Here is a 230,686-nt window from a genome sequence, read left to right on the forward strand (position 1 = left end):
CAATGCGTTTTATTTAGAAGGTTCTGTTGAATTGAGACCATAGTCTCTTGTTATGAGGATGGTTAATGTTCCGTTCCATTTTCATCAAGTTTAAATTGCGGATATTTTTGACCAAGAGTATCTAAAATATCAAAGCTTAGCGCCATCATTTGTAATAGTTTATCTTTTTCAAAGCCACAATCATCCCAACCTCCAGATTGTTTTATTTCATGAACAATCATGCTGTATTTTCTATTACTTACACTAATTTGGTCTATTAATTCACTAGCTATTTTTTCATTCATAAGATGGTTTCTTTGTACTCATAACGCCTTTGCAAGGGGCGGCGCGTTGGCGCGACGTCCCGCGCAGTGAGTGGAACGAACGAAGTGAACTTGGCAAACTTGTTATGCGTGATTTTCATTGAAGCTCAAACCCTGATGAAACCACCATAGTATTTAACGCCAAAGTTGAAATAACAAAAGACAACGCGATCACTACACAGAGTATTGAGTTTATTTTTCTTTTCCAAAGTAATAATGCTGTCACTAAATATAATAATGACAAAACAATAAGAACATACCAATTATATGCAACTACTCCAGTTGCCAAAGTAACACTTATTTCTTGCGCTTCTATTTTTTGAATAGAATTTTTGGTGAAGTCTTTTGCAAGATATGCAAGACCAGCCACCCAAAGGCTTGAACCAAATACCGCTAAAATTGAGACACCTTTAATAATTTTGGGTAGTGAGTTCATTTAATGCGCATAACGCCCGGCTAAACAGCCGGAACGGAGTGGAGGTCGGTTTGAGCCGCTTGTTAAGCTTTGGAAAATTCAATGCTGGTTTCAAATTTAAAAGTCTCGTTTTTTGCCACACCTTCATTTTCGAATTCGACATAAATTTCGCCAACTACGCAAAAGCTAGCATCTTCATTCTTGGAAATTTCTAACTTTTTAACGTCACACCAATTATGAGCAGTACCAATATATATTGAACCTTCTGCATCAGGATATGACTCGTGCTTCAAATTCAGGCCATCTAAGTCATCTGGTGATGAAATACCCAACTTATACCAGTCCAATGTTATTTCGGTTTTCACAGGTTGTTCTTCGAAATCTAAGCCTGAATCGAAAGGCTCTAAAGGAATACTTATACGATGAAACTGCGTATTTTCTAAGCCAATATTTTCGTTTTCAAACCAGTACGCCTCAACACTTCCTTTAAGCGCTTTGGTTTTACTCTGTAGTTGAATATTGTCCATAACTCTCCGAGAAGCTTAACAGTTTTCTTTTCGGACACGGTGTCCTAGTATTTTTTGTCCGAGTAATACACTCGAACCGTTTAAGTTTTTGAATTTATTTACTTATTTCTGGCTCTAACTTTCACAAATGCGGCGGGAAAAAGTGATTGAAAAGTATACTGTTAGCTCTAAGTGTTTGATTTTTAAATAATTTCCCTTTCTCCATTATACGGACAGTCCTAGTAATTGCCTCTTTTTCATTGTATGCGATAGTTATTGTGCGTATCAACTGATTCAAAGAGCGAATCTGATGGCTGGAAAGGTAGAGGACGGGGGAGCTGGACATCCATGCTACGCGGTGGCAATAGAAGATCACGTAAACCGAGGAGCGATTGAAGAATAGCGTCGCCACCGAATCCAATGTTTATAAAAACCCGCAAAGTAACTGGCTATGGGGTGTTGTCTTATGTTTAGCTTCTTTTGGTAGCGGGCAGTCACAAGTTAAAGACCCCGTTTAGTCTAATACAGGGCCTTTAACAGGGCGTCGATAGCGTCTTTGACAACCTCTTTAAGCAGTTTCTCGGTTTATTTCTGCATTAAACGTCGTGTTTAGCGAGATAATTTAGATACCAGTATGGGGTCAGACGCGGGTGTTTCCCAGGTAACGGTCTGCCCATCGCGCAGTCGTTCACCGCCTCGAACAATGACCGTGGCATTTGCTGGAATGTCGCCAATGACTTCAATCATGTCGTCTTGTGCATAGCCAAGTTCAACGATCTTTTTATGTGCTTTACGTTGTTCGTCTACTAAGAACACATACTGGCTATTTGAGCGCAGCACGACGGCGTCTCTGTGAATGGCCACCACTTCTCTCTCTTCGGCTGTGGGCAGTGTTACTCGCACCGGAGACCCCACTAAGAAATCGGCATTGGGAAGACCGACACGAAGTTCCATTGTTCTACTGACCTCGTTACCCACTGGCACAAGTGCTCGCAGTGGCGCGGAGACAGATTTACCTAAGCCGCTTATTTCCAACTTTGTGCCGCTGGTTAAAGGTTGAACCAGAGCCGCTGGCACTTGGGCGCTTACTTCTAAGGATTTGGTGTCCACAAGTCTGGCAATGGCGTTGCCAATTTGGGCGTACTCGCCTGGTTGTATTGATTGGCTAACCACGCGCCCAGCAAATGGCGCTCGGATTGTTGTTCTTTCGAGGTCAATTTGCGCTGCCTTCAGCGCTGACTCGGCTCGAGCCACATCGGCACGTGCCGTTTCCATATTGGAGCGCAATTCGGCGATGGCAATTTCTGGAATTCCGAGTTGCTCGTCGTCGTCACTGACTCTGGCAAAATAATCTTTGTGGTATTGGTTGAGACTCTTTAACCGAGCCAGTTCAGCTTTGCGCTGCTCAACCAATTGAGTTGCATTATTGGAATCAATGACGGCAAGTGGTTCACCGGCCTCAAGTGATTCGCCAATGAGTGCCACGGAGATCACTTTGCCTGAGGTTTCTGAAGCGATCACGGCATCGCGTAGGCTAACCACCGTGCCAGGCAGTGTGGTGCTGGGTGCCATGAGCGTTTTCTGCGACAGCGATGTGCTCACCACCGTTGCCGGTGGTGTCGAGCCGGCATCTTGTGACACGCTTTGAGAATTACCGAGCCATCCGAGCTGATAACTGGTCAATGCAGCAAGAAGCGCGAGTAGCCCAGCGCTGCCAGCAATTAACTTCGTCTTGCTACGCTGTTCTAGGTCGATCGCTTGAGTGTTGTCGTTGTCGTAAAATGCGGTTTGCTCATCAGTATCATGATCGAGATCCACGTTTACGTCGCTTTCAAAGTCTGTGTTGTTCATACCTGTTCCATCAATTCGGCATTTATTGGGTTATTGGTTTTTCGTTTAAACCCCTCTAGCCGTAAAAGGCAGGGGAGCAGAACCAAGGTAAAGAGTGTTGAAATTGTCATGCCGCCAACAATCACGCTGGCAAGGCCCTTATAAATTGCACTGCCTTCGCCCGGCGCTATCACCAGCGGTAACATGCCCATTAGGGATGTGAGTGTGGACATCAAGATCGGGCGTATTCGTGTTTCCAATGCGCGTTGTACGGCCACTGATTTACTGTCACCCAAACCTTCGCGTCTGCGTGTTTCTGAGACCAATAATATGGCGTTGTTGACCACCAGGCCTAAAAGAATAATAAACCCGATCATTCCCAGTAAATCGAGCGGGGTAGGGGTAATTAGGTCAACGACCCGCACCGCGACAATTCCGCCTACGGCTGCCATTGGCAGCGATATCAATACTAGGGTGGCGTCTTTGGCGGACTTAAATAGAGCGGCCATCACCAAAAATAGGAGTAGGATTGCTAAGGCAAAATTACCACTCAAATTACTGATTGCTCGTGATAGCGAGTCGGCGTCGCCGCCGTACAAAATACTGACGTCTGGTGGCGCAATGGCGCGAATCTGAGGTTCGAGTGAGCGTAATATCTCCACGGTCTGACCCAGGGGCATTCCTTCGGGGGCGTCTATATTTAAGGCTATGGTTCGTTTTGCGTTCAAACGGAAAACTTGGCTAGGGCCTACTCCGCGCTGAATATCGGCCAAATCTCCAAAGGGTATTATCGCGCCAGATGGCGTTACCACCGGCATCGTTTTAAGTTGTTCTGGCGTGGTCCATTGTTCGGTCCGCAGCAATATATCCAGCCTCGTGTCTTCATGAAAAAATTCGCCTAGCCACAAGCCATCGCCGTAGGCGCGTATTGCCCGCGCCAATGATTCTCGCGTCATGCCAACTTCGGCCAGTCTTCTGTCATCCGGTAATAGGCGATATTCTGGTTGAACTACTTGAGGGTCAGGCGAAAGGTTTACGCGGCCGCCCGTTAGGTTGTTCTTAATCAGATCGGCGACGTCCAGTGCGGCAATATTTAGCTTATCAAAATCAGCCGATTGCAGGTTTATGGTAATGCTTGCGCCGCCACCAAAACGGCCAAACAAGCTGCCTTGCCGAGCGAAACCGCGCGTGTCGGGGATGTTAGCCAAGATTTCGTTGTTGGTTATTTCCACCATCTCATCTACACGAGACTGGTCCTTTACGCGAATACCAATGTTGCCGCCTCGACTGCCGGTGAACAGGTAATAGTTTTTCAAAGCGGGTTCCTTTTCACCTTTAAGGTAGGGATCGAGTCGTTCAACAACCACTTCTGCAAATTCTTCTCGCACTACCGAAGTGCTTGCTCCTGATGGGAACGATATAAAGGCATCGACCGCATCACGCTTTACGGGCGGTAGGTAATTAAGTTGTGGCCACAGCAACCAACCCACCAGTAATGGAATCAAGGTTAGGCTCGTTATCCAAATGGTTCGCTTTTTGGCCGTGTCGGTAAGTGACATAAGTTTAGCGGTCAATTCGATCCAACGGCTATTTTGGTCAGCGGAGCTTTGCGTGCGATGCCGAATCAAGTGGGCGGCACCGGCTGGCAACAGAAACATGGCGACCATGAAACTGAAGGCAACGGCGATAGCGATGGTGAGCGCCAAGTCGGCGAATAGCTGGCCTTCCACGTCTTCGAAAAAAACAATCGGTACGAAGATAACGATGGTGGTGATGGTGGACGCCAGCAAAGCTCCCCCAATTTGTTGCACGGACTGTAGCGCCGCATCGATTGAGCTTTCTCCTTGTTCAATCTTACGAACAAAGCTTTCGAGCATCACAATGGCCGCGTCTAACACCATTCCGGTTGCGAAAGCTAAGCCTGCCAAAGAGATAACATTGATGCTTCGACCAAAAATATTAAGGACAATAAATGTGGCCAGAAGGCAGACGGGGATGGCCGACGCGATTAAAAGAGTGGCTCTCAGTCGCCTTACAAACAACCACAAACAGCCTACGGCAAGCAGCACACCGACACCCATATTGCTTGTCAGTAAAGTGACGGCTCGTTTTATGAAAACGGAGGGGTCAAAGCTCTTTTCAAGTGTTATTCCGTATACTGGAATCAGGGTTTCGTTTAGCTCGTTCAGCTTTACAAGCACATCGTCGATTGCTTGTAAGGTGTTGCTTCCTGGTTCACGAATTAATCGCATACCCAGTGCGGGGTTACCATTTTGATACACCACACCGCGAGCCTCATCGGGGCCAACGGTTACCTTGGCGACGTCGCCTAGACGTACTGGAGCGTTATTTCTCCAAGTTAAAATGGTGTCTTCCAGTTGATCTGCTTGATATCGACCTTCAAAGCGAAGCGTGAAATCACGACGACCAACTCCCACTGATCCCCCGCTGACGTCATTGGACCGATTGATGTTAGAAATGATCGTTTCAATAGAGAGACCTAGCTGCGCCGCAAGAAAGGGGTCAAATTCAACGGATACAATGTGTTCTCCGCCGTTGCGATTTAGGTCAATACCACCGACACCCGATATGCCTTCAAATTCGGGCATGATGTTGTTTTCGATGAAGCTCTCTAGTTCATCGGGTGAAATACTCGAGTTGGCGGTGCGTTGCACAAACAAAAAGATCAAGGATTGTGCTGAGCCACCGCCCCCGTTTCTGAAAATTTGAGGTCGTTCTGCATCGGCGGGTAACCCTCGGACCCGTTGCAGGCGACTCGAAACTTCAGTGAAAGTCTGATCCATGTCCGTGCCTAAAGCGAACTCAAGATTGATGAACGCGCTACCTGAATTTGAAAACGAAACCAAGTCGGTCATTCCAGAAATGCCGCGAAGCTCTCGTTCAATGGGTTCGACTATTTCACTTTCTATTTCCCTTGGACTGGCTGCTCTCCAAGATACTTGAACACCCAAAACAGGGCGATCGATACTGGGAAACAGTTGTATGGGTAGTTTATTCAGCGAAACCGCGCCCAGCACGACAAGCAGGCAAATCAACGCAATTGTAATCGCGGGGTTCTTTACAAAAAAGCGAGTAATGTTCATGTGTGCTCAGTAATCTAGTGACGGCTGTTCGCCAGAATTCTCTAAAGAGAATGAGTGACGCTAATAGGTCTTTAGATGCTAGGCATTGCTAAATAGTCGCAGCGAAAACGCCGTAACGGCAAAAATAATTTTTTGAGATATGAATTTTCCGCTCGCCTACGACGTGTTAAGCCGAAGAGTCTGGAGCGTTTAGAGGCCACACTTAGCGCACTGACAATGTCGCTACTCAGCCTTGAAAACGGCTTACACAGCCTCGTTGAAGTCAGAATTGAGGTCAGCGACTGATTCTGATTCTAACGACGATCAGATTGAAATTAGATTTTGTTAGCACAAAAATAATTTGCCAATTCAGTCTAAAGTACAATCAAGGCGCGACTAGAGTGCTATCAAACGGTACCAATCAAAGAGAATTTGTTGCGTTGATGGTTTTTGACTTAGGATGTATAAAAACGTTTATCGAGAATGTGTATGAACAGTGATCATCTTGGCTGGCTCAAAAAGCAACTGCCAGAGCTGCGGCAAAAGGAAATCATTGATGCCCAGAGCGAGCGTCGATTGGTTGAGCATTATCAACTGGATTCTGTCGCGGATAAAACCACGTCAGGTTCTTTGATCAGTATTATTCTAGCTGCGTTTGGTGGCCTATTAGTCGGTGGCGGGATCATATTGATTTTTGCGCACAATTGGGAACAGTTTGGTCGAGGCATGAGGGTGGTCTTAGCATTCACGCCCCTGTTGCTTTCTCAGGCACTTGCGGTTTATTGCATATTCGCCAGAAAAAATAGCCCAGCATGGTGCGAAACAGCGGGCGCATTTTTGTTTTGTTGCATACCAGCGTCTATCAGTATTATTGGCCAAACGTATCATATAAGTGACGATACGCAGTCCTTTTTTACATGGTGGTTTGTATTGGCTTTGCCATTTGTATACTGGTTGCGAGCGCATCTAATGGCCTTGATGATGGTGGTCTTGGGTGCGAGCTTGATGATAAATTACCAGTCTCCTTATTGGTTGTGTTTGTTCGCTTTGGCACCCTATTACGCATTAGAATTACACAAGGGCTCGGGGCGCCGAAGCCTACAATTTGGCTGGGTATTCGCGTTGGCCTTCGCGATTGCCACGCCGTTCGTCATATTTGATCAAAGCATTGTTCAATTTTCCTTTCTCAGCATGGCATCCGGTGCGGCCGTGATGTATTTAGGTGGAGCTCGGTTAGAACCGATAGCGGTCTTTAGATTGAAGCCTTTTACCAATATCGGTGCCGTGGCAATGTGCGTTAACGCATTAATTTTGACCTACGATGACGTCTGGCGAGAATTGCTGTCTCACGATGTTATCGGACACGCTGAGGTGGTCACATCAGCTTGGCACAGTCTGGCTTTTGAGTGGTTTTTAGTGGCTGCAGCGCTTTCACTGTTGGCGTTGGCCATTCAGCGTAATGATCGTCGAGTATTGCCACTCGGCAGTGTGGTTGCGGTTTTGACGGTGGTAATTGCCTTACCTGATGGGTTTGTTAATCCTATTTTAATGGCGCTTTTGATGAACGCTATTGTGGTTGGTATTGGTATTTGGTTTGTTTACATGGGAATTTCCGGAGACAGTACCAGCCAGTTAAACCTTGGATTGTTGTTGCTAATGGCATTGTTGAGTTCGCGCTTTTTCGATCAAGATTTGACCTTTATTGCGAGAGGCATCGCGTTTATCGCAATGGGGATTACGTTAATTGGAATGAACGTTTGGCAAGCTCGTAGGAGGGTAGCATGAAGATTGCGTTAGTCGTTTTGGTGTGTCTGGTGCAATTAGCCGTGCCTGCCAGCATTATCTATAGTTACGAAGACACATTGAGTAAAGGTACCGAGTATCGATTCAAAGTGCGGCCTGTTGACCCTGCTGATCCGTTCAGAGGGCGTTACGTTCGACTTGGCTTTGACGAAGAAAATACACGTGACCGTGTAATACCAATGCCAGGAATAGAGTCAATACCCAAGAAGCAGCGTTTTGCCTTTGCGAGCATCGCCGTCGGAGAAGACGGTTTGGCAAAGGTCGTTGCGGTAACGGGCGCGCCTCCGCAAAGCGGCGACTACATAAAGGTTAAGACGACCGTTTATAGTAATAAGTTGTACCGAATTAACTTTCCATTTGATCGCTACTACGCCGAAGAGTCCAAAGCTCCCAATATTGAAAATGTTGTCTTCAACACTCGAAACTTGGGCGAAGAACGCTTGATAACGGCACAAGTATTTATAAATCAAGGTCGCGGTGTGATTTCAGAACTGTACGTAGATGGACAAACTATTCATGATTTTCTAGATGAAAAATAATGGCAAGTTAACGAAAAGAGTTAATTTTATAGTTTGGGCTTGAGACCATAGATACGTTCAAGACTGGTAAGTTGGAAAGGGCGGTTCGACGGGATATGTCGTACAAGTTTATCGAAATGTGAATGTGAAGATGCTAAGGTCGTATTTTTGCATGGAATCATGCGTCTGAATGCTACGTGCTTACTGCGTTAGCGTGAGTCACGCTTATTCCTCGATGGACACCTTAAACCTAAAAATTTATGTCAGTCAAAACAATTTGTGCACTTATATTTTGGGTTAGTGCTTTCTCCTGTGTGGCTCAAGCACAGGATCTCGACGGCTGTGTTGCGCTTGATGAACCGCTTTGCGTTTATACCCAAAACCGCGATGAAAAGCTGCAAGTAAGGGTGCTCAACAATCGAGCCTTTGACATGACGCTTTGGTTTGACCTTAAATTAGTCAATATGAGTGTGCTTGCTAGCGCTCCAACTGTGTTTGTGGCTAAAGCTAATTCAGACACGTTCTACGGTGAAATTGGTATTGTTGATAAATACCAAGACTCGAGTTATCAGTATTCTTACGAATCGCTTCGCGGTAACGCTTTGGCGTTGCACAGCGAAGATGCCTTATATCAATTGCCATACAAAACGGGGACAACGCACTACGTTAGTCAATCTTGCTCAACGTTAGGTTCGCATAAAGACAAGGCTAATCGGTACGCAATTGATTTCGCGATGCGAATTGGCACACCGATCATGGCGGCTCGAGGAGGTAGAGTCGTTGATTTGTACGAACTTTCAAACTCGGGGGGAACCTCGACGTTGCATTACGACAAAGGAAATTTTGTGACCATTGAACATGAGGATGGCACCTTAGGGGATTATCATCATTTAAAAACCATGGGGGTTAAAGTTCAGATCGGCGACGTTGTAAAGGCTGGCCAGATAATTGCGCTTTCTGGTAACACTGGCTACTCGAGTGGGCCTCATTTACATTTTTCGGTACTCACAACAACTAAAGCCAAAGAACATTCATCGGTGTTGGTAAATTGGAAGACGGCGCGTGGTGTACTATCCTGCCCAAGAGAAGGATTGGCTCTAAAGTCTCTTTAGCATCGCGGGAGGCGTTTGATAACTTAAGAGAACAGATTGATGTCAATGGAATTTGATGCTGTCAATAGACCATGACTCTTATCTCACTTGAGGAGTTATCTGTGCCTTTTATGTTTGTCTTGTGAGACAGAATATACCGCCATTGATGGAATGCGACCATTCCATCAATGATTATTTTACTGGTGAGCTATTTTGTATTCAGGCTCCAAATTCCGGGGCCTTTGGTTGCAATGTACAAAAAGGCAAAGCAGTAGAATGCGGAAATTTCTCCACCGTTTGCGATGGGAAATGGGCTGTTTAATCCATGCACCATCCAATAGGCCACGGCCATGGTTCCGCTGGCTAAAAAGGCGGCGAATCTTGAGTAAAAGCCGATCATAATCAGTGCCCCTGCAGCCAGTTCAATGACACCGGCGGCCGTGCTCATCGGGTTTAGCGGGTATGGGAACTCGATCGGAAATCCGAACAGTTTTTGCGTGCCGTGACATAAAAATAGAAAGCCTACGACAATTCTGAACGCGGCGTAACTTTGGTCTGAAAACTTGTTTAAAAACTGCATTTCATTCTCCTTTGTAATGAGCGAGAGGTTGGTCATTATTCCGAAAAGTGCCATTTGGCACCACCAGGCTGATTGACCGAATCGCTGTGTTAATTAGTTAAAAAATAAAACAGATGGGCTTTCGAGCTACTTAAGCCTAAGATCAGTATTGGTGAGGCGTTTAATGATGTCAACTCGCGAGGCTACGCAAATGATGCGCACGAACGGTTTACTTTTGCTGGTTACGTTGAAGGTTGTCGATGTAAGTGGATGGCGTTACGCCAACAAGCTGTTTAAATTCTTTAATGAAGTGCGCTTGATCAAAATAGTCTAAGTGGTGAACAAGAAATTGCCAGTTATGTTCGCCTTGCTCTAGACGACTAAGCACCTCTTGAATTCGGTGCTTACGAATAATCCACTTAGGGCTGACTCCGACGTGTTCTTTGAACAGCCTTTGCATGCTTCGATGACTTATCCCAGTCTCGTCGACCAACTGTTCTACTTTTGTGATTAAGCTGTTGTTTTTTACGATACCAATGATGTGCTCGATCAACTCAACACTATGTTTAGTTCCGTCCAGTCGACGGCTTAAAAACTCTTCGCAGATGGTCACTTTCGACCTCATGTCGCTGCTTGCAATGACAGAACTAACCCAAGCGTTTGCCTGATTGCCAAATAACACGTTGAATTCAATCGATGCGTCAGTGTACTTATCGATTGAAGAGTGAGTAAAAGGATAAAACCCGCCGGGCCGAAATTTTATGCCAAAAATTTCTCCGCTATCGACAAGCTCTACCTGAAAGCGTTTTGTTACAGCACCGACAATACGAGACTTTCCTTTTTCAAAGACTAGGTTCAGACAAGGGTCTGGAATGTTTTGTTGACTATGTGGTTGCTTAGGCGGCAAGTCCCAAGAGACAAACCAGTACGTTTCGATGAACCTTGATAAATGACCTGTAGGGCGCATTCGAGTCAATTTGTACTTCAGCGCACTGTGTTTGGAGTACAGAACGCCTCGGGTAAATGGTTCTTTATGGCTCATTTATTCAAGTCTGTCGCGTTTTTACAATACGGTGGGTGGCAATATCGCTACTATCGGTAAAAACGAATTACATTCAATCATGCAGAATAGCATCATGATGCCGGCGGCGATAAGTTTACTATTGTTCTTAAGCGGTATTTTGGCAAACGAGAACGTAGAGATGAAAAACACATTCAATATAACTTCGTGGGATGAATCACCTTATTTAGAATTTAATGATGGTGCAAAATTTTCCAGAGCAACTGTTAAAAAGACCTACTCGGGCTTGCTAAGCGGCGACGGCGAGTTGGACTACCTTATGGCCTATGATAATTCCGGGGCGGCTTACTTTACCGGCATCGAACATTTCAGCGGCAATGTAGAGGGTAAAGTTGGTACCATATCAATGACTCATCAAGGCACCTTCTCAAACGGTCGTGTTTCTTCTTCATTTGTCATCATTGATGGTTCACAAACCGGTGAGTTGATTGGGTTGAGCGGCAAGGGCAGTTATGAGAGCGGTCACGCCATGTCGGTGGACTTTGACTTGTCAATTCGGTTTGAAGATTAGCACTTAATATCTTGAATTAGACCGAGCCGCTCTGTAGAGAATTGGCGGTCAGTTAGAATCAGTAGAATTCTCGACCAGTGCACAGGCCAGGTTTTCGATGCTGTGTTGGCCTATCGGCAGTCCACCGTCGAAATTGATGGTTGCGTCAATGATCGCTGGGTTCTTTTCGACGGTAGGGTAAAACACGCGCATGAACGCCCTAAGGTACCCTAATACTTCGCCTCGTTCATGAATACGATAGATCCGCATTCCTGTTTTGCTTGCATCTCTAATTGGTTTGTCGACGTCATAGAACCCAGTCACGCTGGAGCTATCAAAGGCATAAATACGTTTGATATTTTCGCTAGCATAAGCGGCTATATGGGCTAAGCCGCCGCCTAATGAGTGGCCCGTGGTGATGATTTTGATATTAGCTTTGTCTTTAAATCGTTCAGTGGTTACGTATTTTTCAAGCGCTGGGCCCACGGTTGCGGCCAGATCGTACTGGTTCCATCCACCTGGCCAAAAGCGAGACACCCAATGAAGGTTACTCCAGATGTCCCCGACACCATTAGTTCCGGCGAATGCAAGAACCACCTCGACGTCTGTTTGGTTTGTTTCTCTGTACCAAACGGCGTACTTAAGAGCAGAGTCTAATTTTGCTTGGTTTCCGGTTTCTCCCACGGGTCGACTTGGAAAATTATTTGGAAGTGACAACGTAGACCATTGTTGATACACATTGTCGTGCGCACACTTTTGCGTATCCCAGCTCCGATGAGGGCGGCCATTTTCGTCCGTTTGTCCATAGACTTCAGCGCTTAAGACCGCATAGTGGTAAGCCTTTGCAAGATCAGTATTCATGGGGCTGGAACTGACTCTCGCTAGCGACTCTACGGCTCCAGTGATGCGAATATCCCCGTACTCTAAACTTCGAACGTTATAGAAGCGAACCGCGGTTATCCAAATAATCAAGGCGAATAGTACGGTACTGCCGATGGGGTTGCTTGTGACCAAATTGGTAATCATCGTCAATGGCGACATTATGTTCATGGCTCGTTCTCCGAGTTGGGGTCCTTGGTGTGATGCTTTCCGCGATGCTTTTTTTGACGTCAATAAAAAGCAGCTCAGTTCATGTTACTGTAGTGAAGCCTGAGTGGCGAATCTCTCATCCACTACAATCGTCAACCTTATATGCTTACCCCAGCGTGAACCATTCGGCGAACCATTCGGTGAACCATTCCGAGATCGTTTAACAAAATGGCGGTTAGCGGTCTTGCATTATGCCATTTGCCTATGAGGGGTCTCACAGTCGAATAAAGATCTTGTTTTTGTAAAACGGCAGCAGCGCTAAATAGAGAGAAAAACAAACTAAGCCCGCGCAAAATAGTGACGCGGTGTAAGGTTCGGTGATGACGCTATTAACCTTGTTGAAGACAAAGGTTTGTATTCCGATTCTTTCCGTTGCATGAGTAATTAGCGGTGCTCCAGAATAGATGAGCATCAATGTTGATAAAATAAAGGCCAATATGGCGTTCGTACCAAACACACTTAGAAGGTTTGTTTTGGCGATCAATGCAGAACCAGTGTTGCTGAAATGAATGAGTTCAAAAATCAATAAGGCGCCTATGCAACATGAGATGCTCAATAGGGTGAAGCTCAAGCTCCATAGTTTTTTATTGATCAGAATGCCGTGAGAGTCCAGCCTCTGTGCCAGCAAGTACAGGGAAATCGCTAATAATATTAGTGTAAGCCAATAGTGTTTGGGTCTCTCTGCAATCAGCAGCTTCTTCTTTAGGGTAAATACGAGTACCCCAGATAGCACATTGGCGGTGGCGAAAATCGATGATAAGAGACCATCAGGATCATAAACTACGTTTCCAGATTCATCTCTGCCCCAGACCCATAAGTGTTGGACACCAAATACAGTGCGGTCTATGAGTGCGGCTAAGTTATCCTTATAAGTGAGTTCGCCGGAGGGAGCGGATGCGTAAGCGGCGCCGTTCATGAGGAAGTAATTCAATCCACAAAGCAACATCAATACTGTGGCAATGGTAAGCCCAGAACTTCTCGGTTTATGTAGAGTGTGTAAGGTCAGAGCGGCTAAAAAGTAACAAAGCGCAATGCGTTGCAAGATGCCGGGAAGTCTGATGGTGCTAATGCTTCCAGCTTCAATCCAGTTTAACCCTAAACCAATACCGAATAGTGCTAGCGTTCGGATAAATACCTTAGATAAATCAAACCCATCAAAATGTTGCGATGAGGCTTTCATACCAAGCGCCAGGCCAACGCAAAATAGAAACAATGGCATGACCATGTCTGCGGGTGTCCACCCATTCCAAGCGGCATGATCTAGCCAAGATAAACGGTGTCCCCACGAACCAGGGCTGACCACTAAGACCATTCCTAGTACAGCTAAGCCACGTGTACTGTCCAACGCCAACCATCGAGAATTTTTCATCTAAAACCCTATTGAACTGAGGCTGTAGATCATAATCAAGGAGACGTACGGGTGTCGTTCAAGAACCCGTTAACGACAGAACTTGAACGACTAACTCATTTATTTGTACACATCGCAGTCGTACTTCTGTTACAAAAATTGAAGAGACCATGTTATGTACGACGAGGGCATGACTTTGATGTTTCTAGGACCTTATCTTTTCGTTCAGTCTTGTAAGCGTTAAAGTAAGCGCCAGAATCATGAGTAAGTACACTACTCAGAGCAGAGGGTATTTATGAGCTTTGAAGAAATTTGGCTGGCGTATCGTGCAAACGTTAAGGCGTTTTTACATTCTAGAGTGTCTGACGCAGACGAAGTCGACGACCTTTTGCAGGCTGTTATGATCAAGATTTATGAAAAACACCATACCTTGAGGTCTAAATCGAGCGTTAAAGCATGGTTGTTTCAAACCGCTAACAACACGATTATTGATCACTATCGAAAGAGCAATAAGGCGCGTTTGGCGGAAGCGTCTGGGCCGTTTTTTCTGGATAGTAATTCTGAGGAAATGCTGGATTTAGAGAACTGTGTGGCGCCTTTTATTCAAGCGTTGCCAGCCGAGTCAGCGATGTTGCTTACCGATATTGACATTAACGGAAGGTCTCAAAAAGAGTACGCTGCCGAGCTAGGCATCAGCTACTCAACCTTGAAATCACGTGTTCAAAAGGCGCGAAGTGATCTTCGTAAGCTGTTTGAAGAATGCTGTCACTTTTCTCTTGATGCTCGAGGCAACATTCTATCGTACGAAAAAAAGAAAGGTAAATGCTCTAATTGTTGATTATTTTTCGTCTTTTTAAAAAAGTGGCGTCTTACGGATACAGACATTAACTATTAGGTATCCATTATGATCAAAATCATCAGTTTTAAAATTTGTCCATTCGTTCAACGCGTCACGGCTCTTCTCGAAGCCAAAAAGATTCCCTATCAAATTGAGTTCATTGAGCTTAGTAAAAAGCCACAATGGTTTCTAGATATATCACCCAATGGACAAGTGCCTGTGTTGGTATCGGAGGCGGGGATACCGTTGTTTGAGTCGAACGCCATTGTAGAATACATTGATGAAGTTTCTCAGCCGTTGGAGTCTGAAGTCAGTCCTGAGCAACGTGCGATTGATCGGGCCTGGAGTTATCAGGCTAGTAAGCACTATTTGACGCAATGCAGCGCGCAACGAAGTGCGGACAGAGACACACTGATGCAACGGTCTGATAAGTTGAATACAGTCTTAGATAGAGTTGAGAAGAAATTAGGCGACGGCCCATTTTTTAAAGGTGACTCGTTGAGCAACGTGGATTTAGCGTGGCTGCCATTGCTGCACCGGGCTGACATTATTAATCAGTTCACCTGCTATGACTTTATTCAAGCGTATCCGAAAGTTAAAGAGTGGCAGTCAGCGTTGCTTGACACAGGCTTGGCGGAAAAATCTGTCTCTTCTGATTTTACGCAACGGTTTACTGATTTCTATTTGTCCCAAAGTTCATATTTGGGTAGTAAGAAATGTGATGAAAAAGAGGGATGCAATGCGGATAACCCGGTCTGTCATCCAAAATGCTGTGGCTAGTAAATACAACCCTGATCCTTCGGAGATCAGGGCATCTTAGGCAATATTTTTTGCTTCAAAAACTGTAGAGCACGGTTTAATAACGTGCTCGAACGTCGGCTAGATCCTCCTTTTTTTTGAAAGACTCTGAGCCGAATATTCGATTAACGTATTCGTGAAACCGTGTTTGATATTGTTAGCGCCATTGTTTGCGATTTTCGTTCGCTGGCTTGGCTGGTGATCGCGCTGGCAGCACGGTCATATTAATGGCCAATGATATTCTTTGTCGATCACCAAGGTATGGTTCAACCTTGTGATAGAGCCAAGATGGAAAGGCGATTAGCATGCCATTTTTTGGTTTGAATGACGCAGTATGACGCTGGGGTTTTCCATCTGGTGAACGAAATACAAGCTCACTGGAAAACATGCTGTTCATGGGGTATCTAGGGTCTTGAAATACGAGCTCGCCACCGGCGTCCGAGTTATTGTTATCCTCATAGCCGTCGTCAACGTAATAGACGGCTGACCAAAATGCCTGTGGGTGAACGTGCCAGTTATTAGACGCACCTTTGCCGGAAACGTTGGCCCAAACATCAGCGGTCCATTCAAAGCGTGGTTGATCAGACGCTTTCAAATCCATCGAAAATCGATTGCAAGTAGCCACAGCTAATTGAGCGATGGCAACCGTTGCTTCTCCGCCCCAGCCACCCTTAAGCATATCTGGATCAGACTGCCAGCCATTGAGATTTGATCTATCTACGCCCTTGTTTTCCTCCATATGCGCGAGGACTGCGGCCTTTAGTTGGCTGTTAATCTCCTGCTCATTTGGCATTTGGGCGGTTACGATGGTTGTCGCAAATGCACCTTCGGATAGGGACGTTTGCGCTGCGGATGCGATTGCATCAAAGTCTGTTTTTTTCACTCTCTGCCTACATTTTCATTATGATTTTTCTTGTAATTAGATGTTCAAACCACTCTCAAAATACATGGTAAAAAAGCGCCGTGTCTGTGGTTAATCGCATAGGTTAACGCGGATTTTCCGGCGGGTGTTTGAACCGACAGAGGCACTTTATCACGATCAGAGTAAGAATGGTTTGAGGATTAAAACCAATGTGCGGGATGTTGCTCAGTATCTTATTTATTTGAATGTCGAATGTGAGATTTTCGTAGAATCATTTGATGGCCTTGGCCAGCGCTTCATGCCGCTCTGGTTCAGTTTCGGTACAGCTTGGCGACCTATAATGGTTTTTCGAGAATCGTTGGATTAACGCAGTCTTGCACTTTCTCGCATACCCAGTGACTTGCCTCGATGATGCTATCGGGTGCTTGCCTTGCGCACTTAAAATAAAAACTAGCCAAAATGATACCTATGCGAAACCTACATTTTATGCTTCTCCTTTTTATCGTACCTCTCGCTGGGGCCCAGCCGCTACCAGAACAAATTAAGACAGCCTTTCGCGTCGATGACGCAGACAAAGTGACAAACCTCGTTTCTTCAAAGACGGTCGACGCTTGCTATGAGGCAGGGAACTCTAAATACACGCTGTTAGCACTCACGATAAAGGGAAACTCTAAGAAAATTTTCAATGCCTTAATGGATCAAGGCGCTGATATTGAGAAGGCGTGTGCTGGGAAGACCCCGTTAATGTATGGCGCAAAATACGGCCGCTTAGACATGGTGAAAGCGTTAATACAGGCTGGCGCTGATCATGATTTCGTCAACAATCAGCTGCGAACGGCCCTAAGTTACGCGCGTAAGTACCAACAGAAGGAAGTCTATGTATACCTTAAGACACTCGATTAACTTTCGTCGTTGGAATCGTTGTTAACAGAAGGCGGGCTTGCTGTATCACTGATTGAATCAGCGTTGCTCTGTGAATAAAGGGAAGCGACTGCATGGATTGTCAGGTCACAAACCCGCTACAAACCGTCTCAGATGTGCAACAGACTTAGTGGATGCTGTTGGCTAAGATTTATCGAACGATTGGCTCTTCATGGCGTTTAGCGTACATAACTCCTTGAAGTGAGGAGCCTGAATTCTCATCAATCACGGATATTAAGGTGAAACACAAATGAAAGAAAAATCGAGCGTCAGTCAATTGACAATTTTCCAGCCCTCGTTGAACGCGATGTTTAGGTCGCTTGCCCTTAGAGTGAAGGGATTGTTCATTTTAGCTATGACCATGTTTGTTCTTTCGGGCTGCGTTAGCACTGGGTCAATTGATGGTGTCAGTGATGGTAAGGCAGTACGCTTTAGCTATGAACAATCGGCGTTTGAGAACGACGGTAAGCTTGAGATTTCGATGCCCGATGGCGAACTTTATTCAGGAAAATTTGTTCAAAGTTCGTCATCTAAATCTGGCGACGATTGGATTATTGGTGAGTCGTCAGATGATGACTCTCTGGTTCTAAAGGATTCAACCACTGTGTCATCACGGACATCCGCATTATTGCTGGGTAATCGAGGTAGCACAATGAAATGCAAGTTCCAGTTTTCGAATCCTGATGTTGGCATCGACGGCGGAGGAATAGGCCAGTGCCACACGTCTAAGGAGCAAACAGTATCGGTTACCTTTTAGTTAAAGGTAACCGATTCGGCAGCTGTTTGGCCTTATTTGTCAGCTTTGTCGACGCTCATCCTTGGTCTGTCGATAGAAACTCTCGATCTTTGTGAATTGCGTTAGGCTTCGACTCTAATATTCAATTATCAGGGTTGTTTCATGGCGTCTCGTCACTGTTTTTACTTAATGGTAGTGGGTTACTTAGCTTGCGTTTCAACAATAAGAGCGTCCGATTCTACCAACGGACCGCTTACAGAACGTCAATTTGTCGAACTGATGCAAAGCCCGCTTCGATACGAGGGTGATGCTGAGCGTGACGCTGATCGTAGGCCGTCCAAAATATTAAGGTTCTCTGAGGTAGCGGATGCGGATACCATACTCGATTTGTACGCCGGAGGTGGTTGGTATACGGAGTTGTTTTCGATGGCGGTCGGAGCAAAAGGCTCGGTAATCGCCCATAATGATTCGTTGACGTGGCGGTTTGGTCATAAAGAGTTAGTAAGGAGAACAATGAATGACCGTCTAAAGAATGTCAGTCGTCTCGATGAGGTTGATATTACTGAAATACAACTCGATGCCGGCAGTGTGGATGTGGCTTTTATGGGAATCAACTATCATGATTTTTTCTTCACACATCGTGTTCGCAAAGGGGAAGTTGAGGTCATGCGCCAAGCTCCAGTCGATCACGATAAAGCATTAAAGAGGATCAAAGCGCTTTTAAAAGACGATGGGCGGTTAATAATAACGGATCATTTCGCAAAGCCTGGTTCAGGGTATCAGGCGGCCAACGACTTGCACCGAATTGATCCAGACATTGTAAAACACCATTTAGCGGATGCGGGTTTTGAGCTGCTAGAAGAGGCGTTTTATTTGCACAATCCGGATGATGATCTTAGCTTGCTTGTCTTTGATCCTAATATCAGAGGTAAAACCAGTCGTTTCATCTATAAATTTGGCAAAGTATCGTCTGAGGTATCTCGATAGTATTAAATGAGGACTAGGCGTATCTCGCTCGATCAAATCTCATTATTTCCGATTGGCCTCTTCTGGTAACCTTAAAGGATGCTAAAGAGTGCAATTTTCCATAATCAGAAGCCTTTAATGTTCGTGGTCACCGCGTGGGTGTTGTTAAGTGTCATGCAATCCGTTCATTTCTATTACTATTTTGATCAAACTTTGTGGAATTCGGTTCGCTGGAGTTTTCGCGATTGGTTTGTCTGGTTTGTTATTTTTTCATTAATTTACCACTACGTTGGAAAACAATTAGACATAACAACGTTTAGCTTACCCTTACTGATGATCATGGCCATCATTGCCGTCGTCAGCGGAATCTTACAGGTGTTGATCATTGTCAGCGTGGACTTTATTCAAGGGTCGGCCAGCCGGCCATTTTGGCAAGACTTCGCGCACTTTTACAGCAAACGTTGGTTCCAATATCTGTTTGTATTCAGTGTGTTTTGGATGGGGATGACGTTTTTTGTTGCACGAGATCGTGCTGCTAACACCGAGGATGAGCCGACGAAGGTTAAGCTATACGATGGGAAGAGCGCTCATTGGCTAACCATTGCTGATATAGACTGGATTGAAGCTGCAGGAAACTACGTATGCGTGCATTTTGGTGACAAACAGTTGATTGTGAGAAGCACCATCAAGGATCTGCACGTGACACTAGGAGAACAGCTGTTTCTGAGAGTTAACCGATCTAGTATTGTCAACGTACATGCAATAACGTCGAGTCATCGCATAGAACGGGGCAAACTTGAGCTAGAACTGGTAACTGGTGAATTGGTCAAAGTTGGTTCTACGTATAAGAGTGATGTAAAGGCAACGTTGGGCATCTGACGGTTCGTCACAAATCTGACTCGTTTCGTCCCAAGCAAGTAGAAAGAGGGGTTTGAGCGAAATTATAGTTGCGATAGAAAGATTAACAACCAATCGATATACCGCAATATGAACCGACGAACATTTATCAAGACAGCTTCCGCAATAAGCGCAACCGTAAGCCCGATTGTCTCTAGTCATGGTGACAACCATCAGAGGGTCCGAAACAAGCAGGGTGCCAACGTGCTTGTGTTGGGCGGTACCGGATTCTTCGGACCTGTATTGGTTAATGAATTGATCAACCAAGGCCATACGGTAACCTTGTTCAATCGAGGGAAAACTAATCCCCACTTGTTTCCAGACCTACCTCGAATCGTGGGTGATCGAGAATCGGTGGACGGAAGAGGGTTGTCGAATTTGATAAACGGTGACCAACATTGGGATTGGGTGGTCGATACTTGGCAGGGGTCTTCAAAGGCAGTGCAAGACACGGCTAATTTGCTGGCTAATCGTGTTGATCAATATCAATACGTTTCGACGGTCTCGGTTTACGATAAATGGGATCGAATTGGCATTGATGAGAGTGAGCCATTAAATCCGCTTCCTGGAAATTCAGAACCGATTGTCAGTCCTAATCGGTATGCAATTCGAAAGACTTTTTCTGAGCAAATTTTACAAAGAATAATGCCCGATAAAACTGTATTTTTTCGATCTCATGGAATGCGGGGTTTTCCAAGCACTGCGTCGCGACACGAGCCGTATTGGCAAGTGAAAGTGGCGCGAGGTGAACACTTGGTGTTGCCTTCTGATATTGTCCATTATCAAGTGACGGATATGGTTAGCTTAGCGAGGTTCATGGTTCATTGTGGGATTAGCAAGATTAATGGCCCATTCAACGTAGCGTATCCGCCGTTTCTATTTAGAGACTTCATCGAAGAAATTGTTAGTGAACTCAAAAGCGAGGTCAAGTTGCATTGGATACCTCAAGAATTCTTACTTGAACATAACGTGACATTGATGAGAGCCACACCGCCAGGGCGCTATAGGTTTAGCGTACAGCGAGCCATTGATGCTGGGCTTGTTAATCGGCCCTTGAGTGAATTGTTGGACGATCAGCTTAAAGGTTATAAAGCGCGGAATCCTAACGATGATTTCGTTTTTGGGAAACCTGAAACGGCAACCATTTCGGCGATAAAGGAACAAGAAATTATTGAAAAGTGGTCGAATAAACGGGCGTGATAGTTTTATTGACTAAAGTCGAACCCGTCGGAATTTTGATCGGCATTTCTGGCACAAGAACGACACATTTTAGGATAGGATTCGATCTGTGGATTTAGCCTGAAACTGGATTAAAGTATTTGATGGGCGTTTAATCAGGCGTTATGATCCGCAGCCTATCAAGTTCTAATTCATCGAGTGCGATTTTTCTCTTTCGACGGCCACTAAATTACTATGAGCGAGCAAGACCAAGTTATACCGGAATCCAATGTGGACTCTCATCACCAAACAATCATGCAGGGTGGGAAAATTGAAGAGTTTGCTGACGCATTGGGGCGTTTTTGCCGAGCAGAAGGTTGGAAGAAGCTAAAAGATGAGAACGGCGAGCCTTTTCGCTCGTTGCGGCACTATGTCGAGGCGAAGCCCCCATTTGGTGCTGGGTATTCAGGTAAATCTGGCATGGCAAAGATCGAGGCCTATTTATCCTTAAACCCGACAGTTAAAGACTATTTTCAGCATTGTCACGCTAACTGTCTGTCTGATATGGCTCAGGAGCAGGGAATTACACCAGCGGCAGTGTCAAAAAAAGAATGGGATGACGTAAAAGGGGCTAGGTTAGCTAAAATCATCGAAACCAACCCTGTGGAAGCCTACGAAGAAAAGGCGGCGGCGTACGTTGAAAATAAGGAGCGAGTAAAGCCAGCGCCGCGTCCTGTCAGTGAGTACGCTCCGATTAGAATGAGCTACCGACCGACTCACACATACCAGTTTGCGCAAAAGCTCAAAGAGAGTGTTTCGGAAGTTGAACTATCTCTCCTTGTGGATGCCTTGAAGTCGTCAGACTTAGATGAACTTGTTGAGTTCGAAAAGTACTACAACTCGGCGTTTTCCGCTCTTAAGCGAGCTAAGACTGATTCAGGATGGGGGAATGGCGCAGTCAGAGCGCCAGAGGAATACAGCGAGCGAGAGCCGAGTATCAAGTTGTCAAAGTGGTTGGCGGACGACGATGAAAACGGCGCGAGTCAATTATCTTTGAATGATGAGTTGGGAAAGATTGTTATTGTGAAAATGTCTAAAGCAGGGAACGTTAAAGATCTCGTTTTCGACTAGGGACGATTAGTCAGATTGGACTCGAGGAACTCTAAAAGATAATTCGAACCGTCATTTGGCAATACCTAAAATAGTAAGAGATTCAACGCGAACTGTCGTGCATGCGGCGTTTCCTTAGTTACAATAGCTCGGTTCACTCACGAAAGATTGGCCTAACTCTGAGAGATTTTTCTGAATCGCATCAATCGCTATTTGCGTACCCTGAACGTAAGCGGCTGACCATACTTTGGTGCCACCAAGGTCGCAGTTTTGTGGTTGACAGCCGCCACCAACCGTATTCCAAGGAATGATTTTCTGATTGATGGTCAGCTGTGTATTAATGCAATAACAAGTGGCGACGCCGTTATCGTCAATGGTGCAGGGTGCGTCCAGACAGTCTGTCATTAATGGCAGATCTGGACATATCATTAGCTTTGCAGAACTTTTCGTTCCAAATTGTCTGCCATTCAGGCTATCGCCGTATGAGTACTCGGAATAAACATCCGGCGCGACTGTGCCATCATTCGCAAAGTTTGGTAACACGTTTGTTAACTGTGGATTTGCCCGTTCATCGCAGCTTCGCAATACCCCATAATTCGAGTTATAAGTAGCCTTATCAAGACTGTTTTCGATATTGTCTTGATGCCGGACGACAGGGCATTCACACTGCGCCAAACCGTCTTCTGTGCATGCGCCAGGTTTTCCATCATCATCAATGCACTGACACTGCGCATGTGAGCAAAGCGCATAGTCGTTATTGCTACAGACGCCAACCGCAGAATCCTGCGCGATAGCAACGCTAGAGCTAATCAATGACACCAGAAACGCAGTGACTAACGTAATGCTCTTAATTTGAAATACCATAGATTCTCCGTTATTTTCGTATGACGTAAATATCTGAGTTTTCAATAGCTCAGTTAACTTAACGTATGCCGTTGAGTTTTTTAGTGCAGCGGGCAAAGCAAGATTGACTGATTTTCAGTTAGGTTGGTATTACATCAGATTACAGATAATCGTGTACTAGGGGCTAAAATAGGCAAAGGACGACCTTATTGGTCTCGATTGTTTTACGCAAAAACGGAACTCGAGCAACGACAATAGTGGTAGCGCTTTCTTTGTTAAGCGAAACCACATCATCATCAACAAATCACCATGCGCTTGCGAGCTAACATCTACGCGAGTTGTTGATCTCCAAGCAAGCTGAAAAGTCAGGTAAGCAATGGTCAAAGACAATTTATTGATGTACTGAAAAATGGTTGTTCCGGGGAAAAAACTGACACCTAATGACAAACATTGAGACTTAATTCTTTAATGTGTCAGATCTAGTTTGGATTTTTTATCTATTGATTTTAACCATGCAACAATTACTTTCGCGGTATCGTTCACCGCTGAAGATCCGTCTTGGTAGGCGTAAGCGGCTTCAGTGTTTTTGTATTGCCAACTGCTGTGCCCCAGTCCCTTTTGCACCATAAAGGTACCGCTGTTGGGTAACCTTCGGTTAACGGTATCAATAATGAGCTTATGCCCGTGACGCGTTTCGAATTGATCGAATTCATTGTAGATAACCAACACCTTCGAATTAAGTGATTCCCACGCGGCGAGAAAATTTTGCTTGGCCGCCTGCTGGTGCCATTCAAAAGGGCGTCCATAATGGTTGTCTTTATCTAAGCCGCGAACGTCATTGCGAACGGCCAACATGTTTGCGCTGTCTTTTGCGACCTCATCCGGGTGCCTTCCTTTAGCCAAATACTCTGTATGAAAGATGATCCTCTGGGTCATTTGAGAATGAATTTGACTTGGTGTTACTTCATCTGGACGACGTTCTAAATAAATACGATCGAAATGAATCATGCGCTCTAAATGTGTGAGAGCGCCGCCTCCTTGCACGATCACTGCGTCAACGTTGTAGCCTTTTTCCTGTAAGCTATTTGCAATCAGCGGCGCAGTGGTGGAGCCCAGGCTTTCTCCCATTAGATACACTTTAGAGGAATCAATGCGTTTGTCGTTAAGTAGGTTTTCAAATGCTGAGACGTAGTGCGCCAGTTCGGTATCATAGTCTAGCTTGTCACAGCTTGGTCCTTGGCTGTCTCCAGCCCCAGCGCGATCTACACGAATCAGTGCAAGGCCTGACTCTCTCATGATCATTCCTAGCTTTCCTCCATCTCCCTCTTTCAGTTCTATTGAGCCACACGAAACCCATTGAGTGAATAGAATCGGGTGCAAGGGTTCTTTGATTCCCTTGGGCTTGGAAATCAATGTTCGTAGGCGGACACCGGGTTCAACTTCGACGGAACCGTAATAGGAGTCGACACCGTCAATGTTCTCAAGTGGTCTGTCTTTTTGTCTAGGTAGCAGGTCGGCAGTGCTGTCTGAAGCCCAAGTAGCTGAACAGGATAAAATTAGTGTGGATGCCAAGATAAGGTGAATTAAGGTATCGGATCTCTGCATGACTGTGCCTATACGTTGTGTGGTTTAAGTGGTGTTTTATACTATCCGCCTGTTTAGAATGATCCGCCTTATTTATACTGAGCGTTTAAGTTTTTATGTTAAGGAACTGTTTTACATGACGGGAGAGACACAATCGACGAGTGGCGTTACTTTGTATCACTCAAGGTTACTTAAACATGCGTGCTTTTGGCTCATCTACTACGTTCTGTTTAGCCTAGTCTGGGCTAAGTCTGAATACGGCTATTTTGTGTCGTTTTATTTGGAGTTTGTGTTAATGCCGCTGCGGATATTGGCAAGCTATTGCATGATGTATGTGTTAGTTCCTGCATTGCTGAGTAATCGTAAAATGGTGGAGTTTTTGGTCAGCTATTTCACGTTGATTATCGTCGCTGGTGCGTTTCAGTTATTGATTGGCCATTTTTTCTACGCTCAACTTATGGATGGGCAAAGTGAGGTCTTTACACTTTCCATCGCTTCCTGGGTACGAAATATCGTGTTGATCAATTCAACGGTCATTCTGTTAGGTGCGGTTAAGGTGATTCAACTTTACTATCAGCTAATAGATACAGCACAGCTTGCGCAAAGGACGGCATTGGGTGAAGAAGATGAAAAGATAGATCGGTTTATTGAAGTTAAATCTGATCGACGAATTCATCGTTTGAGAGTGGAAGACATTCTCTATGTGGAAGGAATGGGCAATTACGTTACGTACGTGAGGTCAGAAGATAGGCGAACTGTTGTTTACAGTTCACTCAAGTCAGCGGAAGATACGTTGCCCGAATCGTTCATTCGCTTACATCGCTCGTACTTGGTTAATCGGTCTCATATTTCGGCTTACGATAAAGAAACCGTCACCGTTGGAGCAAAAACAATTTCGCGAGCAAAGAACATTACCGATGAGATGCTGGTCGTCCAGTGACTGATTGTGACACTGATCGTTGAGAGGCCTCACTCAACGTCGGTTGCGCAATAGGCGTGTGTTGGATGAGGTGTCGTCTTTGTAGAGTTATACCCCTTGTCAGTGTCACTTATTTGAATTGATTTCTGGAGATTATTTAAAGGTGGATTCCGTGAGAAGCTTGATATGACGGCCGAGCGCGAAGCCGGTTTACATAAGCCTCGACGTTGGGTGAGGGATCAAACCAGTTAAAGGCAACTGAGAAATCCAGAAGACCGCCAAACACCACGTCGGCCGCCGAGAACGCCTTACCCAGAGCCCATTCAGTTTTGGGCGTCATTGATTCGATTGTGGCCAATACACGCTTTACGTCTCCCCAACCCGCGGATTTAGGCTCAGGGTATTCCAGCTCCGAGACGGCAAGCGAAAGTGCTGGTTCTATGGTGTTGCCAGCGATGAATAAGTATCGATAGTAAGCGGCGCGTTGGGCGGACGCTGGTTTAGGAGCAAGTTTCTTTTCAGGGTATTTATCGGCGAGGTAAGCGCAGATTGCAGACGCTTCCGTGATGACATTTTCTTGGTCTACTAACACCGGCAGTTTAGCCATCGGGTTCAGCATTCTGAACTCGGAGGAATAATTTTCATTTTCGCTAATGTTGATGATGACCTGTTCGTGAGGTACCCCCAACTCCTTGAGCATCCAATCTGTGGTTACTGCTCTGCTCATTGGGTTGTAATAGTGTTTCATGGTTGTGGTTCTCCTGGTGTTTAATTAGCGTGTCAGTAGGTATTGTCTGACTCCAGTCTCATAGAGTTTGAACAAAAGCCCTTCGTGTGGACCAAGTCTAAGGTAATTTATGCCACTTTATGGCATATTAAAGATATGACGATATCGAGCTTTGAACAACGCGCTGATCGGCGCAATCGCCTTATCGGTCTACTTAGATCTGAGGAATACTGGAAAACCTCGGAGTTACGTGATCATTTAGGTATAAGTCAACGGACACTGATGCGAGAACTGGCTGACTTAAGAGATTCAGGTTATCCAATTGAATCTGACCGCGGAAGAGGGGGTGGTGTGCGTTTAAATGGTCGTTGGGGGATTGAGCGCATCAATTTAAATCATAAAGAGGTTGTGGAACTGATTCTTTCGTTAGCCATCATGGAATCTTTACGATCCCCCTTATTGACTGGCAATTTGACGGCCATAAAGCAGAAACTATTTCAGGCCTTTCCCCAGAAACAGAGAACGAGTGTTAGTGATATTCGTAAACGAATCATGATCGGAGACAACGCTAGGGCGAATGTGGTTTCGCTTTACGGCGAGCCTCAAACAAACGTCTCTGAGTGCATTGCGGAATCGTTTATGGAACAGGCTTGCGCAGAAATCGAATACGTTTCAGAAGGTGGAGAACGAACCGTCAGAATGATTGAGGCTCAGTACATACTCCTCAACTGGCCTATATGGTATGTGATTGCGTGGGACCATCTTCGATCATCGTCGAGAGTATTTCGAATAGATCGCATTAAAGGCGCCCGCATCACTGAACGCCGTTTCAAGGTGAGACCTAAAAGTAATTTTACCGACATCTACGCGCCGTTTTATCAGACGATATAGCTCGCAAGTGTCGAATTGTTACTGGTTAATGCGGTGTGTGTATTGGGTTGCCGGATTTACTAAGAGAGCACACCAAAGTACTGCAGTGCATAGCCAATTGCTGCTCCGAGGCACATAGGAGCACTGTACTTTCGGTAAAGCATTTTAGCCTTATTGGGCGTTCTCTTGTGGCGTAAATCTTGAATAATACCCTGTTGGTTTTCAAAAGAAATAAGCGCTGAGATAACCGAAGCACCAATGGCTATTGAAAGCCCCTGGTCGATTGGGGTATCAATAGAGAGTGCTGATTTTAATGTAACCACACCGCCGATAAAAGAAATTGAATACGTGACAATGGACTTTGCGTACTCGAACTCGAGCTCTTGGCTTAAAAGATAATGAGAGCTTTCGTCGAAGCGGGGCGTTTCAAAAAGTGATTTAAGTGTTTTCACGTTGGTTAGTTCCCTCTGTTCTCAGTCTCTATTTATCTCGGACAATAGCGTATTGTTATGGCAAGGCGACATTCTGTGATGTATTTTCTGGTTATGGAAGCGACCAGAGTATACAACAGTCATTCAAGGCGGTAACGGATAGGCCTACTGAAAAATCCAGAGGATGAGCCCGTAGAATAGACCAAGGCTAACGACTAGGGAGCGTGTTTTTACTGACTTTTGCCAAGTTTCAATCTTAAGTGCTTCTTTAAATTGCGCATTGATCTAATTCCTGTCTGTGGTTGTTTGGGGTGGGGTTGCTGCTGAAAGACAGATGTTTCCCATCTGGTTAGATCGCTGTCACGGATTCCAAGCCATGACTATTCACATCATTACTCAAACTATCCATGCTCCGGTGGGCTTGCGTCTGGAGTGTGCGAAGCGCTGATTAGCGGCCCAAATGGACCTAAATATCGATACTTTCCCTAGAAGGGAATTGATGGGGCTGGCAGTTTAATTTACAGTGCGCGCACTAGATTGTTTTCGCTCATTCTATTGCCAATTTACAGCAAAGCACATACTTCGAGCATCGTGTGTGGAATACGGAAAATGACCCAGAATTACTTGGATCTTTCTGATATCACTTGGGCGTTTGAGAGGCTTTAAATAGCGGCTTGACGGAGTTATAACAATTATTAACTTTGCGTTTGTCTAGAAATGTATGATAATTAAAGTCTGGGTTACTATTTGATTGGGTCACAACATATGGTTTTTTCATTCACAAGTTCACAAAATATGGTTCTAATGGCGCGATATACCGATGCGCTTAAGTCCGCGGAAACAGCAAAATCCGAGAACGAATTAGAAAGTTACAAGACGTTGCTAGATAAAGCACAAGAGATTAAGCGCGAATTGGATTTATCCAGAAGGGTTAATGGGGTTCAAAAATTGTATTCCGCTCCTTGATAATTAGTGGCTTTATGTGGTGAGGCCTGTTGTCTAGTTTGAGCATGTGAAATGCGACTTTAACGTCTGCCTTCAGGTGGCTCGGCCACGTTTTCCCATTCGATACATCATTATTTTATAGCCAATATTTCATTCGCTATTTAATTGAAGCTGTTGAATTGAATAGGTAGGTCTTGGCAGGTTTCTTTAATAGCATTCCTAGCACCCTGCCCAAATCATAATTCCATTGTCAGTTAAACGATGACTGCCTGAGTCATGTTGCCAACTCGAAAATTGATCATGTTTTGAACTAATTAAGTTTAGTAGATACGTTGTCTTTTTTGAGCAGGTATTGTATTGCCACCTGTTGTGCTACTGAGGCGTCAACACTCATGGTTGGAATGACGCCGACACCTTCCCAATTGGTTTTTGTGATTGGATTGTAAGCCCGTGCCGTTGGAATTCTAATATCAATCTGTTCATTAACTCGTTCCATTTGCACTAAATGGGCTGCGCCGCCACTCGTTTGGCCGATGATAGTGGCCCGCTTAAGATGTTTTAGAGTATAGGCAAACGATTCAGCTGCGCTTCCGGTTTTATCGCTAATCAAAATACACAGCTCACCCGAGTAATACTGCCCTACGTCGGCACTGTCTGTCCGGAACAAGGTGTCTCCATTTCGATCTACAATGCTCCATAGATGTGTGTTTTCTCTCAAAAAATAGGAGCTTAGAAAGGCGGAGAGATTTGGATCGCCGCCGGGGTTGTTACGTAAGTCGATTATTAGTGAGTCGGTTACGTTAAGTCTATTCATCGCCTCGATAATACGGCGTTTGGTTTTAGCGTCTCCGCTAAATTTATTAAATCGAAGATAGCCAATTTTAGGTTTATCGCTTTCTCTAGCAAGGATATCTACATGAACTTCGTTTTCCACCATCGTTTTCGGCAATCGATGATTGTTACGGTCCTGTCTGTCTGACGCTAAGTGCAAGCTAATATGGCTGTCCTTACTAGAGCTACGCAAGTCCGTTTGTAGTTTTTCGATCAGTTCCCGCCGAGATTGAATGTCGGCATAGTCGCCACCTAAGACTTTTGCGTTAACAAATTTGCGCATTGCTTTGGCCGTTTCGGGGTAGACATAGTGTTTGTCCAAGATCATTAACACGTCTTCAATATCCTGCCTGACTTCGAGAGGGGACATACCGATATCATCGTGGCTCAAAGCCGGAGCTGGAATACTAAAAGCGAAGATGATAGCAATGATCAAAAAATATCGTAAGTTCATCAACTAATCTTAGGGTTGGTTCTGGTTTAAACAAGCGCCGAACTTACCGTTAAGCTCTGTCTGAGAATTAAACTAGGGGGACCTGTACAGTATCCAATGGGTGTTTTTGTTGAGCTGGCACTCGTTCTAATGTGATCGCGTTCAAAGGCTTAGTGGTGATTTAAGCTCTTGAATTCACTCATTTGCGCTCTTTTTTATCTGAATATTCTGCCTTTAATTAGATTATTTATCGCATAAATAATTTATATCATTCAAAAAATTGATGAAAATTCTAAACCTTTAGCGTCTTGCATTGCTGCGTGGCTTGAAATGTTCCTGACATTTAGTGTTTCATTGTTATACATAGTGTCAGCTTAAATCCCGCAAAGCCCGCTTAAAGTCTGGGTATTTCCTCTCCCAATATTAACTTTGAAACATGTTTACCTTATTCACGGGGGAGCATTATTGCGCGCACATTTTTCTTTTTTGTCGCCTATGTGTCATTTATTTGGCATTTATATATATTACGACTGTCTAGTATGAAGACGTTTGGGGATGTTTGTCTAAACCCTACAAGGCAAATATCGAAATACTATTCAAACCCTTTACTTAGGAAAATAAAAATGAATGTGAAAAAGAGTACTATGTTACACATGCTCTGCTGCGCGTCTCTTTCCCTAGCTGTTGCACCCGTAAGTGCAACAGGTTTGGGCGATAATGAGTCGTCAACAGAGTTACCCACCACACAAACAACCTTAAATAAACTCACCCCGGCATCCAGCAATGCGTTAGCGGCTGACCGAATGCGAGCACTGCTTGGACTCGATTTCGGGAAATTTCGTACGGCAAACGTCGGTGAGATCATTCCCAATCAGTACATCGTTGTCTATAAAGATGAATACGTAAAGAAGATGATGTTGTCTCTGGCCGGAGGAAATCTCTCGGCGTTAAGTTCGGAGATGACCGCTGGTTTTCGAGCTCAAGCCGTGAATCGCATGACGGCTGACGCGGTTTCAAACTTTGGCATGTCCGTTACCAAAACCTATGGGCATGCTTTAGGTGGTTTCGCCGCTAAGATGGATGATGAAACCCTAGCGTCCTTCATCAAAGATCCTGGCGTTGAGTTTGTCGAACAAGATCAAGTTATGACGGCCATTGCGATACAGAACAACGCGACCTGGGGCTTGGATCGTATCGATGAATCTGATCTGCCTTTGGATAGCTTTTACGAATACAACTTTGACGGCACAGGCGTTGATGCGTACGTTATTGATACCGGGATTCGGGCGTCTCACAGTCAGTTTGGAGGGCGAGTAAGTAGCGGTTTCACGTCAATCAGCGATGGCGGCGGTAGTAACGATTGCAACGGTCATGGAACTCATGTCGCTGGGACCGTGGGAGCACAAACCTACGGCGTTGCGAAAAACGTGAATTTGATTCCAGTACGCGTTCTTGGTTGTAATGGCAGTGGGAGTAATTCAGGCGTTATTGATGGCGTTAACTACGTGGCGCAAGTCGCTTCTGGTCCTTCAGTTGCTAATATGAGCTTAGGCGGTGGTAATTCTTCGGCATTGGATGCGGCCGTTGAAAACGCCATCGATCAAGGGATTACCTTCGTTGTTGCCGCAGGTAATTCTAATGCTAACGCATGCTCTGGTTCTCCGAACCGAGTTGGGCCGGCTTTGACGGTTGGTTCGACAACGTCCTCAGACACTCGTTCGAGTTTTTCGAACTTTGGCTCGTGTGTGGACTTGTTTGCTCCGGGTTCGTCAATCACATCTGCGTGGTACACGAGTAATAGCTCAACGAACACCATTAGTGGCACGTCTATGGCTGCGCCACACGTAGCTGGGGTTGCGGCTTTGTACTTAGATCAGTCGCCATCAGCGACGCCATCGCAAGTGGAAGTCGCCATTGAATCAGCCGCCGTCTCGGGTCGACTTAGTAGCATTGGAACGGGCTCACCGAATCTTCTTCTTCAATCACTGCTTAGTGGTGGTGGCGGAGGTGGCGGTGGTGCTTGTGCGTTCGAAGATGACTTTAGTTCGTCGACCGGCTGGCAAAACCTGTCCAGTTCTACGTGTAGCACTGGAACTTACGTTCGCACCAACCCGACTCAGGTAACCAATAGTGGCGTAGTAACCCAAGTTGGAGGTGATGACGGCGGTGATGGTTTTGCTTTGTTTACAGCAACGAACTCATCGGCGGGGTCCAATGACGTTGATGGTGGAGAATGTGTGGCTCAATCTCCTAGCGTTAACGTGAGTGAGGCATCCACATTGTCATTAGCGTGGTTCCATGGTCAACGTGACACTGGAGACGACCCATCGGGTGACTTTTTTGGTGTTGAGTACTCGCTTAACGGAGGCGCGTCCTTTAGTAGTTTGGTACAAATAGGCGACACCAGAACTCAGGCTCAATGGCAAAATGTCAGTGCGGCGGTTCCAGCCGGGTCAGACGTTGTATTGAGAGTGAGAGCCAGTGATGGATCCTCAGCTGGTGATTTAATCGAAGGCGGGCTCGACACAGTCAAAATTTGCCCAAACTAAAAATGTAGTAGCGCTATTAGCGGTTTATCGTGTTTATGTTTAGTTAACGGCATGTCCGACCACTGATAACGCTGGGCTGGCTAGGTCAACAAGTTCTCTAACGGCTTGGTGGCTTAGTCAGCTTTTTCACTATCTAAATGATGGTTTTCATCGATCTCAATCTTTGGTGTTAACACGTCCTAGAGCGCCAGATAGTTTGGTGCCAAGCGCGTTTCGACTCGTTTCTTTTGATGATATTGGCATTTTTTCCGGCTTCTAAACGAGAATGGTGGTTCTAACATTTCGGAATTAGGCGCCGCGTGTCAAATTACGTCTCAGGTGTTGCTTCCAGTAACAAACGGTATTGTATTTCTAAGGTAACAGGTAATTTCCCCTGTTATTAAATGCGATACCAACGCTGGAGACATCATGATCATTGACACTAAAGACAAAATTAAAATTTACTCGACTGGAACTTACTTACCTGAAGAAATCATCAAGTCCGATGATATTTTTGCTGATATTAAGACGGAAATAAAATACGGAATACCTGAATCTTGGATGAGCGATCAAATGGGGATAATTGAACGAAGAGTTGCGCCTGACTGTTCAGCTCCTTCTAGTCTTGCCATTCCTGCAGCACAAGAAGCCATCGATAACCTGACTGGGGTTAATCCCGATCACATTGATCTTGTAATATTCTGTGGGATAGAGCGCGATCAACCCGAGCCAGCAACGGCGCACACGATTCAAAACGCATTGGGTTTGAATGCTCGTAAGGTATTTGATGTGGCCAATGCTTGCTACGGCTTTATGGATGGAATAGAGACGGCTTCTGCGTACATCAGCGCGGGCTTAGCGCGCTACGCGTTAATTGTGACTGGGGAGATTTCTTTTAAAATTTCGCGCGCCATTTCCGATCACCTTAAGAACGCTGAAGTGACCCTACCTCGCGCAAGGCAGTTGCTTGGTGGGTTATCTGTCGGTGATGCAGGAGGTGCTGTAATAGTCGGTAATAGCGATGATGGCGTATCTGGTTTTAACTTCTTCAATACATCTTGCGATAGCAGACATGTTGACAAGTGTTTTTACAAACGAAAGCCAGATGGTAGCCTAGAAGGTCAGATGTTGATGGCTAAGATCGTCGCCTATGGAATGAGAATGCATCGTGGCCTTATGAAAGAAATTATGGATCGTAAAGGCTTTAGAGATTACGACTGGCTGATAACACATCAGACAGGGAAACGTAATTTTAATGCCATTGCGGAGATGGGCGTGATTGATAAGCAGCACATGACCAAAACTTACGATACGTTAGGAAACGTCACTACGGCTACATTTGCGCATAATTTTAAACTATTATGTAGTGGAAACATTCAGAAGGGCAGCCGCGTTGGTGGTTGGTTCGCTGGATCGGGCCTTACGGTAGGCCAGTTTTGCTATACAACCTAAACAAAACTCATCTTTGGGGGATAGGTTTTTGATTCTACTAATGTTACCCGCGTTGATCGCGCTGATCTTAAAATTTGCGGTGATGTATTGGGTTGACGCTGGGAAACAGCCGCCGGCGTTTATGGCGCTGTTTGTGTCCCTAATGCTTCTTAATTTATGTGAAGTATTGGCGTATATCCAATTTTCGAGCAATCTGACTGCTTTTTGGTTGGTGAAGGCGTATTACGTTATTTGTTTGTTCTGCATCGCATTTTCATGCATTTACGTAATGAGCGTTACTCAAGAAAGCGTGAACTCGTTTGTTAGACATGGGTTTACGGCTTTCGCTGTTGTTCTTTCTTTCATCTTGCTATTTACCGACTTGATGATTATCGGAACTGAGTCAATTGGGTATTCGTTAACGGCGATTCACGGGCCTTTCTACCCATTGTTGAGAGTGGTCTTTTTGGTACAAACTGGCTTTGTCATACTGATTTTGCTCCAGTCTGTATTTCGAACTTCTAGTTCTGAGCAAAAAGTAGCTGCGGTGTATACGCTGATCGCTTTTTCGCCCATGGTAGTGACTACGATAGGCGTCAACCTTGCTCAGATATACGGGTTTAAGCTTAGCAATTCGATGCTCATGCCATTTGCTACCACGCTGTTTCTGTTTTTAGTGTGTTATTTAGAACCCAAAGCGAAACTTACGCGTTTGAGGATGTATTTACCTAATAGCTTGGAGCGCAAATTGTCTAATCAGATTTTTGATTTGGCGACTGAATTTGCGGTCGACGGTAAGCCGATCAACGACGTCAAAAAGGAACTCGAACGAACCTTGTTGCTCTATTCGCTGGAAAAAAACGATAACGTTATTTCTCATACAGCCGACTCGATCGGTCTTAACCGAACGAGTCTTTATACAGCCATGAAACGCCTCGAGATTAAGCGCACCGGTGGCTAATATGGACTCGGCTTTTCTTAATCCATTTAGCGCCGCGCAGTGCAGGTCTAGTAAATGCCTATACATGGTTACTTATTTGAGTTTATGAAATCACTCAGCCTCTTGCGCTGGTGGCCGTTTTTATCAAAGTTTTCCGGTCTCAGCCACCGTTCATAGGCTAGATTTAAAGAGGGCCAGTCGTCGTCTATGATTGAATACCATGATGTGTCTCTGTTTCGACCGTGATACATCATGTGTTTTTTAAATGTTCCCTCGTATTCAAAGCCAAATCGTTGAGCGGCCTTACGAGATGCCTCGTTGAGTGAATCACATTTCCACTCATAGCGACGAAACCCTAGGTCCTCAAAGGCTCTTTTCGCCATTATATACATTGCATCCGTTGCCACTCTGGTCCGTTGTAAAAAGGGTGAAAACGAGATTCCTCCTATTTCAATTGAACCCTGCTCGGGCTTAATGCGCATATAGCTGCACAAGCCCATGGCCTTATTGTTCGCTTTATCAACGATGGCGTAAAATTGAGGGTCTTTAGTCATTCGAGCTTCTTCTAACCAGTGTTCGATAATCTCTAATTTTTCAAATGGACCATAGGTCATATAGGTCCACATCCTGCCGCTTTCGTCTACCGCGTAGGCATTGAATAAGTCATTGGCGTGTCGCTCTGCATTTATGGGCTCGATCAAACAATACTTACCTTCAAGCTTTTTAGGTTGAGGATAGTTGGCGCTGATGCTCTTCGTTGTCACACCAACGGGCTGATCTAATTCGTTGAGTACATAGGTCATACGCTCACCTTCAGTGATTTTGGGGGGCAGACAAACTTTAGAGTGTCTTTCGATGAAGATTAGATTAACATTGCTTATTTAATATAAGCGGTCATATTTTGTCGTCAATCAGCCAAGCTGAAGTTCGAGCCTATGAGTCCTCTATTCGTTCAGTCGTGGGACTTGCTGGGTTTTATCCTGCGAACTTACTAGCCGACTTTCACACTCATCCTAAGGCGCAACTGCTTTATGCGGTTAGTGGAGCCATGAGGGTGGAAACCCCCACTGAGTATTTTATAACTCCGCCAAGCACTGCATTAATCTTACCTGCCAATACCCTTCATTCTATTTTGATGGATGGGCCAGTCGATAGAAGAACATTGTTTCTTAAAGAACCGGGTTCTAAACCAACATTTCCAATAACAAAAGTGATCGCTGTAACGGGATTGTTACGAGAGTTAATTAGTGAGATTTGTAAGGAACCATTTGATTGGAGCGTGACCAGTCGAGCAAATAATGTCGCTATGTTGACGCTGGACGAGATTAAACGGGCAAACACCGTGCCTCTGGGGCTAAGGTTGCCACACGACGCTAGGCTACGCCGAGTCGTAAATGGTATTAAAGCGAACCCTTCTGACACTAGGAGCTTTTCGGCTTGGGCGGAAATGACCGGTGCATCAGAACGGACACTTGCTCGGTTGTTTAGGTCAGAAACGGGTCTGAACTTTAGGCAGTGGCGTCAACACGCAAGGTTAACAATGGCGATGAGTTTGTTATCAAATGGGCGTAACTTGAGCGAAGCCGCAGCCGCTTCGGGCTTTGAAAACCAATCTGCATTTGGAGTAAGTTTCCGACGTTTTTTTGGTATTACACCAGGGCAAGCGCACCGGCGTGGAATAGCCCGCCTTGAGTAATGGTTGGCGCAAACGTCTTCATGGTTGCCTGAGGTAGGATTCAGGCGTATTTCCAGGTTGAACTTTGTAACGCTTGGTGGTGTGTTTTCCAACTCTATTGATGATATCCGGTTGCATGGCGGTCGAATTTTCATCGAGAGTTCAGTCTGCGTTTAGGTGCCTATTTCTTGTTATCTGGAAGCATACTTGCTACTTGACAAATATATTCCGATATAGGAATATGTCTGTCATGGCTAGATTGAAAACAACACATGACATCTTTAGTGCGATTGGAGAACCCAAACGCAGAATCTTGATTGAGCAGCTCGTGCTCAAGGAGATGGCCGTCAATGAGCTGGTTGACATTGTGAAATGGCCACAGCCAGTGGTGTCTAAACATTTGCGCGTCCTAAAACAGGTTCGAATTGTTTCTGAACGAAAAGATGGGAGACGGCGACTGTACAAAGTTCAACCAGAAGAGTTTCGGCCAATTCAAGAATGGATGCACCAATTTGAAAAATATTGGGGTGGCTCATTAGATCAATTAGATAGCTATCTTGTAGAGATTCAAGAAAGAGGAAAGAAATGAATCAAGTTAAAGTAGAACCTTCCGAGATTGTAAGAGAATTCAATGCGCCCAGGCAGCTTGTGTTTGACGCCTGGACTCAGGTGAAACACTTAAACAATTGGATGTTTCCGATGCCAGGTTGTACCTGTGAATTCGTGGACGCCAATATTGAAAATGGCGGGTCTTCCTTACACAAAATCACCATGCCTAACGGCCACGAGATGTGGCTATACACCAAGTATGAAGAGGTATCACCGCCTGAAAAACTGGTGTTTTTGCAGTACATGTCGAATGAGCAAGGAGAGGTGGTACCAATGACGCACGTGCCCGACTGGCCGAGAGACATGCTGGCCACTCTGATATTCGAAGAACTATCAGAAGATAAAACTAGGCTGACATTTCTATGGGAACCACGAAACCCGACACCAGCCCAGGCACAGGCGTTTGAAAGCACTCGATCTGATCATGGCAAGGGTTGGGGCGCCGGGATGGAACAACTCGATGTCTATTTGTCTTCTAGGTAACTGCGTTATTTTGGAGATAGAGAAACAATGAACAATGACGTAAAGGTTCAAGTTCCAATGTGGTATTGGCTAATTGCTATTATCGCATTGCTTTGGTATTTGATGGACATGTCCGCATTTTCTATGCGGGTATTTATGTTGGAAGATATGATTGAAGCAATGCCCGATGAGCAACAGGCTCTTTACTTAGGGATGCCCAACTGGGTCAATACCGTGTTTGCCATCGAAGTGGTTGGTGGCGTATTAGGGAGTTTATGTTTGCTCCTTAAGAAAAAGTGGGCCCTGGTATTTTTCGGAATGTCCATCGTTGGTGTATTGGCTCAAACATCTTACGTTTATTTTTTGTCTGATGCGCTAAGTGTACTCGGCGTATCTGCGAAGATCATGCCGATGGTCGCGATCAGTATTGGCGTTGGGCTTATTTTTTTTGCGCGACATTCCGTTATGATGAGTTGGTTGAAATAGGACACAGTTTCTTATCAAGAGAGAAAAGCAAACCCTTTCTGCTCTTATTGATTTAGCAGGGTTAAGACAGAGTGTAATCCCCCCATTTAGAACCGCCGTTTTTAGTAGAAGGTTTTAAGCCGCGTTCAATGTCATGTTTGGTGTTATTCCGCCAATTGCCGAATCCTATTCTACTCAAGCGCCTGACTACGGGTTTGATTGAGAGAGCAAGATGCCCAGTTCATAAATTTAATCTATCAGAGCAATTAGCTTTCTTTATTGATCTCTTTGATAAGACCGTCTGTCAAAGTAATTAAATAATTCTACGGATTGTTAACTATTATTTTTCCTTTGAAAATAAACAGTAGTTTTACTTTTGGAACACAAATGGGCACTAGAAATATAGGGATGACAGTGACAGCTGAATTTGTCAAGTCTAGAGTTAAGACGCTTGATATTCCCTTAACCCTCTCAGAGCACAGTATTAGTAATCTGCTAAACGACGTTCGACTGAAGGACCGCTTGCAGTTAGATGCCGTTGATTGTATTTGGGAATATTTAGCGGATCAAAGCACTGACGAAATATTTGGTCTTAGGGCTGGCCTCAATATCAAACTTGGTGATTTAGGTGTGGTTGGGTTTTTATTATCCAGCTGTGACACTTTCGAGCATGCAATCGAGGATATTATCAAGCATCTTTCAATCGTTAGCGAGACTGCTCACTTCAGTCTTACTTCATCAGGTGATAAGTGTTCTCTTAATTATATACCTCACTATGTGCGAGCTCGCCGACACAGAGTTGAGGCATCCATAGCGTCAACAGTTAGGTTCGCTAAATTGTTAACCGGCGGTAGATTTACGCCACTTAGCATCTTGTTGTCACACGCTCCCCCCTCTGCATCATCTGTCTCTGAAGCGCATAGCTTACTTGGCTGCGACGTTATCTATAATCAGGAAGTAAACGCGGTGGAATTTCATCATGATCAACTCAGCCTTCCAATCGATAATAGCAATGCTCTCGTTCATGAGAGAATGTTAGGGCTTGCAAAGGAAGTCATGGAAAGGTTGCCGAGCAGTGGCTTTTTAAGCACTGTCCGTGGTTTAGTCAGGCGGTACCCCGCGTGTGGTAAAAATGAGATAGCAAAAAGGCTATTCATTAGTGGCAGGCACTTGAATAGGAAACTGGCTTTAGACGATACCAGTTTTAAACAAATTCAAAACGAAATACGCCTACAACTAGCCGAAAGTTGGCTGCAAAATAACGTGCATATTGACGAAATTGTTGAACGCTTTTCATTTTGCGATGTACGCAGTTTTTCAAAAGCATTCAAGCGCTGGTCAGGGGTAACACCAGCTCAATTCTTAGTAAAATCTAAGTCATAATCTGTTTGAGCTTAGGTGATATGGATTCTTAATTTACCTGGAAGTAAGCCCACTCAGATTTAGTGTTTGTCTCTTTATGACCTAAATTGGGCTCATATGGCTCCAGAAACTCGTGACATTTTTTATTAGTATCGCCCATGAACAAAGCGCCTTCTGCTTTGTTTTGAGAGGTTGGTTGCTATCTCTACTCCATCTCTGAGTGGGTCAACTTAACCGTTCTTTAACCACTAAATAGAATACCAGGTAGATACTGTGAAACCAATTAGTAAAGTTATCGCCGCTGCATTTTTGTTTTTATCAATGAGTGCGAATTCAGCAACAACATCCAATTTCCACGGAACTTTTTCGGCAACCCCTTTTTTTCATTTCTCGACTTTCTCCGATGTGGTTAAAGTCAACATTAGCCTGAACCAATCAGGAAGCCAATATGAGTATCACAATACAAACGGTCTACCTTACGGAACTGGGTTGAGGGTGTGCTGGAAGAAGAATAGTTCTGCATTTCCTGAGACTACCTGCCACTACAACATACAGACGTATAACATCCATACGACAGAAATCATGTTGGGAGATGCTCTGGGGGTAGAAAGCAATACCAATTACATTTTGACGATTGAGGCACATTCAACAAAAACGTCACATACCGACTTCGACCCAGGTGAAGAAGAGTGGCATAACGCTGATGATGGAATGATAGGTAACTTAGATAGACGATGGCGTGAAGTTGCGCGCTTTGAGATAGTCACGCAGCGGATCGGGCTTCGGTTCACGGAATCGCAGAGTAACAGTCCGCTTACGGAAAATTAGTGTCAGGTAGATTCTAAAGACTATTCATCCAAAATTAAAACCAGTTAGTTTGTACTACTTACTAACTAAAAGGCTAGCTGGTTTTAGCTTTGTAAGTGTAAAAGTAAGTGTAAAAGTATGGGTATTTTCGTTCTCGGCGGTATCGAACGTTCGAATCAACGCGTTTAAGAGTATGTTTCACATTCGAGAACCCTCATTTTTGTTCCTGATTTAGCAAGGGGCCTGTTGACAGAAATAGTCACGAACTGAAATCCAGTTTTGGTGCATGAGGGTTCGTAAACGGGGTACAGCACATCGAAGGACGATGCCTTTCGTAATTGAAAATACCGTTACTCAATCTTGGGTTTTGCTATCTCTATTGTATTTTCTAGGACCTCGCGACCACCAGGCTTACCATGACTCGGTACCACCAAACGACTTTTGGGAAACGCATTGGCCACATTTTGAGCTGATTTTGACCAATGAGCTAAATCGGCGTCGCCGGTATAGCCAAGTGAATTGCTTTTGCCTGGCCGAATGAGGCATCCACCAAATATGATTTGGCTTGCCTGGTCATAAACAACAATATTGTCGTGAGTGTGCCCACCACCAGGGTACAGTACGCTTAACTTCTCCCACTGAGTTTGAGCACCGACGGTCGAAAGATCCAGATTGTTTTTAGCTGCCAGCAGTTCTCGTTTGGGCGCTAATTCATTGCTCATACGGCTAGCGAATGTATTGATGCCTTCATTGTGTAGTGCGTCCATGCCGCCCATTTTATCGGAGTGAGCATGCGTGTGTATTGACGAGCGAATGGGTTTACCTAGCGTGTTTTTTGCCCACTCGATAATTTGCTCCGTTTGTTCATTATTCCATGCGGTATCTATCAATACACTGTACGCTTCCCGCTCAACGACCAAACCATTTGTGAAAATCAGCCCCCATGGCTCTACGTTTCGGTAGCTGGTGTGCATCCAAACACCAGAGGCCAGCTTAGAAAAATGTACTTTGTCTTCGCTTGGTTTTTCTTCATTTCTATCTGAACTTTCGGTAGATCCCAATGAGGGCTGCATAACCATCAAAAGGGAATATACTGCGATCAGGAATATTACTTTCATTGTCTATTTTACGGTGTTCGTTTTAACGGTGTTTTTTTGCAGGTGGAGCCACAGAAGCTTATCGATGGGGCATGCAAAGAAAGCAAGCTAGTGGTCTAACGTATTCGTGTTCAGAAACTCTACTATTGTCGTGTTTACCACTTCTGCTTGCTCAATGTTTACCCAATGTGCAGCATTGTCAACTCCGACGACTTTTGCATGCGGTATTAATTTGGGGAGCTTTTTCACATTGTCGAATGAAAAGCTAACGTCTTGCTTTCCCCATATGAACAAGGTTGGTGTTTTTAATCTTTCTTGCTTCTCCCATCCGCTTGTGTAGTCCAATACCGGAGAATGTTTGAGCGTGGAAAGGGCAGAGCGCGTAAACCCAGGGTAGCTAGCAAAACGAGACCATTGTTGTATCGTGTCAGCGTATTTCAACGGTTCTACAAAATAGGCTTCAACCTTCGGTTTTAGAATATTCATGCCAAGGTAGTGAAAGACCAGATCGCTGAGTATTGGTATATTCAGCATCGGATTTTGGCCTCCTTCATCAGGCCATCCTGCAGGTCCAATCATTATTAGTCCATCAACTTTTTCTGGGTAGTGGTACGAATAATCTGAAGCGATAACACATCCGAACGATGATCCGACTAAGTGCGCGTTGTCCACTCCTAACTCTTTTAATACGACGTTAAGCTGGTTTCGAAAGAGCGAAAGGTCGTATTTAACTCGTGGACGATCGGAAAGCCCTCTGCCGAATAAGTCATAGGCGATGACCTTATAGCCAGCATTGACCAGTGCACTAATATTAGGGTTCCAGGATTCCAAGAAGCCGTTAAAGCTGTGAATAAGAACAACCACAGGGCTGTTTTCTTGACCAAACACTTTATAACGCGTTACTCCGACCTGCGATTTTATCAGCGCTGATTTATCAAGTGCTCTGGCCTCTTCTATTGCTTTTGTGTCTTCATTGTAATAGCGATATAAGGTTGTGGTGCCAAATAGAATGGAAGCAGAAAAAAATATTAGGATTGCCGTCTTCAAAATGAGGAGCTCAAAAATTCCAAGGAGAGAATACCGTTTAAGTGAGCTATGCAATGTAGCAAGTTTTCTATTCCTTGGGGGCAGAGTAAACTATATTTATAGAAACTTATATTTCGAGCACGCATCCGCTAGGCAAACAAAGGACGAAGCCGAATTAAATTAGTGCGCACTTCAAAAATAGCCGATTTAAAACATTTCGTTAAGCGCATCGTACGTTAGAGCATGATTTCGGCTGGTTGTGTTTAGTGGTTTTTTTGACGTTTCGAGAAGCGTCGAGTAGGCGTCGATAAATGGTGCAGGCCCCAATGATATTCGGTTTGCTCCTGCATTTATTAGTTCGTCAAGGTTATCTGAATCGCTAGAAGCCATGACGTTAAGCGGTGCTGCCACTAATGATGATACGGATGCTATATCCGAAGGAGACGTCATTGCAGGCACAAAAACACCATCCGCTCCACAGGCAACATAGTTATTTAGACGCTCAATACTTTCGTTTAATTGCCTCTTTCGAGTTACCAAACCTTGCAAATAGACGTCAGTTCGAGCATTGATAAAGATTGAACCCGTTCCCAATTGACTCCTTATTGCATTTATTTTTTTGACAAGTAACACAGCTGGATCACAACCATCTTCGATATTCACTCCCGCTACACCCCGCTCGGCTAATTGAAGTACAAGTTCGGCAACTTGATCTGGTGAATCGCTGTACCCATTTTCGATATCAACCGTAAGGGGAACCTTACTAATTCTTACGATGCTGTCTATTGCCCTAAGCAATACGGCTCTGGGTAGTGCGTTGCCGTCAGCGTAGCCATTTGCCCAAGCGAGTGATGCGCTGCTGGTGGCCAAGGCGGTAGAACCTGATGCCTGGACAATTGAAGCGCTGGCGGCATCCCAAATGTTTACCAAGAATAGGGGGGGATTGTTTGTGTGTAGATTTCGAAATTGTTCTGATTTAAATACCGACATTTTGCGTCACTTTGAGGTGGGTTGAGTGAAAAAGAGTACGCTATTTGCTAAGCAAATCTCGGCGGGAAACGGAACTCAACGTAGTTAAGTCCCTCATTGTGCAGAATCGGTGTTTGTGAAATTTTCTCAATTGAGAGTGTCTGGTAGGGCCTGAATATGGTCACTCAAAAAATACAGTTAAAGTAGGACGTGATCACATTAATACGACGTGAATCTAATTCACTTTTTTCTCACCTAAAATCGATCTGTCGATAAAGACCAAGCAGTTTTAGCCCTTTGTTTTTATTTAAAGTTTCGACAAACGTAATCCTACCTAATAAATACGCTCGGAAATCCCGATGGTTTTCGACGTTTTGAGCTTCAACACCATGGCGAATACAGTTGGTAAGAATTGCCTTTAATCGATCGTAGTAACGTCGATCAATATTCGGGCCTTCATTAACAACTACTCCGGTTATTTTTTGTCGCTGATGTGAACGGATTGTTCGTGATTTCCGATAATTTAGTTCAAACCCTTCCTCGAGACAAATAGACCCAACAAGTGGTTCTAAGAATCGCCAGTCTCGATGCGTATCACCAGAGAATGCCAAGTCGTCGGCGTACCTCGAATAGTGTAAATCCAGACTCTTAGCCAAGCCACTCAAGCGCTTATCTAACACACGCATAACAAGATTTGAAAGCACAGGCGAAGTCGGTGCACCTTGAGCAAGATGACGTCGTTTGACGCGATTGCGCTGTCCTTGATCTAACATTGCGAACAATGATCTAGGGCCATTATAGCGGTTTGTACAAAGGCAGCTCAAATACCTTGCTACCTCTTTGGAGTAATCTAAGCCGCGGAAAATTCTATAAACAGGGTAATAGTCGATCGATTGAAAACAGTTAACCAAGTCGAAGGTAAACAGATACTCTTTGTTGTTGTGGTTTTGCGCATGAGTCAAACAACCTCGATTTGCTCTAAACCCATGAGCGGCGCTATGAACCGGCACTTTAATCAATAGGCCAGAGTACAGTTGTCTTTGTATTCGCTTTAATAGGGCTTTGGGTGATTCGATCAAACGCATACCGCCGCGCCTCTTTTCCACAACGCTATAATGGTAGTGCTTATGTCTATCCGCCTGGTGAATATCATTTCGCTTTACGTCAGCTAGCCATTCTAATTGTGTATAAGAAATACCAAGCCAATAAGCGAGATCAATAAGCGAGTCTAGTTCTGGAAAATCAGGATTTACTGTCGAAGAGGTTTCTAAAGTACCTAGATTAAATGACTTAACCGAGGGCACTATCACGTTATCGGAAAACCATTTTTGAATTATCACACTTTCTCTTACGTACCTTAGCAGTAGAGGATAAGGAGGTCTGTCTTGAAAGGATAACAACAAACCACTAATAAATTGATCAGCATTGTCTGGGAGCTCATTGATAGATTCGATGCAGACGGCGATCAAAGTAGTAAAATGCCACTCTGTCACAGACAGCCAATCAGCCAGTTGTTTGCAAAAATAGGATTGGTTGTTCTTCGACACTTGATATAAATTCTGGTTCCCTGAATCAAAAAAAGGCACCCAACTCTTAATTCGCACGTACAGCTTTGCATGAAATGCAACGAGGTACTTGCAGCGTAATGATTGTAAACTTCCACCTTGGGGTAACCCCAAAGATCCTCTATGTTTTAAAGGAAATGCTTGGATGCCTTTTCGCTAGCTTACGGGAAACGCGGATTCTGTGGCAAGCTTTATTTCAGCAGCTTAAGGCATTTATGATTTCTACCAATAAAGATTTATCGAGCTGAGTAACTTGGGACAGAGTGAAGCTGTCATAGTTGACGGTCTCTTTAAACGAGGACGCTGCACCGTCAGAATGAACGTTTGCGTGAAAAGGTAGAAGTTTAAAAAAGGGAAGACCTATCACACCGCTTTATTAACCATTTGCTGTAATCTAAAGGCGCAGACATAGTCTCCATTGATATTAAGAAATAAACTTATCTAACATTAATAGCGAACCTGTCGATTCCATTTCGAATGACTGAAACTTGAAATTCCATACGTATCATTTGTGAAATGCATAAGTATTACCTTGTGTTGAGTTCGTATACTTAGACGCTAATCACAAAAAAGTATCACGAGATAACAATGAGTTTGATTAGCGCGAAAACACGAATTCTGCTAAATCTTTTTCTTCCTCAGCGACGACGGCCTAACCCCAGGTACAGTGTTTCCGATGCGGACACGGACTTGTCGGGGAAAACGATCGTATTTACCGGCGGCACTGATGGAATTGGCCGAGTGGCGGTTGAGATACTCTTTAAGATGGGCGCTGATATTGTGCTTTTAGGTAGAAATAGAGCAAAGAGTGAAGAAGTAATTCGACAACTAAAAAGTATGGATGATCAGCGCACTGCACGCTTGTATTGTTGCGATCTAGCTTCAATGGAGAGTGTTAATGAGTGCGCTGATAGGATTTTAGCTGACACCCCTCACATTGATGTGCTGATCAATAATGCTGGTATCAATTTGAATAGACGGATCATCACTCCAGATGGTTTTGAGACAAATTGGGCGGTTAACTATCTTGGCCCATACCTTCTAACTAATCGTCTTTTAAAACGAGTGCGCGAATCGGCCCCTTCACGAATTGTTAATCTGACCACCAACACCGAGTTTTTAGATGAGCTTGATTGCGACGAGATTTCGGTAAAAACGGATTTTGATACCAACAGTTCTTACGTCGAATCGAAGTTATCCATGAATATGTTTTCCATCGATTTAGCACTCGAGCTGGAAGGAAGTGGTGCGACGGTAAATTCGCTTTGTCCAGGCTACATCCGATCTAACCTGCTCAGCAATTTAAGCGGCCCAGAGAAAATCATGCAAGCCATCATGAACATTATGGCGTCTCCAGCGGAAGTAGGGGCCGATCGACTGGTTAGACTTGCTATTTCCAGTGAGTTCAGCGGTGTGAATGGGATTTATCTGAACGAGGATCAGACTAGACCTCACCATCGCGATGCTCAAAATTTTGATAAGAGGAAGCGTATTAGAAAAATCACGGAAAAAGCGCTTTCTCAATGGCTTCCGATTCAAGAAATTGAATAAATAATCTTACAAGAAATAGACATGAACAATAAAACGATTCTCATCACAGGTTGCAGTACGGGGTTTGGCAGGCTGACAGCCAAGCTCTTCCAGAGTAAGGGCTGGAATGTCATTGCTACTATGCGTTCACCTGAGAAAGAAGCCGAGCTTGCCGAGCTTAGTAATGTCCTTGTGACCAAGCTTGATGTGACAAAGCAACATAGTGTTGGTGAAGCCGTGGCCGCAGGCATGGCTGAATTTGGTCGCATTGATGCATTGATGCATTGATTAACAACGCTGGAATCTCAGGTGTGGGTGTTTTCGAGCAATGGGACGACGATGAGATCGATGCCATTTTTGATACCAACGTATATGGAGTCATTCGTGTAACTCAAGAGGTTCTTCCCATTATGCGAAAACAAGGCGAAGGTATGATCATCAACATTTCATCTTTAGCTGGAATTATTGGCTCACCGTTTGCGTCCATTTACAGTGCGGCTAAATTCGCTATCGAAGGACTGACGGAGGCACTAGCGCTGGAATATGCCCCCTTCAATATTGGGGTAAAGGTTATCGCTCCAGGAGCGTACGACACTAATCTATTCAGCTCGATATCAAACCGAATTTTAAGCAATGGCGACAATCAAATTCGAGCCTATAGCAAAAAAATGAATCAGAAAATGAACGTAAGTACAGAACAAATGAGTAAGCATGAAGTTCAGGGCTCCAACCCACAAGACGTTGCTGATAAGGTCTATCTGTGTGTGACGCAAAATACACCCATACATAATGTGTCTGGAAGCGATGCTGAACACCTAAGTCGTCTGAAGAAAACGATGCCTGAAAAAGAGCTTATGGGGATAATTACTGATATGTTGGTACCGACACGATGAGTGACAGGCAGAGTACATTGATTAGAGTCTTAGACAATGAATGAGGCAGTCCATATAAAATCCATCTCGGATATACACGACTATTTGGGTCTTCCTACGCCCTCACACCCTTTAATTACTGTTCTTCCTCACGCCGTTTTTAAAGACAAAATTAAAAATGGAACTCGTTACGCGTTCGACCTTTATCAGGTTTCGTTGAAAGACGGTATTGAGTGCGCTATGGGGTATGGCAGAAGTACTTACGACTTCAAAGATGGCTCGATGGTTTTTATTTCTCCTGGACAAGAAGCGTTGGCAAACAACGTGAAAGTCGAACCCGATGCTATTGGGTGGACGATTGCGTTTCATCCAAATTTGATCAAGCATTCGGCTCTTCGCAAAAAGATAAAGCAATATACGTTCTTTGAATATGAAATAGACGAGTCACTGCATCTGTCTGAAAAAGAGATTGAAATCGTGAGTGGTATCTCTGCAAAAATCGAGTACGAGTCCACTCAAAATATCGACCGTCACACACAAGCATTACTTAGGTCGAATCTTGAATTACTTTTGGACTATTGTGTTCGGTTCTATGACAGGCAGTTTTACATTCGCTCTGATTTAAGTAAAAGTTACGTTGGTAGGTTTGAAACGCTCTTAAACGACTATTATATCAGTGATAGACCGCTCCTAATGGGCATTCCCACCGTTCAATATTGTGGACAGGAACTGGGATTATCTCCTTACTATATGAGTGATTTATTGAAACAAGAAACAGGAAAAAGTGCGTTAGAACTCATACACCTATTTTTAGTAGAGAAGGCACAAAACTTGATGTCAGAGAGTGAGCTTAGCATTACTCAAATCTCCTATGAGCTAGGGTTTGCGTATCCTCAGCATTTCTCTAAGGTATTCAAATCTAAAGTTGGAATGTCTCCACGAAAATTCAGAGCCTCTTAGTTAATGATGTGAACATGAAAATGCAAGACTCTAAGCACGAATCGATCCGGTCCACGCCGAAATATTCTGTATCCTCAGCTTCACGCGTAGCAACCGCGCCGGAGTTAATGGCCGCCGACCGGAAAGTGGGCTGGCTGGTAGTCAATAAATGGACCTATCGTTTAATGAGGCTGGTTAGTAATGTGGTCACCCCGAAATTTGATGTTTCGGAGGTTTCCATTTCTGAAGAAATCAATTCCGCTAAGGGAATGCGCATCGTGCAACCGGATATAGTTAGGCGTCCTGGAGCGCTGTTTCTCATCCATGGGGGGGGATTCGTGATTGGCAGTAATCGCGATATTTTAAGTCACGCGACACAGTTAGCAAGAAAGCTTGGCGTGCCTGTGTTCTGCCCAGCCTATAGACTTGCACCCGAAGCGCCTTTCCCGTCAGGATTTGATGACTGCCATTTTGCTTGGCATTGGTTGCATGACAATTCAGAGTCTTTCGACATTGACCCTTCAAAAATCGTGCTAGGCGGTGTTAGCGCTGGAGGCGGGCTAGCGGCTTCTCTTGTTCAACGTTTACATGATGAAGGCAAACGAAAACCGTCAGCGCAATGCTTAATTTACCCGATGTTGGATGCGCGTACGGCGACGATACGTGAGTTAGATAAACCTCGCCATAGAGTTTGGAGTAATAGAAACAATTTGTTTGGCTGGGCGAGTTATCTCACAACTCCTCTGGAACACCCGGCGCCCATCTATGCTGTTCCTGCTCAACGAGAAGAATTGTCAGGGCTTCCGCCGACATGGTTGGGGGTTGGTACTTCTGACCTTTTTCTCGATGAAGACAGAGAATACGCTCGACGCTTATCAGCCGCTGGTGTCGATGTCAGCTACGTTGAAGTTGACGGTGCTATCCACGGCTTTGATATGGTCGATACGGGAATGAGCAATGCATTTATTGCATCACAAATGGCATTCATTGAGCGTTTCATCTGAGGCTGTTTTCTCATTTTTATCTTCATTGAACACCAACACACCATAATTTTCACATGACGAATCTATGAGCCGCATATTAATTTTTGGAGCAACAGGCACGGTTGGTCATGGTGCACTACTTGAATGTCTTGATCACCCTCAAATCACTCAGGTTGTGTGCGTACTTAGACGGCCCACGGGGCATTCGCACCCCAAGTTGAGTGAAATAATTCATCATGATTTTAATGATTTTTCTTCGCTTGATATAGAGTTTCAACACTTTGATGGGTGCCTGTGGGCAATTGGAATTCCACAAACCGGACTCACTGAACGGCAATATACTAAAGTCACTTTTAACTTTACAGTGGCCGCCGCTCAAAGATTGACTGAACAAAGCCCTGAATGCAGTTTTGTGTTTATTTCAGGAGCAGGCGCAGACGAAACTGGCACCAGTAAATCCATGTGGGCGAGAGTGAAAGGTCGAACCGAAAACGCGATACTAGCCTTAGCTTTTAAGCGCATTTTTATCTTCAGACCAGGCACTATTGTTGCTAAAAGAGGCATTAAACACAACGTCAGTGCATACGCCTTTTCTTCGATATTCGCACCCTTGATGCGTCCCTTTGGACTTGCGACTTCAACCGTCGAGATCGGTAGGGCGTTTATTGCTGCCGTTCTCATGAGTGATGATGTTCGATTGGATCACGTAAGATATAACTCGGCTGACATTAATCGACTCGCGAAGCTAGCGGGACGAGACTCGATACTGTGATGACCCTATATCAAATGTGTCTTTTTGTTCAGAGCTTTCATTGATCATGGTTGAGCGAATTTTTGATAAGCCGTACATGAATCAGGTTTGGAACATAGAGTACTAACATTATTGCAATTCTATTAGCTTAAACGGGCTTAACAAATCGATTTAGTTCGGTTTGAACCACGTCGATAAATGAGAGCCCTTTAGTTCGCAGTCCATTTTTTAGAATCACGCACGCAAATTTGCGAATAAAAGATCAGAAATAGCGCTCGATGGTGAGCTGAAGCATGTCGTCTCGTCTTAGACCGAATGCTGGAGCAAGTTCTGAGTTATCGTTAAAAATACGGGCTTCGATTATTGCTTTCCAGTTGCTTCCCAAGCGCCGGCTTCCTTCAACTATGAACTTACTGCCTTCATGGTCAATGTCGTAGCCACCTCCGATGAGTAACTCGGTGCTTTGAGTGTCATTGAACGCGAGCCGCGTACCGACATAAATATCGTTTTGAAAGTCACTGCCGCCTAATTCGTCGCCGCGTTCGTCCCACGAGTATTCCGCTAACATGCCTATATCGGCGCTACTACCCGCGACCCCCACAAACGTGTATTCAAAACCAGCCTGCACGGCTGAATAGTCTTGGAGGGAGGTGTCTCGATGAAGCGCTTCAAATTTCAACAGCCAGTCGCCTTTTGTCGCTTGTAGGTCAACACCAATTTGGGTCATTTGTTGATAATACGGAGTTAGTCTGTCGTCATCGAATTGGACTACAGGAGTTCGGTTGGTTCCTTCAAAAAAATGCACTCCAACATCATAATCAGAGAACGAATGGCTCCAACGAACAGCTAGGTCCAGCCGTTCCTTGCCCGCTGAAGATTCGAAAACAGCTGAATTCTGGTCGATCACCTGTGACCCTCGAAGCCGACCATCGACTCCTGGAAAGGTACGTTCTCGAAAGTATGGAAGAAGGTAGAGGTCAAGGATACCCCAATCATGAGCCAAGGAAAGATTGACCATCGGTTGCCCAAGTTTATCTTCTCCGTCTATGTCTTCCACATCGTCGTTTTGATTTATCGTGTCCACCAAATGCTGAAACTCAGTCACACCCCAAAACACTTTGCCAATGCCAGCCTTGAGCTCCCAACCATCATCAACGTATGTCCACAAAAGTTCTCTAACGTCGGTGTGGGTGCGTTCGTCATCGCGTTCGTCCAACCGAGCAAATGGCTTAAACAAAACGCTGTGGTTTCCGTCATCGGAAGTCCAGTAGAACTCAGGTTCCAGCGATACGGAACTGTTGCTCCTGCCCGACTGCCCAACGTGGATAGGGGAATCAACAAAGTGGCGATATTCCAAACTCACCTTGGTGTTAATATCGACGGGTTGCGCATTTGCGCAGCCCATCGAAACCAGTAAGGCGACAACCATAGTCCTGAAATACATGTCAACTAACCTGTCTGATTTTAGTAAAGCTTAACGAGCGCGCTTCAACGTATTTTTGTTGAAGTCGCTGTCTTTAAGGCCGATGTTAAATTTGTAGTCTGAGTAGCTTAATAGCGTAGATTTACCACTTTGATGGTTAATCATGGTCGACTCTTCAGCTCGCCAAAATTTGCCTAGGTACTGTTGATAACGTGAAAAGGTGAGTGTTTTCAGCAAGCTGCCTTTACGGTCGTAGAAATCGATTTTAAACGGTCTATAGTGGACTTTATCAAGCCAAGCTACGCGTTTGGTGTAACCGGAAAACTCATCGTTAGGAATCTGCTCGATAACATAAAGCTCCATTCCATCGATTGTTTCGTCGTTCAAGTATGTGTAGCTGTACTTGTCTACTTCAAAGGAACTTAAATCTTCGAACGCAAATTCGGAGCCCATAAAGGGGCCTGATTTGTTACGTGATGAGATTCTTTTTACGCGTTTTAGTGCGGGTAGAAATAACCATTGATCGTCAGGCGTATCGATGTGTGAGAAGCTCAAAAAGGAAGTCCCTTTAACATCAAGTGGCTTATCGAAAACGGTTAGGCTTTTATCACCATCGTTGTCTAGTTCGAGCGCTTTGACTCGCAATTCTCGCGAACTTTCTTGGCCTTGTTTGTTCTTCAAAACCATGATCATTGAGGCACTGCTGTCTCCCCATCCAGTGTCACGTACCTTGGCTTCGGTAGCGATGGCCAGCCCGCGCTCTTGCGCGGATTGGTCTTGAGCTGAAGCGGGAGTTGTTATCAACAAAGGCAGGGCAGTTAAGAGCGCCGCTATTGAAAGGCTTTGTTGCAGTTTCGTTAAATTTGTTTTGTAAATCATTTGTCTATACCGATAAAAAAGAGAGTTCTAGGCCTGTGTGGGATGCTGAGCAACTGGCTGCAAGGCATTAGATGAATTTTGATTGGGGTGCAGATAGGCATCCAACTTTATTAGCAAAGGAGGAAGGAGTAAGAAATCAATGATCAGCGCAAAGAGAATAATGACGGCGGTTAGTAAGCCCATATCCGCATTCAATTTGAACTGTGACTGTGCTAAACACATAAAACCAAAGAACAAGACGAGGGTAGTGATGTACAGCGCACGCCCTACATTTGCAAACGCGTAGCGCACCGCTTCTTCGGCTGATTCACCACGCAGTGTTCTGGCCCTCAGATACTTGCTCAAAAAGTGAACGGTATCATCAACAACAATACCTAAGGTGATGCCCATGACGAGCGTTAAGCCCATGTTGATTTCACCGTCCCAGAGTGCCCACAGTCCGAATCCAACAACAGCCGGAGCCAGATTAGGAATTAAACTCAACAGGCTATATCGAACTGACTTTAGAGCGACTCCAAGTAAGAACGAAATGAGTACCAGAGCGAGTAGCGTACCCATCAACATGCTTGAAATGTTTCTCTGGGCGATATGAGCAAACATCAAATTTGGCCCAGTGATGCTCACGGAGTATTGCGGAGCATTGTTGTTCAACCATGCATTGATTCGGTCTTCGATTTCAAGTAACCCAGTCGAATCAAGGTTTTTAATAGTCGCCACGACACGTGTTGCCGATTTGTCGATGTTAATTTGATTGTTCAAATCAAGCCCATACGGAAGGGACATTTCGTACATCAAAAGATATTGGGCTGAGAGCGCTTTACTCTCTGGAAGTCGATACCATTGTTCGTCATCACCATGCATGTTCATGTTAAGACGTTTAAAGGTGTCACTCAGAGAATTAACGTGATCAACCTCTGGTTGATCGCGAAGCCAGACCGTAAAATTTTCGAGGTCCTTTAGGAACGCTGGGTCGTTTACACCGCTGTCTTTTTCACTGCCTACCGAAATTTCAATTACGGTCATGCCAGAGATGTTATCCGACAGCGCATCGGTGGCTTGGCGGAATTCGGTGGCTTCGGTGAAGTAACGTACTGGGTCGTCGTTCAATTGGTTTTGCGGCGCAAAGACGCCCATCGCAACAATTCCAATCGCTACCAGAGGGAGCAGAAGCTTGCGACGACGTATAACGAATTTGGAGATATGGTCCATTAGATCAAAGCCAGCCTTCTCCTGAACTTTCACTTTCATTGGAAGTTTAGATAGGATCGCTGGAAACGTCGTTATTGAAAAAACAAAGGCCAACATCACACCAACAGCAACCATATTTCCTAGATCGTTGAACGGAGGTGAATCGGAGAAATTCATGCTTAGAAATCCAATTGCCGTCGTGACGCTGGTCAACAAAATAGGCTGAAAGTTCACCTGCAAACTACGGAAGATAGCTTCCTTACGTTGCATGCCTCCACGCATTTCATAAAGCACCGTTGTCAGAACATGCACGCAGTCGGCGACCACCAGTGTCAGGATCATAATTGGCGCAGAAGCCGACGCTCCGGTTAACGAAATGCCTCCCCACCCAGAGAGCCCCATGGTGCTAACAATGCTGATGATGATTATGACCAGAAGTGACGCCGTTCCTAAGATCGTTCGAAGCAATAGGCCAACAGTCAAAATGACGATGAGAAACATCAAGGGGACTAAAGTCGCGTTGTCAACCATCGCCGCCTCACCAAAGGCCGCACTCATCATGACAATGCCAGACAGGTAAACTTGTGAGCCAGGGTTCTCCGCTTCAAATTGAGCTTTCAGTTCACGAACTTTAGCGGTAACTTGAGGTTCCTCGCTCAAAGTATCGATTCCCGGCATATTGATGGTCACGTTGACTAAAGTAGCGTGCGCGCCTGGGGAAATGAATTTGCTGACGAGTTGTGGTTCCGAAACCGCGATCTTGCGAATTTTCTCGATTTGTTCTTCGGAGAATTGCGTGCGATCGGAAATCAGGTCTTCAACAATCAAATCATCATCTTCGGCAAACGTATATTGAAAGTTGGATATGGAATCCACCCTGGTCGAGAACGGCACCTGCCAAGCATCATCTGTCAGTTGTTGAACTGATTGTAAGAATTTTGGGGAGAGTAGTTCTCCGTTTTCGGGCAGCAGTAAGAAAGAAACGCTGTCGCTTTTACTGTACACCTTCTCCATTGATTCATAAGCAATCAACTGCGGATTGTCTTCACTAAAGAAAACACGATAGTCGCCGGTAAAGCTAAGCTTAGGTAAGCCTGTACCCGCTGCAGCCACGAATAGCAATGTCACAGCCATCACTAATATGGGCCGATTTATTACTCCTTTTAAAAATTTGTCTAACATTGATTGACCTTCTAACACGTTTAACTTAAATTGTACCGAATGGTATATTTTGCGTACTATACCGTTCGGTATAAAATATGCAAGAGAAATTTGAAAATAAATACATCAGTGACATTTTTCAGTAGCTTGGTTGAACTCGATGTTCAATTGACTATGATGTCGGAGTAAAAAATTAGAGAGTAGAAACGATGGGCGTTGGAAGAAAATTGGAATTTGATAGGGAAGAAACCCTTGATAAAGCAATGAGATTGTTCTGGGATCACGGTTATACCAATACGTCGTTATCTGAATTGATTTCCGAGTTAGGTATTAGCAAGCCAAGTCTCTACAACACCTTTGGTAATAAGGAGAATTTGTTTTCGGCTTGCTTTGACTTTTATCTTTCCGAGTACGTAAAACCCAAGTTTGATCTCTTAACAGGTGCCAGTGAAACGCCATTGAGCGACAGATTAAGCAACTACTTCTATGGTTTGATCGATCTCATGGCGGATTCGGATACGCCTCTTGGGTGTTTGTACGTAAAGAGTCAAGCAGAGGCGCAGAGCCCGAATTTTCCTGCTGGACTCTCGAGAATGCTGCTTGAAGCCAGCAATGTTCACCATGCTGAGTTAGAGCAAATACTAAGCAATGAAATTTCCGTGGGTCAACTACCGGCAGAAGCTGATGTTACTAAATTGTCAAATTACATTACCGCGGTATCGTTGGGACTGGCTGTACAATGTCGCAGTGGAAAATCCATAACTGAATTAAGAGACATCGCCGACATCGCTATATCATCCATCGTATAGTTCTAAGTAGAAATTCTCGCGACCGTACTCGAAAAGGGGTCAGAGCCGAATTAATCTATAAAATTGGAGTGCTGTCAGGGTTAACTCTCGAAGCTTCATTTTTTAAGTACGGACTACTTGGGGACGGAACTTGATAACAATCTCGGACTTAACAAAATTCCCCTTTACTGGTAGAAGACGAAGATTAAAAAGCCACCTATAAATAGCCAGCGTCACGAGTCGATTTTAAAAATGAGCGCGAAACAGGAGCATTGCCACCCGACTTTAATATCAAATGGTGTTTGCCCCCGGTACTTTTTGAATCGGCGATCCCTTGTCTTGCGACCCACCAAGAGCGATGAGTTTGAAGCCCGTCTACCTCGCTCAGTTCTTTGAGGGCGTCTGACAAGCGCATTAATATCAGTTCTTCGCCATTATCCGTGTGTACTCGAACATAGTGATCCTCTGACGACACAGCGTATAACTCAGCATTCTGATATTTAATCGGCAAACGCTTCATAAAATGTTCGGAAGACACACCACTTTTACTCACAGAATCTGAAGGATCGGAAATATACCCCATCGCCTTTAGCGCAAGGTAGCCCACACTATTAACTAGTAGTGTAATAGGGAGAGTGAGAGCGTATTGAATCAACCAATTGATTGCTGGCCACTCACCACGCAACCCTCCACTATATGAAGCTAAAACGACCACCACTGGCAAAGAAGAAATGCTGGACAAAGCAACCAGTTTAAAAAGTGTTGAACGGTCGCGCAAAGGGCCTGTGAATACCCAAGACAAAACCAATAGCCCCATCACCGTCGCGGCACCGATCGTAGAACACCAAAAGAAAAAGCCCTGTAAAAGAGGCATTTTGTTGGAGTCGTAAATGCCTAAAAACGTGAATAAAGCACTGACAGCAAAAAAAGTGCCTACCCCAATTAAAACGTTCTTTCGATTGATTTCCATTTGACAGTGCAATTCGCGATTCGTGAATTGAAAGTAACGTAATTGACGAATAAAACCAACCGCTTTACGTAAAACCAGTCGCACTTCTCGGGCAGGTAACTAAAGTGTCTTTATGTCTCTTTGAGCAAACTAAAGAGTCTTACTATTAAATGCCTAGTTAGGCGAGCAACTGAGAACCAAAGCATGTGGAATTTGTGTATTAAAATTAGTTTAATTATTGCGTTTTCAAACTTGACATTATCAGTTCACGCACAAGAAACTCACTTTACCGACCAGCGCCTTAACGATATCGAACGCTACATAAATCAGGGCATGGCCGATGAAAACATACCGGGTGTATCAATTGCATTAATTGAATCAGGCAGGGTTATTTATACAAAGGGCTTTGGTAAAGGTGACAATGAAAATAGCCGTATTAGCCCACAGACGCCGTTTCAAATAGCCTCGATGACAAAATCATTTAGTGCGTTATTAATATTGCAACTAGAGAACGATGGAAAACTATCATTAGACGACAAAGTAGTCGACCACATTCACTGGTTTAGAACATCCGATAAATCTCAGTCCGACCAAATTAGCATTAGACACCTTCTACAGCACAACAGTGGCTTCTCTACTCAAAGTGGCAATTTCACTCAGAATAGCCAGTACCGAGGCGCCGACGCAACTGAACGTTCAGTGAAAGCCTTACAGAACAGCCAATTAGTGAGCGCGCCCGGAAGTAGCTATGAATATTCAAACAGCAACTATCATATTGTCAGCCATTTAATCGAAGTCGTTGAAGGCGCTCCGTATGAGGCCGTCATCGCTGCACGTATTTTTCAGCCGTTGGATATGCGCAATAGTTTCGTACAAATTCCCGTGAATAAAACAGCGGAACCGGCGATAGGCTTTCCGCAGTGGTTTGGCATTTCAGTAGAACGCCCTTTTATACTTGGGCGTATGAAAATGGGCGACGGCGGGGTATCAGCGAGTGCTGAAGATCTAAGCAAGTATCTTCTCGAAGTATCCCAAGGCGAATTAGGCTTAGTCACTAAAAACATGCGTGATAGCTTATTTAGAACGGATGAAAATATTGCACACTATGGGCTAGGTTGGCAAATATCAACAGAGGGAGACATGACTGTATACGAGCATGGTGGCAATAATGGGGGCTTTAGCAGTCAATTTGGGTTTACCGACGCTAATAGCCGGAAAGCCGATATTGGCTTCGTAATTCTCACAAATTACACCAGCGCCCTGCATTCTCAATTCATATGGAATGTTCGCCAAACTATTTTGGGTTCTGAACGACTAGCAAAGAAACTTAACACGACCAACTTACTATCATTGATCGCGCTATACGGAACGATATTAGTATTGTGCTTCTGTATTTATCGAAGCATTAAAACGAGCAAACCCACACGAACACGCTTTAAACATTTTATCATTCCCTCTCTACTCATTGCTCACGGCTATGCAATGGCCTACGTAATTCCAGGGTTGAACAAAATAAACCTATTTTCGATATACCCATTTTTCCCAGATTTGGCGGTTGGATTGATTGGATGTTCGGCGCTGTCCATATTGTTAGCCGTACTAATGCTCATAAAGTTGAGCACATTTTGGAAAGTTCGGCAGCTCGATTGATTAGGTTATTACCTATAAAAAGTACCATTGCGATTATCTAGTTGACTAAAGTAACTCATAAAAAGCCCAGCCTCAAAAAGAGAGTGCCACCGCTATTTGCCCTTAGCTGCCATTCTGAATTTTTGTTATCAGCCAGTACTAGCAACGTAAACACAGATCGCACAAAAAGACTAAAATACTACTGAATAAAGGAGGTCGGCAACAAAGGAGAATGAGAGTCATTTGTCACCGCCTTCGTTTTTACTTTCAGAGATATCGAAAGACTTAATCCGAAGTGTTTTCAGCCCCCCCCTTGAGAGCACGATATGCCGTCTATGAACTATAGTTGAGCACAAATCCTTGGTAGCGTTGGATTCAAAAACGTAGGCTATCTGCCTAAAGCTGACATTCTAATTTTAAGTGTGGTAACTACGTTATTTAACGAACCTTTTAAGAATCGCCCTTGATCACAAGGTATAGGCCGTTGTCACTCGAACCTGCTTCAATTTGAAGAATGGTTAAAGGGTGGCTTATGTTCTTGAGTATTAGCGCGTCTTCTGGATTTGACTGAAATACACTGGGGTCGCCGTAAGTTTTAAACTGGAATACATCGCCGCCTAGACTCAACTCCATGTAGAAAGCGCCAGTCCACCCTGACTTGCAGTTCCCTCCAGTCGGAGAAAATGCTCCGGCTAGACTGCAAGAAACATACTTCTCCTTAGCCATATACTTTTGTTTAAGGAGCGGGGGGGTGTATTCTTTATCTGCAGTTAGGTTGATAAGCTCCTTTCGAAGTTTCGCTGGATAAGACTTAGGTGTCTTTAAAGCATAATGAATGCCTCTAGTTCTAGTGGTTCGTGAGACCGCATAGAATAATTCCGAAGCCGATTGCGCTGACGGTTCCTCCTCGGAGGATCTTTTGCTTCGATTCAAAGGTTGCGGGTCATATTCTTTCGTAGCCACTGTGGTTGTCAGCTTAAGCCATTTTCCTTTTATCCGCATAAAAGCGTTAAATAGGTAATCCAGCTCTTCGGTTTCAAAGTCGTAAGTAACGCGCCCGTAATAAACAAGGTCTGCCTGCTCGTAAAGTTGTTTAAACTGCCCGATTGAGAGTGTGCTGATATCGATCTCTTGTTCGTATGCTACAGCAGTGACTTTGTTGTTACGGAACACATCGACATAATGAGTTCCAAAAAAAACGGAACCATCGATTGTATCGATATGGTTATGTGACCAGTATAGTCTGGTGATTTTTTCATCTTTGTTCGACTTTCGCTCAGCTATTGCACGACCGTCAATATCAAACGTAAGCAGCTCGTATATGTTACTCATATGGCTTACATCATTTGCTTCAACAAGCACAGAGTATTGTTGTTTCTGAATGTCGTAGAAAGCGCCGCGTACTCCTCGTACATCTTTTTGATCGTAGTTGACAATTCGTACCAATGACAGGGACCCTGATTTTAGTTCAGGGTCGGTAAGCGCTTTATAGGATTGGTACTTCTCAGGTACAGGCTTGGGTTCCTTAGAACTTGAACACCCAGTGAGGGTGTAAAAGCTCAAGAAAAAAATACTCAAGATAATCTTTACCACTAGGTTACTGGCCCTTATCCGTTCCAATAGAGATGCCACGCATTAAAGCTCTACCTACGAACAGGATGAATAAAGGCCATTATCGCAGTGCTGAGCGAAACTGGGCCTCCTGGTGCAGCAGCAAGAACAGCCCCCCACTGAAGCCAGGTGATTGGCCAATAAACACCATTGTTGTTATGAACCATTTTGATCTGCGCAGTCTTTGCGGCAAAAGCAGCACCAAAAGCCGCGCCAATGACTGTCCCCGCTCCTGCCGTTAGCAACCCGCTTGCTGTTAATACGGCTACAATCAAAGCCGATAGCGGTGCCCCAACCGTTACACCGTCTACAATATTATCGGTTAGTTTTTCATTAGTGTGGATCTCGATACCCCACCAATATTCCTCAATCCACGCTTTTTCGCCGGAAGTGTCTGGCTGCGCGGGAATGCTTGGCATGGTTGGCCCTGGAGGTACAAATTCTTTGTCTCCGGTCAACCCTAACTTGGTGGCAATTCTCGCTGTCATTGGATTATCTAAAAAGGCTTTTAGTACCTTCGGGTTATCCTCAAGGTGGGCCTTCAATTCTTCCAACTTCTTTTCATCTGACATTTGGTATCGTCCTTGGTTTGAGTTTTATGATTTACGTTTTGAGTATTGCACGGCCTTTTACATTATTCAAATTAGGCTGAAGTTTGTCCAGTAACGTCAATCCATTGTTAAGTTCTGTTTTTTGCGATATCTATAAATTAGAGCGTATTTCGGGTTAACCCGGGAGGATCTATTTTTTTAGGCACAGAGCATTTATTGGGGGTAGCTTGACATCAGTGACGGACTATTCATAATCGTCCGTCACTGATTTGAATAAATACATAAACAAGTCTTGCTCAAATACGAGAGCAGCGCATGTTAGTTTCCAGCGCTAGGTGGGTAGCAACCCCCAATTTTTCGAAAACAACCCATTAGTATGAAAATGCGTTAGTCTTCCGTCATTTGTAGGTTCTGGTTGAGCAAAAAAATCGAAAGTTCAGGTATTACCTGGTCACTATTTTGCCTAAAGGTGTATTCATAATACTCATTCTCTCAGTCTTAAGAGATCGCTTAGCAAATCGTTGGATAGTCTCTCTAAACGATTCCCAACACCGTTAAAGCTGACATTGGAAATCACCGATATCCCAATGCCATGCTCTGGGTATACCATTAACCAGTTCTGCATCCCATAGATTCCTCCGTGATGCCGATATGAAACCGCTTCTTTTTCTCTGACTGATTGCCAAAAATAAGCGACAGCATAATCACTATTGATTGAATATAACTCTCTGCGACTTTCATTAGATGGTTTATTTGGGTTCTCAAGTTGAAATCTCATAAACTCAATTAAATCTCTTGAAGTGGAATGTAAGCCCACTGATCCGCCCCACAATGAACTGTGCAAGTTGGGCATCAACTCACCACTTCCGTTATAGCCTTTAATCAAACGAGTTTTTTGCTTTGCATCTAAACGATAGCTCGTATCTTTCATATTAAGCGACAAAAATAGACCTTCTAGCAACTCGGGATAGGCGCGTTGATATGCAACCTCTAAGATATAAGCCATAAGCTCTGGAGCTGTATTAGAATACGAATAATTGCTTCCTGGAACGCTACTAATTTCTATTTGACTTAATTCCTTAAAGAAAGTCTCTTTGCTATCTAGCCCTGAAATAATATTGGGGAAACCGCTCGTGTGAGTCAGCAAGTGGCGAACGAGAATCGGCTTATCGTAATAGCTAAGGTTTTTATATCGATGGTTCCCAGGGGCATTTGCTAGATACTCAGTAACTTTATCGTCAAGTTTAATGCGACCTTCCAATACCGCTTTCGCTGCCAAGGTGCCGTTAAAGAGTTTTGATACCGAGCCCAATTCATACAAAGTAAGATCGCTAGGTGTATTTCCCGCTCCAGGGGTTAATTCACCAAAGTGTCCAGTGTACGTTTTACCTTGGTCATATATCGCTATTGATACTGAATGAAATCGATCATCTTCCAAGAACTTGGTAGCCCCCCACGCCATTGAACTCTCAGGATCTAAATCCTCTAGCGAAATTGAGCTTCCGGGTTCAACGCATGACGAAACTAGCACGGTTACTAATGTGGCGGTTATCAGCCTAATTAAGAGCTTCACAATAATTATTAATCCAAGTTGAACGTCTGCTTTTAGTATATCTGAGTTAATCATCCCTTACGGCTATCTAGTTGTCTAAAAAACACCCATAAAAATGCCCTGTCTCAATAAAGAGAACAGGGCATTTTTTGTTTCCATTGGTACCGAGGGCCGGAACCCCAATTTTTTGAAAACAGTGCTTTAGAGTCGAAATGCGTCATTTTTACGTCATGGTAGAGAGAAATTTTATGAAAAATTGCAGATAGATAGACTCGGTAGTTGCTCGTTAATAGTAACTAGCGAAAGGCAAGACTTGACCCTTGTTTTCCGGCTATTTTGAAGACACTGGCCATTGCAATGCCAATGCTTGGTAAGAATGTTGCTGCCAAAAAGATCAGATCATGAAAAGAAGGATAACTTAGCCGCTTTTATAGTGCAGACAAAATGTGATCTATGTTAAGAGCTATACCTAGCCTTTTTTTGAGCTGATTAAATCCCCTTCGATGTGGATTTGTGAGGCGTTCATCAATATGTCGATTCGACGATTAAAGTCTTCTACTTCGTTTTGCTCAACATAGTGGCTCTTGATCCATAGTTCGGTTGTGATTTGTAGTTCACCTTCTTTATTGAAAGTGGTTTCCCGGCGTAAGGTTAGAAATTCGTCAATAAAGCTGAGGGTTGCAGGAAGGCGTTTGACTTTCCATAGCTTGCTCAAATCATAAATAGCCGTCGATTTCACGTAAACGCCATCTACCCAATTACCATAATATTTTGTCGTTACCTTGGCGTTTTTTAACTCTGACCTTAGCCACGAATCGTAATCAGTGGAGTTTAAACTTGTGTTTGGCGATACGTAGGGTTCATATTCCGCAGTGGAAGACACTGAGAGATAGTTAGTGAGCTTATCGACATTTTTTAACGTGAACACTGGTGTGACTAAAGTCGATACGTTTTCGTGATAGTTTTTTAGTAGCCACTCGTTCTCGGCTTCTTCATCAAGACTGTTAAAGCCCTGACGCATAGCACTGGCGTAGACGCCCCAGTAATCTTTGGTCACCGATTCTTTCACGGCAGCCAACTCATCGAACTCCGATCTAGTGGTATAGCGCAACATCCACTTGTAGTCATCAACCGGTATCACTTCTGGTTTAGCGTCTTCTAATAAAGGCAGAGAAACTTTGCCTTGCACCCACGAAGAGGTTGATTGCCAATGTGTATTGTTGTCGGTAGGATCTAAGCAGTAATTTTTATCAATCAACTCAAAACAGACCACCATGTGGTCAAAGTAGAGGCTTGACGGAACTTTGAGTTTAGCTGGCTTTCGACGTTCGGTTGCAACAAGTACAGGGTAAGCGTCAACGCCGATAGCTTTGAGCAAATCTACTAATAGTGCAGATTTGTCTTTACAGTCTCCGAACAGGTTTTCAATTACATCAGAAAATGAATGCGGTGTTATTCGATGACCCAATTCAGACATCGACACGTAGCGTATACCACGTGACGCAAATTCGTGCAGTTTATGAATTCGAGCCATTGTGGTATCAGCGCCTTTAACCAGTTTTTTGGCTTGTTCTCGAACTTCATGTGATAGGTGGTTTGAATCATTGAATGCCGACTTTAGATGTTTAACCACTGCGTTCCAGCTGCTTTTTTTTGCTATCGCAATATGTGGTAACTCGTCGCGCCACAGCATATTGTTGTCGTACGGGTATTTTTTGAGCTTTTCTGCTTTACAGCTAAGTTTATGGTCTTGGAGTTGACAATCGACGTCAGGGTGGTCGTTAGACCAATCAAACTCAAAGTTTGCGTCACTTGTGACGCTCAATTGAAATTGCTCTACACCTTGTGAAAAGCCGACTGGGTAAAACAAGTCACCATAGATACTTTCTAAGTCACTAAGCTTGGTGCGCTTCTCGTACTCTAATACAGTAATACTCTTGTTAGCTAGCCCCGATAACGGGATTACCACTTCCTTCGAATTGGTGAATGTGTTGTATACGTCATTGTCTCGAACGCGAATGTTGTCTGGGTCCATTCGGCGGTGGCTGAGGTCCGGTAGGACAACAGCGGCTTCTTTTATGACGAGGCCTTGCGTGGCTTTGTCCCAATTTAAGTATTGCGTGCCATTGTTGTGTGCCTCTGTGAATGATGGGAGAAATACAATCTCTCGAACGCGCTTATTCACAATGCCAGCTTCAATATTGATCTCAATATTTCTGAACAGAGACGTTTCGATAGGAGGTAATTCACCGCCTTTCATTAATTCTTTGGCTTTATTTAATATTGAGCTGACGTTGTCATCGTTCCACTTCACGGACATTTCGGCCGCGTGGCTGACTACCTGTAGCAGACACAGTCCAATGAGAAGTACAATTTTTTTAAGCGTTTTCATCGTTGTATCTCCGCCTTCAGATTGGCTGAAAAGATGAAGCCATGCTGTGTATTTGATCTACCACAGGGTCTTCTTTTGTTTTGTTCTTGCGCGTGATTTTACCGACGAGTTCAAAAATCTTGCTGTCTTGCTGGACCACGGCGCTTATGATTGTGTAATACCCGGTCCAATCTCGGCCATAACATTCCATTAGTGAATGAACGCCTTTCGTGTTTTTAGTAAAAACTTGGCGCTCTTTACAGTTCGCGTTACCGTAGGAATTCAGTAGTTCATCATAGCGAGAGCCTGTAACACTGCTTATGGAGTGATCCTTATCATATGCATAAATAACGATAAATGAATCATCTACTGGCCCATACATTTCAAGCTTTGTAGTTTCGTTGTTAAGCGTGCCTGAAGGAACTTTGTACCAGCCTTCGCCCTCTATTGTAAGGCTGAACTCTCGCGCGTCATTAGTAACTGTTTGGCCGTGGTTGTAGTTGGGGGTATTGATGAACCTAAGCGGTAAGATTAAGTATTCGAAAATAATGAAAAGGAATAATGGAGCAGTGCACAAGAGGACTAGCCATTCGTACCACGCATATCCATTTTCTTTGCCGTAGAAGCTAAGTGAGCTATCGCTTAGTTTCCACTGATTAAAACGCCGGTGCAGCGTCGAAAACAGAAACGCCAACGCGAACAATAAAATGAAAATCACCCAAAAAGGAATGGTGATAACATTGTCTAAGCCTAGTGCGATCGACAGAACGACAAAGAATAGAAGCCAAAGTGCATTTTTTGATTTCCAGCGTTTAGTGTTCTCCTCATCCTCAACCTTAGCGAGGTTATCAAATAATTTTTGATAAGCGATTGCGCCGAAGATGCCAAATAATGGAGCGAAAACCCACAACCAAGGCGTGAAGTTATTGCCGGTTGCGTTGCGTATGTCTCGCGCTCTACCGAACGTCCATGCCATGCTGTACAAGGAAAACGTCGTGAGGAACAGTAAAAATTCTCTCCAAGACCTTCTGGGAGCACGAACATAAATGATTTTTTGAGCAATTTCTGGAGATTGTTGCTCTAGTTTTTGTGACGGAACTGAATTCATATCCTTATCTTCGGTAACGACCGGTAACTTGTCTTGAAATTGAGGTGATGAGGGTACTTGGCAGGGCTGCTCGAATCCTAACATACGCGTTGTTTCCACAAAAGCTCATAGAGTCAAAAGTCTGGACCGCATTGAATGAACAGATAGGCCTAAAAATGGAGGTGTGAGCAAACCCCATTTATGGTTTCGGGCTGAATAAACGAATTAGACATACACCGCTAAAGTAACTACTCAAATTAAAAAATAGATGTGTGTGGATAGCATGGGCGATTCGAGAAAAATTGGTTTGGAGTGATTTTCGTTTTTGCGGGAATGACCGTTGCGTATATCTCGGAAGTACGGACGGTGATCAGCCACCTTAGCAGTACTGACCTTAACGAAAAAGGGGGCAGAGCCGAATCAATCTATAAAATTGGAGGGCTGTTTAGGGTTAACTCTCGAAGCTCCATTTTTACAGTACCGACTGTTAGGTGACGGAACCTGATAACAATCTCGGACTTATCAAAATTGTCCTTTCTTGGTTTGGATATGCACATAAAAAAGCCCAGCCTCAAAAAAAGAGCAGGGCGTTTTGAATTTCCAGAGGTATCGAGGGCCGGAAGCCCAGTTTGTTTGAAAACAGTGCTTTAGAGTCGAAATGCGTCATTTTTACGTCATGGTAGAGAGAAATTTTATGAAAAATTGCAGATAGATAGACTCGGTAGTTGCTCGTTAATGGTAACTAGCGAAAGGCAAGACTTGACCCTTGTTTTCCACAGATCGCACAAAAAGACCAAAATACTACTGAATAAAAGAGGTTGGCGACAAAGGAGAATCATTTGTCGCTGCCTCCGTTTTTACTTTTTATCAGCAGGCTCCAAGGTAAATGGTGTCTAATGCATAATCTAAATCGCGAAATCAGACGACATGTTTAAAAGCGATATTTCAACGCCAGTTGAAACGAAAGCGGCTGATAATCAATATCGGCGAATGCTCCTTGCGTATCACCACCAGCTTCGGGCTTCAACTCAATGTCCTGAATGGACGAGTAGCGTAGCGCACCCTCTAATTCAACAGAATCGCTAAACTGGTAATTGATACCGCCTAGCAACTGAAAGCCAATATCGCTGTTTGACGAATAAGAGAATTCTTGTCCATCGGTTTCTAAGTCAACGTCAATTTCTTGTAACCAAACTAGGCCTAACCCAACAAATGGCTGCCAATTTCGTTGATTAGCAAAGGCGTATTTGCCTGTTAGAGAGAATGAGTTTGAGGTGTAGTTACCCTCACTGAAAAGTGTGCCATTGGGTAGCATGACTGCGCTATCGTTTGTTCGATACTCCCACCCTAGCTCACCTGACCAATTTTGATCGTATTGATAACCCGCGGCTATGCCTGCAACAAATCCAGAATCGATGCCTACTTCTGCATCTCCAGTTGATCCAAAAACATTATCAGCAGTAGCGGTTAAGTCCGATAGCTGGCTAATGCCGATAACGGGTGCGAAATACCAAGGCGAACGTTCTTGGCCCTGCTTGTTAGCTGCGTGTAACGGTTGGCTAAGTACATGTATAAGGGCTGTTGCGATAAATAGTTTAAAATAGTGTTTCATAGATGCTCCAAAGATTTAATTGCTTGTATTTACAATTTGTATTTTTCCTAATCGAGCATGAGAAAAATGCATATAAATCAAAATTTTGCACCAATGGGCACTAATATTGCATGAACGGTCAGTTTCAAATCGGAGAGATTAAGCCAAGCCGATATTTTCTCGGAATATCTGTGGTTCTCGGTTTAATGTTTAGCTCAATCACACCAGAGAATGAGTCGGGTGTGTTCGCAAATATTCTTCAGTGGCAAATACAAACCGTAATTCCTATGGTTATTTGTATTGTTATTCATATGAATCTATCGAGGCTAGGGTTGATCAAAGGCTTGAACTCTTGGGCAAAGCTATGTGTTTCTGGAGTAATCGCGACATTAGTATTTAGCCCACTTGGTTTAGTGAGCGACGTGCTTCTAGCCGGTGAACCCTTGGGTTCTTCTTTTCTTATGGAGTGCTTGGATGAATTTGCAGGCATCGCGCCACCAGTTACTATTTGCTGGGTTGCGATTAACGCTCCATTTCAATTAGGCTATCAGTTCACCCACATTGGGACTGCAACCATTGAGTCTAGTAATAGCAATCATGAAGATGTAGTTCTGAATGCAAATTTTATCGAAATGTTACCTGAGCCGATACGAGCAGAAATTTTGTATATCAAATCAGAATTGCACTACTTATCTGTAGTGACACTGAACGGAAAGGCCTTGATTCTATATTCTCTTAAAAATGCTATGGCGGAATTACCAAATGACTATGGCATGCAGGTTCATCGTTCGTTCTGGGTAAACAAAGCGCACATGACAGCGATGGAAAAGATTGGCCGAGAAGGAATTCTAACTATGAGTGATAACGAACAACTCCCGGTCAGCCGCCGTTATTTAAAATCAGTAAGCGATGCCCTTAATAAACAGTGATAGTCCACAGTTTTGGGGTGGCGTTACTTATTTGCCTTTAGCGGTTATATCAAAAAGTATGCATTGCGTGAATTTATGCCCACCCACATGCTCAGCATGTCTTATGCTCTGTTAATTACAATGCTAAGGGTGTGTCTTGTTGCTTAAAGAAAAGGTGGCAAGTGCTTTTCAATTCCAGTGGTACGAGGGCTGGAACCCCAATTGGGTTGAAACAATTATTTAGGTTCGCAATGCGTCATTTGTGCGTCATGGTTGAGTAATATTTTTTCCATAACGGCCTTAGATAACCGTTACATCGTCGTTGACGTTAATCCAACCTGAGCGAACTACTGAAGCGTAAACACCAAATTTAAGCTCATGCTTTTTAGCTATAATGTCAAGGATTTTGGGGTCATAAATTAGTTCGCCCTGTTCTAAGCAAACCATTCGACAACGTTCTGTCTGTTTAATGATTTTCACTTCACTATCGCCAATGCGAAGAGATTTGCCCAATAACTCGTTACTCAACGAATCAGTATCAATCACAATGTTGGCTCTAAATCTAGATACATCTATTTGAGATAGAGGTAATTGAGCCTTAAGTGCCTCCATGTCAGCACTAGTAACAACATGTATAGCCCCATCATCGAAATGAGGTATCTTATTCTCCTTGGTGAGTGATACAGTTTGACCAAGCTCAATAGAAAGTTTTTGATCAATATTTGTATCGCGACCATCCAGAGTTTCCCCACATGGGAATATGATTGAAAGCGTGTCACCCATTAGTCGAGCCGACATATTGAAAAGCCTATCGATTCTCCTAAACCGGCGAGTGCTTTTGCCGCTTCCAAATTTTCCTTGTTCATTGGAAATTGCGTAAAGCCGATCTCCGATGATCCCTCTTTGATCAAGTTCTACTGCATCCAGAACTTCTCCTAACAACGATTTCACAGGGTATCAGTTTGTAGCGTTCATCGTGTCGCTAGAATTATGCGAGAGAATAAACTTAAAGCACAGATTGGCTATAAGCGTCGCTATATTAAAGGTGGGAAAGTTGGCCGCGTAGCGGCCAATATCCTAGATCGAAACTTTGATCCTAAAGAGCCTAATCAAGCATGGGTAAGTGATATCACTTACGTACGAACTCGCGAAGGCTTTTTATATGTAGCAACGGTACTGGATTTATTTTCTCGGCGTATCGTCGGTTGGTCAATGGATCGAAACATCGATCGGCACTTAGTCATTCGTGCACTGTTGATGGCTGTTATGCAAAGGCAACCCAAATCATCGGTGTTTGTTCACAGTGACCAAGGTAGCCAATATGCTAGCGCTGATTACTTAGCATTTATGAAAGCGAATAATCTAGAACCATCGATGAGTCGCCGAGGTAATTGTCACGATAACGCAGTGGCAGAAAGCTTTTTTGCGACATTTAAAAAACGTGTAACCCAACGAAAAGTGTACTCAACTCGTAATGATGCGAAGACCGAAATATTCAATTTTATTGAAATGTTCTACAATCCAATAAAACGTCACAGCCATACCGGAGGAGTGTCTCCGGTGAGGTTTGAAGAAAACTATTTTTCTAAGCTAAAAAGTGTCTACTGAAGTCTGGGAAGTCCAATCAGTTTATTTCTATACATATCGCTCTACTATTTTATTTTTACTATCAACACTTTAGAGAGCTGTATATCAACTACTAATCTATCAATAGCTATCATGAAATAGCCTTAGCACTGCACTGAAATTGCAACTCCTTAAATGTCGGGCTAAGTTACTTAAAAATCATACCTCTCACTGGGCTGAATGTAACTTTTACACATTGGTAACACAGCATCTTGTATTTAACCACCAGTAAAAAAGCCTGTTACTTTCACTGATACTGATGTGGGACGAAGTTTACTTAGCATAACACCCTGTAGTCGCGCCTCCTCTACGATAGTATCAGTAAGAGTAATTGTGTCTCCATCCTTAGTATCCGAATTTACTTCATAGATTCCTATTATGGGTATATCTTTGAGTTCAATTGTCTTTTGAGTGCTTGGATCTCTAATGAGCACCGAAACCACTGAATATGGAAGCTTAGACTTTCCGGTACAAAAAAGCCAACCAGGTTTCTGTGAATAGAGTTTTATTTCTGCTTGTCTTTTAGAATGATCTATAGGAGTTCCGCAGCCAGACGCTCCTGTCCATGTGCGCCCATTCTTTTTACCATCACTATCATGCTCATAATCATATGCAAACTCTTTGGCTGATGGCATTTGTAAGGCACTAAGAGCGAGCTCGAATATCTTAGGTTTTTTATCAAGCAGTTCTTTAAAAGCAGACAAAATACTATCTCTTTTTTGAGTCGACGGTAGATCATCCGCGCTCAATATCTCATTTACAAAACCAAAGTCTTGATATGGAGAATTGACCTCTAACCCTAAAAACTTTGTGATTGTGCCAGAGCTGCTGATCTTGTCATTAACATTCTCCTCTATAATTTCCCATATTCCCTCTCTGTATGAAGGAGACGCTCCTAATAGCTCTTTATTGTTAGGATCTTCGAAAATGGTGCGAGAAGATTGAACTATTGATGAATTAAAGGCATTGAGCGGCTTACTGTCTTTATCCTGTTTTGACAAACTTTCGAAAAGAGACTCAGATGTTTTAGGGTCTGCACTAAGTTTACTAATCAAGTTATCACTAAGTTTCTTCGACATTTTCGATACAGTATCATCATTTGATCCAACATACTCTTCGCCTAAAAATCTGTTCAAATGCTCGGCTGTTTTATCAGGGGGAAAAATCCAATCTCTTAACTGATCTTTAAAATATTTATCTGTTATGAAAAATAACAACACTGTCATTAGAATATAAGAGATGATTACGCGAATCATTGCTCGTCTATCTCCAAAAGTATCTCGTAATTTTAATAGTGTTTCATAAATTAAAAACTTTAGAGGCTTGTCTATGAGAGCCTCTAGTTTTTCGTTGCTAATTATTGGCTCTTCTTTAGAGAGCGAAGATTCTTTAACTTTATCAGTCACATTACCCTCCCGGTTATAATCGGTCGATCAGCCATCTAAGTGACATGAATCACCAAAAAGTCTCAATCCAAAAGGTTATTGCATAGCAAGATGACATCATTTAACTAAATTCAAGAGTATGCATACCTTTTTCATACATAGGCCCAACACAAAAATCGCTTCCGTTCAAAGCTGGGTCTATCATCGATGTTGTAAAAATCATTTGATAGTCATTTTCTAACTTCTGGCACTCTGAGACGATTAAACGCTGAAAGTTTTGGCTTCTAGAGTCAACCATTCCTTTATCCTCAACATTATCCAAAAGCATAAGGTTTGGTAACCGTGCATCGTCATCCTCTACCGCATGCAGAAACATAGCTAAACGAATGCTATTTTTCATCACTACCATAGAGCTTGCAGAAAATTTACTTCGCCCATTTACGAACATTTTGTCTTTCGCGAAATCGAAACCAACCTCTTCAACTTCATCAAAAGCAGACTCATAGCTACCATCTTGTGAAAGCAAATATTTAGCCAATTCCTCGATAGATTGGTAAACGTAACCATAGCGTTCAGCCTGAGCTTCCCGTACCTGGTCAAGCCTATCTTGAATTTCACCTATCTTTTTGTTGGCTAATTCTTTGTCTTGTCTTAAAGATTCAACTTTCTGAACATGCTCACGTTTGTCCTCAAGTGCAAGAATTTGACTTTTACAAAAGCCCATTTCGGAAGCGATTTCAGCGATTAGTGCATCTTTAGCATCGGAAGTTACTTGTAACTCTCTATATTCAAATTTAGTCTCTTCCAATCTCCGATCAATCCCTGGTAACCGTGAGTTTATAGCGTCAATTTCTCCCCTAAATTGAACTACAAGCTCTCCGCTCTCCCTGATTTGGAAATTCAATTCGTTCAACATTCGAGCGTAAGCGACACTTCGGCCATTGTCTGGAAGCTCAGTTTTACATAAAGAGCAGCCATTGTGCTCATTATTTACAATTGGCTCAAAGCATGATGGGCAATACTCAAAATCAATGCCACCAAGACTAGAAAACGTTAAATTTGATTGTTCAAGCGCTGACTTTCGATCAGCAAGTGAATGGAGGAATAATTCAGTGTCTGTTAACTCGAGAACTAATTCAGATTTCTCGGACTCTAACTCTTTTCTTGTTAGAAAAAGATGATCTATCTCTTGTTGAAGCGCCTCGGATTTCTCTACTACCGCTTGAGTCAAATCTTCATTGGCAGATTTAAGGGCGTCATTCTTTGACGCTTTCAATCTTTCCATTTCAGAACCAAGCTGGCTGATTTCATTGTTTAAAGCCTGTTCATTGATTTGTGTGACCTCACCACCAAACAATCTGTAAATCGCATTAAGTTCACCATTTAATTTTTCAAACTCCTTATTTGCAGAAATTAGCTCTTGGCGTAAATTATGAGCCTCTAAATCATCTATTCCTAATAGGTAATCCCCAATCGCTCTGCGCAAGCTCGCGTTGTCATAAGCTTTATCTTCTTTTAATAGTTTTGTAGTGGCCGACAGTTGATCTACATACATCAACCTTAAAATTTGATGTAAGGTTAAATTGCTAGCGTCATCTGTTTTATGTCTAGGCAAGCCCAATAATTCAAATAGATGTTGCGAAAAGCTATGCCTCTCTGCGCTTCGTTTAACTGAATAGATTGTCCAGCCTTCGACTGCTTGTATTGCATCATCAAAAGCACCCTCGAAAATTTTCATCTTCGCTTGACCAGTCTCAACAATCTCTCTATCCAGGCAGAAAATTCGGCCATTTAAGTCAACTTCCAAAATCACCGAATCGCAAATCAATTGCTCCTCAGTCCAATCTGTAATTATTGAGCCAAGTCCGTAGGATAGTAAATCAACCACAGTTGACTTACCCGTTGTATTGTCGCCTCTTATAATATTAATTCCTTTATGAAACTTTTGGTCATATACAAACCCGCCGGACTTTAAAACTGCAAAACGACTTACAAAAAGTTTTGACTTACTCATTCGACCTCCAAATCATAACGAAACTCCATCAAACCGGTTCTTTTCTTCAATCCACTCCCCCCAAGAAAAGAGATATTTGGAAGCTCATTTATCACCATACGAAACCACTCAGCACCAATTAATGAGCTGCTCTCAATTGTTTCATTAAGTTCCTTTGGCAAAGCTAAGTCAGTTCTTTTCAATTTTCTAGATCTGAAACTTTCAACATCAAGAAATTTTTTGGCTATTAAGTTACGCAAAGTGGTTGTTTGAAGAGGTTCTAGCTCATACAAAACACGCTTCGTGTTCCTTAAAGACTCATACGGCTCGTATATCTTGGCAATAACTTTCCGGTAACTTACTAACTCTATTGGGAGCGGCTTTATCTCTTTCAATAAGTGAGGGAACAGAATATAGAAATCCAGCAAGCGATAAAGATCTAAATCTATCTCTTCATGCACGCTTTGTTCTAAGATCAGTAATGCTCGGAAAGCACAATGATTAATATCCTGAAAAGGGTGATAAATTAACATTCACTATCCCACACAAGGTGGCAGTTACCTGTTAAATAGTAAATCATTCCAGTAACAGTCTCTGAAGTGACAGTACTATCAAATCTCACAACCGCTTGGTGCACTGGTTTAATAAGTTCGTCATTCACAATCTGATCCAAGTCTTCGGAACTTATACCAGCAATAATTTTAGGATGTATGCACTGAAACCAAGTCGTACTTATAAAAGACAAAACTTGAATATAAACTTGTTGTTCAGTGGCCGACATTTGATTCTTTGCAACTCGTCTAGAGAACTTACTTTTGAGTTCTTTAGCTCTTTTATACAGATCGCTTCTGTTTCCTTTTTCGAGTTTAACCTCTAAACCGATTACTTCTCTTTCAGGGTGAACATTGATAAAGTCGGCCAAGTCTTCGAGAATATCAATTAATTGATCATCCCCTTCCCATGATTTTTTAACTTGCTCGATGGCAGTCTCTAGGCTACTCAAAGGCGTAAAATTATTGTCGCCTATATGTTGAGATCGCCCTTCGTAATTCACGCTTCCATTCATTGCTAGAAATTATTGTTTCCTTTGTGTTTAGCCTTATCTTTATAGACTACAGTTGGTCCATTTACGGCCGCATGATCTTCTGTGGAGTTCTCGCCATTTTTTTCAGGAAAGAAAAAGGTTGCAATAACTCCTATTAACGAACCAATCGCTGAGGCTAATGGTTCGAAATCTCGATCGTAATATAGCCATACACTCGTCACAATTAATAATGTGACTGTCAGAAACTTCAGAAATAAACGCACATTTCCTCCGGTGAAATAAATATGTCCCTGATATAAGCGCTTGATTTGCAAACAGTCTTGTTTACAACTCTAGTCATATTCTTTGCCCCCCAGCATCGTATATCACAATCATACCAGAGGTCGCTCGGCAACGGCATATTTTAAAAGAAAAGGGGTCAGAGCCGAATTAATTTGGAAGGAATTGATTTCGACCATTGTTTGATTGCTCTTTTAGTATATTCATGGGTCAGTAAGTCTATGGTCAAGCTCCATTTGAGAAATTCTAAAATAGCCTTTACCTGCTCTGTAGTACATTCATATTTAAACCCAGCATTGCTGGATTTTGATCTTCCAAGTTCCGAAAGTGCAGATATTGTACCGTCAATTACTATATTTCCGTCCGAATGATCATGATTCAAACACCAAGCCATATAGGATGGTAATATCAAAAACACATCGCCATTTAAATCGAATAATGGTTCAGAATTAGAAGATATTATCTCATCCGAAATAGGCTCAGTAATTTCAAAGATGTTTAATAGGTCCTTGCTATTCATTGTTAGAAGTTCTCTGTCTTTCTCTAATTAGCTATCTTCACTCTTACTCAATTTTATCTTTTATCCATTTTCTTACCTTTCCAGTACAGACATGAGCCACTCCACCATTTGCAATAAGGTAGCTGACTACATCGCCACTGTTTTTACTCAGTGCGCAGTCGAGAGGCGTATACCCGTTGTCACCTTCTGCATTAATTTCTACGCCCCCTTGCACTAATAACTTGATTGCGGCGAGATCAGAACGCCATGCAGCTATATGCAGGCAGCTGTCACCACAAGCTAACTGATGAGTTAATGGATTAAACTCTGATAATGGTGCGTCAACATCATTTAGCAAAATATGATCCTCATGAACGTCTGCTAGAAGATGTTGTAGTTTTATAAATTCCAAGTGGCTTAGCGTCAAAATAGTTAACTCCCTGCTTTCCTTATTTGAAAATTGTAGCAAAGACCGGCGGTTCATGTATGAAATGAGTAGATAACAGACATCAACCATCTTAGATGTCCGTGTCTTACATCGGTTCTTCAAAGTCCGTTTCGGCTTAGATATTCATCGTTTGGTGATCCGACTTGATACTTATTTCGGATGTATCAACATTGCCTCTTACTGATTTTGATACACACATAAAAAGCCCTGCCTCAAAAAGGAGAGCAGGGCCGTTTTTATTTTCAGTGGTATCGAGGGCCGGAATCCCGGTCGTTTTTTAAAAACAGAGGTTTAGGCCGGAGATGCGGGATTTATATGTCATCTTTGAATGAAAATATTGGATGTTAATTGGGTGCTATTCGCCCTATTCAGTCATTTGGACAATAGACCCGAAAAAGCCTTTTGTAACTCTATCAACCAACTTTTTGCCAAGGTTACATCGTTTATCATTGATTTCTTAAATAATTGTCAGACTAGTTATTACAAACCAGCTAGCCTCTAAACTTTATCAAAGAATCATAAGCATATTCGGACAAGCAAATGAAATGGACAATCGTGTTTGGTGTCTTATTGATGGTTTATCTAAACAATGCCTCTTGGTTAAGGGACGTACCTGACGGGGCGGTGCGTTTACTTGCCCATAGGGGGGTGCATCAAACTTACTCTAAGGAAAATTTAGATCGGCATGAAGGCTGTACCGCTGATCGTATCGATCCGCCACAACATGCGTTTTTGGAAAACACGATAGCTTCGATTCACGAGGCTTTTGCTTACGGTGCCGACATAGTCGAAATCGATATCCACCCTACAATCGATGAAAAGTTCGCTGTGTTTCATGATTGGAAAATTGATTGTAGAACCAATGGTACAGGCAAAACCCGAGACCATTCGCTGACCTATTTACAGAGCTTGGACATAGGTTTCGGATATACGAGCGATGGCGGTAAGACTTACCCATTTAGGGGCAAGGGCGTTGGCAAACTACCGAGTTTAACCGAGATTTTGGAGCGATTCCCTAAACAGAAATTTCTAGTAAATATTAAAAGTAACAGTATTTCAGAAGCTAAGTTAATCAACCAATTTTTAGATGATCGCCCAAACGAAGATTTAAGAAGGCTTTGGTTCTATGGTGGTCAGAAGCCAACATCACGTTTGTTGCAGTTAAAATTCGAACTCAGAGGTTTTACTAGGTCATCAGTTAAAAAGTGTGCTATTCACTATGAACTCATTGGCTGGACAGGCTATGTTCCAAAAGCATGCCACAATACTATAGTTGTAATTCCAGAGGGGTATGCGCCGTATTTTTGGGGCTGGCCACGGCTCTTTACACGCCGTATGCAGGATGTTGGTACTGAGATTATTCTTGTGGGTCAAACCGAAGTTCACCTTGACGGTATTGATAGCCCGAAACGCGTCGCTGAATTGGGTAAGGACTATCGCGGTATCCTATGGACGGATAATATCGAGCAAGTCGGCACTAAGGCAAAGGTAAATTAGGTAATAGCGATTTCGCAGCCTTTTGACGTACCTAGGGCGCGTATTGAATTTTGAGTGACCGCTTCGTGTATATCTAATTCACTCATTTCTTACGACTATCTAGCTGTCTAAAATAACAAACAGAAAAAGGCCTGCCTCGAAAAAGAGAGCAGGGCTTTTTTTATTTCCAGTGGTACGAGGGCCGGAACCCCAAATTTTTTGAAAACAGTGCTTTAGGATCGAAATGCGTCATATGTGCGTCATGATTGAGCAAAAGTTATCGAAAAATTTCAGGCATTAGCATGACCGCTATTTGCTCTTATCGGTCATCTACCTCGGCCTCATAAACTACAAAATTATAGGTATTTCCAATGGCTGTGGCTGCCAATTAATTAGAGGAATTGAGAATTCACCATTTTCGTAGAGTGTAGTATTGTCACTATTACAAAATGGGCTATTTTCAGTATAAATCATATGCTCATGCTCAAGTGATACTTTAATTGGAAGCATCACCTTTTTGTCATTAATGATTTCGTAGAACTTATGTCTGCAGTAACCACCTTCGAAATCGGATTCAAAGAAGTAATCTCTATTTTCTTGGGGGGTGAAAAAACCAAAAAAACTACACTGCTTTCCCTCTTGCACGGTACTTCTTTGGAACGCAAACTCTAGATTAGGCCTTATATAATTCCTTGCAATAGGGTTTCTGTTTGCGTCTTGAAGCATGAGTCTTCCAGTACAGTTCTTTGCGTCTTTGAAAGTTATAGCTCCACTTGGTAGAAAAGTAATTGTAGATTTATTCATGCCTTCATACTGGGTGTATGGGCTTAGTCTTAAAGCACTACAGGCCTGTAAGCAAGTCAAACATATAAAGATAATGCTAATTTTTGTAAGGTTCACTGATTTGCTCCCTTTGTTAAGTTTTTTGACATATTAGAGTCGTTATACACATTGGGCCGACCGTATAGATCGCGAGTGCCTCGAATGAGTTTATAGCAGTCACCTATCTCCGACTACCCTCGAGTTTATATCGATTCTTGACGGTGCATTTTCTGCTTAGATATTGGTGAATTGGAGAAGTTGCTAGATATTTATCTCGGATTATCCAATATTGCTCTCACCGATTGGGATGTAAGCATAAAAAAGCCCTGTCTCAATAAAGAGAACAGGGCATTTTTTATTTCCAGTGGTACCGAGGGCCGGAATCGAACCGGCACTCCCGTGAAGGAACCGGATTTTGAATCCGGCGCGTCTACCAGTTCCGCCACCCCGGCGTCTCACTGGAGGCGGGATTATAATCCCGCTTGAATTAGTATTTCAATGCTTATTTTAATTTATTTACCCAAACCGCTTATCTGCAACAAATGGGTTGGTTTTTCGTTCATGCCCAAAGGTGGACATTGGGCCATGTCCGGGGATGAAATCAATGTTGTCGCCGAGCGGAAAAAGCCGGTTCCGAATAGAGTCAACTAGGTCTTTCTGATTGCCTTTCGGAAAGTCTGAACGGCCTATCGACCCCTGAAATAGCACGTCTCCTACTGCGGCGAAATTGGCTGTTCGTTCCACAAACACAACGTGTCCGGGCGTGTGACCAGGGCAGTGAACTACTTCGAAGGACAGGTTGCCCAGCGCTACCACGTCTCCGTGATCTAGCCATTGGTCTGGGGTGAACGTGTCGCCATCAAAACCAAACTGAGCACATTGTTCCGGAAGAAGGTCTATCCAAAACTGATCATCTTTATGAGGCCCAATGATGGGCACACCATTTAGCCTTGCCAGTTCGGCGGTGCCTCCAGCGTGGTCAAGATGTGCGTGTGTAATTAGGATTTTGTCCAATTCGAGCTTGTTCGACTCTATGAATTCGCGAATTCGTGGAATTTCCCCTCCAGGATCTACTACGGCAGCTAGATTGGTTTCGGAGCACCAAATGACACTGCAGTTTTGTTGAAACGGCGTAACTGGGATAATTTTGTAGTGTAAAGCCATGGTAGCGAAAATGTTTAGTTACTAAATTTAGGTGACGTTAAGCGCTTAACCATTACTAGGGTCGTTTCGCACTTCAATCGTCAGTTCGACAGACTCTCCCGTATCGAGCATTAACGTGACCGGTACTTTGCTGCCCATTGGTAGTGGTTCTTTGGGCCCCATAAGCATCATATGTATGCCCATTGGAGCCAAAGTGACCGATTCACCCGATGCCACCTTTAGGCCGTCCAAATGGTTCATGCTGGCGACCCCGTCTTCGATGACCGTTTCATGAATCATGCTCATATTGAACAGTGTGCTTTCTACACTCGTAATGTTCAGAGGAGTCTTACGATTGTTCCTAATGGTGAGGTAACCGGCCATGCTAACGGCACTTGGGGGCGCGGGACGAATCCATGCGTTGATGAATTCTATATCTTGTTTGCTATTGCTGTCGTGTTCCAACTTAGCGGACTCGGACGCGGAGTCATTTACCGCTTTCTCAGGCTGGTCTAACGTTGAACTCTTTTGAGTGCTAAGAATATGCTTTCCTAATTTGCTTAAGTCTGCGGACAGAGTTTCTCTGTCGTGCGGAACGCCCATGAAACCTGCAAACTCGCCTTCTGGATTTACCAAAATTAGCCCGGCGCTATGATCGACGTCGTAATTGCCGTCGGCCAGTATTTCCTTTTTGAAAAACAAGACGCCTAAGTTTTTCGCGAACTTGGTGATGTAATCTAATTCGCCTGTCAGGCCGATAAAGTCCGGATCAAAGAATGGAACGTATTGCTTTAGGCGTTCAGGCGTGTCGCGCTCAGGGTCGACTGATACCATCGCCAATTGAAAGGGGGACCATGCGTTGGCGGTTACTAGGTCTTGTTTAACCTGTTTGAGGGTCAAAAGTGTGTTTGGACAAATGTCTGGACAGTTAGTAAATGCGAAGAACAAAATGGTCCAATTGTCTTTGAGATTTTGCTGCGTAAATGGGGCGCCATTGTGATCTATCAACGACACTTCGCCTAACGATTTGGGCGTTGGCATAATCAATAATTTTTCAAATTTCGGCATCTTTGCCGGTGTATTAAAGGACTGTTGCGATATCACTCCAATGACGATTGCAATGGCGGCTATCGCAATGAACAGCAAAGAAGATTTGCCCGTTTGATGTTTGAAAAGAGCATTGTGTGAGCGAAAAGCGGTCGGGAGTATTTTACGTTGGATTTTCATGAAAGATCAGGACCTACATAGTAATTGATCGACAGGCTCAGCAAAGTGAGTAGCCTTATTTAACGAGCTGGATTATAGCGATAATTGAGGTTGAATCCTGTGATTGAAGATCAATTTGGTTATTAATCATGCGAATTGTTAAATGAAAAAAGAACATTGCATCTATAATCGCTCGATACCATGAACTTGGAGGCCAGCCCTGTCTGTACCTCCGTCTGCGATCTACAAAATGACTGACGTTAATTTCTATCTAGACAAGCTCAATTCCCAGTCTTATGCCTTTGGTTTGCCACTCGTCACCGGGCGTGTGAAAGCGCGACCAGCCGACTTTCGGGTTATTGAGGTGATGGATGTGGAGCCGAGCGGCGAAGGAGAGCACTTTTGGCTAGATATATCCAAAATAGGTTTGAGCAGTGAACGAGTAGCGAAATCTTTAGCTCGACACTCGGGGGTAGCCTATAGGGATGTTGGCTACTCAGGTATGAAAGATGTTAATGCCGATACGAGACAGTGGTTCAGCGTTTGGATGCCAAAGCAATTGGGCTTTGATTGGTCCGAGTTTGAGATGAATGAAGTGACTGTTCACTCCATTCATAAACATAATAGAAAACTTAAGCGAGGCACTCATAAAGCAAACGAGTTTCGTTTGAAAGTAGTTGATCTAACTGGCGATATCGAGTCTTTAGAAGAGAGGCTTTCGATTATCGCCGGGTGCGGAGTACCTAATTATTTTGGAGAGCAACGGTTTGGCTACGGCGCTAATAACCTTACTAAGGCTCAAGGGCTATTTGATCAAGGAAGAAAAATTAAGGACCGTCAATTGAGGAGTGTCGTTTTATCTTCTGCTAGGTCTTTTCTGTTCAATGAAGTGCTGTCGCTCCGGGTTAAGAATGGCACTTGGAACGCATTTTATGATGGTGAACCGGCCTCTTTAAATGGAACGAATTCGGTATTTCAAACTGATGGCGAACTTGATAATGAGCAAAGACTGAAGTCACTGGACATACACCCAACGGCGCCAATGTGGGGAAGAGGGCATGAAAAGCAAACTGAGCACTATTCTGAATTAGCAGAGATGGAATCCGAGGTGATGAAAGAGTATGAGGTTTTTACTCAAGGCTTGGAGAAGCACGGTTTGGATTATCAGAGGCGCGCTACAAGAAGTGTGCCTAACGCGTTACAATACCGTATTGAGGGTGATGCATTGGAACTCTGTTTTTCGTTGCAAAAGGGTCAGTTTGCAACGTCGGTCTTAAGAGAGCTTGTTCGTCAGGGTTGATCCACATCTGTTTTAATCAATATTGATATCCATTGTGACTGAGAAAGCTAAACAAAGATCTTATACAGAGTCTGATTTTCATATTACTCACTTGCCGCACCTTGATTCGGCCGAGCTGTTTTCTTCGATTGTTGATGAGCCGTGGGCTATGTTCTTTGATTCGGGCGCTCTGGTGCACGATGGAGAGCCGAGTTCGTGGGCTCGATTCGATGTACTTGCAATGTGCCCTGACTCCACCTTGGTATTCAATGGTGAAGTGACTCAGTATCGTTTAGGTGGAAATGATCTGCGACTTTATGGAGATCCTCTGGCTTTATTGCAGACCGCCATACCCGACTGCGAATCTTCCATTAAAGGCGCGTATTTACCCGGTGCGTATGGGTACTTTTCTTATGATTTGGCTCGTCAGTTTGAAGCCATACCTAATTTGGCCGATGATGACGAAAATTTACCGCAGATGGCCATGGGTATTTACTCCGTCATTTTGGTGGTTGACCACAAACGTCGAAAAAGTAAGTTGATACGGCTTGGAGACTCACCGACGTCTGTAGAATTGGAAGCGAGGTGGCTCAAACTGGTGCTAGAACATCAGGAAGAGCTCCTTGAACGAGAAGTAGAGCTAATTCAAGGATTCGATGCATTACCTACGCTTGAGCCTGAGAATTTTACTTTGGGGGCGACCGATCTGAACGAGAGTTTAAATTGGGATCAATATCAATTGGCCTTTGCAAAGGTGAGGCAGTACACCAAAAACGGGGATTGTTATCAGGTTAACCTGACAAAACGGTTCGAGGCGGAAACAGAGACTGATGCATGGGACGCTTATCGATCTCTGAGGACTAACAGTCCAGCACCTTATGGATGCTTTATGAACCTGCCGTTTGCGCAGATTCTATCAAACTCGCCCGAACGGTTTGTTCAGTGCCGAGATAACAAAGTGAAAACGAGCCCCATTAAGGGTACTCGAGCCAGAAATCATGATGACCCTGTTCTGGATCGAGAGATTGCGGAAGAGTTGAAGGTCAGTGAGAAGGATCGAGCGGAAAACTTAATGATTGTTGATTTGATGCGTAACGACCTCAGCCGAGCCTGCGAGTTAGGGAGTGTTAAGGTTCCTAACTTATTTGCGCTGCATAGTTTTGCTAACGTGCACCACCTTATAAGTACGGTAACCGGTGTGCTGCGCAACGGGTTACATGCGCTTGATTTACTTAGATGTTGCTTTCCTGGTGGGTCGATTACCGGGGCTCCTAAAATACGCTCCATGGAAATTATTGAAGAGTTGGAACCAACCCGGCGAGGTTTGTATTGCGGAGCTGTTGGGTACATTGGCGTGGACGGAAATATGGAAACCAATATAGCGATTCGAACAATCGTGATCAAAGACGGTGTCGCTCGATTTTCTGCCGGTGGTGGGCTGGTTATTGATTCTGATGTGGAAGATGAGTATCAAGAGCTGATAGACAAAGCCAGTATGATGACCGCCACTGTGTTGGGGAATTGATTTTTTTGGTGTTAAATTTAGGGTTTATTTTTTAGGCATTTTGTTAAACATTCTGGGTTGTGGTGCTAATTTTTGTGCCAAGCCCTTGTTTTGTTTCAGGTCTGCCAGTAGTTTTAAGTTATGGTTCAAGTCGCAATCAAAGCACTCTCAGAAATGGAGCTCCCCGCCAGTCATGTTGATGATTGGCTGGAGAGAATCGCCAATGGGCGTTCGATTAAAGACCTAAAGCGCATCGGGTCGGCCACCAGCTTTGCGATACAGGCGCACGATGGGCAGAAAAGAGCGTCTGGTGAGGACTACGTAAATCATACGTTCGCGGTAGCGGCTATCGTCCACGAGCTCGGTTTGGATTCGGACGTGGTTATTGCCGCGCTATTGCACGACACGGTTGAAGATACGGACGTCACGTTGGATCAGATCAGCAAAGAGTTTGGTTCTGACGTAGCGAATATGGTAGACGGTGTAACGAAGATGGAGGTCATTCAAGAGTTTGCTGAAATATCAGATGGAAAATCCAAACAAATAGCCAAAGCAGAGAGCCTTAGGAAGATGATGCTGGCCATGGTTGATGATGTGCGGGTGGTTTTGGTGAAGCTTTGTGATCGCTTGCATAACATGCGGACCTTAGGTGCTGTTCGTGTGGATAAGCAAAAAAGGATCGCTGCTGAGACATTGGAGATTTTCTCGCCATTGGCCAATCGTTTAGGAGTGTGGCAAGTAAAATGGGAGCTTGAAGATCTTTCATTTCGATATATGCAGCCAGACACATACAAAAAGATTGCGAATAAATTATCTGAAAGAAGAATTGATCGACAACAATATATTGATCAGTTTATTCAGGAGCTTTCAGACGCACTGGTAGGGAAGGGCATATCCGCGGAAATTAAGGGCAGACCAAAACACATTTACAGCATTTGGAACAAAATGCAAAAGAAAGGTCTGGAGTTTGAACAGCTATTCGATGTTCGCGCGGTCAGAATTTTAGTAGACAGTGTTGAAGAATGTTATACCGTTCTTGGTGCAATCCACACCCAATTCAAATTCATTAAGGGCGAATTTGATGACTACATTGCGACGCCTAAGGAGAACAATTACCGTTCGATTCACACCGCGGTCATTGGTCCCAGAGGGCGTGTGGTGGAGGTTCAAATTAGGACTCATGAAATGCATGAGTACAACGAGCTTGGTATCGCTGCGCACTGGAGATACAAAGAAGGTACTCATGACAATGATGCCGCTGTCAACAATAAGATTTTGTGGCTGCGCCAGCTACTCGAGTGGAAGGATGAGGTCGCCGATGCCAATGAATTTGTTGATCGTGTAAAGGACGAAGTCTTTGAAGACAGAATCTATGTTTTTAGCCCGAAAGGTAAGGTCGTTGATTTAGGTGCAGGCAGTACCCCTATTGATTTTGCGTACGCGATTCATACCGAAATAGGTCATCGGTGTCGTGGTGCTAAAGTCAATGGCAAAATGGTGCCACTTACGTACCGATTATTGACGGGCGAACAGGTAGATATTCAGACCGTCAAATCTGGTGGACCAAGTCTTGACTGGTTAGATCCTCATAAGGGTTACGTCATGAGCCGCCGTGCGCGGTCTAGAATTCAGCATTGGTTTCGACACGAAAATAGGGATGAAACCATCAGTCATGGCCGGAGCGTGCTTGAAAGAGAGCTCGATCGCATGAATGTTGGTCAAGTTAATCTAGAGCATTTAGCGAAGCAGTTGGGCGTGGAAGACAGCGACGAATTGTTTTTTAAAATCGTTGACGGCTCTATCAAGCCTGGACGAGCTACAATGATCGCTCAGAGGATATTAAAGCCCCAAGAAGACGAAGATGACGACCAATTAGAGGTCAACTTTCGCAGTACTAAGCCAAGTAATATTGAGCCAGCCGCACCAGCGGACTTAACCATACTGGGCGTTAGCGATTTGATGACAAGTTTGGCCAAATGTTGTCAGCCTGTGCCGGGTGATCGAGTCCTTGGGTTTGTGACCCGCGGTACGGGGATCACCATTCATCGTCGGCAGTGCCCGAATATTTTGTATCAACAAAACACCGCCAGTGAGCGGGTGGTAGAGGTCAATTGGGGCCAGGCTGATGAGCGAACGTACCCCATGACCGTTTTGTTGCACGCGTTTGACCGCAAAGGGTTGCTGCGCGATATTTCTACGGTCATGGCCGACGAGAAAGTAAATGTGCTAGAAATGAGCACACGAACAGACCGTAAAGACCATACCGTTCAAATGGAAGCTATTGTGGAAGTTGCTTCGATCGAAGCCATGAGCAAATTACTTGCTAAACTCGATCAGTTGCCGAATATTCTTTCTGTAAAAAGAAAGGTTTAGGGCTCGACCTGAGTGATGGCTAGGAAACCGTTATTTTCGAGCCGTTAATGCCTACTTTGAAATACCTACTTTGAAAGAATTTCTTCAAACAGTCCGTAATAGATATGTTCGCTAAAACCTTCACGCACATTGACGGTTGAGTTTGTCAGCTGACGAGCAAGGTTATCAACGCCGTCCTTCGATATTCTATTGTCTTCCGTTCCCCACCATATTTCGACGGGCACGGTCACCTTGGATAAGTCAGCTTTTCGAGGGGAAATACAAAACACCATGTCATGCGAAATTCCATCGATGGTTTGGCTGGCGCCTTCTTTGAAGCAATTAACCATCAAGTTCAGAGTTGAATCGAGAGTGTGATTCGCTTGGAACAACTTTCTTTCTTCAGATCCTAGGCTTTTATCAAGCATACTTCTGTAATGGGTACCCAAATTCATTGTTACGCTCTTAAGCCAAAGTTCGTATATTTCTCTGGCGAACCGTTTAGATGCTCTGACCAATCTAACTGACGGAGCAAAAATGCCCACCAGATAGTCCATGTCTTTACGGCTGTTTACGAATACCGGGGACGCGAGATGAATTCTTTTTAATCTGTCATCGGCCTCGACGGCATGCAACAGGGCAAATACGGAGCCCATGACGGCCCCCAATACTTCGTAGCTTTCTAGGTTTAACGCGTCGATGAACTCGCCAAAGCATTCGGTCCATGATTCTGGGTGACCTTTTTTAAAGGGCGTCAGACCGGTGCCAGAGCGATCTGGAATAATTAATCGCTTATTTTCTCGATGAAGAATTTCATCGCAATTTTCTGGGACCATCATTCTGCAGCCATAACCATTGTGACACACAACAATCGGTGTGCCATTGGCTGGGCCATATTCGCGATAGGCGATACTTAACCCATTTTTTAGGGTTATAAATTTGTCCTCTGTACCTGAGTTGACGATGCCGCCAAGACCAGACGAGGGATCAAAGTATGAATCCAATACCTGAGATTCATGCGTAAGTGCGATGCGAATAATGTCCGCTTGCGATTTACTGTCGGTTTTTCGGAACAGAGATTTTAAATGAGTCTTTACGGTATTTTCGGAAACAAAAAGCTCCGCAGCGGCCTCTTTTACATTTCGCCCGTGAATCAATTTTAGTAACACATTCTGCTCTTTCTCTGTTAGCTCGTACTGAGCGACGAATTCAGAGTTTAGCAGTTCTTGTTGTCGACCTTGGTCAAGCACCAGTAAAAGTAAAAAACCCGAACCTTCTCGCGCGCCTTCACCGCGATTATTAATTGATCTTAGGTAAATTTGATCATTATTTTGGTCGAACGCCTTCAACGCCATCAAATTGCTTTGCTTTGCTGGCTCGATTGAACTCGTGGCTTCTTTTACGAGTAGCTTTAGCGATGGCTTAAGTGTCTGCGTATCTTTGGCTGAATTAGGGTCAAGAACCTCTTTGAACAGCTCGCTGGCATTTTGATTGTGATAAATCGGGCTGAGGTCTTCATCAAGAATGATCATCTTGAATCGACTTTCGTTGAGCAGGGTGTTGAACGCCGTCAGAGCATCATTGGTGCCACGAATTCGACTTAATATTTGGTCTCCTACCTCTAATTCCGAAAAGTTAGCTGGGTCTTCGAAAGAATCCGTTTCATCCAGAATTTGGTGCATGATGTCGATGTAATCGTCATGCCACTTATCTGGTTTACCGATAATTCGGTAAATTAAGGTGCTAAATCTTGAATTCTCCATACCCTGATATCGTAATAGTTGTCGATAGACTTTTTTGTTATTGCTACGAGTGCATTGCAAATAAAAGACGACCAAAGCCACGCTGGCTGATTCTAGTATCCGTCTTAATTACGCCGAAATCCACCGAAGATTGAGTCAAAAGTAGTTGAAGCGAATTTAGCAAAATGCTTGGCTAACCCTTCCTACCCAAGGGTTTAATACCTGTTTCTTGTGTAAAACGTCATAATAGTCAGTAACGTGATTATTGGCAATGCGTGTTTTAGTTCAATCGTCATTTACACGCTTTATTCCGATGATAGGGTAAAGGCTTCTGGCCACGAAACGTCATTTTTAGTACACTCCACGCAGATTTTCAAAGCATTATTTCATCTGAGGAAATACCATGAAACAACCTGTTCGCGTCACCGTAACTGGTGCAGCTGGCCAAATCAGCTACGCTCTTTTATTCCGTATCGCGTCCGGCGCGATGTTAGGTCAAGATCAACCTGTGATTTTACAACTATTAGAAATCACTCCGGCCATGGGAGCCCTAGAGGGCGTGGTAATGGAATTGAACGATTGTGCGTTCCCGTTACTTCAAGAAGTAATCATCTCTGATGATCCAGAGGTGGCTTTTAAAGATACAGATTATGCACTGCTTGTTGGTGCTCGTCCTCGAGGTCCTGGCATGGAGCGTAAGGACCTTTTAGAAGCTAACGCAGCTATTTTCTCTGTTCAGGGTAAAGCAATGAACAAAGTGGCTAGTCGTGATATTAAGGTATTGGTGGTGGGAAATCCTGCGAACACCAATGCGTTGATTGCTTCAGCTAATGCACCGGATCTAGACGCTGGCCAATTTACGGCGATGACGCGTTTAGATCATAATCGTGCGCTTAGCCAATTGGCTGAAAAGACTGGGGCACATACGACAAGCATCAAACGGATGACTATTTGGGGTAATCACTCGAATACTCAGTACCCTGATATCTCTAACGCCACCGTTAATGGCGATGCTGCTTCGGGTTTGGTTGACCAAGCTTGGTTAGAAGACGATTTTATTCCAACGGTTCAAGAGCGTGGAGCCGCCATCATCAAGGCACGCGGCGCCTCAAGTGCGGCTTCAGCCGCTGCGGCGGCCATAGACCATATGCGTACTTGGGCTTTGGGAACAGGCGAGGGTGACTGGGTGAGCATGGCAATTCCTAGTGACGGCAGCTATGAGATCGAGCCAGGTATCATGTACTCTTACCCTGTAACGTGTAAAGACGGGAAGTACGAGATTGTTCAAGGCCTGGAAATATCTGATTTTAGTCGCGAAAGAATGAACGTGACGGAAGATGAGTTACGCCAAGAGCGAGCGGCAATCGAGCATCTTCTTGGATAAATAGACATCCAGAGATGAATGGGCTTATTGCTTATTGTCTCTGTGTTTGGATTTAAAAATGCCCCAACTTTCTAAATGAGAAGTCGGGGCATTTTTGGTTTCTGGGGTATCTTTCGTTGCTGACTTTAGTCGGCGTACGATGCGTTCACCGCTGTAATAGCCGCCCCCGGCGTTAGCTCAACACCCTGACCTAGCAAGGCCGCTTCCAAGGATGTGATGCAAAGCCGAACGTTTTCTGGTCTAGAGCTGTAACCCATTAGCCCAATTCGCCATACCTTACCTGCCAGTTGCCCTAGGCCGGCACCGATTTCGAGGCTATAATCCTCAAGCAGTTGTTTTCGTACTAGGGCTTCGTCAACACCGTCTGGTATGGAGACAGCATTCAATTGAGGTAATCGATCTTGTTCGTTTACGATTAAGCTCAAACCCATGGCTTCCAATCCTGCTTTTAACGCAGTATGGTTTGATGTGTGTCTCGCCCAGCTGTTCTCGAGTCCTTCGTCTTTGAGTATTGTCAATGATTCATGCAGAGCATAAATCGCATTTACAGGGGCAGTATGATGATAGGAGCGCTGCGTGCCTTCTCCCCAGTACCCCATGACCAAATTCATATCGAGGAACCAACTTTGGACAGGCGTCTTTCTTTCCTTAATAGCCGCTTGAGCTCGCGGGCTGAATGTAACCGGCGAAATTCCTGGCACACATGACAGGCACTTTTGTGTTCCGCTGTACACCGCGTCAGCTCCCCAACCATCGACATCAACGTTGATTCCGCCCAACCCCGTCACCGTATCGACAATACTGAGCATATTATTTTCACTTGCCAACTGGCAAAGAGTCTGGGCGTTGCTTTGAACGCCAGTTGACGTTTCCGCGTGGACAAACGCTAATGCTTTCGCATCGGGGTGTGTGGCGATTGCAGCCTCTACTTTATCAATGCTGATGGCGGTTCCCCAAGCATCTTCAACCATGACCGCTTGCGCACCAATGCGCTCTACATTCTCTTTCATGCGCATTCCGAAAACGCCGTTTTGACAGACAATGACGGTATCTCCAGCGTCTATTAAATTGACGAAGCAAGCCTCCATACCGGCGGATCCGGGGGCGGAAACTGGAAGAGTTAACTCATTTTTGGTGCGGAACGCATATTGAAGCAATGCCTTGGTTTCGTCCATCAATTGAATGAACATCGGATCAAGGTGTCCGATGGTGGGGCGCGCTAGGGCCTCACTGATTCGTGGATTGACGTCGGAAGGGCCTGGCCCCATCAAGGTTCTAACTGGTGGGTGAAAGCTCATATTTTTTAACCTATATGCTGTCTAACGTAGTGCTAATAGGCGTAAATAATATCGTGTTTTGGCTATTGAGCAGGCACTAAAGCAGTGTTATTCACTATGAATTTTATGAATGTGCATAGTCAGTGGGGCAGTAATCTAGTTGCGTCCAGTGCCTATTTGCGCTTTTTACGGCGATAATAATCACCCAAAAGCATTTCAAACTGTATGCCAAATCTGAGAGCGTGTTTGTATGACCTTTGGGATTTGCGTTGTCGTTCCCAACGCCGATCAAGTCCAATCTCCATGTACAACCAGTCACGAAGGATTGGTTGAATGTAAGTCAGGGTGACACCAAATTCTGGGACGGTGACCTCATTTTCGGCTTCGCCACGAATGTAGACGCTTGAGGAAATACCCTTTTTCTGAGTGAATGAGTGATGCCATCTCGTGTCGGCGAACCATTCTAACTGCTCAGCTTCTTCAGTATATTTGACGCTGCCGTGAGTAACCAAAATATCGTTATCCCCCAAAAGCTTTGTGTAATCGGCGGTGCTACTGACTCCGAACCCGTCTTGATCTCGCCAAAATACGGTTTGAGCTGTCTTCCAAAAGCTGTTCTCACTTAAAGGTATTAAGTATCGATGAGCCACCTTTGCGTAAGGTTTTACCCCACTACTAAGTTTGGCTCCGACTGAAAAATCCCACCCGTTCGATTCGGCGTTTGGTCCTCTGTAACCGAGTCCAACTAGCCACTCACTGTCGTCGTCGTCGCTTGAGCGGAGCCCCACGTTATTTAGTCGATCTTCATTTACCTCGGTGTTTGAGATGTAACTGTCTTCTTCAACCTTACCGAAAAATGCGTTAAATCGCTTGCTTACATTGGGCAGGTCAGTTTTGATTCTGACTCTGAGACGAGGATCTAAACCTTCAACCTCATCCTCTCTAAACCCCAACGAAATCTTTCCCCGAAATTCCTCACCATTGAACTGTTCTTGGTTTCCAAATAATGCGTCAACCCAACCAGCGGTATTGCATAGGCGGGTGTGGGTAGAGGCGCGGACGCGATCTACCAATTCATTAGATTCTGCGGGTACTTTACATCGAAAGTCTTTTTCCTTCCTTTCATCAGCGTTTGGTGTCCGATTGGCTCCAAGCTCGGTTGGTAGGCTCGTTGTCTCTTGCGCGTGACACAGGGTGGCGATTGAGCCGCTCAGTAATAGAAAACTGAAAATCGCTAATTTCGTTCTTGGCAATCTTATCCCCATGATGGCTTAATGCGTGTCGTTATTATTTTTATTTTGGAGCAGTCATTATTTTATACAAAGACGAAAAAAAGTGTCATTGTTTTAATTACATCCAAGTCCTATTTAATGAGATGCGTCCAGAGACCTTTGCCCACAGACCTTAAAGTATCGTTATTTGACCGACTTTAAAAGTGACCGGTCGGTTAAAAATCGTCAAATGATTCGTCAGTAAAGTATCGATCATAGTCGATGCTCTTAGATAGAAGCTCTCCTGAAACAAGTGATTGCACGTCTTTCTCAACTTTTTTAAGAAATTCGAGCTGCTCATTGCGGGTCGCGGCGGTTCTCATTGCGCTTCCCCATGTTGCAATATTAGTACTGTTGATTTTTCTAACGCCATTTTCTTGAGCCCATTCATTCGCTATATCGACACCCAGATCAACCATCCGGTCGGAAACTTGCTTTCGCAGATCGGTGTTTTGAATAGAGTTGATGTACCTTGATGAGGCTCTCAGCCAGCCATTAGGGTAAAGCGTTGTTCCTTGATAAAATTTTTTGACCCATCCTAAGTGGTATTCGATTTGTTCATCGCTGACGCTGCTCAAGTTTCGTTTCATTAAGTAGCCTGAAACGAACAATTGCCGCTCGGGCATCTCGGGCGGCCATTGTTGCTTTAAATCGTAGGTTTGGCAGGCGCTAAGGCTCAATACCGCGGACAAAAGAATTAACAATTTCAAGGTCGAATTGATATTCGAAAATGAGTAGGCGTTGCAGTTCTTAATGAAAATAGGGGCTCGGCTAGAAAACATTGTTAATTGTTTGTTTTTCGTATGAATTGAATTGTTTTATGGGTGTTCTGTGAGTAATAATCGCGCTGCCTTAAATAAGCATGAAACAACTACGACTCGAACGCAGAATTCTAACAGGCATAGAAACTTCATTTTGTCTGGTATATGACCTTTTTTTGTCCAGAAGCTAGCCAATTTGTAAAGATTCGTTATAAATACGCAACATTTGTTGAGAAAAACGAAGCTTCAGTGTCTAATTGACAATAGCAAAACACATTTATATTACAAATAAACGTGCGCTAGCCAAGAAGTTTCTTTCAAATGCATTGTCCTTTGCTTAGCAAACTATAGGGGTTGGCTGAGTTTGTGAACAATAAGATTCGCGTTCGGTCATTTTGGTGAGTGCATACGGTCAAGTAAATTTAGAAACGGGGTTAAAAATTGGATCTTCGAAAAAGACGCAGCCAAGAGAAATTGCAGTTGGCACTCGCGCATCATCTGCAGAATAAGACGATTGATGAAATTACCATAGGTGAACTGACGAAAACGGCTGGCGTAAGTCGGCAGACGTTTTACTCAAACTTTGATAGCAAACAGTCAATACTATTGAATCGAATTCAAATGGTATTCGAAAAGGCTTGGACAAAGACCGAAGCCTTAATTCAGAGTACTGAAGTTGGCCGTGAGGAATTCGTTGAGGTCAGTGTACGGAATTTATTGGAGGAGTGCGACCGAGACAGAGTCTTAATGCGCGCTGCGTTTACCGGCCAAGCTGGTATTCAATGCCTTTCATTGTTAAAGACGTTGGTTTCTAAGTTGATCTCGGAGCGAATCTTGTTCCAATTCAATCATAATTTTACGACTCAGCAGCTCGATACTATTGCCGATTTTTACGCTGGCGGTATTATTGGCTCTATCCAGGGATGGCTTTTAGATGAGCCGTTGACCAAGGATATCTCATCGGTTGCTAGGCAAATTGGGCGTGTTATTCCACATGGCTTAGATGGCTACGTGAAGAAAACCGCCTAGTAGAGCTCTGAATCACATGGAGTCTACTAGCTGAATTTTTCTAGTAGAAAGTTTTAGAAAACGGGGCCCCTGAGGCCCTGTTTTTTTGTCCGCTTAAATCTTAGTTGGGTATTTTCAAACAATGATCGAAGGTAATATTGAATCACTGCTGGCGTTGGCAAAGCAATCAGCTCTGGATGCGGGCGATTTTATTCAGGAAGGGGCGAGTCGTAGATCCACGTTAAACGTTGAAGAAAAGGGCATGCATGATTACGTATCGGAGATCGACAGAGGTGCCGAAGAGATTGTTCGTCGTCACATTCGATCTCACTTCCCAGACCACAATATATTAGGAGAAGAGTTTGGTACCTCTAAGGGCTCGGGTTCTGACTACCAATGGATTATTGACCCATTAGATGGGACAACTAACTTTGTTCGAGGTATTCCTCACTACGCTGTTTCGATAGCGGTTCAGTATCGGAGTGAGATTGTGGTAGGTGTCGTCTACGACCCTGTTAAGCGGGAGCTGTTTAGCTCTGTAAAAGGCGAAGGTTCTCAGTTAAATGATGTGTCAATTCAAGCGTCAGGGATACCTCATATTCGTGGTGCTCTATTAGCAACTGGTGTGCCATTCAGCGGTGAGCAACTCCGTGATATCAGCAAGTTCACAGAAACAATGGTGTCATTGCTAAATGAGCAAACTTCGGGTATCCGCAGGCTTGGCGCTGCGGCATTGGATCTGGCTTATGTTGCTGCTGGGCGCTACGATGGCTTTTGGGAGGCAAGTCTCAAACCTTGGGACATAGCCGCGGGCACGTTACTTGTAAGGGAAGCCGGCGGTATCGTGACTAATTTTGATGGCCAGAATGATTGCTTATCGTGCGGCAATATTGTCGCCGCAACCTCGGGCGCACACTCGGCAATGTTGCGATCGGTGCAAAAGTCGTACACATCCGTTTAGGCGTAGTTGAGTTTATTTTCGGTCGGGGCGATAGGAGTATTGTTGCTTACGTTTAGTTGATAAATAAAAAGCCGCTCTGATTAGAGCGGCCTCAATAATTTGTTGTTCTAGCAATCGGAGTGAGGCTAGTGCGCTGGCTTTCTGATGGCCCAACATTGCGCGGTGTTCTTTGGTTTAAGTCGGGTCGGACTGGTCTAGTGATCAACAATTTCGTTGAAAGCAACTAGACCAAGCAATACGACTGTTACTAAGATCATGATTTCCATAATAGCACCTGTAAATTACAGTAATATGTTAAAAGTCTTGTTCTAAAACCTGTTTCAATTATTAGATTTTAAGAACTTCGTTAAGAGGCGTTGCCTCCTGATGTGTGTAATATGCAGTCCTTTTGCTTAGATTTAAAATGGTTAAATCTCATGCTAGAAATAACCAAAGGTTATGTTAAGGTTCTATTGCATGCACTTAGAGTAATTGTCCATTATCTGGTGATATTGATGTGAAAATTCTTTGTTTTTAATACTTTAGGTAATATGGATATAAAAAAAGCCTCTGAATGAGAGGCTTTTTTATTGGGTGGAAGGGCCGTTTTTACGCTCTTTCTTGAATCGGTGGAACTTTTCTGTGTTCTGGGCCAATGTATTCTGCGCTCGGCCGTATGATTCGGTTATTTGCCCTTTGTTCAAATGCGTGCGCGGCCCAACCTGTCACACGGCTCATCACAAAGATTGGAGTAAAAAGACCCGTTGGTATTCCCATGAAGTTATACGCCGACGCATGAAAAAAGTCGGCATTACAGAACATGCCTTTTTCGCGTTTCATCACTTCTTCACATCGAACGGAAACCGGGTAGAGCGTTTTATCTCCGACTTCGTTAGCCAATTTTTCCGACCATTTTTTAATGATGGCGTTACGTGGATCACGTTCTTTATAAACCGCGTGACCAAAGCCCATGATCAACTCTTTTTTACTAAGCTTTTCTAAAATGGCTTGCTCAGCTTCATCGGCGCTGCTCCATTGTTCAATCATTTCCATTGCGGCTTCGTTTGCACCTCCATGCAAAGGCCCTCTGAGGGTACCAATTGCACCGGTGATCACCGAGTGAATATCGGTGAGAGTTGAGGCAGCAACGCGACCATTGAAGGTTGAAGCATTAAATTCGTGTTCGGCATAAAGAATCAGAGAAACATTCATGACTTGTTCATGCAGTTGCGTTGGCTTCTCACCATGCAGCATATGAAGAAAGTGGCCGCCTATGGTTTCTGCGTTGGTATCAGTACTTGTTTGAATCCCATCTCGGGTAAAACGATACCAGTAGACCACGATGGCGGGAAGTAGAGCGAGAATACGATCAACATGATCTTCTTGCTCTGAAAAGTCATTCTCTTGCTCGATGTTGCCAAGCAGTGAAACCCCTGTGCGCATGACATCCATCGGATGAGCGCTCGCTGGAATGAGCTCCAGGCCCTGTTTAAGAGCGTCGGGTAATGTACGTAGCTGAGATAGCTTTTGTTGATACCCGTCCAGCTCTGATTGGTTTGGTAGACGCCCTTTGAGAATCAGATAAGCGACTTCTTCAAAAATGCAATTATCGGCTAGATCATCAACGTCGTACCCGCGGTAGTTTAGTCCTGAGCCTTGCGTGCCCACTGTACATAAGGCTGTTTGCCCTGCCACTTGACCTCTTAATCCTGCCCCGGTCAGTTTTTTGTCGCTTGCCATGATTGATTCCTCTTATGATTGTTCGCTGTTTTTATTTTGCGAAAAAAGTTTGTCTAGAGTCTCTTCGTACTCGTGGTAGTTCAAATAGTCGTACAGCTCCATGCGTGTTTGCATGTGCTCCACCATGTTTTTTTGGTGACCTTGCTCTAGTACATCGCGATACACCATCTCTGCGGCCTTGTTCATTGCTCTCGTGGCTGTTAACGGGTAAAGCACCATATTGACGCCGTGTTCAGCAAGTTCTTGTATGTCAAATAACGGAGTCATACCAAATTCCGTCATGTTAGCAAGCAGTGGCGAATCAATCGCTTTGTTGTAGGCAGAGTACTGTTCTAGATCAGCCATGGCTTCAGCAAAAATCCCATCTGCACCGGCTTCGATATACGCGCCTGCTCGGTCGATCGATGCTTGTAAACCTTCAATCGCGTACGAGTCTGTTCTTGCTAGAATGAAAAAGTCGTCATCCGTCTTGGCGTCTACTGCTGCTTTGATACGGTCAACCATTTCACTCAAGCTGACTATTTCCTTATTGGGTCTGTGGCCGCATCTTTTTTGCGCCACCTGATCTTCTATGTGTACTGCGGCTACCCCAGCTCGAATCGATTCCTTGATGGTTCTTGCTATATTAAAAGCACCTCCCCAGCCTGTATCGATGTCGATCATTAAGGGAGTATCCACGACTGACGTGATCCGTCTCGCGTCATCTAATACATCGTTCATGCTGGTCATGCCTAAGTCTGGCAATCCATACGACGCATTAGCGCAGGCGCCACCTGAGATGTATATCGCCTTGTGGCCAATTTTTGTGGCCATTAATGCAGTGTAGGCATTAATCGTGCCCATGATTTGCAGAGGTCTGTGCGCATTAAGCGCCTCTCTAAAACGTTTGCCTGCTGACATGACTATGGTTTCCATGACTATGGTTTCTCCGTTGTGAGGTACGTTCTGATGGATTCTTTTGCGCGAGAGATATGCCGTCGCATGAGCATTTCAGCTAGCGCCGAATCGCGGTTTTCAATCGCGTAGATGAGTTGTTCGTGCTCAACAAGTGCTCGATTGGATCTTGCTTTAAAGCGGCTTGTTTGAAAGCGAAACATCCTTATAAGGTGGTACAGTTCGTTGCATAGCTGTTGAGTCAGCAGGGCGTTACCACTGCCTTTGATTATCAGATAGTGAAAATCAAAATCGCCTTCCGCTTGCATGTACTCGCCAGAATTGTCTTGGTAATGTTGGCGGTGTAACTCTAAAAGCTGTTTCAGCTCGCCAATGCCTTCTTCGCTCATGTGTGTAGCGGCGAGACTGGCAGCCATGCCTTCAAGAGCCTCCCTCACCTCATAGAGTTCGATTACTCGATTTACCTCTAGGGGAATTACTGACGCACCCACGTGCGGTTTGTGCTCAACTAATCCCATGGATACTAGGCGCCTGATTGCTTCTCTAAGAGGACCACGACTGACGCTATGTTGTTTTGCTAGCTTTGGCTCGTTTAGCTTCTCACCGGGTAAAATTTGACCGGTTACGATTGCCTCACGCAATGCTATTGTTGTTTGCCCGCTAAGCGTATTGTCCTCAGAATTAGATGTCGCCGGTGGTGAGCTTTGTTTGATCTCGTTCATGCGACCGAAGTCTGCCAATATATGGCTTTATTGTCAACAATTTGGCCATTTTTTGGCGGTTTTGTGCCGTACTAGTACAATAAATTATGAGATTGTATACAAAACTACTGTAGTAACCTTAAAACAGAATTCAATAACACAGCCCGTGTTTTGCGTTTTCCTGGTTTTTTAGATATTGCGAATTGCAGCACGCAGCCTGAAATGATTTGTGCCAAAACAGAGTAATGTAGACGGTCATCCGAGTTGTATTGATCTAATTCGCCTCTTGATTGAGCTTTTTGCAGTATCTTCCCAAGCAAGCGGGCGTACGGCGCTCTAAATTGTTTAGAGGTGCGTTCAAGGTCTTCGGGCTTGTTAACAACGTGAGAGGCAAGCTCAAGATAGCCACCCAAAACGTTAGGACGATGCATGGCTTCAATGGACATATCGATAAACATCGCTAGATCGGTCTCTAACGAGCCGGTGTTAGGAACTGACCATTCTGAGACATTAGGCAGTATCGCTTCCTCGACTATTCGGCTTATGTCTCCATCCCACCAATTGTAGAGGACATTCCGCGACACGCCGGCACGAGTTGATATGGCTTTTATAGACAGAGAGCGGTACCCATTCTCTTCTACTAATTCTCGCGCAGCTTGCAATATGGCTTGGTATTTACTGCTCTCTTTTCGTGGTCGTGTTTTTTTACTCGATGAACTTAGTTTACTGCTCAAGGTGGACCTAATGTATAGCATTGCTGATTCTTATGAAATTCTAACAGCGAATGCTGAGATTTAGAATAACTATCAACGAGGTGATTACCGTATATTCGTCGTGTTTAATTGACTTGCTTGTAGCAAACAAGTAAATTTCGCTTAAGAAAAATCAATCCAAAGGCACGCAGCCGTTATGGCCGATTACAAAGCACCTGTCTCAGAAGTCTCATTCGTCATGAATGATTTATTGAACATCAACTCTCTTACTGACATTCCTGACTTTGCTGAGGCAACTCCAGAGTTAGTTTCCGCAGTTATCGAGGAAGCCGGAAAGTTTGCGGCCGATGTTTTTGCACCGATAAATCGAACGGGCGATGTAAAACATAGTCGCGCTGTGAATGGCGAAGTAATCACAGCGCCTGGTTTTAAGGAAGCGTATCAACACTTTGTCGAAAACGGATGGTTGAGTTTAGCTCAAGATCCTAATTACGGTGGTCAAGGGTTGCCTTTTACCGTGCATATGGCCGCCAGCGAATTCTGGAACAGCGCCAATACGGCGATGGCCCTATGTCCTATGCTGACGGCCGGGGCGATTGACGCTTTGGCTGCTCACGCGACGGATGAAATGAGAGGCATCTATATGCCTAAGCTGATTTCAGGCGAATGGACAGGGACCATGAATTTAACTGAACCACACGCTGGTTCAGATCTCTCGAGCCTTAAGACCAAAGCCACAGCGAATGGTGATCATTTTTTAATCAAAGGTCAGAAAATATTCATCACTTGGGGTGAGCACGACATGACCGAGAACATCGTTCATGTTGTATTAGCGCCACTTGATACCGCACCCTCAGGTGTTAAGGGGCTGTCTCTGTTTTTGGTTCCAAAGTACTTGGTCAACGAAGACGGAAGCTTGGGTGAAAAAAATGACGTGCGCGTTGTCTCTACCGAGGAGAAATTAGGGATTAATGGCAGTCCTACCTGCGTAATGAGCTTCGGTGACAATTCAGGCGCAGTCGGTTACATGATCGGTGAGCCAGGCCAAGGTCTAAATTGCATGTTTACGCTAATGAATCATGCGCGTTTGGAGGTTGGTTTGGAAGGGGTTGGTTTGTCGGAAAGGGCCTACCAAGATGCATTAGATTACGCACAGCAGAGAGTTCAGGGCAGGTCTGCTTCGACGGGTGAGTCCACCGCTATCATTGGTCACGCAGACGTGCAACGCATGTTAATGCAAATGAAATCGATGATTGATGCGATGAGAGCATTGTGTTTTGACGCATCAATGTCGCACGATTTACGCGGTCACGCATTGACCGATGACGAAAAAAATTATCATTCCACTCGGTTTGCTTTGTTGACACCGATCACTAAAGCTTGGTGCACGGAACTTGTAAACGAAGTGACCTCTTTAGGAATTCAAGTTCATGGAGGAATGGGATTTATCGAAGAGACTGGCGTGGCACAGCATTATCGAGATGCTCGTATCACTTCGATTTATGAAGGTACGAATGCCATACAGGCAAATGACTTGGTAGGTCGCAAGCTGATTCGAGACGGCGGTGCTGGCTTTGTCTCTCTGATGGCTGAGATGGATGCAACACTGGAGGGTCTAGACTCAAGTCTTTCTTATGTAAAGCAGTTTATTCGTGCGAAGGATGAACTTAAAGAAAGTGTGGATTTTATTTTGAAAACCAGTGGAGCAAACCCGGATTTTGAAGGAGCGATAGCGTATAACTTTTTGATGCAGATGGGATACGTTTTGGGTGCTTGGTACCACGTAAGAAGCGCCGAAGTTGCTAAGGGCTCTTTAGCGGCTAACGATGGCGACGCTCAATTTCTACAAAATAAGGTTTTATCAGCTCGCTTTTACTGCAGTCAAATGTTACCGCGAGCAGCGGCGTTTGCCGGTGCTGTGGTGGAAGGCGCTGAAATCGGATGTGAGCTCAACGCGGCTTCATTTTCTTCGTGATTTGAGATCGGCTTTGAATCACCAGATCTCTCAGAAAGCTTCGGTTCCGGCTGAACTGCGTACTACGTCTAAGCAGGGTAAACCTGGTAGAACGCAGGCTCAAAGAACGGAGCTTTCTGATCAAAAGATGTTTGACACAACCGTTCGCTTGATTGTTGAAAAAGGGCCGGAAAACACACGACTTACAGACGTCGGTATAGATGCCGGGTACAGTCGAGGGTTAGCGAGTAATCGCTTTGGAAACAAAGACAAGCTATTCAATTTCGTCGTATTGAGATTGGGTGATATTTGGTTGCAGCAGCTCAAGCAAGCGACGGTAAACAAGACGGGAGTTCAGGCAATAGAATGCGCTATTGAACAGCATTATCAATTTTGCGTTGATGCGCCTGATTACGTTTATACCTTTTATACCTTGTGGTTCGAATCAGTTAATTCAGCTTCTGAGTTAAGTCGAACGATTCAGAGCATTCACCAGCGCCGCTTTCAAGATGTTGTTAATTGGATTGTTAATGATCCCAACATAAGTACGTCGGCTAAGCGCGATGCCGATTCGATTGCAGCGCAATTTAGCGCGAGCGTGATCGGCATTGTCTACTATTGGTTGTCTAATCCAAAAAAATTACATGAAACCAAACGGCTACACGATGGATTGGCGAATACGATGCGTCGCCTAATTGAAATTTAGTATTGAAACATAAGTGCTCTTAACGAAGTGTCTTCGTGGGAGTCTATTAGTTAAAGGTGGCTCTCAACACAAGCGGCCAACAAAATTACACGGTATGAAATGGTTAACTCCACGGCCATTTCATATTTTTCGTTTACATCATTGATCGGCTGATGCCAGGACTATAGCAATGAGTAACCTAAGTCATAAAAATAATCATAAAGAAAACCAAGCACTGACCACTACTAAGCCAGCGCCCATTCGATTTGTAACAGCGGCGAGCTTATTCGACGGCCATGATGCCTCGATTAATATCATGCGACGCATACTTCAGGCTCAAGGTGTCGAGGTGATTCATCTTGCTCATAATCGTTCGGTAGCTGAAGTAGTGGAAGCTGCCGTGCAAGAAGATGTCCATGGAATCGCCATGAGCTCCTATCAAGGCGGGCATGTTGAATATTTTAAATACATGGTGGACATGCTTAAAGAGAGAGGCGCTGGTCATATTCGTGTCTTTGGCGGCGGTGGCGGGGTGATTGTCCCTGAAGAAATCACCGAACTGCATGACTATGGAGTGGAGCGGATTTATTCGCCTCAAGACGGCATGGAATTGGGTTTGGTGGGCATGATTCAAGACATGATAGGTCGCTGTGATACCAAGCGTTCAGGAGGCGCGTCGCCTGAAGAGTTGTTGAGCCAAGACACTAACCGTTTTGCCCTGGCTCAGTTAATCAGTCAGATAGAAGAATCTCAGTTAAGTGCGACTCAGATTAAAGAAATGAGCCTGGCCGCCGATAAGTCAGTACCCGTTCTGGGAATTACCGGTACGGGCGGAGCAGGTAAGTCATCATTAACGGACGAGATAATTCGCCGATTTAGGGTAGATAGCCAGAGCCAGGCTAAGATTGCTGTCATAGCGATCGATCCAACCAGAAGAAAGACGGGTGGCGCTCTTTTGGGTGATCGCATTCGTATGAATGCTATTTATCACGACAGCATTTACATGAGATCGATCGCAACGCGTGACGCCAGCGGTGAAGTACCATCTTACATGGCGACTGTCATTGACGCTGTACGCTGCTTCAATTTCGATCTAGTGATTGTTGAAACGCCAGGTATTGGTCAAGGCGATGCGGGAATTGTTCCGTACGTTGATGCGTCAATGTATGTAATGACCCCTGAGTTTGGTGCGCAAAGTCAGTTAGAAAAGATCGACATGCTCGATTTTGCCGATATCGTGGTCATCAACAAATTCGATAGAACGGGAGCGGCTGACGCATTACGTGATGTCGCTAAGCAATTCCAGCGAAATCAAGAAGCCTGGTCTACCAAGCCTGCCGACCTTCCTGTGTTTGGGTCAATTGCTTCCAGGTTTGGTGATGATGGCGTAACGGCGGCTTATCACGGATTGCTCAAGGTGCTGAGAACGAAGGGCTTGCGAGAATGGACGTCTACGTTGCCTGAGCTTGATAATAAGATGCCTTCTGAGAAAACGGCCATTGTGCCGGCGTCACGCAAACGCTACCTTGCAGAGATCTCGGAGGCAGTACGGTTGTATTTGAACCATGCAAACGAACAAGCGACGATTGCCGGGCAAGTAGATGCATTGGAAACAACGCAATCCCTGTTGGCGCAACCTAACGATGATATTGATGACTTGCTTAAGTCAACCTCTAATCGCTTGGACGCTCAGAGCAAACGTTTGTTGGCATCATGGCCGGAAGTTTCTCAGGGGTACCTAGGAGAGCAACGCACTGATACGCTTGCTAATGGCAAGCAAGTCACGACGAGCTTAGTGAGGGAAAGTCTTTCAGGTTCGAAAATCTCGCGCGTCAGTTTACCAAAGTATCAAAATAAAGCGGATTTATTGAAGTGGCTAAGAAGAGAGAATTTACCGGGCTTCTATCCTTTTACAGCGGGTGTATTTCCTTTTAAGCGTGAAGGAGAAGATCCTGCCAGAATGTTTGCTGGGGAAGGAGATCCAGAGAGAACTAATCGCAGGTTTAAGCGATTGTCCGAGTACTCTCCGGCAAAACGTTTGTCCACGGCATTTGATTCAGTGACACTGTATGGCTTCGATCCCGCGGAAAGGCCAGACATTTACGGAAAAATAGGCAATTCTGGAGTGTCAGTTGCGACTCTGGATGACATGAAACAATTATTTGATGGCTTCGACCTGTGTGCGCCAAGTACCTCGGTGTCGATGACCATCAATGGGCCAGCTCCAGCCATACTAGCGATGTTCTTAAATACTGCGATAGAACAGCAAGAAGCTCAGTTTGTTGAAAAAAACGGCCGTGAACCCAATAGCCAAGAAGCCAACGAAATTAAGGAATACGCTTTAAAAACGGTTCGCGGAACGGTTCAGGCGGATATTCTTAAAGAGGATCAAGGTCAAAATACGTGTATATTTTCGACTGAATTCAGTTTACGAATGATGGGAGACATACAGCAGTATTTTATTGACCAACAAGTTCGGAACTTCTACTCAGTGTCTATTTCGGGTTATCACATCGCTGAGGCTGGCGCTAATCCGATCAGTCAATTGGCGTTTACGCTCGCCAACGGATTTACCTTTGTGGAAACGTACTTGGCGCGTGGCATGCATATCGATGATTTCGCGCATAACCTGAGTTTCTTTTTCTCTAATGGCATGGACCCCGAATACACTGTAATTGGTCGCGTAGCACGCAGAATCTGGGCAATAACCATGAAGGAAAAATATGGGGCCAATGAGCGTAGCCAAAAGCTTAAGTATCATATTCAGACATCGGGTCGTTCACTGCATGCTCAAGAAATGCAGTTCAATGATATTAGGACTACGTTACAAGCATTGTTGGCAATTAACGATAACTGTAATAGTCTGCATACCAACGCTTATGATGAAGCCATTACAACGCCAACCGAAGAGTCTGTTCGACGAGCTCTTGCAATTCAATTAATTATTAATCGCGAGTTTGGGTTGGCTAAAAACGAAAACCCGGCTCAGGGCGCATTTATCACGGATGAGTTAACTGACCTGGTTGAGGAAGCGGTCTTGCGTGAATTTGAGAGAATTTCTGACCGAGGGGGTGTATTAGGTGCAATGGAAACGGGATATCAACGAGGGAAAATTCAGGAAGAATCGATGAAATACGAATCTATGAAACACGATGGTTCGTATCCTCTGATCGGCGTGAATACTTTTTTACCGGAGCAGGAAGAAGAAGTCGAAACAATCGAGTTAGCACGATCAACTGATGAAGAGAAACAAAGTCAAATTGCCCGTTTGCGCGATTTCCAATCACGCCATGAAGAAGACGCTTTGAAAGCGATTGAAATGTTAAAACAAACCGTGATGGATGGCGGCAATGGTTTTGCAGCGCTAATGGAAGCCGTGAAATACTGTTCGTTGGGTCAGCTGACCGACGCTTTCTTTGAGGTCGGTGGTCAATATCGACGCAGCACGTAGTTTTTTGTTAGCATGATTTTCAATCTACCAACCCTAGTACTGAGAGCCCAAGAATGAAGCCAAGCGTGGTCGATAAACGTAACGAAAATAAAGAGCCAGTGGATCAATTAAGTTGGCCTATTCCTGTTCTTCGAGAAAACGAACATTATTATATGGAAAACGGCTTCATGGTGTTCACCGAGCTATATCATCAAGCTAGAGGGCGATGTTGTGGGAATGCCTGTCGGCATTGCCCGTTTGAACATGTTAATGTGCGAAAAAAGTAATCCTGCGAGAAGAGAACGATGACGATGACACCAACCCCAGATTTATGTGATGCGTATTTAGACGATAACAAAAAGAACGTTCGCGTTTTAGATCCTGTCTTCAATAGTTATGGAGGCTTGCAAGCTTTTTCTGGACAGGCAGTGACGGTGAAGTGCTTTGAAGACAACTCCGTCGTGAAAGAGTTGGTTAGCACTCCCGGCGAGGGTCGGGTCATCGTTATGGATGGCGGTGGATCATTAAGGCGAGCTATATTAGGTGACATGCTGGCAGAAAAAGCGGCTAGAAATGGGTGGGCAGGACTGGTGATCAATGGATGTATTCGAGATGTGGACGAAATTGGCAAAACTCAATTGGGAGTGAAAGCCTTGAACGTCCATCCCGTTAAAACAGACAAGAGAGGCATAGGTGACAAGGACGTGCCTGTGCAGATGGCGGGTCATATTATTTACCCCGGAGAATGGATTTACGCTGATAATAATGGCGTCATTGTCGCAAGTCAGGCTCTTGAGTCCGATTGATAAGAATGACGTCGATTTCACTATCGAGCTTTCCAAATTAATCCACATTCGTAGATAAAGAATCACGAACTGATTGCTAGGACCCTAAAATGAGAGACTGTTTGAGAGACAAAATAGTGGCTGTGTGTCGCTCAAAAATGGATAAGAAGGGGGATGATGTTGGGCTCTCTTTTTATGCTTTTTTCGCCAATAAAAATGATGACCCTGAGATGCTGATGGAAGCAGCTACGTGGTGGATTAAAACTCATGAATTAGATCATTTTGAAAAGGCTCGAAAAATTAAGGAAATGGTAGAGCAGGGGCTATGAAGCCCAGCAACTGAGTTTCCCCACCTGATTAGACCGTTCAAAGACCTTTATCGGCTCGAACTGATGCTCAATAGTGTGGGCGTAAGCCGTGACTCGGATACTGTTCTTGACGTTACACTTCTCTTTTTAAAGTCGTATTTTCACTCTGCTAAGAGTGTTGAATTGGAGTACACAGCACTCCACCACTCGACGAAATTGCCATAATTGAATCTTGGAAAGGAGTTCCTAAATCGCATTTTCAATGCGACTTTCAGTAAGAAATCCGCAGTAATTCCCGTAAAACACATCATATTTCTTATATATTATCTTATATATAAGCTAAAAACGCTTTTGTACTGTTTACTAAACATGACAGAGTGTCTATATTATTTTCGGTGTCATTTTTTGGCACGTCTACTTTCCACCAAAATAAACATCAGATTTAAGGAGTCTAATTACGGAAACACAGTAGTACAGCAGTAGAAGTTTTATGTAGTACATCGACAGAAGTTACTTGTATAAAAATAGCGAATAAAAAAAATAGGATTAATAACTATGAAAAATACCGCATTAAAAAAAGTCTCAGTAGTTGCATTTACATTTCTTTTCTCAGTTACCGCCCTTGCTGGCGGCGGCGGTGGTGATGGCGGCGGTGATAACAGCGGCGATTTACCATTTCCGGATACGTGCACTGCGAATTGTGGTTATGAACTTGGCCCTAATCCAAGTCTTGCCTTCGTACAAGCGAATCGTGGCCCTCAACCCTATACAACAACCAATGTTTCAAGCTCAGTCGATGGATTCGGCGGCGGAACAATTTATTACCCTACAAACATCTCGCAGGAGATGGCGGCAATTTCGATAGCCCCAGGTTTTACCAATACCCAGTCTGCTATTCAGTGGTGGGGGCCAGTTTTGGCTTCTCATGGGTTTGTTGTAATCACCATAGATACAAATGGACGCTTTGATCAGCCAGCAAGTCGCAGTCGTCAGCTCGACAGTGCACTTAACTATTTGATCTCGCAAAGCGATAGCTCCAGCAGCCCGATCTCTGGGTTAGTGGATGAAAACCGCTTGGCGACTATGGGCTTTTCTATGGGCGGTGGCGGATCATTGCAGAGTGCATCCAGAAATCGTTTGAGTGCGGCAGTGCCGTTGGCGCCTTGGAATACTGGCAGCAATAATTTTAATCAAATTAATGTGCCTACCATGATTCTGGCTTGCGAGAACGACGGTACAGCCTCGGTAAACTCTCACGCGAGTCCGTTTTATAACTCCATTCCGAGTAGCACCGACAAGGTCTACCTGGAAATAAACGGCGGTTCGCATAATTGCTCAACGGGTCAAAGCACCAGCAATAACGTCGTTTTGTCTACCTACGGAGTATCTTGGATGAAACGTTTTCTTGATAAAGACGCTCGTTATAACCAGTTTCTTTGTGGCCCTAACCACGAAGCAAACAGTCGTATTTCCGAGTTTCGAGATACCTGCTCATTTTAGGTTAAGCCTATTCACCACAAGAGTCTGAGGTTAAGATTGTTAGCCCTAACATGCTGATATAATTAACCTTTGAGTGAGGGGTTCGGCTATTTCGAACCCTTCGCTTTATTCAGTTCACACCTTTGCTCGTGTTTGATCGCCGACCGATGTAAAGGCCTGTAATATAGAATAATAAAAGAGCAACCCAACTCATGAGCAATCGACTTACCTTCGCAATTGTTGTTATCTGCGTAATAGCCGCCGCGGTTTTTTACCTCACAAATAGATCAAATTCGGATTCAGACGAAGAATTCGAGCTGCAAGCCAAGCCCTCGCAAACGCAACCTGCAGCGCGAATCTCGCCGGAGAATCGAAGCACGCTAACCTCGAAATCAACGGAGCAACCTACGCAAACTCTATCAAGCCAATGGCAATGGAAGGGTGAGTCAGAATCGGCAACGGATGTCGATCGGTTAGACAGCGAGGATCTGTTGCCGTTTACTGAACAATCGGTGCACGATGCATTACAAGTAGTGAAAGTGGATGAGAATGGCGACGTTGTGTTGGATCACGATGCATTAATTTCACTCGATGAGGCGTTGGAGCGGATACACAATAAGCTTGATCCTGAATCATTGATGGAGCTGCAAGATTTAATCAGAGACGCGTTACCCGGTAAAACCGGCGAGCAGACAGCCTCGTTGGTTGGTGATTATCATCAGTTTTTGCAAGCGAAGGAACAATTTGATCAGATGCATGCCATGCCAGCGACCTACGACAACCAACCATCGGTGGCATCGATAGAGAGTGATCAACGCTTGTATCAGGAACTTCAAAATCTGCGAGAATTGCATTTAGGCACCGACGTTGCCCAACGTTTGTTCCATGATTCGGATGTGAACGCTGACTTTATGTTTGAGAGCATTAAACTGGGTCTGGACACCTCATTAAGCCCAGAAGAAATTGTCGCTCGCCGCCAGTCGATAGAAGCTCAACGTCGAGAGAGAATGGGCGAAGGCACCGTGGAACTCACTCCTTCTGATTCGGAGGAAACAAGTCAGCCTTCAACAAATCCAAATCTATAACAAGTTGGTTTTGCTTAGACAACGTTTGAATCAGACGTTAGTCGCCATTACGCTAATTCTGGCGGCGTGGGCGCATTATAATACTCATCAGGAAGTAGCGGGCGGGGCTGGTTCTCTGGGGGAACCCTTTAAGTCTGTTTGGGTTGAGCCTGTGGTGACGTTAGACTCCATTAGACGGATGCCGATTAATCGTGAAACTTGGGCGGTCAATTTTTTGCCAATTGAACGGATCGTGCTTCGGTTTGGCATGCGCCACCAAGATGAGGTGCCGATTGATTTGAGTACTCACGGAATGCTTGAACAGGTCTATAATACCGTTCAGGGAGAATTAGACCAAAAGAATCATCAACGTATGTTGTTTCTCGTTAGGAAGTCTCTGCCCGACGCTAGAGGCAAGGTCATTGCGCAGTTGATTGAAAGATATTTCATGTACAAGCAAGAACAGACTCTGAGATTACGAGAGTATCATCAAGGAAGTCCGGAGGATCAGAGGCTATTTCTGTTATCCAGCCTAACGAACATTCAAGAGCTTCAAGAACGTCATTTTGGGAATGAGGTCGCAACTGCTTTGTTCGCTCAAAGCAATATTACATATCATTTTTTGATGCAATCTCGGTATGTTGGTATGCAACAAGAACTGAGTCAAGGTCAGAAGGCCGATAGACGAAAAGCACTTCAAGTCAAATATAAACGTGCTTTAGCCGACTTAAAAGCCAACTGAATACTTGTTTGAATGATGTCAAAATCGAGAAGAGAAAGTGTGCTGACAGCGATAAATCAACTGGCATTGGTGGTCGTGTTTGCGGCTACTTTGTCTCTAACGTTTTTAGACCATGATTTTTTTGCATTGGCTTGGGTAGCATTCGTTCCGTTACTGATCGCTGTTGACTCAATTTCGGTTTTTCGAACCTATGCGTTAGGCCTGTTAGCCGGTTTTGTCTTATTTGCATTAGGGTCTTATTGGGTTGCTGACTTTGTAAGCCTTTCAAAAGGGTTTACAGGTCTTACCAGTGTTGCGCTTGCGGGCGCATCCTGGATATACAGCGCTCATTTGATCGCGTTCATTCTATTGGCCTATCGGTGGTTGAAAGAACATTCAAAGCTGCATGAATTTGTTCTCTTTCCTGCCGTGTTTGTCGGGTTCACTGCTTGGTTTCCAATGCTGTTTTTGTTTCAAATTGGCGAGACTCAGGTGAAGTTTACGATCGCTCTACAAGGGCTTGATCTGGTGGGCGTAGCGGGTCTTAACGCCTTGATCGCTTTGAGTAATGTCGTTTTTTTTAGGCTGTGCAAGTCACGCTTTCGAAAGCGCACTTTGCTCTGGCGAGATAGAGCCACATCCATTCCTTTTTTTGTGTCGTTTTTAGTGCTGGCGCTATGGTTCGTCTACGGCGCTATTCAATTGAATAATTGGGAGCAGGAAAGCTCCAGCTGGAGCACGGTTAAAGTCGGATTGGTGCAACCAAATGAATCTCCTAGATTGGGAAAGCGATCGACCTATTCTGGGTATGGTGATGCCTATCCACCAGAGATGGATATGACGGAACGCCTCAGACATTCTGGCGCTGAAGTTATTGTGTGGCCAGAGGGTCAAGCTAAGAATTATTTGAACCATTCCGGTGTCCGCACAGCGTACTTGAGAAACGTAACCAAACTAGGCGTTGATCTCATTTTTCAAGATACTCAGCGTACAAAAGATAAGTCAACTGGCCGCATTGTGGCTCAACACAATTCGGCGGTCATGATAAATTCTGCTGGCCAAGAGTCAGGCGTGTATCGAAAGATGAAACTGATTCCATTTGGTGAATACATACCGTTTATAGAGCGCGATTCGTTTTTTCGCCCGTGGGCTGAAGACGTCATTGGTGAATTTTTGAGTGAAATTTCGGCCGGGGAGAGCAACACTGTTTTTGTGACAGAAAAGGTAACCATGTTGCCATTAATTTGCTATGAAACGACGTTTTCACGCTTCGTGGCGAATGCGGTTAATAAGCAGGTTTTGCAGCAGAGAACGGCCAAACCCGGTGTGTTATTAGGCATGTCGAATGATGGGTGGTTCGGAGACACGCATCAACCATTCATTCATATCATGGGCTCTGTATTAAGGTCCGTTGAAAACCGCTTGCCCTTGGTGCATGTAGCCAACAATGGTCCATCAATCGTCGTTAGTCCTAGTGGCAAGGTCTTGTTCAGAACGGCATTTCGGCAATCGGGCGGCTATATTTTTGATGTACCTTTTAATTCTGAAAACGCGGGAACGTTCTACACACGCCACCCTTATCTGATTGAAGTTATGGTCTTTGTTATTTTATTGTTCAGCCTAATGAAAGGCGCAATATCAAGAGTGACAGCAAGAAGCTTTGCACGCTAGCGTTCGATTGAGTAAGAAATCTCTAGTGAGTGTGTGGGCAGTAAAGTAGTAGTGTAATACCGCTTTAAGAGTACGTCATGGCACTAGGGATACCTTATGGTGACTATGTTCTATCACTTTGTCTTCACTAAGCCACCAGGGTAACCACTCTTGCTTAATCCAGCTATTAAGTTGGGATTTAAAGTGGGGGTGAAATTGCCTTGCAGAATTGCCGCCGGAGACGACCGCCATTATTTTTTCATTGTCGTTCATATCCGCAACCATTCTCATACTACTAAACCATTGGCTTTCATAGGGGCCTCCGTTAAGTTTGTATTGACCTCGATTTAAGGTTTCCCCCGATCCAGGTACCTCATGGGTACCACCGCCTAACCAATCAGTGGCAAACCCATCCTGCTTGAGTGGGCTTACAAATGTGACGGTATGAAATTTTCCCCATTTCCACTTATTTGTGTTGCTGCCAAACATCTCGGTGAGTTCAGCATGCGTGCGCCGGGCTGCGAGAACAATTAAATCATTTCGCGTTTCGATTCTTTCAGTGCTTGGTATGTCAAACAGGGCTGACTCCAAGGAGTTTAGAATTTGGTCCGTCCGTTGCAGCCAATAGTATCGATTGTTTAACAGCGTTTCGAGTAGATCCTGAGGCAACTTTTCAGTGAACATTTGTCGAATTAGATGTTCGTGCATTAAGTGAAAAACCGTTGCTCCAACAGAGTCGAGGTCGTCTTCAAAATCCCATGCAGACAGAATCTCGGCTAATTCATTAGTATCTGGCTCTAAGTCAAGCGCTGAGATAAAGAGTGGGGTTAAACGCTCACCATGCTTATTTTTTACATCCAGAATAAGAGCCCAGTGATCGTTAGCGCTGAGCTTTTCTCGCGAAGAGATGAACTCTTTAGCACGTTGATATCGGTAGTAGGGACTGAAATGCGTCGAGTAGAAATACGGATAGTTGTCTGGAATGACATCGTGATTAGATGTACCAAGCCATTTTTTGGCAGGGTTCTTTTGTCCAGGCATCTCACGTTTTGGTATGAAGCCTTGCCAGTCCGTGTCTATTGTCGTTGGTTTTGCTATCGCTCCTGATGACCTAATTGGAATCAATCCTGAAGATCTGTGGGCGATACCACCATCTACGTCCGAAAAAACGAAATTGAAATACAGTACGTCAATTTCCTGAATAGCTAGGTCTAAATCTTCGATTGATTTCGCCTCGAGAAACGCACTCACACCGAGGGTCGGACTGGTCACTTCGGAGACGGCCCAACGAAGCGAAATGGGCGTCGGGCTATCAACCTTAAATGCTGGGTGGTCTGAAATAACGGGGCCGCGTTCAGTTGTGCGTATTTTGATTACATGTTCGCGAAAACCACCGTCTGCTTCCTCATCTTTAATCAAAATGAGCTCCGTTCTTACTTGAAAGGCGACGGTTTTCTCGCCATCGATATATCGAGCGGAGTCTAGTTGGTCGACGTCTTCTATGTACAGGTCTTGACTGTCTCCGTAAGCATTGGTGACACCAAAAGAAACGAATTGATTACGACCGGTTAGAATCCCAGGGAGGCCGGGTATACTGGCCCCAACGGCTTTAATATCTGGAGTAAACAGGCCGATGGGGTACCAAGGCCCAGGGAGAATACGCGCATCTAAATGAGGATCGTTCGATAGTATTGGGCGTGTGCCCACTGACTTTTCCGGTGCCGTGACCCAATTGTTAGAACCCATTTCAGGGATGCTAGTAGGTATCCTAAAAACACCCTCAATGACGTTTCTTTCAGGTCTGATTGATACCTGCAAAGATCGCTCGGTCGCGGAAATGACGGCTTTTTCGCGGTCAGGATTAATATTCAGTGGCTGTAGCTGTTGAGCCAATGATTGACCCAAAGCAGTATTGAGTTTTAAGTCTAATATTTCGTCGTCGTAGTTCTTGCTGTGAACGAAGCCGATGTAGTGTTGGATGGCGACCAGGTCGCTGACCTTAAGCGGTCTCGGTTCTATCTTTAAAAGAGACAGCTCAATAGGATATTCCGACTTTCGCGTTGAAATGTAAGCGTTGTAACCATCAACGTACCATTTTAAATATTCGCGTTCGTCCTTGTCTAAGAATGACGCGTGTCGCTTGGCGTTGCCAGCAAGGTTAACAACGCGCATTTTCACATCCGAATTTAGCCCAGAGTCCCCGATTAAGCTTGCGAGTCTGCCTTCGATTAACGCTCGATATAGCTCCACTTGAAATAACCGGTCCTGCGCGATCAAAAACCCTTGGGTTCGAATCAAGTCTGCTTTATTCGTCGCGAAAACGTATGTAATACCGTGTTCATCGCGATGCACAGTCACAGGGGCGTCAAGAATGCTTAATGATATTTCACCATCAAGTTGAGTTCCATTTTTATCGATGAGATACAAAAGTACGCCAGCCAATCCCATGGCCAGCATAATGACGCTAACAGTCAATATTTTTTTCATAATGCGACTTTGTTGTTGAATGAATTGATGAGGAGTGCCGTTGACTTAGCGAGGAGCTTCAATTGAACATCGACGTTGATGTCATGAGAGTCTGATAATCGAGATAGAGATAGGCCTCTCAAGCCGGAGGACAGAAGTGTGATTATTGAGCTGGCTTGGTCGCTGGTGAGGTTTTCTTCCGAAAATAAAGCCATCAACCTGCTTTCAGATAGACGGCGAGCTTCGTCAAAAAATTGATGAATAGAGCTTTGCAGAGTATCACTTTGTTTTACCGATAGAAGTATTTTCCACACCACGGGGTAGTGCTTAGCTCCGTAGTATTCCCACATAGTATCGATTATTACCTGACATTTTACAGCGAGTGATTTGTCTGACATCGAATGAGGTAGTTGGTAAGGGGATTTTGGAAAAGTACGTTGGGTGATTACCGCGTGAAGTAACTCAGTTTTAGATGGATAGTGATGTTGCACTGCACCAGTGGTGAACCCCGCTGTCTTTGCGACAGAGGAAACAGTACAGGCTAGGTAGCCGTCGTCGCAAAGAATCCTAATGGCGGCATCAAGAATTTTATTCTTTGCCGCTTCAGTGCGGTCGCTTTGGGTGCGACGTTTGACTTCAATGTTGATATCTCGTTGCATGCTTTGTAATTTACATTATATGGATAATGTAAATCAAGTGGATTGTGCTGCGAACATCCTACTTAACAATTTGTACGATTGGTTTGTGATCGGGTGCTTCAAATCTTATGATGAGCAAAAAGAGTAGGGCAGTGTAAAAGTATGAATCGAGTTTATTTGAGTATGTTAGTGGTTCTTCTCGGGGGCAGCCTTATTTTGGTCGCTCGCTCAGGTCCCGAGAATGAACAGATAATCATAGCTAAGTCGTTCGTTACTCTTGAGGCGGATTCAGGTAATGTCTCTGCCGTGTTGGTTAAAAAAGGGGTGATTACAGACCTGGGGTCTGTGTCCGAGTTGAAAGCCAAATACCCTTCGGCCGACATCGACAATCGGTTTGTCGATGCCGTGATGGTTCCTGGTTTTATTGACCCACATGTTCATATGATTTTAGGAGCCTTAATATACTCAAGACCATTTTTGCCACCTTGGGATATGCAAACCCCAAATGGGGTTGTCAAAGGTCTCTTGAGTAAAGACGCTTTTATGTCGAGATTGCGCCAAATTGAGTCTCAACAGCAGGATGATTCACCGCTCATTGTGTATGGCTACCACAACTTGATTCATGGGGAGATTGACCGAGATGATCTAGACACTATTTCAGCGACACGGTCCATATTTGTTTGGCATTATTCAGTCCATGATTTTTATTTGAATTCGGCGGCCATAAACTCAGTTGGGGTTAAAGCCAGTTGGGCGGAAAAAATGCAAGGCGTTGGGTTGGACGAACGTGGTCGCTTGACTGGGCGTTTGTACGAAGAGGCGTCAAAATCACTTTTTACTAAATTAGCTTTTGAGCTATTTACTCCTTCTAACGTTGCGGAAGGTTTCGATGGCTATGAAGGAATGCTGGCACGTGCTGGAGTGACCAGTGTCGCGGAATTAGGCTACGGGCTATTCGGGAAGCGCTTAGAAGATTTATATTATTGGTTAGAATACACAAAAGACGACCCTTATCATCTCTACTTAGTTCCAGAGTTTCGAGAATTTAATCAGCGCTACGATGACGCGGTTGCTGAAATTATCTCCCTGTCGGAAGCTAAATTTGAGCGGGGTGTCCCGAAGGTGTTACCTCAGGTAAAATTTTTTGTTGACGGCGCCTTTTACTCTCAAACAATGCGGCTGTCTTCGCCAGGGTATTTGTCCGGTCAGTCTGTAGGATTGAACGGAGAGTGGGCGACTCAGCCTAACCTCTTATTCGATCAAATGAAACCCTACTGGGATGGTGGTTTAGACCTTAGAATTCATTCAAATGGAGATTCGGCGCAAGTTGAGACATTGCGAGTAATGAAAGCGTTGAGTGATCATGCTAGGCAACCAGGTCAGAGATTTATTGTTGAGCACGCGGCTTTGTTAAATGAACCCTCCTTGGAGAAAATCAGAGATCTGGGTGGCGGCGTTTCCGCGGCCAGTCATTATGTTCATTACATGGGATATGAGTACCAGTCCGTCATCGGAGAAAAAGTGAAAAATTTGACTCCGATGGCGTCGGTGAGTAGGCATAACATTCCCGGGTCTTTGCATTCTGATGCTCCATTAGCGCCTGCGTTTCCACTGCAAGCCGCCGCTGTTCATTTATCTCGTTCCACGAAGGAAGGTGGTGTATCCACCCCGAGTGAGACTTTAACGCGATTGGAAGCACTGAGGTCAATTACCATTAATGCCGCTTGGGCACTGGGATTAGAAAACGAAATCGGTTCCATAAAAGTGGGTAAAAGGGCCAATTTCACTATTCTAAAAGAAAATCCATTAGAGACTGATGCCTCAAGGTGGGCAGATATCCCTGTCGTTGGCGTTATTCTGGATGGAAATGCCTCGCTCTCGCAAGGCGAGTAAGCTAATCGCTATGCACAGTGTTAGTTTTGCGGCTCCGAGGAAGAACGCGTGAAAGTGGCCGTATCAACCCAGTTCGGCCCACTGTAGCTCGCCGTCAGGGAGCTGCCGGTATTGACCCAGAATTTGGTTCTGTTGAACATATACCTAGGTTGATATTCCGGCGCGTACTTCGCTAAGCTGAAATCGCCAATGGATCTCGGGCGGCGCTTGCTAGTAGCCTCGAGCAAATACTCTTTCTCATCGTAAAATAAAATAACCCAGGCATGTCCGCCAGAAGGGATTTTACCGATGGCGACGCGAGCATCGTAACCCATCGCTATTAACCAATCGGCGAGTAAAATGGCGTGATCTTCACAATCCCCATGACTGTATAGATAAGCTTGTTGCGAGTTTTGCCATACATCTTTCCAAGCGAGACCATGTTGATCGTGATCGAATTGGTAGGTCTTTTTGAGTGCGAGGGTAACCAGTGGCTGCCATACTTTGTCTGTTTTGTAAGGTTCAAAGCCGATCAAATAGCTGTTGGCAAAATGGTGATTACGATCAATCCCAAGAGCCGCGTAAGCGAAGGCGTTGCCGGCTCTGTCCTGCCATATGAAATTCCCTGTTTTTCCAGAGCCAGGGATGTGTGATATCGCCAGGCTTAAGTCTCGACTGTGGAACTCTTCATTGTCGTAAGTGCTAAGTAGGAAACCCTGTTGAAGAGATTGTTGCGCTTGTGAGAGGGTTGTCAGTTGTTGTTCGTTTTCGTTGGCTTTTAGTGCAGTATTTTCTACTTGATCTACAGAGATGGTCCAGAGCCATATCATGGTACTCATGTAGGCAAGGGTGATTATCAGGGCCGCTCTTAACAACATACTACCGGAGGATTCTCAGAGCTGACTATCTGAAATTTGATTAGCCTTTTAGACCAAAAGACACTATCAGAGCGACAAATATAAGGATGGTGGAAGCGAAAACGGCAACCGCCATGTTGCCGTTCTGAAGTTGCTTCTGTATATCGACGTCTTTTAACAGAACATTGTCTACGATCTTGAGAGCAATCACGCCAATCAATAGCGCGAATAGTGTGTATATCAAGTTGATACCAAGCTGTATCAGAGTAGATAAGAAAAACTGTGCTTCCATGGTCTTAGAGTCGAAGGTTGATTAATGGACTATAAAATAATCGTGGACTATCTGAGCGCGGTCAGTATCTGCTGGGTCATTCGCTCAGAGGTGATGAAATTCCAACTGTAGGCAGCATAAGGTTTCAGTGGGTTTGCTGCAAGAATTTCCTCATCGGTTTTACCAGCTTCAACTAATGCTTTAACGGCAGTGTAGGTCCCCTTTAACATTTCTATGGTGTCGGCCACATCTTTTTTAGACGCTAACGGGCCATGCCCAGGAATTATTTTGGTCTTCTCATCTGACATGTCATGAATGCTCTGAAGTGCCGCTAAGACGCCGTTAAAACTACCGCCATTACCGCTGTCAATATATGGGAATAATCCATTAAACATAATATCGCCAGTGTGAATCACATTTGCATTTTTGAAGTATACGACAGCATCACCGTCGGTGTGTGCCGCGGCGAAATGCTTTATCTTCGCAGAATCTTGGTTGATATGAATTGTCATTTCGTCTGAAAAAGTAATAACCGGGAGATAATCTTTCGGCGCTTTTTGAGTTTCGCCATTAGCCGTAGTGATCCCTTTTTTAACTAAAGAGCTTCTTAGATTTTGATGGCTAATAACATTTGTCTGTCCGCTTCCATAGGCTTCGTTGTTGCCGATGTGATCGCCGTGCACGTGTGTGTTTATTAAGTAATCAATTGGCTTATCCGTGGTTTTTGCAATTTCAGCGCGCAATATCTCTAATACAGATGGTAAACCATTGTCAATCATTGCAACGCCGTCGTCCCCCAGCGTTAAGCCGATATTACCTCCGGTAAACCCCCCAACCCCAGAAAGCATGTAGACACTGCCCGATACTTGTTCTGTTTTAAACCCTAGTTTCGGTTTTCCGGTCTCGTGCCCATGGGCCAATACTGGACTGTTGTGTAGACAAATCCCAATGGCTAGTGTGATTAGGCTGATTTTTCTCTTTTTGTGTAATGTTTTCATGCTTAGTGCTCTGTTTAGTAGACTTGAATGCTATGGTGTCCTTATGGGAACGGGTAACATACCTGGTTGATTGCTAAATTGAATGAAACTCAACAGTGCTTACATAGTGCTAAAACGCGTGCATAAACTCAAATTATATTTGCTGACAGGTTCAGCGCTAACTTTTCTGTTGTTCAGTACTCAGTCTTTGGCGTTTCGCGTACTGTTTATTGGTAACAGTTTCACGCGTTTATCCATACCGACTTTGCAAGGTATGAAGTCAGTATCTCCGCTGGGTGTCGACGTGTTTGAGTATGAATTTGTCGATGGGAGTAGTTTATCTGATCACGTAAATCGAAAAGAGACAATAGACGCAATTAACAATGGAGCCTGGGATTACGTCGTCTTGCAGGATCACAGTAGACAAACATTAGATAACCACCTGTCATTTGATATCGCTGTTCGCAGCCTAGTGTCAGTGATACGAAAGTCTGGTGCTGAGCCGATACTGTTTGCTACTTGGGCTAGGCTTGAGCAAAGTGGTTACGCACCGCGGCAACTCTCTGTCATTGCTGCTTATCGGTTGATTGGTCGTGAATTGAACGTTTCTGTAGCGGATGTCGGTGGCGTTTGGTTAGCGATGTACAATACTAATCGCAGCGTGTTTAAACGGATGTTTGATGAAGACGGAATACATCAGACTAAATTAGGTGCACAAGCCGTGGGCGCTTCTCTGTATAAGGTTATGTATGATACTGATTTAAGTTGGGCGCCAGGATCACAATCCATTAAATCAGCGGCCTTAGCCCTGAATATTACGCGCTCTGAACACCTGAATTCTTTGACCAACCGCAGAATACCCCCCCAAATGGCCGCTTTGCAGGCGATTCTTTCGCTTTTGAATGAGTAGTGCTACGCATGGCCTGTTATTTCCGTTAGAATTCACGCGCTTTTTATTTAACGAAAGATATCGCAGTGAACAAGTATAAAATTGCCATTTTAGCAGGTGATGGAATCGGCCCAGAAATCATGGTCGAAGGTGTCAAGGTTCTTAAGGTTATTGAAGAACGAAATGATGTGGAGTTTGAACTGGTTGATGCGCCGTTTGGTGCTGGAGCTTGGTTTAGCCACGGGAGTTCTTTTCCAGAGGAAACCAAGGCATTGGTTGATGTTGCTGATGCCGTTGTAAAAGGGCCTATTGGGTTGAATCACGAGGAGTCTAAAAAGATTCCAGTAGATGAACAACCGGAGCGAGGGGCGCTTCTACCCTTGAGAGCTCGCCTTAATACCTATGCCAATTATCGGCCTGTTTCTTTGCCAAAAAGCCTGTCACATTTCTCACCATTGAAGGCTGAGGTAGTCGGTGAAGGTATTGACATGATTATGGTGCGTGAATTGGTCGGAGGCCTGTATTTTGGTGAGAAGGAATCCGGCATAAACGAGAACGGCAAACGCTATGTGAGAGAGGCGTTAGAGTATGATGAAGACCAAATTCGCAATATTCTCGTTAAAGGATTTGATTTGGCGCAATCGCGTAAAAAAGTACTGCACAATATCCATAAGAGTAACGTTCTTAAGTCCAGCGTCTTGTGGAACGAAATTCTTGAAGAAGTGGCCGTCGACTACCCAGACGTTGAAGTACGACATACTCTCGTTGATGCCGCGGCGACGGCGCTATGTTTAAACCCGACGCAGTTTGACGTTATGGTTATGGAAAACATGTTTGGCGATATCTTGAGCGACCAAGGTGGCGGCATTTTAGGTTCATTGGGGTTGATGCCCTCGGCCTGCCTCGGCACCAATGGAAAGGCATATTATGAGCCGTCTCACGGATCAGCACCGGACATTGCAGGGCAGCAGGTGGCAAATCCCTACTCGATGATCGGTTCGATGGCGATGATGCTCGAATACAGTTTTGGAATGGTAGATGAAGCTCGTAATGTTTGGGATGCGATGCAAGCTGTTTTTGCTGATGGATTTTCGACCTCTGATCTATCCAAACCAGGCTCTGGCGTCACCATGCTGTCCACGTCTGAGTTTGGAGATAAAGTGGTTGAGCGTTTGAAGGCATAAGCCAGAATTGACCACAGAGCATTGACCGTAGACTAAGGCCCCAACTCGAATTGAGTTGGGGTTTTTTATTTTCTGTCTTAGATCAATGACGAGCGGCGGAAAATTAACTAGCGGACCATCACAGTGGCAAGGTCAGACTGCGCTCCGACGTCTGATAAATATAATCACCGCGGCAATCAGCATTTGCAGAGCCCCATATAGCAAGATCGTGAAGAGGACCATGTCACCGATCGAATTAGCATTATCCGACGCAGGAAACATCGAGGCTTTGATAAGTACCGCCAAGTTAACGTTCCTTACGATCACTTCCATCTCAATGGCTGTACTGTCTGACTGACTTCTCTTTAGTAGTTTTGCAGTCGCCCATCCGATAACGGCTATTAACACAAGAAAACCCAGTACCAGGAGCATGTTAGTTTCGCCAAAGGCCTTAATATCGAGTCTGCCTGCGCTGCTCGAACCAACAACTATGGCGAGTATTCCGAGTAACGACAGACGAATACTCCAAGTTGATACCCCAGGCGCTATGCTGGGTAGCTTGCGTAGAATGATCATGCCGACAATCAAGGGTAGCAACAATGTCAGTGCAATTTCTCTGATGATTTGCCCTGTAGGCATGGTGAAGGAGTCTGGTAAGTAATCAATAATGAGAAACCCCAGAACCAATGGCGTTGATATTAAGCAAGCCAGTGTGGTAATTGCGGTGATGGATATTGAAAGAGGGATGTTTCCCTTTGCAAAGTACGTAAAGATATTCGATGTGGTGCCACCTGGTATTGCTGCAATCAACGCTAGGCCTATTGCGACGCCTCCCACCAGTCCCAGTGATGATATAAATACAAACGCAACCAAGGGGACAATCAAGAGCTGAATAAGCGTGCCGGTGGTTACTGATCTTGGCTCCTTCAAAACGTCCTTAAAGTCAGCGACGGTAAGTGTCGCACCCATGCCGAGCATGGCGAAGATAAGTTGGAATGCTGCAAACCAGTATTCGTATTGTATGTATAGTTCACTCATGCCTAAAGAAATCCAATTATTTTGTGTTTTAGCGTGGCTGGTCTTTGCAGTATGCGGCAAATTCTAAGTCGCTTAAAGTACTCTTAAACGACGGATATTAGATCGTACCGACGGGTATACTACTCTGCAGCTTCTTCGGGTTCAGGCGTGGCTTCCGTTTGAATTCGATAATCAGGTTGGCGTTATTTATAAGTGTTTGATTTTAAAAGATTAAAAATAGTGAAAAAAGTGAATCCAAACGGATTTTAGTCGCATCTAAGTCAACAAGAGCGATAAAGAAGCTTGTTTGATTTTAACTTACTGGAGAATTGTGATGAAAAACTTGCTAGTTGGGCTTGGCCTGATGCTGGCTTTAGTCAGTGTTGGCCATATTTGGGCCCAAGAAGAAGCCGTGACGGTCAGCGTTGCTGCAAATGGTGACCGTGTTGAATCAAGTGGCGACACCAGAGGCATTAAGGTTGATCTTAATTTTGAGTCTGATGCTGTTAGTGACGAGGAGTCTTTGCAAAAATTAACCACCGTTGTGCGTAAGCTGGCTGGTGATGAGGTCGCTAATGAAGTTGTGATTGAACTCGACGGATTAAGTGAGTCAGAGAAGGCTGAAGTGGCGGAGGCAATCAGAGATGGCTTCAAGTTTAAAAGCGATGAAGTGCCGGGTTGGGTAGGTGCGGTAGCGATTGTGGCGATTGTTCTGTTTTTTAGTGTGGTGATTCTTCTGCCCATTGCTTTCTTTATTAACGGCAGTAGAAAGAGACGTCAGAAAATGGAGTTGATTCAAGTCTATTTAGATTCCGGTCGCGATGTTCCGCCGCAAGTTCTCAGTTCCTATGGTAGTGGTGTTGGCTCTTTCCGAAGTGGTCTTATCTTGACTGGCGCAGGCTTTGGTATTGTTGCTGGCTTCAATGCGGCCGGTGAGCCATCGGTGGGTGCATTAGGTCTAATTCCGTTGTTTATCGGTATCGCTAAGCTTGTTTATTGGTTATTCGAAGAGCGAAAGTACGACAAAACTTAGACGTAATTTCTAAAATAAGTATTAAAAGAGATTAATTGTGCAACAACTTGATGACGCACTCCTGATAGAGTTAGCGCTGAACCGAAACGATCAACGAGCCTATGGCGAGTTAGTCAGTCGGCATCAGTCTAATTTGCGTTACTCTATGCGTCAGTTAAGTGATTGGAATGAGGCATTAGCAGATGACCTTGTTCAAGAAGCATTTATTCAGGCATTTAAACAGCTGCATCGTTTTCGCAAACAAGCCAAGTTCTCCAGTTGGCTATATCGCATTGCTTACAATACGTTTTTGCAGCATGTCAGAAAAAAGCAGCTTGTCACTGAACCGATTGAAGACCAGCCTCTTGCCTCGAACGAAAACTTGGGAAGAAGCTTGGGAAGAGCAAAGCGTGGTGAAGCAGAAGAAAACCAGTCTGCGTTGCACCAAAAAGTGGCCAGGCTTTTGGCTACCTTTGATCCAGAGCGCCGTTCTGTTTTGCATTTATTTTTACACAGACAGCATACACAACAAGAGATTTCCGATATTATGGGAGTCCCACTTGGCACGGTGAAGACACATATTAACCGCGGCCGCCAATCTTTACAGCAAGGTCTTAAAGCTTGGCAGGAGTAAATTATGAGCAAAGAAATTTTTGAAACACTCAATATTGGCCCAGATTCTCAGCAAGAGCAGTATGCTGATTTAGATGCCCTGTTTACTCAAACTAGGGCGCAACAACCCAGCTTGATTGACGATAATTTCACAAAAATTATTGTCAATTCACTTCCTGTTCGTATTAAGCGAGATAAATCAAGGTCCACAATCTTTGATCTCATTGGGTTGTTGTTAGGATTGGTTGCAGCGTATTGGTTCTTCGATCTTGGCCAGTTTACGCAAAGTGCCCTTAACTGGGTACCCGAATCATTGTCGCTGACCGTTGCTAATGTGATTACGGCACTTTGCCTGGTTTTAGGTTTCTCTTGGCTAGGAGTATGGACTGCAGAAAAAGCCATCAACTAAAGTAATAGGGACGTTAATGATTGTTTTTAATATGAAGAGGTTATTGCTCGGCGTCGTCTTTGCATGGGTAGCCCTATATATAGCGCCATTATTTGCACAAACCAATCAATTGACTGGCAGAATATCGATGCCTTCGGGCGTTGTTCCAGTTAGTAGCCCAGCTGTGTTTCGAGTGTCCAGTGTTCCGCTAGACACCGTTGATTTAAATGGAGTAAGTTCGCAAACATTTACCGACGTTTCGATTGAGCCATTAAGCTCATTCGCTGATTACAGCATACCTTTGTTGGACAGCGAGCCCGGTGTTGGTCAGCAAGAAGTACAACGGAAATTGCGATTCGATTGTTTAAGCGGTTGTGCGAATATCAGAATTACCACGACAGGCTATTGGGGAGGTAGCGCGGGTGTTGTGAGTGAAGTTGATGCAATTGAGTTTAACGCCTTTGCGCCCCAAGTAATCAATATTATGCTTGAGCGCGCAGACCATTTTTCAGGGACGTTTGAATTTCCAAATGGGGTGAGTGCAACGGGAGAGGAGATATTCACCGTTACCTTGAAAGGTTCACAATTTACCGACCCTCCTACGTTTACACAAATGATCTCAGCGGACCTCGATGATGTAAAGTGGAGCTTCTTCGTAGGAGTACCAGCATCAAGTACCGGAGGAGGGTGGACTCTGTCGCTAAGCTGCGATTCCTGTGATCCGTCTATTCCAGAGGGACCTTACTTTCCTACAACTGGGGCTGGTGATCCAGTGACCACTGATAGCGCTAATCAGTTCTTTTTTTTGAAAAATAGGGTGTATTCTAATATTCAATTGACTCTGCCTTCACCTCCTTTTGAGCGAAAAGAATTTAGTATTGCGCCACTGACTTTGCTGCTTTTCGACGAGTAGCTACGGAAGCCGTAATATTCAGTGGCTTCATAAGCTTCCTAAGTCGGGGGCATGCAGTTTAGTTCGGTTGATAAGGTCAAGTTCAACGAGTCTATTGTCTCGACTTATGTTTGGTGATTGGGCAATAGAAACATAATAAAACTAATTTACATTTTGACATCTTGGAGGATGGTTGATGTTAGGACTAATGATGAATGAGCAGCTAACGATTACGTCGTTAATGCAACATGGTAGGTCGATCAATGGTGAGAGTGAGATTGTATCGGTGGTTCATGACAACCCCAGGCACAGTTACACCCAGGCAGAATGCTATGATCGTGCCGGTCAGCTTGCAAATGCTTTAAAGAAACTTGGCCTTAAAGAGGGCGAAGTTGTTGGTACCTTGGCATGGAACGACTACCGCCACATGGAAGTTTACTACGGGGTCGCTTGCAGTGGGGCTGTATGCCACACGATTAACCCGAGACTTTTTCCTGAGCAGTTGGTTTATATAATTAATCACGCTGAGGATCGTTTTTTAATGGTTGATCCTATGTTCCTTCCCCTGATTGAGGCGATTGAGGGCACTCTAACAAACTTAGAGGGGGTTATTGTTCTTGCTAGCGAAGACAGCATGCCAACCACAAAGCTGAAGAATGTGTTTTGCTATGAGTCGTTGCTTGATGCTGAATCCTCAGAGTTTGATTGGCCTGAATTGGATGAAAATACGGCGTGTTCCTTGTGCTATACGTCCGGTACAACCGGTAACCCAAAGGGAGTGTTGTACTCACATCGCGCATTGGTTCTTCAGTCTTACGCTTGCTGTCTTGGCGGTGGAATGGGCCTTGCCGCTCATGATGTGGCTTTACCTATCGTGCCGATGTTTCACGTTAACGCTTGGAATATTCCGTATTCTGCGGCTTTGGCCGGTTTTAAATTGGTATTCCCCGGCTCGAAAATGGGAGACGGAGAGAGTTTGCAGCGCCTGATTGAGGAAGAAAAGGTCAACTACTCAGTGGGTGTCCCAACTGTGTGGTTAACGCTATTAACCTATCTGAGAGAGTCGGGTAAGAAAATTACAACGATGAAGAGAGTTGGTGTTGGCGGGTCAGCATGCCCTTTGAGCATCATGAAAGAGTTTGAGGAAGAACATGATGTTGAAACGATTACCGGTTGGGGGATGACTGAAATGGCGCCACTCGGTTCATTCAATATGCTCAAGCGCCCCAGAGAAGATTACACTCAAGAAGAATACGATGACCTCAGGGTTCGCTCTGGTCGTCAAGTGTTTGGTGTGCAGATGAAGATTGTTGACGAGAGCGATCGAGAACTTCCGTGGGATGGCAATGCGTTTGGCGCTTTGAAAGTTCGCGGACCTTGGGTGGTCGAGCGCTACTTTAAGCATGATGATTCAGCGCTGGATGACAATGGCTGGTTTGACACCGGTGATGTGGCGACAATTGATAGTGATGGAGTTATGACGATAACTGATCGCACGAAAGACGTTATTAAGTCTGGCGGAGAATGGATTTCATCGATCGATTTGGAAAATTGCGCAATGGGGCACGGTGACGTTGCTGAAGCGGCTGTCATTGGTATTGCTCACCCAAAGTGGGACGAGCGCCCTCTATTGATTGTTGTTAAGGCTGCTGGGTCTGCTGTGAATGGCGACGAAATTTTGCAATTTATGGATGGGAAAATCGCAAAATGGTGGATGCCAGATGAAGTGACGTTTGTGGAGGAATTGCCTCATACTGCGACTGGAAAGATTCACAAATTAAAGTTACGTGAGCAGTTTTCAGATTATTCATTTTCTTCTTAAACAGAAACTATTCCAAAATGAAAAAAGCGAACGCTGATAAGCCAGCGTTCGCTTTTTATTGTGCTCTAATTCCGATAGGAGTTAGAAATCGAATTGAACACCAGCCTCGACGCGTCTGCCGGGAGCCGGTGCTACGTCTTTGACAAAGGAGGTGCTGCTTCTTTGTTCTTCATCGCTTAAATTCTTACCGTGAATAAACGCTGTAATTTCCGCGCCACCGAGTATGAATTTGTGTTCTAACTTAGCACTTATATCTTGGTAACTCTCAGTTGGTAATTCGAAATTAGCATTCTGATCTTGTTTCGCAACGTCAGAAAATGATAATTTAGCCCTCCAATCTGAATTTGACCACAAAAGTTCCACTCCAAAGCGGTCACTCGGAATTCTCGCTAAATGACTGTTCGAAGTGCCTTTAATATCAGCATCAACAAAATCGTAAGTAAAGGTAAGGTCTAGATCGCCTGACGCCACTTCAAACAAATGCACGCCGACTTCAATGTCCATGCCGGTAAAGTCTGCGTCGTTTTGTCTGTAGAGTAAAACGGGCAATTCATCTTCCTCTTCGCCGGTAGCGCTCTGATAGATAAAGTCATCAAATTGATAGTGATAAAGCGAGACATGTGAGTCAATCAAGTCTGTTTCATAGGCAAAGGACAATGTCAGGTTTTTACTGCTTTCTTTGTCTAACGTACTGTCGCCAATTTCGAACGAGGCGGTCGCGAGGTGAGCGCCATTAGAAAATAATTCTTCAATACTTGGGGCGCGCTCTGCATAGTCAAAAAGAACATTGAACTTCGCTGCCTCTGTCAGAGGAATAACGGCACCTACGGACGTGCTGAATGTGCTAAAGCTTCGAGAAATAGCGCCTTCAGATGCCGTGTCTAGAGATTCAATTCTAGCGCCAGTTTCCAGAGAAAATGATTCAAAATTTCGTTCTCCAACCCAAAACGCACCAATTGAATCGGTGCTTGATGGGGGCACGAAAGCCTCTTCACCAATGGCACTGAATTCTCGATCGCTTAATTGCAGCCCGGCTACTCCCTTGAAACCTACAATTTCGTTGTGGTTGGCGTACAAACGAGCTTCCCAAGCATCGTTATCAAACAACGTTCCTATTTCTCCATTACCTTCTATTTCGGCGTGTTCATAATCATTGACACCGACCCGAAAACTGAACGAATCAATTAGATCTAAGGAAGAAGCGAACTTTCCGCCGATATCAAAACGAGTTTGTTTGATTTCAATGCGGCCAGGTTCTTCGTGTTCGTGTTCTTCGTCGTGATCTTCGTCGTGTTCCTCGCCATCATGATCTTCGTCGTGTTCCTCCTCTTCATGCCCATGACCACCGACTAAACCGTAGCTCCCATCAATGCCACTGATGGAAAAACCAAGGTGGTTATCACCATCTACCCAAGAAAGCCCGCCCGAATAACCTTGGATGTCAAAGCGACTGCCCTCTAAGACACCAAATGCCTCTTCGTCGTCGTGCTCCTCGTGCTCCTCGTGTTCGTCATCGTGTTCGTCATCGTGTTCGGCCTCTTCGAGTGCTCGAAACCCTGCGGATTCAGCAAAACCAGGTATTTCGTAATCATCAGCTTCTTTGGAGAATGCATCAATATGCCAAGCGAAGTTGTCGCTTAGATTACCGTCTAGACGGATTGCACCGCTTTTACCATCTTCATTATCACTAAATCTAAGTTCGCCACGCCCCGAAAAATTCTCCTCGTTGATCTTGTTCGGAATACGGCCTGTTTCTGTATCCACAACGCCACCAATTGCCCCTGATCCGTAAAGCAGTGTGCTAGCGCCTTTGAGCACGGTGATTTGTTCTGCAATGTAGGGCTCAATGGTGACCGCATGATCGGTGCTGGTTACGGAAACATCCAATGAATCGATTGTATCTTCAGTAGTCTTTACTCTGGGGCCTCCGAGACCGTGAATGATTGGACGACCAGAGGCTGCGCCAAAACTTGCACTGCGGATACCCGGTTGCTTAGCTAGCGTATCACCTAGATTGCTCTCAATTGCATCTGAGAGTTCTTTTCCGCTTAGTACTGAAATCGTCTGAGCCAATCCCTGTTCGTGAAGAGGGTGAGCTTTGATGACAATTTCCTCGATGTCGCCGTCAGACAGACTTTGAGCTAGATTAGGAGTAGCAAAGCCCAATGAGGCTGTAATGGCTAGACTTAAAGCGCTAAGTTTAATTCCATCAAATTGAGAGAGTGAGTGCGATACTGTTGAACGAGCTTTAATGATATTCATGAGGTTTTTCACGCCCTGACTTTCGGGCAATAACAAAAATAGTGATAACGTGAACTCGGTTGTGACCCTGACACGCTGATAAATTAGTTTAATGTTTATTACTAACTTTGTGTTGGTGGGGCACGAGTGATGTAGTTGGCATAAAGTGCATTGATGTCGACCGTATCTGCAGCAATGGCTTGTGTGTGCTCAACAGGTGTTGCCTGATCTAGTGGTGGGTTGTTAACAGGTTCGTGAGCGTTATCTAAAGCCCCTAACAAGCAACATGTTTCCCCTTGATGACTGACCGTGTAGTGTTCGAAAGAGTGAGCTGTATTTATTAAAACGCTAAAGGTCAAACACACAAGTGCCACCAGGGTGAAAATCAGATCTTCTCCCCGTGTGTTTTGGTAGTGTTGATGACGTATTTTGGCTAAGCTCATTATGATTGAATAATAGTTGTTACTATATAACATATCAACCCATTTGTGCTTCAAAACCCTCCAGGTCATTTCATCTAGGGAGCTATTTGGGGAGCAATGGAAGGCCCTTCCTGTTTATTGCTGGATGTTTTCATTCCAAAACTTTGTTAGCCTCTTATCTGAAACAGGTATCTGCGTGCGAAGGTGTTGAGCAAATATTGACACTCGCCATTCTTCAAGCATGATTGAGAAGTGTTGGAGCTTTGGGGCCAAGGTAAGGTTGAAGTCTATATCATAACCCTTTGGGGTAAGTTGCCGACAGTGACTCTCATATCGTTCGATCTGTTTAGCCAATAAGCGCTCTTCAGACGCTGATTTGCTCGCCAAATTGAGTTTATCTAGCCTACTTTCGATGGCTTTCAAGTACCTAGGGTATTGTTTGATTTGGCTCAATGTGGTGTATCTAAGGAAGGTGGGGTGAAACAGTTTGTATAGCTGTGCTTTTATATCTTCATAAACTTCATCGCTGCTTACAGACGTGGCAGGGTTTAAGAGCATCCGTGAGTTAATTTGATCGCGGGCAGCTAAGTTCGATAACAACGAAGTTTCGAGTTCAGTGGCAACAGGAACCCAATTTTTAGCTTTGCTTAATGCGTCATTAAACTGCGAAGGTGATTTGGTGTTTAAAACGTTATTTTCAAAACACGCCTTATCTAAGGCGGCAAAGATAATCTCTGGCACCCAGTCTTCAGTGGTTTTAATTACAGGCTTTGCATGCTTTAGCTGAGTGGCAAGCTGACCCAGCCCTGCACTGGTTTTTCTTGCGCTGGATGGTTTAACGCGCATTAGTTCTTTGTGTAGATATTTATGCGCTTGTTTTTGAGTCGTTTCTGATAGAACATTTCTAGCAAGCATCAAAATTCCGCGTTTACTTTCATATTTTGCGATGTTTTCCTGATCGTGTATTAGTAACGAAACGCTGCTGTCTGCTTGAACTTTGAGCATCTGAAAGGCTCGTACGGTCATACCCTGATGCTGATATTCTACGTGAGGTAATAACTCGCCAAAGCTCCAAGACTTGAGTTGATGTTTTTCTAGTTTATTCCGCTCTTCAGCGTTGGTTGAATGGACGCTTGCTTGTACCGCATTGGCATAGTCGCTTTTGAGTTTAGCTAGCTCTCGACTCTCGTCTACTAAAGAGCCGTCGATATCAATGACTCGATAGTTCATTTTGTAATAGCAATCTAATTTATCGGGGATAAAATCAGACCCTGAGACTTTGCTTCCACGAGTCCTGTATAATAGGTCAGCTAGGGTGGTAGTCAGAGGTTTGTTGCTGCCAGCCTGTTCCATGAGTTTTGGCATGATTCGATCTATGGCATCGCTGGCCGGTGCGTAATTTCTCCTGATCGACTTAGGCAGTGTCTTTATTAGAGCGATACACTTTTCTCGTAAAAGTCCGGGAACAAGCCAGTCTCCAATATGGTCGGGGAAGGGCGCTAGTACTGAAATTGGAATCAGCATGGTGGCGCCATCATTGTTCTGGCCAGGATTAAATTGATATTTAATTTCTACTTTCTTGCCTTGTACTTCAATATTGTTTGGGAATTGTGAAACCTCCTCATTGTCAAACTCGTTAACCAAAAGTTGGTCACGATTGAGTTTTAAAATGGCTTCATTTCCCTTTAAGAGCCACTTCTCTAAAGAAGTGCGACTGTTAATGTGGCTGGGCAGTCGCTGATCAAAAAAGTCATAAAGTTGCTGTTCACTGATCAGTAGGTTTCTTCGACGAGTTTTTGCTTCAACCTTTTCGATTTCCCGAATAAGCATTAGATTGTGTTCAATGAAATGAGCCGCTGTTTGTTGTTTCGATCCGCGCGGCTGATACTCGTTGGAGACGAGTGCTTCTTGGATAAATACTTGCCGACTCTCGGTCGAGTTAACGGGAGCATAATTAACCGTTTCTTTGTCCTTGAGAATAAGTCCTTGGAACAACGTTTTCCTAATTGCTTTAATCGTACCTGAGCGTCTGTGGTAGTGGGGTGAGCTGTAGCTGTACTTCAATAGGTGCTCTGCTGCCTGAATAACCCAATTGGGGTTAATTTGAGCTACATTGATGGCAAAGACCCTGCTCGTTTCCAGGTATTCTCCCGCAACAATCCAGCTTGGCTTACGTTTGGCTTGGGAAGAAGATGGGAACAAATTGATTCGTCTACTTCTGGTTGCTAAGTATTCGCCTTCTATATCTTTGTAGGCAATATTGCTAGCTAGGCCGGTTAATAATGCTTGGTGTAATTTTGCGTATCGGTCGTCAAATCCACTTTGGTTTCGTTGTTTATTTTTTTCGGACTCTTTTGGCAGTACGATGTCCTTCCATTCGTCGCTCTTCCAACCCAGGTCTTTACAAATTCGTCTAAGCTGGCTATATAACTCTCGCCATTCGAAGATCCGAGCGATTGACCAAAATTGAGTCACGCACAATTGCTTAAATTGGCTGTTGCTGAGCGCCTTGCGCTCATCGATTACTTTTTGCCAAAGATGCAAATAGGTAAAAAAGTCAGACTGACCGTGTTGCAATGATTTGTGTTTTTGATCAGCCGCTTGCTGGCGATCTGCGGGGCGCTCTCTAGGGTCCTGTATGCTCAGAACACTGATCAGAACGAGAGCATCTGCCAAACAATCGAGTTCGCTGGCTGCCACCAAAATCCGCGCAAATTTTGGATCGATAGGTAAGTCACTCATTTGGCGACCCACTGTTGTCAGCTTGGTATCCGGTTGCTTTGGGTTTCCTGATCGAGTTGGCTCAAGTGGCTCGATCGCCTTTAATTCCATGAGTAACTTTGTACCGTCATTGAGTAATCGGCTGTCTGGCCGGTCAATGAAGTCGAAGCTCTTTATGTCTTTTATACCCAAGCGCATCATCTTCAGAATTACCGACGCTAAGTTACTACGTAGTATTTCAGCTTGTGTGAATTCCGGGCGTTGTTCAAAGTCGTCTTTCGAGTATAGGCGTATGCAAACACCATTAGAGACTCTTCCGCAACGTCCTTGACGTTGATTTGCACTTGCTTGAGAGATTGATTCAATGGGTAAGCGTTGTATTTTAGAGCGGAAGCTGTATCTGGATATTCGCGCTACGCCTGGATCAATCACATAGGCGATGCCAGGAACAGTGATAGACGTTTCTGCTACGTTCGTTGCTAGCACCACTTTGCGCCTGTGTGCGGGTTTGAAGACTCGATTCTGTTCCTGAATACTCAATCGAGAGTAAAGCGGCAATACTTCGACAGGCAGTTGGTCCCTTTTTATAGATTGAGCAGTCTCGCGTATTTCGCGTTCACCTGCACAAAATACCAATATATCGCCACTCGCTTTATAGTCACCTCTGGCTTCGCCTCGAGCAATTTTCTGGATTGTGTCTGAAATAAGTTCGGGGAGCGATAGAGTGTCATCCTGAGGTGGTTGATAGACTGTCTCTACTGGGTAAGTGCGCCCAGAAACTTCTATAATTGGTGCAGGTTCGCCATTAATCGCAAAGTGGTTCGAAAACTTTTGCAGGTCAATCGTAGCTGATGTGATTATAACTTTTAGGTCGGGTCGTTTTCTGCATATAGGCTTTAGGAGACCCATAAGAAAATCAATATTGAGGCTCCTTTCATGAGCTTCATCGATGATGATGGTCTGGTATTGTTTCAGTTGCCGGTCACGCTGAATTTCGGCAAGCAATACGCCATCAGTCATCAACTTGAGCTTGGTGTCTTTACCGCTTTTGTCGTTAAACCTAACCTGATAGCCAACTTCTGATCCCAAGGATACTTTGAGTTCACCCGCGATGCGGTCAGCGACGGTCCGCGCTGCAATTCTTCTCGGTTGCGTGTGCCCGATCAGCCCTTTGTCACCGAGGCCTAAAGACAGGCATATTTTGGGTAACTGAGTGGTTTTACCGGAACCCGTTTCTCCTGCCACGATCACAACTTGATGCTTGGAAATTAACTGTGCGATCTCCTGCCGTCTCTGGTTGATAGGGAGGGATTCTGGAAACTCAATATTCATGCCGAGGGATGTTACTCGATTTGTTCCCTGAATTAAATCGAAAGGCAGAATTGGTAAGTGCCGTTTCGCGCCGGGCGAGGTTAAGTAAATTGCTCGCTCCGGGTGCCGGGCTCCGTTTACTAGTTGTTACTCGCCATATAGACGCAGGTTAAATTACCGAGTCGTCGTTCATTTTCTTAAGAAGCGGGGTTCACGCTAGACATCATTCGTTGTATTCGGTCATTTGTCCGTATAAAACGTTTGTCACGGAAGATAAAAATTCACTTTGATCTCCATTAACGAGGTTGTACGTCATGTACACGCCGTAGCCATCGCTTAACGTGCGCTCAGCAAATTCGCTTGCCATAGAGGTGGGAGTGGAAGTAATGTTTACCGCAGCAGCAGCTAGTTGGCCATTCGTAGCGCCTGGAATTAGTGGCGCATTATAGGTGCTGTAGTACGGGTTCCACGCGTAATCTAAGAGTGATCCCGCATCGACACCGTCATAGGATAGGTACTGCATAATCGGGCCAATTGCATACATCGTAAGGAGTGTGGTGGGCAGCGCATTACGTATCTGCTGCAATAGGATCACGAAAGAAGCTGGTTGTTCTGGTGCGCCGGGCGCTGTGTACTCGTCATCAAAATCAAGTCCATCAAGCCCGTATTGTTTTACCGCACGGATTAACTGATTTGCGAAGCTTGTTACGCCCGTGGGCGTCAGCGTGGAGAGACCAGCAGTTTGATGATTTGGTAGAATGGATAGGCTTACCTTAAGGCCTTTTCCTTGCAGTTCTGAAATGATCCCAGAGTCCATTATCGGCTGTAGTTTTTCATTGAAGCTTAATTCGGGGGCATCAGGCGTGCCATTTAGGTTTGCGGCAAAAAGGATGCATAAACTAAATGGGCTGGCACCACCAGACAGGCTATATTTAGCGAAATTAGACGGGTTGCTCGTGTTTGTTTCTAGATAACAAGGTAAGAAAGTACTCTGGACGTTATTAGACATATCGGTTCCTTTTAATGTAATGGCTGGTGAATACAAGAATAGAGTACACAGGACTCAGTGCTGGTCTCGCGTAATGAGGTGTAATAACGAGACTGGTAAATTGGCATCTCTGGATTGAGTATGCAGGGGGGGTGAACAGTTACTCCTAAGAGTGGGTTATTCGCACCAAGATTCATTCGTACCCTTCTCCGTGTGCGACTAGCTAATCGTGTGTCATCGTATCGCTGAGAACGACTGTGCTTTATTGAATACAGTCAATTCATGTTTATTGCTTCATCTCTGAAAAATCTCCTTTAAATTGGTAATACCAATAATTGCGTCGTGACGGTGTTCGAGAATCTGAATGCAACGTGTTAGTCAGATTAGCCTAATTCAAATCACACTATAGTGAGATGTCAAAATTGGTCCGACACTCAGTTTGTTTTGTTTGTTTATTTTAAAACAAATGCTTATATGGTTTTAATGGTCTCTGTTATCTCTATGTGTTGTATTTCATTTTCTATATTGGTTAGACCAAATTGTAGATAAATTAATTAATATTGGCTTGACGATAAATGCTGCGTCATATTTAATGTTTCCGCGCCCCATCATTTACTTTTGTCCAACTTGTTAGGCTTTGGGTGCGTTAGAAATAAGATAGATAGCTAAAAAAGCATCAGTTAATGTGCGCTGACGCCAAAATAACAATACTTAGTCAGTGCTAAATAAACCCCACTAGGAGGAATTCAATCATGAAAATGATTCTTAATATCGACCCTGCGAGTCTTTTACATCTCATCGGCTTTTTACGCTTTATAGAAAAATAGATTAAGCATAAAAATATGAAAATCCGCGTTGCGAGGTTTTGCAATAGCGTATTTCTGACTAAATACATAAAGGCGTAAAGATGAAAAAAATTAGAACTTTAATGTTCGCGAATACCGCGTGCTTTCTCGCATTGTTGGCGAATGCAGCAGGAGCTCAAACGTTTGATGTTCAGAGTGCTGGAGATTTCGGTGGGGCACACCCCAGTTACCCAGCATCCAATGCTATCGATGGTAGTACGGCGTTTGCGTCGCGTTGGGCGGCAAACTACAACAATTCTGGCGATGGGGTTGTGAACTTATACGTTGATCTGGGGTCTGTTCAAAGAATAGATGACATTGGCGTAGCGTGGGGCCGGGGAGATACCCGATCATATAACTTTGAAGTTCGTGCAAGGTCAGGTACGTCTGGTGCATGGACTAAGATTAGAAGTCGCGCTGATAGTAGTGGCAGCACCGCCGATATTGAGGTGTATAACGTGGATGATATCGATGCCCGCCAAGTCCGCATTAAGATCTTTTCAACGTCCAGCGGGTCGGACTGGGCTGACGTCACCGAATTTGAGGTTTATGGTACCAGTGGTCCCAGCGGAGGTAATAATGGTGGTGGAGGTCAGGCTGTGGGAGTGCCAGCCAAAATAGAAGCCGAAGATTTTACCAACTACTCAGACTCCACCGCTAATAATATAGGTGACCAGTATCGGTCTACAGGCGTTGATATTCAGACTACTACTGATTCGGGTGGCGGGTTTAATGTTGGCTGGGTTGCAAATGGTGAGTGGCTTGAGTATGAAATTGACGTAAATAGCGGTGGCGACTACGAGGCAGATGTGCGGGTTGCATCGACAAATGGAAATGGTCAGTTCTTTCTTTCGGTCGATGGAGTGCAGGTCTCGAGCAACCGCAGTGTCGATGACACGAATAATTGGCAATCTTTTTATACAGAAACAGTGGGGCTAGGAAACCTCAGTGCAGGTCCCCACATACTTCGTCTGACAATGCCTGTTGGCTCTTTCAATATCAATTGGCTGGATATTAAAAGTGTTGGTAATGGAGGCGGAGGCACTGGGCAGTTTGGTTTAGATCCTAGTAGCCCACCGTGGGAAAACTTTGATTTAACTCGGTGGAAATTAGATACCCCGGCCGGAGACAGTAGTTCAAGTGATTGTAAGGCACAGTCAGTTGAGCCGTTTGAATACAGTAACTTCCCTAGTCGGTCTGAGCCTTATTTCTTTACCCATACAGATGGCGGAATGCGCTTTGTGACGGACATTGGCGGTGCGACTACTGGAGGCTCATGCAGTTCTAGAACGCGCAGTGAACTCCGAGAAATGTTACGTGGGAGTGATACGAGCATTGATACCACGGGCAAGAATGGCGACTTTCGTAACAACTGGGCATTAGGCTATCAACCCGCCAGTCACAGCGGCAATAGCAATGAATCCTGGGGCGCTCGTGAAGGGAAAATGACAGCGACCTTGAGAGTAAATAAAGTAACTACCTCCGGTGTTGACAGTCAACGTGGGCGGACCGTAATTGGTCAAATTCACGCCGATCAAGATGAGCCTTTACGTCTTAACTACAAGCATCGAGCTGGTACAACTAATGGTTGTATATACGCTTCTTCCGAAGTTCGAGGCGGAAGCGATATTAACTTTCCAATCATTGGGGATACGTCTTGTAGCTCTAGCCCCTCGAATGGAATCGCTCTTGGTGAACTCTTCTCGTATGAGATTGAAAATGACGGCGCTGATATTATCGTCGTGGTTCGCAGAGGCGATTCCACGGGGTCTATCATCGATAGTGTCAGGATAGAGCTGGATGAGCTGAATTCAGGGTATGACAGAAACGATGATTGGATGTATTTTAAAGCTGGCGCCTACACCCAAAATGACACCGGAAATAGTGGAGACAGTGACATCGTCACATTTTATAGATTGAATGTGTCTCATTAAGCATTGCCCCTAAAACCTGCTGAAGGGGCTTTGAATGGGCCCCTTCTATTTTTTGAGGAGTGAAGGAAAAACGGTGTTGAATCATCTTTATAGTAGAAACATATTGATTTACGCAATCAGTTTTGCAGGGCTATGGCTACTGCTTTGGTTGTTGACTGGTTCAGTTACCCTAGGTGGACGATCTCAATACAACGGAAGCTCACATGAGGTACTACGCTCGCAAACCAGTCACGCAGCGATGCAGGAGTTCGATCAGAGGAAAATTGTTGGCTCAGTTGCACCGAGCAATGATCTCACAATAAGCTCCAATCGTTTTGTTTTCGATCAATGTTCGTTCTTGTGTCAAAAATCAATCTCGGCATTGGAAGGGGGCGAGCTTCTGAGTGATTCAATGCTCTATAAGTTAGGCGCGCACTCTGAAGAATTGGCCGTGTATTTACAGCACAACAAAGATAGACGCCACGACATTCTTGAATTGGCGCTAACGACGGAAAGCGCAGATATACGTGCATTTTTAACCGATATCTTCATGCATTTACCGCACCATCAAAAAGCAGAGCTTGGTGAAAATTACATCGCTTCGCAAGATTGGCAAATTCGAGCCGATGGTGTGAAGCTAATTGCAGATGATATTTCGGTTCAAGGTGTTGCTAAAAAGCTGATGATCATATTTGCTGGTGAAGAAAACTCCTATGTGAAAAGAAGAATATTGGCCGGTATTAAGCAGAATTTAGGCTTGCGTGGCGATCCTGAAATACTGCATGGGCTGGATTCAGCTCTTTATTACGATCCAGCTGTTTCGGTTCGTACTGCGGCACTCAAAGCAAAAATGCAGCTCAGCGAATACCCACATTTAATACTCCCTGATGCGCTTCAAGCATTGCGTACTAGCGAGCCTGATTTTCAGCTGGCAGGCATCATGGCGATAGAGTATGTTTTGCAGAGCGAGAAAGAGCATGGTGAAAATGGCACCTATATAGACTATAGGTCCATCGAGAGGGAGTTAGAGATTCTCAGTCATCTAGCTGACTATCCTAGAGATGAGCGTTTTAAGCGTTTAGTTAAAGAAGCTAACTTGGTACGCAGAAAATATTTCGCGCACTAGTGCTTCAACTTGGCGAGAAGATTTGTTCGTGCACGGCGAAGGAGCAAGCGAGAGTATAAACGCTTACTCTTGATAGTCTGGCTGCTCAATAACCTAAACACAGCGTATTTAGCATGAACAATATCAAAGGTTCGTCCGTTGTTCATTGGTTGGGATAACGTAGTATATTGGAGTTCTATTCGCTTCTGTTACTTAGGATCTTTTATAGGCCAGCGCGCTGACATTTTGTTCGTTTGAAGGCTCAGTAGGAGGTACTCAGCAAGGTAAGTGCTAATACTCACCTTGCTGTGCAGTTAATTTTAGTTTTCCACTAAGAGAGGCTGAAAGTTAAGCTGGTAATTTGGCCAGCTGGTCGCATCTGCATTGGTTGAGTTGCAGGTGAAAGTACTGGTCGCGTCATCGAACGGGTAAACGTAAGCCGTTGGGCAAGCGTTCTTTAGATAAACAAGCGTCGGTTGTACGTATTTGTTCCAGTCAGCACTATTGCCGTAGCAGCCGTTGTCAGGCCCCGTACCAGTTTGTACTGTTGGCCAAACGTTGGGAAATGCGGTTTGTGAAGCACTGCTCGTTCCGCAGCCACAACACGATTTTTCGTAGCCACCGGATGTTGTGGCTATGTTGTAACAAGATGTTGCTGCAGCCTCAGAGCCAGAACAACCAAGGTAGTTTGTGACACTACCATTGGCATTGTGTTCATTGCAAAAAACCTTTAAAAATGGCGTCGTATTCACTCCTTCATTTGTACCACACAATGTATCGGCCGTGGTCCAGCCAATAAAGGTGCCGCATGCTTGAGTATATTGTTGACTGGCAGAGGCGTTCAGAGCGACGCCGCACGACTGATCAGAGCCACACTGTGACGAATTAGTGCATTCGCAATAGCCATAGCTGTTAGGGTAGGTTGTGTTGTTGTTGCAGCTTTTGAAGTATCCATCTGCGTTCGGGTATACCGATAAGTCAGTGGGGTCGGGGCAAAAATGGTTGGCATCGGGGTACACTAGGTTGCCCTTTGTTGACCCTGCGCACTGACAATAGTTTTCCTTGTTTGGTGGGATCGTGCCGCTACCGCTTGGGTTTGTGCATAAGCCCCCGCTGCCCACCGGTTGTTGCGGTGTTTGTTGGGTGAGTGCGCTGGGTAGGGCAATATTGCTAAGGTAGCTCGCGTAGTCAACGTCGTTAATGACCGGTTCGATAATCCAACTGCAGGCCTTGAGTGCGCCCTGAGCTTTTGTCGAACCAGCCGTTGTACAAACATACGCATTTTGCGTAGAAGCCTTACCATCAACCGGCCCAATTGTGGCGGCCACATTGACGCCATTAATAATGCTGATGTCGTAATAGTCCGGACCTAGAGCTGGTGCGTTGTCGGGAGCGATGTACGCCGGGTTTGCCATGGTAACTTCTGCCAACGTGCCTTGTGGAAATCCGCCAGCGCCAGGAGGGCACATTCCGCCGGAATCGTAATTATTCTTATCGTTGGCGGCTCCGCAGTCCCCCATCTGACAGGTATTGCCTTTAGTGCCTGAGCTGCAACCCGTGCGTGCAAACATGTTTCCGCTCCAGACAAAAGGGATGTTTGTCGGTGTTGAGGCCGGGGCTGTTAAGGTTAAGCTTTTTCCCGAGGCTAAATGCAGACTAGTAGAGTCAGCTTCATTTGGGTTGTTTACAACGGGTAGTTTTTGATAACAAAAGCCTGTCACAGAATCCCATGGATAGTCTCCGCACCAGCCAGAATCCACTTTGTTTTTGCCTCCAATGCAGGTTACTCCGCCATTGCCGCATGAGCCGGCTGCCTGAGTTGGACACAAAGAATCACTGCCTTTAGCCGGTGTCGTTGCGCAGCTTACGGAAGCCGTCGTAATCCCTACCCATATATCACCGCCAGTATTATTGGTAACTGCGACAGTTCGTACGATAGGTGTACCGCCTTTGCTTGAGTCAGTTTCGGCGGCTATCGCGTTAGCGATGAAGCTCATGAGCAACAGGAAAAACAGATTGACCTTGGTTACATTCTTCATGATTGGTTCCTGATTTGGCCTTTAAAGTTCTTGATATGAAATATGCACACTAGGTTTTATCAAGTGGATGATCAATTACACATCATTACGTAGAGAGCATAATGGCGGTAGTTTAAGCATCGCGTGCTGGCAGGGTAGGCGGTTAAATCACGTTGCTGCCGAACGCTAAATCCGTTCTGTTTTTTATCGTTTGAAGGCCGTTAGCCCGTAGCCCCGAAAGGCTAAGGCTCACGTTAGGCGCTCGAGACGGTCAATCGCGGTATTTTGATAGTCATTTGCTAACAATTGGTTCGCCGTTGGGCTGGAGAGTGTGGGTGCTCGGGTGCGGGACCCCTAGGCCTTTTTCGAATGGATGATCATGCTCCTTTTTTTACACCGCTCTGTCCCTATTGCAGGCAATAAAAAAGCCGAATCAACATGAATGATTCGGCTTTTCTATTTATTGGCGCGCCCGGAGGGATTCGAACCCCCGACCAATTGGTTCGAAGCCAACTACTCTATCCAGCTGAGCTACGGACGCGTAAAATCTTTGTTGCGCGGATTATAGATTAAATAAAAGCAGTATTCGAGTATTGATTTAGACTATTTTTAATAAAAGACTGCGACGCTTTGACGGCTGGTTACAATAAGCTCGCCATCGGTGTTCCAAACCTGCATATCTTGGCTAGAATAACCATCTTTTGAGTGCTCAGCCGCGGAACGCATCAACCACCATCCGTCCTTGGTGGTTAAATCTTCACTTAGAAAATTTAGCATCCAAGTCATTGAGCTGATGGGCGCGAACTCCTTAAACATTGGCAGTACTGCGGGTGGTGGCATATCGGCTATTCCTAGAAGAGCCGCCATATCGGAGGCGCCCTTATCTTTGTGTCTAACCCAAATAAAATGCTCAGAATGTTCAGAGCCTGATATTGGATGCCCGCCTTGCGAAAGTTTACAATCGTAGTTCTGGGCAAAAGATGGGCCAAAGCCCTCGCTGAAAAAATTCGTTGATTCTTCTACGCTTGGCACGCTTGGTTGGCTGGTGAACTGTCCATCTAGCCGTGACTCTCGAGTTGCTCCAAAACAAAACACCGCGTGTGTGGCCAACCCCTTTTCGCCATACATTTCGGCGCTAATGTACGTTACAGAGCGGCCTTGACGCATTATTTTTGTTGTCACTTTAACGTCGCCAGCGACTGGACCGATAAAGTTGATTTGAGCGGACCGCAGCGGCGGGAGTTGTTTGTGCTCATTGACCACCGAGCGTAGGCACAGAGCTGCTGATAATCCTCCATAGGTTGTTCGACCTTGGAGCCAATTATCGGTAATATTGACTGCCCACGTTTCGTCAGCAACTTTTGTGAGGCTGTCTAGCAGTATCGAAAAGCTTGGGTTGGCTGTCATTTTAGTTTGTCTCTGAGCATTTGATTGGCCATCTGAGGATTTGCCTTGCCTTTAGATTTTTGCATTACTTGCCCTACCAGAAAGCCGATCACTTTTTCATTTCCATCTTTAAATTGCTCAACTTGTTCAGAGCAATTACTGATTACATCATCGACGATGGCTTCAATCGCACCTGTGTCGGTAATTTGCTTTAAACCCTTGGCTGCGATAATTTCGTCAACGTCACCTTCTTTAGACCACATCGCTGAAAATACTTGTTTAGCTGTATTGCCCGACAATGTTTTGTCGGCAATGCGGTCTAGGAGTTTGGCCAAAGCAAGTGCAGAAATAGGCGAATCAACAAGTTCTATCTCCGATCTATTTAAGCTGGCGAATAACTCGCCTGTCATCCAGTTAGTTACTATTTTCGCGTCGGCTGAAGTCGCATTGGCCGCTGTTTCAAAATATTCGGCCGTGTCCCTGTCAGCGGTCAATACATCGGCGTCTGAGGATGAAAGCCCAAACTCCTTCATGAATCGTGCTCGTTTTTCAGCTGGTAGCTCAGGCAGAGTCGCTCGCACCTCTTCTAGGAACTTGTCGTCCAACACCATGGGCGGTAAGTCAGGATCGGGAAAGTACCGATAATCATGCGCTTCCTCTTTGGAACGCATTGACCGAGTTTCGTGACGGTCTGAATCGTAAAGGCGAGTTTCTTGTATGACCGAACCCCCTTCTTCTAGTATGTCGATTTGCCGTTCGATTTCAAATTCCATAGCACGTTCTACGAACCTGAATGAGTTAATGTTCTTTAGCTCAGTTCGAGTGCCTAGCTCTTTTTGACCGCGAGGACGAATTGAAACATTGGCGTCACAACGGAATGATCCTTCTTGCATGTTTCCATCGCATATTTCGATGTATCTAACGAGACTGTGAAGCTTGCGAAGGTAAGCAACTGCTTCGGCTGGCGAGCGCATATCAGGTTCTGAGACGATCTCCAACAGTGGTGTTCCAGCGCGATTCAGGTCTATGCCGGTTTGCCCATGAAAGTTCTCGTGAAGTGATTTTCCAGCGTCTTCTTCTAGGTGCGCTCGAGTAATGCCGATGGTCTTGGTGCCTTCTTCGGTCTCGATTTCGAGTTCCCCAAAGCCAACGATAGGAAGCTCCATTTGAGATATCTGATACCCTTTTGGCAAATCAGGGTAAAAATAATTTTTACGCGCAAATACGTTGCGTTTGTTAATGTGTGCGCCGATAGCCAAGCCAAATTTGACTGCAAGCCTGGCGGCTTCCATGTTCATAACAGGTAAAGCGCCTGGCAGTGCTATGTCAACGGTGCTTGTTTGTGTGTTTGGCTCAGCGCCATAAGAGATGGCGCTGCCAGAAAAGATCTTGGATTGGGTCATCAATTGCGTGTGCACTTCAAGTCCGATGACGACTTCCCAGTGTTTATCCCATGTAAACATTATTTAGCCCCTCCAGTGATAGTCTCAGCGATCGATTTTGGGGCCTCTAGGTGCCAGTCAGTTACTTGTTGGTATTGGTGAGCAATGTTAAGCAATTTCGATTCTTGTAGATAGGGCGCTATTAGGTGGAGTCCAGCGGGCAAACCTGATTGAGTGAAACCAGCGGGTATTGAGGCGGCTGGTAGCCCGGCGAGGTTAACTGGAATGGTGTAAATATCGTTCAAATACATAGAGACTGGGTCGCTCGTGCGGCTGCCGGCCTCAAAGGCAGGGCTGGGTGTGGTTGGGCCTAGAATGACATCGCACTGTTCAAAAGCGGAACTAAAATCGTTTGAAATCAAGCGTCTGAGTTTTTGGGCTTTCGAGTAATACGCATCATAGTATCCAGACGACAGTGCGTAGGCACCAATCATGATTCTTCGCTTCACTTCGTCGCCAAAACCTTCTGAACGAGTCTTTTCATACATGTCGTTCAAGTCCGTGTAACCCTCGGCTCTTAAGCCGTAACGAACTCCGTCGAAGCGAGATAAGTTGGATGAAGCTTCGGCGGGCGCAATGACATAATAGCTCGGTAGAGCCAAGTGTGAGTTCGGAAGAGCGACCTCCTTGACAATGGCACCCATTTTTTCAAATTCTTTTACCGCATTTTCGATCAATGTGGCTATATCTGAATCAAGGCCTTCACCAAAAAATTCTTTGGGTAAGCCAATTTTCAATCCTTCGAGAGAGTTGTCGAGAAGGCTGGTGAAATCTTCTCTCGGAACGTCTAATGATGTTGAGTCTTTTGCATCGAAACCAGCCATTGCATTCAACATTAATGCGGCATCTTCAGCGGTGTGAGTCATTGGCCCGGCCTGATCCAGAGAGGAAGCGAATGCGATCATCCCATAACGTGAACAACGACCATAGCTCGGCTTAACACCCGTTAGATTGCAAAATGCAGCGGGCTGACGTATCGAGCCACCTGTGTCCGTGCCAGTCGCAGCAGGTGCTAACTGGGCCGCTACAGCGGCGGCTGAGCCACCAGAGCTGCCTCCAGGGACCAGGGTTTGCGTCTCTTGACTCCATGGGTTTTTAACGCTGCCAAAATACGAGTTTTCATTTGAGGAACCCATGGCGAATTCATCCATGTTTGTTTTCCCGAGAGAAACAATTCCATGGGAATGCATATTATCGATGACCGTTGCCGTGTAAGGAGAGACGAAGTTTTCCAGAATCTTCGAGCCACAGGTAGTTTGAGTGCCCTCTATGCAGAAGATATCTTTTTGCGCGACAGGAATGCCCGTCAATTTAGAGTGATTTCCGGTCTGGCGAGAACGGTCGGCCTTTCTCGCTTGTTCTACGGAAGCGTCAACGTCAACGCTGATGAATGCGTTGAGATCACTATTTTCAATCTTAGATAAGTAATCTTGTGTAAGTTCTACGCTGGAGGCTGAGCCTTTTTCCAGTAACGCAGATAATTTGGCAAGGGTGGTGATAGTCAAAACTTATGTCCTTCTTTTGGGGGCTGCTTTTGAATTGAGTGTTTTCAGTCAATGACTTTAGGTACGAGGTATAACCCCGATTCTGAGCTGGGAGCAATTTTTTGAAACTTTTCTCGATTATTTTTTTCAGTCACTTCATCCGCACGCATTCTGAGGGTGGCGTCAAATGGATGTGTCATAGGAGCTATACCATCGGTGTCGACGGCTTCCATTTGAGCGACCAAGTCTAGAATGTTGCTTATCTCGCCACGGTATTTTTCAATTTCCTTGTCAGACACATTTAAGCGGGCAAGGCGTGCAATATCTTGCACGGTTTTATTATCAAGAGCCATGTTGGTGATCTATTATGTGAGTTGGGTTGCTAGAAATAGCGAAATGAGGGTGATACGCAAAATAACGTCATAAAAAGGTCAGTAATTTGCGAAAAAGCTCGAAACTAAATCATGATTAATGCACAAACCATGAAATTACCACAGATAGCCTTTTTGTTGAATAGCGCCGTGACGCAATACGCTGTACAATCGCGGCTTAATTTGTGGCTTGTCATCTCTCGTTCATCAAGCTAACGCATAAAAATAACGATTTCACTCAAAGTAATCTCACACCATGTTTCGAAGCATTTTAGGGCTCTTCTCTAACGATCTTGCCATTGACCTTGGCACCGCTAACACGCTTATCTACGTAAAAGAAAAAGGCATCATCTTAAATGAGCCTTCTGTCGTAGCCATACGATATGCGCCGGGCGGAGGCTTAAGCAATAAGAGTATTTTAGCGGTTGGTGCAGAAGCCAAGAAAATGTTGGGACGAACGCCCGGATCGATCAAGGCTATCCGGCCTATGAAAGACGGCGTTATCGCTGACTTTAATGTCACCGAGAAAATGCTTAAGTATTTTATCAAAAAGGTTCAAGAGAATCGGTTTTTACAAGGCAGTCCGAGAATTATCATTTGTGTTCCTTGTGGCTCCACTCAGGTTGAACGTCGAGCTATTCGAGAGTCCGCTTACGGTGCTGGAGCCAGAGAGGTCTATCTGATCGAAGAACCGATGGCAGTCGCCATTGGTGCAAATCTACCGGTCGCTGAACCTACTGGATCCATGGTGTTGGATATCGGAGGCGGTACTACTGAAGTTGGGGTGATGTCATTGGGCGGCATGGTTTACAGTACATCTCTAAGAGTGGCTGGCGACACGTTTGATGAAGCTATTATAAATCACGTTAGAAGAAATCACGGTTTGTTGATCGGTGAAGCGAGTGCTGAACGAGTAAAGAAAGCAATTGCTACTGCGTGGGACAAATCAGAAGAGCGTGAAATGGAAGTAAAAGGCCGTGATATCGCTGAAGGTTTGTCACGAGCGGTGACGTTAAGCAGTAAGGAGATTTATTCAGCAATCAGTGATCCTCTGGAGTCGATTGTGCAAACAATAAAACAGGCTTTAGAACAGACTCCTCCTGAACTCAGTGCCGATATAGGAGACAAGGGAATGGTGATTGCCGGTGGCGGGGCTCTTATGAGGGATATGGATCGACGATTGATGGAAGATACGGGTCTTCCCGTGGTGATTGCAGATGACCCATTAACCTGCGTTGCACGAGGTTGTGGTCGTGCTCTAGAAGAAATGGATAACCTTGGTGACGTATTTGCACACGAGTAAGAAACACCGGTATTTCTAAGAGAAGTTCAACCCGACAATGAAACTGACTGGTTACTTGCTGTATTGTAATTTGGCATTGACTTTCGGTTGCCATTGCTCGGTGTCTGTAATTGACGCTTTGGGCAATCTTACGTGAATCTAATTAATCTTTGGTTAAGGGTGTATTGAACGGTTGTGGCAAACCAGTTTCGTAAAAATAGAGGATGGGTGCAATTTGGTGTTGTGCTTTTTATCTCCGTAACATTGATGGCCATCGATGCGAACACATCGTGGCTAAGTGCACCTCGAAATGCGCTTTCCGTCGTGTTGCGTCCAGTTCAAGCATTGGCGTCTTTCCCGTCTATGGTTGGTGGCTTTTTTTCCAATATTTCGACGGCTGAACCGGACGTTAAAATAGCGTATGAAAATCTGCGAAACGAATACTTTAAGCTTAAATCCGAAACACTTCTATTAAGAACACTTCAAGAGGAAAACGCCGGTCTACGAGCATTGCTTGATGCGACAGAAAGGCTGGAAGAAAAAGTCACTCTAGCGGAGCTCATGAAGGTTAATCTAGACCGAGATAATCATCGGGTCTCTGTTGGCAGAGGGCTGAACAGTGGCGTTTACGTGGGGCAAGCTGTCATCGATGATCAAGGTGTCATCGGCCAAGTTACTGAAGTTATGCCGCTTAGCAGCATTATTGTTTTAATAACGGATCCCAGTCATGCCTTGCCGGTACAGGTTGAGCGCAACGGGTTGCGAACAATTGTGCGAGGAACTGGCAGCCTTTCGCAGTTGGTTGTGCCGTATCTAAATCAGAACTCCGATATCCGAGAAGGTGACGTACTGCTGAGCTCAGGGCTGGGTGGTCGATTCCCAAATGGGTACCCAGTGGCTCGAGTGAGCAACGTAAAAGTGATAGAGGATGAAGCGTTCATACAAGTTTTTGCGTTACCCATAGCGAAATTGGATCGATCTAACCACGTACTTTTATTGTCTCGCGAGAAGCGAGTCGAAAATACGGGTATCACTGAACGTGAGGTTGACAGTGAATAGCTCGTCCCAATCATCAAGCTCGATTTATTGGGCGTTTTCGATTTCATGCTTCGTGGCGTTCACATTAACCTTGGTTCAAGTTCCTGATTGGTTGTCGGCATTTTGGCCCGATTGGATAGCTCTAGTCATTGTTTATTGGTCTTTGTTAGTTCCTAGCCGCATAGGGCCGCTGGCTGGTTTCATTATTGGCACTATGTTGGAGGTTCTTTTCGCAAAGACATTTGGGGTATTGAGTGCAGGCTTAGCCACGCTGGCTTTTCTGGTCAATATTTCTCATTTGCAACTTCGAGTGACGTCACGTTGGCAACAAATATTTTTGGTCGTTTTTCTGGTGGCCATCTATAAGTTAGTTAATCTTTGGTTCGAGGGAATGGTCGACGGCGCGAAAATCACAGCACAAGATTGGTTGTCCTTGATTGGCGACCTAATGATCTGGCCATTTATTAATATCGTCTTAGATGAGCTGCGTAGAGCGCTCAAAATTCGCTAGTGCTAAGGTAGACGTTAGTCATGGTGAAAGAAAATATTGAATTAAAAGACTATTTGCGCGAGACGAACCTTATTCACGCTCGCTTAATAGGGTTGATTGTATTGCTCTCTCTATTGTCACTTACGTTGGTTTCAAGGATTTGGTATTTGCAAATAATGAGCCACCAACGCTTTGAAGTATTGTCTAAAGACAACCGGGTTCGTTTAGTGCCAGTGGCCCCAGTAAGAGGGCAAATATTCGATCGTAACGGTAAGGTCTTAGCCGAAAATATCCCTGTTTTTACGTTGGAAGTGGTCCCTGAAAATGTAAAAAACATGGCGGAGCTTTTGGATGAAATCGCTAAGCTCATTGAGTTGACCCCAAATGACATTCGGAAATTTCGCTCATTAGTGCGAGCGCGCCCAGATTTTGAGGCTCAAGTGTTAAAGGTTAATTTATCGGAAGAGGAGGTAGCTCGTTTTTTGGTGAACAAACATCGATTTGTTGGCGCCGAAGTTCAGCCTAGGCTGCAACGCAATTACCCTTACGGTGGAGAGTTAGTGCATGTGCTCGGGTACGTCGGGCGCATCAATCAGGGTGATTTGCAAAGAATAGACCAGCAAGCGTATAAAGGTACTGAGTACATTGGAAAGCTCGGAATTGAGGCTCGCTACGAAGAGCAGCTATTGGGAAAAGTAGGTTTCGAGCAAGTTGAGACAAATGCCCATGGGCAGAGAGTTCGACGGCTGGATATTAACCCGCCGGTGTCGGGTGATGATATCCATCTCAATATCGACGCGGATCTGCAAGTTAAAGCTCGCGAATACCTCGCAGGACAACGTGGCGCCATTGTGGCTATTGAGCCCAATACCGGGGGCGTGCTGGCGTTTGTTAGTAATCCTGTCTACGATCCAAATGAATTTGTGAATGGTATTGGTCATCGGCCTTACAGCGCACTGCGTGAAGACGTTAATCGACCCTTGGTAAACAGAGCGTTGAACGGCCGCTATGCTCCTGGATCCACCATTAAAGGTTTGGTCTCCTTGGCTGGTTTAGAGAATGGTTGGAATAAAAATTCTTCGGTTGTGTGCCCAGGCTTCTATAAACTTAAGGGAAGCAGTCACCGCTATCGGTGCTGGAAGCGAGCAGGCCATGGACCGACGACCATGCTTGAGTCGATTATGCAGTCTTGCGATATCTACTATTATCAGCTAGCAAACTGGATGGGAATCGACAAGCTTGGTGCCTTTTTGGGTCAGTTCGGTTTAGGGCAGAGGACCGGAATTGATTTAAACGGAGAACCATCGGGGCTCATGCCATCGAGGGAGTGGAAACGCGCTGTTCGAGGAACTCCGTGGTACCCCGGGGAGACATTGATCACTGGCATTGGCCAGGGATTTACCTTGGTGACTCCGCTGCAGCTTGGGGCTATGATCGCCACACTGGCTAATCGTGGCCGACGCCTCGAGCCTAGACTAGTGAATAGACTCGTGCATGGTGACGAAGTTGATGTGACCCCTGCATCCAGCGCGCTTCCAGATGTGGTGGCTACGCCAGAAAATTTCGATACGATTATTGCCGCAATGCAGGCCGTGGTTGAACACCCTCGTGGTACAGCTCGTCGAGCAGGTTTAAATGCAGGGTACACTATTGCTGGTAAAACCGGCACCGCGCAAGTGGTTAATATTGCACAGGGCGCTAAGTACGATGAGAGTAAGTTAACTGAGTTTCAAAAAGACCATGCTCTGTTTGTTTCATTTGCTCCTGTAGAGGCTCCTAAAATTGCGGTGGCGGTCATCGTGGAGAATGGCGGGAGCGGAAGTGGAGTTGCTGCTCCAGTTGCTCGAAAAGTGATGGACTTTTATCTATTGGGGAAGGACGCCAGTGTTGAAAAGGCCGGTGAGGCCCCACCGACGGAAGGCGTGCTAAATCTGACCGACCATCAGGGTGTTGAAAATGATGCGCTTTAAAATAGACATTCCATTGACTATTTGTTTGTTCGTGCTTTGTTGCGTCAGTTTGTTAATTCTGTGGAGCGCGGGCGGTGAAAATCCGCGCTTGGTATTTAATCAGTGTGTTCGAATGGGTGTTGCCGTCGTTGTTATGTTTGCCATAGCTCAGGTGCGACCGGAAACATTGTTTCGTTCTGCGCCGATATTATTTGGGTTGGGTCTTATAATGCTGGCCTTGGTTCTTGTGGTTGGGCACACGGGTAAGGGTGCTCAACGTTGGTTAGATTTGGGGGTTATGAGGTTCCAGCCCTCGGAGCTAATGAAAATAGCGGTGCCGATGATGGTGGCCTGGGTGTTAACAAGAAAATCTCTGCCTCCATCGAATTTAACGCTTGTTCTAGCTGCGATGGTGTTAGCGGCGCCAGCGGCTTTGATATTGAAGCAACCTGATCTTGGAACGACTATTCTGATTTTAATGTCGGGCGGTCTGATTGTGTTTTTGGCGGGTTTTGCTTGGAAATATATTGTGGCGATAATGGCCATCACCGCCGTAGCCATTCCCGTATTGTACCAATTTCTACATCCGTATCAGCAACGAAGGATTCAAACCCTCTTCGATCCCTGGTCAGACCCTTTAGGGGCTGGCTATCATATTATACAGTCGATGATAGCGATTGGTTCTGGTGGTGCTCAAGGCAAGGGATGGTTAGAGGGAAGTCAATCGCAATTAGAGTTTATACCCGAACGTCATACAGACTTCATTTTTTCTGTTTTTGCGGAAGAGCATGGATTTATCGGTTTTTTACTTTTGTTAGTTTTATACGTGATCATAACTGGCAGGGGCTTGTACATCGCCTACTACACCAAAGATACGTTTTCCAGACTGTTGGCAGGCAGTTTATCGATGACATTCTTTTTTTACGTTTTTGTTAACATTGGGATGGTTTCAGGAATGTTGCCGGTAGTTGGCGTACCATTGCCGTTAGTAAGTTATGGTGGTACGTCGATGGTTACTTTGATGGCGGGCTTTGGCATTTTGATGAGCATTCACCATCACAGAAGTTTGATGTCACGTTAAGTGTTTTTTTACATTGGGGAAATAGTTACCTATGAAATATAACTGCGTTTTGGGCTCTTTAGTGCTTTTAATCGGGTTCAGTGTTGCTTCGGTGCACGCCATTGAGTTGAGCGATCACCCAAAGGTACAGGAAGTAGCTGACCGGTTGGTCGCTGACGGACACTATACCAGCTCGGAGTTAGAGGAGCTTTTCCGGCACGCCACTGTTCAAAAGAATGTGCTGGATGCGATGACGAACCCTGCTGAGTATAAATTCACGTGGGGAAAGTATCGTAAGTTGTTTCTCAAATCTGACCGCATTCAACGAGGCGTTGAGTTCTGGAAGGCTAATAAAGAAACGCTGACTCGAGCTGAAAAAGACTACGGTGTTCCTGCCAGCGTCATCGTTGCCATCATTGGTGTTGAGTCTAAGTTTGGGAAGTTCAAAGGCAAGTATAAAGTCTTAGATAGTTTGGTTACGCTGGTTACTGGGTTTCCAAGAAGAAGTAAGTTCTTTGCAAGCGAGTTAGAGCATTTTTTGATTCTATGTAAAGAAAATGGCCTTGATGCTAAACAGATATTAGGCTCTTACGCTGGGGCAGTAGGTTATCCTCAGTTTATCTCGAGCAGCTATCGTAATTATGCTATCGATTTCAATGACGATGGCAGTACTGATTTAATCAATCAAGTGGATGATGCAATAGGCAGTATCGCCAATTACTTTATAGAAAATGGGTGGAAGCCAGGCGAGCCGGTTACTTCAGTGCCTGTTACCGCGGTTACTAACGAGGTAGCGTCACTAGTGAGCCGAAAGCGAAAGGTACAGTACACGGCGGCTGATCTACGAAGTAAGGGAGCAATCATAGACACCGATATCCCTGAAGCCGAAAAAATGGGGGTGTTGATGCTAGATGCCAGTGAGGTTGTACACGATAAAAAGTCGTCTGATACGTATATTGTACGTGCTGGCGACACGGCTTGCGAAATAGCGGAACGGAATAACGTCTCTTGTAGAAAACTAATCACCTTAAATAAGCTTGGCAAACAGGGAAAGATTTTCCGAGGGCAACGATTGAAATTGCCAGTCAAAGCGCAGCTTGCCAGTCAAAGAGTACGGAAAGGCTCTAAAGACAGGTCTTCATCCCAAAATACTAAGTGGGAGGTTGTTAGAAGCCCGGTGGCTGATAAAGTCAGTGAAACGGAAGATCGTACGCAGCCAAGGTATTTTTATACCCATCATAATTTCTATGCAATTACTCAATATAATCACAGTGTGTTATACGCGATGGCTGTCTATGACCTGAGTTCTGCGATTAACGATGAATATCAGAAACTGTAGTGTGTAATAGTGAGTAAACGTAATAATTTCATGATAGAAAAAGATAAATTCGGTGGTGTTTCTACAGGTAGAATCTACTCCATAGCGACGTCAGTTGGTTTCGCTTTGTTAGTTCTCTTTTCATTGCCGAGTCTGGCATCAAAGATCGTTCCTGTATCGTCTCCTACGCCAGTGCCTGAGATTAATGCTCCGGTTTGGGCATTGATGGAGATGAATAGTGGTTGGATTATCGCAGAACAAGGCGCAAACGTTGTACGAGCTCCGGCAAGTATTACCAAGTTAATGACAAATTACGTCGTTTTCTCTGAACTTAAAAAAGGCACCGTGGCGTTGTCTGATTTGGTTCCAATCAGTGAAGAAGCGTGGAAAGCTGAAGGCTCTAGGATGTTTGCTGATGTAAACACTAAGATTGAGTTGGAGCCTTTACTTAAAAGTACAGTGATACAAAGTGGTAACGATGCCTCAATAGCTCTTGCGGAATTTTTGGGCGGCAGTGAGCCAGCTTTTGCGGCACTGATGAATAAGTATGGAACTGAGTTGGGGCTTAAGCAAAGTCGATTCACCAACAGTACAGGTTTACCCGACGATAACCACGTCATGACCGCTCTAGATATTTTGACCCTAAGCGCCGCAATTATCAGAGATTTTCCGAACTTCTATTCTTGGTACTCAATTAAATCATACGCTCACAATAACATTACGCAGTACAACCGAAACAAACTGCTCTGGAAAGACAGCTCAGTTGATGGCTTGAAGACAGGGTTTACGGATGCCGCTGGGTATTGTCTGATTGCCACCGCCAAACGAGGCGATCAAAGGTGGTTGGCCGTCGTTCTTGGAGCCGACGGCGTTCGTGAGCGAGAAAAAGCGGTCATGAGTTTACTTGAGTATGGGTTTAAAAATTTCCAACCAATCACTAAGCTTGATGATCAAGGTGGGCTTGCAGCTCTTCAGGTTTATGGCGGTGATGCTGAGGAGTTGCGGTTGCAAGTGCCGCACCCTGCGAACCTTGTTATCCCAAATGGTAGAGCGGCCGATGTGGTGCAAGTTTTGGAACACGGTCCATACGTAGAAGCCCCGATTAAAGCGGGTGCGGCATTGGGTTCAGTAAGCTTGACGCTTGATGGTATTGAAATTTACAATGCGCCCCTTGTTGCAATGAGCACTATAAAGGCTGCAGGGTGGTGGAAGGGCATTACTGACTCTATTAAGCTACGCTGGCGATTATTTTTTGATGAGTAATTATACAATGTCGGACGACCCTAAAGATGGCTTTGACCTAATTGAGTACCCAACGGATTTTTCGTTTAAGGCCATGTGTCGCGCAGACGAATCGGTGCCGGCGCAAGATTACATAGAGAAATTAGTAACTCCAACGGTTGTCGATGGGGCTATCCTGAGTGTTTCTGGCAACACCAGTAAAACAGGGAAGTTTGAGTCAGTTACATTGAAAATAAGGGTTCACAATAGAACTGAGCTAGAGGCTATCTATAAGTTGATTGCGGATTCTCCCCGTGTGGTTATGACGCTTTAAAATGTCCTTTCTGCTCAGCTGAAAATAATGGATCCGAAATACACGCTGAAACTGTCAACGAGCTCAGGGCGAGAGATATTGGTCTCGTGGTTCGGTGTTGTTCCTTATGAAGTTTCACATCAGTTGATGATGGACTTCGCCGCGCAGCGAGACGCCGACGCTATGGATGAACTCTGGCTGCTTGAGCATCCCAGGGTTTACACTCAAGGAACGGCCTGTGAACTGGCGACGTTTGTTCCCAGTGATATTCGCGTGGTCAAAACCGATCGAGGTGGACAGATTACTTATCATGGTCCCGGCCAAGTAGTGATGTACCCATTATTGCATTTAAAAAATCACAATATTGGTGTAAAAAGCTTGGTAAGTAATCTTGAGCAGACTGCAATAGACTATTTGAAGAGCGTCAATATAGAGTCAGTGCGAAAGCAGGATGCGCCTGGTGTGTATGTGGATGGCGCCAAAATAGCCGCTTTAGGCCTACGAATTAAGCGAGGCAACAGTTATCACGGGCTTAGTCTGAATGTTGATATGGATTTGAGTCCTTTCACTAATATAGACCCTTGTGGTTATCAAGGACTTGAAGTGACTCAACTTGCTGATTTAGGCGTGATGAAAGAGACAGAAGAGGTTGGCAAAAAATTGGCTCAAATATTTGTGTCATCTATTTAGCGCGAGGTTAGGCTTGATCTGACTGTAGCTTTTGACGAAGTTCCATCAGTCTTTCGGGTGTGCCCACATCGACCCAATCGCCCACATAGTGAGATCCTTCTAATTTTTTCTTTGTGATCAAATCTCGAAAAATCGGCGCTAACGCTTGTTTTCCATAGGGGACGGCCGCGAACGTTGTTTTTCGATACGACGCAATCCCACTGAACGTTAGCTTTGTGCCCGAGTTTGAGAGCCTCCCATTCGAGTCGATCGCAAAGTCTCCATTTCTGTTATGTTCGGGGTTTTCTACCATGATCAATTTTGCGTACTCTGGTGGCTCCGTCAGTAAGTCTGTGAATTCGAAACGTGTCCAAATGTCGGCGTTGATCGTGATGAAAGTGTCGGATTGTATTAGCGAAAGCGCATTTTTAATGCCTCCGGCAGTCTCCAGTGCTCCGGTATCCGATTCGTCTGAGTAGGAAATATCTAGCCCATGATTAGACCCATCGCCCAAAAAATCTTTTATTTTGCTCGCCAGATAAGCAACGTTGATCACCACGTTGCGGAAATTCATATCTCTGAGTCTTAGTAAATGATGCTCGATCAATGTGTGACTTCCCAATTCTAATAGCGGCTTAGGAACATTATCCGTTAAAGGCTGCATTCGTTTTCCATGGCCTGCAGCCAATAACACAACGGTGGTCTGCTCAGGGCTTAGAGGCATTTTTCAAGAGGCTCTTTAAAATGCTCAGCGAAGGAGCTTAGTTCAACGTATTTTTGCATTGTCTCTAGGCAATATTTAGCGACCAGTGGGAGGTCGTTGAGATAGGCTGGCTTTCCATCTCTGTAATTGAGTCTACAGAATATTCCTAATACCTTTAAATGTCGCTGAAACGCTGTAAGATCAAACCAGCGCTCAAGTTGAGCGAAACTGAAATGCGGTGATTCTAGCTTTTCATAGTACTGGTTGAGCCAACGTAATTGTTGGTGCCGTGGCCACTCAATGTAGCAATCTTTAAAAAGCGATGCCAAATCATAGGTGATTGGGCCTGTGACCATGTCCTGGAAATCTATTACGCCGGGCGTATTCTCGGTTGTGACCATCAGATTTCTGGAGTGAAAATCTCGATGAACCCAAACTTGTGGTTGTTCCAGGCAAGTTTTAACAAGAAAGTCTTGAGTGGAGCTTAGCAGTGAGGTCTGTTGCTGCGTTAACTCGAGCTTAAGATGTTGTTTGAGATACCAGTTTTCGAAAAGAGACATTTCTTCGCGCAGCTTTTCAGCGCTATAGCGCTCAATAGTATTGGGTTCCCCCTGTTGTATAAGGAGAAGCGAGTCAATGGCGTCACGGTAGAGTGAATCGGCGGCTTCGAGTGACGTTAGTTGACTGAGATAGTCTTTGTCGCCGAAATCTTCTAAGAGAATAAAGCCCAAATCTAAATTTTTCGCATGGATTTCGGGCGTATGTACATTAAGGTTTGCTAACCTGTACGCGGTTTCAACAAAGGGCACGGAGTTTTCTTTTTCTGGTGGGGCATCCATCAAAATCAGAGAAGCGTTGCCAGTAGTGACTCTGAAGTAACGTCTGAAGCTTGCGTCAGATGACGCGGGTTCAACGTTTAGGTAGGTGAGTTTCACCTCTTCTGTTAGCCATTTTTTTAGCTGTTTAAATCGGGTATCCAAGATGTAAAGTAAGAAAGTAGGATTGGAGGAGCTTAGTTTTGATGAAAACACTACATTTAAATGACGACTATTTAAAGCAGTTAATCTCGAGTTGCTCTATAATATTGAACGGTAAGTATAACGAAAGCCTGATAGCTAGAGGTCAACTATTTTTGTGGTTGTAATCTTTTGTGCTATTAACTAATAAAACTAATAAAAATTATAGACTCTGAAGGTACGCCAATGCGCGAAAGACTGAAGCCAGCCACCGCAGCAGTATTACTAAGCTCTCTTCTTTTTTCACTAATATCGATGTCAGCAAGTGCAGCCTGTAAGGGAATGAATTGTGCTTGTAAACCATCGGAGCTGAATTTTGCATCTCCTGCTTTGAAACCGAATGCCGACGGCCAATACCCGTTGTCGTTAGAAGCTGATAATGTTGAATCTCAGGGTGAGGATTTAGTTGAACTGATTGGAAATGCAGAAGTTCAGCAAGGGCGGCAAACGATCGTTGCCGACAAGCTAAAGTATTATCGCCTTAGTGAACGTGTTGTTGCCACGGGTAGTGTTGAAATGATTTCCGAAGATGGAGATTATCTCTCGAGCGACTCTATTGACGTGTATGCACCTACACAAATCGGCACTTTAGGTAAAACCGAATTTAAACTTTCGAAGGGCATAACTTCTGCAGATGGCGTGGATACCGCCACTATTGAATCACGCGGTTCGGCTGACGTTGTTAATTTAGAAGGAGAAGGGGTTGTTCGGCTGGAAAACGCCAAGTACACCAACTGTCCGGAAGGTAATGACAGTGTGATAATTGGTGCCAGAGAACTAGAACTTGATCGAATAGGTGGAATAGGGCGCGCGCGTGGTGCAACCATTCGCTTTAAAGGCGTTCCGATTTTCTATATGCCCTACGTCAGTTTTCCATTGAATGATCAGCGGAAAACGGGCTTTCTTGCGCCGGGGTACGGCACTGATGAAGAGTCCGGTAATATCATCGAAGTGCCGTGGTATTGGAATATAGCTAAGAACCAGGACGCCACGATTACCTCGAGGTATTACACCGACCGAGGGTTGCAGATTGGTGCTGAGTACCGCCATAGGTCGGTCAATTCATCAACCTACATCTACGGTGAAGTGTTGCCAGATGACGAGTTGTTTGGTGAGAGTCGCGATTTGTTGTCGATTCAACACACACAACAGTTTACGCCCAGCTTGTCTGGTCGCATAAACTATAATGACGTTTCGGATATTGATTACTTTAATGACCTACGCAATGAAGTTCGTTACTTTAGTGCACGGTACGTTCCCAGAGATGTTCAGTTAAATTATTCGCACGATTATTTTAACGTTAATGTGCGTGCAAACGAATATCAGGTCATTGATGAGAGCGTAACCAGTGCTCCTTATGAGCGTCTTCCAGCGGTGTCCTTTTCGACCAACTTGCCGAAAGGGCCTTACGATATGAAATACGGTGTCAACGCAAGCTACACCAGTTTTGCGTCTGACACTCGATTGGAAGGTAATCGCTTGGCGGTCACGCCTTATGCTGAAATACCTTTTGAGAATATATGGGGTTACGTTAAACCTAGAGTGTCATTGCACTACCGTTCATACAGCTTGGATCGAGAAGATGGGTCAGAATTAGATAGCGATCCAAACTTCAGCGTGCCTATTTTCAGTGTTGATAGTGGTATCTATTTTGAGAGAAACACCTCTTGGTTCGGGGATAGTGCACTTCAGACTCTTGAACCCCGTTTGTACTATGTTTATGCGCCTGAAGAAGATCAGGATGAGGTTCCGGTTTTTGATACCAGCCAAATTTCCTTAAACAACTTTAGCAATATTTTCAGAGAAACTCGCTTTTTTGGTGAGGATAGAGTCGGGGATACTAATCAAGCCACCATTGGACTTACGTCGCGCGTGATTGAAAGCGAGACTGGGGATGAACGGTTAAAGTTCAGTGTAGGTCAACTTATCTTGCTGGATGACCTTGAGCAAAATGTTCGGAGTAATACCGTCATTGAAAAAGGGTTGGGCGATTTACTCGTTGAACTAAAAACAATGACGACACGAAAAAAAGGCGCTTGGAGCACTTACAGTTTTATCCAATACAGTCATGAGGAAGATGAAGCTCTTCGAACGGCTAGATTTGATTTAACATACCGTCCTAAAAAGGACTCTCGTAAGAATGTGAGCGTTGGATATTATTTCAGAGAGCTCGGCGACGAAGATCTTGAGCAGCTTACGTATAACGCAAATTGGCCGCTTGCTGATCGTTGGCAGCTATTTGGTTCAGGGCGTTATTCATTGGAGCGTTCCGAGAATATCGCATCCTCTATTGGTGTTGAATATAATGGATGTTGTTGGAAAATCCGTTTAGTCGGAACCGAGCGAGTTGACTCCCGTCTACTTAGAAACAGTGATCCAGACGATGATGAGCCTAGGCAGTCTATCTTCCTTGAGTTTGAGCTAACGTCACTTGGACGCCTGAGAACTGGCTTACGCTAGATAAGGTTAATTAGCGTTAACACTACTGGTCTCTCGTTGGTAAATCGTGGATATTGTCGCGAATGACCGAAAGAGGCCATTGCCTAGGCCGACTGCGCTGCCATTAAAAAACTAAAGACAATCGTTCGAACGACCGAGCAACGTATGATTAAGACTATTTTTATTTCACTGCTTTTAATAACATTATCTTTGGGTAGTGTAAAAGCACAATTGCCTGTGGTTGACAGGGTGTTGGTTATCGTAAATGAGGATGTGATTACGCAATCCGAGTTTGATTATCGCAAAGCGAGCATAGTGAATGATATGTTGGCAGCGAATCGGGCCGTTCCCGAAGACTTTGATAAGCAGCTACTTGAAACGATGGTGACAGATCGATTGCAGGTTCAAGAGGCTAATCGGCGAGGTATTGAGATAACCGAGCAGGAATTACAAAACACCATTGCTCGATTTGCGTCTCAGCAAAACTTGAACTCAGTTCAATTAAAACAAAGTATTGAGGCGTCAGGTCAGGCGTTTACCATGTTTGTTAATACCATCAAGGACTCGATGACGATAGCACGGTTTTCTGAATATTATGCACGGACTCGCGTCGTTGTACCCGATTACGAAATCGATGGATGGTTGGCAGTTAATAACTTAGATCAAGATAATTTCGAATACGAAATTGCTCAAATTTTAATTAAGGGCGGTGAAGAACAAAGTGACAAGGCTCATCAAATTAGAGATGAAATAGATCGAGGTTTAAGCTTTAACGAAGCTGTATCTACCTATTCAGAATCACTGGATGCACAGCAGGGCGGGGTGATTGGCTGGCGCAAGCCGGATCAATTGCCTGAGGTTTTTGTTAATGCTGTGAAGGATTTGGCGGTTGGTGGGGTGAGTTCTGTTGTGCAAAGCCCCAATGGTTTTCACATATTGAAACTCCTCAATCTTAAAGGCGAAAGGACTGAGATACTTCAAAGTAGTGTGCGACATATTCTTATTTCCGCCGAATCCAAAGTAGCAAAAATCCAGGCTAAAAAGCGAGCCGACGAAATACGGCAGAGAATTGTCGATGGCGAGGATTTTGAAGCGCTAGCGAGAATTTACTCAGATGACTCTGTGTCCGCTGCTTCCGGGGGCAGCCTTGGCTGGGTGTCCCCTGGCGAGATGGTTCCGCCGTTTGAGGAGGCGTATAAGCAAATGCCGATTGGGGCGATCAGCGAGCCGGTTGAGACTCGATTTGGAATGCATATCCTCAGGGTGGAGGAGCGACGAAATAAAAACGTCTCTGAGCAGATGAAGAGAGCGCAGGCCGACAATATCCTGCGTAGGCAACGCGCGGACCGAGAGTTTGGTCAATGGGTTAGAGAGCTACTGGAAGGCGCCTATGTCAAGCACGTCGCGGAGCCGGTCTAGTCCTGCAGAATCATAGGGGCTGATGGCGATTTTTCGCTAGTCATCTTAATAATATCCTTTTAGCCGAGTTTCTAACCGAGCTCGGCTTTTTTGTGCTTATTCGAACCTTAATTCATATTGGTCTGAGGTTGGTGTGTTAGGGTGTAGGGTGACAGCCCAAATAGTTAATGCTGTAGCGGTGTCAGCCATTGCTTGTATTTAGTGCTATTGCGATTGTGCAAATCGACGGTCTGCGACGATATCTAGGGCGGACATCCTTCTTAAGGTGTGTACCCTTAGTGTGTTGTATTTCTCATCCATTGAGTCGAATTTAGTGTTCTAAAAATACCAAGGAACGTTGAGCGCAGAGAGCCAAAGAGGTTTGAAAGAAGTCAAACAATGCCTGTCGCTACCTTCTTTTGTTCCTTTGACGGCTATCCGTCACTTGTGTTGGCTTTCTGGGGTATAGAAAAAAGCCCCAAGCTAGTTTTCTTCTAGCTTGGGGCTTTGTTTATTTACTTTGTCTTCCCATAGGAGGGTTGCTTGATCGCTAAGGGGCTATTTAGATTGTTCAAGCATATAGTCAACAGCGGCTTTAACTGTGTTGTCGCTAAGACTTAAGCCACCTTTTGCAGGCATGGCGCCAATGCCATTTATCGCGTTGCTATAGAGAGCTTCGGTTCCTTTGGCAATGCGCTCAGCCCATACCCCAGCATCTCCCACAATTGGCGCTCCTGCAGCACCACTGGCATGGCATGCTGCACACGGGGCGTATGCGTCGGCTCCAGTCAAATCTGCTGGCGCCGCTGTTGGTGTGGCAGCAACCGTGGTTGCAGAGAACGTTCCAACTGGGGCAATTCGGCTAGTGACAGCCTGGGTATTTTCTCTGTCGGATCGAGCATCAAGCTTTTCATTTACTTCTGATGAGGCAACGGACGCTAAAACCATGATAATGGCAGTCAGTGCAGTCATTGCTAAAATCATGATGATAAATAGGCGATTAAACGTTGAGTCGTTCATTTGCTCTTCACTCATTGGAATACCTGTAATTTGAGGGTGTTTCTCTTATTGATTCGTGTCTGACTATGGTTCTGAAAGGGTACTTAAAAGCACTGCTTTTCTTCTCATAATCTAAAAGCGGGGCGATTATAGCCTATCTCTGTGCCACTAAAAACACATTTAAACCGCTTTTGACTCTTTAAACGCTGTTCATGACTTTGATTGGCTCGAAACCTAGCCTCGAAACAAGGAACCTAGAATGCCTCGTATCACTCGTCTACCCAATTGAGAACCAATCGCTCGTGCTGCGCTCTTCACGAATGCTTCCGTTGGAGTTTGTCGAGTAGATCGGCGTTTTCGGGAGCTGCTCGTCTTGGACCTGGCTTCTTCGAGTTCTCGGAGTTCTTCTTCGCGAGCGAGTTGTTCTTCCTGTGCAGCATTTTTCTCTGCTCTGGAGATTAGCATTTCATAAGCTGACTCGCGATCGAGGGTCTTATCGTATCGGCCTCGGTATGGTGATCGTTCAATTTGTTCTTTACGCTCATTTGAATTCATTGGGCCTATTCTTGATTCAGGCGGACGAATTAGAATTCGTTCGACTTGGGTCGGGATGCCTTCTGAGTCAAGCGTACTGACGAGCGCCTCACCAACGCCAAGCTCAGTAATTACCTGGCCTGTGTCCAACTCTGGGTTGGCTCTGAATGTTTCAGCAACTGTTTTTACGGCCTTTTGGTCTTTTGGTGTGAAAGCGCGAAGAGCGTGCTGTATTTTTAGACCAAGTTGTCCCAGAATTTCTTCAGGGACATCGAGCGGGCTCTGAGAGATAAAGTAAATACCAACTCCTTTTGATCTAATTAATCTAACGACTTGCTCGATCTTATCCACCAATACCTTTGGGGCGCCATCAAAGAGAAGGTGGGCTTCGTCAAAAAACATGACGAATTTAGGTTTATCGGCATCACCAACTTCAGGCAATGATTCAAATAATTCGGACAATAGCCACAGCAGAAAAGTAGAGTAAAGCTTGGGCGACTTTTGCAGTAGCGTGTTAGAGTCCAGAATATTAATTACGCCTCGTCCTGAAAAGTCATTGGCCATTAGGTCGCGAAGCTCTATGGCTGGTTCACCCAGAAAAAATTCAGCGCCTTGTTCTTCCAGAACGATAAGGCCGCGTTGAATCGCTCCGATACTCGCTGTTGAGATGTTTCCGTACTCAGCCTTCAAGTCCTTTCTGTTATCGCCCATCCAAACTAACATTGATCTAAGGTCTTTGAGGTCTAAGATGAGCATTCCTTGATCGTCTGCTATTTTAAAGCAGGAATACAAAATCCCAGTTTGAGTGTCGTTTAGGTCAAGTAGGTTGGATAGTAAAAGCGGGCCTATTTCACTGACAGTTGTCCGAATGGGATGGCCTTTTTTCCCAAATACATCCCAAAACACAACTGGGTTACCACTCATTTGATAGCCGTCGATACCAATAGTATCAATACGTTCGTCTATTTTTGGGTGAGCCGTTGCGGGTTTGCCAATACCTGATACGTCGCCTTTAACATCTGCCAAAAATACGGGAACACCGGCTTTTGAAAAATTCTCTGCCAAAATTTGTAGAGTGACGGTTTTCCCGGTGCCAGTTGCCCCTGCGACCATTCCGTGTCGATTTGCCATGCTGGAGTCCATGTAAACCGTTTGCGAGCCGTTGCCGCCGATCAAAAGTTGATTGTTTTTAGACATCATTTTTCTTCTAGTTATTTGGTGTATTTTACCGATTCCGAATTACATCGTTGGCCGTAAACCTAATCGCTAAGTTTAAGTCGCTGTTACGAGCAAGGCAATTACTACTGATAGATAAAAAATAATAGGTTTGCAATTTATTACACTAGGTTTTACATTGTCGTGGTAAAAGGTAGAAAATCATGGGGGATTCGTTTGTTTTTACGATCTGTAACATCACGAACCCTGAATTCCTGCAACTTGATATATAATCTAGATTAAGGCGGAAATGACTCACCGCCGGACCATTATATAAGCTTAACGTTGGCGAATTTCGCTGGGAAAAACTGAGGATATATGAGAATTGTAATTCTTGAAGATGACAGGGATCAAGCTGATTTACTAGTGGCTTGGCTGGAAGAAGCAGGACACCAGTGTGCTGTGTATGGTGATGGCAATGCGTTCATCAGAGCCTACAATCAAGATAGTTATGATATCGTGTTGCTTGACTGGATGGTTCCTAATCTTTCTGGTTTAGAAGTGCTGAAGCATTTGCGATCACATTTGGATAATATTGTCCCCGTGGTGTTTATCACCCAGCGCGATGCAGAAGAAGACATTGTAAAGGCCCTAGAGGCCGGCGCAGACGACTATATGACTAAGCCTGTACGCCACCGTGAGACCATGGCAAGAGTTAATTCCATTGCACGTCGCATGGGGTTTGGAGATGATAACACTTCAGAAAATTACGACTTTCCACCGTATAAGCTAGATACAAAGCTGCGCCACGTCAGTGTCAATGATGATTTAGTTGAAATGACGCAAAAGGAATATGAATTAACTCTGTTTTTGTTCAAGAATTTAGGCCGAGTAATTTCTCGCGGTCATTTGTTGGAAATGGTATGGGGTACTAGTTCAAAGCTCAATACCAGAACGGTCGATACGCACATCAGTCGGCTGCGTACCAAGTTAAAGATTGAAGCCCAAGATAATTGGCAGCTAACTTCTGTCTATCGTCACGGCTATCGACTTGAACAAATTTAGCAAGAAAATAGATAGGAGAGACTATGTCTGACTCGAATAAGAAAAAATCGGCTGATATTATTAATCCAGGCTTGGGTGATATTGAAAAAGTCAGGGATATTTTATTTGGTAAATATGTATCGAGTTTTGAAAATCGATTTGCTCAATTGGAAAAGCGTCTGGAAGCTGACGTAGAAGCTCTCAAGGATAGGCTGAGCAATAAAATCGAATCGATGGACGAGGCCGTCAATCAGTCTCTTAAACGATTGGATGGGCAGATTGATAATGAAAAGGCCAATAGAGACGCTGAGTTGAAGTCATTGCAGAACGCTCTTTCTGATGCCGAGACTGCGCTCCAACATGCCATAGCCTCGATGGAAGATCAGGCTAACCAAGACCTTGCATCCGTAAGGTTATCGTTGGAGGAAAGTCATCAGGAATTGCTGGATCAAACGTTGTCAGTTCAAGCTCAGATGGTTGGAGAGCTAGAGGCTCAAAAGCAAGAATTGGAAGGGGATAAAGTGGGGCGACAGGCGCTCGCTCTTATGCTGGATGAAGTTGCTGTTAAGCTACGAACTAGTTAGCTTCGCAGGAAGCCGGAATCATCAATGAATCAGCTGGACGAACTCCGAGATATTATTGTTGGAGATAGCTCCGAACAGCTAGCCGAACTCAAAGAACGTATTGAAAACGTTGAGCAGAGAACCAGCGACGTGGCTGAAGTTCTCTCGCCCGCAATTGATAAAGAGGTTCGGTCTGGAAACCCAACACTGGCAATAGCACTACAAAAGCCGGTCTCGTTAGGGCTTAAGCGAGCAATCCGCTCAGAGCCCGAAGAATACGCTGAAATTCTCTATCCAGTAATGGCTCCATCGATTCGAAGAGCCATCGCGCAAGCGATTAGTTCGATGATGGTGACCATCAATAGGACGATTGAGTCAGCAACCACGGTACAAGGCTTGAGCCTTCGCTATCAGTCTCTGAGAAGCGGAATACCGTACGGTGAGTTAGCGCTTAGAAAGTCGTTACTTTATCGTGTGGAGCATGTGTATTTGATACATCGTGACACAGGAATGGCAATAGAGTCGGTTCATGGCGACGACAAAAATTTACTCGACACAGATGCCATTGGGGCGATGTTTTCGGCGATACAGAGTTTTGTTCAAGAGTCTTTTTCTCAGGATGATTCAGGTCGACTAACGGATTTAAAGGTTGGCGATCAAAACGTCTGGGTCGCGCACGGTCCAAAAGCGATGTTAGCCTGTGTGATTAGAGGCGAGGCTCCGGTTTCTCTTAAACGTGAATTGTATGACACCTTAGACGCTGTTCGAACTGGGTTTGGCAATGCGATTGTCGATTTTGACGGTGACTGCAGCGCTTTTGACGGCGTCGATGAGTTATTGCAGCCTCTTTTGTTAAGCGAATTAAAAGATAACTTAACGGCCAATTCAAAAGGGTCATCGTCCAAGAACCAATCGTGGGGGCCATTAATCCTCGGTTTTTTCTGTTTGGCGATGGCCTTGTACTTTGCGTTTCAGTTCTTTATTAATAGCTCAAAGGTGTCAACGGTAGAGCATTTTTTGAGAGAAACGCCAGGCGTAGCAACAACAGCTCTTTATTGGTCAGATGGAAAGTTGGTTGTAGAAGGGCTTCAAGATCCCGACGCAGTTATTCCTTATGAAACTCTTAAGTCATATGATATTCACCAAGAGGATTTGGAATTTAATATGATTCCCTTTCGTTCTCTAGAGTTGGACATGGAATTGCAGCGATTTCGAACGGAATTGTCGTTACCACGAGGAGTTTATCTCTCGGTTAGAAATAATAAAATTGAACTGTACGGAAAGTCGCCATTGAGGTGGCTGTTAGAGAATGATGTTCGTATTCGACAACTTGCGGCCGATCGACGCTTATCAATCGCCGAGTTATCGCCGAGTTTAGTGTCTGTCTCGGATATTTTGATTTCCTCTTTTCCCAGAGACATTTTGCGCACGCTAAGTATGTCTGAAGTGGTTCGAGATGAGCGCACGGTGCTTGAGATTGGGGGGCAAATGGATGCCGTTAACCTTGCTTTGTTACAAGCTATGTTTGCAGGGAATCGGTGGGTTATGGTCACCGCATCTGCACGGTAAATAAAGGATTTTGATGGCATGAAGAAGAAAAAAATCTGTATGGTCGGCGACTTTTCTGTCGGCAAAACAAGTCTTACGCAAAAATTTGTAAACAATGTGTTTTCAGATAAGTATCTTACAACCGTTGGCGTTAAGATCGACACAGTAGAAGTGATGGACACGAAGCTGGTTGTTTGGGATGTTGCGGGTCGAGATTCGTTGTCACCAATTAATGCAAGTTACTTAGTAGGCGCGGCTGGCGTGATATTGGTTGCTGACGGTACGCGTAAATCAACGGTCGAGGGCTTGCATGAAATTTGGGACACAGTTGCAGGCCGAATTGGCGAGGTGCCATGTGTTGTTGCTTTAAATAAAGCAGATTTAGATGACTGGAATGTTGACGAAGGTAAGATTAATGACTTTAAAAATAGAGGTTGGAGTGTGTTTGAGTCCAGTGCTAAGGACGGCATTGCTGTTGAAGCCCTGTTCAACGCATTGGTCGAGAAGTTGTAGCCAAACTCCTCTCTGTAGTGTTAAGGAAGTTTTCTAGGGTCGTGTCAATCAATCAAACTCAAAATACGATAAACAAGCAGCTGGTTAGTAAGCTGCAGCTCGCTTATTTTGCGGTCGACCCTCAAATGAACGTTTGCGCGTGTTCCTCAAACCTTACAGATTATGGGTTTCCTCAGCTTGAATGTGGAGAGCCTATCGATGATCAGATTGATTTTATGATAGGCCTGGATGCCGAGACCGAACTCGATTTGCCTGTCATGAGTAGCCCGTCTGGGATCCCGATCAGTATTAATATGATGCCCAGCGATGACCAACTAACCGTTCTTATTTCCAATGCCTCTGTGGCAACAGAGCAGCGGCAGATGTTGCAGCAAGCGGCTAATGAGAATGAGTTATTGGTCGAAAAACAGAAAAAACTAATGTTCGACTTAGAGACTGCCTCAATCGAGTTAGAAAAAAAGAATACAGAATTGGAGGAAGCCTCAAGGCTGCAAACGAGTTTTCTTTCAGGCGTGTCGCATGAGTTTAGAACACCATTGACCTCCATTATCGGGTATACCAATTTGGTGCAAAAAGGGATTGAGCAGATGAGCCGCCAAATAGCCTCTAGAATTGCCAAACAAGACAGCTTTAGCTATCTAAACGCCGTACAGCGCTCGAGTAAGCACTTACTTTCTTTGGTTGAAAATCTACTTGATCATGGAAAGCTTGATTCAGATGAAATTTTCATTCACCCAAAGCCCACTGACCTTGCTGAGTTGTTTGATGACGTGGAGCTGTTACTTGCGCCACTGAGTCAAACGAAAGACATCGAACTTAACGTTGCTTTTGCTTCGTCTGAAGGTAATTACGTCATCTTAGACGATTCCAGGCTTCGTCAATGCTTGATAAATTTGGTGGGTAATGCAATTAAATTCACGGACGTCGGTGGAGTAGAACTGTTGGCTCACCTTGATAACGAGGAGCTAAGAATCCAGGTCAAAGACACTGGTATGGGAATTAGTGCAGATAATCTCGAAAAAATTCGCCTGCCGTTTTATCAGGTGGCCGATACTGGTAAAGTGGGAACAGGTTTAGGCCTGACCATTACTGAAAGAATCATAGATTTAATGGGCGGGGAGTTGGCAATAGAGTCTGAAGTAGGCAGCGGTACTACAGTGAGATTTTCTATGCCTGCGCCTCAGGCCCCTCAAGAAGAACATTTTTCAAATCTTGCTGCGGAGTCGAACGATAGTTTAAAGGTGCTGCTCGCAGAGGATGATAGTGATATAGCCGATTTAGTAACGATGATGCTTATGGAACGTGGCGTTAATGTTACCAGGGTAGCGAATGGCGCTCTGGCAGTCGAAGCGCTGCATAACGATAAATTCGATCTGGTGTTGATGGATATCCACATGCCGATTATGACTGGGTATGAAGCTATTGCTGAGTTGAATAAAGCGAATATTAAAACGCCGGTGGTGGTGATGAGTGCATCAGGTATCGAGGCTGATCAGAAGAAGGCGGTGGATCTTGGGTGTGCAGCGTATTTAGTTAAGCCTGTTTCGGTAGATGAAATCATCGCGGTAGCAAAAACGGTTATGATTGATGATTAAATCATCATAGCCACAGTTAATGAGAGCTTTAGTATTCAAATCCCAGCGTGTATTTTAACCAAATAGAAAGAAAGTAATTCATGACCGACTCTCCACAAATTCAAGAAATTAAAGCCCGTTACAAAGCGAGTTTCCCTGAAAAGGCCAATATGTTATCCGGCTTTATGAGAGTTGTGTCGACCGGCGGGGAGCTGACTATTTTGCGCGAGGAGTTGCATAAACTCGCGGGGTCATCTGGGATGTACAGCTACGATGATATTTCAAGCCTGTGTCGTAAGGCGATGCAGAGTATTGATAACGACCAGTTAGAGAACCTGCACAACGAATTGTCGCAACTCATTAACTTGGTTGAACAATCCTGATTTCAGCTACTGTAAAGGTAGTCCAACTTAATTTTCAGAATAGGGGAGTTCCATGCGCTGGAGAGGCCGTCGTCAAAGTTCAAATGTAGAAGACCGTAGAGGTCAAGGTATGCTACGAAGCAAGCGTGGAGCCGGGGGGGGCGCCATGATTTTACTGGTTCTGGCTGGATTGTTTTTCGGTGAGGATGTGCAAAAGGTATTGTCTCTTTTTGTGGGCAATGGGCAGGTGTCTCAGCAATCACAACCAACAACAACTCAGGCATCAAATGATCAAAATAAGCAGTTTGTGAGCACGATTCTTGCTGAAACTGAAGATACTTGGAATGCCGTCTTTGCCGAGTCTGGCTCATCATATCAAGCACCCAAACTGGTCTTATATGAGGGTCGAACGCCAACAGCTTGTGGTGTCGGGCAAGCTGCATCAGGTCCATTTTATTGCCCTGGTGATTATAAAATTTATATTGATTTAAGTTTTATGAATGAACTAAAGAAAATGGGCGCGCCTGGCGATTTCGCGTTTGCTTACGTGATTGCGCATGAAGTTGGGCATCATATTCAAAATCTCATCGGCGTGGCTAGTGATGTGCGGCAAAAGCAGGCTCGGGCAAGCAAAGCGGTTGCAAACGGCCTTTCGGTGAAAATGGAATTGCAGGCTGACTGCTTGGCGGGCATCTGGATTAATCACACAGAACGCCGTTCCAGCATATTGGAGCAAGGCGATATAGAAGAGGGTTTTAGTGCCGCCGCCGCTGTGGGCGATGATACGATAATGTCAAGAGCTGGTATGCCGCCACGACGTGAAAATTTCACGCACGGCAGCTCTAAAGAGAGGATGCACTGGTTTCAGCAAGGTATGAAAACAGGATCGATTAATTCCTGTCAAACGTTTGACTAAGGCTTCTTTTGAGTTTGTAGGGATTTTCGATATATCACTACAAACTCTTGTTTTTTTGCTGACTATTCTTTCAAGCTAAGGGCGCACTATCGCTGTTCTAAGGGATAAGGCTGTTGCTTCGAAACCTCAAGTCTCGGCCCATTTTCAACCGTTAATCCGTTGTTGATATTATCAACTCTCAGAACCGCCGTGATGTGTTGGTTTGCCTGTTGACTCGACGCCTCGCTGTTGGCCACATTGCCCACAACTTTACCATCATCGTCAACAACTTTGGCTCCGATTATTGCTAGCTTGTCTGACAACACCTTGCACACAAACATTCTCTGCTTTAGTTTGCCCAAATACTTCATTCGGGCAATGATTTCTTGGCCAGTGTAACAACCTTTCTTGAAGCTGATCCCGTTTAATAGATCTAAATTTAGCATTTGAGGAATAAAAAGCTCGCTGCTCAGATTCGACACTCTAGGGAGGCATTCCTGGATGTCGAAGAACAACCAGTTTTTCGCTTTTTCGTCTTCGCCTGAGTACAAGCTTTGAAAACCGCCTTTAAAATCAATTGCAATCGCGCGGCCACCCAGGTGCAAAAACCAAGTGTCTTGAGTGATCGTCGCTGTGTGTTTATCTTGGCCAGTTGAAAGCTCTACATGTGTGGATGACACGATCTCCGACTCAAAAACGCCCAAGATGTCAACATCGACATCTTCAAAAGTCACCTGGCTGCGCATGACGTACATCTTGAGACGTTTTAAGACCGACTCTTTGACGCTTTCCTCTAACAGCAAAAATATATCGTCATTTGAGCGCCAGACCAAGAACACGGCGAGTGCTCTGCCTTTTGGGGTGCAATAGGCAGAGTAGTGCCAGTCTTCTTTGAGTGCGGTTATGTCATTGGTCAGCTGTCCTTGCAAAAAAGTAGTGGCGTCACGGCCAGTCACCTTTACAAGTTTTAAATGAGAAAGTTTTTCCATAGGTCGCGCCTGCGCGTCTGTGAATTCAAGGTAGCCATGCATGCTATCATTGGCGTTGGTAAAAATCATGAGCTATACGGTGTGTGAAATGCAAAAAACGAAAGAGAAACCCGGTTCAATCAAGGTGGAAGCCGATCCTGGTTTAAAAAGTGGCGACGTCGACCTCAAAAAAAGTGGAGAAGAGGTTGTTACGAACTCCGAAAAGGAAATTGGTGGAGCCAAAGGGCTTGAGCCAACCCGGTATGGTGATTGGGAGTCAAAGGGACGTTGTTACGACTTTTAGATGTTGCTAGTTGAGAACCGTTCTTAAATAGCGCGCAAATTGAGATAATTCTGATAAATAAACGTTATTTAGAGCGCAGATTACACACCCGTAATGCGTGAGTTAGGGTAAAATGCGCCCAGTTTGGCGAACATGCCTTTTTACGATTGCGAGCTAAACCTGAGACTTCTATCCACGATTCACATTGAGTACTTCGGATATGCAAAAAGAAAGACCCTTATCCCCACACCTTCAGGTCTATCGACCTCAAATGACTTCGATGCTGTCAATATTGCATCGCGGTTCAGGCGTTTTCCTAGCCTTAGGAGCACCCTTGTTGGTGTATTGGCTGATGAAACTCGCCGCAGGCCCAACGGAATACATTGCGCTTCAAGAGTGTTTCAGTCACTGGTTCGTTCAACTGTGCTTGCTTGGTTGGACCTTTGCCATGTTTTATCATCTATGCAATGGTATCCGTCATCTTTTCTGGGATATCGGTAAAGGATTTGACTTAGAAAATCTACACAAATCAGGCTATGCGGTCCTAATATCTTCAACGATTTTGACCGTGATTACCGTCGTTACTGCTTTATCAGGAGGAGCCTAATGAATTTACGAAGCCCACGTTCCGAGGCAATCGGACTAGGTTCTGCTAAGCACGGGTTCTCACATTGGTGGTGGCAACGTGTAACTGCGATAGCTTTGGTTCCACTGTGCTTGTGGTTCGTCTACTCAATATTATGTTTGATGAACGGTGGCTACGATGTCGCCACGGCTTGGCTGAGTTCGCCACTCAACGCGACGCTAATGTTAGTGTTCGTGCTTGCGATGTTGTTTCATGCTCAGACAGGCCTTCAGGTCGTGATTGAGGACTATGTCCACACAAAGTGGATGAATCTGACTTTATTATTAATCGTTAAATTTTCAGCTGCAGTGTTGGCGGTTTTAGCGACTATTTCTGTCTTAAAAGTTGCTTTAGGAGGCTAATGCAGTGAAAGGCGATTACAAAATTATAGACCACTCATTTGATGTTGTTGTGGTAGGTGCTGGTGGTGCTGGATTACGTGCTACTTTCGGGATGGCCGCGGCAGGTCTTTCAACGGCATGCCTAACCAAGGTTTTTCCGACTCGTTCGCATACCGTCGCTGCCCAAGGTGGCATGTCGGCGGCCCTCGGAAACATGGGGGAAGATGACTGGCGATTTCATATGTATGACACGGTCAAAGGCTCTGATTGGTTAGGGGATCAAGATGCAATTGAGTATATGTGTCGTAACGCGCCAGCGGCTGTTTATGAGTTGGAACATTACGGAGTCCCGTTCTCTCGTACCGAAGAAGGAAAAATCTATCAACGCGCTTTTGGTGGAATGACCACGCATTATGGCGAGGGTCAAGCCATGCGAACGTGTGCGGCTGCGGATAGAACAGGGCATGCCATACTGCACACGCTTTATCAGCAAGCGCTTAAGCATGATGCGCAATTTTTCATTGAATTCTTCGCGCTTGATTTAATAATGGAGGATGGCGAATGTCGTGGCGTTATCGCGATAGACATGGCAACTGGCATTATCCATCGTTATCGAGCTAAGCAGGTTGTTCTCGCTACTGGGGGATACGGCAGAGCGTATTTCTCTGCTACGTCGGCTCATACCTGTACTGGCGATGGTAATGCGATGGTGCTCAGAGCTGGATTGCCATTACAAGACATGGAGTTTGTACAGTTTCATCCTACCGGTATTTACGGTGCAGGATGCTTGATTACTGAAGGCGCGCGTGGTGAAGGTGGCTATTTAACAAACTCCGAAGGTGAGAGATTCATGGAGCGCTATGCTCCTAATGCCAAAGACTTGGCATCCCGAGATGTTGTTTCTAGGTCAATGACGATAGAGATTAATGAAGGCCGCGGAGTTGGCCCTGATGCGGATCATATCTACCTGCATTTAGAGCATCTTGGAGCGGAACTGCTTGAAGAAAGGCTGCCAGGTATTTCCGAGTCTGCACAGATTTTTGCCGGAGTCGACGTCACGAAAGAGCCGATTCCTGTGTTGCCCACCGTCCACTACAATATGGGCGGTATCCCGACGAATTACCATGGCGAAGTCGTAACACTAAAAGAGGGTAACCCAGATAGTGTTGTGCCAGGTTTGATGGCGATTGGAGAGGCAGCTTGTGTGTCGGTGCATGGTGCAAATAGATTAGGGTCTAACTCTCTTCTTGATTTGATTGTGTTCGGTCGTGCAGCAGCGCTAAGAGCGAAAGAAACAGTTGACCCCAGTGAGCCAATGCCAAGTATTTCTGAGAACGCTGGTGAAGCCACTCTGGAGCGGCTTGATAAGTTACGGTTTGCCGATGGTTCAAAGTCAACGGCTGAAATACGCTTGGAAATGCAGCGCACAATGCAGGCACACTGTGCGGTTTTTCGTACTGGTGAAGTGATGGGGCAAGGGGTCGAAAAGCTCGCTGCCACAGCTGCATCGTTTTCGGATGTTAAAACTTCAGATAGAGGTCTGATCTGGAACACCGATCTAATCGAGACTTTGGAGTTGGAAAATTTATTGAGCCAGGCTGTGGTTACCATAAACTCGGCGGCAAACCGCGATGAGAGTCGCGGAGCGCATGCCCGAGATGACATAGAAGATCGTGATGATGAAAACTGGATGAAACATACATTGACCTGGTGTGATGAAAATCACAATACCAAAATCGATTATCGGCCGGTTCATGATTACACCATGACTGATGAAGTTGAATACGTGAAACCGAAACCTCGTGTTTATTAACGGTTGGGAGAATAGAAATGGCGGAATTTAGTTTACCTAAAAATTCAAAGGTCAAAAAAGGCAAGCACTATCCAGCACCTGAAGGTGCTGGCAATGTTAGAACATTCAGCATTTATCGTTGGTCGCCGGATGACGATCAAAATCCGCATGTTGATACGTACGATGTTGATATGGACAACTGTGGTCCAATGGTTTTGGATGCTCTCATAAAGATTAAAAATGAGGTTGATCCTAGCCTTACTTTTCGACGCTCTTGCCGTGAAGGAATCTGTGGCTCCTGTGCCATGAATATCGATGGTACAAACACCTTAGCTTGCACAAAGTCTATTGAAGAGTGTGCCGGAGGCAAGAAAGATGTAAAGGTATATCCATTGCCGCATATGTCGGTGGTTAAGGACTTAGTGCCAGACATGACGCACTTTTACGCGCAATATGCATCCGTTGAGCCTTGGTTAAAGACTAAAACCCCGGTGTCTCAATCAGCTGAGAGGCTTCAATCAAAAGAAGATCGTGAGAAATTGGACGGTCTTTATGAATGCATTCTATGTGCATGTTGCTCAACATCATGTCCTAGTTATTGGTGGAACAGCGATAAGTATTTGGGCCCAGCGATTTTGCTCCAATCTTATCGTTGGTTGGCAGACAGTCGCGATGAAGCTACCGGTGAGCGACTTGATGAGCTAGAGGATCCCTTCAAACTGTATCGTTGCCATACCATCATGAATTGCACGAACACGTGTCCTAAGGGCTTAAACCCCGGTAAGGCTATCGGTGAAATAAAGAAACTGATTGCAGAGCGTTCGCTCTAAGATTTCGATAGTCGGACGAGGCTTACATGGGCAGCACAATGTTAACTGAGACTCAGCTGCATTGGCGCTGCCGTCGTGGTGTGCGCGAGCTGGACGTATTGTTCACTCGTTTTTTGCAGAATCACTACTCAGATCTGAGCGTTGAGGAGCAAAAGGTTTTTCAGGAGATGCTCGAAGTGCAGGACCCAATCATCATGGATTGGTTGTTCGGTAGATACCAAGCCGATAGCGTGGCCATGCAGAATTTGGTCGAGAAATTAAAAGGAATCTCAGGCTTGTCAGAGCCTTAGAAGCGATCGTCGAGGATTATCTATTTTCAATAAGAGGAACGTCATTCTAAACCGTTTTTATCGTTTGTGATTGAATGTCAGGCTTGAACGCGCATGGTTACACCCTCGTTGCAGGCTAATAACTTCTTTGTTAGTGTTTGACACACCCAAACTCTAACTCAGGCGCTTTGTCTGACATGCTTATGAACAGTCTAAGAAATAGAATTCCTGTCCCTATATGGTCTCAAGGTCGAATTGCTTCCATATTGTTTTTGTGTTTAATTTCGGTTGCTGCGCCGAAAATTGTGCACGCGCAGTCAATCGAAGACGTGCGTTGGAAGAGCGAAGCTCAGGTTGAGAAGCTGCTTGGTCAACCGCAACGAAAAACGTCTCCTGTAGGCACACACGCCTCCTATACTTTGTGGAAATACGACGGGTTTACCGTAGCGTTTGCTGATAGTAAGGCGTTTCACTTATTTAAAGATGACAGCTTAAATGAGTTGAAGCCAGGCGTCTCTGACCAATCTCTTTAGTCTCGATAGAGGTAAAGTTGGGTTAACGCCTTGGGTGGTCTGTTGGGAGAATGGGTGGGCCAGCCAAAATCTTCATGTAATGCGACTGCTTAATGCCGTTAGGTTTTCGCGGCATCGCACGCGTGCTTGGCGATGAGTTTTGAGAACATTGGCAGGAGTTCTTTGGGAAGGTCGTGTCCCATGCCGTCAATTAACTCTAATTTCGCATTTCTGATGTTGTGAGCCGTATCTAGGCCGCCTTCAACGGGGACTAATACGTCAGCTTTCCCATGAATTACTAGTGTGGGGCAGGCAATTTTTCTTAGTATTCCTCGCCTATCTCCAGACTCCATTATTGCCGCGACTTGGTTTCTGTAGCCCGTTGGATATGAAGAGCGCTCAACGGAGCGTAAGATCTTATGAGTCAATTCTTCTTTGCTCGGGGGGTAGGCTGGGCTGCCAATTAGCGCCCAGGTTTTTAATGCATGATCTAAATAGGCATCCCTATTGGCTATGCTGGGGCGAGTCATCATTTGTCTTACCACCTTGAGTGGAGTTTGGGGTAAGTTGGGTTTCCCGCTCGTTGACATAATTGATGTCAGAGATTGTGTTCGGTCTGGGTACTCGGCCGCGAGTAGTTGCGCAATCATCCCCCCCATCGAAGCACCAACCCAATGCGCAGCGTCTATTTCAAGAAAATCGAGCAATCCAATAGTGTCGCAAGCCATGTCCCGAAGTGTGTAAGGTGCATTTATCTTTAATCCCATTTTTTGACGAAGCAATAGTTTAAGCAGGTTAGTTTCTCTTTCCGTATCCACTTTTTGTGAAAGACCTATGTCTCGGTTATCAAAGCGGATAACCCTGAACCCGTTACTGGCAAGAGATTCACAAAAATCTTCAGGCCATGAGATCATTTGCGTTCCTAGGCCCATAATTAGGACGATGACGTTGCTGTTGTCGGTTCCAAATTCTTCGTAGCAGAAGCGTAGCCCATTGGCCATTAAGTACTTTTCAGGCATGAAATCAGTCTTTTGTTGTCTTTTTGGTGGTGGTCTTTTTTCTTCGTGTCGCGGTTTTTTTTCGGGTTGTTGTTCCCTTTGTTGCTTTCTTTGACTTTCGCTTCTTTATCGGCGACACCTTTTTTTCAGTTACTTTGGTTGCTGATTTGAGCAGTTCGTCAAAAGAGTTTTGTAAGCAAAGTGCGTAAAAGGCCGGATCTGGCATCATTTCTCTGCAGGAGCTGACAGAGATCGTAAACTTGCCACAATAACTGCCTAGCCCATGGAATAGCCCCATGCCATCAATAGGCGGTCCTAATGAAAAGTTGCTAAGCATTTTAGCGCCAGTGAAATACAATGGAACCTGTGGTCCGGGTACGTTTGTGATAACGCAGTTGTATGACGGTTTTATTCTGTTTGCCATTCCTAGTTTGCTGTACAAGCGTACGGCTGATGCAGTTAAGGTGCTGGGGATGAACTGAGAATAGTCAGTCATGGTCTTTGCTCCAACGGCATTTGTGAGCTCTTTTGCGTTAGAGGTGCCTTGATTGACTTTGAGTAGTCTTTCGATTGGATCGGAAATGTCACTTCTAACGCGGACGGTCATCTGAGCTACCTGATTACCGGCCGTGCCTTCTTGATCGCGAGTTCTGACATTGACTGGAGCCATGGCTACCAATGATCTTTGCGGTAACTCGTCCTTGCTTTCCAAGTACTTTCGAAGTGCTCCTCCGCAAATGGCTAGAGCGACATCATTGACGGTGATATTGGGTAGGGAGTTTTTGATCGACTTTATGTCACTGAAATTGAATTCAACAGCATCAAAAACCCGATGCGGAGAAACGTTAGTATTAAAACGAGTGCGGGGAATGTCTGTGACTCTCTTGAGCTTTCCTCTCGCTAGCCCTGTGAGAGTTTTGGTTAAGCCTGGTATGGTGTTTTTAGCCACTTCAAAAACACGTAAAGGAGTCTTAATAGTGTTAATTTGCGAGCGCCAAATAAGTTCCATGTAGGAGGGCTCGCGATCGGTTTTGATTTCACTGGCCTCTGAGCTGTTGTCATGGTCGGGGCTTAGGTCATGAATTGCCGATGCTATTTCAACGCCTGAGGCGCCGTCTATCGCCGCATGATGCATTTTACTGACCAGGGCAAAACACCCAGGAGGGTAGCCCTCAATGTTATCTAGGCCTTCAATGATATACATTTCCCACAAAGGTCGAGCTCTGTCTAATGGGCGAGCATGAAGTCTCGATGCTTGAATGCACAGTTGACGCCAGTCTCCGGGTTTAGGTAGCGCGATGTGTCGTATGTGAAACTCGGGGTCAAATTTACCAGCAGATCGCCAATAGGGGTGGTCGAGCCGCATGGGAACCTCCACGAGGACTTCGTTCAGGCTGTCAACTCGGCCAGCGCGCTGAAGAACGTTTTCCATGATCTGCTTGAAGCCGACTGCGCCATCTGGAGCTGTGGATGGGTCGTAAATCGCAAGACCGCCAATGTGCATGGGTGAGTTTTGTGTTTCTAAGTAGAGAAATGAAGCATCAAGGCCTGTTAGTTGTTTCAAGAATTACTCCTTTTTTTGCTCATGATAACGCAGAAGTTTGTCTTTAGTCATACGGTAGGATCAATGCTTAGATTTCTTGCTTTTTTGCCAAAAATTCTTGTTGGTTATTGGGGGCTGTGGTATAAACGCGCCTCAACTTAAATCATCCGTTTATCACCATTGTTTACTGGGTGCTTTTAGTTGTTGTAAGTGTTTGATTTAAAAGAATGTAGGTGGTTATAGAAACTCACTCATTCTACACGCTGTTTGTTCAAGGTTGCCTTATGGCAGGCTGGGGCGGATTGCTAGAGGCAAATGCATCAATGACTGAGAGTTAGTGAACTAGATAGGGCGGATTTGTAATAACCCGTACAATTTGGAGTACATATGTCAAACGTTACTATGCGCCAGATGCTTGAAGCAGGCGTACACTTCGGCCATCAAACACGATACTGGTCACCTAAAATGCGTCCGTTTATTTTCGGAGAGCGCAACAAAATTCATATCATCAATCTAGAAAAAACATTGCCCATGTTCAATGACGCAATGAACTATGTCGGCCAAGTAGTTGGTAACGGCGGAAGTGTTCTGGTTGTTGGTACTAAACGTTCAGCTGGAAAGCTGGTGAAGGAAGCTGCAGAGCGAGCTGGTACACCTTACGTGAATCATCGCTGGTTGGGCGGAATGCTGACCAACTTCAAGACGGTCAAAAATTCAATTCGTCGATTGAAGGAGCTTGATACAGCGCTTGTTGAAGGCACGAACGCGAGATTGAATAAGAAAGAAGCACTTACTCAAGAGCGTGAAAGAATAAAGCTTGAGCGTAGCTTGGGCGGCATCAAAAACATGCAAGGCTTGCCAGATGCGTTGTTTGTGGTTGACGTGAAGTCTGAATATATTGCGGTTTCTGAAGCTAATAAGTTGGGAATTCCCGTCATCGCTGTGGTAGACACAAATTGTGTCCCTGACGGAGTAGATTACGTCATCCCTGGTAACGATGATGCTATTAGAGCTATCGATCTCTATACAAATGCGCTAGCTGACACAATTATTGAGGCGCGTGCAGCGGCTCAAATTCGCCCAGCGGTTTCAGAAGGTGACTCGAACGAGTACGTCGAAGTGGTAGAAGAAGCAGAGCCTGTTGCAGAAGCGGAAGCGGCTGTTGAAGAGGCTGCACCTGCCGCAGAGGTGGTTGCATCTGAAGGTGACAAGTTGACTGACATTAACGGCATTGGTCCGGTAATTGAAGGTAAGCTTAATGCGATGGGAATTACTACATTCAAGCAAATAGCTGAATTTTCCGCTGAAGATGTAGAGCGTATAGATGGCGAGTTGAATTTCAAAGGCCGTATAGAGCGAGAAGAGTGGATTTCCCAAGCGAAGGAAAAAGTTGCTTCTTAAGCTGTAATCGTTAAATGATATTTTGTTTCCCCTAGGCCGAGATACGTCACGGCTTAGGGTTTAACAAAAGATTAACCTATATTTGAAAGGTGAAACCATGGCAATCACTGCCTCATTAGTAAAAGAATTACGCGAGCGTACCGGCGCTGGCATGATGGAATGTAAGAAGATGTTGACCGAGACCAATGGTGACATTGAAGCGGCAATTGAAGAACTACGTAAGCGTGGTGCAGCTCAGGCTGACAAGAAAGCAGGCAGAATCGCTGCTGAAGGTACTATCGTGACTTTGGTAGACGGTGCAACCGGAGTCGCTGTCGAAGTTAATTCTGAAACAGATTTTTCTGCTAAGGACGAATTTTTTGTCGCTTTTTCGAAACAAGTGGCTCAATCAGTGCTGGCTAACAAGCCTGCTGATATTGATGCTTTAGCGAATGCTGCTATCGAAGGTGGACAAACTGTTGAACAAGCACGCCAAGCGCTTATACAAAAAATTGGTGAAAATATCTCTGTACGACGCTTTGAGATCGTTGAAGCAGGTGACGGCGAAACAGTCGGTGCCTATCAGCATGGGAATAAAATTTCTGTCTTGACTAAAATCAAAGGCGGAAGCGAAGATCTTGCCAAAGATATCGCCATGCATGTTGCAGCAAGTAAGCCTGTGTGCATTTCTTCTGATGAAGTTCCTGCTGATTTACTTGCCAAAGAGCGTGAGATTTTCTCTGCGCAGGCCGCAGAAAGTGGAAAACCAGCCGAAATCATGGAGAAAATGGTTGATGGCCGTATTCGCAAGTATCTCAATGAAGTAACGCTATTAGGTCAATCTTTCGTAAAGGACCCTGATCAAACAGTAGAAAAATTGTTGAAATCAGCTGGCGCTGAAGTAGTTCAGTTCGTTCGTTATGAAGTTGGCGAAGGCATTGAAAAGAAAGAAGATGACTTTGTTAGCGAAGTGATGGCTCAAGCTGGTAAAGCCTAACTTTAAAAAAGTTTAGTTAAGCTTTAGCGCATTATCGATTTTACAAAACCACAACCAGGAGGAGAATCTCCCAATGCCAAACGATTCAATAGCCAACGAAACACCTGTAGGCGAGTCAAAAAAAGGTTATCGACGAATTCTTCTTAAGCTAAGTGGTGAAGCACTTGCGGGCAGTGAAGGTGACAGTAAATTCGGTATCGATGCGCAAACTCTTAATGACGTCTGTAAAGAGATTGCAGCCGTCGTAGAGTCAGGAACACAAGTTGCTATCGTTGTTGGCGGTGGCAACTTTTTTCGAGGTATATCAGCCTCAGAATCAGGGATAGAACGTGCAACAGCCGATTACATCGGGATGTTGGCTACCGTAATGAATGCGCTGGCAATTCAGCAAGGTCTTAAGCAAATTGGGCTAGGCGCACGCGTTCAATCAGCCATTCCGATATCGCCTGTTTCGGAACCATACGTTCGATTGCGTGCTCTTAAGCATTTGAATTTGGGACGTGTGGTTATTTTTGCTGCTGGAACCGGAAACCCCTATTTCACAACAGATACAGCGGCGAGCCTTCGTGCTGCAGAAATCAATGCAGATGTTTTGGTCAAAGCCACGAAAGTGGATGGTGTCTATGATTCTGACCCTGCGCAAAACAGTGCAGCCAGACGATACGACAGGGTGACGTACGACGAAGTTCTGCAAAAGCGTCTTGGCGTTATGGATGCAACGGCGATTGCCTTGTGTCGTGACAATAATCTGGATATGAGGGTTCTATCCATCAATGAAGAAGGCGCCCTCACTCGAATGGCTCAAGGTCACAATATAGGGACTGTTATTTCCAGTTCTTAGTCTATGACTAGTAACGTTGAGAGCATCAAGAGCCGGTACGCTAAGCGCTAATGTTTATGGCCTTAGTAATCACTAACTGTTACCATCTCTCAACTTTGTTGTAGCCCTGAAGCTGGCAGCAGCGATAAGTATCAATAATAACGAATTTGTTTTAATTCGATCGAAATTCACTTGGCATATAAGCAAAATGATAGACGAAATCTTGAAAGACGCTGAACAGCGCATGCAAAAAAGCATCGAATCGATGCGCACCGATATGGCTAAAATCAGAACCGGTCGTGCCTCACCTGCGCTTATCGATCATCTAATGGTGGATTATTACGGCAGTCCTACGCCGATTAATCAGGTGGCTAATATTACGGTTCAAGATGCGCGTACACTAGGTGTGCAGCCCTGGGAAAAGCCAATGGTTCCTGTAGTGGAAAAAGCGATCATGGAGGCAAACTTAGGTTTAAATCCCATGACCGCAGGAGAGCTTATTCGCATTCCTTTGCCACCATTGACTGAGGAACGCAGAAAGGAAATGGTAAAAGTTGCAGCAGGAGAGGGCGAAAATGGCAAAATAGCCATACGAAATATTCGTCGCGACGCTAACAGTGACTTTAAAAGCCTGCTAAAGGATAAAGAAATATCCGAAGATGAAGAAAAGCGAGCTGAAGATTTGGTACAAAAACTTACCGATAAGTATGTTGCTGAGGTAGACGTTGTTGTTAAAGATAAAGAAGCTGAAATATTGACCGTATAGTCATTCGCTTTATGAACTGTCGCCAAGCTCGGCTTGGCGAATAGGCGGAAACCATGATCTCAACGCTCAAAGCACTGTTTGCTCTTTTGAGGGGCAAACTTAATAATGGTGGTCATGTAGTGCTGCCAGAAATCACCCCTAAGCCGGCTCACGTAGCTGTAATCATGGATGGTAACGGGCGGTGGGCCAATTCCCAGGGGTTGAGCCGAGTTGCAGGCCATAAACGCGGCGTTGAGGCAGTAAAACGTCTGATAAAAGGGTGTCTGCGTCACGAAATACCGTACCTTACGATTTTTGCTTTTAGTAGCGAGAATTGGAACCGACCGGAATCCGAAGTTAATGCTTTGATGGAGCTGTTAATGGGTGCCCTCGAAAATCAAACGGCTAAACTAGATGAAAATGGAGTGCGTTTGCGTCTAATAGGGGATCTAAACCGATTTGATGGGCGGATCCAAAAGCTCGCTGATCAAGCGATGCAAGCAACAGAAAATAATTCTAAATTGACTCTCAATGTAGCGATTAACTACGGCGGTCGATGGGATATAACGCAGGCATCAAAGCGTATAGCTGAGAAGGTTAGTGCCGGTGAGATCCGAGTTCAGGATATTGATGAGAAAACACTAGCCAATGAGCTTACAACATCAGGTCAGCCTGATCCTGATCTTTTTATCCGTACAAGCGGAGAGTACAGAATAAGTAATTTTATGTTGTGGCAGGCAGCGTATTCTGAATTTTACTTTACAGATTTGCTGTGGCCGGACTTCGACGAGGCCGCTTTTACCGACGCTTTGCTAAAGTTTACCAGTAGAGATAGGCGTTTCGGGACCGCGGTCGATCAAATCCAGCACGTCGATGCAGAAGAGAAAAAGGAGGCTGATAATAATGCTTAAACAAAGAATAATCACAGCAGTAATCCTAGTAGCGGTTCTTTTAGGGGCGATGTTTGCGTCGAACCCTATGTATTGGCGAGTTGCGATCAGCGTAGCCGTTTTGGGTGCTTTTTACGAATGGCTGCGGTTTTGTAAGATTATCAAGCCAATTGAGGCGATATGCGCATTTGCATTGTTCCTCGGATTGGCAAGCATGCTGTTTTTGTTTGATTTCGATTATATGTTGGTTGTGTCAGCTGTGTGTGTCCTTTGGGTAGCGCTATTAGCGTTTACGTTTTCGGATGTATTTGGGTTCTTCCATAATAAATGGGTGAAATTGACGGTTGGTGTGATTACACTCAGCGTCGCAGGCTGGCTATTAATTGAATTTAAAAGCCTAACCAACGGGCCGATTTGGATCATTTGTTTCTTCCTCTCTGTTGTTGCGGCGGACGTTGGCGCTTATTTCGCCGGCAAACGATTTGGTAAGACTAAACTGGCGCCAAGTATCAGCCCGGGCAAGACCGTTGAAGGGTTTGTTGGCGGGTTAGTATTAGTGTCGCTGATTTTTGTGCCCACTATTTTTTCTGAATTTTCTGGCACTAAGGCCGTCGGATTGTTGGCTACCGTTCTATTGACCGCCGTGGTTTCTGTTGGGGGCGATTTGTTTGAGAGCAAGTTAAAACGCTATGTGGGTTTAAAAGACAGTAGTCAAATACTTCCCGGTCATGGAGGGATCCTCGATCGAGTAGACAGTTTGATGGCAGGGGTGCCTGTTTTTGCGTTGGGGTTAATAATGCTTGGAGTATTGTAGGTTTTCTATGCAACGAATAAGCATACTTGGGTCCACTGGATCCGTTGGTAAAAGCACCTTGGATGTGGTGAGTCGCCATCCTAGAAAGTTTAAAATTGTAGCGTTAACTGCAAATACTAACTCAGTTGAAATGATTCAACAGGCCAGAACGCACAAGCCTGAAAGAGTTGTAATGCGCTGCCCAGAATCAGCAGAGTCGGTGCGACGTGAGCTCGAACGTGATGGCTTTGAGCATATTTTGGTAGAGGAAGGGTCTCAATCCATTGTCGGGGTTTCCGAGTCCTGCGATACAATAATGTCCGCCATTGTGGGGGCGGCTGGGTTGGTGCCCACTCTTGAGGCGGTTAAGGCGGGCAAACGTGTACTGATTGCCAATAAAGAGCCATTAGTTATGACTGGTCGCTTGTTCATGGATGAAGCCAAGAAGAGCGGTGCAACGTTGCTGCCGATAGACAGTGAGCATAACGCCATATTTCAATGTTTACCTGAAAACGGCACACACCAAGGTGTTCGCAAATTACATTTGACAGCATCCGGCGGGCCGTTTCTCGGAACCCAGTGGGCGGACCTCTCTGACATGACTCCGGAGCAGGCTTGCGCCCATCCAAATTGGAGTATGGGGCGAAAAATATCCGTTGATTCAGCCACCATGATGAATAAGGGGCTTGAACTAATAGAAGCCAGTGCCTTATTTGATATTCCCGCGGATCGAATCGATGTGGTCATGCATCCTCAAAGTATCATTCATTCGATGGTAGAGTACATTGACGGATCCTTTTTGGCTCAGTTGGGTGCGCCGGACATGAAAATTCCGATTGCGCATGCGCTAACTTGGCCTGAACGTATTGAGTCTGGAGCGGCGACATTAAACATTTCTGACATTGCGCGATTGGATTTTAGTAAGCCGGATATGGTTAATATGCCTTGCCTTGCTCTGGCCAGATGGGCTGCGGAACAAGGAGGCGCTCTGCCTATTGCTCTTAATGCTGCCAATGAAGTTGCGGTTGAGTCCTTTTTGGCAAGGAAAATCAGGTTTACTGATATACCTAAGGTTATTGAGTGCTCAATGAAAGAATTAGCAACAGAGCGCGTTAGCGACTTGGCAAGCGTATTAAACATTGATAATGAAGCCAGAATGGTTGCAAGTAGGGCGCTAGACTTGCTTGATTAATTCTTTATTTGGGTGATTGTCAACTTGTTGATGGTCTTAGTGCGATGTGTTTCGTGCTTAGGTAGGTTTACGATATTTGAGCGAAAGGTGCTCCAGTCTAAATGGGTTTTCTATACAGCGTTGTCGGCTTTTTAATAGCCATTGGAATTTTAGTGGCCGTGCATGAGTTTGGCCACTTTTGGGTTGCTCGTAAGTTGGGCGTTAAAGTTTTAAAGTTTTCAATAGGATTTGGGAAGCCGCTGTGGAAAACGGTTGGCGGAGTTGACAAGACAGAATACGTTGTGGCTGCAATCCCTCTAGGCGGCTATGTAAAGATGCTCGGAGAAGGCGACCCTGACGCGCCTGTGTTGGAGAGTGAAAAGCACCGAGCGTTTGATAATCAACCTATATGGAAGCGAAGCTTGATTATTTTAGCTGGCCCTGGAATCAATTTCCTATTTGCCATCCTTTTGTTTTCGATACTCGGCTTGCAGACTGTTGAGCGCTTGGATCCTGTGTTTGGCCAAGCTCCTTTGGCTTCCGCTGTCTCACTAGCGGGGGTTAAAGAAGGTGACAGGTTGGTTTCGGTTGACGGTCGCGAAGTCGACTTTCTAGCTCACCAACAGCTTTACATCATGAATCGAGTGTTGCAGGGAAGCGACATCGAAATGCAAGTCTTATCTGGAGGTTCTGTTCGGAGTGTAACGATAGAGACTCAAGGCATCCCCATTTACAATATTAACCCAGGCAGCATGATGTACCAGCTTGGAATTGTGCCCCCGTCGCCGCCAATAACAAGCGAAATACATCACGTAGCTCCGGAGTCTCCTGCAGAGAGCGCGGGCATCCGTCAAGGTGATGTGGTTGTGTCGATATCTGGCCAGCCTGTCGAATCATGGCGAGAGCTTTCTACCTTGATTTCACCTAACCCGGGCAAAGAGCTTGAAATAATTGTTCAGCGATCCGGACTCAATAAGACGTTTTTAATCACGCCTAAGGCCACCCCGTTCAATGGCGGTGAGATAGGGGTGATCGGGGTTAGACCTAAGCCTACGTCATACAGTCCAGATCAGCTTGTCTCAGTTAGCAAAGGCCCTTGGGCTTCGTTTATGGCTGGGTTAGATCAAACTTGGCAGATGTCCACGGTAACGTTGCGAATGTTAGGGAAGATGCTGACCCTGCAAGTGTCGCATAAAAACGTTAATGGACCGATCATGATTGCTAATGTGGCAGGTCAAGCAATTCAAGTTGGCTTGGATTACTATATTCACATTCTAGCTGTTATTAGCATTAGTCTTGGTGTGATGAATTTATTGCCCATTCCGATTCTTGATGGCGGGCACTTGTTGGTTCATTTGATTGAAGGTGTGGCAGGTAAGAAGGCGGCGCTCAATTTTTTTGCGGTTGGACAACGTGTCGGAATCTTTATTTTGATCGGGTTTATGGGGTTGGCGTTTTATAATGATATTTTTAAGCTATTGAATTAGAATTCACCCTGACTGTTCATAACCATTGTTTGTATAGAGGTGGTAATTACTCATGTTTTTTGAAGGTTTTCATAACTTATTGAGTGTTGCTGCTGCTAAAGATAATTAAAACGAATAAACTAGAGACACAGGGCACGTTCACCAAACTGGTGGCAAAGACTCAAGTCATCTATGAGGAATTAAATAATGCTCAAAAAACAGATCGTTGCATTAACCATGATTACGGCAATACTGGCCTCGGTCGGGTTGATTATGCCAAGTGAAGCCGTCGCTCAGTCAGCGCCTTCACAGTCTTCGTTCGTAGTTAAAGATATACGAATTAAGGGTTTGCAGCGAATATCTGCAGGTGCGGTATTTAACCTCTTGCCTGTTCGCGTTGGGGACTCCTTTTCCACCAGCCAGTCCTCTGAGTTAATTAGGGATCTCTATAAAACAGGTTTTTTCAAAGACATCCAGCTTTCGGTTGAAACTGACGACATCGTTTTGACTGTGGTGGAATACCCATCAATTGCACAAATTGAGTTCGCGGGTAATAAATTGATAAAAGAAGAGTCTTTGCGAGAAGCCTTATCTGGCAATGACTTTATTGAAGGGCGTGTGTTTCAACCCAGTGTTCTAGATCAAGTTAAACAAGAGCTAAAGCGCCAATATCTCAATCAAGGAAAATATAATGCCCAAGTCGGCACTGAAGTGACTGACTTACCTCGAAACCGAGTAAAGGTTAAGCTTCACGTGAAAGAAGGGCCAACGGCCAAAATTAAGAAGATAAATATTGTCGGCAATGACTTTTTCAGCGATAAAATGCTGATGAAGGAGTTTGAATCTGCGGACAGCAAGCCTGTCTGGAAGTTCTGGGGCTCGGAAAATCAATATTCACGTGAAAAGGTCTCTGGAGACCTTGAAACTCTGAGAAGCTTTTATCAGGATCAAGGCTTTCTAGATTTTCAAATTCTGTCCAATCAAGTCAGCATTTCACCCCAAAAGGATGGGATTTTCTTAACCATCAATGTTAAGGAAGGCGAGCGTTATACGGTGTCTCAATTTGTGCTGAATGGGCGTTTAATTGTGCCAGAAGAAGAGTTGTTACCGTTCGTTTATATTGCGCCTGGTAGAACTTACTCCCGCAAAGATGTTGATGACACTGTCGAAGTAATTCAAAGTCGTTTGGCCGAAGAAGGTTACTCGTATGCTGAAGTGGTGCCGGTACCAGATGTGGATCGTGACAATAACACGGTGGCGTTTTCGATAAACATTAAGCCGGGTCGACGGATCTACGTTAGGCGTATTAATGTGGTAGGCAACACATTGACCAATGATGAGGTGATTCGTCGAGAGTTGCGTCAGACTGAGGGGGCGGCTTACTCGCCGAGCCGAGTTGATCGCTCTAAAATACGGTTACAACGATTGAGTTTTTTTGACGAAGTTGAAATAGAAACGGTGGATGTTGCGGGCCGCGAGGATCAAGTTGACCTTGAGATTGTGGTGAAAGAGCGTCCAACGGGCAGCTTTTTGTTCGGTCTAGGCTTTTCAGGAGATGACGGTGCATTGATTCAAGCCAGTGTGTCGCAGGCCAATTTATTTGGAACTGGTAATCAACTTAACTTTGGAGTCCAGCGTTCGGATATTATTGAATCGGTCTCTTTGCAGTACACGAACCCGTATTACACCAAAAGTGGTATCAGCCGAACAATTGGCTTGAGCGGCCGAAGTATCGATGCTGCTAGGGCAAACACATCTGCATTTTTAACGGATACTTTGGCTTTAAATATGAGTTATCTTTTCCCGATTAATGAAAATAATTCCTTTTCATTGGGGGCTGGAATAGAGCGTATCGACCTTACTGCAACAGCTTTCTCAGTGCCCCAAGTGGTCGAATTTATTGAAAAGAATCCGGAAAACGATTTAATAACGCTAACCGCGGCGTTTGCGCATGACACAAGAGACAGTATCTTGTACCCAACGTCAGGAAAGAGTTTTCGTTTATCCACTGAATTAACTGCACCCGGCAGTGACTTGGAGTATTACAGAATTAACATCGACTCCGATTACTATTACCCAATAACCAAAAGAGCCGCATTCAAGTTGGGCTTGGACGTAGGTTATGGTGATGGTTACGGTGATACTGAGGGTCTGCCTTTCTTCAAAAACTATTTTGCAGGTGGTTCACGTTCTGTCCGTGGTTTTGAGGCAAGATCACTAGGCCCTAGGGATACAAGCGCATTTCCTCAACCGTTCGGTGGGGCAAAACGAGTGCTGTTTAATGCGTCCCTATTGCTGCCAGTTGGTGATGGAGCACTGGATAAACGATTGCAGTTCTTTGTTGACGGAGGGCAGGTCTTTGAAAATGGTGAAGACATTGAAACGGATAAAATTAGATTTTCCGCTGGTGTAGGGTTCAACTGGATTTCTCCGGTTGGACCGCTGTCAATCAGCTACGCTATTCCTTTGAATGAAGAAGAGGACGACGAGGTCGAAAAGTTCCAGTTCAGCGTGGGCACTTTGATTCAATAGTTGCGTGTTAATTGACCTCAGAAAATATTCCATTGTTTGATATTTTCTCTGTGATTTAATTTTTCGTTCTGCTAGTTTGCATGCTGGCAAAAGTATTAAAACTAAAACCCAAATAATTATAGAAAGTTAGGTATTTAAGATGTTTAAAAAGAGTTTATTGCTACTAGTTATGATCGTCAGTGGCGCAGTGGCAAACACGGCTTCGGCTCAACTTAAGATTGGTTATTTCGATAACCGTGAAGTACTGCAAAGCCTGCCTTCTTTGCAGAAGGAGCAACAAAAGCTGCAGGCTGAATTTGAGCCAAAAGAGAAAGAAATGAATGATCTGGCTAATGAGTTGCGTAAGCTTCAAGAAGATCTTCAAAAAAATTCTGGAACTGTTTACACCGCTGAACAGGTTCAAGCTAAACAGTTGGAGTATCAAAGTAAGCGTCAACAGCTGGAGCTTAAGAAAGGGGATTACGATCGTTTGCGACAGGCCAGAAACAATCAAACTTTGAGTAAGATCCAAACGCAAATTGCGGAGCATGTAGCAAAAATTGCTAAAGATGAAAACTACGATTTGATTCTTCATACCGGCGTATTCTTGGCCAGTCCAAAGGTAGATATCACACAAAAAATCTTGCAAAGCATGTCTTCTAAGTAAGAATTTTGCCAGAAGTGTCACCACGGGTTCAAAGACTGTTGTAAACTATTGCGGTTTTTTATACCTAATTTAATGCTTTAACAAATAGGAAATCCGCAGTGGCACTTTACGATATCCATCAGATTAAAAATTTACTCCCTCATCGTTATCCTTTTCTATTGGTCGATCGCGTCCTAGAAGCGGTACCAGAGGAGAGAATGGTGGCGTTGAAAAACGTCACTTACAATGAACCGTTTTTCAACGGGCATTTTCCAAATCGACCGGTTATGCCAGGTGTCCTCATTGTTGAGGCTCTAGCGCAGTCAGCGGCGTTAATGGCTAGCCATGGCCGTGAAGACATCGACATCGAAAATCGTATTTATTATTTCACCGGCATTGATCGAGCTCGATTTAAAAGGCCTGTTGAGCCCGGAGATCAGTTGATTTTTGAAGTTGAGTTGGTAAGAAAGATTAAAAATATGTACAAATGCAGAGGGGTTGCCAAGGTCGAAGGGCAGGTCGCGGCATCTGCTGATCTGATGTTTACATTTAAAGATATTTAGTGCTTTTACCAAATTTCAGAGGTTCATAGATCCAATGACAGTTAATATTCATCCTACTGCGATAGTAGGGCCGGGCGCAGAAATTGGTTTGGACGTAGAGATTGGTCCATATTCTGTCATTGGTAAGGACGTAAAAATCGGCGATGGCACTGTTATTGCTCCTCACGTATTTATCGATGGGCACACCACGATTGGCAAGAATAATAAAATATATTCATACGCTGCAATCGGAGGAGATCCACAATCGGTCTCCTATAAAGGCGAACCAACGCTTACTGTGATAGGTGACAATAATGTATTTCGTGAAAACATTACCGTCAATCGCGGCACGCTGGTGGATGAGGGGATTACCAGTATTGGTGACAACAACCTGTTCATGGCTTACGTCCATATAGCGCACGATTGTAGGTTAGGCTCAAATCTTCTTTTTTCCAACAACGCCAGTTTGGCTGGGCATGTTCGATGCGGTGATGACGTGGTTTTGGCTGGCTACACGTTGATTCATCAGTTCGTGCGCATAGGTGAGTATAGTTTTTGCGGTGTTAATACGTATTGTACTATGGATATACCCCCCTTTATGTTGGTCGCTGGCGATAAAGCGATTACTCACGGTGTGAACGTCAGAGGGATGCGCAGCAGAGGGTTTGATGATAAAGAAGCTTTATTAGAACTCAAAAGGGCGTATAAAATTATTTATCGATCTGGCCACACCATCGCTGGTGCAATGGATGTGCTTGAATCAGCCGCTTGTCAAGAAGGCGAAGGGGTGAACTGTCCCGAAGTACGTCGCTTAGTTGATTTCATAAAGGCTTCCAAGCGTGGAGTCATCCGTTAGTATTTTAGTTATCAATATTACTTGAGATCCCGATCATGAAAGTTGGCATTGTCGCTGGTGAAAAATCTGGTGACTTTTTGGGCGCCGAATTGGTCGAGGCAATCAAGAAGCGCCACCCTAACGCTGAGTTTGTTGGGCTGGGCGGAGACTTAATGCAGAGTGCGGGTGTCGTAAGTTTAGCTGATATGGAAAAAATCAGCATCATGGGCATCGCTGGAGCACTAAAAGGATTACGCGAGATTCTTAGTATTCGAAGAAAAATTCGCCAACACATGATGGAATGGAAGCCAGATGTCTTTGTTGGAATTGATGTTCCTGACTTTAATCTTGGCCTAGAGATTAAACTTAAGGAGCATGGAATACCGGTGGTGCATTACGTTAGCCCAACGGTCTGGGCTTGGAGAAGTAAGCGCATTTTTAAAATAAAACGTGCTATTGATCTCATGCTGACGCTTTTTCCATTTGAAGAAGAGTTTTATCAAAAGAACAATACCCCCGTTAGGTACGTTGGGCACCCGCTTGCAAAACAGGTAATCGATTGGGAGGTTTCTAGTGAGTTTCTCAGTGCGCTGAATGTCGAACGCAGTGAATCGAAAAAAATAATAGCACTCTTACCAGGCAGTCGAATGTCCGAAGTTTCTAGACTGGCCCCTGTTATGTTTGAAGCGGCTGTTAAGTTAAAGCAGACTTATCCCGATCTCGAGTTCGTAGTTCCGGCCGCGAATGAAAAATTGGCTAAGTATCTTCGAGAGGTCATCAATGAGTATCAAGCTCCTGTTAGGTTGATTGAAGGCCATTCTAGAGATCTTTTAGCCGTATGTTATGCCACTATTCTTGCGTCTGGAACCGCGGCGCTTGAGGCCGCTCTTTTCGCAAAGCCAATGGTGGTGATGTACAAGGTTGCGAAATTTGAAGAGTGGTATGCATCGAGAACCATGGTTGTGGAACACTTTTCTATGCCTAATCATTTGGTTAAACCGCCTGTGGTCCCAGAATTGATTCAGAAAGAGGCCACTCCCGAGAGAGTGATTTACGAGTTAAGGCAGTTATTGGATTTGCCTGAAGCTTATGAGAAACAAAGGAAGAGTCTAGCATCGATCGTGACTGACTTGAGCGAAGACTCAGGTGAGCTTGCCTGTGATGCAATTGAGGCGCTTTTGTTAGCGAGAAAGAGTTAGAGCGATGATAGCCGGTGTAGATGAAGTTGGTCGTGGGCCTTTGGCTGGTCCCGTTGTGACAGCCGCTGTAATTTTGCCGACTGAGTTCGATTTGCCCGGACTCACCGATTCCAAAAAGCTCACAAAGAAAAGAAGAGAGCTTCTTGCTACGCAGATTAGAGAACAGGCCATCGCCTGGGCTTTCGGTGAGGCAAGTGTGATTGAGATTGATCAGTTAAACATCTTGCATGCTACGATGTTAGCAATGCAACGTGCGGTTTCTGAATTAAGTGTGCAACCGTCCTTAGTGTTAGTTGATGGCAATCGTGCTCCAGATTTTGGTATAGAGGCAAAAGCCGTGGTTGGTGGAGATGGCCTCGAACCTGCGATTTCCGCAGCCTCGATTATTGCCAAAGTAGCAAGGGATGCCATGATGAAGCGCTATGCAGAACAGTACCCATACTATGGATTTGAAAGGAACAGTGGCTACCCTACAAAGCAACATCGAGACGCTCTGGTAGAATATGGTGCGACTCCAATTCACCGAAGAAGTTTCGCTCCTGTGCAAGCCGTTCTTGATTTTTAAAATACATCTTAATTACTAAAAATGTGTGAGAATGGATAACTCCCGCTAGCACTTCGGTCTATAATTTGCGGATGCCAAGATCATTCGTACACTTACACCTTCATTCTGAGTATTCACTCGTAAACGGAATGATTAAAATCCCGTCTCTTGTTGAGAATACCCTTCAAAATCAAATGCCTGCGTGTGCATTAACGGATATGGGGAATCTTTATGGAGCGGTAAAGTTTTTTAATAAATGTTCCGCTCAAGGAATTAAGCCAATTATTGGAGCTGAAATTTATTTGGAAAATCCGGACAAGGTGACGCAGCCTTATATTCTGGTTTTATTGGTGCAAAATGAAGTGGGTTACGTCCATTTGTCGCAACTTCTATCTCGCGGATTCCGCGAAGGTCAGGCTCACGGAAAGCCAATCGTTGAGCGAAGTTGGTTAGAAGGTAAAACAGAAGGCTTGATCTGCCTGTCCGGCGGCATTAAGGGAGAGATAGGTGCCGCGATACTGGCCGGCAGAGAGAATCACGCAACTCAGTTAATCGAAGAATATAACACGCTTTTTCCGGGACGTTTTTACTTAGAAATTCAGCGCGTGGGTCGGCCTCTCGAAGGAGAATACATTGGGGGAGCTGCTGTCATGGCTGAGCGAACTGGTGTCCCTTTAGTTGCTACTAATGATGCACACTTCATGCAGAAGACGGATTTTGATTCTCATGAAGTCAGAGTCTGTATCAATGAAGGGCGCGTACTAAACGACCCTAGACGTGTAAAGCATCATACGCCTGAGCAGTATTATAAAAGTGCAGAGGAAATGATTGAGTTGTTTGCCGATATCCCTAGCGCTATCGACAATACTCTGCTAATCGCACAACGATGCAATTTTGTGATGCGAATGGGCGAATACTTCTTACCAGATTTCCCAGTTCCAGAGGGCGAAACCATTGAGTCGCATTTGCGCAATGAGTCCTTTGATGGCTTGGAGATATGTCTGCAACGCCGTTATCCCGATGGCGAAACTCCGGAGGTTCGTAAAGAATACGTGGATCGGATGGAGTTTGAGCTTGGAATTATTAATGAAATGGGGTTCCCAGGCTATTTTCTGATTGTAGCAGATTTTATTCAATGGGCTAAAGAAAATGATGTTCCAGTTGGTCCAGGGCGAGGGTCTGGTGCAGGTTCAATCGTGGCTTATGCCTTAAAGATTACAGACCTCGATCCGATTGAACACGTGCTACTTTTTGAGCGTTTCTTGAACCCAGAACGGGTCTCAATGCCGGACTTTGACGTCGATTTTTGCATTGAAGGGCGCGAGCGAGTGATTGATTATGTTGCTCAGAAATATGGGCGCGATAAAGTTTCTCAGATTATTACGTACGGAACCATGGCGGCCAAAGGGGTTATTCGTGATGTTGGGCGTGTGCTGGGTATGTCCTACGGTCATGTAGACAGTATAGCCAAGCTTATCCCATTCGATTTAGGGATAACGTTAACCAAGGCGTTAGATCAAGAGCCTGAGCTTAAGGATCGATACGATAATGAGGAGGAGGTCACTGCTCTCATCGACATGGGGCTCCAGCTGGAGGGCTTAGCTCGAAACGTAGGTAAGCACGCTGGCGGTGTGGTTATTGCGCCAACGGATTTAACTGACTTTACGCCGTTGTATTGTGAGCATGGTAGCGAACAAATAGTGTCTCAATACGACAAGGATGACCTCGAGACCGTTGGTCTGGTTAAGTTTGACTTTTTGGGTCTCAAAACACTGACAATTATCGATTGGGCCGTGAAAGCCGTTAATCAGGCTAGAGCCGTCAATGATGAGCCATTAATCGATATAACTAAGTTGCCTCTGGACGATAAAAAAACCTACCAAACACTAACTGAAGGGCAAACCACGGCGATCTTTCAGCTCGAATCATCGGGTATGAAAGAGCTGATTAAAAATCTTAAGCCCAGTGAATTCGAGGACATTGTAGCGTTAGTTGCTCTTTATCGTCCTGGCCCCTTAGGCGCTGGAATGGAAAAGCTCTACTGTGATCGGAAGCATGGCCGTCAATCTACGACCTACGCACATGAGATGCTGGAGCCTATTTTGGATAACACCTACGGCATTATTCTGTATCAGGAACAGGTAATGAATATTGCTCAGGTTATGGCGGGCTATTCATTGGGTGGTGCCGACATTTTACGGCGAGCCATGGGTAAGAAAAAACCCGAGGAAATGGCAAAGCAAAGGGCTATTTTTGAACAAGGCGCGTCGGAAAATAATGTGCCGGCCGACGTGGCCAAAGAAGTCTTCGATTTAATGGAATACTTTGCGGCGTACGGTTTTAATAAGAGCCACTCCGCAGCTTACGCTTTAGTTGCCTATCAAACCGCCTGGTTAAAGGCGCATTACCCTTCGCAGTTTATGGCGGCTTGTATGTCCGCTGATATGGAGAATACCGACAAAGTGGTTATTCTTCTTAATGAAGCAAGTGAAATGGGTTTAAAGGTTCAGCACCCTGATATAAATCTTTGCCAATATCAATTCAGAGCGACAGACAACAGTAGTATTGTGTATGGACTCGGCGCAATTAAAGGCATTGGCCGTCCTGTTATAGAAAATATTATCGAAGCGCGGGAACGTGGTGGCGAATTTCGTGATCTCTATGATCTTTGCGCTAGGGTTGACGTCAAGCGAGTAAATAGACGTGCGCTTGAAGCTCTGATTAGGGCTGGCGCATTGGACGAACTGGGTGTCCATCGAGCGAGTTTAATTGAAAGTATAGATCTTGCTTTAAAGGCGGCGAATCAAAAAGCAAAAAGTGCGGCAGCGGGTCAAAATGATATTTTTGGGGTGTCCGCTCCTGAGGAGGCCGTTCAGATATACCAAAATGTCGCTGAATGGAAAAAAGAAGAGCTTCTTCAGAAAGAAAAAGACACATTGGGTTTATACCTCAGTGGTCATCCGATTGACGTGTATATCGATGAGCTGAATCAATTCACATCAAATCGCCTAGTGGATATAGATGTTGAACGGGGCAGAGGGAAAAAGTCAGTCACCCTGGCTGGACTTGTGATGGGCGTGCGAACAATGAACACTAAGTCGGGTTCAAAAATGGCCTTTCTTCAATTGGACGATAAAACGGCGAGGGTGGAGGTTGGAGTCTTCGGTGATTTGTACGATCAACGTAAAGATGTTATCCATAAAGATAAGGTGTTAGTGGTTAAAGGGAAGGCCAGTTACGACCATTTTTCGGGCGGTATCCGACTGTCTGCAGATGAATTGTTTGATATTGAACAGGCTCGAAGCCAATTGGCTCGACATATGAAGATCCAGCTTCGGCACGACCAAATTGACAATCAGGTGGTACAGAATTTAAGAAAAATTTTAGAACCATCCGACGATGGCCAGTGTGGGGTGGGTTTTGAATATCGGTCTCCAAGCGGAGTTTGTCAGCTAGAGGTGGCCAATGATTGGCGAATTGTGCCTAACAAAGTAATGTTAGAGCAACTTGAAGAAATCATCGGGCTACCCAGCATTCGGTTGATATACTAAGTGCTTTAAATTAGTTATCTGCATCAATGTTGTTATAAAGAACATTATAAAAACTTTCTAAGTTATTGCTCTTTAAATAAAATCTTGTCTGATGCTATACTTTATTGGACAGTTGTTTTTCAAATATGGGTTTTTGGTAAACATTTTGTATAGTTGTTCTTTGGTATTATAATAAAAACTATTGGTGAAATACTTTAGTCGTATTGGGCTGATAAGGTGCTTTCTCAATAATAAAACAGGCTGCTAAAAAAGCATTGTTCAACCTTAGTCGTCTACATGGCTTCTATTAACAGTTTCGCGGTAAATAAATGAAACTCTCAGCAAATTGGCTTTCAGGGGAGCTTTTCGGGGGGCTTAATCTAAGTCAGAATGCTCACTACTACGTTGCTTATAGTGGCGGAGTAGATTCCACTGTGCTTCTGCATCTAATGCGGGAGTTGCAAAAGGACCATTCTTTTTCTTTGACTGCATTGCATGTAAATCATAACTTGCAGCCCGATTCCATAAAGTGGGAAGCGCACTGTAAACGCGTTTGTTTGGATCTGGGCATTGAGTTTAAGTCAATTGCGGTAAAGCTACAGAATTCCAGTGAGTTGATGGCTAGAAAAGCTCGATACCATTGGTTCTCTAAGCAAGTTAAGTACGGAGATGTTTTACTGACCGCTCATCATCGCCAAGATAGGGCAGAAACCCTGTTGTTTAATTTAATGCGTGGCGCTGGCAGTACTGGCTTGTCAAGTCTAAGGGCAAAAAGACCGTTTTTAGGTGCCACTCTTGCGCGTCCTTTGTTAAATGCTAGCCATACATCAATATCCGCCTACGCGAATGAAATGAAATTGTCTTGGGTGGAAGATCCAAGCAATGCGTCAACTGAGTATTCGAGAAATGCCATCCGGCACAACGTGATTCCGAGTATGCAAGAGCTGCGCGTTGATGCGGTTCAAAACATAGCAAGAGCTGCCGCAAATCTTGAAGAGGAAAATGGACTTTTGCGTGAAATTGCAATAAGCGATTTGGTAGAGGTTCGGGAACAGCCTAACCACCCGGTAGATAAGTCGCATGCATTATGTGTCGAGGATATGGCTCATTTATCTCCTGCTCGACAGACCAATTTAATTCGTTTTTGGCTACAAAGCCTACGATTACATACACCGAGTAGACGTTTTGTGGCGAGTTTACTAAATGCCATCGCACACCCGCCTAGTAGTACAGCCGTACTTCAAGAAGGCGGTAAACAATTCAGATTCTATCGCGGCTTTATGTACGTTATGCCCGCTGAGGTAACCGCACAAGGCGTTGGTGTGTTGGATTGGGCTAATATTTTGCAGCCAATAGATATCTTCCAATCAAGATGGCGTCTGGACTCGACGTTAAAACTCAGAGAACTCGCGTCGTCGAAACGAGGTGCTCAAGTTAGGCTGGTCGAGCGAGCCCATTTAGATAATCCCAAAGCATTGCATGGACACACGCTAAACTTAAAGAAGTGGATGCAAGAGATGGCCATCCCACCTTGGCGGCGGCAGTCATTGCCCCTTCTCACACTTCAAAGTAAACGAGAAAATATATTGTTAGGCGCTGTCGATCAACAGTTGCACAACGACTGGGTTGATTTAGAGATTGCATCGTAGGTACTTTCTATTAGGTCGATTTAATAATGGATTTATGAATGACAATATAGAGTTGCGATTTTTAGATATCAGTTGATAAATCGATTGTTCGAAGTTCATCCGTCTAGTATCATGTAGAACCTTCTGGGGCACAGCGCAAAATATCTAAAACGCTCGTTTGTCTGTCGCTCTAATATTTCTTTTTCCAGTTTATTTTATGCCCAGGGTTTAAAAGCAACGTCAGTTTAATAGTTTAAACAGCTTTGCTAATTTCCTGTGCGCTTACAGAATTTGTGCCTAGAAGGCGTCTTTCGATGACTAAATACGTATTTATTACCGGTGGTGTTGTTTCTTCTTTAGGGAAGGGCATCGCAGCAGCTTCACTCGCGACTTTATTAGAATCTCGGGGTTTAAAAGTTACTTTGATGAAGCTTGATCCATATATTAATGTGGATCCTGGAACCATGAGCCCATTTCAACATGGCGAAGTCTTTGTAACCGAAGACGGTGCCGAGACCGATTTAGATCTTGGGCACTATGAAAGATTTATTCGCTCCACACTTTCTCAGAAAAACAATTTTACGACCGGTCGAATTTACGAGCGAGTTCTTAGGAAAGAACGTCGTGGCGAGTACTTAGGCGGAACTGTTCAAGTCATCCCTCACATTACAAATGAAATGAAGAGTGCCATTGAAGATGGTGCTGGCGACGTGGATGTTGCTTTGGTTGAAATTGGCGGAACAGTAGGTGACATTGAATCGCTGCCATTCATGGAGGCGATTCGACAAATGCGAATCGAGAAAGGGTTTGAGAATGTAATGTTTATTCATCTCACGTTGGTGCCGTACATCGACGTGGCCGGTGAGATTAAAACCAAGCCCACTCAGCATTCTGTAAAAGAGCTGAGAAGCATAGGAATTCAGCCTGATATTTTGTTGTGCAGAGTAAAAGATCCGCTGCCCGAAAATGCGAGAAAGAAAATCGCACTTTTCACAAACGTTGCACCTGAGGCGGTTATTTCAGGCGACGATGTAGCCAATATTTACCAAATACCGTTATTGTATCGTGATCAGCAAGTTGATGAATTGGTGGTGAAGCACCTCCGGATCGATTGCCCTCCGGCGGATTTGAGTGAATGGGAAGACGTTGTTCATAGAAAAGCTAATCCAACTGCCGAGGTTAGTATTGCGTTGGTTGGTAAATATGTGGATCTGACTGAATCTTATAAGTCGCTATCAGAATCTCTTATCCACGCTGGCATTCATACACTGACCAAGGTGAACATTAACTATGTAGATGCCGAAGACCTCGAAAGTGAGGGTGTCGAACTATTAGCCGGGAACGATGCCATTCTAGTTGCTGGAGGTTTTGGGGATCGTGGAACCGAAGGAAAAATATTGGCTGCAAAGTACGCACGAGAATCAAAGACGCCTTACTTAGGTATCTGCCTGGGGATGCAAGTGGCTGTGATTGATTTTGCTCGTAACGTAGCTGGAATGGACAATGCAAATAGCTCAGAATTTGATAAAGAGTCTCCATTTCAGGTCATAGGATTAATTACCGAGTGGACTGATGAAGATGGTAATTTGCAGCAGCGTGATGAAAATTCAGATTTGGGCGGCACGATGAGACTTGGTGGACAAAAATGCCACCTTGCTGAAGGCAGTAAATCAAGAGCTATATACGCTGAAGAAAGCATTGTTGAGCGTCATCGTCATCGTTATGAGTTTAATAATCTTTTACGTCCACAGTTGGTCGAGGCTGGGTTGGTGATTGCAGGTAAGTCCGATGATGATTTAGTTGAAATTATTGAAATTGCCGACCATCCTTGGTTTGTTGGTGTTCAATTTCATCCAGAATTCACATCGAGCCCACGAGACGGACACCCCTTATTTACCTCTTACATTCAAACTGCTCGTGAAATAAAAGAAGCGAGCTGAGTAATCACAAAGGCACAGATATGAAAATTGCTGGATTTGAAGTTGGACTGAATAAACCTTTCTTTTTGATTGCTGGCCCATGTGTCATAGAATCTCGAGAATTCGCGTTGGAGACTGCGAAAATGATTCGAGATATAACTGGGGAGTTGGGCATAAACACGTTGTATAAGTCTTCTTTTGATAAGGCGAATAGAACATCGGGTACGTCATTTCGTGGACCAGGAATCCAAGAAGGTTTAGAAATCTTGCAGGAAGTTCGGGAAACAACCGGGATGCCAGTGTTGACAGACGTTCATACACCAGAGCAAGTAACATTGGCGGCAAACTATGTGGATATGATTCAAACCCCTGCATTTTTGTGCCGTCAAACTGATTTGATTGAGGCTGTGGGAGCTTGCGGGATTCCAGTGAACATAAAGAAAGGGCAATTTTTGTCTCCGCCTGAAATGGTGAATGTCACCAAAAAAGCGGAAGCTGCCGGTGGTAAAGGACGCGTAACGGTGTGCGAAAGAGGCGCTTCCTTCGGATACAATAACCTCGTAGTTGATATGCGCGGGCTTGCTCAAATGCGTGAAACTGGGTGTCCAGTTGTATTTGATGCAACGCATTCAGTTCAATTGCCTGGAGGCAAGGGTGATAGATCGGGAGGGCAGAGAGAATTTGTCCCCGTCCTAGCACGAGCCGCAGTGGCTGCCGGTGTTTCAGGCTTATTTATGGAAACTCATCCAGACCCCGAAAATGCCAAAAGCGATGGTCCAAATGCATGGCCAACGCAAAAATTAAAAGCATTACTGACCGTTTTACAACAGCTTGACCAATCCACGAAAGCTGGTGGTTTCGAAGACAGCGGGTATTAGTTGTCTTTTAAATCAGATCACAATTTTAAATTCCTATTGAGGCAGATGTATGTCCACTATTCAATCCATTCTTGCGCGTGAAATTTTAGATTCACGTGGTAACCCTACCGTCGAAGCTGATGTTGTATTAGCTGATGGCTCTTTCGGACGCGCAGCAGCGCCGTCCGGGGCATCCACTGGTTCTCTTGAAGCTCTTGAGCTCAGAGATGGAGATTCAGGTCGTTATCTTGGTAAGGGTGTGCTTAAAGCCGTTGAAAACGCTAATACAGTTATTGCCGATGAATTATTAGGCAAAGATGCATTAGATCAACGATCAATCGATCAACTGATGATTGATTTAGATGGTACGCCTAATAAATCTAAATTGGGCGCCAACTCTATTTTAGCTGTATCTTTAGCTGTGTCTAAGGCCGCAGCGGTCAGTAAAGGGGTTCCATTATACGCGCACTATGCAGAGCTTTTTGGGAATGACTCTTACTCTATGCCGGTGCCTCAAATGAACATCATTAATGGTGGTGAGCATGCAGATAACTCCATAGATTTCCAAGAGTTTATGATTTTGCCTACGGGTTTGCCGTCCTTTGGTGAAGCATTGAGGGCTGGCACTGAAGTGTTTCATTCTCTGAAAAAAGTGCTGCATGATATGGGGTTAAGCACCGCTGTTGGCGACGAAGGTGGTTTTGCTCCTAATTTGGAAAGTAATGAAGCTGCTGTTGGAATTATTATCAAGGCGATTGAGGATGCTGGTTACACCGCAGGCGAAGACATTATGATCGGTTTGGACGTCGCAAGTACTGAATTCTATTCTGATGGAAAGTATAAGTTGAGCGCTGAAGGTGCTTCTTTAGACTCAAAAGAGTTTGCGGAGTATCTTGAGGCTTGGGTTAGAAAATATCCGATAATCACAATAGAAGATGGTATGGCCGAAGATGATTGGGATGGGTGGGCTGATCTGACTAAAAAGGTTGGGTCTGATATTCAACTTACTGGCGATGATCTTTTTGTAACCAATACTCGAATACTCAAAGAAGGTATTGATAAAGGGGTTGCGAACTCAATCCTTATTAAGTTTAATCAAATCGGATCTCTTAGTGAAACCATGGACGCCATTCAAATGGCGCATGACGCTGGATATAAAGCAACCATTTCTCATCGCTCTGGAGAGACGGAAGATACCACAATTGCGGATTTAGCAGTGGCGACTGCAGCTGGCCAGATAAAAACAGGCTCGTTATGTCGTTCTGATCGGGTTGCAAAATATAATCAGTTGTTGAGAATTGAGCAGGAGTTAGGAGATCGAGCGATCTATCCTGGTAAAAAATCATTCGATTAAGAATAATTCTTATCGATAAGAAGCCCAGCAAATGCTGGGCTTTTTTATGTGCGCTCAAAATTGGGTTTCGCCCTAAAGCAGCTGTATTAATGGGATTTCAACTCAAATTTAGTATTAAGTTAATCCAGTGATTTGGGTGTGACGCAAATTGGCATTATTGACCCAAGTTAAGAAGGCTTGCGAATAAGGATTTTCTGTATTAGGCTTAAGTTGCTGATAATCAAAAGGTTTGCCTTTAGATGATGAGTGGGGGACATTGTGTCGAAACCATTGTAAGTAAATAAGTGACCCCTTGTTTACGTGACTCAATAAAAATAATTCAACTAAATATGGGTAGAATCGTATGTTTGACTTTGTAGGGAAATTCTTTAAGGGTAGGCCAGAAAAACAAAAACCTGTTGTGCGCCAGACCGTTAAAAGTCGCGGTCAGTTAAAGCAGGCTAGCGCAAGAAGTAAAGGAATCGCGTTTGATTCTGGCCTAATTCAAAACTTGGAAAAGGATCACGAAATGCTTGTCGAGATCTTTGGCAAGATATGGAGCGAAGGCTATGAAAAATCTGATTTTGATGTGGTCTCTAGACATTTAAGTGAGTTTAAGTCTCTATTCCAAAGCCATTTATTGAAGGAAAATGTAAAGTTTTATGCCTATTTAGAACAGGCAATGAAAAAAGACTCTCACTCATTAAGCGTTGTTAGAGAGTTCAGAAAGGATATGAATGACATTGCAAACGCGGTAATTGGGTTTTGCAAAAAGTATGACAAGCCCGAGTACACTAAGGTGGCGCATGAGTCTTTCAAAAAGGATTACCAAGGGATTGGGCAAGCGTTGGTGCGTCGAGTACAGCTAGAGGAAAGAGATCTGTATTCTTTGTACGCACCGAGTTAAAGACGATCATTGCATCCTTGTAAAAGACATAGAAAATGTAAATAACCGTCGATTAGTAGTACCCATAAAATACCGTCGAAATTCGGATTTCGACGGTAGTGGCACCTGAATCCGTCTGCTTTAAGAAGCACCTACTTTAGCAACCCTACTTGTTTTTGCTGGAGTTGGTACTTAACCCTAACCTGACCAGAGTACAGAGGATTGTGAATAATATAGTAATAATAGGCGCTGGTCCCACCGGCGTTAAAGCGGCGACTGAGCTGCTAGAGAGATCGGACTCTGTGTCCGTTAAGATATTTAACGGTGAGCCGTCCAAGCCGTACAACAGAGCCCAGCTGTCTTACTTTTTGGCTGGTGATCTGGATAAGGCTGCGCTAGACAACAGTTTACCTAAACGCTCAGCTCGTCTGATTGAGTTTGATAACTGTCGCATCACGACCCTGGACACAGTAGAAAAAAAAGTCGTAGATCAATATGGCAAGGAGCACGTGTACGACAAGTTGATTTTGGCTACCGGATCCCACGTTAAGGCGCCGTCTATCGCAGGGGATGACAAGTCTGGGGTCTATTTCTTTCGCTCTATGGACGATGCTGAGGAGCTACTTGCGCGCAGAGGCTTAGATCAAGATGTGTACATTGTTGGGTCGGGCCCACTCGGGATAGAGACCGCCCTAGCGATGAAAACGCGCTCAAATACGGTTTACCTTCAGGTCAGAAAGAATCTCTTCGCCCCTGAATTGGATGAAAGTGCGAGGGGCGTACTGGCAGACTACATTCGATCTAACGGGGTCACCATCGTAGAGTCTGCTCTGGTCGAAAAGATTCAAGGTGACGGAAAGGTCACTGGTGTTGTTCTCAATAATGGAGAACAGCTTTCGATCGATTCCGTTGTTATGTGTACGGGGGTATCGCCATTTAAAGAACTCGCTGAAAATTCTGGATTGGAGGTTGGGAATGGCATTCTGGTCGATGACTTCATGCGTACGAATTGTAGCGGTGTTTATGCCATAGGAGAGTGCGCGGAACATCGAGGTGTTACGCATGGCTTAATTAACCCTGGCTATGAGCAGGCGAACTCGTGTGTAGGACATATCTTAGCGCAACCTGTTGCATACACGGGTAAACAGGGTGAGCTTCAGTTTAAGTTCAGAAATTTTTCAAGCCACGTTTTAGGAAATGTGAACGACGAGTCCGCAGAAGAGATTGTTTACAGAAATACTTTAAAAAATATCTATCGAAAATTGTATGTAAAAAACCGCCGTATAGTCGGTGCGGTTCTGATTGGCGAGTGGTCTGAGTCTGGAAGGGTTGCCGGAGCAATTTCCAATGCCAGTCGTCTGCCTTTTAATACTCGTGGTCGTTTTCTGAAAAGCGGCAACCTGTGGAGCGAAGATGAAATGTCGCTACTTGAACAACCTGAAGACTACATAGTTTGTCTGTGTAAAGGGGTTACTCGAGGTGAAATTTCTCGTTGCATGGAAAAGGGGCATCGCTCAGTCGCTGCGTTAGGCGTTGAGCTGGAGGCGGGCATCACCTGTGGGTCTTGCCAACCGTTACTCAAGACAATGCTAAACGAGCCGGTAGCAAACCTAATCATGAGGCATCACAAGGCGATTTTTTGGGCATCTCTGTTTTCGATTGCCGTAATTTTGCTTACCTTCTTTGCGCCCAAGTTACCCTTCGATCGGTCAGTGCAATTCTCATTTCAATTTGAAAAAATTTGGTATGGAAGTCTTTACAAGCAGACAACTGGTTACATATTACTGGCTCTTATCTTTCTAAGTGGCGCGTTGTCGTTTCGCAAAAGATGGAAAAAAATTGCGGTTGGTAATTTGGATAACTGGCGTTTTGTACACACGATTATGGGATTGGTTGCCTTGGTTTCGTTGATTGTTCATACCGGCTTCCGGCTGGGCGAAAACTTGAGTTTTGCACTGATGGTGGTGTTTTTACTAGCAACACTTACTGGATCAATGGTTGGCGTTTTTATGTCGCGCAATCATCATTGGACCGATATGAAGTTAACTCAATATCGCGCTTGGTGGTCAAGAGTTCATTATGGTTTGCTTTGGCTCCTTCCAGCATTGCTTATCTTTCATATCTTATCATCGTACTACTTCACATAGCTGTTGGACTCCGGGTTGGCGTCAGATCAGTCTAAATGCAATAGGTATAACTCTCTAAAATAAATATGATAAAAGAGACGGGTTTTGGTTTTCTCCAATACGGGATATTCGTGACGATAATTTTGAGCTCACTGCTCACTTACAATTTAATTAAAGGTGACAAACAACTTTTCCTCCCTGGTCAAACAACGCACGGGCATCATCAAATTGAGCTTGAATGCAAAGCGTGTCACGCAAAATCATTCACGGCAGGAGAGCCGATGCAGAATGCATGCATGACGTGTCACGGAGAGCCATTAGAGAAAGCCAGGGATAAACATCCGAAGAAAAAATTCACAGACCCGCGTAACGCGGATCTATTGGCCAACTTAGATGCCACGAAATGCGTTACGTGTCACGTCGAACATTCTCCTGAGATAACCAGCGAACACGGCGTAACTCTGCCTCAGGATTTTTGCTTTTATTGCCATCAAGATATAGCAAACGAACGTCCCAGTCATGAAGGTTTTGAGTTCGATGGTTGTGGCAGTTCTGGCTGCCATAGCTATCACGATAATCGGGCGTTGTATGAGAGATTTTTACAAAAAAACATAGATAAGCCTTCGATTTTGAGTAAGAGAAAGCGTTTAAAGAATAACGGTTTTGAGCTCTGGAAATCAAAGAATTCGGATGCTGTCATACTTGGTGTCGACCAACATGACGGTGATAGTATTGCTGGGTTTACAGCCGATCATCCAGTTATGTGGGCGGATTCAGTTCACGCCAAGTCGAATGTGAACTGTTCAACGTGCCATACCTCAGGCGATTCGGAAAGGTTAGGGATCGATCTAAGCACAGAGGTATGTTCTGACTGTCACAGTCGTCAGAGTGACGGTTTCAAACAAGGATTGCACGGAATGCGACTGGCAGTTGGGCTTGATCCGATGACGGTGCAGCAATCAAGGCTTAAAATGAAGCCAGAGGCGGCTCATAGAGAACTTACTTGTTCATCTTGCCATGACCCTCATCAACCAGATTTGAAGTATGCGGCGGTCCAGGCTTGTCAGGGCTGCCATGAAGATGAGCACAGCCAAAACTATGTAGGATCCAAGCACGCAGCATTGTTTGAAGATGAAAACAGTGGCGTTATTCAGTCTGGGGAAGGCGTAAGCTGCGCTACTTGTCATATGCCTAGAACCAAGAAAGGTAAGCTTGTCTACGCGGAGCATAATCAAACACTGAATCTAAAGCCAAATAGCAAGATGCTGAGATCGGTTTGCATGAATTGCCATGGATTAGAGTATTCAACGTCAGCCTTAGCGGATAAGTCCTTAATCGCGAAAAATTTCACCGGAGGTTTCGTAGACCAACACCCGAGCTTCGACATGGTTCGAACGCGAATGCTGGAGAAACAAAGGCTAAAAAAAGAGAGGTCTAGTCGAAGTAAATAATTTTAATTAACCCCATCAATTAACCTAGAAAGAGTAAGGATATGATAAAGACAAAAGCTAGTTTGATCACACTGTCAGTATTGGCAACTGCGGCCCTACCCGTAGCGGCCGAAATATCTCCGCAGAGAATGGCCGATGCTATTTTCGCAGTTATCGAGTCTGACCGAGCGGTTTACACAAAAAAGGTAGTAAATCGGCTGCAGAATGAAGAAGAAGTAATTACCGCAGATGAGCATTGGGAAGATGAACAGTCATTACCTTTGCCGGCTCAAATGTTGCGAATGGGGGCCGAGGGCGTGGCTGAGAAAAACTTAGGTATCACATACGCATTGATGTCGACTTGGCCAATAAACAAGCAAAATGAAGCTGTGACGGATGTAGAAAAAGAAGGTATGGAGTTCATTGTAGCGAATCCAAGTAAGCGCTTTTATTCTGAGGAAACCTTGGGCGGCAACAAGTATTTCACCGCTGTCTACCAGGATATTGCTGTGTCGGAGGCTTGTGTGACCTGCCATAACGACCACCAAGACAGTCCGCGCACCGATTTCAAAATAGGAGATGTTATGGGCGGTGTCGTTCTCAGGATTAAATTGGACTAGACGTAACCGGCTGCGGATTTACTTTCAAAGGTGACGCAGGTGCATTTGTCTGCGTCACTTTCCCTCGCTCGCCGATCATGGTAATAAAATATGTCAGTCTGCGATAGATTCAGATCATTGCTACGTTTCTGATATCGTGGCAAGCTCGAATTAATGAAGAATGACGGGTTTTATACATGAGCGACAATGTCGTAATTATCGGTGCCAGCCACGCGGCAGCCGAAGCGGTAACTTCTTTGAGAAAACAGGGATGGGAGGGAGGTATTACCTTGATAGGTGATGAACCACTGCTCCCATATCAACGCCCACCATTGTCAAAGGGGTATTTTAAAGGAGATACGTCAGCTGAAAAGCTCTTGATAAAAGGTGCTAAGGTATACGAAAACGCGCGAGTTAACCTTAAACTCGGAACTCGTGTTAGCAAAATTGACAAGCAACGAAAGCAGATTCAGTTGGCAACAGACGAGAAGTTGGACTACTCACACCTTATTTTGGCGACTGGAACGAGGGCAAGAACGCTGCCCATTGATGGTGCTGACTTTCCTCAAGTTTGCTATTTAAGGAACTTGGCCGACGTCGATAAAATAAAATCATTCACCTCTGAAGCGGCGCATATGTTGGTGGTTGGCGCAGGCTATATCGGCTTGGAAGTCGCCGCTTCTGCTGTGAGAAAAGGGATTAAAGTCACAGTTCTAGAGGCCATGGATAGGGTTTTGGCTAGAGTTACCAGTCCTGTGGTATCTGACTTTTATCAATCCCTCCATGCAGAGAATGACGTCAAAATACGGTTGAATAGCGTTTTAAAGGAATTTCAAAAGGAAGGTGACAACCTGTACGCGATCATGAACGATGGTGAGCGGATCAAGTTCGATTGCGCTGTTGTGGGTATCGGTGTTCTGCCTAATATTGAATTGGCTGAAGCGGCGGGCTTGGCGTGTGATAATGGAATATTGGTCAACGAGTATGGTCAAACTTCCGACCCAAATATTTATGCTGTCGGAGATTGCAGCAATCATCCAAGTGTTCTCTACGGTCGACATATTCGTTTAGAGTCAGTTCCAAATGCCGTTGAGCAAGCTAAGGTGGCGGCTTCATCTATTTGTGGAAAGAAAGTGGCTTACAACCAAGTGCCCTGGTTTTGGTCGGATCAATATCAAGTAAAACTGCAAACAGTGGGCCTATTTACCGGCTATGACCAGTCTGTGATTAGAGGCAGCGTGGCGGACTCAAAGTTTTCTGTATTTTATCTAAAAGACACTCAGTTGATAGCCATGGATGCGATCAATTCTCCTGCGGATTTCATGTTGTCAAAAAAATTGGTTAGTGAGCAAGCTTGCCCAAAGCCAGAGCAGCTTGAGGATCTTAATATTTCTTTAAAAAGTCTTTTGTAAGGCCACTTTTAACATCAATAACTATTTTCAGCTGAGGTAATTTATGGGGCCCTTGAACGGAGTTAAAGTCATAGAGCTAAAAGGTATAGGACCCGGTCCATACGCAGGAATGTTATTGGCTGACATGGGGGCGGAAGTCATTGTCGTTGAACGCGCCAGGAGTCCAAATGGGATTAGCTTCCCAGCAAGTGTCGATATTAATTGCCGTGGAAAATCGTCGATAGCGCTTAACCTAAAGAATGAAAAAGGGGTCGAAACGTTACTGAAATTGATTGAATCAGCGGATATGTTGCTTGAAGGCTTTAGGCCTGGCGTGGCAGAAAAGTTGGGCTTTGGTCCCGAAGTTTGTCATCAAAGAAACGCGAAACTTGTTTACGGGCGGGTGACTGGCTGGGGGCAATACGGGCCGTTGTCTCAGGTGGCTGGTCACGACATTAACTATATATCGTTGACCGGTGTTTTAGCCGCCACTGGCGAATCAGCAAAACCGACACCGCCGTTAAACCTTGTTGGAGATTACGCCGGAGGAAGTTTATTCTTAGTCATGGGGATGCTAGCCGCGTTGCATGCGGCTAAAGAGACGGGAGTAGGAGATGTGATTGACGCGGCGATAACAGACGGCTCTGCGAATTTAATGAGTGTGATTCACACGTCTGCGTCTATCAAGGCTTGGCAACCCAACCGCAGCGCTAATATGTTGGATGGCGGAGCTCATTTTTATAGGACCTACGAAACCTCGGATGCTAAGTTCGTTTCAGTGGGGTCTATTGAGCCTCAATTCTATGACTTGTTGTTGGAAAGAGCTGAACTCGATAGCTCTTTGTTTTCGGACCAACATAACCCCGGAAAATGGAGGGAAATGGGTATTGAGCTCGAACAGGTTTTTAAGGCCAAAACCAGAGATCAATGGTGTGAAATATTAGAGGGCACTGACGTGTGTTTTGCTCCCGTGCTCGATTATACGGAGGCCCCAATGCATCCACACAATAAGGCCAGAGAGACCTATATTAAGTTAAATGGGATTACGCAGCCTGCGCCAGCCCCCAAATTTTCGAACAACGAGCTAAGTAAGCCTGAAGCCCCTCGAAAGGAAGGGCAGGACACGGAAGTAATTCTTCAAAGCGTAGGGTTCACTGATAGCGAGATACAAGAGCTCATTATTAGTGGGGCTGTACCGCCGGAGTAGATTAGCAGAAGGTTTGAAACACCTACTTTAGATATCCTTTTTACTACACAAGATTTACTAATTTGTTGAACAATTAGGTGACAGTGGCAGTGAATAAATTAGAATATGAAAATTAATAATCCAAACGAGAAAATACAATGGATATCAATGAAAAAGTAGCCGTCATTACCGGTGGAGCGTCAGGATTAGGAGAAGCAACAGCGAGGCATTACATTTCGCTCGGCGCTAGAGTTGCAATCTTTGATATGAATAGAGAGCGTGGTTCTGAGTTAGTAGCGGAGCTGGGATCGAAAGCTCGCTATTTTGACGTTGATGTGACCAGTGCCGATTCGGTTGAGAGAGAAGTATCTAACGTGATTGAACTTTTCGGGTCAATTCATGTCGTGAATAATTTTGCGGGTATCGGAACCGCGACCAAGACAATTTCAAAAGATGGCCCAGGTGACTATGATCTATTTAAGAAGGTCATTGATGTGAACTTGAACGGAACGTTTAATGTGTGCCGCGTAGCGGCATATGAAATGTCTAAAAATGAACCGATTGGTGAGAGCGGAAGTCGAGGTGTCATCATTAACACGGCGTCTGTTGCGGCGTTTGAAGGGCAAATTGGTCAGGCGGCTTATTCCGCATCAAAAGGGGCGATTGTCGGAATGACGTTAACCTTAGCTCGAGACCTTGCTCGTAATGGGATTCGGGTAAATACGATTGCGCCAGGGTTAATTCATACTCCCTTATTCGATGCGTTACCTGACGAGGTGTATAAATCTTTGGAGGGACAAGTGTTGTTTCCTCAACGTTTGGGTCAAGCTAGCGAAATTGCTCACGTAGCCCAAATGCTAGTCGAAAACGACTATATGAATGGTGAGACCGTTCGAATGGACGGTGGTATTCGAATGCAAGCGCGATAATCGTGAACGATGAATTTTTCCGATCGATGATTCCAGTAAGAGCGTTAGCTTAAGTCATGAATCGACTCAGTCCTAAAAAATTACTCAATAGCAAATGGACAGCGGTTAGGCCTGTGAATAAAGAAAAGCACTTCATTGATGTTGAAGTTGAGTTTGATGAACTGGGCAATGTCGAGCTATGTACGATACAAGCCGCGATGACAAAAAGGAGTTTTGACATCGATTGGCGATCTTTAAAGTGTCGGGAAGATTGGTTAGTAGGTTGGCAGTAGAGTGACATGAATATAGCGATAATTGGTGCTGGAATCGGTGGTTTGACTGCCGCTCTGTGTTTAGCGAAGTCGGGTCACCGAGTGACGCTCGTTGAGTCAGCGACTCAATTTTCCGACGTGGGTGCTGGGCTACAATGCGGCGCTAATGCGGTTCGAGTGTTTGAATATTTGGGGTTACTTGACGGCATTAAAAAATCCGCCGTAGAGCCCGAACGCGTTGAGTTTCGTCAGTATATGAACGGTCATGTTCTTTACACAATTCCACTCGGAACCGATTATGCAAAGAAGTACGGGGCACCTTACTACCATATTCATAGGGCTGATTTATTACAGGTACTGGTTGATGCTGTTCTTGCATCCGAGCAAATTAAAGTATTGATGGGCACTCGTTTTGTTAAATTCATCGAGAGATCAAACGTCGTTCAAACTATATTTGAAGATGGTAGTGAGATTGAGTGCGATGCTCTTGTTGGCGCCGATGGTGTAAGGTCTCTGGTAAGAAAGCAGCTGCTTGGTGTAATAGCTTCGAAACAAGGTGATCCTCAATTCACTGGAAATGTAGCGTGGAGAGCCACGGTGTCAGTTGAACATTTACCTGCCAACTTCATGGATAAAGTGGTAACCAATTTTGTTGGACCTAAGAAACACATGGTTTTGTACTACTTGCGCAGTCAAAAAATATTAAACATGGTGGGGGTGGTTGAGGGTTCCAATTTGGGGAGTGAATCATGGGTGGAGTTAGCTCCTTGGTCGCAATTGCGTGATGACTTCAGAAACTGGCATCCAATGGTGTCAGAGGTGGTTTCGAGTTTAAGGGAGCAACCATGCTACCGATGGGCTCTTTATGATCATCCACCATTAAATAGCTGGAGCACTGACAGAGTAACGCTGTTAGGAGATGCCGCTCACGCGACTCTTCCATTCATGGCTTCAGGCGCGGCGATGGCAATTGAAGACGCAAGAATTTTGCAACGTAGCTTGGGTGAAAAACATCTTATCGGAGAAGCTTTTGAGCTATACCAAAAAAACCGGATTAACCGAACCGCAATGGTACAAAAATCTTCAAAAAAATTAGGAAGGCTGTATCATATTGAAAACCGCTATCTGCTGCAGGCTGCTTTCGCCGCATTGAAGATAGTTGGCGGTAAGAAAGAAAACTTCCTTCCAGAGTATGACGCAAATAAAATAGTACTTACTTAGTACTTGGAGAACCCCCATGCAGTTTATTAAATACCTCACCTTAGGTGTGGCCCTAAGTGTCGGTAATATCAATGCTGATGCTAATGAGTCTATCGTAGATGAAACGCAAATAGAAACAGCCAAACAGTTGGTTCAAACCGCATTGAAAAGTGACCTTGGCTTTCAGATAGTAGAGTCTTTGACAACCGAGGTAGGGCCTAGATTGGCCGGCTCTGAAGCCGAAAAGCGGGCTAGAGCTTGGGGCAAAGAGCTCGGTGAAGAGCTGGGCTTTGATCGAGTCAGTGTTGAAGAATTCACCATGCCATTCTGGGATCGAGGAGAATTGGAGCTTTCTCTCACTTCGCCCTATCAACAGGCATTGTATGGAACGGCATTGGGAGGCGCAGCCCCATCAAAGAAAAACATCAACGCCGATGTTGTTTATTTCAGAGATATCCACGCGTTGATGGGGGTTGCTGAAGGCCAGTTGAAAGGCAAGATCGCTTTCGTTGATGGTGATTTGATGGTTAAGAGTCAAACCGGTGCGGGCTATGGGCAAGCCAATCAGCGCCGAAGGGTCGGTTGGCAGCATGCGGAGCGTGGCAAGGCTAGCGCGTTAATGGTGCGTTCGGTCGGATCAGACTCACACCGATTCCCCCACACTGGAATGATGAGTAAAAATGATGATAAATGGGCTAGTATTCCAGTAATTGCGATATCAAACCCCGATGCTGATCATCTGCGTAGGCTACATAACCTTGGAAAACCAATGTCGGTTGAGTTGAGTTCAAGCTCTAAATGGAAAGGTGAAGTCAATAGCGGAAATGTCATCCTAGATCTTGTTGGCAGTGAAACGCCTGAAGAAATAGTTTTGATAGGCGGGCATCTCGATAGTTGGGACCTCGGGACAGGTGCGGTTGATGACGGTGCAGGAGTAGCAATTACTACGGCTGCAGCCGCGTTGATTTCCAAGCTCCCCAAAAGGCCAAAGCGAACCATCCGAGTGGTCATGTTTGGAGCTGAAGAAGTGGGGCTGTTAGGTGCCAGAGCCTATGCTAAAAAGCATGAAGACAATTTAAAAAACCATGTGCTTGCTACCGAGTCTGATTTCGGTGCCCAAACTATTTGGCAGTTAGTCTCTAATGTAAATAGTGAGGCTAATCCTTTGATCGATGAAATAGGCAAGGTGTTGTCACCTTTAGGGATAGTTAGAGGGGGTTCCGAAGTACCTGGTGGCGGACCAGATATTATTCCTTTAGCAGCTAAAAATGTTCCTACTATTCGATTAAATCAGAATGGAATGGATTACTTTGATTTACACCATACTCCGGACGATACGTTAGACAAAATTGACCCAGAAGAGTTAGCTCAAAATGTAGCCGCGTATGCAGCGGCCATTTACCTGGCGGCGGATTCAGATGTTGATTTTAGAAAGCCGTTGCCATAACTATCGGATCGATCAGTTCTACTATTATTGATGTTCTCTATTTAAGTCAACGTGATGTCAACGACAAATATTTCATGTAGCTTTTGTGCTTCGACCAATCGTATTCCAAGTAATCGCTTGGTCGACGGCCCAAAGTGCGGTAAATGTAAAAACAATCTATTTCAAGGTAAAGTAATTGACCTTAAAGCCGCTAATATCGCGACGACTTTAAATCACAACGACATACCGGTGGTGGTCGATTGTTGGGCTCCCTGGTGCGGGCCTTGCAGGAGCTTTGCGCCTACGTTCGAGCAAGCAGCTTTGGATTTAGAGCCTAATTATCGATTTGCTAAGTTAAATACAGAACAAGAGCAAAAAGTGGCGGGTCGTTGGAATATTAGGTCTATTCCAACACTTATAGTATTTCAGGGCGGCAAGGAGGTTGCCCGAATGTCTGGCGCCTTAGCGTTGGGGCCGTTGAAGCAATGGCTTGCACAAAGCGTATAGGCTATGGCCAGCATATTGTCTTATGCTTGGTCCGTGTTTTAATTGCTCATGGGATATCGAGGGCGCCTGTATTTACCTGTTTTATTGTTGGCTTTAAACAGTGGAAAAACTAAATGCGGGTCTAGGCCAAGGTCGAGGCCAATGTCGAGTTGACGTAGTCGAATTCCTTTAGCATTTCTGTCCTGACTTTGCTGGCCACCATCGGTTCTATCTTTTTGCCGATTAACGGTATCTTTGCACTCACGGTCAAATCTACTGTTATTTCACTGCCGGACTCGAGGTTGTATAGGCACTGGGTAGCATGAATTTCAATCGGTGTTCCAACGACCTTTGTGAGTGAGCGACTGTCGTAGCTTTCTTCCGTTTCCGACCACTGTTCCTCGGTTTGTATTTTCTGTTGGTTTCCTACCACTTTTTTCATTATTGCAGGCAGTTCAGCTGCTTCGGTTCGATGAATGATAATCAGAGGGAGCGGAGCGTCATCACTTTGGCACTGCGCTTGCAAACTTCCCAAAGCGAGGCACCGGGCCTCGATAAAACCTGCGTCGGTTACTCTTTCAAAAACGTCTTCAGCTGTGGTTGTAAATGTGAATGTAAATTGCATGTCGGATCGCGATTGTTTCGTGTGGCTACAGGATAAAGATACCAACCCAGTGTGACAATTGGAATTCATTTTTCAACAAAGTGATAGATGATTATTCTAGGATAAGTGCTTGATATAAAAAAATGAAATACCGTTATAAAAAAATAGTTTGCCAAAATTCTATAGACCTATTGATTAGTTTTTGAAACGCAATACAATTCGCCACATGATTACCTCTGCCAATAAGAATACGTTAAGTCCTGAAGTGAGTAAGTACGCGCGTAAAAAGTTAGTGGCGTTAGAAGCGGCTGCTAAGATCTTTGGCGAGAAAGGGTTTCATGGTGCAACCACCAGCGACATCGCCTCTGAGATGGGAATTAAGCAGGGCAGTTTGTACTACTATTTCAATTCGAAAGAACAAGCGTTACAAGAGGTGTGTGAATTCGGCTTTGAGACTTACGTGTCGCGTATGAAGAGCATTTGCGCAAAAAATCAGCCGTTTGAAGCGAAAATATTGAGTATTCTCTCTTCACATTTAGGCAGCTATCGGGGGAAGTCGAATGCGTTAAAGGTACACAATGACCAGCGTTTGTATTTGTCGGTAGAGCGGCGCAAGAAAATTAAGAAATTGGGTAGCCAGTACCGAGAATTACTCGAGTCAGTGTTACAAGAAGGCATAGAGCAAGGCGTGGTGAAACAATCAGTAAGCACGCATTTTGTGGCCTATTCAATTATAGGTATTTGTAATTCCTGGGGCGCTAATTTGGTTCGTGAACCGGAGCTGGATCTATACGACACAATCGATCAATGCTCGGAATTTATCTTATACGGTGTTATTGAGGCATCGAACGAATCATCAAACAACACATAGCATTAAATATTAGAGATAACGTAATGACTGAGCAAAAAGCAACTAACGTAACTTGGCATAATGGGGAAGTGACCCGAGCCGACCGTTTTAATCGACTAGGGCAGAAGGGCGTCACCATTTGGTTTACGGGTTTATCCGGTAGCGGAAAAAGTACAGTGGCTGTCGCTTTGGAGAAAGCACTGCACAGTTTGGGCAAGTTAAGTTATCGGCTGGACGGCGACAACATCAGGCTTGGGATTAATCGAAACTTAGGGTTTTCGTCTGAAGACAGAACGGAAAATATCCGTCGTATTGGTGAGATATCAAAACTTTATTGCGACACTGGGATTATTACGCTGAATAGTTTTATCAGCCCATACAGAGAGGATCGAGCTCAGGTCCGTCGAATACATGAAGAGGGCGGTTATAACTTCATCGAGGTTCACGTGAATTGCTCCTTGGAATGCGCTGAATCTAGAGACCCTAAAGGTTTGTACAAAAAAGCCCGTGCTGGAGAGATTAAGAATTTTACCGGTATTGATGACCCTTATGAAGCGCCAGAGTCACCAGAAATAGTTCTGAATACTGACACCATGAGCCTAGAGGAAGAAGTCGAAGCCATTCTTTCTTATTTACAGGAACAACGATATTTAATTTTGTATCGATAGAGATTCGTGACAGACCATCTTACCAACAGCCTAAAAAACATTGACCTTTTCGGAGAATACCGTGATTAAACCCCATGGCGCTGAAGCGCTAAACCCTCTTTATGTGGCTGACGAGTTAAGCCGCACTGCTCTAATTAAAGAATCGAAGGGGCTGGCTAACGTAACTGTAAGTTCCGCCACTGCGGCTAATGCAGTGATGCTTGGAGGAGGCTATTTTACGCCTCTCAAGGGTTATATGAACAAGGCTGATGCGTTGCAAGTCGCTGATAACATGCATACCGAGGCTGGTGTTTTTTTTCCGGTGCCAGTTCTTAATTTATTGAAGCAAGTTGATTTTAAAGCCGGAGATAGAGTGGCATTGTTGGATCCCAATGTCGAAGGAAATCCCGTTGTAGCCATTCAAAAAGTTGAAGCAATTGAACAGTTTTCAAAAGACGATTTGAATAATATAGCTCAAACTGTTTTTGGAACCTTAGATCCCAAACATCCGGGCGTTGCTGCGTTTTTTGAGCAGGGCGATTACGTTGTTTCAGGCCCAATCGAAGTGTTGAATTTCAGTTATTTTGAAACCGATTTTTCGGATACGTTTAAAACGGCAGTTGAGATACGTGAGGAAATTTCTGAGAGAGGCTGGCAGAAAGTTGTTGCCTTTCAAACTCGTAATCCGATGCATCGCGCACACGAAGAATTATGCAAAATGGCGATGGAGAGTACGGGGGCGGACGGATGTGTCATTCATATGTTACTCGGCAAGTTAAAAGATGGTGATATTCCAGCTGATGTAAGAGACAATTCGATCAGGGAGATGGTAAAACATTACTTCCCAGCGAATAGTGTCATGGTGACAGGCTATGGATTTGATATGCTGTATGCGGGCCCAAGAGAGGCTGTTTTGCACGCTTTGTTTCGGCAAAATATGGGGGCAACTCACTTTATTATCGGTCGTGATCATGCGGGTGTGGGTGATTACTACGGAGCATTTGATGCGCAAACTATTTTTGATAGTGATGTGCCTAGTGATGCTTTAGAGATTGAAATTTTCAGAGCGGATCACACTGCCTATTCTAAAAAATTGAATAAGGTGGTGATGATGCGTGATGTCCCTGACCACGAGTTTGATGACTTCGTCATTCTTTCTGGAACTAAGGTTAGAGAGTTATTGGGCAATGGCATTGCGCCCCCGCCGGAGTTCTCTAGGCCGGAAGTTGCAAAGATCTTGATGGATTATTATCAGTCTTTGTAATCAGGTTTAATAAAATGGCGCTTTTTGTGCAAGCGCCATTTTAAGTGCGTTTCTTGCTGGCAGTTGATACTTGGATTGCTAGGCATTTTTGATTAATTGAAGTAACTGCTCTTATAGCCCACGATGATTCAATACGATTGTTTTAATGGAGATGCGGATGGTATCTGCGCTCTCACTCAAATTAGACTGTCCGATCCAAAGGAATCGGTTTTAGTCACTGGAATTAAACGAGACATTAAGCTTTTAGATCGTGTCCAGTCACAAGCCGGCGACAGCATTCTGGTGCTGGATATATCGTTAGATAAGAATCGTAGCGGTTTGGAAAGAGTTCTCAGTTCCGGAGCCGAAGTCTTTTATTGTGATCATCATTTTGCCGGGGAGATACCAACCCACCCTTTGTTAACAACGCACATCAGCACCGCAGCTGACGTATGTACTTCGTTGTTGATTAATCGAAAACTTAAGGGACAGTATTTGGATTGGGCCGTTGTAGGGACGTTTGGGGATAATCTTAAGCAAAGTGCGCGTAGACTTGCTGAACCTTTGAGCTTGACCGAGTCTCAACTCATACAATTGGAGAATCTTGGGATTTATCTAAATTACAATGGCTACGGAGCCAGTTTGGATGATCTGTATTTTAATCCGGCCGAGTTGTTCCAAAAAACCGTCCAATACAAAAGTGCGTTCGAGTTCATTGAGAGCGATGGTTCAACGTTTAGAATTTTAGAGGAAGGTTATCTAAGCGATATGAACAACGCGTCTAAAAGTATTCCCACCCATGAAAGTGATGAGGCCGCTGTGTATATGTTACCGAATCAGCCTTGGGCCAGACGGGTCAGCGGCGTATTTGGTAATGAGTTGGCCAATCAGCATCCTGGTCGTGCTCATGCCGTGATAACGGAAAAACAAAACGGTCGATTTGTCGTGAGTGTGAGAGCTCCTCTAGAGCGTAAAAGTGGTGCTGACGAAGTCTGCCGACAATTTGAGACCGGAGGAGGAAGAGCCGCCGCGGCAGGGATAAACGATTTAGATGCCGACGAACTAGATAGATTCATTGGCGTGCTTGCGGAGTTTTACTCATCTTAAGTCAATGAGTTGCATGTTTCCGTTTCCTCTTTGGTTTGGGATTGTTTACAATCTAGGTTGACTTTAGGCTTTATTTGCCTAAAATTGCAATCGAATCGCAATTATTGTAAACAATACCTGGTGATTGCTAGCAAGCATATTACTACGGTGTATTAGGGTGAACTTCATGAATACGGCCTATCGAAGGCGCCTTAGTGGCTCCGATCTTGACTATTTTGATACACGTTCAGCGGTGGATGATTTGAAAGAGGGAGCTTACAAAAAGCTACCCTACACTTCTCGTGTCTTCGCAGAAAATCTCGTTCGTAAGTGTGAACCAGCGTCGTTAGAGCGTTCCCTGTTACAGATTATTGAGCGTAAAAGAGATCATGATTTTCCTTGGTTCCCAGCTCGCGTAGTCTGTCACGACATATTAGGGCAAACGGCGTTGGTCGATTTGGCTGGTCTGAGAGACGCCATCGCGAAAAAGGGAGGCGACCCATCAAAAGTAAACCCCGTGGTGCCTACTCAATTGATTGTAGATCATTCGCTGGCGGTAGAGCATGCTGGATTTGAAAAGAATGCTTTTGAAAACAACCGAGCGATTGAAGAGAGACGTAATGAAGATCGTTTTCACTTCATAAATTGGACTAAAACGGCATTTAAAAATGTAGATGTGATCCCGCCTGGAAATGGCATCATGCACCAAATAAACTTGGAGCGTATGTCGCCAGTGGTGCATTCAATGGACGGTGTTGCATTTCCAGATACGTTAGTCGGGACGGACAGTCATACCCCGCACGTGGATGCATTAGGAGTGATTGCGATTGGCGTCGGTGGTTTGGAGGCTGAAAGTGTCATGCTGGGAAGGGCCTCATACATGCGCTTACCTGACATTGTGGGAGTTGAGTTATCGGGCAAAAGACAACCAGGAATCACAGCAACTGATATCGTGCTCGCGCTGACCGAGTTTCTACGAGAACAGCGCGTCGTTTCATCCTACCTAGAATTCTTTGGTGAAGGCGCTGAGGACTTGACACTAGGCGATCGTGCGACAATTTCGAATATGACGCCTGAATTCGGAGCGACGGCGGCAATGTTTTACATTGATCAGAAGACGATAGATTATCTGACGTTGACTGGGCGCGATGAAGAACAGATCAAATTGGTCGAGGTCTACGCAAAGGAAGCTGGATTATGGGCCGACAGTCTCAAAGAAGTAGAGTACGAACGCCGCCTTTCTTTTGATTTGTCCAGCGTAGGGAGGAATATTGCTGGGCCGTCTAACCCTCATCGAAGGGTTGCCACCACTGATTTAGCTGATGCCGGTATTTGTGGTGAGGTAGAAAATGTCGAAGGTTTAATGCCTGATGGGGCGGTGATTATTGCAGCGATTACCAGTTGTACCAATACTTCGAACCCGCGAAATGTCATTGCAGCTGGGCTCATTGCGAGAAACGCTAATCGTTTGGGGCTTAGTCGAAAGCCCTGGGTCAAATCTTCATTGGCGCCTGGTTCAAAGGCGGTGGAGCTTTATTTAAAGGACGCCAATCTATTACCTGAGCTCGAAGCGCAAGGATTTGGAATAGTTGGGTTTGCGTGTACTACCTGTAACGGGATGAGCGGTGCGCTGGACCCGGTAATTCAGCAAGAGGTCATCGAGCGTGATCTATATGCCACTGCGGTTTTATCGGGAAATCGAAATTTTGATGGGCGCATTCACCCTTACGCTAAGCAAGCTTTTCTAGCTTCTCCGCCATTGGTGGTAGCCTATGCTATTGCTGGCACAATTCGTTTTGATATCGAAAACGGCGTGTTGGGTTTGGATGCAGATGGGAATTCAATCAAGCTCAAAGATATATGGCCGAGTGATGAGGAAATTGATGAAATTGTTAGCAAGTCTGTCAAGCCTGGTCAATTTCGCGAAGTCTATGAACCTATGTTTAATATAGAAGTCAGCTCGGAAAGCGGGGTGAGTCCGCTTTATGATTGGCGGGAAAAGAGCACCTATATTCGCCGCCCTCCCTATTGGGAAGGAGCACTAGCAGGCCATCGCTCTTTAGCTGGAATGCGCCCGTTGGCTGTACTCGGCGACAATATTACAACTGACCATTTATCGCCATCAAACGCGATCATGGCAACGAGTGCTGCTGGCGAGTATTTGGCAAAAATGGGGTTGCCTGAAGAAGACTTTAACTCTTACGCTACTCACCGTGGTGATCATCTTACTGCTCAAAGAGCGACGTTTGCTAATCCCAAACTGGTCAACGAGATGGTCATTGACAACGGTGAAATTAAGCAAGGTTCTCTCACAAGAATAGAGCCTGAGGGGAAGGTGAGTCGAATGTGGGAAGCCATAGAAACCTATATGGCACGTCAGCAGCCACTGATTATCGTCGCGGGGGCTGATTATGGTCAAGGCTCTTCTCGAGATTGGGCCGCGAAAGGGGTGCGTTTAGCGGGTGTTGAGGTAATTGCGGCTGAGGGCTTTGAGAGGATACATCGAACAAACCTAATCGGAATGGGTGTGCTGCCGTTAGAGTTTGAAGCGGGAGTGACGCGAAAAACTCTGAAAATCGATGGCACTGAGGTATTTGATGTTAATGGCGAACCTGCGCCGGGAGCCACGTTGTCTTTAAGGATCTCACGCACTAATGGCGAGGTTGTTGATGTATCAATGCTGTGTAGACTGGATACCGCAGAGGAGGTCGCTATCTATCAAGCAGGAGGCGTTCTTCAACGGTTCGCTCAAGATTTTCTTGAGTCCAAAGTAAGCTGATGGGAGCAAGAATAGAGCACGGGGTAATAGCATGACACAACATCAATCTAAGTTTGCGCCGCAGTTGAAAGTCTCAGCTACGTATATGCGAGGCGGAACGAGTAAAGGCGTCTTTTTTAATCTATCGGATCTGCCTCCTAAGTTGCAAGCACCAGGATCCCTACGAGATAACTTTTTATTGCGCGTTATTGGCAGCCCAGATCCGTATGCTAAGCAAACAGACGGTATGGGTGGAGCCACTTCTAGTACTAGCAAGATAGTGATTCTATCTAACAGTGAACAACCTGATCATGATGTTGACTATTTATTCGGTCAAGTTTCGATTGATCGTCCTTTTGTTGATTGGAGTGGGAATTGCGGGAATTTGACCGCTGCGGTAGGGGCGTTTGCCATTGCCAATCATCTCGTTGATGAGTGCAAGGTGCCCAAAGATGGTGTTGCTGAGGTAAAGATTTGGCAGGCCAACATCAAAAAAACGATTGTTGCTCATGTGCCAGTTATTAACGGTCAGGTGCAGGAGACAGGTGACTTTGAGTTGGACGGCGTTACTTTTCCGGCCGCTGAAGTCAAGGTAGAGTTTATGGATCCCGCTGCCAGTGGTAGCAACATGTTTCCAACCGGAAATGTGGTGGATCAATTGAGGGTTCCTGAAATTGGTGATTTGAAAGTGACCATGATTAATGCAGGAATACCGACCATTTTTGTTGATGCCGCTGCGATTGGATACACTGGTACAGAATTGCAAGACGATGTAAACAATGATGCTAGCTCCCTTCTAAGGCTGGAAAAAATTCGTGCTTACGGGGCCCTGAAAATGGGTTTGATCGACCAGTTGAGTGAGGCAGAGTCACGTCAACATACCCCCAAACTGGCATTTGTTGCGCCAGCTAGCACTTACATAGCATCCAGTGGCAAGAAAGTGAATGGGCAAGACATTGATTTGGTGGTCAGAGCGATGTCTATGGGGCTTCTGCATCACGCCATGATGGGCACCGCTGCGGTGGCTATTGCAACGGCTTCTGCGATTCCGGGGACCGTCGTGAATGAGGCATGCGGAGGGGGTGTTCGTGAGCAAGTTGTTTTTGGGCACCCCTCTGGAACGTTGACTGTTAGCGGACAGGCGAAGAAAAGTGGCAATGAATGGAAGGCGATAAAAGCCGGCATGAGCCGCAGCGCTAGAGTCTTAATGGAAGGGGCTGTGCGGGTGCCCGATGAGGGATTTTCATAACCAATTGGCTTGAGGTTAGATATCGAAATAGGCACTTCGACACGCTGTCAAAGTGCCTATGATCGTTTTGGCTAAATAGACGACCAGTGCGAATGCGCTATTGCCATATTGCGTTTACGTACTCAGGGTGATCTATAAACGGATTTCTGTTTCCTTGATAAATAAACGCGTCGTCGTTTCTGTCACGCTCTTTTTGACTAACCGGGTCTTGCTGATGCCATGATTTTAATAGGTTTACATACCAGTTTTCGAACGCATATCCAGCGGTACCGTTTAAGGCGGCGTTGGAATAAGAAGAATTGTTTTCCCAGCTTGCAATGCTCGATTGATACCGAGTGGCAACATAGAACTGAGCTCGAGCAATATCGCCTTTGAACTCATCGATTGGTTCGAACACAGTACTGCCGTAGCCGTAACCGCTCTCAGTTCCTAGCTTCGATCCATTGTTGGTGACTGTGCTGGGGTTAGATACTTCTCCGTAAGGATAACTACTTCTAATGGAGTTCACTTTCCCATCCGAGGCAAAAATATGGTGAACATCCGAATTCATGGGTTCGACCGATCCTCCGAACCAACTTCTAGGAAACGAGTGCTCACGATTATAGCAATCTCCCTCATTACTGTAGCCACCGCATTGATCGGTAATGGCGTTGTAGTTGTAGGGATCGCTTGAGACCGGATTCTCTGAATAAATATCCAAAATAGAGCCATCATTTTCATAATACAAGTCTAATTCCGTTGCACTGTAGAATCCCCACAGAGCGCCGTAGCCTTGAACAGCATGATCTTTGATAATATTGTGAAGAGCCGTTTTTAGGTTTAAACCCGTTAGTCCGGTTGCGCTGTCATAATAATCGTTCGGAGCTGAGTTGTTGCCGCCGATTGTGAAGGTGCTGGTTTCAGAATAGGCAAACTCTCCTCCGCTAGCCAATGTTTGACCGTTGGCCGAAATTGAATACTGCCCATTTCCATAACTGCAGCAGATGCCATCTCCGTATGAATCCGTAATTGTTAAATGGTAGTCGCCGTCAACTAAGCAAAAATCCGTATTCGTAGACGTATTGTTTTGAAGATTTGATCCGCCCCCTAATATTTGATTGTCGCTATTAAACAATTGCCAAGCTGTTTCGGAACCATAGTTGTCAGTCGTTACATTTACCACCACCTCTGTCTCAGTACACCCTGGTGGTGGGGGGGGCACCTGATTCGATGGCCTAAAATAGTCCACGTACACGATTTCTTCGCCATCGAAACTGGAGAGGTCATAAAATCTTAATCCGACACTAATGCTTTCATCGCTGGTGGGTGTGTAACTGTATTCTATGGTTTGCCATTCATTGAGCCTGCTGGGGTCGGAGTAAGTGCGATAACCATCGACGATAAGTCGCGCTCGTACGTGCCCTTCAGTATGGTAGATCGACGCCTGGAAGTCATAGGTTTGATTCGCCAATAGGTCTATTTGTTGCGTGAAATCCGTATTGCTTTGGGTTCGTGTGTTTACCGTGACTTGAGCTGAACTAGCCCCGTCAACTCGTGGCGAACTTGCCTGGGTGACTTGTATTCCGCTGTCGATTGTGGACCAGCTAACGGGCCCGCTAGAAGACCAGGCTTCAAAGCCATTGTTCGCTATTTGAGCGTGAGTCATGAAGGTTATGGTGCTTAAGAGCAGACCAATGGTTGTGAGAATGGTGGCAGGGTATTCGTAGTATTTCATGAGTGTGGTGGATGGTTACTCAGGCAGAAACAATCAACGGCTTAGTAAAGGTGATCGCCGAAATGACGCTCTCACTGATTAGTAGGGTGAGTCGACATGATATACGTATGAGGTTACACCCGAAATACAGATGGCTTAAGTTTTTCTAATTATGTGAAAGGCAATTATGTGAAAGGCAATTATGTCAAAGGCAGTTATGTTGTCTCTTCAAATTAGGCATTGAACTCTTGGTTTCATTGTCCTTATGAGGTTTAACTGTATCGAGTTATGTCTTGCTCCTTAAATCCCAGAAGGTACAAAATCCCATCCAAACCATGCGTGGACATAGACTGTTTCGCCGACTCTCGGACCAGAGGTTTCGCTCTAAATGCAATGCCAAGGCCAGCGACACTCAACATGGGAAGGTCATTTGCGCCATCACCAACTGCGATCACCTGCTGTGGGTCCAAACCTTCTTGCTCGGCTATTTCTTTGAGTAGTAGAGCTTTTCGTTGGCCATCCACTACAGGGTGAACTACGTTGCCAGTCAACTTTCCATCGACAATCTCTAACGTGTTTGCATGGACGTAGTCGATACCGAACTTGCGTTGTAAAAAATGCCCAAAATAGCTAAAACCTCCTGATAAGATCGCCGTTTTAAATCCGTAGGCATGCAAATTACGGATAAGCGTTTCTGCTCCTTCCATGATAGGTAGGCTTTCGGCCACCTCGTTTAACACCGACTCACTTACCCCTTTTAGTAGCGACATCCGTTGCTTGAAGCTTTCAGTGAAGTCTATTTTTCCTTGCATCGCGCTTTCAGTTATCGCGGCCACTTGGTCACCAACACCAGCTCGTTTAGCCAACTCATCAATCACTTCAGCTTCAATCAGAGTCGAATCCATGTCAAAGCACACCAGACGCCGGCTTCGGCGATAGGCATTGTCTTGTTGAATAGCAATATCCACATCCAGCTCACCCGCAATTTTCAAAAAGCTCGTGCGCATTACTTCGGGGTCTTTCGGAGTTCCTTGTACTGTAAATTCGATGCATGATTTAGTTTCATTGCTCACGGGTAACCCAATTGGAAGTCGCCCGCTTAAGCGGCTTATGTCATGAATGTTGAGGCCTTGTTCAGCCGTTACGGCCGTAACCTTTGCAATTTCTTCCGCTGTCACCTCTCTTGTTAACAGTGTTAGGGTGTATCGGTTTAGTCCTTGCAGCGTCACCCAATGGTCGTATTCCTCCGGTTTGATGTCGCGAACTCGGATTGAGAGGTCTAGAGAGCGTGCTTTATCAATCAGCTGTTGCTTTACTTTTTTGTCGTCTGGTAATTGCAGCATGATTCCTTGTGAGACTTGATCATGTATGACCGATTGCCCGATATCTAAGATGCGTACGTCGAAAGTTTCGATAGCGGAGTAAAGCTTATTGGATAGACCGATTCGGTCTTGACCAAGAATGTTTAACAAAATAATTGAGGCGGTCACGTTACGATTTAATACAGAGATACTGGTTGTGATCGGAAGTTTACCTTATTTGTTGGTAATTTTGATGACCGCTTCACGTTAATCGGGTTAAACAGGTGCTCGTAGGTCATCAAATTTTGATAACATTGGTTTATCAAGAGATAGACGTAAATCTCAAACGCAAAAATTAATAAAATACAGTTGGTTCATGAGTAAAAAGACCAGAGTAGGGGTAGTCGGAGTTGGCTATTTAGGCCAAATTCACGCCAAAATTTACGATTCAATGCCGAATGTTGATTTGGTGATGCTTGTCGATACGCACGAAGAGAATATCGCTCCCTTGGCAGAGCAATATGGGTGTGCTTACAGTTCGCACTCTCTTGATCTCATAGATAAAGTGGATGCAGTCAGTATTGTGGTACCAACGTCGTTGCATTATGACGTGGCGCAACCGTTTTTGGAGGCGGGTGTTGCGACGCTGCTTGAAAAGCCTATTGCAGCAAGTGTCGATGAGGCACGCAAGTTGGTGGATTTGGCGGCTCAAAATGAAACCCCATTTTTGATTGGGCATTTAGAGCGATATAATCCTGCCTTAAGAGCGGTTGCGAGTAAAGTCGCAGATCCAAAGTACATAGAGGTACATCGATTAGGAACCTTTGTTGAAAGAGCAACGGACGTAGATGTGGTAACCGACTTGATGATTCACGATCTTGATTTGGTTCTTTCGCTGGTTGATGAAGAACCGGTAGACGTTCAGGCTATTGGGGCTAAAGTCATAACCGATCACGTTGATTTAGCTAATGTCAGGCTTCAGTTTCCAAGTGGAGCTGTCGCCAATATCACGGCTAGCAGAGTTTCAAATAAACGATTTCGTCGATTCCGAGTCTTCGGCCCGGAAGGTTACTACGGAGTAAATCTAATGGATCAGGAATTAGATATCGTTACCAAAGGCCAAACACCGGAAGGCAGTCTATATGCTGAGTTAAATACTGAGCATGTAGAATTTGATTCAGAGCAACCACTGCAAGTTGAATTAGGACATTTTATTGATGTCGCGCAAGGGCAGGCTGTGCCAATGGTAACTGGCTGGCAGGGATTGAGAGCACTGCAGTTGGCGGAACAAATCCAGTCGATAATGCGGGATTCACCTACCAGTTTTTAGAGGCTCTATGAAAGTAATCGTTATTTCTTTGTTACTGGCCTTGTTGCTTGAAAGCGTTGTGATGGCCAAGTCAGCAAACTGCGACGTGTCTAATGATGTGGTTGATTCAATGGCCGTCGTGGAGGTATCAATATCTAGGGAAGATGGTTCTTCGATCACCTTTATGGCAAAACTGGCCGATGATAATCAAAAGCGCGCCGCCGGGTTTCAGCGAATTTGTGAATCCACCATGATTGCTATGCCTATTTTGTTCACCTTTGAGCGTGAGGTAGTTCCGAGTTTTCACATGAATAATGTGGTTGCCTCGATTGATATCGCGTTCATTCGTAAAAACGCAATGGTAGATGTGATCCACACCATGAAGCCCTACTCAGTAATGAGCTTGAGGAAACCACTATACTCTTCAATCAAACCTATCGTTGCCGCTTTGGAAACTCATCAAGGCTTCTTCGAAAAGAACAATATTGATGTGTCTAGTCGAATACGTTGGAAGCACATCTCTACGCACCTCAGCGCTCCAGAAAGCTAGTCCGGCAATGAACGATTTTCTCGACTGGAAGTCAGATATAAGTCTGCACGATGTGTTTGGGGGCGAAGAGAACATTGCATATCCCGGTTATTTGCATGAAGGTATCGTTCATTTGGCGTCCTTACCCGATGAAGGTAATCGAAGTGTTCTTCTCTATCGTCACCACACGGATACTCATTGTCTAACCCCTGCTGGATATTCGGTCGGGACGTCGATTAATGAGTATGGTGGTAAGCCATTTTGGGTCATAGGTGGAAGCATCATTTTCGCTAATCGGTCGGATCAATGTTTGTATCGACAGGACTTAAGCGATGACCAGTCGTGTATAGAACCAGAACCGGTTAGATTGACGGTAAAGCCAAGTTCAGGCGAAGTTTTCAGCTACAGTAGTGTTATTTCACTGAGCTCGAATAAGTACGTTGCGATTGTTGAGTGCCACAGGCCTGGGGTGCATGCTTCGTTAAATACGTGTTTTATCGCTCTTATTGATGGATTAAAGCCAAATGACCCACCAGTTCCTTTAGTTGAAGGCGCTGATTTTTACAGTGATTTGGTTTATGACGCGGATAACAATCGGTTAGCCTGGATTCAATGGAATCACCCCAATATGCCTTGGGATGAAAACCGGTTGGGAATGGCTGAGTTTGGAGCTGAGCAGCAGTTGTCGAGTACGAGATTCATTCAAGTTGATGTCGGAAATACCGGTAAGTCTCATGGCCAGCTTTGCTTCGCTGCTGATGGTAAGTTGTTCTTTTGTCTAGATTTTAGTAACGCATCAAAGTCTTTAGACTTTTGGAATATGTTTGCATGGTGCCCTGATGAGGATAGGGTGCATGCCGTGACTCAGGAGTTGCTCGAGTTCGGATATCCCCATTGGCAATATGGTGATTCGCGTATTGCTCAACTCGACGGAGAACACCTTGTTACAATCGGAAGCTCGCCAGAGGGCGACCACTTATTTAGAGTGAACACTGAAACCCTAACTTACGAAAATATCTATTACGGCTCATCTACCTTGCAAGGGCTTTGTTCTGATAACGAGGGTCGTTTGTTGTTTGTTGAGCGTACTAAACACACACGCCCAGCCTTGTGTGAATTGCCGATAACCTCAGGCGCTCCCAAGAAGTCTTTTTACGTCCACCCGAAGCCTGTTCAGAGCACTGTTTCTCTGGCTACGCACATTTCCTACCCCACACGTGATGGCCGCGGTTCACATGGGTTTTATTATTCTCCAGAGAGTCATTGCGGCACAAAGGTGGGTTCGACGGTGAAGCCTCCATTGTTGGTTATGGTGCACGGAGGGCCGACCGCACGAGCCTATGGTCATTTTGATATTCAAAAACAATTTTGGACTTCTCATGGATTTGCTGTTTTAGACGTTAATCACCATGGTAGCACTGGGTATGGGAGGGCGTACCGTGATGCTTTGTATGGCAATTGGGGAGAGTTGGATGTGTCCGACATAATTGATGGCATTGCGTGGTTGGTTGATCAAGGCTTAGTTGACCCTACTCGAGTCTGTATTAGAGGGAAAAGCGCTGGCGGGTACGCGGTTTTGAGGGCATTGACTGAGTATCCCGATGTTTTTCGCGCAGGGGCGTGTTACTACGGAATCGGTAATTTGGCTACTTTAGCTAAAATAACCCATAAGTTTGAGAAGCATTATACAGACAGGCTGATTGATGAAGTGTTTGATGAAGTTCAGTCACGTCAAGAGGAGAGTCAGTTCTATTCAAGATCTCCCATCCATAAAATATCGCGTATCAGAAGCGCCATGATCATTTTTCAAGGTGGCCAAGATAATGTTGTCCCTCCTTCGGTTGCGCACGAAATCATTGATCAATTAGAGAGCAATGGTGTGAATTATGAATATACTGAGTATCCAGAAGAAGGGCATGGCTTCAAGCAGGTTGAAAACAACATGGATGCTTGGAGTAAAGAGTTGAATTTTTACCGACAAAATATGAATTAAGGGTTACTATTTCATGGATATCATTTCAGAACGAGCAATCGCGATCTCTGGGGTTCTTCAGGCTTGCAAAGAAGTCCAGTCTCTTGCTAGAACCGGTAAGGTAGAGCAGAGTGCTTATGAGAGTTCGCTTAAATCAATATTAGTATTGGATGCAGTGAGTACGCCGGCGATCTTTGGCGGAATAGAGGGGGTAAACAAAGGCTTGTCATTACTGGCTGATGGTGTTTTGAGCTCCACAAGTTCGAGTGACATCGAGCTTTTGAGATATTTGATGTCTTTGTTGCAGTTACAAAGTCAACTCTATAACGACGCTAATAAATTCTCACAATTTGCTTCAGAGATAGAGCGCCTTAGCTCGAGATCATTTGAAGAGTTACCTGAAGCGTGTTCCGACATTTATCAAAAGTACGTTTCTGGTATGCAACCTCAAGTAATAGTGCAGGGTGAAGAGGAGCATCTCCAGAAATCAGATATACCCCCACAAATTCGATCTTTACTCTTGGCTGGTCTGCGTTCAGCTGTTTTGTGGCAACAAAAGGGCGGAGGTAGATTTCGACTAATATGGGAGCGGACTCGGATGCAAAATGCCGCAAAAGCTTTTCTCAACAATCAACGATAACTACCATGTTTCGAATAGCATGTTTCTTTTTGTTCGGATGGTTTCCGTATGTTGTAGTGGCGAATTCGGAAAGAGAGATTGAAGTAGATGTAGTTTGGCATGAACGGCAGGGCCAAGAACAGCGTATAGTATGGAAACCATACCGAGGAGATAACTGGTTGGACTCCGTGACGGTTCATCGATCGAAAAACTATCTGTCCTCTGCGGCGATAAGCACTTTGAAAAACGGATTAAAACTGGTGTTTTGGAGCGAAGACGCGTTGGGGAAAACTGAGCTTTGGTATTCCGCTCAAGTCAGTCTTATGGCTAGGAGTGAGTGGACTGAGCCTCAAAAAGTCTATGAGGCCTGTCGAGAGTGTTTAGCGTCTGCCGCGGTAGTAGATTTGGACGGTGTCCTGTGGCTTTTTTGGACTGACAACTCACAGGGACATGATGATGTGTTCCTACGTCGTTTTGATTCAGGGGTATGGTTGGACGTTGAAAAAGTGAATGGTAGTAACGACGTGCCGGACATCAAGCCAGTCGCCAACCTTAATAGATTTGGTCAAGTAAGGGTTGATTGGGTTGCCTACAGTTTGCTCGAACAAAGATACACAGAAGCGTTCAAACTGTATGGAGAAAAACGTAATGATGATGTGGCTGAAAAAATTGTTGCCGATTTATCATCAGAAGAAATACCTTTTCCGAACTTTCTGCCTTACAATTCGTCACCAAGAATTCATGTACCTGTCAATCGTTTTGAACAAACCATATTGACCGAACAATAACTTAGGCTAATTCGCCCTAACTTATATGCTGTTTTATCGCACAATTAAATTTTCTAGAGTTGTACCTCAACCCATAGCGGGTCTACTTGCTACCCTGTTTATAAGCCTATCAACCATAGCTACTTTGGGTGCCCAGGAGCTGCCGACCTCTGAACGGTCGGTGGTGGTCTTATTCGGAGACAGCATTTCAGTTGGTTTTAATGCCGACTTTCGAGATAAAGATGCAAAAGGGAGCACAGATCGAGGGTGCCCAACGCTCTACTTGACCAATCTTCTATTGAACCAAGGAGATCGAGAGGCGATTGAGCCTTGCTCAACAACGCTTTATGATTCTCCTATTTTTGATGCAAATCAACGCGTCAGGAATGCCATCGTGGTCAATTGGGGCGAAGGTGGTACGTCCACCGAACGCGGCTTAGAACGCATCGAATCTCACTTAAACCGTTCGCGAAATGACTACGAAGGCAATCGGTACATAGCGTTGATCATGTATGGAACCAATGACCGAAATGCAAATTTAAGCAGTACCACAACCGGATTTAATGTCAGAGATATGATAATTAAAGCCAAACAAAGAGGTTTTACGCCCGTCGTCGCTAATTTAACACCAAGAGACGATCAAAATGTGGTCCCGTACAATACGGAAATAGAAAGCCGAACAAAGGCTGAGAATACGGCTTTCGTAAATCTATACGACCGTTTTGTTAATCACTCTGGTGGTTTTGAAGAGTTGATTGACCAAGAAAATGCGTCGATAACAAATGAGGTTATCCGTTTACACCCTAATGACAATGGCTATTTGATTATCGCTGAGACGTGGTTTGATGAGCAACTCAAAGGACTTATTCCCACAGTGGCGATTGCGGCCGATAATAGGATTATTCTTACCCCGGTTATGTCGCTTCTTTTAGATGAATAGTTAGGATTGCCACCGCGGGCTTAATATAAGGAGAGAGAGTATGAAGATTTCGCTGCTATTAACTGGGAATGAATTAATGAGCGGCGACACCGTTGATTCCAATTCAGCCTACATCGCACAGTCCTTAAAGGACTTGGGGCAGGTTCCCTATATTAAGAAAGTTGTGGGTGATGACCTCACTTTACTTGTGGAATCGATTACTGAATTGAGCGCCGTTTCGGATGTTTTAGTAATTAATGGCGGATTGGGGCCAACCGTTGACGACTTAACTGCCCTTGCTTTGGCGAGAGCGACTTCTACTTCCCTCCAACAACACGTCGATGCCATTGCTCACTTGGAGAGATGGGCTAAGCCCAAAGGGTTTATGCTCACGGAATCTAACCTCAAACAGGCTGAGTTACCTGAAGGCTGTGAAATTATTGATAATCCGGTTGGATCGGCGGTCGGGTTTCGCTGCGATCACAATGGGTGTTTAGTGCTGTGCACACCGGGTGTTCCCAGTGAATTTAAACTTATGGTCGAACAGCAGATCTTGCCTCTTATCAAAGAGCATGGGCGTCTCACCGAAACTGGGCTGGTTACGCGTCTTCGATTGTTTGGCGTCACTGAGTCTGGATTACAAGACATTGTTAACGCCAAGTTCCCTGATTGGCCTGCTGAAGTTGATCTGGGTTTTCGAGTTCAGTTGCCCGTAATAGAGGTCAAGTTTACGTCCTTTGGGGACGACGCCAAAGCGCTGAATTTGCAGTGGGCGCAAAGGTTTTCTGATCTGTTCAGTGATTTCGTAATAGGTGAAGACGACACTCGTTTAAGTCAATCGCTCAATCGGGCGCTTGAGAGTCAAGGAAAGAGTATTGTGACTGCTGAATCGTGTACAGGCGGAGCGATTGCGGCTGGTATTACAAGTGAAGCGGGTGCTTCTTCGGTGTTTCATGGTGGGTTTGTTACTTATTCCAATGAAATGAAAACGTCGGCGTTGGGCGTAAATCCTGATACGCTAGAAAAGTATGGGGCGGTTAGTAAAGAAACTGTAATCGAAATGGCAGAGGGTGCTCTCGCGGTATCAGAGGCGGATTTGGCGGTCGCCATTTCAGGTATCGCGGGCCCAACTGGAGGATCTGAATCCAAGAAGGTGGGCACAGTATGGATAGCGTGGGGCTGTACAGGGAAAATACGGGCACGGCGCTTTTTTCTACCTATTGGTCGATTTGCCTTTCAACGAACGGCGACAGCAATGGCGATGGATCTTGTACGACGTGAACTCTTAGGTCTTGATACCACTGTGGATTATTTTAGTGAACTAAAGAGAAGGCATTAGCAGAGGCTGTTAGCGAAGCTCAACATGCTTTTGCAGAGTGTATTCAGGTCGCTTTCATTAATGATGTACGGAGGCATTATATAAACCAGATGACCAAATGGTCGAATCCATACTCCTTCATCCTTAAAAAACGCCTGCGCAGTCTCGACGTTCACTGTGTCGTTCATTTCTAATACACCGATGGCTCCTAAAACACGGACATCCTTGACGGAATTTATTCGTGTTGCTGGTTCAAGAGTCGAAGACATTTGTTGTTGAATGTTTTGTATTTTTAATTCCCAATCGGATTCTAAAAGTAGGCGTAGGCTGGCCAAAGCTACGGCGCACGCGAGAGGGTTGCCCATGAACGTAGGGCCATGCATAAAGACCCCTCCATTTTTAGATATTCCTGTGGCGACTTTACTGGTCGCTAAGGTGGCTGCCAAGGACATGTACCCACCCGTTAGCGCTTTACCAATGCAGAGAATGTCAGGTTCAATGCTTGCCCATTCGCAGGCGAACAGCTTGCCTGTTCGTCCAAATCCGGTCGCTATTTCATCGGCTATTAATAAAATATCATGTTCGTCACACAACTCTCTGACACGAGTAAGGTAGTCTGGGTGATAGAACCACATGCCCCCAGCGCCTTGAACGACAGGCTCTAGGATTATCGCCGCCAAAACGTCCTTGTTCTCTTTGATTTGGTTTTCTAAATCCGTCGTCGACGAAGGCGAGAACTTGGAACCAAACACGCAGCTTGGTCGATCGGTAAATACTTGTTGAGTTACAGCGTCAGAAAACAGGTGATGCATGCCGGTTGATGGGTCACAGACTGACATAGCGGCAAAGGTATCTCCATGATATCCACCTCGCGGTGAGAGTATCTTGTTTTTATTTCCTTTGCCTTGTGCTTGCCAATACTGTATTGCCATCTTCATGGCAACTTCCACACTTATCGAGCCTGAATCCGCTAGAAACACGTGGTTTAAGTTCGGTGCGCTAATGTCAATTAACAGTTTGCACAGTTCGGTTGCCGGTCTGTGCGTTAGGCCTCCGAACATGACGTGCGAAACTGAGTCTATCTGGTCCTTAGCGGCTTGATTTAAAATCGGGTTATTGTATCCATGAATCGCACACCACCAAGAAGCCATACCGTCTATCAAACTCTCGCCGCCAGCAAGCTGAATTCTGACCCCTTGAGCACTTTCCACCAAATAAGTTGTCAACGGGGTGGTTGCTGATGTGTATGGGTGCCAAATATGGCGACGGTCAAACGCCAATAATTCGTCTGCTTTAGTGTTCAAAGGACCTTACCTATGCCCGAAGGGAAGTTTAGAAAAAGAGAAGCTTAATGATAAATAGAACAATAACAACATTTAATGTGATCTTTATTGGACCGATTCCGCTACTTACTTGAACATTGGCGGCAATCCAACCGCCGATCCACGTTCCAATACCCAGAGCAATGCCGTATTTCCAAACGAGTTCAAGT

203 protein-coding genes, 2 tRNA genes and 1 pseudogene (1 of these 206 cut by a window edge) are annotated in these 230,686 nt (G+C 44.8%); 129 read left to right on the forward strand and 77 right to left on the reverse strand.

Going from position 1 to position 230,686, the window contains the following annotated elements:
• Positions 1-62: 62 nt before the first annotated feature.
• The 5 genes from ABWW54_RS04015 to ABWW54_RS04035 form a co-directional block, all read right to left on the reverse strand.
• On the reverse strand, positions 63-284 hold the full coding sequence (locus ABWW54_RS04015) for a hypothetical protein (protein WP_353410404.1): 222 nt from the start codon (positions 282-284) through the stop codon (positions 63-65).
• 115 nt (positions 285-399) lie between these two features.
• Positions 400-738 (reverse strand): hypothetical protein, encoded by a 339-nt coding sequence (locus tag ABWW54_RS04020; RefSeq protein ID WP_353410406.1) that lies wholly within the window; start codon positions 736-738, stop codon positions 400-402.
• A 62-nt stretch (positions 739-800) separates the two neighbouring features.
• Positions 801-1,244, reverse strand: a complete 444-nt coding sequence (locus tag ABWW54_RS04025) for a hypothetical protein (protein WP_353410408.1) — start codon at positions 1,242-1,244, stop codon at positions 801-803.
• 588 nt (positions 1,245-1,832) lie between these two features.
• Entirely contained in the window at positions 1,833-3,074 is a 1,242-nt protein-coding gene (locus ABWW54_RS04030) for an efflux RND transporter periplasmic adaptor subunit (RefSeq protein WP_353410410.1), read from the reverse strand.
• Positions 3,071-6,157: an efflux RND transporter permease subunit gene (locus tag ABWW54_RS04035; protein ID WP_353410412.1), complete on the reverse strand. Its 3,087-nt coding sequence runs from the start codon at positions 6,155-6,157 to the stop codon at positions 3,071-3,073. The genes ABWW54_RS04030 and ABWW54_RS04035 overlap by 4 nt, the downstream gene beginning before the upstream one ends.
• 468 nt (positions 6,158-6,625) lie before the next feature.
• Between ABWW54_RS04035 and ABWW54_RS04040 the strand changes: the two genes are divergently transcribed.
• The 3 genes from ABWW54_RS04040 (at position 6,626) to ABWW54_RS04050 (ending at position 9,569) form a co-directional block, all read left to right on the forward strand.
• Entirely contained in the window at positions 6,626-7,921 is a 1,296-nt protein-coding gene (locus ABWW54_RS04040) for a DUF2157 domain-containing protein (protein ID WP_353410414.1), read from the forward strand.
• Complete coding sequence (locus ABWW54_RS04045) at positions 7,918-8,478, forward strand: GDYXXLXY domain-containing protein (protein ID WP_353410416.1); 561 nt, start codon at positions 7,918-7,920, stop codon at positions 8,476-8,478. Before ABWW54_RS04040 ends, ABWW54_RS04045 begins: the two co-directional genes overlap by 4 nt.
• Positions 8,479-8,717: 239 nt before the next feature.
• Positions 8,718-9,569 carry a M23 family metallopeptidase gene (locus tag ABWW54_RS04050; protein ID WP_353410418.1) on the forward strand — a complete coding sequence of 284 codons (852 nt, stop codon included), beginning with the start codon at positions 8,718-8,720 and terminating at the stop codon, positions 9,567-9,569.
• 187 nt (positions 9,570-9,756) lie between these two features.
• Here the strand turns inward: ABWW54_RS04050 and ABWW54_RS04055 are convergent, their stop codons facing one another.
• Positions 9,757-10,128 (reverse strand): DoxX family protein, encoded by a 372-nt coding sequence (locus tag ABWW54_RS04055; RefSeq protein WP_353410420.1) that lies wholly within the window; start codon positions 10,126-10,128, stop codon positions 9,757-9,759.
• Between the two features lie 208 nt (positions 10,129-10,336).
• The gene (locus ABWW54_RS04060) at positions 10,337-11,149 is read right to left on the reverse strand and encodes a DUF6597 domain-containing transcriptional factor (protein WP_353410422.1); all 813 of its coding nucleotides are present in this window, start codon (positions 11,147-11,149) and stop codon (positions 10,337-10,339) included.
• A gap of 79 nt (positions 11,150-11,228) precedes the next feature.
• On the opposite strand from ABWW54_RS04060, the gene ABWW54_RS04065 reads away from it, so the two are divergent.
• The gene (locus tag ABWW54_RS04065; RefSeq protein ID WP_353410424.1) at positions 11,229-11,699 is read left to right on the forward strand and encodes a DUF3224 domain-containing protein; all 471 of its coding nucleotides are present in this window, start codon (positions 11,229-11,231) and stop codon (positions 11,697-11,699) included.
• 48 nt (positions 11,700-11,747) lie between these two features.
• Here ABWW54_RS04065 and ABWW54_RS04070 read toward each other — a convergent pair whose 3' ends face one another.
• Positions 11,748-12,728 (reverse strand): Tle-like phospholipase domain-containing protein, encoded by a 981-nt coding sequence (locus ABWW54_RS04070; RefSeq protein WP_353410426.1) that lies wholly within the window; start codon positions 12,726-12,728, stop codon positions 11,748-11,750.
• Positions 12,729-12,981: 253 nt separating this feature from the next.
• The gene (locus ABWW54_RS04075; protein ID WP_353410428.1) at positions 12,982-14,136 is read right to left on the reverse strand and encodes an acyltransferase family protein; all 1,155 of its coding nucleotides are present in this window, start codon (positions 14,134-14,136) and stop codon (positions 12,982-12,984) included.
• Positions 14,137-14,410: 274 nt separating this feature from the next.
• Between ABWW54_RS04075 and sigZ the strand changes: the two genes are divergently transcribed.
• Together sigZ and ABWW54_RS04085 are read left to right on the forward strand one after the other, a co-directional pair.
• Positions 14,411-14,953 (forward strand): RNA polymerase sigma factor SigZ, encoded by a 543-nt coding sequence (sigZ, locus tag ABWW54_RS04080; RefSeq protein WP_353410430.1) that lies wholly within the window; start codon positions 14,411-14,413, stop codon positions 14,951-14,953.
• Between the two features lie 66 nt (positions 14,954-15,019).
• A complete protein-coding gene (locus ABWW54_RS04085; protein WP_353410432.1) occupies positions 15,020-15,733 on the forward strand; it encodes a glutathione S-transferase family protein in 714 nt (237 codons plus the stop codon).
• Positions 15,734-15,908: 175 nt separating this feature from the next.
• Here the strand turns inward: ABWW54_RS04085 and ABWW54_RS04090 are convergent, their stop codons facing one another.
• Positions 15,909-16,634 carry a TIGR02466 family protein gene (locus ABWW54_RS04090; protein ID WP_353410435.1) on the reverse strand — a complete coding sequence of 242 codons (726 nt, stop codon included), beginning with the start codon at positions 16,632-16,634 and terminating at the stop codon, positions 15,909-15,911.
• 447 nt (positions 16,635-17,081) lie between these two features.
• On the opposite strand from ABWW54_RS04090, the gene ABWW54_RS04095 reads away from it, so the two are divergent.
• The 6 genes from ABWW54_RS04095 to ABWW54_RS04120 all read left to right on the forward strand — a co-directional run bounded on the left by ABWW54_RS04095 (position 17,082) and on the right by ABWW54_RS04120 (position 22,422).
• Positions 17,082-17,516, forward strand: a complete 435-nt coding sequence (locus ABWW54_RS04095; protein ID WP_353410437.1) for an ankyrin repeat domain-containing protein — start codon at positions 17,082-17,084, stop codon at positions 17,514-17,516.
• Between the two features lie 268 nt (positions 17,517-17,784).
• The gene (locus ABWW54_RS04100; RefSeq protein WP_353410439.1) at positions 17,785-18,291 is read left to right on the forward strand and encodes a hypothetical protein; all 507 of its coding nucleotides are present in this window, start codon (positions 17,785-17,787) and stop codon (positions 18,289-18,291) included.
• Positions 18,292-18,432: 141 nt separating this feature from the next.
• Positions 18,433-19,257 (forward strand): class I SAM-dependent methyltransferase, encoded by an 825-nt coding sequence (locus tag ABWW54_RS04105; RefSeq protein ID WP_353410441.1) that lies wholly within the window; start codon positions 18,433-18,435, stop codon positions 19,255-19,257.
• Between the two features lie 117 nt (positions 19,258-19,374).
• Complete coding sequence (locus ABWW54_RS04110) at positions 19,375-20,115, forward strand: LytR/AlgR family response regulator transcription factor (protein ID WP_353410443.1); 741 nt, start codon at positions 19,375-19,377, stop codon at positions 20,113-20,115.
• Positions 20,116-20,223: 108 nt separating this feature from the next.
• The gene (locus ABWW54_RS04115) at positions 20,224-21,333 is read left to right on the forward strand and encodes an NAD-dependent epimerase/dehydratase family protein (protein ID WP_353410445.1); all 1,110 of its coding nucleotides are present in this window, start codon (positions 20,224-20,226) and stop codon (positions 21,331-21,333) included.
• A gap of 213 nt (positions 21,334-21,546) precedes the next feature.
• Entirely contained in the window at positions 21,547-22,422 is an 876-nt protein-coding gene (locus tag ABWW54_RS04120) for a hypothetical protein (protein ID WP_353410447.1), read from the forward strand.
• 114 nt (positions 22,423-22,536) lie between these two features.
• Here the strand turns inward: ABWW54_RS04120 and ABWW54_RS04125 are convergent, their stop codons facing one another.
• Together ABWW54_RS04125 and ABWW54_RS04130 are read right to left on the reverse strand one after the other, a co-directional pair.
• Entirely contained in the window at positions 22,537-23,265 is a 729-nt protein-coding gene (locus ABWW54_RS04125; RefSeq protein WP_353410449.1) for a hypothetical protein, read from the reverse strand.
• Positions 23,266-23,709: 444 nt separating this feature from the next.
• Positions 23,710-24,849, reverse strand: a complete 1,140-nt coding sequence (locus tag ABWW54_RS04130; protein ID WP_353410451.1) for an alpha/beta hydrolase — start codon at positions 24,847-24,849, stop codon at positions 23,710-23,712.
• Between the two features lie 115 nt (positions 24,850-24,964).
• On the opposite strand from ABWW54_RS04130, the gene ABWW54_RS04135 reads away from it, so the two are divergent.
• On the forward strand, positions 24,965-25,768 hold the full coding sequence (locus ABWW54_RS04135; protein ID WP_353410453.1) for a LytR/AlgR family response regulator transcription factor: 804 nt from the start codon (positions 24,965-24,967) through the stop codon (positions 25,766-25,768).
• A 136-nt stretch (positions 25,769-25,904) separates the two neighbouring features.
• Here the strand turns inward: ABWW54_RS04135 and ABWW54_RS04140 are convergent, their stop codons facing one another.
• Entirely contained in the window at positions 25,905-26,495 is a 591-nt protein-coding gene (locus tag ABWW54_RS04140) for a glutathione S-transferase family protein (RefSeq protein ID WP_353410455.1), read from the reverse strand.
• Between the two features lie 135 nt (positions 26,496-26,630).
• On the opposite strand from ABWW54_RS04140, the gene ABWW54_RS04145 reads away from it, so the two are divergent.
• Positions 26,631-27,365 carry a helix-turn-helix transcriptional regulator gene (locus ABWW54_RS04145; RefSeq protein WP_353410457.1) on the forward strand — a complete coding sequence of 245 codons (735 nt, stop codon included), beginning with the start codon at positions 26,631-26,633 and terminating at the stop codon, positions 27,363-27,365.
• Between the two features lie 59 nt (positions 27,366-27,424).
• Here the strand turns inward: ABWW54_RS04145 and ABWW54_RS04150 are convergent, their stop codons facing one another.
• Entirely contained in the window at positions 27,425-27,796 is a 372-nt protein-coding gene (locus tag ABWW54_RS04150; protein ID WP_353410459.1) for a hypothetical protein, read from the reverse strand.
• Positions 27,797-28,540: 744 nt separating this feature from the next.
• Here ABWW54_RS04150 and ABWW54_RS04155 point away from each other — a divergent pair.
• Positions 28,541-28,741, forward strand: coding sequence for a hypothetical protein (locus ABWW54_RS04155; protein ID WP_353410461.1), 201 nt, complete (start codon positions 28,541-28,543; stop codon positions 28,739-28,741).
• Between the two features lie 289 nt (positions 28,742-29,030).
• Here the strand turns inward: ABWW54_RS04155 and ABWW54_RS04160 are convergent, their stop codons facing one another.
• A complete protein-coding gene (locus tag ABWW54_RS04160; RefSeq protein ID WP_353410462.1) occupies positions 29,031-30,005 on the reverse strand; it encodes a S41 family peptidase in 975 nt (324 codons plus the stop codon).
• 602 nt (positions 30,006-30,607) lie between these two features.
• On the opposite strand from ABWW54_RS04160, the gene ABWW54_RS04165 reads away from it, so the two are divergent.
• The 3 genes from ABWW54_RS04165 to ABWW54_RS04175 all read left to right on the forward strand — a co-directional run bounded on the left by ABWW54_RS04165 (position 30,608) and on the right by ABWW54_RS04175 (position 34,904).
• Entirely contained in the window at positions 30,608-32,533 is a 1,926-nt protein-coding gene (locus ABWW54_RS04165) for a S8 family peptidase (protein WP_353410464.1), read from the forward strand.
• Positions 32,534-32,941: 408 nt separating this feature from the next.
• On the forward strand, positions 32,942-33,964 hold the full coding sequence (locus tag ABWW54_RS04170) for a 3-oxoacyl-[acyl-carrier-protein] synthase III C-terminal domain-containing protein (protein ID WP_353410466.1): 1,023 nt from the start codon (positions 32,942-32,944) through the stop codon (positions 33,962-33,964).
• Positions 33,965-33,992: 28 nt separating this feature from the next.
• A complete protein-coding gene (locus ABWW54_RS04175) occupies positions 33,993-34,904 on the forward strand; it encodes a helix-turn-helix domain-containing protein (protein ID WP_353410468.1) in 912 nt (303 codons plus the stop codon).
• Between the two features lie 68 nt (positions 34,905-34,972).
• Here the strand turns inward: ABWW54_RS04175 and ABWW54_RS04180 are convergent, their stop codons facing one another.
• Positions 34,973-35,686: a GNAT family N-acetyltransferase gene (locus tag ABWW54_RS04180; protein ID WP_353410470.1), complete on the reverse strand. Its 714-nt coding sequence runs from the start codon at positions 35,684-35,686 to the stop codon at positions 34,973-34,975.
• Positions 35,687-35,784: 98 nt separating this feature from the next.
• Between ABWW54_RS04180 and ABWW54_RS04185 the strand changes: the two genes are divergently transcribed.
• The 6 genes from ABWW54_RS04185 to ABWW54_RS04210 all read left to right on the forward strand — a co-directional run bounded on the left by ABWW54_RS04185 (position 35,785) and on the right by ABWW54_RS04210 (position 40,284).
• Positions 35,785-36,579, forward strand: coding sequence for an AraC family transcriptional regulator (locus ABWW54_RS04185; RefSeq protein ID WP_353410472.1), 795 nt, complete (start codon positions 35,785-35,787; stop codon positions 36,577-36,579).
• A 229-nt stretch (positions 36,580-36,808) separates the two neighbouring features.
• A complete protein-coding gene (locus ABWW54_RS04190) occupies positions 36,809-37,147 on the forward strand; it encodes an ArsR/SmtB family transcription factor (RefSeq protein WP_353410474.1) in 339 nt (112 codons plus the stop codon).
• Positions 37,144-37,650, forward strand: coding sequence for an SRPBCC family protein (locus tag ABWW54_RS04195; protein WP_353410476.1), 507 nt, complete (start codon positions 37,144-37,146; stop codon positions 37,648-37,650). The genes ABWW54_RS04190 and ABWW54_RS04195 overlap by 4 nt, the downstream gene beginning before the upstream one ends.
• A gap of 27 nt (positions 37,651-37,677) precedes the next feature.
• Entirely contained in the window at positions 37,678-38,115 is a 438-nt protein-coding gene (locus ABWW54_RS04200) for a hypothetical protein (protein ID WP_353410478.1), read from the forward strand.
• Positions 38,116-38,481: 366 nt separating this feature from the next.
• Positions 38,482-39,477, forward strand: a complete 996-nt coding sequence (locus ABWW54_RS04205; protein WP_353410480.1) for an AraC family transcriptional regulator — start codon at positions 38,482-38,484, stop codon at positions 39,475-39,477.
• 252 nt (positions 39,478-39,729) lie between these two features.
• On the forward strand, positions 39,730-40,284 hold the full coding sequence (locus ABWW54_RS04210) for a hypothetical protein (protein WP_353410482.1): 555 nt from the start codon (positions 39,730-39,732) through the stop codon (positions 40,282-40,284).
• 329 nt (positions 40,285-40,613) lie between these two features.
• On the opposite strand, the gene bla is transcribed toward ABWW54_RS04210, so the two are convergent.
• From bla to ABWW54_RS04230, 4 genes are all read right to left on the reverse strand, one after another.
• A complete protein-coding gene (gene bla, locus ABWW54_RS04215) occupies positions 40,614-41,381 on the reverse strand; it encodes a subclass B1 metallo-beta-lactamase (RefSeq protein ID WP_353410484.1) in 768 nt (255 codons plus the stop codon).
• 87 nt (positions 41,382-41,468) lie between these two features.
• Positions 41,469-42,407 carry an alpha/beta fold hydrolase gene (locus tag ABWW54_RS04220; protein ID WP_353410486.1) on the reverse strand — a complete coding sequence of 313 codons (939 nt, stop codon included), beginning with the start codon at positions 42,405-42,407 and terminating at the stop codon, positions 41,469-41,471.
• A gap of 186 nt (positions 42,408-42,593) precedes the next feature.
• Complete coding sequence (locus ABWW54_RS04225) at positions 42,594-43,376, reverse strand: isocitrate lyase/PEP mutase family protein (RefSeq protein WP_353410488.1); 783 nt, start codon at positions 43,374-43,376, stop codon at positions 42,594-42,596.
• A gap of 230 nt (positions 43,377-43,606) precedes the next feature.
• Positions 43,607-44,902, reverse strand: a complete 1,296-nt coding sequence (locus tag ABWW54_RS04230) for a reverse transcriptase family protein (protein ID WP_353410490.1) — start codon at positions 44,900-44,902, stop codon at positions 43,607-43,609.
• A 606-nt stretch (positions 44,903-45,508) separates the two neighbouring features.
• Between ABWW54_RS04230 and ABWW54_RS04235 the strand changes: the two genes are divergently transcribed.
• The 6 genes from ABWW54_RS04235 to ABWW54_RS04260 all read left to right on the forward strand — a co-directional run bounded on the left by ABWW54_RS04235 (position 45,509) and on the right by ABWW54_RS04260 (position 50,016).
• Positions 45,509-46,471: an SDR family NAD(P)-dependent oxidoreductase gene (locus tag ABWW54_RS04235; RefSeq protein WP_353410492.1), complete on the forward strand. Its 963-nt coding sequence runs from the start codon at positions 45,509-45,511 to the stop codon at positions 46,469-46,471.
• A 21-nt stretch (positions 46,472-46,492) separates the two neighbouring features.
• Positions 46,493-46,738, forward strand: a complete 246-nt coding sequence (locus ABWW54_RS04240) for an SDR family NAD(P)-dependent oxidoreductase (protein WP_353410494.1) — start codon at positions 46,493-46,495, stop codon at positions 46,736-46,738.
• The gene (locus tag ABWW54_RS04245) at positions 46,735-47,343 is read left to right on the forward strand and encodes an SDR family NAD(P)-dependent oxidoreductase (protein WP_353410496.1); all 609 of its coding nucleotides are present in this window, start codon (positions 46,735-46,737) and stop codon (positions 47,341-47,343) included. Before ABWW54_RS04240 ends, ABWW54_RS04245 begins: the two co-directional genes overlap by 4 nt.
• A 36-nt stretch (positions 47,344-47,379) precedes the next feature.
• Positions 47,380-48,282, forward strand: coding sequence for a helix-turn-helix domain-containing protein (locus ABWW54_RS04250; protein ID WP_353410498.1), 903 nt, complete (start codon positions 47,380-47,382; stop codon positions 48,280-48,282).
• Positions 48,283-48,296: 14 nt separating this feature from the next.
• A complete protein-coding gene (locus ABWW54_RS04255) occupies positions 48,297-49,265 on the forward strand; it encodes an alpha/beta hydrolase (protein WP_353410500.1) in 969 nt (322 codons plus the stop codon).
• A gap of 64 nt (positions 49,266-49,329) precedes the next feature.
• Complete coding sequence (locus tag ABWW54_RS04260) at positions 49,330-50,016, forward strand: Rossmann-fold NAD(P)-binding domain-containing protein (RefSeq protein WP_353410502.1); 687 nt, start codon at positions 49,330-49,332, stop codon at positions 50,014-50,016.
• A gap of 241 nt (positions 50,017-50,257) precedes the next feature.
• Here ABWW54_RS04260 and ABWW54_RS04265 read toward each other — a convergent pair whose 3' ends face one another.
• Genes ABWW54_RS04265 through ABWW54_RS04275 form a run of 3 tightly spaced genes read right to left on the reverse strand, consistent with a single transcriptional unit; the run spans position 50,258 to position 54,667 of the window.
• The gene (locus ABWW54_RS04265; RefSeq protein WP_353410504.1) at positions 50,258-51,439 is read right to left on the reverse strand and encodes a hypothetical protein; all 1,182 of its coding nucleotides are present in this window, start codon (positions 51,437-51,439) and stop codon (positions 50,258-50,260) included.
• A gap of 30 nt (positions 51,440-51,469) precedes the next feature.
• Positions 51,470-52,297: an outer membrane lipoprotein-sorting protein gene (locus tag ABWW54_RS04270; RefSeq protein ID WP_353410506.1), complete on the reverse strand. Its 828-nt coding sequence runs from the start codon at positions 52,295-52,297 to the stop codon at positions 51,470-51,472.
• A 27-nt stretch (positions 52,298-52,324) separates the two neighbouring features.
• Positions 52,325-54,667: an efflux RND transporter permease subunit gene (locus ABWW54_RS04275; protein ID WP_353410508.1), complete on the reverse strand. Its 2,343-nt coding sequence runs from the start codon at positions 54,665-54,667 to the stop codon at positions 52,325-52,327.
• Between the two features lie 188 nt (positions 54,668-54,855).
• Here ABWW54_RS04275 and ABWW54_RS04280 point away from each other — a divergent pair, with 188 nt between their 5' ends.
• Positions 54,856-55,455 carry a TetR/AcrR family transcriptional regulator gene (locus ABWW54_RS04280; protein ID WP_353410510.1) on the forward strand — a complete coding sequence of 200 codons (600 nt, stop codon included), beginning with the start codon at positions 54,856-54,858 and terminating at the stop codon, positions 55,453-55,455.
• A gap of 196 nt (positions 55,456-55,651) precedes the next feature.
• On the opposite strand, the gene ABWW54_RS04285 is transcribed toward ABWW54_RS04280, so the two are convergent.
• Entirely contained in the window at positions 55,652-56,404 is a 753-nt protein-coding gene (locus ABWW54_RS04285; protein WP_353410512.1) for a LytTR family DNA-binding domain-containing protein, read from the reverse strand.
• A 231-nt stretch (positions 56,405-56,635) separates the two neighbouring features.
• Here ABWW54_RS04285 and ABWW54_RS04290 point away from each other — a divergent pair, with 231 nt between their 5' ends.
• Complete coding sequence (locus ABWW54_RS04290) at positions 56,636-58,033, forward strand: serine hydrolase domain-containing protein (RefSeq protein ID WP_353410514.1); 1,398 nt, start codon at positions 56,636-56,638, stop codon at positions 58,031-58,033.
• A gap of 429 nt (positions 58,034-58,462) precedes the next feature.
• Here the strand turns inward: ABWW54_RS04290 and ABWW54_RS04295 are convergent, their stop codons facing one another.
• The 6 genes from ABWW54_RS04295 to ABWW54_RS04320 form a co-directional block, all read right to left on the reverse strand.
• Positions 58,463-59,590 carry a hypothetical protein gene (locus ABWW54_RS04295; protein WP_353410516.1) on the reverse strand — a complete coding sequence of 376 codons (1,128 nt, stop codon included), beginning with the start codon at positions 59,588-59,590 and terminating at the stop codon, positions 58,463-58,465.
• A gap of 65 nt (positions 59,591-59,655) precedes the next feature.
• The gene (locus ABWW54_RS04300; RefSeq protein ID WP_353410518.1) at positions 59,656-60,195 is read right to left on the reverse strand and encodes a hypothetical protein; all 540 of its coding nucleotides are present in this window, start codon (positions 60,193-60,195) and stop codon (positions 59,656-59,658) included.
• A 463-nt stretch (positions 60,196-60,658) separates the two neighbouring features.
• The gene (locus tag ABWW54_RS04305; protein ID WP_353410520.1) at positions 60,659-61,801 is read right to left on the reverse strand and encodes a serine hydrolase domain-containing protein; all 1,143 of its coding nucleotides are present in this window, start codon (positions 61,799-61,801) and stop codon (positions 60,659-60,661) included.
• A gap of 394 nt (positions 61,802-62,195) precedes the next feature.
• Positions 62,196-64,118 (reverse strand): transglutaminase-like domain-containing protein, encoded by a 1,923-nt coding sequence (locus ABWW54_RS04310; protein WP_353410522.1) that lies wholly within the window; start codon positions 64,116-64,118, stop codon positions 62,196-62,198.
• Positions 64,119-64,134: 16 nt separating this feature from the next.
• Complete coding sequence (locus ABWW54_RS04315) at positions 64,135-65,289, reverse strand: hypothetical protein (RefSeq protein WP_353410524.1); 1,155 nt, start codon at positions 65,287-65,289, stop codon at positions 64,135-64,137.
• Positions 65,290-66,115: 826 nt separating this feature from the next.
• Entirely contained in the window at positions 66,116-66,796 is a 681-nt protein-coding gene (locus tag ABWW54_RS04320; protein ID WP_353410526.1) for an outer membrane protein, read from the reverse strand.
• Between the two features lie 110 nt (positions 66,797-66,906).
• Here ABWW54_RS04320 and ABWW54_RS04325 point away from each other — a divergent pair, with 110 nt between their 5' ends.
• A complete protein-coding gene (locus tag ABWW54_RS04325; RefSeq protein WP_353410528.1) occupies positions 66,907-67,704 on the forward strand; it encodes a LytTR family DNA-binding domain-containing protein in 798 nt (265 codons plus the stop codon).
• Between the two features lie 279 nt (positions 67,705-67,983).
• Here ABWW54_RS04325 and ABWW54_RS04330 read toward each other — a convergent pair whose 3' ends face one another.
• Positions 67,984-68,634, reverse strand: coding sequence for an MOSC domain-containing protein (locus ABWW54_RS04330; protein WP_353410530.1), 651 nt, complete (start codon positions 68,632-68,634; stop codon positions 67,984-67,986).
• Positions 68,635-68,655: 21 nt separating this feature from the next.
• Here ABWW54_RS04330 and ABWW54_RS04335 point away from each other — a divergent pair.
• Positions 68,656-69,291, forward strand: a pseudogene (locus tag ABWW54_RS04335) (IS3 family transposase); the annotation flags it as partial.
• Positions 69,292-69,527: 236 nt separating this feature from the next.
• Here the strand turns inward: ABWW54_RS04335 and ABWW54_RS04340 are convergent.
• The 6 genes from ABWW54_RS04340 to ABWW54_RS04365 all read right to left on the reverse strand — a co-directional run bounded on the left by ABWW54_RS04340 (position 69,528) and on the right by ABWW54_RS04365 (position 74,868).
• Entirely contained in the window at positions 69,528-70,715 is a 1,188-nt protein-coding gene (locus ABWW54_RS04340) for a hypothetical protein (protein ID WP_353410531.1), read from the reverse strand.
• A gap of 100 nt (positions 70,716-70,815) precedes the next feature.
• A complete protein-coding gene (locus tag ABWW54_RS04345; RefSeq protein WP_353410533.1) occupies positions 70,816-72,708 on the reverse strand; it encodes a hypothetical protein in 1,893 nt (630 codons plus the stop codon).
• Positions 72,705-73,220: an ABC-three component system middle component 5 gene (locus tag ABWW54_RS04350; RefSeq protein ID WP_353410535.1), complete on the reverse strand. Its 516-nt coding sequence runs from the start codon at positions 73,218-73,220 to the stop codon at positions 72,705-72,707. Before ABWW54_RS04350 ends, ABWW54_RS04345 begins: the two co-directional genes overlap by 4 nt.
• Positions 73,214-73,753 (reverse strand): ABC-three component system protein, encoded by a 540-nt coding sequence (locus ABWW54_RS04355; protein ID WP_353410537.1) that lies wholly within the window; start codon positions 73,751-73,753, stop codon positions 73,214-73,216. Before ABWW54_RS04355 ends, ABWW54_RS04350 begins: the two co-directional genes overlap by 7 nt.
• A 397-nt stretch (positions 73,754-74,150) precedes the next feature.
• Positions 74,151-74,531, reverse strand: coding sequence for a hypothetical protein (locus ABWW54_RS04360; RefSeq protein WP_353410539.1), 381 nt, complete (start codon positions 74,529-74,531; stop codon positions 74,151-74,153).
• Between the two features lie 43 nt (positions 74,532-74,574).
• Positions 74,575-74,868: an ankyrin repeat domain-containing protein gene (locus ABWW54_RS04365; protein WP_353410541.1), complete on the reverse strand. Its 294-nt coding sequence runs from the start codon at positions 74,866-74,868 to the stop codon at positions 74,575-74,577.
• A 630-nt stretch (positions 74,869-75,498) separates the two neighbouring features.
• Between ABWW54_RS04365 and ABWW54_RS04370 the strand changes: the two genes are divergently transcribed.
• Positions 75,499-76,455, forward strand: coding sequence for a glycerophosphodiester phosphodiesterase family protein (locus ABWW54_RS04370; RefSeq protein WP_353410543.1), 957 nt, complete (start codon positions 75,499-75,501; stop codon positions 76,453-76,455).
• 327 nt (positions 76,456-76,782) lie between these two features.
• Here ABWW54_RS04370 and ABWW54_RS04375 read toward each other — a convergent pair whose 3' ends face one another.
• The 4 genes from ABWW54_RS04375 to ABWW54_RS04390 form a co-directional block, all read right to left on the reverse strand.
• The gene (locus tag ABWW54_RS04375) at positions 76,783-77,238 is read right to left on the reverse strand and encodes a hypothetical protein (protein WP_353410545.1); all 456 of its coding nucleotides are present in this window, start codon (positions 77,236-77,238) and stop codon (positions 76,783-76,785) included.
• Between the two features lie 383 nt (positions 77,239-77,621).
• Positions 77,622-77,708 (reverse strand) — tRNA-Leu (locus tag ABWW54_RS04380).
• Between the two features lie 64 nt (positions 77,709-77,772).
• Positions 77,773-78,420 (reverse strand): MBL fold metallo-hydrolase, encoded by a 648-nt coding sequence (locus tag ABWW54_RS04385; RefSeq protein WP_353410547.1) that lies wholly within the window; start codon positions 78,418-78,420, stop codon positions 77,773-77,775.
• Between the two features lie 45 nt (positions 78,421-78,465).
• On the reverse strand, positions 78,466-79,626 hold the full coding sequence (locus ABWW54_RS04390) for an SCO family protein (protein ID WP_353410549.1): 1,161 nt from the start codon (positions 79,624-79,626) through the stop codon (positions 78,466-78,468).
• Positions 79,627-79,855: 229 nt separating this feature from the next.
• Here ABWW54_RS04390 and truD point away from each other — a divergent pair, with 229 nt between their 5' ends.
• The 3 genes from truD to relA all read left to right on the forward strand — a co-directional run bounded on the left by truD (position 79,856) and on the right by relA (position 84,761).
• Positions 79,856-80,905, forward strand: a complete 1,050-nt coding sequence (gene truD / locus ABWW54_RS04395) for a tRNA pseudouridine(13) synthase TruD (RefSeq protein WP_353410551.1) — start codon at positions 79,856-79,858, stop codon at positions 80,903-80,905.
• 34 nt (positions 80,906-80,939) lie between these two features.
• The gene (gene pabB / locus ABWW54_RS04400; RefSeq protein ID WP_353410553.1) at positions 80,940-82,409 is read left to right on the forward strand and encodes an aminodeoxychorismate synthase component I; all 1,470 of its coding nucleotides are present in this window, start codon (positions 80,940-80,942) and stop codon (positions 82,407-82,409) included.
• 120 nt (positions 82,410-82,529) lie between these two features.
• Positions 82,530-84,761, forward strand: a complete 2,232-nt coding sequence (gene relA / locus ABWW54_RS04405; RefSeq protein WP_353410555.1) for a GTP diphosphokinase — start codon at positions 82,530-82,532, stop codon at positions 84,759-84,761.
• 65 nt (positions 84,762-84,826) lie between these two features.
• On the opposite strand, the gene ABWW54_RS04410 is transcribed toward relA, so the two are convergent.
• On the reverse strand, positions 84,827-86,503 hold the full coding sequence (locus tag ABWW54_RS04410; protein ID WP_353410557.1) for a bifunctional helix-turn-helix transcriptional regulator/alpha/beta hydrolase: 1,677 nt from the start codon (positions 86,501-86,503) through the stop codon (positions 84,827-84,829).
• A gap of 382 nt (positions 86,504-86,885) precedes the next feature.
• On the opposite strand from ABWW54_RS04410, the gene ABWW54_RS04415 reads away from it, so the two are divergent.
• Positions 86,886-87,866 (forward strand): malate dehydrogenase, encoded by a 981-nt coding sequence (locus ABWW54_RS04415; protein ID WP_353410559.1) that lies wholly within the window; start codon positions 86,886-86,888, stop codon positions 87,864-87,866.
• Between the two features lie 125 nt (positions 87,867-87,991).
• Here ABWW54_RS04415 and ABWW54_RS04420 read toward each other — a convergent pair whose 3' ends face one another.
• From ABWW54_RS04420 to ABWW54_RS04430, 3 genes are all read right to left on the reverse strand, one after another.
• The gene (locus ABWW54_RS04420; protein ID WP_353410561.1) at positions 87,992-89,164 is read right to left on the reverse strand and encodes a pyridoxal-phosphate-dependent aminotransferase family protein; all 1,173 of its coding nucleotides are present in this window, start codon (positions 89,162-89,164) and stop codon (positions 87,992-87,994) included.
• Positions 89,165-89,316: 152 nt separating this feature from the next.
• Complete coding sequence (locus ABWW54_RS04425) at positions 89,317-90,396, reverse strand: hypothetical protein (protein ID WP_353410563.1); 1,080 nt, start codon at positions 90,394-90,396, stop codon at positions 89,317-89,319.
• A gap of 194 nt (positions 90,397-90,590) precedes the next feature.
• Complete coding sequence (locus ABWW54_RS04430) at positions 90,591-91,196, reverse strand: hypothetical protein (protein ID WP_353410565.1); 606 nt, start codon at positions 91,194-91,196, stop codon at positions 90,591-90,593.
• A gap of 420 nt (positions 91,197-91,616) precedes the next feature.
• Between ABWW54_RS04430 and ABWW54_RS04435 the strand changes: the two genes are divergently transcribed.
• Both ABWW54_RS04435 and ABWW54_RS04440 read left to right on the forward strand, forming a co-directional pair.
• Complete coding sequence (locus ABWW54_RS04435; protein ID WP_353410567.1) at positions 91,617-92,204, forward strand: TetR/AcrR family transcriptional regulator; 588 nt, start codon at positions 91,617-91,619, stop codon at positions 92,202-92,204.
• 121 nt (positions 92,205-92,325) lie between these two features.
• A complete protein-coding gene (locus ABWW54_RS04440; RefSeq protein ID WP_353410569.1) occupies positions 92,326-93,144 on the forward strand; it encodes an inositol monophosphatase family protein in 819 nt (272 codons plus the stop codon).
• Positions 93,145-93,732: 588 nt separating this feature from the next.
• Here the strand turns inward: ABWW54_RS04440 and prpC are convergent.
• The 4 genes from prpC to ABWW54_RS04460 form a co-directional block, all read right to left on the reverse strand.
• Positions 93,733-94,863: a bifunctional 2-methylcitrate synthase/citrate synthase gene (gene prpC, locus ABWW54_RS04445; RefSeq protein ID WP_353410571.1), complete on the reverse strand. Its 1,131-nt coding sequence runs from the start codon at positions 94,861-94,863 to the stop codon at positions 93,733-93,735.
• Between the two features lie 12 nt (positions 94,864-94,875).
• Positions 94,876-95,763, reverse strand: a complete 888-nt coding sequence (gene prpB / locus ABWW54_RS04450; RefSeq protein WP_353411593.1) for a methylisocitrate lyase — start codon at positions 95,761-95,763, stop codon at positions 94,876-94,878.
• A gap of 17 nt (positions 95,764-95,780) precedes the next feature.
• Positions 95,781-96,479: a GntR family transcriptional regulator gene (locus tag ABWW54_RS04455; RefSeq protein ID WP_353410573.1), complete on the reverse strand. Its 699-nt coding sequence runs from the start codon at positions 96,477-96,479 to the stop codon at positions 95,781-95,783.
• 104 nt (positions 96,480-96,583) lie between these two features.
• The gene (locus ABWW54_RS04460; RefSeq protein WP_353410575.1) at positions 96,584-97,213 is read right to left on the reverse strand and encodes a TetR/AcrR family transcriptional regulator; all 630 of its coding nucleotides are present in this window, start codon (positions 97,211-97,213) and stop codon (positions 96,584-96,586) included.
• A 154-nt stretch (positions 97,214-97,367) separates the two neighbouring features.
• Here ABWW54_RS04460 and ABWW54_RS04465 point away from each other — a divergent pair, with 154 nt between their 5' ends.
• From ABWW54_RS04465 to lnt, 10 genes are all read left to right on the forward strand, one after another.
• Positions 97,368-99,146, forward strand: a complete 1,779-nt coding sequence (locus tag ABWW54_RS04465) for an acyl-CoA dehydrogenase (RefSeq protein ID WP_353410577.1) — start codon at positions 97,368-97,370, stop codon at positions 99,144-99,146.
• Positions 99,147-99,159: 13 nt separating this feature from the next.
• Positions 99,160-99,831 carry a TetR/AcrR family transcriptional regulator gene (locus ABWW54_RS04470; protein WP_353410579.1) on the forward strand — a complete coding sequence of 224 codons (672 nt, stop codon included), beginning with the start codon at positions 99,160-99,162 and terminating at the stop codon, positions 99,829-99,831.
• A gap of 169 nt (positions 99,832-100,000) precedes the next feature.
• Positions 100,001-103,261, forward strand: a complete 3,261-nt coding sequence (gene icmF / locus ABWW54_RS04475; protein WP_353410581.1) for a fused isobutyryl-CoA mutase/GTPase IcmF — start codon at positions 100,001-100,003, stop codon at positions 103,259-103,261.
• 53 nt (positions 103,262-103,314) lie between these two features.
• Positions 103,315-103,527, forward strand: a complete 213-nt coding sequence (locus tag ABWW54_RS04480; protein WP_353410584.1) for a C1orf53 family protein — start codon at positions 103,315-103,317, stop codon at positions 103,525-103,527.
• Between the two features lie 24 nt (positions 103,528-103,551).
• Entirely contained in the window at positions 103,552-104,046 is a 495-nt protein-coding gene (rraA, locus tag ABWW54_RS04485) for a ribonuclease E activity regulator RraA (RefSeq protein WP_353411594.1), read from the forward strand.
• A gap of 89 nt (positions 104,047-104,135) precedes the next feature.
• Positions 104,136-104,354, forward strand: a complete 219-nt coding sequence (locus ABWW54_RS04490) for a DUF6500 family protein (RefSeq protein ID WP_353410586.1) — start codon at positions 104,136-104,138, stop codon at positions 104,352-104,354.
• A gap of 534 nt (positions 104,355-104,888) precedes the next feature.
• Positions 104,889-105,833 carry a poly(ethylene terephthalate) hydrolase family protein gene (locus ABWW54_RS04495; RefSeq protein WP_353410588.1) on the forward strand — a complete coding sequence of 315 codons (945 nt, stop codon included), beginning with the start codon at positions 104,889-104,891 and terminating at the stop codon, positions 105,831-105,833.
• A gap of 191 nt (positions 105,834-106,024) precedes the next feature.
• Positions 106,025-106,897 carry a lipase secretion chaperone gene (locus ABWW54_RS04500; protein WP_353410590.1) on the forward strand — a complete coding sequence of 291 codons (873 nt, stop codon included), beginning with the start codon at positions 106,025-106,027 and terminating at the stop codon, positions 106,895-106,897.
• Positions 106,898-106,922: 25 nt separating this feature from the next.
• Complete coding sequence (locus ABWW54_RS04505; protein WP_353410591.1) at positions 106,923-107,618, forward strand: hypothetical protein; 696 nt, start codon at positions 106,923-106,925, stop codon at positions 107,616-107,618.
• A gap of 12 nt (positions 107,619-107,630) precedes the next feature.
• Positions 107,631-109,268, forward strand: a complete 1,638-nt coding sequence (gene lnt / locus ABWW54_RS04510; RefSeq protein WP_353410593.1) for an apolipoprotein N-acyltransferase — start codon at positions 107,631-107,633, stop codon at positions 109,266-109,268.
• A gap of 75 nt (positions 109,269-109,343) precedes the next feature.
• On the opposite strand, the gene ABWW54_RS04515 is transcribed toward lnt, so the two are convergent.
• Complete coding sequence (locus ABWW54_RS04515) at positions 109,344-111,734, reverse strand: penicillin acylase family protein (RefSeq protein ID WP_353410595.1); 2,391 nt, start codon at positions 111,732-111,734, stop codon at positions 109,344-109,346.
• A complete protein-coding gene (locus ABWW54_RS04520; RefSeq protein WP_353410597.1) occupies positions 111,731-112,372 on the reverse strand; it encodes a TetR/AcrR family transcriptional regulator in 642 nt (213 codons plus the stop codon). Before ABWW54_RS04520 ends, ABWW54_RS04515 begins: the two co-directional genes overlap by 4 nt.
• Positions 112,373-112,513: 141 nt before the next feature.
• On the opposite strand from ABWW54_RS04520, the gene ABWW54_RS04525 reads away from it, so the two are divergent.
• Complete coding sequence (locus tag ABWW54_RS04525; protein WP_353410599.1) at positions 112,514-114,244, forward strand: amidohydrolase; 1,731 nt, start codon at positions 112,514-112,516, stop codon at positions 114,242-114,244.
• 20 nt (positions 114,245-114,264) lie between these two features.
• On the opposite strand, the gene ABWW54_RS04530 is transcribed toward ABWW54_RS04525, so the two are convergent.
• From ABWW54_RS04530 to ABWW54_RS04540, 3 genes are all read right to left on the reverse strand, one after another.
• Entirely contained in the window at positions 114,265-115,062 is a 798-nt protein-coding gene (locus ABWW54_RS04530) for a transglutaminase-like domain-containing protein (RefSeq protein WP_353410602.1), read from the reverse strand.
• A 79-nt stretch (positions 115,063-115,141) separates the two neighbouring features.
• Positions 115,142-115,372 carry a DUF350 domain-containing protein gene (locus ABWW54_RS04535; protein WP_353410604.1) on the reverse strand — a complete coding sequence of 77 codons (231 nt, stop codon included), beginning with the start codon at positions 115,370-115,372 and terminating at the stop codon, positions 115,142-115,144.
• Positions 115,373-115,419: 47 nt separating this feature from the next.
• On the reverse strand, positions 115,420-116,349 hold the full coding sequence (locus ABWW54_RS04540; RefSeq protein ID WP_353410605.1) for an MBL fold metallo-hydrolase: 930 nt from the start codon (positions 116,347-116,349) through the stop codon (positions 115,420-115,422).
• Positions 116,350-116,431: 82 nt separating this feature from the next.
• Between ABWW54_RS04540 and ABWW54_RS04545 the strand changes: the two genes are divergently transcribed.
• Positions 116,432-117,238 (forward strand): SGNH/GDSL hydrolase family protein, encoded by an 807-nt coding sequence (locus tag ABWW54_RS04545; protein WP_353410606.1) that lies wholly within the window; start codon positions 116,432-116,434, stop codon positions 117,236-117,238.
• A gap of 65 nt (positions 117,239-117,303) precedes the next feature.
• On the forward strand, positions 117,304-118,401 hold the full coding sequence (gene leuB, locus ABWW54_RS04550; protein WP_353410608.1) for a 3-isopropylmalate dehydrogenase: 1,098 nt from the start codon (positions 117,304-117,306) through the stop codon (positions 118,399-118,401).
• A gap of 132 nt (positions 118,402-118,533) precedes the next feature.
• Here the strand turns inward: leuB and ABWW54_RS04555 are convergent, their stop codons facing one another.
• Complete coding sequence (locus ABWW54_RS04555; protein ID WP_353410609.1) at positions 118,534-119,418, reverse strand: bile acid:sodium symporter family protein; 885 nt, start codon at positions 119,416-119,418, stop codon at positions 118,534-118,536.
• Between the two features lie 313 nt (positions 119,419-119,731).
• Here ABWW54_RS04555 and ABWW54_RS04560 point away from each other — a divergent pair, with 313 nt between their 5' ends.
• The 5 genes from ABWW54_RS04560 (at position 119,732) to ABWW54_RS04580 (ending at position 124,123) form a co-directional block, all read left to right on the forward strand.
• The gene (locus tag ABWW54_RS04560; protein ID WP_353410611.1) at positions 119,732-120,430 is read left to right on the forward strand and encodes a DUF6249 domain-containing protein; all 699 of its coding nucleotides are present in this window, start codon (positions 119,732-119,734) and stop codon (positions 120,428-120,430) included.
• A 37-nt stretch (positions 120,431-120,467) separates the two neighbouring features.
• The gene (locus tag ABWW54_RS04565) at positions 120,468-121,043 is read left to right on the forward strand and encodes an RNA polymerase sigma factor (RefSeq protein ID WP_353410612.1); all 576 of its coding nucleotides are present in this window, start codon (positions 120,468-120,470) and stop codon (positions 121,041-121,043) included.
• A gap of 3 nt (positions 121,044-121,046) precedes the next feature.
• The gene (locus tag ABWW54_RS04570; RefSeq protein WP_353410614.1) at positions 121,047-121,430 is read left to right on the forward strand and encodes a hypothetical protein; all 384 of its coding nucleotides are present in this window, start codon (positions 121,047-121,049) and stop codon (positions 121,428-121,430) included.
• 16 nt (positions 121,431-121,446) lie between these two features.
• The gene (locus ABWW54_RS04575) at positions 121,447-122,322 is read left to right on the forward strand and encodes a hypothetical protein (RefSeq protein WP_353410616.1); all 876 of its coding nucleotides are present in this window, start codon (positions 121,447-121,449) and stop codon (positions 122,320-122,322) included.
• Positions 122,323-122,497: 175 nt separating this feature from the next.
• Positions 122,498-124,123, forward strand: coding sequence for a long-chain-fatty-acid--CoA ligase (locus ABWW54_RS04580; protein ID WP_353410618.1), 1,626 nt, complete (start codon positions 122,498-122,500; stop codon positions 124,121-124,123).
• Between the two features lie 81 nt (positions 124,124-124,204).
• Here the strand turns inward: ABWW54_RS04580 and ABWW54_RS04585 are convergent, their stop codons facing one another.
• The 4 genes from ABWW54_RS04585 to ABWW54_RS04600 form a co-directional block, all read right to left on the reverse strand.
• Positions 124,205-126,385: a TonB-dependent receptor gene (locus ABWW54_RS04585; protein WP_353410620.1), complete on the reverse strand. Its 2,181-nt coding sequence runs from the start codon at positions 126,383-126,385 to the stop codon at positions 124,205-124,207.
• Positions 126,386-126,486: 101 nt separating this feature from the next.
• Positions 126,487-126,840, reverse strand: a complete 354-nt coding sequence (locus ABWW54_RS04590) for a hypothetical protein (RefSeq protein ID WP_353410622.1) — start codon at positions 126,838-126,840, stop codon at positions 126,487-126,489.
• Between the two features lie 81 nt (positions 126,841-126,921).
• On the reverse strand, positions 126,922-130,839 hold the full coding sequence (gene hrpA / locus ABWW54_RS04595; protein ID WP_353410624.1) for an ATP-dependent RNA helicase HrpA: 3,918 nt from the start codon (positions 130,837-130,839) through the stop codon (positions 126,922-126,924).
• Between the two features lie 202 nt (positions 130,840-131,041).
• On the reverse strand, positions 131,042-131,827 hold the full coding sequence (locus ABWW54_RS04600) for a glycosyl hydrolase family 18 protein (RefSeq protein WP_353410626.1): 786 nt from the start codon (positions 131,825-131,827) through the stop codon (positions 131,042-131,044).
• A gap of 886 nt (positions 131,828-132,713) precedes the next feature.
• On the opposite strand from ABWW54_RS04600, the gene ABWW54_RS04605 reads away from it, so the two are divergent.
• Entirely contained in the window at positions 132,714-134,585 is a 1,872-nt protein-coding gene (locus tag ABWW54_RS04605; protein WP_353410628.1) for a polysaccharide lyase family 7 protein, read from the forward strand.
• A 34-nt stretch (positions 134,586-134,619) separates the two neighbouring features.
• A complete protein-coding gene (locus ABWW54_RS04610; RefSeq protein WP_353410630.1) occupies positions 134,620-135,690 on the forward strand; it encodes a hypothetical protein in 1,071 nt (356 codons plus the stop codon).
• A 299-nt stretch (positions 135,691-135,989) separates the two neighbouring features.
• On the opposite strand, the gene ABWW54_RS04615 is transcribed toward ABWW54_RS04610, so the two are convergent.
• From ABWW54_RS04615 to gatC, 6 genes are all read right to left on the reverse strand, one after another.
• Positions 135,990-137,708, reverse strand: coding sequence for a thaumatin family protein (locus ABWW54_RS04615; RefSeq protein WP_353410632.1), 1,719 nt, complete (start codon positions 137,706-137,708; stop codon positions 135,990-135,992).
• Positions 137,709-138,151: 443 nt separating this feature from the next.
• Positions 138,152-138,228: transfer RNA gene (locus tag ABWW54_RS04620), tRNA-Arg, on the reverse strand.
• Positions 138,229-138,296: 68 nt separating this feature from the next.
• Complete coding sequence (locus ABWW54_RS04625) at positions 138,297-139,094, reverse strand: thioesterase family protein (protein ID WP_353410634.1); 798 nt, start codon at positions 139,092-139,094, stop codon at positions 138,297-138,299.
• On the reverse strand, positions 139,091-140,536 hold the full coding sequence (gatB, locus tag ABWW54_RS04630) for an Asp-tRNA(Asn)/Glu-tRNA(Gln) amidotransferase subunit GatB (RefSeq protein WP_353410636.1): 1,446 nt from the start codon (positions 140,534-140,536) through the stop codon (positions 139,091-139,093). Before gatB ends, ABWW54_RS04625 begins: the two co-directional genes overlap by 4 nt.
• Positions 140,536-142,020: an Asp-tRNA(Asn)/Glu-tRNA(Gln) amidotransferase subunit GatA gene (gatA, locus tag ABWW54_RS04635; RefSeq protein WP_353410638.1), complete on the reverse strand. Its 1,485-nt coding sequence runs from the start codon at positions 142,018-142,020 to the stop codon at positions 140,536-140,538. Before gatA ends, gatB begins: the two co-directional genes overlap by 1 nt.
• A 44-nt stretch (positions 142,021-142,064) precedes the next feature.
• The gene (gatC, locus tag ABWW54_RS04640; RefSeq protein WP_353410640.1) at positions 142,065-142,352 is read right to left on the reverse strand and encodes an Asp-tRNA(Asn)/Glu-tRNA(Gln) amidotransferase subunit GatC; all 288 of its coding nucleotides are present in this window, start codon (positions 142,350-142,352) and stop codon (positions 142,065-142,067) included.
• Between the two features lie 274 nt (positions 142,353-142,626).
• Between gatC and ABWW54_RS04645 the strand changes: the two genes are divergently transcribed.
• From ABWW54_RS04645 to lipB, 9 genes are all read left to right on the forward strand, one after another.
• Positions 142,627-143,673 carry a rod shape-determining protein gene (locus tag ABWW54_RS04645; protein ID WP_353410642.1) on the forward strand — a complete coding sequence of 349 codons (1,047 nt, stop codon included), beginning with the start codon at positions 142,627-142,629 and terminating at the stop codon, positions 143,671-143,673.
• A gap of 174 nt (positions 143,674-143,847) precedes the next feature.
• Entirely contained in the window at positions 143,848-144,711 is an 864-nt protein-coding gene (gene mreC / locus ABWW54_RS04650; protein WP_353410644.1) for a rod shape-determining protein MreC, read from the forward strand.
• On the forward strand, positions 144,704-145,201 hold the full coding sequence (gene mreD / locus ABWW54_RS04655) for a rod shape-determining protein MreD (protein ID WP_353410646.1): 498 nt from the start codon (positions 144,704-144,706) through the stop codon (positions 145,199-145,201). Before mreC ends, mreD begins: the two co-directional genes overlap by 8 nt.
• Before the next feature lie 20 nt (positions 145,202-145,221).
• The gene (gene mrdA / locus ABWW54_RS04660; RefSeq protein WP_353410648.1) at positions 145,222-147,150 is read left to right on the forward strand and encodes a penicillin-binding protein 2; all 1,929 of its coding nucleotides are present in this window, start codon (positions 145,222-145,224) and stop codon (positions 147,148-147,150) included.
• Positions 147,137-148,210: a rod shape-determining protein RodA gene (gene rodA / locus ABWW54_RS04665; protein ID WP_353410650.1), complete on the forward strand. Its 1,074-nt coding sequence runs from the start codon at positions 147,137-147,139 to the stop codon at positions 148,208-148,210. Before mrdA ends, rodA begins: the two co-directional genes overlap by 14 nt.
• A gap of 31 nt (positions 148,211-148,241) precedes the next feature.
• A complete protein-coding gene (gene mltB, locus ABWW54_RS04670; RefSeq protein ID WP_353410652.1) occupies positions 148,242-149,528 on the forward strand; it encodes a lytic murein transglycosylase B in 1,287 nt (428 codons plus the stop codon).
• Positions 149,529-149,537: 9 nt separating this feature from the next.
• Entirely contained in the window at positions 149,538-150,770 is a 1,233-nt protein-coding gene (locus ABWW54_RS04675) for a D-alanyl-D-alanine carboxypeptidase family protein (protein ID WP_353410654.1), read from the forward strand.
• Positions 150,763-151,062 (forward strand): DUF493 domain-containing protein, encoded by a 300-nt coding sequence (locus ABWW54_RS04680; RefSeq protein WP_353410656.1) that lies wholly within the window; start codon positions 150,763-150,765, stop codon positions 151,060-151,062. The genes ABWW54_RS04675 and ABWW54_RS04680 overlap by 8 nt, the downstream gene beginning before the upstream one ends.
• 27 nt (positions 151,063-151,089) lie before the next feature.
• Positions 151,090-151,731 carry a lipoyl(octanoyl) transferase LipB gene (lipB, locus tag ABWW54_RS04685; RefSeq protein ID WP_353410658.1) on the forward strand — a complete coding sequence of 214 codons (642 nt, stop codon included), beginning with the start codon at positions 151,090-151,092 and terminating at the stop codon, positions 151,729-151,731.
• Between the two features lie 7 nt (positions 151,732-151,738).
• Here the strand turns inward: lipB and ABWW54_RS04690 are convergent, their stop codons facing one another.
• The gene (locus ABWW54_RS04690; RefSeq protein WP_353410660.1) at positions 151,739-152,434 is read right to left on the reverse strand and encodes a nucleotidyltransferase family protein; all 696 of its coding nucleotides are present in this window, start codon (positions 152,432-152,434) and stop codon (positions 151,739-151,741) included.
• Positions 152,425-153,348: an aminoglycoside phosphotransferase family protein gene (locus tag ABWW54_RS04695; protein WP_353410662.1), complete on the reverse strand. Its 924-nt coding sequence runs from the start codon at positions 153,346-153,348 to the stop codon at positions 152,425-152,427. Before ABWW54_RS04695 ends, ABWW54_RS04690 begins: the two co-directional genes overlap by 10 nt.
• Before the next feature lie 267 nt (positions 153,349-153,615).
• On the opposite strand from ABWW54_RS04695, the gene ABWW54_RS04700 reads away from it, so the two are divergent.
• Positions 153,616-155,889, forward strand: a complete 2,274-nt coding sequence (locus ABWW54_RS04700) for an LPS-assembly protein LptD (protein WP_353410664.1) — start codon at positions 153,616-153,618, stop codon at positions 155,887-155,889.
• A gap of 120 nt (positions 155,890-156,009) precedes the next feature.
• The gene (locus ABWW54_RS04705; RefSeq protein ID WP_353411596.1) at positions 156,010-157,287 is read left to right on the forward strand and encodes a peptidylprolyl isomerase; all 1,278 of its coding nucleotides are present in this window, start codon (positions 156,010-156,012) and stop codon (positions 157,285-157,287) included.
• Between the two features lie 537 nt (positions 157,288-157,824).
• Here ABWW54_RS04705 and ABWW54_RS04710 read toward each other — a convergent pair.
• Positions 157,825-158,301 carry a c-type cytochrome gene (locus ABWW54_RS04710; RefSeq protein WP_353410667.1) on the reverse strand — a complete coding sequence of 159 codons (477 nt, stop codon included), beginning with the start codon at positions 158,299-158,301 and terminating at the stop codon, positions 157,825-157,827.
• 198 nt (positions 158,302-158,499) lie between these two features.
• Positions 158,500-159,996, reverse strand: a complete 1,497-nt coding sequence (locus ABWW54_RS04715) for a helicase HerA-like domain-containing protein (RefSeq protein ID WP_502907774.1) — start codon at positions 159,994-159,996, stop codon at positions 158,500-158,502.
• Between the two features lie 336 nt (positions 159,997-160,332).
• Between ABWW54_RS04715 and ABWW54_RS04720 the strand changes: the two genes are divergently transcribed.
• The 7 genes from ABWW54_RS04720 (at position 160,333) to ypfJ (ending at position 166,474) form a co-directional block, all read left to right on the forward strand.
• Positions 160,333-161,019, forward strand: a complete 687-nt coding sequence (locus ABWW54_RS04720; RefSeq protein WP_353410671.1) for a response regulator transcription factor — start codon at positions 160,333-160,335, stop codon at positions 161,017-161,019.
• A gap of 23 nt (positions 161,020-161,042) precedes the next feature.
• On the forward strand, positions 161,043-161,582 hold the full coding sequence (locus tag ABWW54_RS04725) for a hypothetical protein (protein WP_353410673.1): 540 nt from the start codon (positions 161,043-161,045) through the stop codon (positions 161,580-161,582).
• Between the two features lie 24 nt (positions 161,583-161,606).
• Complete coding sequence (locus ABWW54_RS04730) at positions 161,607-163,130, forward strand: hypothetical protein (RefSeq protein ID WP_353410675.1); 1,524 nt, start codon at positions 161,607-161,609, stop codon at positions 163,128-163,130.
• 18 nt (positions 163,131-163,148) lie between these two features.
• Complete coding sequence (locus ABWW54_RS04735) at positions 163,149-163,622, forward strand: Rab family GTPase (RefSeq protein ID WP_353410677.1); 474 nt, start codon at positions 163,149-163,151, stop codon at positions 163,620-163,622.
• Positions 163,623-163,663: 41 nt separating this feature from the next.
• A complete protein-coding gene (locus ABWW54_RS04740; RefSeq protein WP_353410679.1) occupies positions 163,664-165,217 on the forward strand; it encodes a hybrid sensor histidine kinase/response regulator in 1,554 nt (517 codons plus the stop codon).
• A gap of 80 nt (positions 165,218-165,297) precedes the next feature.
• Positions 165,298-165,579, forward strand: coding sequence for an Hpt domain-containing protein (locus ABWW54_RS04745; RefSeq protein ID WP_353410681.1), 282 nt, complete (start codon positions 165,298-165,300; stop codon positions 165,577-165,579).
• A gap of 52 nt (positions 165,580-165,631) precedes the next feature.
• Positions 165,632-166,474, forward strand: coding sequence for a KPN_02809 family neutral zinc metallopeptidase (gene ypfJ, locus ABWW54_RS04750; protein WP_353410683.1), 843 nt, complete (start codon positions 165,632-165,634; stop codon positions 166,472-166,474).
• A gap of 86 nt (positions 166,475-166,560) precedes the next feature.
• Here the strand turns inward: ypfJ and ygfZ are convergent, their stop codons facing one another.
• Entirely contained in the window at positions 166,561-167,442 is an 882-nt protein-coding gene (gene ygfZ / locus ABWW54_RS04755) for a CAF17-like 4Fe-4S cluster assembly/insertion protein YgfZ (protein WP_353410685.1), read from the reverse strand.
• 88 nt (positions 167,443-167,530) lie between these two features.
• On the opposite strand from ygfZ, the gene ABWW54_RS04760 reads away from it, so the two are divergent.
• From ABWW54_RS04760 to ABWW54_RS04790, 7 genes are all read left to right on the forward strand, one after another.
• Positions 167,531-167,725, forward strand: a complete 195-nt coding sequence (locus tag ABWW54_RS04760) for a DUF1674 domain-containing protein (RefSeq protein ID WP_353410687.1) — start codon at positions 167,531-167,533, stop codon at positions 167,723-167,725.
• Between the two features lie 199 nt (positions 167,726-167,924).
• Positions 167,925-168,311, forward strand: a complete 387-nt coding sequence (gene sdhC, locus ABWW54_RS04765; protein ID WP_353410689.1) for a succinate dehydrogenase, cytochrome b556 subunit — start codon at positions 167,925-167,927, stop codon at positions 168,309-168,311.
• The gene (gene sdhD, locus ABWW54_RS04770) at positions 168,311-168,691 is read left to right on the forward strand and encodes a succinate dehydrogenase, hydrophobic membrane anchor protein (RefSeq protein WP_353410691.1); all 381 of its coding nucleotides are present in this window, start codon (positions 168,311-168,313) and stop codon (positions 168,689-168,691) included. The genes sdhC and sdhD overlap by 1 nt, the downstream gene beginning before the upstream one ends.
• A 4-nt stretch (positions 168,692-168,695) precedes the next feature.
• Positions 168,696-170,483, forward strand: a complete 1,788-nt coding sequence (sdhA, locus tag ABWW54_RS04775; RefSeq protein ID WP_353410693.1) for a succinate dehydrogenase flavoprotein subunit — start codon at positions 168,696-168,698, stop codon at positions 170,481-170,483.
• A gap of 17 nt (positions 170,484-170,500) precedes the next feature.
• On the forward strand, positions 170,501-171,292 hold the full coding sequence (locus ABWW54_RS04780; protein ID WP_353410695.1) for a succinate dehydrogenase iron-sulfur subunit: 792 nt from the start codon (positions 170,501-170,503) through the stop codon (positions 171,290-171,292).
• Positions 171,293-171,330: 38 nt separating this feature from the next.
• The gene (locus tag ABWW54_RS04785; RefSeq protein ID WP_353410698.1) at positions 171,331-171,582 is read left to right on the forward strand and encodes an FAD assembly factor SdhE; all 252 of its coding nucleotides are present in this window, start codon (positions 171,331-171,333) and stop codon (positions 171,580-171,582) included.
• A 182-nt stretch (positions 171,583-171,764) separates the two neighbouring features.
• Positions 171,765-172,094, forward strand: a complete 330-nt coding sequence (locus tag ABWW54_RS04790; RefSeq protein ID WP_353410700.1) for a hypothetical protein — start codon at positions 171,765-171,767, stop codon at positions 172,092-172,094.
• Positions 172,095-172,192: 98 nt separating this feature from the next.
• On the opposite strand, the gene ABWW54_RS04795 is transcribed toward ABWW54_RS04790, so the two are convergent.
• Positions 172,193-173,092 carry an alpha/beta fold hydrolase gene (locus tag ABWW54_RS04795; protein WP_353410702.1) on the reverse strand — a complete coding sequence of 300 codons (900 nt, stop codon included), beginning with the start codon at positions 173,090-173,092 and terminating at the stop codon, positions 172,193-172,195.
• A gap of 4 nt (positions 173,093-173,096) precedes the next feature.
• Positions 173,097-174,635 (reverse strand): WS/DGAT/MGAT family O-acyltransferase, encoded by a 1,539-nt coding sequence (locus ABWW54_RS04800; RefSeq protein ID WP_353410704.1) that lies wholly within the window; start codon positions 174,633-174,635, stop codon positions 173,097-173,099.
• A 366-nt stretch (positions 174,636-175,001) separates the two neighbouring features.
• Here ABWW54_RS04800 and rpsB point away from each other — a divergent pair, with 366 nt between their 5' ends.
• The 30 genes from rpsB (at position 175,002) to trxC (ending at position 210,351) form a co-directional block, all read left to right on the forward strand.
• Positions 175,002-176,015 carry a 30S ribosomal protein S2 gene (gene rpsB, locus ABWW54_RS04805; RefSeq protein WP_502907760.1) on the forward strand — a complete coding sequence of 338 codons (1,014 nt, stop codon included), beginning with the start codon at positions 175,002-175,004 and terminating at the stop codon, positions 176,013-176,015.
• A 97-nt stretch (positions 176,016-176,112) separates the two neighbouring features.
• Positions 176,113-176,991: a translation elongation factor Ts gene (gene tsf, locus ABWW54_RS04810; RefSeq protein ID WP_353410706.1), complete on the forward strand. Its 879-nt coding sequence runs from the start codon at positions 176,113-176,115 to the stop codon at positions 176,989-176,991.
• Between the two features lie 73 nt (positions 176,992-177,064).
• Complete coding sequence (pyrH, locus tag ABWW54_RS04815) at positions 177,065-177,832, forward strand: UMP kinase (RefSeq protein ID WP_353410708.1); 768 nt, start codon at positions 177,065-177,067, stop codon at positions 177,830-177,832.
• 187 nt (positions 177,833-178,019) lie between these two features.
• Positions 178,020-178,577, forward strand: coding sequence for a ribosome recycling factor (gene frr, locus ABWW54_RS04820; protein ID WP_353410710.1), 558 nt, complete (start codon positions 178,020-178,022; stop codon positions 178,575-178,577).
• A gap of 122 nt (positions 178,578-178,699) precedes the next feature.
• Positions 178,700-179,467 carry an undecaprenyl pyrophosphate synthase gene (gene uppS, locus ABWW54_RS04825; RefSeq protein WP_353411597.1) on the forward strand — a complete coding sequence of 256 codons (768 nt, stop codon included), beginning with the start codon at positions 178,700-178,702 and terminating at the stop codon, positions 179,465-179,467.
• A complete protein-coding gene (locus ABWW54_RS04830) occupies positions 179,460-180,260 on the forward strand; it encodes a phosphatidate cytidylyltransferase (RefSeq protein WP_353410712.1) in 801 nt (266 codons plus the stop codon). The genes uppS and ABWW54_RS04830 overlap by 8 nt, the downstream gene beginning before the upstream one ends.
• A gap of 7 nt (positions 180,261-180,267) precedes the next feature.
• Positions 180,268-181,431 (forward strand): 1-deoxy-D-xylulose-5-phosphate reductoisomerase, encoded by a 1,164-nt coding sequence (locus ABWW54_RS04835; RefSeq protein WP_353410714.1) that lies wholly within the window; start codon positions 180,268-180,270, stop codon positions 181,429-181,431.
• Positions 181,432-181,532: 101 nt separating this feature from the next.
• Positions 181,533-182,897, forward strand: a complete 1,365-nt coding sequence (gene rseP / locus ABWW54_RS04840) for an RIP metalloprotease RseP (protein ID WP_353410716.1) — start codon at positions 181,533-181,535, stop codon at positions 182,895-182,897.
• 186 nt (positions 182,898-183,083) lie between these two features.
• Entirely contained in the window at positions 183,084-185,408 is a 2,325-nt protein-coding gene (gene bamA, locus ABWW54_RS04845) for an outer membrane protein assembly factor BamA (RefSeq protein WP_353410718.1), read from the forward strand.
• Positions 185,409-185,547: 139 nt separating this feature from the next.
• Positions 185,548-186,054: an OmpH/Skp family outer membrane protein gene (locus tag ABWW54_RS04850; RefSeq protein ID WP_353410720.1), complete on the forward strand. Its 507-nt coding sequence runs from the start codon at positions 185,548-185,550 to the stop codon at positions 186,052-186,054.
• A gap of 98 nt (positions 186,055-186,152) precedes the next feature.
• Positions 186,153-186,596, forward strand: coding sequence for a 3-hydroxyacyl-ACP dehydratase FabZ (gene fabZ, locus ABWW54_RS04855; protein WP_353410722.1), 444 nt, complete (start codon positions 186,153-186,155; stop codon positions 186,594-186,596).
• Positions 186,597-186,630: 34 nt separating this feature from the next.
• A complete protein-coding gene (gene lpxA / locus ABWW54_RS04860; RefSeq protein WP_353410724.1) occupies positions 186,631-187,431 on the forward strand; it encodes an acyl-ACP--UDP-N-acetylglucosamine O-acyltransferase in 801 nt (266 codons plus the stop codon).
• A gap of 35 nt (positions 187,432-187,466) precedes the next feature.
• Positions 187,467-188,609 carry a lipid-A-disaccharide synthase gene (gene lpxB / locus ABWW54_RS04865; RefSeq protein WP_353410726.1) on the forward strand — a complete coding sequence of 381 codons (1,143 nt, stop codon included), beginning with the start codon at positions 187,467-187,469 and terminating at the stop codon, positions 188,607-188,609.
• Positions 188,610-188,613: 4 nt separating this feature from the next.
• Positions 188,614-189,174: a ribonuclease HII gene (gene rnhB, locus ABWW54_RS04870; protein WP_353410728.1), complete on the forward strand. Its 561-nt coding sequence runs from the start codon at positions 188,614-188,616 to the stop codon at positions 189,172-189,174.
• Positions 189,175-189,245: 71 nt separating this feature from the next.
• On the forward strand, positions 189,246-192,704 hold the full coding sequence (dnaE, locus tag ABWW54_RS04875; protein ID WP_353410730.1) for a DNA polymerase III subunit alpha: 3,459 nt from the start codon (positions 189,246-189,248) through the stop codon (positions 192,702-192,704).
• A gap of 308 nt (positions 192,705-193,012) precedes the next feature.
• A complete protein-coding gene (gene tilS / locus ABWW54_RS04880) occupies positions 193,013-194,332 on the forward strand; it encodes a tRNA lysidine(34) synthetase TilS (protein ID WP_353410732.1) in 1,320 nt (439 codons plus the stop codon).
• Between the two features lie 293 nt (positions 194,333-194,625).
• Positions 194,626-196,251, forward strand: a complete 1,626-nt coding sequence (gene pyrG, locus ABWW54_RS04885) for a CTP synthase (RefSeq protein ID WP_353410734.1) — start codon at positions 194,626-194,628, stop codon at positions 196,249-196,251.
• Between the two features lie 20 nt (positions 196,252-196,271).
• The gene (gene kdsA, locus ABWW54_RS04890; RefSeq protein WP_353410736.1) at positions 196,272-197,108 is read left to right on the forward strand and encodes a 3-deoxy-8-phosphooctulonate synthase; all 837 of its coding nucleotides are present in this window, start codon (positions 196,272-196,274) and stop codon (positions 197,106-197,108) included.
• 49 nt (positions 197,109-197,157) lie between these two features.
• Positions 197,158-198,441, forward strand: coding sequence for a phosphopyruvate hydratase (gene eno / locus ABWW54_RS04895; RefSeq protein ID WP_353410738.1), 1,284 nt, complete (start codon positions 197,158-197,160; stop codon positions 198,439-198,441).
• Between the two features lie 343 nt (positions 198,442-198,784).
• Complete coding sequence (locus ABWW54_RS04900; RefSeq protein ID WP_353410740.1) at positions 198,785-199,327, forward strand: hemerythrin domain-containing protein; 543 nt, start codon at positions 198,785-198,787, stop codon at positions 199,325-199,327.
• Positions 199,328-199,530: 203 nt separating this feature from the next.
• Entirely contained in the window at positions 199,531-201,453 is a 1,923-nt protein-coding gene (locus ABWW54_RS04905; RefSeq protein WP_353410742.1) for an FAD-dependent oxidoreductase, read from the forward strand.
• 110 nt (positions 201,454-201,563) lie between these two features.
• Positions 201,564-202,883, forward strand: a complete 1,320-nt coding sequence (locus ABWW54_RS04910) for an ammonia-forming cytochrome c nitrite reductase subunit c552 (protein ID WP_353410744.1) — start codon at positions 201,564-201,566, stop codon at positions 202,881-202,883.
• A 41-nt stretch (positions 202,884-202,924) separates the two neighbouring features.
• Positions 202,925-203,482 (forward strand): Tll0287-like domain-containing protein, encoded by a 558-nt coding sequence (locus ABWW54_RS04915; protein WP_353410746.1) that lies wholly within the window; start codon positions 202,925-202,927, stop codon positions 203,480-203,482.
• A gap of 176 nt (positions 203,483-203,658) precedes the next feature.
• Positions 203,659-204,873: an NAD(P)/FAD-dependent oxidoreductase gene (locus tag ABWW54_RS04920; protein ID WP_353410749.1), complete on the forward strand. Its 1,215-nt coding sequence runs from the start codon at positions 203,659-203,661 to the stop codon at positions 204,871-204,873.
• A 43-nt stretch (positions 204,874-204,916) separates the two neighbouring features.
• Positions 204,917-206,059 (forward strand): CaiB/BaiF CoA transferase family protein, encoded by a 1,143-nt coding sequence (locus ABWW54_RS04925; RefSeq protein ID WP_353410751.1) that lies wholly within the window; start codon positions 204,917-204,919, stop codon positions 206,057-206,059.
• 137 nt (positions 206,060-206,196) lie between these two features.
• Positions 206,197-206,967 (forward strand): SDR family NAD(P)-dependent oxidoreductase, encoded by a 771-nt coding sequence (locus ABWW54_RS04930; RefSeq protein WP_353410753.1) that lies wholly within the window; start codon positions 206,197-206,199, stop codon positions 206,965-206,967.
• Between the two features lie 56 nt (positions 206,968-207,023).
• On the forward strand, positions 207,024-207,239 hold the full coding sequence (locus tag ABWW54_RS04935; protein ID WP_353410755.1) for a TIGR02450 family Trp-rich protein: 216 nt from the start codon (positions 207,024-207,026) through the stop codon (positions 207,237-207,239).
• Between the two features lie 6 nt (positions 207,240-207,245).
• Positions 207,246-208,439, forward strand: a complete 1,194-nt coding sequence (locus ABWW54_RS04940; protein WP_353410757.1) for an FAD-dependent oxidoreductase — start codon at positions 207,246-207,248, stop codon at positions 208,437-208,439.
• Between the two features lie 16 nt (positions 208,440-208,455).
• On the forward strand, positions 208,456-209,865 hold the full coding sequence (locus tag ABWW54_RS04945) for a M20/M25/M40 family metallo-hydrolase (RefSeq protein WP_353410759.1): 1,410 nt from the start codon (positions 208,456-208,458) through the stop codon (positions 209,863-209,865).
• Positions 209,866-209,919: 54 nt separating this feature from the next.
• Positions 209,920-210,351 carry a thioredoxin TrxC gene (trxC, locus tag ABWW54_RS04950; protein WP_353410761.1) on the forward strand — a complete coding sequence of 144 codons (432 nt, stop codon included), beginning with the start codon at positions 209,920-209,922 and terminating at the stop codon, positions 210,349-210,351.
• A 121-nt stretch (positions 210,352-210,472) separates the two neighbouring features.
• Here the strand turns inward: trxC and ABWW54_RS04955 are convergent, their stop codons facing one another.
• On the reverse strand, positions 210,473-210,955 hold the full coding sequence (locus ABWW54_RS04955) for a DUF2505 domain-containing protein (RefSeq protein WP_353410763.1): 483 nt from the start codon (positions 210,953-210,955) through the stop codon (positions 210,473-210,475).
• A 205-nt stretch (positions 210,956-211,160) separates the two neighbouring features.
• On the opposite strand from ABWW54_RS04955, the gene ABWW54_RS04960 reads away from it, so the two are divergent.
• The 6 genes from ABWW54_RS04960 (at position 211,161) to prpF (ending at position 218,767) form a co-directional block, all read left to right on the forward strand.
• Positions 211,161-211,805 carry a TetR/AcrR family transcriptional regulator gene (locus ABWW54_RS04960; protein WP_353410765.1) on the forward strand — a complete coding sequence of 215 codons (645 nt, stop codon included), beginning with the start codon at positions 211,161-211,163 and terminating at the stop codon, positions 211,803-211,805.
• Positions 211,806-211,828: 23 nt separating this feature from the next.
• A complete protein-coding gene (gene cysC, locus ABWW54_RS04965) occupies positions 211,829-212,452 on the forward strand; it encodes an adenylyl-sulfate kinase (RefSeq protein ID WP_353410767.1) in 624 nt (207 codons plus the stop codon).
• A gap of 61 nt (positions 212,453-212,513) precedes the next feature.
• The gene (sat, locus tag ABWW54_RS04970; RefSeq protein ID WP_353410769.1) at positions 212,514-213,695 is read left to right on the forward strand and encodes a sulfate adenylyltransferase; all 1,182 of its coding nucleotides are present in this window, start codon (positions 212,514-212,516) and stop codon (positions 213,693-213,695) included.
• Positions 213,696-213,818: 123 nt separating this feature from the next.
• Positions 213,819-214,781: a DHH family phosphoesterase gene (locus ABWW54_RS04975; RefSeq protein WP_353410772.1), complete on the forward strand. Its 963-nt coding sequence runs from the start codon at positions 213,819-213,821 to the stop codon at positions 214,779-214,781.
• Between the two features lie 166 nt (positions 214,782-214,947).
• Positions 214,948-217,539: a Fe/S-dependent 2-methylisocitrate dehydratase AcnD gene (gene acnD, locus ABWW54_RS04980; protein ID WP_353410774.1), complete on the forward strand. Its 2,592-nt coding sequence runs from the start codon at positions 214,948-214,950 to the stop codon at positions 217,537-217,539.
• A 31-nt stretch (positions 217,540-217,570) separates the two neighbouring features.
• Positions 217,571-218,767, forward strand: a complete 1,197-nt coding sequence (gene prpF, locus ABWW54_RS04985) for a 2-methylaconitate cis-trans isomerase PrpF (RefSeq protein ID WP_353410776.1) — start codon at positions 217,571-217,573, stop codon at positions 218,765-218,767.
• 97 nt (positions 218,768-218,864) lie between these two features.
• Here prpF and ABWW54_RS04990 read toward each other — a convergent pair whose 3' ends face one another.
• Positions 218,865-220,481: an HNH endonuclease signature motif containing protein gene (locus ABWW54_RS04990; RefSeq protein ID WP_353410777.1), complete on the reverse strand. Its 1,617-nt coding sequence runs from the start codon at positions 220,479-220,481 to the stop codon at positions 218,865-218,867.
• Between the two features lie 251 nt (positions 220,482-220,732).
• Entirely contained in the window at positions 220,733-221,950 is a 1,218-nt protein-coding gene (serB, locus tag ABWW54_RS04995) for a phosphoserine phosphatase SerB (protein WP_353410779.1), read from the reverse strand.
• 187 nt (positions 221,951-222,137) lie between these two features.
• Between serB and ABWW54_RS05000 the strand changes: the two genes are divergently transcribed.
• Genes ABWW54_RS05000 through ABWW54_RS05030 form a run of 7 tightly spaced genes read left to right on the forward strand, consistent with a single transcriptional unit; the run spans position 222,138 to position 229,215 of the window.
• Positions 222,138-223,091, forward strand: a complete 954-nt coding sequence (locus ABWW54_RS05000; protein WP_353410781.1) for a Gfo/Idh/MocA family protein — start codon at positions 222,138-222,140, stop codon at positions 223,089-223,091.
• Positions 223,092-223,098: 7 nt separating this feature from the next.
• Complete coding sequence (locus tag ABWW54_RS05005; protein ID WP_353410783.1) at positions 223,099-223,620, forward strand: DUF192 domain-containing protein; 522 nt, start codon at positions 223,099-223,101, stop codon at positions 223,618-223,620.
• A gap of 7 nt (positions 223,621-223,627) precedes the next feature.
• Positions 223,628-225,592 (forward strand): alpha/beta hydrolase family protein, encoded by a 1,965-nt coding sequence (locus ABWW54_RS05010; RefSeq protein WP_353410785.1) that lies wholly within the window; start codon positions 223,628-223,630, stop codon positions 225,590-225,592.
• A gap of 13 nt (positions 225,593-225,605) precedes the next feature.
• Positions 225,606-226,211 (forward strand): lysogenization protein HflD, encoded by a 606-nt coding sequence (locus ABWW54_RS05015; RefSeq protein WP_353410787.1) that lies wholly within the window; start codon positions 225,606-225,608, stop codon positions 226,209-226,211.
• Positions 226,212-226,216: 5 nt separating this feature from the next.
• Complete coding sequence (locus tag ABWW54_RS05020) at positions 226,217-226,978, forward strand: hypothetical protein (RefSeq protein WP_353410789.1); 762 nt, start codon at positions 226,217-226,219, stop codon at positions 226,976-226,978.
• Between the two features lie 25 nt (positions 226,979-227,003).
• A complete protein-coding gene (locus ABWW54_RS05025; protein WP_353410791.1) occupies positions 227,004-227,897 on the forward strand; it encodes an SGNH/GDSL hydrolase family protein in 894 nt (297 codons plus the stop codon).
• A 40-nt stretch (positions 227,898-227,937) separates the two neighbouring features.
• Positions 227,938-229,215: a CinA family nicotinamide mononucleotide deamidase-related protein gene (locus ABWW54_RS05030; RefSeq protein ID WP_353410793.1), complete on the forward strand. Its 1,278-nt coding sequence runs from the start codon at positions 227,938-227,940 to the stop codon at positions 229,213-229,215.
• Here ABWW54_RS05030 and bioA read toward each other — a convergent pair.
• Positions 229,212-230,498, reverse strand: coding sequence for an adenosylmethionine--8-amino-7-oxononanoate transaminase (bioA, locus tag ABWW54_RS05035; RefSeq protein ID WP_353410795.1), 1,287 nt, complete (start codon positions 230,496-230,498; stop codon positions 229,212-229,214). The two genes, ABWW54_RS05030 and bioA, sit on opposite strands and share 4 nt — an antisense overlap.
• Positions 230,499-230,526: 28 nt before the next feature.
• Positions 230,527-230,686, reverse strand: partial view of a sulfite exporter TauE/SafE family protein gene (locus ABWW54_RS05040; RefSeq protein WP_353410796.1) — the end only. The gene runs 581 nt beyond the window's last position; the window shows 160 of its 741 coding nt (coding positions 582-741); the start codon falls outside the window, past its right edge; it ends in the stop codon at positions 230,527-230,529.

Source organism: Arenicella sp. 4NH20-0111, from assembly GCF_040366405.1.
GTDB lineage: Bacteria > Pseudomonadota > Gammaproteobacteria > Arenicellales > Arenicellaceae > Arenicella.

Excerpts from the sequence above, each read along its gene's own strand:
- ABWW54_RS04015 (WP_353410404.1), bottom strand. The coding sequence starts at position 284 with ATGAATGAAAAAATAGCTAGTGAATTAATAGACCAAATTAGTGTAAGT.
- ABWW54_RS04020 (WP_353410406.1), bottom strand. The coding sequence starts at position 738 with ATGAACTCACTACCCAAAATTATTAAAGGTGTCTCAATTTTAGCGGTA.
- ABWW54_RS04025 (WP_353410408.1), bottom strand. The coding sequence starts at position 1,244 with ATGGACAATATTCAACTACAGAGTAAAACCAAAGCGCTTAAAGGAAGT.
- ABWW54_RS04030 (WP_353410410.1), bottom strand. The coding sequence starts at position 3,074 with ATGAACAACACAGACTTTGAAAGCGACGTAAACGTGGATCTCGATCAT.
- ABWW54_RS04035 (WP_353410412.1), bottom strand. The coding sequence starts at position 6,157 with ATGAACATTACTCGCTTTTTTGTAAAGAACCCCGCGATTACAATTGCG.
- ABWW54_RS04040 (WP_353410414.1), top strand. The coding sequence starts at position 6,626 with ATGAACAGTGATCATCTTGGCTGGCTCAAAAAGCAACTGCCAGAGCTG.
- ABWW54_RS04045 (WP_353410416.1), top strand. The coding sequence starts at position 7,918 with ATGAAGATTGCGTTAGTCGTTTTGGTGTGTCTGGTGCAATTAGCCGTG.
- ABWW54_RS04050 (WP_353410418.1), top strand. The coding sequence starts at position 8,718 with ATGTCAGTCAAAACAATTTGTGCACTTATATTTTGGGTTAGTGCTTTC.
- ABWW54_RS04055 (WP_353410420.1), bottom strand. The coding sequence starts at position 10,128 with ATGCAGTTTTTAAACAAGTTTTCAGACCAAAGTTACGCCGCGTTCAGA.
- ABWW54_RS04060 (WP_353410422.1), bottom strand. The coding sequence starts at position 11,149 with ATGAGCCATAAAGAACCATTTACCCGAGGCGTTCTGTACTCCAAACAC.
- ABWW54_RS04065 (WP_353410424.1), top strand. The coding sequence starts at position 11,229 with ATGCAGAATAGCATCATGATGCCGGCGGCGATAAGTTTACTATTGTTC.
- ABWW54_RS04070 (WP_353410426.1), bottom strand. The coding sequence starts at position 12,728 with ATGAACATAATGTCGCCATTGACGATGATTACCAATTTGGTCACAAGC.
- ABWW54_RS04075 (WP_353410428.1), bottom strand. The coding sequence starts at position 14,136 with ATGAAAAATTCTCGATGGTTGGCGTTGGACAGTACACGTGGCTTAGCT.
- sigZ (WP_353410430.1), top strand. The coding sequence starts at position 14,411 with ATGAGCTTTGAAGAAATTTGGCTGGCGTATCGTGCAAACGTTAAGGCG.
- ABWW54_RS04085 (WP_353410432.1), top strand. The coding sequence starts at position 15,020 with ATGATCAAAATCATCAGTTTTAAAATTTGTCCATTCGTTCAACGCGTC.
- ABWW54_RS04095 (WP_353410437.1), top strand. The coding sequence starts at position 17,082 with ATGCGAAACCTACATTTTATGCTTCTCCTTTTTATCGTACCTCTCGCT.
- ABWW54_RS04100 (WP_353410439.1), top strand. The coding sequence starts at position 17,785 with ATGAAAGAAAAATCGAGCGTCAGTCAATTGACAATTTTCCAGCCCTCG.
- ABWW54_RS04105 (WP_353410441.1), top strand. The coding sequence starts at position 18,433 with ATGGCGTCTCGTCACTGTTTTTACTTAATGGTAGTGGGTTACTTAGCT.
- ABWW54_RS04110 (WP_353410443.1), top strand. The coding sequence starts at position 19,375 with ATGTTCGTGGTCACCGCGTGGGTGTTGTTAAGTGTCATGCAATCCGTT.
- ABWW54_RS04115 (WP_353410445.1), top strand. The coding sequence starts at position 20,224 with ATGAACCGACGAACATTTATCAAGACAGCTTCCGCAATAAGCGCAACC.
- ABWW54_RS04120 (WP_353410447.1), top strand. The coding sequence starts at position 21,547 with ATGAGCGAGCAAGACCAAGTTATACCGGAATCCAATGTGGACTCTCAT.
- ABWW54_RS04125 (WP_353410449.1), bottom strand. The coding sequence starts at position 23,265 with ATGGTATTTCAAATTAAGAGCATTACGTTAGTCACTGCGTTTCTGGTG.
- ABWW54_RS04130 (WP_353410451.1), bottom strand. The coding sequence starts at position 24,849 with ATGCAGAGATCCGATACCTTAATTCACCTTATCTTGGCATCCACACTA.
- ABWW54_RS04135 (WP_353410453.1), top strand. The coding sequence starts at position 24,965 with ATGACGGGAGAGACACAATCGACGAGTGGCGTTACTTTGTATCACTCA.
- ABWW54_RS04140 (WP_353410455.1), bottom strand. The coding sequence starts at position 26,495 with ATGAAACACTATTACAACCCAATGAGCAGAGCAGTAACCACAGATTGG.
- ABWW54_RS04145 (WP_353410457.1), top strand. The coding sequence starts at position 26,631 with ATGACGATATCGAGCTTTGAACAACGCGCTGATCGGCGCAATCGCCTT.
- ABWW54_RS04155 (WP_353410461.1), top strand. The coding sequence starts at position 28,541 with ATGGTTTTTTCATTCACAAGTTCACAAAATATGGTTCTAATGGCGCGA.
- ABWW54_RS04160 (WP_353410462.1), bottom strand. The coding sequence starts at position 30,005 with ATGAACTTACGATATTTTTTGATCATTGCTATCATCTTCGCTTTTAGT.
- ABWW54_RS04165 (WP_353410464.1), top strand. The coding sequence starts at position 30,608 with ATGAATGTGAAAAAGAGTACTATGTTACACATGCTCTGCTGCGCGTCT.
- ABWW54_RS04170 (WP_353410466.1), top strand. The coding sequence starts at position 32,942 with ATGATCATTGACACTAAAGACAAAATTAAAATTTACTCGACTGGAACT.
- ABWW54_RS04180 (WP_353410470.1), bottom strand. The coding sequence starts at position 35,686 with ATGACCTATGTACTCAACGAATTAGATCAGCCCGTTGGTGTGACAACG.
- ABWW54_RS04190 (WP_353410474.1), top strand. The coding sequence starts at position 36,809 with ATGGCTAGATTGAAAACAACACATGACATCTTTAGTGCGATTGGAGAA.
- ABWW54_RS04195 (WP_353410476.1), top strand. The coding sequence starts at position 37,144 with ATGAATCAAGTTAAAGTAGAACCTTCCGAGATTGTAAGAGAATTCAAT.
- ABWW54_RS04200 (WP_353410478.1), top strand. The coding sequence starts at position 37,678 with ATGAACAATGACGTAAAGGTTCAAGTTCCAATGTGGTATTGGCTAATT.
- ABWW54_RS04205 (WP_353410480.1), top strand. The coding sequence starts at position 38,482 with ATGGGCACTAGAAATATAGGGATGACAGTGACAGCTGAATTTGTCAAG.
- bla (WP_353410484.1), bottom strand. The coding sequence starts at position 41,381 with ATGAAAGTAATATTCCTGATCGCAGTATATTCCCTTTTGATGGTTATG.
- ABWW54_RS04225 (WP_353410488.1), bottom strand. The coding sequence starts at position 43,376 with ATGTCGGTATTTAAATCAGAACAATTTCGAAATCTACACACAAACAAT.
- ABWW54_RS04235 (WP_353410492.1), top strand. The coding sequence starts at position 45,509 with ATGAGTTTGATTAGCGCGAAAACACGAATTCTGCTAAATCTTTTTCTT.
- ABWW54_RS04240 (WP_353410494.1), top strand. The coding sequence starts at position 46,493 with ATGAACAATAAAACGATTCTCATCACAGGTTGCAGTACGGGGTTTGGC.
- ABWW54_RS04250 (WP_353410498.1), top strand. The coding sequence starts at position 47,380 with ATGAATGAGGCAGTCCATATAAAATCCATCTCGGATATACACGACTAT.
- ABWW54_RS04255 (WP_353410500.1), top strand. The coding sequence starts at position 48,297 with ATGAAAATGCAAGACTCTAAGCACGAATCGATCCGGTCCACGCCGAAA.
- ABWW54_RS04260 (WP_353410502.1), top strand. The coding sequence starts at position 49,330 with ATGAGCCGCATATTAATTTTTGGAGCAACAGGCACGGTTGGTCATGGT.
- ABWW54_RS04265 (WP_353410504.1), bottom strand. The coding sequence starts at position 51,439 with ATGTATTTCAGGACTATGGTTGTCGCCTTACTGGTTTCGATGGGCTGC.
- ABWW54_RS04270 (WP_353410506.1), bottom strand. The coding sequence starts at position 52,297 with ATGATTTACAAAACAAATTTAACGAAACTGCAACAAAGCCTTTCAATA.
- ABWW54_RS04275 (WP_353410508.1), bottom strand. The coding sequence starts at position 54,667 with ATGTTAGACAAATTTTTAAAAGGAGTAATAAATCGGCCCATATTAGTG.
- ABWW54_RS04280 (WP_353410510.1), top strand. The coding sequence starts at position 54,856 with ATGGGCGTTGGAAGAAAATTGGAATTTGATAGGGAAGAAACCCTTGAT.
- ABWW54_RS04285 (WP_353410512.1), bottom strand. The coding sequence starts at position 56,404 with ATGGAAATCAATCGAAAGAACGTTTTAATTGGGGTAGGCACTTTTTTT.
- ABWW54_RS04300 (WP_353410518.1), bottom strand. The coding sequence starts at position 60,195 with ATGTCAGATGAAAAGAAGTTGGAAGAATTGAAGGCCCACCTTGAGGAT.
- ABWW54_RS04305 (WP_353410520.1), bottom strand. The coding sequence starts at position 61,801 with ATGATTAACTCAGATATACTAAAAGCAGACGTTCAACTTGGATTAATA.
- ABWW54_RS04310 (WP_353410522.1), bottom strand. The coding sequence starts at position 64,118 with ATGAAAACGCTTAAAAAAATTGTACTTCTCATTGGACTGTGTCTGCTA.
- ABWW54_RS04315 (WP_353410524.1), bottom strand. The coding sequence starts at position 65,289 with ATGTTAGGATTCGAGCAGCCCTGCCAAGTACCCTCATCACCTCAATTT.
- ABWW54_RS04320 (WP_353410526.1), bottom strand. The coding sequence starts at position 66,796 with ATGAAACACTATTTTAAACTATTTATCGCAACAGCCCTTATACATGTA.
- ABWW54_RS04325 (WP_353410528.1), top strand. The coding sequence starts at position 66,907 with ATGAACGGTCAGTTTCAAATCGGAGAGATTAAGCCAAGCCGATATTTT.
- ABWW54_RS04345 (WP_353410533.1), bottom strand. The coding sequence starts at position 72,708 with ATGAGTAAGTCAAAACTTTTTGTAAGTCGTTTTGCAGTTTTAAAGTCC.
- ABWW54_RS04350 (WP_353410535.1), bottom strand. The coding sequence starts at position 73,220 with ATGTTAATTTATCACCCTTTTCAGGATATTAATCATTGTGCTTTCCGA.
- ABWW54_RS04355 (WP_353410537.1), bottom strand. The coding sequence starts at position 73,753 with ATGAATGGAAGCGTGAATTACGAAGGGCGATCTCAACATATAGGCGAC.
- ABWW54_RS04360 (WP_353410539.1), bottom strand. The coding sequence starts at position 74,531 with ATGAATAGCAAGGACCTATTAAACATCTTTGAAATTACTGAGCCTATT.
- ABWW54_RS04370 (WP_353410543.1), top strand. The coding sequence starts at position 75,499 with ATGAAATGGACAATCGTGTTTGGTGTCTTATTGATGGTTTATCTAAAC.
- ABWW54_RS04375 (WP_353410545.1), bottom strand. The coding sequence starts at position 77,238 with ATGAATAAATCTACAATTACTTTTCTACCAAGTGGAGCTATAACTTTC.
- ABWW54_RS04385 (WP_353410547.1), bottom strand. The coding sequence starts at position 78,420 with ATGGCTTTACACTACAAAATTATCCCAGTTACGCCGTTTCAACAAAAC.
- ABWW54_RS04390 (WP_353410549.1), bottom strand. The coding sequence starts at position 79,626 with ATGAAAATCCAACGTAAAATACTCCCGACCGCTTTTCGCTCACACAAT.
- truD (WP_353410551.1), top strand. The coding sequence starts at position 79,856 with ATGACTGACGTTAATTTCTATCTAGACAAGCTCAATTCCCAGTCTTAT.
- relA (WP_353410555.1), top strand. The coding sequence starts at position 82,530 with ATGGTTCAAGTCGCAATCAAAGCACTCTCAGAAATGGAGCTCCCCGCC.
- ABWW54_RS04410 (WP_353410557.1), bottom strand. The coding sequence starts at position 86,503 with ATGGAGAATTCAAGATTTAGCACCTTAATTTACCGAATTATCGGTAAA.
- ABWW54_RS04415 (WP_353410559.1), top strand. The coding sequence starts at position 86,886 with ATGAAACAACCTGTTCGCGTCACCGTAACTGGTGCAGCTGGCCAAATC.
- ABWW54_RS04420 (WP_353410561.1), bottom strand. The coding sequence starts at position 89,164 with ATGAGCTTTCACCCACCAGTTAGAACCTTGATGGGGCCAGGCCCTTCC.
- ABWW54_RS04430 (WP_353410565.1), bottom strand. The coding sequence starts at position 91,196 with ATGTTTTCTAGCCGAGCCCCTATTTTCATTAAGAACTGCAACGCCTAC.
- ABWW54_RS04440 (WP_353410569.1), top strand. The coding sequence starts at position 92,326 with ATGATCGAAGGTAATATTGAATCACTGCTGGCGTTGGCAAAGCAATCA.
- prpC (WP_353410571.1), bottom strand. The coding sequence starts at position 94,863 with ATGGCAAGCGACAAAAAACTGACCGGGGCAGGATTAAGAGGTCAAGTG.
- prpB (WP_353411593.1), bottom strand. The coding sequence starts at position 95,763 with ATGTCAGCAGGCAAACGTTTTAGAGAGGCGCTTAATGCGCACAGACCT.
- ABWW54_RS04455 (WP_353410573.1), bottom strand. The coding sequence starts at position 96,479 with ATGAACGAGATCAAACAAAGCTCACCACCGGCGACATCTAATTCTGAG.
- ABWW54_RS04460 (WP_353410575.1), bottom strand. The coding sequence starts at position 97,213 with ATGCTATACATTAGGTCCACCTTGAGCAGTAAACTAAGTTCATCGAGT.
- ABWW54_RS04465 (WP_353410577.1), top strand. The coding sequence starts at position 97,368 with ATGGCCGATTACAAAGCACCTGTCTCAGAAGTCTCATTCGTCATGAAT.
- icmF (WP_353410581.1), top strand. The coding sequence starts at position 100,001 with ATGAGTAACCTAAGTCATAAAAATAATCATAAAGAAAACCAAGCACTG.
- ABWW54_RS04480 (WP_353410584.1), top strand. The coding sequence starts at position 103,315 with ATGAAGCCAAGCGTGGTCGATAAACGTAACGAAAATAAAGAGCCAGTG.
- rraA (WP_353411594.1), top strand. The coding sequence starts at position 103,552 with ATGACACCAACCCCAGATTTATGTGATGCGTATTTAGACGATAACAAA.
- ABWW54_RS04490 (WP_353410586.1), top strand. The coding sequence starts at position 104,136 with ATGAGAGACTGTTTGAGAGACAAAATAGTGGCTGTGTGTCGCTCAAAA.
- ABWW54_RS04495 (WP_353410588.1), top strand. The coding sequence starts at position 104,889 with ATGAAAAATACCGCATTAAAAAAAGTCTCAGTAGTTGCATTTACATTT.
- ABWW54_RS04500 (WP_353410590.1), top strand. The coding sequence starts at position 106,025 with ATGAGCAATCGACTTACCTTCGCAATTGTTGTTATCTGCGTAATAGCC.
- lnt (WP_353410593.1), top strand. The coding sequence starts at position 107,631 with ATGATGTCAAAATCGAGAAGAGAAAGTGTGCTGACAGCGATAAATCAA.
- ABWW54_RS04515 (WP_353410595.1), bottom strand. The coding sequence starts at position 111,734 with ATGAAAAAAATATTGACTGTTAGCGTCATTATGCTGGCCATGGGATTG.
- ABWW54_RS04520 (WP_353410597.1), bottom strand. The coding sequence starts at position 112,372 with ATGCAACGAGATATCAACATTGAAGTCAAACGTCGCACCCAAAGCGAC.
- ABWW54_RS04525 (WP_353410599.1), top strand. The coding sequence starts at position 112,514 with ATGAATCGAGTTTATTTGAGTATGTTAGTGGTTCTTCTCGGGGGCAGC.
- ABWW54_RS04530 (WP_353410602.1), bottom strand. The coding sequence starts at position 115,062 with ATGAGTACCATGATATGGCTCTGGACCATCTCTGTAGATCAAGTAGAA.
- ABWW54_RS04535 (WP_353410604.1), bottom strand. The coding sequence starts at position 115,372 with ATGGAAGCACAGTTTTTCTTATCTACTCTGATACAGCTTGGTATCAAC.
- ABWW54_RS04540 (WP_353410605.1), bottom strand. The coding sequence starts at position 116,349 with ATGAAAACATTACACAAAAAGAGAAAAATCAGCCTAATCACACTAGCC.
- ABWW54_RS04545 (WP_353410606.1), top strand. The coding sequence starts at position 116,432 with ATGAAACTCAACAGTGCTTACATAGTGCTAAAACGCGTGCATAAACTC.
- ABWW54_RS04555 (WP_353410609.1), bottom strand. The coding sequence starts at position 119,418 with ATGAGTGAACTATACATACAATACGAATACTGGTTTGCAGCATTCCAA.
- ABWW54_RS04560 (WP_353410611.1), top strand. The coding sequence starts at position 119,732 with ATGAAAAACTTGCTAGTTGGGCTTGGCCTGATGCTGGCTTTAGTCAGT.
- ABWW54_RS04570 (WP_353410614.1), top strand. The coding sequence starts at position 121,047 with ATGAGCAAAGAAATTTTTGAAACACTCAATATTGGCCCAGATTCTCAG.
- ABWW54_RS04575 (WP_353410616.1), top strand. The coding sequence starts at position 121,447 with ATGATTGTTTTTAATATGAAGAGGTTATTGCTCGGCGTCGTCTTTGCA.
- ABWW54_RS04580 (WP_353410618.1), top strand. The coding sequence starts at position 122,498 with ATGTTAGGACTAATGATGAATGAGCAGCTAACGATTACGTCGTTAATG.
- ABWW54_RS04585 (WP_353410620.1), bottom strand. The coding sequence starts at position 126,385 with ATGAATATCATTAAAGCTCGTTCAACAGTATCGCACTCACTCTCTCAA.
- ABWW54_RS04590 (WP_353410622.1), bottom strand. The coding sequence starts at position 126,840 with ATGTTATATAGTAACAACTATTATTCAATCATAATGAGCTTAGCCAAA.
- hrpA (WP_353410624.1), bottom strand. The coding sequence starts at position 130,839 with ATGAATATTGAGTTTCCAGAATCCCTCCCTATCAACCAGAGACGGCAG.
- ABWW54_RS04600 (WP_353410626.1), bottom strand. The coding sequence starts at position 131,827 with ATGTCTAATAACGTCCAGAGTACTTTCTTACCTTGTTATCTAGAAACA.
- ABWW54_RS04605 (WP_353410628.1), top strand. The coding sequence starts at position 132,714 with ATGAAAAAAATTAGAACTTTAATGTTCGCGAATACCGCGTGCTTTCTC.
- ABWW54_RS04610 (WP_353410630.1), top strand. The coding sequence starts at position 134,620 with ATGGGCCCCTTCTATTTTTTGAGGAGTGAAGGAAAAACGGTGTTGAAT.
- ABWW54_RS04615 (WP_353410632.1), bottom strand. The coding sequence starts at position 137,708 with ATGAAGAATGTAACCAAGGTCAATCTGTTTTTCCTGTTGCTCATGAGC.
- ABWW54_RS04625 (WP_353410634.1), bottom strand. The coding sequence starts at position 139,094 with ATGACAGCCAACCCAAGCTTTTCGATACTGCTAGACAGCCTCACAAAA.
- gatB (WP_353410636.1), bottom strand. The coding sequence starts at position 140,536 with ATGTTTACATGGGATAAACACTGGGAAGTCGTCATCGGACTTGAAGTG.
- gatC (WP_353410640.1), bottom strand. The coding sequence starts at position 142,352 with ATGGCTCTTGATAATAAAACCGTGCAAGATATTGCACGCCTTGCCCGC.
- ABWW54_RS04645 (WP_353410642.1), top strand. The coding sequence starts at position 142,627 with ATGTTTCGAAGCATTTTAGGGCTCTTCTCTAACGATCTTGCCATTGAC.
- mrdA (WP_353410648.1), top strand. The coding sequence starts at position 145,222 with ATGGTGAAAGAAAATATTGAATTAAAAGACTATTTGCGCGAGACGAAC.
- rodA (WP_353410650.1), top strand. The coding sequence starts at position 147,137 with ATGATGCGCTTTAAAATAGACATTCCATTGACTATTTGTTTGTTCGTG.
- mltB (WP_353410652.1), top strand. The coding sequence starts at position 148,242 with ATGAAATATAACTGCGTTTTGGGCTCTTTAGTGCTTTTAATCGGGTTC.
- ABWW54_RS04680 (WP_353410656.1), top strand. The coding sequence starts at position 150,763 with ATGAGTAATTATACAATGTCGGACGACCCTAAAGATGGCTTTGACCTA.
- lipB (WP_353410658.1), top strand. The coding sequence starts at position 151,090 with ATGGATCCGAAATACACGCTGAAACTGTCAACGAGCTCAGGGCGAGAG.
- ABWW54_RS04690 (WP_353410660.1), bottom strand. The coding sequence starts at position 152,434 with ATGCCTCTAAGCCCTGAGCAGACCACCGTTGTGTTATTGGCTGCAGGC.
- ABWW54_RS04700 (WP_353410664.1), top strand. The coding sequence starts at position 153,616 with ATGCGCGAAAGACTGAAGCCAGCCACCGCAGCAGTATTACTAAGCTCT.
- ABWW54_RS04710 (WP_353410667.1), bottom strand. The coding sequence starts at position 158,301 with ATGAGTGAAGAGCAAATGAACGACTCAACGTTTAATCGCCTATTTATC.
- ABWW54_RS04715 (WP_502907774.1), bottom strand. The coding sequence starts at position 159,996 with ATGTCTAAAAACAATCAACTTTTGATCGGCGGCAACGGCTCGCAAACG.
- ABWW54_RS04720 (WP_353410671.1), top strand. The coding sequence starts at position 160,333 with ATGAGAATTGTAATTCTTGAAGATGACAGGGATCAAGCTGATTTACTA.
- ABWW54_RS04725 (WP_353410673.1), top strand. The coding sequence starts at position 161,043 with ATGTCTGACTCGAATAAGAAAAAATCGGCTGATATTATTAATCCAGGC.
- ABWW54_RS04730 (WP_353410675.1), top strand. The coding sequence starts at position 161,607 with ATGAATCAGCTGGACGAACTCCGAGATATTATTGTTGGAGATAGCTCC.
- ABWW54_RS04735 (WP_353410677.1), top strand. The coding sequence starts at position 163,149 with ATGAAGAAGAAAAAAATCTGTATGGTCGGCGACTTTTCTGTCGGCAAA.
- ABWW54_RS04745 (WP_353410681.1), top strand. The coding sequence starts at position 165,298 with ATGACCGACTCTCCACAAATTCAAGAAATTAAAGCCCGTTACAAAGCG.
- ypfJ (WP_353410683.1), top strand. The coding sequence starts at position 165,632 with ATGCGCTGGAGAGGCCGTCGTCAAAGTTCAAATGTAGAAGACCGTAGA.
- ygfZ (WP_353410685.1), bottom strand. The coding sequence starts at position 167,442 with ATGGAAAAACTTTCTCATTTAAAACTTGTAAAGGTGACTGGCCGTGAC.
- ABWW54_RS04760 (WP_353410687.1), top strand. The coding sequence starts at position 167,531 with ATGCAAAAAACGAAAGAGAAACCCGGTTCAATCAAGGTGGAAGCCGAT.
- sdhC (WP_353410689.1), top strand. The coding sequence starts at position 167,925 with ATGCAAAAAGAAAGACCCTTATCCCCACACCTTCAGGTCTATCGACCT.
- sdhD (WP_353410691.1), top strand. The coding sequence starts at position 168,311 with ATGAATTTACGAAGCCCACGTTCCGAGGCAATCGGACTAGGTTCTGCT.
- ABWW54_RS04780 (WP_353410695.1), top strand. The coding sequence starts at position 170,501 with ATGGCGGAATTTAGTTTACCTAAAAATTCAAAGGTCAAAAAAGGCAAG.
- ABWW54_RS04785 (WP_353410698.1), top strand. The coding sequence starts at position 171,331 with ATGTTAACTGAGACTCAGCTGCATTGGCGCTGCCGTCGTGGTGTGCGC.
- ABWW54_RS04790 (WP_353410700.1), top strand. The coding sequence starts at position 171,765 with ATGAACAGTCTAAGAAATAGAATTCCTGTCCCTATATGGTCTCAAGGT.
- ABWW54_RS04795 (WP_353410702.1), bottom strand. The coding sequence starts at position 173,092 with ATGCCTGAAAAGTACTTAATGGCCAATGGGCTACGCTTCTGCTACGAA.
- rpsB (WP_502907760.1), top strand. The coding sequence starts at position 175,002 with ATGTCAAACGTTACTATGCGCCAGATGCTTGAAGCAGGCGTACACTTC.
- tsf (WP_353410706.1), top strand. The coding sequence starts at position 176,113 with ATGGCAATCACTGCCTCATTAGTAAAAGAATTACGCGAGCGTACCGGC.
- pyrH (WP_353410708.1), top strand. The coding sequence starts at position 177,065 with ATGCCAAACGATTCAATAGCCAACGAAACACCTGTAGGCGAGTCAAAA.
- frr (WP_353410710.1), top strand. The coding sequence starts at position 178,020 with ATGATAGACGAAATCTTGAAAGACGCTGAACAGCGCATGCAAAAAAGC.
- ABWW54_RS04830 (WP_353410712.1), top strand. The coding sequence starts at position 179,460 with ATGCTTAAACAAAGAATAATCACAGCAGTAATCCTAGTAGCGGTTCTT.
- ABWW54_RS04835 (WP_353410714.1), top strand. The coding sequence starts at position 180,268 with ATGCAACGAATAAGCATACTTGGGTCCACTGGATCCGTTGGTAAAAGC.
- rseP (WP_353410716.1), top strand. The coding sequence starts at position 181,533 with ATGGGTTTTCTATACAGCGTTGTCGGCTTTTTAATAGCCATTGGAATT.
- bamA (WP_353410718.1), top strand. The coding sequence starts at position 183,084 with ATGCTCAAAAAACAGATCGTTGCATTAACCATGATTACGGCAATACTG.
- ABWW54_RS04850 (WP_353410720.1), top strand. The coding sequence starts at position 185,548 with ATGTTTAAAAAGAGTTTATTGCTACTAGTTATGATCGTCAGTGGCGCA.
- lpxA (WP_353410724.1), top strand. The coding sequence starts at position 186,631 with ATGACAGTTAATATTCATCCTACTGCGATAGTAGGGCCGGGCGCAGAA.
- lpxB (WP_353410726.1), top strand. The coding sequence starts at position 187,467 with ATGAAAGTTGGCATTGTCGCTGGTGAAAAATCTGGTGACTTTTTGGGC.
- rnhB (WP_353410728.1), top strand. The coding sequence starts at position 188,614 with ATGATAGCCGGTGTAGATGAAGTTGGTCGTGGGCCTTTGGCTGGTCCC.
- dnaE (WP_353410730.1), top strand. The coding sequence starts at position 189,246 with ATGCCAAGATCATTCGTACACTTACACCTTCATTCTGAGTATTCACTC.
- tilS (WP_353410732.1), top strand. The coding sequence starts at position 193,013 with ATGAAACTCTCAGCAAATTGGCTTTCAGGGGAGCTTTTCGGGGGGCTT.
- pyrG (WP_353410734.1), top strand. The coding sequence starts at position 194,626 with ATGACTAAATACGTATTTATTACCGGTGGTGTTGTTTCTTCTTTAGGG.
- kdsA (WP_353410736.1), top strand. The coding sequence starts at position 196,272 with ATGAAAATTGCTGGATTTGAAGTTGGACTGAATAAACCTTTCTTTTTG.
- eno (WP_353410738.1), top strand. The coding sequence starts at position 197,158 with ATGTCCACTATTCAATCCATTCTTGCGCGTGAAATTTTAGATTCACGT.
- ABWW54_RS04900 (WP_353410740.1), top strand. The coding sequence starts at position 198,785 with ATGTTTGACTTTGTAGGGAAATTCTTTAAGGGTAGGCCAGAAAAACAA.
- ABWW54_RS04915 (WP_353410746.1), top strand. The coding sequence starts at position 202,925 with ATGATAAAGACAAAAGCTAGTTTGATCACACTGTCAGTATTGGCAACT.
- ABWW54_RS04920 (WP_353410749.1), top strand. The coding sequence starts at position 203,659 with ATGAGCGACAATGTCGTAATTATCGGTGCCAGCCACGCGGCAGCCGAA.
- ABWW54_RS04925 (WP_353410751.1), top strand. The coding sequence starts at position 204,917 with ATGGGGCCCTTGAACGGAGTTAAAGTCATAGAGCTAAAAGGTATAGGA.
- ABWW54_RS04930 (WP_353410753.1), top strand. The coding sequence starts at position 206,197 with ATGGATATCAATGAAAAAGTAGCCGTCATTACCGGTGGAGCGTCAGGA.
- ABWW54_RS04935 (WP_353410755.1), top strand. The coding sequence starts at position 207,024 with ATGAATCGACTCAGTCCTAAAAAATTACTCAATAGCAAATGGACAGCG.
- ABWW54_RS04940 (WP_353410757.1), top strand. The coding sequence starts at position 207,246 with ATGAATATAGCGATAATTGGTGCTGGAATCGGTGGTTTGACTGCCGCT.
- ABWW54_RS04945 (WP_353410759.1), top strand. The coding sequence starts at position 208,456 with ATGCAGTTTATTAAATACCTCACCTTAGGTGTGGCCCTAAGTGTCGGT.
- trxC (WP_353410761.1), top strand. The coding sequence starts at position 209,920 with ATGTCAACGACAAATATTTCATGTAGCTTTTGTGCTTCGACCAATCGT.
- ABWW54_RS04955 (WP_353410763.1), bottom strand. The coding sequence starts at position 210,955 with ATGCAATTTACATTCACATTTACAACCACAGCTGAAGACGTTTTTGAA.
- ABWW54_RS04960 (WP_353410765.1), top strand. The coding sequence starts at position 211,161 with ATGATTACCTCTGCCAATAAGAATACGTTAAGTCCTGAAGTGAGTAAG.
- cysC (WP_353410767.1), top strand. The coding sequence starts at position 211,829 with ATGACTGAGCAAAAAGCAACTAACGTAACTTGGCATAATGGGGAAGTG.
- ABWW54_RS04975 (WP_353410772.1), top strand. The coding sequence starts at position 213,819 with ATGATTCAATACGATTGTTTTAATGGAGATGCGGATGGTATCTGCGCT.
- acnD (WP_353410774.1), top strand. The coding sequence starts at position 214,948 with ATGAATACGGCCTATCGAAGGCGCCTTAGTGGCTCCGATCTTGACTAT.
- prpF (WP_353410776.1), top strand. The coding sequence starts at position 217,571 with ATGACACAACATCAATCTAAGTTTGCGCCGCAGTTGAAAGTCTCAGCT.
- ABWW54_RS04990 (WP_353410777.1), bottom strand. The coding sequence starts at position 220,481 with ATGAAATACTACGAATACCCTGCCACCATTCTCACAACCATTGGTCTG.
- ABWW54_RS05000 (WP_353410781.1), top strand. The coding sequence starts at position 222,138 with ATGAGTAAAAAGACCAGAGTAGGGGTAGTCGGAGTTGGCTATTTAGGC.
- ABWW54_RS05005 (WP_353410783.1), top strand. The coding sequence starts at position 223,099 with ATGAAAGTAATCGTTATTTCTTTGTTACTGGCCTTGTTGCTTGAAAGC.
- ABWW54_RS05010 (WP_353410785.1), top strand. The coding sequence starts at position 223,628 with ATGAACGATTTTCTCGACTGGAAGTCAGATATAAGTCTGCACGATGTG.
- ABWW54_RS05015 (WP_353410787.1), top strand. The coding sequence starts at position 225,606 with ATGGATATCATTTCAGAACGAGCAATCGCGATCTCTGGGGTTCTTCAG.
- ABWW54_RS05020 (WP_353410789.1), top strand. The coding sequence starts at position 226,217 with ATGTTTCGAATAGCATGTTTCTTTTTGTTCGGATGGTTTCCGTATGTT.
- ABWW54_RS05025 (WP_353410791.1), top strand. The coding sequence starts at position 227,004 with ATGCTGTTTTATCGCACAATTAAATTTTCTAGAGTTGTACCTCAACCC.
- ABWW54_RS05030 (WP_353410793.1), top strand. The coding sequence starts at position 227,938 with ATGAAGATTTCGCTGCTATTAACTGGGAATGAATTAATGAGCGGCGAC.